The organism is Kaistella sp. 97-N-M2, assembly GCF_021513235.1.
Classification (GTDB): domain Bacteria; phylum Bacteroidota; class Bacteroidia; order Flavobacteriales; family Weeksellaceae; genus Kaistella.
Genome location: NZ_CP090976.1, coordinates 2,594,312 through 2,824,997, shown reverse-complemented (window position 1 = coordinate 2,824,997; position 230,686 = coordinate 2,594,312). Strand labels below are relative to the sequence as shown.

Sequence of the window (230,686 nt, the reverse complement as noted above, 5' to 3'; positions counted from 1 at the left end):
AGCCTCCACCAGGTCGGGAATGTGAGCGCCGCCCACGCGCGAAGAGGTTTCCAGAAAATACCATTTTTTGTCTTCTTTTCCGCGAATAAATTCCGTGTGCGTGGCACCATTCACCAGGCCAAAACTTTTCAAGACTTTCGAATTGGCTTCGTCCAGTGCTTTAAATTCGTCGGAATATCGGCTTAATGTCTTCGTGCGGAAAACGCCGCCTTCATGAGAAACCGCCATGGGTGGCGAAAGATATTGCGAAGTGGAAGTAAAGACGATTTCTTTTTTATAAACCAAACTGTCCACATGAAAAACGTCGCCGGGCTTGAAACTTTCAAGCAAAAATAAATGACGCTGATCGCCAAGTCTTTCGATTGCCGGCCAAAGTTCTTCCTGAGATTTAATTTTGATAATTCCCGTGGCCGAAGCTTCCGACCGCGGTTTCAAAACCCAGGGCGCGGGATTTTTCGCCGTAAATTCGCTGACGACCTCGTTATTGAAAATTGAAGAATATTGCGGGGCGACGATGCCGGAATCTTTTGCCAGCTGTCGCATGGCGAGTTTATCGCGAAAATATCGGTGCGTTGTCTGTCCCATGCCTGGGATGCGGAAGGTTTCGCGAACGAGTGCGGCTTTCTCCACATCGTAATCATCCAGCGCAATTACCGCGTCGATCTTATTGTCTTTCATTAAATGCGAAAATCCCTGAACCAAATGATCCAGGTTCCAAACCGAAGGCTCAATTTCGGGCATGTAATAAACTTCGTCGATAGCGTGCCAGGGCCAGTTTTTTTCTTTAATGTTTTCGGAAGTGATGAGGATTACTTTATTGCCGAGATTCTTTATTTCGTCCATAAAATCGTAACCCTTGTAATAACAGGAAATACAGACGATCGTTTTCTCCATCATATAACGAATGTTAAAAATTAATGGATTTTCAAAAATATAAACAAATTTCTATTAAATAATAAACATAGATTTTTTAAAATTATTCAATATTTGAGAATACCCTATCAATTATACAGAGAAAATTTTAAATACCCTAATTTTTTAGGCAAAATCTTCCAAAAAATCCAGGAGCAGCTGCACGCCATAACCTGTTGCGCCTTTTTCTTTCATGTACTGCACATTACCGAAAGCCACGCCCGCGATATCCAGATGCGCCCAGTTTGGGTGGCCTTCAATGAACTGTTCTAAAAATTTCCCCGCAACAATACAGTCGCCGAAGGGTTTAGAAGAAATGTTTTTAAAATCGGCCACGTCAGAGGTGAAGTCGTCTTTCCAAATATCCCAGAGCGGTAAATTCCAGACGCGCTGGTTGGTTTTATAGCCGGATTTTTCAAGGGATTTTTTTAAATTTTCGTTGTTGCTAAAATAGGCGCCACACGTAGAGCCGAACATTCTAACAGAACTTCCCGTCAGAGTGGCGAGATCGATCAGGGCATCGCTTTTATAATTTTTGGAGAGATAGGAGAGTCCGTCCGCGAGTGTCATTCGTCCTTCGGCATCGGTGTTGAGTACTTCGATGGTTTTGCCGTTGTAAGCTTTGATCACGTCACTCGGAATGTAGGCCGTATTCGAAACGGCATTATCGGTGATGGGCAAAATTACGACCAGATTGAGAGGGAGTTTGTTTTTCGCCGCGGCGATGAGGGTTCCGATAACGGCGGTGGCACCGCCCATATCAGATTTCATGTAGTGCAGATTTTCGGAACCTTTAATTGAAATTCCGCCCGTATCGAAAAGAACGCATTTCCCCACCAAACCAACGGTTTTTGCCTCTTGTTTGTCGCACTGATATTCCAAAATCGTAAAAGCCGCTTCCTGCGAACTTCCCTGATTCACCGAAAGAAATGCGCCCAATCCTACTTCTTCCGATTTCGCGCGGTTAAAAACGGTTCTTTTTAAATTATATTTTTCAGCAACATCTTCCAAAAAATCCGAAATCTGCGGAACGCGTTTAAAATTTTGCGGCTTGTTCAGCCATTCCATGCAGGCAAACTGACCTTCGCAAAGCGCGGAAATTTTTAAGGCTAACCGCTCCAGATTTTCTGGTTCGAAACTTCCGATAACCAGTTCGAATTCCGGTTGAAAAAGGGGATGTTCTTCTTTAAATGGATATTCGTAAGTTCCTAAATATAAACCGCGTGCTAAACTTTCAATCTCGTCATCATTTAAATTTTCACATGAAAGAAGCGTGGGTTGCGCCTTCAGTTTTTTTCTGAATTGGTAGGAGAATTTTTCCGCGCAGGCCTGCATTTCAAAATTCTTCGGCTCATTGCCCAAGCCAATTAAAAAATGAACAGTATTTTCTTCCAAAAGAATAAAGGTTTCGTCTTTTCGGGCCGAAAAAATTCCACTTAGGTTTTCGGCGAAATTTTGCTTTTCCGTTTTCCAATTCTTTTCCGTGAAGAAGGAGAGTTTTTGGGTGATTTGATTTGTGGGTTTATTGCGAAGGTTAATTTGGATCATTTTAAATTTCAGTTAATATTTTTGAAGGTAAGGAAAATTTCGTCAAGTGTTTTTAAGTGGCAAGTTCTGATAAGTTTAACGATTTAATTTGAAACTAAATCTAAAAACTCCTGCTCATCCAGGATTTCAATTGTGCCGATGTCCTGCGCTTTTTTCAGTTTGCTGCCGGCTTTTTCGCCAACTACGAGATAGTTCAGGTTTTTCGAAACCGCCGAAATGTTTTTTCCGCCATGTTTTTCCACCATTTCTTCCGCGGCTTCGCGCGTAAACAGAGACAGTTTTCCGGTGAAAAGAAACGTTTTATTTTCCAAAGCCGTACTTAAAAGCACATTCGTGTTTTCACCGTTTTCCAGTTGAACGCCGTACGTTTTCAGCCGCTCAACCATCAGCAGATTTTCCGGATTTTGAAAGAAAGCCACAATACTTTCTGCGATTTTTCCACCAATATCTTCCACCTGAATGAGTTCTTCTGCGCTGGCGTTTTGTAAAGCTTCAATCGATTCGAAATTTTTTGCAAGTTTTTTCGCCACCGTTTCGCCGACGTGCTTGATGCCAATTCCAAACAACACTTTTTCAAACGGAACTTCTTTGGATTTCTCGATTCCAGCAATGATGTTCTGCGCAGATTTTTCCGCCATTCTTTCCAGGGGCAGAAGTTGTTCTTTCGTTAAAACGTAAAAGTCTGCAGGATTTTCCGCCAACTTTTCGCGGTACAGCTGTTCGATGGTTTCTGCGCCTAAATTTTCAATATTTAAAGCTTTGCGCGAAACGTAATGAATCATTCGGCCCACAACCTGCGGCGGACAATGCAGATCATTCGGACAAAAATGAATCGCCTGATCTTCGATTTTCACCAGCTCAGTCCCACATTCCGGACAGTTTTTAATGTACTCGATTTCACGATTTGCGGGATTTCGTTTCTCTAAATTAACACCAACGATCTTTGGAATAATTTCGCCGCCTTTTTCTACATAAACGAAGTCATGTTCGTACAAGCCGAGTTTTCGGATGATATCTTCGTTATGCAGACTCGCGCGCTTAACCGTTGTTCCGGCAAGCAGAACAGGTTTTAAATTGGCCACCGGCGTGATGGCACCGGTTCTGCCGACCTGATAAGTCACGGCCAGCAATTCAGTTTCCACTTTTTCAGCTTTAAATTTATAGGCCATTGCCCAACGCGGCGATTTGGCGGTGTATCCTAACTGGGATTGCTGTTTTAAGGAGTTCACTTTTAAAACGATTCCATCAATTTCGAAGGGCAGCTGATGTCTTTCTACATCCCAAAAATTAATGAAGGTTTTAACGTCGTCCAACGTTTTGCAAAGTTTTGCCTGGTCAGAGATGCGAAAACTCCATTCACGGCTTTTTTGCAGGAGTTCCCAATGCGTCTCTGCAGGCATTTCGGTGGAAATAAACTGATACAGAACGGCAGAAAGTTTTCTTTTCCCTACCTCTGCGGAATCCTGCATTTTTAAACTTCCGGAGGCTGTATTCCGCGGATTCATAAAGAGATCCAAACCTTCTTCCTCGCGGCGTTCGTTAATTTTATCGAAGTTTTTCCGCGTCAGATAGATTTCGCCGCGCATAAAAAACCGCTCGGGAAAACCGCCGTACAGCTGCATCGGAATGTCGGAAATGGTTTTCACGTTAGAGGTAATTTCGTCGCCGCGAAAGCCGTCGCCGCGTGTTACGGCTTCCTTCATTACGCCGTTTTCATAAAGAATAGAAATGGAAGCGCCGTCGTATTTTAGTTCGGCCACAAATTCTACAGGTTCGTTCAGCGTTCTTTGCACGCGTTTTTCCCAGTCTTGAAGATCATCAAAATCGTAGGAATTATCCAGCGAGTACATGCGAAACTGGTGCTGAACGGTGGGAAAATTTTTCGTGATCTCGCCGCCCACGCGCAAAGTGGGAGAGTTGCTGTCGTAAAACTCCGGATGCTGCGCTTCTAAATCATGCAGTTCTTTCAGTTTTAGATCGAATTCGAAATCGGAAACGGCAGATTCGTCTAAGGTGTAGTAATCGTAATTATATTGGTGAAGTTCTGCGCGCAGGGCCTGAATCTTTTGCTGAATATCTTGAGACATATTTATGAAAAATAGATTAAAGTTTTAGTAAAAATAAAATAATACAAAAAAACAAATTAAAATGGAACGTAGCGCAATTTATAATAAATTGGTGAGTCTAAAAGAAGATGATCTATAAAAAAAATAATATCAAAAACTGTTTCTAAATCGTTTGTTACGGTTTGAAATTCGTTTCCAAGAGAAATTTTCAGGGATGTTTTCAGTTTCGCGTTAAACTGCAATTTTATAAAATTTGCAAAGTTATTGCAAGATGTTGTCCTACATCGATTCAAATTCATCTTTTATTATGAGGAACAAACCGCGCCCCGGATCGCAATGGAAATTTTTTTACAGGGCAAAGGAAGTGGCAAAAAAATTGTAATGAAGAGCCGGAAATGTGCGCCCAAAGAACTGCGCTTTTCGATTTTTTACTACTTTTAATCTTCTAAAAAAAATTCCATGCAGAAAAAAGATATTTTACTCCTTGCCGGTGCGGCTGCAGTTGCGGCTGCCACAGGTTTTGCAACACACAGCGGCTTAAATTCCGTCTTGTTGTTTCTTCTTGCAGCAGTGGCCTTGGTTTTGGTCGCAATGATCGTAGGAAAGGCCACGGAACAATTGGGCAGCCGCATGGGACCCGCCGCGACGGGAGTTTTGCAGTCCGCACTGGGAAATTTGCCGGAACTTTTTGTGTGTATTTTCGCCTTGAAAGCCGGCCTGATCACGGTGGTTAAAGCGGCGTTGATCGGATCTATTCTGGGAAATTCGGTTCTGGTTTTCGGTATGGCGATACTTTTTGGTGGCATTAAAAACGGGCGGCAATATTTCCACTCGGAACCGCCAAAAATGAACGCCATCCTAATGATACTGGCGTTTGCCGCGATGGCTGTTCCAACCTTAACTTTTTACCTGCACACGCCCGCGGAAAGCCATATCAATATGCTCGACATTATTGTTTCGGTGGTTTTGCTCATTGTTTTTGGAGCTTATTTGAGCTTTTCCATCAAAGGAGATCAGTCGGTGATTCCGGCGGAGGACACGGAAGCGCATGAGGCGAGTTGGTCTTTGCCCGTGACGCTCATTGTGCTGGCGGCTTCCGGCGCGGGCGCTGCGTTTGTGTCGGACTGGTTTGTGGAAGCGCTGCAACCTGCCATGGATTCCCTCGGCATTAACGAGGTTTTTGCCGGTTTGATCGTGGTGGCAATTGCGGGAAATGCGATTGAAAACATTGTGGGCATTCAGCTGGCTATTAAAAATAAAGCGGATTACGCGGTGAGTGTGATTATGAATTCGTCGTTGCAGATCGCTTTGGTGCTGTATCCGCTGTTGATATTGATTTCTTTCTTTTTGGGCGGTGCGGTATTGTCTTTTGTATTGAGTCCGCTTTTGCTTGCTGCTCTGGCACTTTCCGTGCTGGTAAGCGCGTTCATTGTGTTTGATGGAGAAAGTATTTGGCTGGAAGGCGTGGCGCTGATCGGGCTTTATATTATTATTGCGGCGGCTTTTTGGTGGGGATAATTTTCAAGAAAAGATGCAAAATCTTTTGGACAGCTTGCTTTGGGATTACAGTTTTTAAAAGTTGAACGTTATTTTACTCCTCAGAATTCAAAAATTTAAATCAAGTTCGATTGTCTAACAACACCGTTCACCGTTTTAAATTTCCGAAGGAAATCTTAATCATCTTAATTCCGCGACCTAAATCTTAATGGTAATTATCTTTTCATTAAAGGTTTCCGAAATTAAATTCCGTAAATATTCCCAGATCAAACTGAAGAGTTAAAAAATTTCGCATTAAGTCATAATGGTAAAACCTTTATTTCCAGCCGCGACTTCACAAACTAAACTGAACCTCACCTTAGTTCGATAAAATTTCTTCAATCTTTTTCGTGAGTTTTGTCGCGTTTGGAAGCATGGCTTCTTCTAAAACCAGGTTGATCGGTACCGCCGGTAAATTCAGTGAACCCATGGCTTCAACGGGCGCATCTAAATGCTTAAAACACTCTTTGGAAATCCGGTGCGCAAAAGCTTCAGCAAAAGAATTATTCAGTTGTTCTTCCGTTAAAACCAGGCATTTTCCGTGAAGTTTCGCACGTTCGAAAACCAGTTTTTCATCCAACGGAATGAGTGTTCTTAAATCGATGATCTCTACTCTTCCTGCAAAATTCTTCGCCGCTTCTTTAGCCCAGTAAATTCCCATACCATAAGTAACGAGGAGCATGGTTCGGCCCTTTTCGGTTTCGGTTTTGTCGGCTTCTAAAATAATATTTCCTTTACCGAAAGGTAAGATGTAATCTTCCGCCGGTTCGATGGTTTTTGCATCGTCGGTGCCCGGAACTTTGCTCCAATACAAGCCTTTATGTTCCAGCATAATCACCGGATTCGGGTCGTAATACGCTGCCTTCAGCAAGCCTTTAAAATCTGCAGCATTGCTCGGGTAGGCGATTTTAATGCCTTTAATATTGCACAAAATACTTTCAACACTTCCGCTGTGATAAGGTCCGCCACCGCCGTAGGCGCCAATTGGCACGCGAATAATATTGCTCACCGGAAATTTTCCGTTGCTTAAATAATTTGATTTGGAAATTTCCGTGATCAGTTGGTTGATGCCGGGATAAATATAATCGGCAAACTGAACTTCTACAATCGGTTTCAGTCCCACCGCGCTCATTCCCACGGTTGAACCGATGATGTAAGCTTCCTGAATCGGGGTATTGAAAACTCTTTTATTACCGAATTTTTTTCCTAATGTCACCGTCTCGCGAAACACGCCGCCAATCCTTTCGCCCACGTCCTGACCGTAAAGCAAGGCTTCGGGGTGTTTCCACATGATTTCCTGAATGGCGTGAATAGCCGCATCAACCATCACAATTTTTTCCGGATTTTCGCCTTCTCTTGCACCAACTTCTTCCGTGATAGGAGTTGGAGCGAAAACGTGATCTTCCACGGTTTCAGGTTTTGGATCCTCCGCTTCAATAGCTTTATGGAAAGCCTGTTCGACTTCCAAACGTGCTTTCTTTTCGATCTGTTTTAAAAGATCTTCGTCAGTACCTTCTTCCAGTAATCTGTTTCTTAAAATATTTCCGGGATCTTTTGCGCGGTGTTTGGTGAGATCTTCGTCGTCGCGGTAAAATTCGCGCCGAACGCCCGAAGTATGGTGACCAATCAAAACCGTACTCGCACAAACCAACATGGGTTTTCTTTCCTTCCGCACGAAATCCACGGCTTTTTGCATGGCTAAGAAACTGGCTTCGAAATCGGTGCCGTCGACTTTCATTCGGTTCAAACCGACAAAACCTGCAGCAAAATCATACGCATCGGAAGTTCGGGCTTCTTCTTTCGTAACGGAAATTCCCCATTCGTTGTCCTGAACTAAAAATATGATGGGCAACTGGTGTAGCGCGGCAAACTGAAAGGCCTCCGAAACTTCACCTTCCGTAACGGAATTATCGCCGAAACTGCAAACGACGACAGGATTATTTTCAAATTGTTCTAAATTAAATTCCTGAATGTATTTGAGTCCCTGCGCGACGCCGGTTGTAGGAATTGCCTGCATTCCCGTGGCCGAACTTTGATGAATGATTTTTGGAAGATTTTGCTGTCGGCTCGACGGATGCGAGTAGTAAGATCGTCCGCCCGAAAAGGGGTCGTCCGCTTTTGCCAACAGTTGAAGCATTAATTGATACGGCTCAAAACCCATTCCGAGTAACATGCTTTCGTCCCGGTAATAAGGCGATACCCAGTCTTCTTTGGTCAATTGATACGCCGTCGCCAGCTGGATCGCTTCGTGACCACGCGAAGTGGAGTGCACGTATTTGCAGATATTTCGGTTCTCTTCGTAAACATCTGCCGTGGCTTTGGCCACCATCATATGCTTAAATGCTTTCAATAAAATCTCCTTCGAAACGCGGTTTTTTGTATCAATTTCCATAGTGAACAAAGATAAAAATTTAATTCATTATTGGAAATTTTGGAAAATAACAGAGGAATTGGCCGTTAGTGAACAATTTCAATGATCTAAAATTTGCAACTTTTTTTTAAAGAAATTTTACACTAATTTTACCAAAATCTTACTGATTTTTCCCAAACTTTACGACATCAATGTACTTAATATTCGATACTGAAACCACCGGTTTACCCAAAAATTATAACGCACCGCTCTCTGATTCAGATAATTGGCCAAGAATGGTGCAAATTGCCTGGCAGCTTCATGCCCAGGACGGAACGCTGCTCGAAAATCAGGACTACATCATTAAACCCGATGGTTACGACATTCCTTATAATGCCAGCAGAATTCACGGAATTTCTACCAAAATGGCAAATGCCGAAGGTCGGGATCTGCTGGAAGTTTTAGCTGAATTTCAGGATGTTTTAAAAAAAGCCCATGTTGTGGCGGGCCATAATATCGATTTCGATTACAAAATTGTGGGTGCCGAACTGTTCCGAAAACAACTAGAAAATGCTTTGGAAAAAATTCCCTCCGCTGATACTATGGCTCTGGGAACAGATTATTGCCAATTGGGCGGCGGAAGAAACGGCAAGTTTAAATCGCCAAAACTGACGGAACTTTACGAAAAACTGTACAATCAAAAGTTCGACGAAGCGCACAATGCCGCAGCCGACGTAAATGCAACAGCTCAGATTTTCTTCGAAATGAAGAGGATTGGCGTTATTCCCGCGGATCAACTTAAGATTTCCGAAGCAGATCTCCGCGAATTTATTGAGACTCATCCTCATCCGATTCAACCATTTGGAATTATCATCAGACGGCAGGTCGCAGCTTCAAAAAAGAAAAAGAAAATCGATTTTGGCGATACCAACGAAATTGAGATCGGGGACTATTTTAATTTTCATAACCACAGTATTTATTCCTCGCTACAGGCTTCCTCACGCATAAATGACCTCATCAACAAAGCCCTGGAGAATAATTTTTCGGCAGTTGGACTGGTGGATCTAGGAAACATGATGGGCGCTTTTAAATTTGTTTCGGAAGTTGAAAAAGCCAACGGAAACATCAAAAAGAAACATCAGGAATATTTAGATAAGAAACAGAAAGCGCAGGAAGAAGGAATTGAGTTTAAAGAGACTGAACCGAGAAGCAAAGAACTGATTCCGATTATCGGCTGCGAGTTTTATATTTCCGACCGCCCCGAAAAAAAACAGTTTACTAAGGACGATCCCGACCGCAGGACGCACGTTGTTTTGTTGGCAAAAAATATGAACGGGTATAAAAACCTGACGAAACTCTCCAGTATCGGATACGTGAACGGATTTTATTTTGGGGTTCCGAGAATTTCAAAACAAATGATCTCCGAGTATAAAGAGGATCTAATTGCTTTAACGGCGGGAACTTTGGGTGATATTCCGAGTACCATTTTAGAATTTGGAGAACAGAAAGGCGAGGAGGTTTTCCAGTGGTGGACCAATACTTTTAAAGAAGATTTTTACGTGCAGATTCAAAACCACGAGGTGGAGGAGGAAGAACATTTAAATGATGTTTTGCTTGAATTTGCGGAGAAGTATGACACGAAAATTTTGGCCCAAAACGAAACATTTTATACCGAACGATCCGATGCACACATTCAGGATATTTTATACTGCATTAAAGACGGTGAAAAACTGTCTTCCCCTGTTGGCAAGGGTTTCGGAAAAAGACGCGGGTTGCCTACGCACGAATTTTACATGAAAGATGAAGCGGAACTGAAACAAAGTTTCCGGCAATTCCCTGACGCTTTTGAAGCGTACACGGAATTTCTCGCCAAGTTTGAACCGTACACTTTAAAACGTGATGTTTTGCTTCCCGAGTATGACATTCCATCAGAGTTTTTGAGCGAAGAAGATCGTGCAGACGGCGGAAAAAGAGGCGAAAATGCGTATCTGCGTCACTTAACCTACGAAGGCGCCGCAAAAAGGTATCCCGAAATTACGGATGAAATTCGGGAACGTCTCGATTTTGAACTGGACGTAATTAAAAATACGGGTTATCCGGGCTATTTTTTAATCGTACAGGATTTTTGTAATGAAGCCCGAAAGATGGGCGTTTGGGTAGGTCCGGGTCGTGGCTCAGCTGCGGGTTCGGCCGTCGCCTATTGTACCGGAATTACGAATGTTGATCCGATTGCTTATGATCTGCTCTTTGAGCGTTTTCTAAATCCGGAAAGGATCTCAATGCCCGATATCGATATCGATTTTGATGACGAAGGACGGGATAAGATCATTAAGTGGGTTGTTGAAAAGTATGGCAAAAGTAACGTAGCGCAGATTATCACCTACTCCGTTTTGGGTGGTAAATCGGCGATTAAGGATGCAGGACGCGTTTTGGATGTTTCCATTGGAGAAACGAACAATATTGCGAAATTAATTCCCTCCTCACCCGGAATGAATATTGCTAAAGCCTTTGCAAAGTTTGACAAACTGGCGCCCGAAGACAAAGTTTTGGCGCAGGAGATGAAAGATATTTTAGCGAATCCGCAGGATGAAAGATTCGATGTGCTTTCGGCCGCGCAAAAAATGGAGGGCTGCATCCGAAATACAGGAATTCATGCGTGTGGCGTCATTATAACACCGGAAGATATTTCCAATCTTGTTCCGATCACTATTGCGGCGAAAGATGCAGACATTCTCGTTTCGCAGTTCGACAATTCTGTGGCGGAAAGTGCGGGTTTGCTGAAGATGGATTTTCTCGGCTTACGTACGTTAACCATCATTAAACGCGCCATTAAACTCATCCGAGAAAAGCATGGCATCGACATCAATCCGGATACCATTCCGCTGGACGATGCGAAAACCTATCAGTTATTTAAAGAGGGTAGAACGGTCGGGATTTTTCAGTATGAAAGTCCGGGAATGCAGAAATACATGCGCGAACTCAAACCGACAAAGTTTGGTGATCTTATCGCGATGAATGCGCTTTACCGGCCGGGGCCCATCAAATATATTCCAACATTTATTAATCGGAAAAACGGCTCCGAAGAGACAACTTATGATCTTGAAGAAACCAAAGAATATTTGGAGGAAACCTACGGAATCACCGTATATCAGGAACAGGTAATGCTTTTGTCTCAAAAACTTGCACATTTTACGAAAGGTGAAGCAGATACGTTGCGGAAAGCCATGGGAAAAAAAGACCGGCCAACACTGGATAAAATGTATCCTAAATTTTTGGAAGGCGGAAAAATGAATGGGCTGGACGAAACAAAACTCAACAAGATCTGGAAAGACTGGGAAGCCTTTGCAGAATATGCTTTTAACAAATCACACTCCACGTGTTACGCTTTAATTGCGTACCAAACCGCGTATTTAAAGGCCAATTATCCGGCGGAATACATGGCGAGCGTCATGTCGAACAACATTAACAACACGAAGCAGATTACTCTTTTTATGGAAGATTGTAAAGCGATTGGCGTCGATGTTTTAGGCCCCGACGTGAATGAATCGCAGTACGCTTTCGCGGTGAACGAAAAAGGCCAGATCCGTTTTGGTTTAGGCGCAATAAAAGGCATTGGCGAAGGTCCGAGTGAAGCCATTGTGGCGGCGCGAAAAGCAGAACGATACAAGAACATTTATGATTTTTTCGAGAAAATCCCGTCCTCTCAAATGAACAAAAGAGTAGCTGAAAGTTTGGTGGTAGCAGGCGCTTTTGATGAAGTCGACCGGTATCACCGCGCACAGTATTTCGACATCGACGCGAGCGGAAAAACCAATATCGAACGGCTTTTGCGTTACGGACAAAGCTTTCAGGACAACATTAACGAAATTGAAAACTCGCTTTTCGCCGATTTCGCGGATGAAGTGAAGATTGAACAGCCCAAAATAAATCCGGCGCCAGAGTGGCAAAATATGCACAAACTCAACAAGGAAAAGGAAATCATCGGGTTTTACCTGTCCGCGCACCCGCTGGATGAATATAAATTTCAGTTCCAGTTTATTCAGGGTGCTTTGAGCAAAAAAGAAATTCTGGAAGGCAAAAAAGAAGAGGAGATTGAACTCGATAAAATTGCCGTCCCCATCGATATTGTGGACGATATTGCCGACAGCGAGGAGGATCTGATTGATCTTCCGCGTGATAATCCGGAGGGCGACGAGGCGGAATTACTGGAAGATTCCGGTAAAAAAGCCGAACCGAAAGGAACCTATAACTTCCTCAATCTCGATGAAGTCGAATCCTACAAAAACATTGTTTTTGCGAACCAGCAGCCGGATCTTTTTAATAACGATAAACTTTCCTGGAAAGAAAAACAGGCCTTAAAAAATAATGCGCCCGAATATATGGTAGCCGGCTTGGTGACGGAATATATTGTGAAAGACGGAAAAAACAGCGGCGAAAAAATAGCCTTTCTCACTTTGGAAGACTACAGCGGAAGTTATGGTTTTCGGCTTGGAGACCGCGATTATATGAGACTTCGTGATAAAATTGAGGTTCAGCGCTTTGTTATTTTTAAAGTTAAATTTTCCCAGGCAAATGACGGCCGCGTTTTCGTGAACGTTTCGGAAGTTATCGATCTAAAAGACGCTTTCGAAAAATTCGCAAAAAAAATGACGGTTGTTGTAGATGTAAATGATTTGAGAAGAGAAGATGTCGACTTTTTTCGGGAAAACTTCAGCAATTCCAACGGCGAACACAAACTAAATTTCTTCGTTAAAAATCCGGAAGATCAGTCCAATATAGAATTGGTATCGATGAAAGCAAATGTTGATATTAATGGCAATCTTTTGGAAATTATTCATGAAATGAATAAATATGAAGTTTATTTAAATTAATTTATTTTTTTGGTGCAAAAAAGTTAAAAAATTAATTTAAAAAGCATCTATTTTAAAATTTATTTCAGATTTGCGGCACGGAAAAAGGGTGAAATGCACGGTCGTTTTTTGGGAAAAAGTTACTAAATTCGTAAAAATTAAAACACATTTTATGAAAAGAGAACTTATCCTTTATGAGAATCATGAGCTCCATTTAGAAAGCGTTCAGTGTTTTCTCGATCACCATCAGTTCACCAACATGTTCGATTTTAAAGGAACCGTGCAGTTCGAGGCGATCGAAACATTGGTCACTAAACAGTCGGAATTACTCATTATGAATATTTCCGAAATTAACGTTAATGAGGTTTTCGAACAAATTGAAAATTTACTTTCCTTACATCCGGCTCTGAAGATTGTGCTTCTTTCTTCGAAAACGGATGTAAGATTAATAAAGAAATTTTTTGATAAGGGGATCAGGAGTTTTCTCACCGAAAATACCGACGGCAAAGAGTTTCTCCGTGCTTTAGGTCAGGTGATTAATGATAAAGTTTACATAAATGACGATACGAAAAATGCGCTGTTCAATTTTATCTGCAATGTCGATGAAAAACCGGGTAAAAAATTCGGTGTCGAAGAACTGACCGAACGCGAAAAAGAAGTTTTAGATCTCATTTGCGAGGGCTTCCGCACGAAAGAGATTGCAGAAAAGCTTTTTATCAGCACACATACCGTCGAATCGCACCGGCGAAATATCATGCTGAAACTGGACGTCAGAAACTCCTCGATGCTCGTAAAATTTGCCGTAGATCATAACTTAGTTAGCTAAAAAGAAACCACCGAAAGGTGGTTTTTTTATACTGCAAAAAAATTGAAAGCTGAAAATATTCCGTTTAACAGCAGCCGGAATTAGGATCGCAACTCTTTTCGCCCTTTTCCGCATAAACGGTAATGCTGTAAATTTTCGTGTCCGAATTATGGTGGTTTCGAATTTCCTCTTCGTTCAGGTAATTCATTAAAATTTCATCCGGAATAATGATCGCTTTCTCTTTTTGAACGGCAATATTTTTAAAGCCGGCTTCCTTAATAATATTCAGATAATCCTCTTTCTGAATGGCACTGGCCACACAACCCGCGTACATCTCTGCAGCATTCTTAATCTTTTCGGGCAGAGCGCCACTTAACACGATATCGGAAATCGAAAAATGTCCTGTCGGTTTTAAAATACGATACACTTCTGAAAAAGCCTTGTGTTTATCCGGAACCAAATTCATCACACAATTGCTGACGACCACGTCTGCAAGATTCGCCGACATTGGAATATTTTCGATATCGCCCTGCCGGAATTCTACATTTTGGTAGTTTAGCTGCGCAGCGTTTTTGCGTGCTTTTATAATCATGGCCTCCGTAAAATCGATTCCAATCACGCGACCGTCTTCGCCCGTTTCGGCACGCGCGATAAAACAGTCGTTTCCTGCGCCGCTTCCCAAATCTACTACAGTATCGCCTGTTTTAATTTTGGCAAAATTTGTCGGCAATCCGCAGCCTAAGCCCAGATCTGCGTCTTTGGCATAACCTTTCAGGTCGTCATATTCTTCGGACATAATATTATAAACTTCCGTGCTGCAGCCGCCACTGCCGCAACAGGAGGAAGCGTTGGTTTCCTTGTCCTGTAAAGCAATTTCTGAATATTTCTGCCTTACCATTTCCTTAATTTGCGCATTGTTTTCCATTTTTTTTAAATTTTGATGTTTATCAATTAGCAGCAGTTGGTCTGTTTTTCAATTTTAAGAAAGATCTGCGCTACAAAATGCTGTACTTTTTTAAATTTTTCGGGGTTGATGCAATAGCAAATAGATTTCCCTTCGATATTTCCCTTAATAATTCCAGCGTTCTTCAATTCTTTGAGGTGTTGAGAAATGGTGGGCTGTGCCAGAGGAAGTTCTGCCACAATATCATTGCAGATACAGGAGTCGACGGACAAAAGATATTCTACAATGGCAATTCTGGCCGGATGGGCTAAAGCTTTTAAGAGGGTAGCGATTTCATTTTGTTCCGCGGTAAAGTGTTCAGATTTTGTAATACCCATTAATTTAAGCTTTAAAAATTGAGGTTTTATTTAATATAGCAATATTACGATATTAAATTTAATTTCTCAATATTTTTTTTTAGATATTGAGAAATAAAAATCAATCGTTTGATTGAATTTTGTAAATAATAGTTTAACTTTGCACCCGCAAAAAACACGGAAACGATGATATCTAAAGAAGAAAATATTTTATTTAGCGCCGAAAAACTCTTTGCACAAAAGGGTTTCAACGGAACTTCGACGAGAGAAATCTCGAAAGAGGCGAACGTAAATATTTCCATGATCTCTTATTATTTTGGCTCCAAAGAAAAGTTGTTTGAAAAAATATTCGAATTTCGGATGAACGAAAGTCTGTCTTTCAGTAAAGAAGTTATAGCAAACGAAAGTTTGAATGAATGGGAAAAGATCAACCTCATTATCAACAGGTATATTGATCGGGTACATCGGTTAAGAACCTTCTACATCATCATGCAGCGCGAACAGTTGACGAACAAGAACAAACACATTGTTCAATTCATCAATGAGTTTAAAATAGGATTTCTCCGAATTTACAGCGCACTTGTTGAGGACGGTTTTGAGAAAAATATTTTTACAAAGAAGCCGCGAATTGAATTTTTACACGCGACAATTTCAGGTACCATTTTCACGGCGCTCCACACGGTTCCCATTTACCGGGAATATATGGCCGGCGGCGATAGTTACGAAAACGATTACTATAACGAAATAAAAATTCACATTAAAAACCTTTTAAAATACCTCTTAGGTTATGAAGAAAATATATAGTTCCATTGTCACCCTGTTTTTTTTAGCGTGGGGGACGGGTGCGAACGCGCAGGAAAAACGAACGATTACGTTGGACGAAGCGGTGATGCTCGGAATTCAAAATTCTAAAAATCTGCGCATTGATGAAGCGAAAATTCAGGAAGCGACGGCTAATTATCTTGAAGCCCGCAATAACAGACTTCCGAGTTTAAAAGTTTCCGGCAGTGCTTTAGCCCTTGCTAATGCGGATGTTAACCTGATGATTTTGCCGCCTTCAAATAACGAAGGCAAGTCGCCGAAAGCTAATTCCGCATTTTATGGCAACGTCGCCGCCTCACTGCCTTTGTACGCTGGTGGCCGAATTAAATATGGAATACAATCTGCCCAATATCTAGTTGAAGCCTCCAAATTAAGTTCCGAAAACGATAAAGTTGCCATTGCCTATAATGTTTCACAGGCGTACAACAATCTTTTCAAAGCCAGTCAGGCTATTAAAGTTTTTAAAGAAAATCTATCTGTCTCCCAAAAAAGAGACGAATCTTTTCAGAAACTTGAAGATAATGGCATTATTGCAAGAAACGATAAGTTGAAGGCCAGTTTGCAGACATCAAATATCGAACTGCAGTTGCTGGAAGCTCAAAATAATTTCAGTATTGCAAGCATCAACATGGACCTGCTTTTGGGTCTTCCCGACACAACAGAAATTGACATTGACGAAAATTATATCGACGAACTTTCCCAGAGCCATCCTGTTTCTTATTATTTGAATGAGGCAACCGGCAACCGAAAAGATCTGCAGGCCATCGATTATCAAAGAAAAGCGGCGGACCTCGGGCTTAAATCTGCGAAAGCTGAAAGTTTACCGACAATTGCCTTAACCGGCGGTTATATCGCAGCCGACGTGCCGAAAATTTTAACGATTCTGAATGCGGCCAATATTGGTGTGGGAATTCAGTACAATATCGATAACCTTTGGAAGAAAAATTCGTCTTTACTCCGTGCAGAAGCCCAGCAAAAGCAATTGACCGCCACCAATGATCTGTTGAGTGACCAAATAAGACTGGAAGTGAACAGAGATTTTCAAAATTCAGAATTTGCAAAGAGAAAAATTGCAGTTTATGAAAAGGCCGCAGATCAGGCGAATGAAAATTACCGCGTTACCAAAAATAAATTTGACAATGGTTTGGCTACCATTACAGAACTTCTTGATGCCGATGCCGCCCAGATCACCACAAATATTAATGTAGTTAATGCGAAAGCGGACGCGGCCCTGGCGAACAGAAAACTGCTGCAAACTTCTGGAATCTTAACTTCAAGATAGGAGAACACCCTGAAATTTAGATCAAAAAACTTAAAATATGCACATTAGCGTGCGAAAACCTAAAAACTAGGAAATATAAAATGGAAAATAACACCACTGCAGATCAACCGGAACTTTTCCCGGAATCCAAAAAAAAGAAAAACCGCATCTTCCCCATCATTCTGGCATTCGTTCTCATCGTCGGCGGCTTTTTCGGCTACCGAACTTACTCTTTTTCGCAAACGCATGAAGTGACGGATGATGCGCAGATTGCTTCTAACATGAGTCCCGTTATTTCGAAAATTTCCGGCTATGTTCAGGAAGTTTATGTGAAAGATAACCAGTTTGTAAAAAAAGGAGATACTTTGCTAACATTAGATAACAGAGATCAAAAAATGGCACTGCAGTCTGCCGAAGCCGCCTTGGGAACTGCAAGAAGCAATATTTCTACGGCTAAGGCAAGCACAAATGCGGCCTCGCGGAACATCAATTCGACTACTGCGGCAATCGCTACGGCGAACGCCCAAATTGAAGCGGCAAAAGTAAACGTTTGGAAATCCTCCCAGGATTTAAAGCGGTATGCCAATTTGGTTAAAGATCATACAATAACGCAACAGCAATATGAAACGGCTTTAGCTGCCAAACAATCTGCGGATCGACAGTTGCAGGTTTTGATACAGCAAAGAAATCAGGTTTCCCAACAGACAGGAATTGTGAACTCGCAGACGGCCGCCAGCTCCGAACAGATCGGCGTGGCCAGCGCTGTAGCGAGACAAAGAGAAGTAGATGTTGAAAACGCTAAGCTTAATTTATCTTACACCGTAATTTTGGCGCCAGAAGATGGTTTTGTTTCCAAAGTTTCTACGCAGAAAGGGCAGTTTTTACAGGCCGGATCGCAGCTTTTCAGTTTGGTAAGAGATAACAGCAGCTGGGTGATCGCAAATTTTAAAGAAACCCAGTTGGCGAAAATGGTGGAGGGTCAAAAAGTAGAAATCGACATTGATGCTTTTCCGGATCATCATTTTGAAGGTGTTGTAAGTTCTTTCTCTCCAGCAACAGGCTCCACGTTTTCCCTGCTTCCGCCGGATAATGCGAGCGGAAACTTCGTAAAAGTCGTTCAAAGACTGCCGGTAAGAATCGATTTTAAAAACCTCGACGCGAAAATCGCAAAAAAACTGCGCGCCGGAATGAATGTGAAAGCTACCGTTACGTTACAATAGTTTGTAAAATATTTTTTTTTAAAAAGTATCATGTAAAAATCAATCTTACATCGTACTTGATCCATTTTACACCGTACCTCATACCCGTAAAAAAAAATGCAACAGGATTCCTTGGTCGAATACGGCTCCCGACGATTAATCATTACCCTTACTGCGATAATGTGTGCCCTCCTTGAGATTGTAGATTCCACTATTGTTAATGTGGCGCTAAATGAAATGAAAGGTAATTTAGGGGCCACACTTTCCGAAGTGGGTTGGGTGATCACCGCTTATGCCATCGGAAACGTCATCATTGTTCCGATGACGAGCTGGCTTTCCCAGCAGTTTGGGCGACGAAACTACTTCGCAGCCTCCATAATTATTTTTACCATATTTTCGTTTCTGTGCGGAAATGCGACGAATATCTGGGAACTCGTTTTCTTTCGTTTAATGCAGGGCATCGGCGGTGGAGCACTTTTGGTGACCTCACAAACCATTATTACCGAATCATACCCCATCGAAAAACGAAGTATGGCGCAGGCAATTTATGGCTTAGGCGTGATTATCGGACCAACTTTAGGTCCGCCTCTGGGTGGATATATAGTCGACAATTACAGTTGGCCCTACATCTTTTATATCAACATTCCACTTGGGATTGCCGCGACGATTATGACGCTTCAGTTTGTTAGAAGTCCAAAATTCAGCGAAAAGCGAAAGGCCATCGACGTCGATTGGTACGGAATTCTTTTACTGGCCATCACCGTGGGTTCATTGCAATATATACTGGAAAGGGGCCACGAAGAAGATTGGTTTGACAGCGGAGTCATTGTCTTTTTAACGGCTTCTGCGGTGATCGGATTTATTCTTTTCCTTTGGCGCGAACTTACTTACAAATATCCTATTGTCGAATTGCGCGTGTTGAAAAATGGTAACCTGCGGATTGGAACCGCAATGTCCTTTATTTTGGGCTTTGGTTTATATGGCTCCACCTTTATCGTACCGCTTTACACGCAAAGTATTTTGGGTTGGACCGCCCTGCAGTCGGGAGCTTTAATGATTCCCGCGGCTTTGACGACCGCGGTAATGATGCCCATTATCGGGCGGTTATTAACGCGTGGCGTAAAGCAGCAAATTCTTGTTTCTTTGGGATTATTAATTTTCTTTATTTACAGTTTTTGGGGGTACAATATTCTTACGCCAAATACAGGCAAAGAAGATTTCTTTTGGATGCTTATCGTGCGCGGGATGGGATTAGGACTTTTATTTATTCCAATCACTTCATTGGCATTGAGTACGCTGAAAGGTCAGGAAATCGGTCAGGGTGCGGCTTTCACCGGGATGATGCGTCAGTTGGGAGGCTCTTTCGGGATTGCAGCCATCACCACTTTTATCGCCAACCAAACCTCAATACACAGAGCGAACCTCGCGCAGTATATCGATGTGAATAATTTTGAGGTGCAGCAGCGGGTTGCAGGTTTGAAGGCAAGTTTTATAACGAAGGGCTTTACGCCCGACGCCGCTTTGCAGGCCGCTTATAAAATGTTAGATCTCACGGTACTAAAACAGGCGTCAGTACTGTCTTACATGGATGTTTTCCTTTATCTCGGAATCCTCTTTTTAATCTGTATTCCGTTCGTTTTATTTGTAAAAGAGAGAAAGGGCAGGGAGCCGATTGATGTGAGCGAGGCAATGCATTAAAATATTTTAAAATATTCTTTGAGGTTAGTAGTTGTGTTCAAAGTTTAACTGGAAAGCCGCAGATTAATTTCTGCGGCTTTTTTATACGTGGCTTATTTTTTATAGATGTTTGAATTTATTTCTTCCCTACCTTCTCGATCGGTCGGAAACGCAGGGCACTCCAAGTTTCGTCGATGGAAATGGCAGTCACCGTGGTGATATTAAATTCTTCGCCCGTCATCCGAATGGTGTCGCGGTTAATATCGGTTTTCACTTTAGAAGTTCCTTTAGGATAGGCAAACCAGAGGATGCTATCCGGCTCAATTAATTGTAAATCTTCTGTCAGAAATTTTAAAAACGCTTTCTGATTATTAATGAAAACCAAAGTGTTTGAAGATTTTTCCTGTTTATTTAAAGAGGTTTTAAAACCCATCTCCAAAAACTGCGCTTCCAAATGTGGCGGCGCATTAAGAACGGTTCCCACCTCTTTAAATTTGAATTTTTTAATGATATCCTGCATTTCTATTAAAAATAAAGTTAAAATTTTTTACGCTTGTAAATTTGTTCAAAGCTACCAAAAAGATCGCTTTTGTAGCAATTTCACCTTTTTTACTTTAAATTTTTCTTTCCGTTTTGTGGATAGAAAAATGTCTATTTTGATAACGTTTGTAACTTTTCTTTCGCACCACCGGGCATTTTCCAGCTGAAATTTTGGAGGATTTGGCGATAAGCCGCCGGCCAGAATTCAGATTTTGTATCGCTAAGTTGTGCTTTATTTTGCTTCAAAAAACGCGATATTTCATAAACCTGATGATACCCATTAAAAGCGTTTTCGCTGGCGGTGAAATTTTTTATGGCATTTTCTACATCGCGGTTATATAAATACTCGTAGCCTTCGGCTTCCAGCCGTTCAGCGATTTCCTCGCTATTCTCGCTGTTTTTATTCTGCGTAAAGTGCGAAGTAGCAATGTTTTGAATTTTTTCCTGCAAAATTTCACCTTCCTGCACGGTGTGCGGATCTGCACTTTCTGCAATAATTTTCTTCTGAATCCCCGCGATACTGTCGAGCTTTTTAATTTCCGCAGTTTTGCTGATTCTTAGCTGCTCAAGTTCTTGATTTTCTTTTTTTAAAACGTTCCGTCTCTCCTTTAATTTAAAGGTTTGATAGGTGAGAAAAAAATATCCTGTTAATATCAAAACAATTCCCAGAATGGGCAGAATTTTCAGACTTCCAAAAGACTTATTCATAATCGTTATCATTACTGTTCGAAATAAATTTCAGTGCATCATCCCACATTTTCAAAACTCTGAAAATGCACAGCGTTAAAGTTCCGGAGGGCACTAGCAAAGCAATAAAACCTTCGATATTGTGTTCTGCAATCGCCATGTACATTCCCAAACCAATTAATGTTATCACGGAAATTGATGTTAAGATGACATAAATTATGCGTTCCATTTTGAAGGTGTCAATCAATTTTTGAACTTCCTCAATTCTGCTCATGATCCATTATTTTAAAAGTTATTCGTTTTTCGCCGAAATCAGCCAACGTTTGGTTTTGCTTCCTGTTTAAAAATGCCTTTTTCCTTTAGTGCCACCAACATGCGTTCGTACTTGTATTTTTGCCAGTCGAATTTTTCCAGAAAGTCCAGCCCAGCCCGAAAACCTTTGTTGAAAAGTTCGGTCTTCTCCCGGTCTTCCATAAAAAAATTAAGCCAGTTACTTGGGCTGCAGTCAACGTACTGAATGCTGTGGGTGCTGTAAAAAGTATATTTGGTTAAGAAAGTTTTGTCGTTATAACCTTTCAGCGTATCGAAAATACTTCCCAAAAAACTGAAAGGACTTTTCAGGATATTGTTACTGCCGGGACCTCGTGGCTCACCCAGTTCCGCCTGATCTACCAGCCGTACTCCAAACACCGGGATTCGTGGATAAAAAATGTCGCTTTCGTGAAAAATATCAATCGGAAAGTTGGAGATGCTGCCACCATCCACAAAAACGCCTTCTTCAAAAATATTTGCCGGTTCTGCATTAAGCCAGAATTTCCAGGCCTGAATAATGGAGTCTTTTGAAATATCGATTTTGGTGATCATCGGTTCAAAAAAGTAGGGTACCGACATGGATGCACGTACAAATTTTGCCGGACTGATAATGGACAGATCGGTATTCGTCCAGTATAAATTGGCCATTTTTGGAAGTTCTACTTTTATTTGCGCGTTAATGTCGGTTGTGACAATTGTATAATCCGAGCGCAGCAGCGTAAAGGGGTTTTCTTTGTAAAGATCGTTATCTTCCGCAGATTCCAGAAAAAAATTAAATTTTACCATATCAATATTGGTCAGTTCTTTTTCGTGAATATTTTTGATGTTTTCGATGGCGGTGTTATAGTATTCTTCGCCATTGCCGAGGCGGTAATTCAGGTTGAGTTTTCTTTCTTTTTGATTGTATTCTTCGTTCAGATTGCTCACGCTTTTAATATTGAAACTGTCGAGCGCCACCTGCATTTTATTTTCGAAAGCACGCCCCGGATTCAGTCCGATCCGGTTCACCTGAAAAAGATGATAATAGTGCACAGTCGTATAAACAAATAAACATAATCCCAGAAAGGGAACAAGATAATACCACGGACTGATTTTGAGAAAAAGAATAAGAAAGGGAAAAATAACAATCAGTAAGAAAAGAACAATGATCGAGAGGCCAATTCTCTTCATATAGTTTTTGCTCTTCAGAATGCGGCTTGCCAGTTTTTTTACAATGGATTTTCCATCCATGAACTCTTCAAACTTCCACTGAAATAAGATGTCTTTAATCCGCGTGCTTTTGTTTTTTGTGCGGTCACCCATCGCAGCGATGAGCATTGTATTAATCGCACCTGCACTCGTTCCCGCAATCCTCAGGAAACGTATTCCAAAACTTTCGAGCGCATAAAGATAACCGACCAAAGCTACGCCCCAAACACCGCCGCCTTCCTGCACAAAATTCACATATTGGTTTCCTTCACCATCCAGGATATCCGAAAATTCTTTTCCGGAAATTTTGTTCTGAAGGGATTTCAGTTTGTTTTTGGAGGTCGCATCCAGTTGCGCATCTGAAAGCAGCCGTTCTAATTGAAGTGGCGTCATCGTTGGTGTTTTAAGAATTTTTTGGTGGATCATCCTCTTTTTTAAGCATATATTTTTTTCGAATCAGATTAAATAAGTATAATGCTGAAGGAATAATAATGAGGGAGAGGATTTCTTTAAAATGCGCATCTGCAAACTGATAGGCTTTTTGAGACAACGAAAGTTTTGGCGCATCAATGCCGATTTTAATATTAATCTGCCTTTCTGCGAGTTTAATTTTTTGTCCTTGCGGCGTTTCGGCTTTAATGAGGAGCGTAACGTTTCCCATGTGCGGGGATTTTGCGATAGCTTTTACCTTCCAGTGCCAGTAATTGCCATTCCTGAAATCCAGAATCTGTTCGTTGGGATCGGTATCGTAAAAACTTTGTACGTCATCATCAACCCGCGTGATTCTGAAATCTTCCGTATCGTAAATAGGTTTAATCGAAAGTTTTTTAAAGGCTTCGATGTTTTTCACAATGCAGACCACGCTGCTGTCGTCGGTCTTTGTAAACTCAAGATCTTCCTTTTCGATCGCTTTTAATTTATCTTTAACTTGCCTATCATTGCTCTGGACTTTAACAAAAACCCGCAGATCCCTTGTTTCATCCTGCGGAATTTGGGGAAAATAGGAGAAGCCAAGCACCGCATTTTTTGGTTTTTCCTCTTCCGCCGGCGCTTCGGGCGAGACTTCCACCGGATCCGGCAGGGGTGGTGGCGGTGCAGTGTAGGTGCTTTTCCCCGACGCAGTAAGGTTTGGAACGACAGGTGTAATAGTTTCGAATTTTCGACTTAAAATATTTGGGTGTACCTTTTTATAGGCAATCCGTACGGAATCTTTTATGGGATGATTTTCGGTGATGGAAGCGGAGGGTACCGCATTCGTATGGTCTATCTCGTTTTTATTGAGATTTGGTAAATTAACAACCGCCCCTAAAGTATCCAAAGAAACCATATTCGTCGAATCATAGGCCGCTGCCGTATCTGCCGTTCCTATAGCGCTGTTCGATGCCATATCACCCGAGCTTTTGGAACAGGAAATCAGAAGAAGAAAGGGTAAAAAAAGATAAACAAATAGAGCTTTCATGGGTGTTAATGTTATTCAGACTTCAAATATTCCTTTAGTTTGTCGGAAACCGTGGGAGAGTTTAGCAATTCCTGCCGCATACGTTCCCGATCTGCTTCCGTCCAGAGGTCGGTTTCCTTATAATCTAAAAATTTCTGAAGTTTTGGATTCGTGTGCATCTGCTGCAAAATTTCGGTTTGAAACATTTCACTTCGCACCTCATCAATTTCACTGTCGCCTTTCATGCGAAGCAGCAAACCCAACAGATCCAGAATTCCCCAAAGATTCACATTTGCTTCTTTTGCTTTCACAAGATTTTCATTAGAAGGTGGAACCGACAGGCACTTATCGGCTTTCAAAATTCCGCGTCCCAAATAGGTTTTAAACAGTGGATAAGAATGCCGGTCGGCAGAAGTGAACAATGCATTTTTTACCATTTCTACCTTTCGCCATTTTTCTCCGGGATGCTTTTTTAGAATTTCATTAATCTCGTTGCGGTAATAGGTAAGCCATATTGCAGCCGCGGCTGCCACTTGCGGCGTCGCCGATGAAGTTCCGCCTCCGTCGAGGCGAAAGAATTTTCCTTTATCATTCATGGTTGCCCAAAAAACATTGGGCGTATAAGCCGCCAGAGCATGCGTCATCACATCGGCGGGACCAAAATTTCCCTGCATGGTTTCGCCGCCTTCGGATTTTTTTTGAAGTCGCGCTTCCAGAATATACGGCAGATTATCACAGGCAACACCTGTAGCGGCAATAACGCGGTCCCACCGCGCGGGATAAAGAACGCGTTTCGGTAAAGCTTTTCTCGGCCCTTCAAACCAGGAATTGCCTGCCGCAGTTACAATTGTTATACCCGCTTCATAGGCTTTGTTCACCATATTTGCCCAGGCTTTGGAAGGCGCACCGGCCATTGACATGCTGATGACTTCGCAACCTTCCGAAATCGCATACTCTAAAGCATCGACGAAGGTGGAAGTCTGTATAAGAGCCACCGTTTCCGAGATGCGCATCGAAATAATTTCAGCAAACGGTGCAGCGCCAACAAAACCTTCGTAATTACCTTCGGTATCGATTTTTTTTACAGCATTCCCGGCGAGTAAAATCATGGTTGCAGTACCGTGACCGTCCTGTTCCATACTTGTTCCGGAAGCAATATCAACGGCGGGTTTGCCTTCTTCTCCCTTAATGAAACTGCGGCTTTTTTCTTTATTTAAATTTTTCGGCAGCGCCGGATGATTCGGTTGAAAGCCCGTGTCGATGTGCCCAACTTTAATCCACGGATCTCGTACTTTGTCCAGAAGTTTTTGGTTTGCTTTTTTAAATTCCGAAAACTGATCATTCAGATGCCAGACAAAACGGTCTTTCTGTTCCTGAGGCCGCGGCCAGTTTTTCAGATATTCGCTTTCGTTGAATGATTCCAAAGCAGCATGATTGCCATCTGCAACTACTTCCGGATCTTTTGCGGAAAAAAGTTCGTGCCTGATGTTAGGTTCCACATATTCTGGATTATTATTTTGGATGATTTCCTGATCCAGGTAGTCGTGAGCGGCATCCCAGGGTTTTCTTTCCTCGCCTTTAGTTATAAGTTGCGGAATAATTTTTCCGTTGCGGTTTAAAATTTCCATGGCTGAAGTTTTAAATTTTATTATCGTAATCCCGTATGAAATCCAGTCGTTCCGCAGAATCGTCACTCACAAAATCTTCAAGATCTGCGCGCCCAGGTTTGTAATTTCCGTTTCGGCACACAAAATAATCCGGTGAAAGATGCTGCACCTCGGTAATAATTGGACGCTGCGTATGGTGAAAAGGCAAAACTCTTTTGGGAACTTCTTTAATGATGTAATACATCAGATCAACAACACTTACAAATTCATCAGAGGGAGAAAGTTTTCCGTCGAAGACTTCCAGGCAAACCTCCGTGAAAAGACTGTTTTTGGAACCGGGAAGGATTACCGATTCTTCATTATCGTCGCATGCGGAAATAAAAACACGGCCTTCGCCGGACGTCAGTTTCTCCAATAATCCTCTGTTGGAGGACTGCTCTTCGACTACCATATCTTCCAAGTCCGAAATCTTTCTGCGTTTCATGCCGTCTGCGTGGCAACAGTCGAGGAGAATGAGGAGTTTGTCTGCTTTAATTTTTTTTATTTTGGCGGAAAAAAGATCGCCATTCAGCATGGTTTCCTCCTTTTTTGTTTTGTCGGCACCCGCGGTTTTCAGGAAGTATTCTTTTTTTTCAGGATCGTCATCATCGGGAATTTGCAAACCGTGGCCGGAATAATAAACCACAACCGTCGCTTTAGCCAATTTTTCGGTTTTGGAGATAATTTTATCCAGAGAAGAAATGACGTTTTTTTTGGTAGAAAATTCGTTAACTAAAAATTCTACATTCTTCGGGTCGTAACCTCCTTTCTGGGGATCGCAAAGTAAGTTTTTAATGGCAGAGGCATCTTCTGCAGTAGCGGCTAAATCTCCGCCAACACCGATGATGAGGGCAAAGAAATTTTCCATCCTATTTTATTTGATCATTTTGATAGTCGTCGAAACAGGTCGGGTTTTTAAATCTCTTTGGGTAAAGCACGGTAGTTTTCATGGGTAGTTCTCATCTGTTTGTCCATCAAAATTAATATTTATATTTTGAACATAACACCTTCCATTTAAAAAAGGGTGATTTCCCCGTTAGCGAAAAAAGTTGGGTTTATTTTGCAGGAAAAAGTGCTTTAAATGTATCGTTTTAAAATATAAAAAAGGAGAGAATATCAGGAATAGAAGGACCTGACAATGCATCGATGAAACTAAGAAGATTACCAGCGTTTTCTCCGCACAAACAAAAACGTCAGCAACGCGATAAAGCCCATTAAACCCAAAGTGAAAAAATAACCGGAAGGTTCGTGCAGTTCGGGCATGATGTCGAAATTCATTCCATAAATTCCGGCAATAAAAGTAATAGGAAAGAAGTACATGGAGTAGATCGCCAAAACCTTCATCACCTGATTGGATTTTTGATCGCTCATTGCCAAAAACATGGAGATGAGGTTGGTTACCTGCGCGTTTAAATGCTCAAAATCGGTAATCACGTCTTTGTGTTTATCCTTCAAATCGGTAATTGCAGCATCTTCCAGTTTCAAGAGTTTAAATTTTTCAATCCAATCCGAAGAGATGCTGAGTATTCTCGCGTTCAGTCCGGATTTCCTTTTCAACTGATAGAGACGCCGAATTTGGTTCGAGCTGTTCGTGTTTTTTAAGAAGATTTCATTTTCGATATTATCCATTGTTTGCAGAAGACTCTGGGACTCATCATCAAAGGATTTCATCACTTTTAGCGCCAACTGCAGCGCGATGGTTTCTGCGGTGATCTCTGCATTTTCCGGAAGCAAAATGTCTTTTTTAAATTCATAAATGCTTCTGTTTTTCATGCGGTGAACGGTGATGATAACTTTATCCATCAAGAAAATACCCAGTTTTGTCGAGATGTCGCTAATGGTATTTAGGTTTGCCCTTTCCAGTTCCGTGTTTTCGCGCATGAGAAAAAATTTCACCATATGATCGTTCTCGAACTTCGGCAGGTGGTTCGGATCGATTGTATCTTCCAGGAGAAGCATGTTGATCTCATATCTTTGATGCAGGAAGTTTAGATCATCCTCCGTCGGCGATTCAACATCAATCCACTCACAATGGTCGTTTCGGTAAATTATTTCTATTGGCATTGCACAAATTTAAATATAATTTTAGGTTTAATTATCTTTTAGACCATGTTTCAAATATAAATTATCTTTGTGTAGTTAAAAAAAATCTTCATGATAAAAAGTATAATTAAAGGAATCGGTCATTATGTTCCGGAAAACGTGGTAACTAATGATGATTTGTCTAAATTGATGTCCACCAACGACGAATGGATCACCGAACGCACCGGAATTAAAGAGCGCCATCACCGAAAGAACAGAAACGATTCCGAAGAAACGACGTCTTTTTTAGCGTTTAAAGCCTCCGAAAAAGCTTTAAAAATGGCGGGATTAACCGCAAAAGATATCGATTTTATTGTTTTTGCCACGCTCTCACCCGACTACTATTTTCCGGGTTGTGGCGTACTACTGCAGGAAAAACTCGGCTGCGATACGATTGGCGCGTTGGATGTGCGGAACCAGTGTTCCGGTTTTGTTTATGCGATGAGTGTGGCCAATGCTTTTATTAAATCGAATACCTATAAAAATATTTTGGTTGTGGGCGCAGAAGTTCATTCCTTTGGACTGGATTTTTCCGATGAAGGGCGCGGCGTTTCCGTGATTTTCGGCGATGGGGCCGGCGCGGTTATTCTGTCGGCTTCCGACGCGGAAAACGGCGGCGATATTTTAGCTTTCAATATGCATTCTGAAGGAAAATATGCCGACGAACTGTGTACGAAATTTCCCGGTTCGAAATACGGGTGGAGCGACAGAATGCGTTTGGAACCGGAAAATGTAACGAATGCCGAAATTTATCCCGTGATGAACGGTAATTTCGTTTTTAAGCACGCCGTTACACGATTCCCCGAAACGATGGAAGAGGCTTTAAAATCTGCCGGAAAAACCGTGGAGGATTTAGATATGTTCATTCCGCATCAGGCGAATCTGAGAATTGCGCAGTTTGTGCAGAAAAAGTTTAATCTGCCGGAAGAAAAAGTATACAATAATATTCAGAAATATGGCAATACAACCGCCGCTTCAATTCCGCTGGCTTTAAGCGAAGCCATTGAAGAAGGAAAAATTAAAAGAGGCGATTTGGTCTTGCTTTCCGCTTTTGGCAGCGGATTTACTTGGGGCTCCATCTTATTTGAGTACTAACAAAAAATGCGTCGGACGACGCATTTTCTTTTTCAATTATTTCACCGAAATCGAATCGGTCTTTTGTTCTTCGTCCTGAAAAGCCGCCGAATCGACGCCCGCGTTTCGTTTATGTTCCACGCTGTGCGTGTCTTTATAATCTTCGCGTTTTTCTTCTTTTTGGGCGCAAGCTGCGAAACATAAAGTACCTAAAATTGCGATGGCTACTAATTTTTTCATGATTTATCTTTTTTAATATTAATTGAAACTGAATTTACACCATTTAAATCCGGCCATTAATCTGGAATTAAATTGATTTACAAAATTACGGCAAATGAAATTACAGTGTTAAACTTTTTTTACTGAAAAATTTCAAATTCCTCGCCGTCGAAACTGGCAAAAACCATGGTGGGATGAGAATCCTGGTGGAAGATATTCCCGTCTCTATCAATGGCGATGGCGCCTGCAAAACCGCCGATCTCTTTTAATTCGTTGAAGGTTTTTTCGAAGGCTTCGTTAATTTGCATTCCGTCGCTCACACGAACCGCGATTTTTGCCGCCGTTGCGTTGCTCACAATATCTTCGCCAACTCCCGTGCAGCTTACCGCGCAGAATTGATTCGCGAAGTTTCCGGCAACCGTGGCGGAATCTGAAATTCTTCCCACCATTTCAAAACCTTTTCCACCCGTAGAGGTGGCGGCGGCTAATTTTCCGTTTTTATCCAAAGCAACACAACCCACGGTTCCTTTTCCGCCGTTTCTTACCTTCTCTTCATACTCTTTCCGACGTTGCGGAATTTCCGTAGAGAAATCCTTAAAACCGTTCTCGGAGGCATATTTTTTAGCACCAAGTTCTCCCAAAACCCGGTCGTCTTCTTTCATTAAAACCTGCGCAACTTCGATGGGATTTTTAACGTTTTCGATATTGATGACGCCGGAAAATTTTTGACTTTCCCCGTTCATCAAGGAGGCGCTCATTCTTATTTTGCCGTCGCTCTGGATCTGTGAGCCTGTACCCGCGTTATACAGCGAATCGTCTTCCAGCAAAGAAACCGCATAAACCACGGTTTCTTCCGCCGAGTGATCTTTTAAAAATTTGAAAGCTTTCGCTGCAATATCTTTCAGGGAATTCTGTTTTGCAGTTTTCACTTCCTGGCTTTGATCGCTTTCGGAGAAAAAGCCGCCGTGTATAATAATTTTCATTTAATGTTTTTGAATGAGTTTTGCGTTTAAAAAAAGTGTTCGCAATTTAAATATTCTGTGGAATGGGGTTGTACTGAGAATTGACAATGGTTAAATCTTTCGTTTTCAAATCGAAAAAATCATTTTGCGATAAAACGTGTACGATTAAATTATCAATAGAAATAGGTTGTCCAAGTTCGATATTTGTCAGGTTTGTGTCTTTTATAAATCGACCATCGACCAGAATTACCAGGCCGGATCCGATTGCCGTCATCATATCGCCATCAATATAAAGTCCCGTATCTTCTCCCAAACCAATCCCTAATGTCCGGGGATTGTTGACGACCGCCTGAAAAAGTCTGCCGATTCTGCCGCGCTGCACGAAATGCGTGTCGACGATCACATTTTCGATAAAACCCAAACCTTGTGTCGTTTTAATTTCACCTTTTAATAAGGCTTCGTGGCTGGAGCCCTGATAGATCATATTTTCGGAGGCTGCCGCCGCGCCTGCAGATGTACCGGCATAAATGAAATTCTGCTCCTGATACTTTAATAGAATGGCATCGTGAAATCTTGTTCCGCCCAGTATGGATGTCAGTCGCAACTGATCACCACCTGTAAACATCACCACATCTGCCGCGTTTGCGCGTGCAACCATGGCATCGCTGTTGGCCTGATCTCTGTTTTGGATATCGAGAATACTTACGTGTTTCGCCCCCAAAAACTCAAAAGCCTTCTTGTATTCGGGTCCTACAATCTGGGGAATTTGAGAGGCTGTAGTAATAATTTCTATAACAGAATCTTCCTTTAACCGTGATTCGTCGATGATTTTCCGGAGGATTCCTCTTTCAAAAAAATTGAGATTTTTCTCTACATTTTGGTCGTATTCGGTTTCTGCAAAGCTGCCCTTGTTTACTGCACCACCGATAATCATTAATTTTCCTATTGGTCTCATTGTCTGCAAATTTAGAGAAAATATTAATTTCGGGGCTCATTCTTTTTAGAAAATCCAAATTGTTTATGACTGCCAATCTGCTTGATTTCCGCTTCAAATCTTGTCTTTTTAAAAATATTTTTCAAATTATTAAGCATTTCCTTTATCTTTGATTTTGATTACAGAAAAACAGCCACCGTAACTAGACAAAGATTATATGAAAATTGAAAAAATACAGGTTTTAAGAGGTCCTAATATTTGGAGCATTCGCAGAAAAAAATTAATTCAGATGCGTTTGGATTTAGAAGAGGTGGAAAACCTGCCAACGAATAAAATCGAAGGTTTCCGGGAAAATCTGGAACGTTTAATTCCCTCTTTAATAACGCACCGCTGTTCCGAAGGCGTTGAAGGTGGATTTTTTCAGCGGGTAGAAATGGGAACCTGGATGGGACATGTGATCGAACATATTGCCCTCGAAATTCAAACCTTAGCCGGCATGGATGCGGGCTTCGGACGCACCCGCGAAACCAAGACACCAGGTGTTTACAATGTGGTTTTTAATTACTTCGAAGAAAATTCTGGAATTTACGCCGCCGAACAATCAGTAGAAATTGCGCAATCTTTGATTGATGGGCGAGAATATAACATCGAGCACTGCATACAAACTTTACGGGAAACACGCGAGCGCGAAAGACTTGGACCTTCCACAGGAAGCATCGTTCAGGAAGCCGTTGCCCGAAATATCCCGTGGATCCGTTTGGGCAGAAATTCTTTGGTACAGTTGGGTTACGGGATCAATCAGCAGCGTTTTCAGGCTACGATCACCGGAAAAACAAGTTCTATCGCCGTTGATATTGCCTGTAATAAGGAGCTTACAAAGAAAATGCTCGACGAGGCCGCTATCCCTGTTCCAACGGGTGATCTGGTGATCGATGAAGAAGGTTTGCAGCACGTGATCAATCGAATTGGTTATCCATTGGTTTTGAAACCGCTGGACGGCAATCACGGCAAAGGTTCCTCCATCAACGTTAACGACTGGGCTTCTGCAAAAATTGGGTTGGAACATGCCCAAAATTATGGTCCGAAAGTAATCGTCGAAAGATTTATTACGGGCTATGATTTTCGCGTTTTGGTGATTAACCACAAAATGATCGCCGCCGCAAGACGTGTTCCCGCCCATATCGTTGGTGATGGCGAAATGAATATTCAGCAACTCATCGATAAAGAAAACATGGATCCCAGAAGAGGGTACGGACATGAAAATGTTCTTACGGAGATTTTGGTAGATAAAGATACTAACGAACTTTTAGAGAAATTAAATGCAACCTTAGAAACGGTACCGCAGAAAGGAGAAATCGTTTATCTGAAATCCACCGCCAATCTTTCTACAGGTGGAACTTCTATTGATGTTACCGATTTAATTCATCCCGAAAACATTACGATGTGCGAACGAATTTCCAGAATCATTGGCCTGGATGTTTGCGGTGTGGATATCATGGCCGAAAATCTAACTCAACCGTTGAAAGAAAGTGGCGGCGCCATTTTGGAAGTTAATGCAGCACCGGGATTCCGCATGCATCTGGCGCCCAGCGAAGGTTTGCCCAGAAACGTTGCGGCTCCCGTGGTCGATATGTTGTATCCGCAAGGGAAAGAATTCAGGATCCCAATTATTGCGGTTACGGGTACAAATGGTAAAACTACAACGACAAGACTTATTGCACACATCGTTAAAAATAACGGCTATAGAGTAGGATTCACGACGTCCGACGGCATTTACATTCAAAATACAATGTTAACGAAAGGCGACACCACCGGACCAATTTCCGCGGAATTTGTTTTGAAGGATCCGACCGTTGAATTTGCAGTTCTGGAAACGGCCCGCGGCGGAATTTTGCGCTCCGGACTAGGATTTAATAATTGCGACATCGGCGTTTTAACCAACATCAAAGAAGATCATTTGGGCTTAAACGACATTCATAATTTAAAAGATTTAACTAAAGTAAAAAGAGTTGTGCTCGATTCGGTAAAGAAAAACGGCTGGAGCATTTTGAATGCGGATGACGACTATTCTATGAGGTTAATGACGGATTTAGATTCTAAAATCGCTATTTTTAGTTTAGATGAAAACAATCCGCACATCAAAAAATTCGCGAAAGAAGGAAAAATCACCTGCGTTTACGAAGAAGGCTTTATAACCATCAAAAAAGGCGACTGGAAAATCCGCATTGCGAAAGCGCATAACATTCCCATCACCATGGAAGGGAAAGCCAGATTTATGATTTCGAATGTGTTGGCAGCGAGTTTAGCCACTTATCTCTATGGTTTCGAGATCGAAGATATCGCCAACTCTTTAAGAACATTTATCCCAAGTGCGGCTTTAACGCCGGGAAGATTAAATATTTTTAAATTTAAAAAATTCCATGTTCTCATCGATTTCGCCCATAATCCTGCGGGTTACGAAGCCATTGAAGATTATCTGAAAAATGTGGATGCCACAAAGAAAATCGGAATTATTTCCGGCGTCGGCGACCGCCGCGACAAAGACATACAGGAGTGCGGTAAAATTGCCGCCCGCATGTTCGATTATATTATTATCCGCAATGAAAAACATCTTCGCGGAAGAGGCGAGGACGAAATAAACGGCCTTATAATTTCCGGAATGCAGGAAGCCGGCACCGATGTGAGCTACGAGATTATTCCGAAAGAGATCGAAGCTTTAAAACATGCTATGAGTATGGCGGAAGAAGGCACGTTTATCACCGCGCTGAGCGACGTGGTTTCGAATGCCATCGACTTGGTGCAGGAGTATCAAAATAAAGAAATTCTGGAAGAAGGAAAAATTTCCTGATTATTTCACAATTAAAAAAACTCTCATTGCTGATTTAACTGCGATGAGAGTTTTTTTTAAGCGTTTTAGCAAAAAAGTCGCTTGGTAAAACGAAATCCTAACTAATCAAGAGTGTTTTTTATTTTTAACGTTTATTTACTGCTGCTCTTTTCGTTGCATTTCAGCGTGTATTGTTCTTCCTGATATTGCTGACAGTTTTTCGACATTACTTCCGGAACGATGGTTCTGAAAAGATGAACTTTTTGCGGAATCACCTTTACCATTTCGTCGATCATTATCTGCGGATCCAGTTGATTATCCAATAATTTTTTGGATGCTTTTTCAATGGTTTCTTTTTTTGTAAAAGTTTCTGCCAAGTCATACCATTGCTCATACGTATCGTACATCCTGTCGTTAAAGCCGGTTTCGAACGGACCGGGATTTATGGTCGCTACCTCTACGCCGAAGTCATGCAATTCATCCCGCAGGTTTTGTGCAATCGACTCCAGTGCATGCTTCGATGCATTGTAAGCCCCTAAGTACGGTGAAGTGGTAAGTCCCGCGATCGACGAAACAAAAATAATTTTGCCTTTTCCTCTCTTCACCATTTTTTTGATAATCGGTTGCGAAAACTCCAGCGGGGAAAACACATTGGTTTCCATTACCTCCCGAATTAAATCAACCGGCATTTCGCCAACTGGCCCGGAGTGGCCCATTCCCGCATTATTAACGAGGATATCAATATCAAAGGAATACGCGTGCTGGCAATCGACTTCATTTAAAATATCAAGTTTGATTACCTGAATATTTTTTTCCAGTTTCTCTTCTTTAATTATTTTTAACAACTCAGATCGCTGTTCCCAAACGTGAACTCCCGCGATTACGTGGTGTCCTTCTTTTGCTAACCCAATGGCGGTGCCTTTTCCCAGTCCGGATCCGGCTCCTGTAATAAGTATTTTTTTCATTTTATATCATTACCAAAAAGTAAACCATCCGGCTAATAAGGAACCGCAGAGGTTAAAATTTTGGAACCGTGCAGTAAATTAATCTTTACGCATTAAAGATATTAAGTGTTCATGCTCGATTTTTTATAAGAACATGTGTTTCATTTTCCCAATTATTTCCCTATTTTTGACCAATGGAAAATTTCGTGGTTTCTGCAAGAAAATACCGTCCGCAAGAGTTTGATACTGTTGTCGGGCAGTCCCACATTACAGATACTTTAGAACATGCCATCGTAGAAAATCAGTTGGCGCAGGCACTCTTATTTTGCGGTCCGAGAGGCGTCGGAAAAACGACGTGCGCCCGAATTCTTGCCCGAAAAATTAATGAAAGAGACGGTTCCACGTCCGAAGATAATTTTGCGTACAATATTTTCGAACTCGATGCGGCTTCCAATAATTCCGTAGAAGATATTCGCGAATTGACCGATCAGGTTCGCTTTGCTCCACAGGTTGGTAAATTCAAGATTTACATTATTGATGAGGTTCACATGCTGTCTTCTGCAGCATTTAATGCGTTTTTGAAAACGCTGGAAGAACCGCCGGCTCACGCCATTTTCATTTTGGCAACAACGGAAAAACATAAAATTATTCCAACGATTCTTTCCCGATGTCAGATTTATGATTTCAAAAGAATTACGATTGAAGATATTCAAGATCACTTAAAAAAAATTGCAGAAAAAGAAGCCATCAGATATGAAGATGATGCGCTTTATTTGATCGCGCAGAAAGCTGACGGCGCCCTCCGCGACGCACTTTCGATTTTCGACCGCCTTTCCACATTTACACAGAAAAACATTACTTTGGCCAAAGCTGCCGAAGTTCTTAATATTTTGGATTACGACCAGTATTTGAATATTGTCGATCTGGCGCATCAAAATAAAATCCCGGAGACTTTATTTGCTTTTAATGAAATTGTGAAAAAAGGTTTCGATTCACATCTGTTTATCGCAGGTTTAGGAAATCATTTCCGCGATTTGATGATGGCGCAAAATCAGCAAACTTTAAGTCTCATCGAAGTTGGCGACCAGACCAAAATCAAGTTTTCCGAGCAGAGTAAAAACTGGACGGTTCAACAGTTAATCGATGCAATTGAAATCTGCAACCACGCCGACATCAACTACAAAAACTCCAAAAACTCACGCTTAACCGTGGAAATTGCGCTGATGCAGCTTTCGTCTTTAACGGCGAGTGGCGTAGATTCTAAAAAAAAATTCTTAATTCTAGCGCCGCTACTTAAAGCGCCGGCAGATTCGCAAACCTTAAAAACCGAAGCACAGCCAACACTTGCTCCGGAAATAACCGCAGAAGTTCCGAAGGATACGCCAAAGGTCATTTTGAAAACAGCGGAACCGATTGCGACGCAAAAAATTCCTTCAAAATACAGCATCAGCGCAGCTTTGCAGAAAACGGAAACGGAAGAAGAACAAACAGTCAACTCAGTAAAAGAAGATCTGCCCAGCAATCATTTCACGGAAACTGACTTGAAAAGTGAATGGCAAAAATTTTTAGATCATCTGAAAGAAAAGGATGTTCTCGTCTATAATGCCATCAGTTCTTTTCAGCTTCATAAAAAGGATGAAAACATTGTGGAGATTACTTATCCGTCGGATTCTGCCAAAAATGAATTTGAAAAAGTCCGCGCCGATTTCTTTAATCATTTTATGCACAAAGTGAATCACTTCAATATCGTCATCGAATATAAAAATGACGTTTCCCTGAAAAAAGAAATCATCACTAAACGAAAGATTTTCGATAAATTTGCGGAGATTAATCCTGTTTTGCGGGATTTAGACGACCTGTTCAAATTTGATTTTAATTAATACGATATAAAAATACAGCCAGTTTATCACTGACTTTTCCTTGAAGATGGATTTAAAAAATTTAGAAAATGCCTGGGTAAAAGATTTCCCAAAGCCCTTAATTATAGCCGGACCATGCAGCGCGGAGAGCGAATCTCAAATGCTCGAAACGGCAAAAAGACTCAAAGAAACCAATGCGGAAATTCCGATTTTCCGTGCCGGAATCTGGAAACCCAGAACGAAGCCTAATGGTTTCGAAGGCGTTGGAACGATTGGTCTAGGCTGGTTAAAAAAAGTGAAAGAAGAATACGGTTTCAAAACCGCAACAGAAGTTGCGAATGCCCATCACGTCGCGGCGGCATTAAAGGCCGATGTCGATATTTTGTGGATCGGCGCACGTTCCACGGTGAATCCGTTCACCGTTCAGGAAATCGCCGAAGCTCTGAAAGGAACGGAAAAACCTGTGTTCGTTAAAAATCCCGTAAATCCGGATTTGGCTTTGTGGATCGGTGCTTTGGAAAGACTTTTAGGTCAAGACGTGAAAAATTTGGGCGTTATTCACCGCGGATTTTCAACCTACCAAAAAACAAAGTACCGAAATATTCCGAACTGGCAGATCGCTTTGGATTTCAAAAATCAGTATCCAAATATTCCAATGTTGGTCGATCCCTCGCACATTTGCGGAAACCGCACAGGATTGGCAGGTATTGCGCAGGAGGCAATGAATGTTGGATACGAAGGAATGATCATCGAAAGTCATTCTAATCCCGATGAAGCTTGGAGCGATGCTTCGCAGCAGATTACGCCGGAAGTTCTGGCAGAATTGATTGCCAATCTGCAGATCAGAAATTCCGATATTTCCGCCTTCGACGAAGAAATGGGGCGTCACAGAACTTTAATTTCTGATCTAGATTTTAATTTAATTGAGCTTTTATCGCAAAGGATGAAAATTTCAGAGAAAATCGGAACTTTGAAGAAGGACAACAGCATCGCGATTTTTCAGCCCGAACGCTGGAAAGTGATCACGGAATACGCTCTTCAAAAAGCCGATGAAACCGGGATGTCTTCCGAGTTTATCGAAAAAGTTTTCAAAGCCATTCATGAAGAATCGATTGAAGTGCAGAATAAATTGTGATGAAAATAATTTCTGATGTTTTGCTGGATAAATTCAGGCAGAAAATACAGTTTTCTCCTGTTGAAGCGATGAATGACCTGGCAGAAGAAGAAATTGCGGAATACAGGGAAACCGCCTGGTCGCAGGCTTTTGATTTTCTCTTAATGACCGTAAATTCACTCCAAAGAAAAATTTAATTTTGAAAGGACTCATCACAAAATCCACCGGAAGTTGGTACCAGGTTTTAGAACAGGAAACCGGGCGTTTTTTTGAAGCCAGAATTCGGGGAAAATTTAAACTGATCAAAACCCGCTTAACCAATCCGCTCGCCGTGGGAGATTTGGTCGAGTTCTCTTTGGAAGCGGACGATGTGGCGTGGATTACGAAGATAGCACCGAAGAAAAATTATCTCATCCGAAAATCGACCAATCTTTCCAAAGAGGCGCACATTATTGCGTCGAATATTGACGTGGCGTGTTTTATCTACACCTTGAAACATCCGGAAACTTCTTTGGGTTTTCTGGACCGTTTTCTCGCGTGTTGCGAGGCGTACAACATCAAGCCTCTGATTTTATTTAACAAAATAGATGTGCTTACCGACAATGAGAAATTTGTGCTGGTTCAGATCGAAGAAATCTACAAGGAAATTGGGTATGATATTTTAGAAATTTCCTCTTATTCCAAATTGAATTTGGAGGTGCTGAAAGAAACCATTAAAGATAAGGTTTCTGTTTTCTTCGGACATTCCGGCAGCGGAAAATCGACGTTAGTGAATGCGCTTCAACCCGCGCTAAAAATCAAGACCTCCGAAATTTCGGAAAAACTTTTAAAAGGAAAACATACGACCACTTTCGCGCAGATGCACTTCTGGGATTTTGGCGGCAGCGTGATCGATACTCCCGGCGTGCGAGAATTTGCGATGATCGATGTTCAGAAAGAAGAAATCCAGCATTATTTTCCCGAAATATTTCGCATCGGCAGAGACTGTAAATTTCACAATTGTATGCACATTAACGAACCAAAATGCGCGGTTTTAGCCAGTTTAGAATCCGGTAAAATTGAGGAATCGAGGTATATGACCTATTTAAAACTTATGGAAGAAGCAGAGGAGATCAATGCGCAATAAAAAAACCCAGCCAAAGCTGGGTAAAAACTAATAACCATGAAAACTCAAATTAAACATGAGAATCGGAAAAATAATTACAATTTCCGTGCCAACAAATAAGTGGCGACTCATCTTTCCTGAACTTTCAGTGCAAAGGTAGCAAAGTTTTTTGTATTTTTGCGCCACAATAAAACAAGATATATGTCAGGTAAAATTACATTCACCATGATCAAGCCAGATGCGGTTGCAGACGGTCACGTTGGTGCTATTTTAGGAAAAATTGCGGAAGCGGGTTTCAAAATCAAAGCTTTGAAATTAACGCAGCTTACCGTTGCGGATGCTCAAAAATTTTATGAAGTTCACGCTGAAAGACCTTTCTACGGGGAATTGGTGGATTTTATGTCTTCGGGACCGATTGTAGCCGCAGTTTTGGAGAACGAAAATGCAGTTGAAAGTTTCAGAACTTTAATCGGAGCTACAAATCCAGCGGACGCTGCTGAAGGAACCATTAGAAAAATGTTCGCAAGATCCATCGGAGAAAATGCGGTACACGGCTCTGACTCTGACGAGAATGCGTTGATCGAGGCCCAGTTTCATTTTTCCGGAAGAGAAATTTTCTAAAAAAGACGTTCATACAAAAAATAAAAATCCAGAAATTTTTCTGGATTTTTCGTTTAGTACTTTCGGCAAGTTATATTTTTTGACCATTTTTAATAAGCCTTTTCGCCCATAAAATTCCCTGCAGGATCATAGTTTGCAACAATGATGTAATAACCGTTCAAACATTTTGCGGCGCCCATTCCGACTGCTTTGGTTTTTCGCCAGATCATTTGCGAATAATGTCCCGCATCGAACCAGTTATGATCATTCAGCACCACATTCTGAAATTTGTCGATTTCCTCATACCACTGTGCAGATGCATCTTTCGCGGAATGACTTTGCGGCGGTTGCATCGCAATGTTCTCGCCGTAACGTTGTTTCCACTCGCCGGAATCCGGGCGGTGCTCCAACCTGCAGTTATTATTGGCCACGAGATGGTCTGCCCATTGTTGCGCAAAGATGCTCAGTGTTGCCGACCATACCAAAGGCTCTACACCTACTTCTGATCTTGCTTTATTATGAAAATCTAATGCTTCTTTAGCTTCCTGAGAAGAAATTTGCGAGCCGGTGACATTTGTGTTTTCCGGAGTGCGCTCCTGGGTCATGCTGCCATTTGTTCCGGAATTTGTGGCGACTGCATTTGCCTGTATTTGCTGAATATAGTAAATGCCATATCTTTTATTATCGCATATTTTTGTGCCCCAATCTGCCCTGGCAACCGAAATAGTCGCGTTATCTTGTAGAGGTACGAAACTTACAAAATCACCTTTTTTTCCACCGGAATTCAGAGTCATCACGCCTTCCTGATCACTGACAGAACAGTTGAATTTCTGCTTTTTTACAGAACCTTTTAAGAGATTTACCTGAGGCGCCGTTCCTTCCGCCGAAAAATATTCTTTGCCGGAGTCATCTTTTTTAAATTCGCCAAAAACCACGATCCGGCCTTCAACCGTTGGTGCAGCATTCTTCCAGTTCACGCCAATCTTTTCTACCTTTCCATTGTTGAAATAGTCGAGCATACCTTTGGAATAATTCCCGGACAGCCAATATTTGCTTTGAGCCGGGAGGTTAACCGTTATCAAAAATAAAAGCAGGGATGTTATTAGTTTTTTCATCTTTTTAAAATTTTAAATGTTTAATATAATTTGAAGTGCATTTTAATTAAAACAGAAAAAACTGTCGCCGGAAAAGGGCTAATTTCAGCGGAATCAGATAAAGCCTGCGAAACTGAAAGGTTTTGCGATCACCATACCGAAACAATTTATAATTAGCAGCCGTCAATTGTATAAATAGAAATTTTTCCACTGCGATTAATTTTAAATTCTGAGTTTATAATCTTTTTTATGATGTGGTATCGTGATGATAACCAGCAAACTATAAGTGAGGTTAAGCACTTTCAAAAGTAAATTTACAATAAAACGAAAGAGATTGCATTTTTTTTTCTATTGAATTTCATTAACTCTTTTTGTAAAGACGAATGCGTTTTTTTTTGAATCGATATCCGAATCAACATCTCAATAAACAAAAAGAGAGGAACCGCTTGATTCCTCTCTTTGTTATTTAAAAAATTTTATTTTTAGATTTTCATAAGTTCGATAGTCTTTTCGGGATTTTCTGAAGAGAAAACGGCGTTCCCGGCTACCAAAACATCGGCGCCAGCTTCGAAAAGTTTCGCGGCGTTATCCAAATTCACGCCACCGTCGATCTGAATCAATGCCGTGGAATTATTGGATAAGATTAAATCTTTCGTCTCTGCAATTTTTTTGTACGTGTTTTCGATAAATTTCTGTCCGCCAAATCCTGGATTCACACTCATCAGTAAGACCAGATCTACATCCGCAATAATATCCTCCAGCAACAACACGGGTGATGCCGGGTTTAAAACTACACCGGCTTTTGCGCCTTTATCCTGAATGAGGTTAATGGTACGGTGCAAATGCACGCAGGCTTCGTAATGAATGGAGACCAAATCTGCGCCTTGCTCAATAAATTCTTCTACATATTTTTCCGGTTCCACAATCATGAGATGAACATCTACAAATTTTTTCGAAAACTTTTTTACCGTTTTCATCACGGGAAATCCGAAGGAAATATTGGGAACATATCTGCCATCCATCACATCAACATGCAACCAGTCGGATTGGGATTTATTCAGCATTTGGATATCTCTTTCCAGATTTCCAAAATCTGCGGAGAGGAGGGAAGGTGAAATTAGTTTTGTTTTCATTTTTCGGATTATTGGAATTAATGATATTTCAGGTTCATGTCGGGCGTGATCTGGAGGAGCGTTTCATAAATCAACTGAATTACGTTTGCCACATCTTCCTTTGAAACCATTTCAACGGTGGTGTGCATATATCGCAGCGGCAACGAAATTAAGGCAGAAGGAACGCCGCCGTTGGAGTGCGCAAAAGCATCCGTATCAGTTCCGGTGGCACGGCTGGCAGCGGCTCTTTGGTAGGGAATCTTCTGCGTTTTAGCAGTTTCTAGGATCAGTTCGCGTATTTTGTGATGAACGCTCGGCGCGAAAAAGACGACGGGACCGTCTCCACATTTCTGGTCGCCTTCCTTTTTCTTTTCAATCATCGGTGTTGTGGTGTCGTGCGTAACATCGGTTACAATCGCGATATTTGGTTTAATGGTATCTGCAATCATGTCGGCGCCGTATAAACCTACTTCTTCCTGTACAGAATTCGTTACATACAAACCGAAAGGAAGGGTTTTTTTGTTTTCCTTTAAAAGTCGGGCCACTTCCGCAATCATAAATCCACCAATTCTGTTATCTAAAGCGCGGCAAACAAAATAGCGGTCGTTTAGTTCGAAAAATTCATCGGGGTAAGTAATCATCGTGCCCACAAAAATGCCGAGATCTTCCACTTCTTTTTTCGTGGTGGCGCCGCAGTCGATAAAAATGTTTTCCAGTTTTGGCGTGGTTTCTTTTTCCTCGCCCATTCTTGTATGAATTGCAGGCCAGCCGAAAACGCCCTTTACCATTCCGTTTTCTCCGTGAATGTTTACCACTTTGGAGGGAGCAATCATTTGATCGGATCCTCCGTTGCGAATTACGTAAATTAAACCATCATCGGTTATATAATTTACGTACCATGAAATTTCGTCAGCGTGCGCTTCGATGACCACTTTAAACTCCGACTCCGGGTTTATGATTCCGTAACACGTTCCATAATGGTCAAATTCCACTTTATCCACGTAGGGTTTTACGTAATCCATCCAGACTTTTTGGCCCTTGTGTTCATAACCTGTTGGCGATGCGGTGTTTAAATATTCTTCTAAGAATTTAAGCGATTTATTTTGAAATTTCATAAAAAGGGGAATGATTTTTGGTAGACTTAGGTTTGTTTTAACAGGAAGTAAAAGTAATGAAATTTAAGAAACTTATATTGATATTTCTACTGTTTACTGGACTTTTTACGTATGCGCAGCAAGATTCCGTAATCATTGCAAAGCCGGTAAGCCAGTATCCCCCAGAATTATTGAAGACCGACGAATTGGGTAATAAATATTACTACGACGAAGGCCAGAAAGCCCGAATTTACGAAATCAACGGCGAAAATGTAGTGGTGATGGATGAGTTAATTCTCTTCAAAAAACCACGTTTCAATAATCAACTCGACCAAAACTATTATTTTTTTCTTAATAAAAAGCTGAACAGGGTTTATCCGCTGTTTCTTACTGCTTTAGATCAATATGAAGATATTCAGGATGATATGAAGGACCTGGACAGAAACACCCAGCGGAAATATGTAAGTCAGCGCCAGAACGCTTTGGCGGATCAGTACGAAACACAATTAAAAGATCTTACAACAACGGAAGGACGGGTTTTTGCGAAGCTGATGAACAGAGCGACGGGAAAAACAGTTTACGATATAATCAGGGAACTTCGCGGTGGCTGGAGTGCTTTTTGGTGGAATGTGAAAGGAAATATTGCAGATGTTGATATTAAGGAACCTTTTGATCCGCATAAAAACCGAACCGATGAATTTCTCGAAGCGCTTCTTCAAAGCAACTGGAATGCCGGCTATTTTCGGCCGTATCCGGGTTACATGAATTTCAAAGTCAAAAAATAATTAATGAAAAATTTCATCAGAAACGCAGTCGTGCTTTTAGCCCTGTTGAGTTTTAATTTCGCCTATTGTTGGGGAACCACAGGCCATCGCGTTATTGCAGAAATCGCAGAAAACCATCTTACGGGTGCGGCAAAACGCCATTTAAAGCAGATCATCGGCACAGAAAAATTAGCCTATTGGGCAAATTGGCCGGATTTCATTAAAGCAGACACCACCGGTGTTTGGAAGCATACCGATCAATGGCATTACGTGAATGTTGATCCTCAAACGAATTTTAAAAGTTTCAACGATTCACTTCAACTTCAAAAAGCCCCCAATATTTATACGCAAATTAAGATATTGTCGGAACAGATTAAAGATAAAAAAACGCCAGTAAAAGACCGGGAGATTGCGCTGAGATTTCTTATTCATCTTATGGGCGATGCGGCGCAACCTCTACATCTGGGACGACTGGAAGATTTGGGGGGAAATAAAATTAAGGTCAAGTTTTTTGGAGATAATACCAATTTACACTCCTTGTGGGACTCAAAATTAGTGGATTTCCAAAAATACAGTTACACCGAATATGCAACGGTTCTGGATGTAAAATCGAAAGATGAAGTGAAAAAAATTCAGTCCGGGACTTTAGAAGAATGGCTTTACGACAGTCATCAGGAAGCGAATAAGATTTATTCCAATTCATTGGCAGATTCCTCATACGCGTACGACTACAATTATAAGTTTACGCCACTTTTGGAAAGACAACTGCTGTATGGCGGACTTCGCTTAGCAAAGGTTTTGAATGATATTCTATAAGAATTTCTGTTTCAAAAGATCAAAAACAATCATATCTACAGGCAAAGGAAATGGGTTTTCTTCGGAATCGAGGGAAACCCATTCTATTTTTTCAATGCAGGCGTCGCGAATTATTAAATCGTCCACGTCAACAATTTCCGCAATATAATAAATCGTCAAAAGCTGCTCATTGGGTCGGAAGCGGGAAACTAAAAATTCTTCCTGCGTATAAAAATGCCTTAAATTTTCAATTTTAAGGTTAAGTTCCTCTTCAAATTCGCGGTGCAGACAATCTAAAATACCCTCGCCAAATTCTAAGCCGCCGCCGGGGAATTTTAGAAGTTGTTGACCGGCGTACTCTTCCTGCAGTGCAAGAACGCATCGCTTTTTAAGGACTGCGGCGTAAACTCTGACGTTTATTTTATCGATCATAACTCTAATGAATTAAGGGTGAAATTCAAAGTTAGGAATTTTTTAGTCACTGCGAAACGCTATAACTTCACAGCGTTGATCATTTCTCTCTTTCCCGGCGGACCGTCTTTTTTTTCTACCTTAAAGTTAAGATCCTGCAAAATCCGCCGAACGCTGCCTTTGGAGGAATACGTGGTGAGTAAACCGCCCGTTTCCATTTTGTCCGAGACGATCTGGAAGAGCGGTTTTTCCCACAAATCCGGCTGCACACGGGCGCCGAAGCAATCAAAATAAACCAAATGAATGGACGGCAAAGCCAGGTTTTCGAGTTCAAAAAAATCAGATTTCACTTTTGTAAAAAAGAAATTGGGTAAGACTTCAACCTTTTCGTTCCAGTCGCAGGCATGAATCTCCGCATAGCTTGCTGCAATCTTTGGGTCCTGAAAAAAAGAACCGTAATCTAATTCTTTCGCTTCCGCATCGCTTACGGGATATTTTTCGAGCGTGAAATAATGAATGATATGATTTTTATCAGTTTTCAAAAATTCATCAATAGTGACCAAAACATTTAAACCTGTACCAAAACCGAGTTCTAAAATGTTAATTTCATAAGAATAAATTTGTTTTAATCCATTTTTGATAAAGACGTGATTTGCTTCCTGTAAGGCACCATGGTGGGAATGGTAGTTTTCATTTAACGCATTGATAAATAAAGTTTTACTGCCGTCTGAAGTCGTTTTAATTTCTCGCTGCATTATAATTTTTTCCAAAATTAATTTAAAATTTTGATATTTAAAAAATTATATTAAATTTGTAGAACACCAATAAAAATTTTTAATATGATAATTCAAAAATCTACTAATCCGAGAATAGCAAGCTTTGATCCGACTAATTTCTCTTTCGGGAATACGTTTATTGATCATATGATTATTTGTGAATACGAGGATGGTAAATGGGGTGACGTTCAATTAGTTCCTTATGGTCCGCTGCCTTTTTCTCCTGCGATGATGGGTGTAAATTACGGACAGGCGTGTTTTGAAGGAATGAAAGCGTATAAGGATGAAGACGGTAAAGTTTACCTCTTCCGTCCGGAAAAGAATTTCGCAAGAATTAATAAATCCGCTCAGCGTTTGGCAATGCCGGAAGTTACGGAAGAAATGTTTTTGGATGGTCTGAAGGCGCTGGTCGATATCGACAGAAACTGGATTCCGGAAGGGGAAGGAATGTCCTTATATATTCGTCCTTTAATTTTCGCCACAGAGGAAGCCTTAAAAGCGCGAATTTCTAATAAATATATGTTTGCAATCGTGGCAACTCCGGCGAAAAGTTACTATACCGCACCGGTTTCTGTGAAAATTTCAGATTTTTATTCGCGTGCCGCCAATGGTGGAGTGGGTTCTGCAAAAGCTGCCGGTAACTACGCCGCTTCTTTTTATCCGACGAAACTGGCTATGGAAGAAGGTTACGACCAGATTATTTGGACCGATGATTCTACCCACGAATATTTTGAAGAAAGTGGCACAATGAATGTTTTTGTAAGAATTAACGACACCATTTATACGCCGCCAACTTCCGAAAAAATCCTTGACGGAATTACTAGAGACAGTTTTATCGCTTTAGCGAAATTGAAAGGAATCGAAATTAAAATTGAGCCCGTTTCGGTAAAAACAGTTGTGGAAGCCCAAAAGAACGGAACTTTGAAGGAAGTTTGGGGCGTTGGAACAGCGGTTGTGACAAGCGTTTTCGAAGCGTTAGGTTACAAAGGCGAGAAATTGGCCCTGCCAAAACTATCAGCGGAGGAGAGTTTTGCCTTGACCCTTCAAAAAGCATTGGTTGATATTCAAACCAATAAAGCGGAAGATCCTTTCGGATGGAGAGTTTTGGTTGAAAAAAACATCCTGGAAACCGTTTAATTTTCAGGAATAGAAATACAAAAAAACCGGAAAAAATTTTTATCCGGTTTTTTCGTTTTATAATGTGATGCGAATTCCTTATTTTCGCAAAAGTTTTTATGCAAAAAATAATTATCATTTCCTCGCTGCTTCTTCTTGGTTGTGCGCAAAATACGCAGTCGCATCCGCCTGTTGGTGGCTTTCTGAGTGAAAAAGATCTCAATACTTCGCGTAACAGAGCAAAAAATCTGAACGCTGCAGAGCGCCTTCAAATTCAGGACTGGATCAAAAATCAGAAGGAGGAGTTTTATCCCATGAGTTTAAACTATTGGGTTAATGTTAAAGATCTGCAGAACAATACCAGAAAAGATGACGGCGAAGTGATCTCGTATCAATATGAGATTTTCGATTTTGATCAGGTAAAACTTTCGGAAACACCCAGAAAAAATATAAATGTTCGGTTTGGGAAATTTGAAGAATTAAAAGCCGTCGAAGATGCGCTGAGATATCTCGGTAATAAAGACGAGGCAACGTTGCTGGTACCGTCAGTACTGGCCTTTGGAACGTACGGCGACAACGATAAAATCCCGAACGATATGCCCTTAATTATTAAAATTAAAGTATTATAAAACGATATTAATGTTAAAGAAAAATTTTTTAATCGCAGTAGCTGCGCTTTCGCTCACTAGCTGCACCTCAATTTATAAAAAAATGAACGTAGAAAAAGAAACTTACGAAGGTCTTAAAGAAGGTCTTTACGCGAATTTCCAAACTTCAAAGGGAAATATGATTGTTAAACTCGAAGATAAAGATGCACCTGTTACGGTTGCAAATTTTGTGGGTTTGGCAGAAGGCAAAATCGACAATAAAGCGAAAGCCAAAGGTGTTCCTTTTTATGACGGAACAATTTTTCATAGAGTCATTAAAGATTTTATGATTCAGGGTGGCGATCCGCAGGGAACAGGAATGGGCGATCCGGGTTACAAATTCGATGACGAAAAAAACAATCTGCAGCACACCGGGAAAGGCATTCTTTCTATGGCGAATTCAGGACCCAACACCAACGGTTCTCAGTTCTTCATAACGGAAGTTGCTACGCCGTGGTTAGACGGAAAACATACTATTTTCGGTAAAGTAGTAGATGGTCTGGACGTTGTTGATTCCATTGCCAACGTTGAAAAAGGTGCGCAGGACAAACCAAAAACAGACGTTGTTTTAGAAAAAGTTTCCGTATTTACCAAAGGCGATGAGTACAAAGGTTACGATGCCGCAAAAATCTTCAGCGAAGGAAAAGGCAAAATCAAGGATAATAATAAAGCCATAATGGCCAAACTTGAAGCGGACAAAAAGAAGAAGGCCGAAGAATTTGCAGCCAATCAACAAAAGATGGTTGACGATCTGAAAGCGACCATGCAGTCCACGCCCTCAGGTTTGTACTACAAAATTACAAAAACAAGTGAAGGAATAGCTCCGAAAAAAGGTGACGAAGTTGCCGTTCATTATGCCGGTAAACTGGTAGACGGAACAGAATTCGATTCTTCCTTCAAAAGAAATCAGCCTATCGATATTCCCATCGGAGTAGGACAGGTAATTAAAGGTTGGGACGAAGGAATTTTATTATTGAAAGAGGGCGAAGCGGCCACTTTGCTAATTCCCTCCGAACTGGGTTACGGTGCAAACGGCGCGGGAGGAGTAATTCCACCGAACGCATGGCTGATCTTTGATGTGGAACTTGTAAAAGTGAACAGCAACTTATCAAAATAAGGCAAGTTATTACTTTTGGCTATTATAAAAGCAACACTTCTATTTTGAAGTGTTGCTTTTTTATATTTTAAGAAGCTTTCCTCAAAATCAGAAAAATATTTATAAAAAAGGGTGATTTAACTGTAATTTTTTTTAATCAAGTATGTTATATTTGAACATTGAAAGTCCTAAAGTAAAAGGCAATCAGTTAAATTTTTTCAGCATTATAAATTTAAGTGAGAAAAATAGACAAAACACAACCGAAAACAAATGATGGGAATTACGAGAAAGGTGCATTTTTTAAATGCACTTTTTTTATACTACTTTCTCACCACAGATTTTACAGAATCTCGCGTCGTCATCAATATCATCGTTTCCGCAGCGCGGGCATGTTTTCTCTAAATTCTGGCGTTTGGCGCGCATCTCGGCCGTAACAATCCCAGTCGGCACGGCAATGATGGAATACCCAGCAAGCATTAAAAGAACCGAAAGAAATTTTCCCAGGGGCGTCCCCGGTGAAACATCGCCATAACCTACCGTCGTTACCGTAACTACCGCCCAGTAAACACTTTGCGGAATACTTTCAAAACCTTCACGATGGCCTTCTACCATAAACATCATCGAACCGACAATCACCGAAAAAATCATTAAAAACATGAGAAAAATATAGATTTTTCGGGAGCTGTTTTTTAGCGCTGTTACAATAAATTTCCCGTCATTCATAAAATCGAGTAGGTTGAAAATGCGGAAAACCCGCAGCATTCGCAACATTCGGAGGATGAGGAAATATTTTGTGATCGGAAAAAAGAGGCTCAGATAGAAGGGTAAGATGGCTAAAAAGTCGATGATTCCAAAGAAACTGAAAATGTAAAGCTTTTTATTTCGCAGCGTAATAATTCTCAATACATATTCTGCTGTAAAAAAAACCGTTATAATTATTTCGACAATAATAAAGATGCGGTGAAGTTTTGCATCGAAAATGCTCACACTTTCCATCATGATGATGAAGGTGCTCAAAAGAATCAGCGCGAGCAAAATAAGATCAAAAAGCTTCCCCCGTTTTGTATCTGCTTTAAATATAATGCGAAAAATTTCGCGTTTCCATCGTTCCCGTCCCGGAATAAAATCGTGTTCCTTCTCCATATTTTGATAAAAATTAAATTTAAAGAAATAATCCTTAATTTCGCTACAAACTTAAGCAAATGACCATAAACGAAGCAATTTCGCGAATCGAGCAAAGAATTCCCATGCATCAGGCAGAAAGTTATGATAACGTGGGTCTTTTATGTGGAAATCCGGCCCGGGAAATGAGCGGAATTTTAATTTGCCATGATGTTTTAGAAAATGTAGTGGAGGAAGCAATCGAGAAAAAAATCAATTTTATTGTTACTTTTCATCCCATTATTTTCAATGGTTTAAAATCCATCACCGGAAAAAATTATGTGGAACGCTCCGTTTTGAAAGCCCTGGAAAATACAATTGCCATTTACGCTATTCATACTGCTTTTGATAACGATTTTTTTGGAGTTAATTTTGGGATCTGTGAGAAATTGGGCTTAAAAGATCAAAAAATTCTTTTGCCGAAATCCGGTAATCTAAAATCGCTTGAGGTTTATGTTCCAACAGATCACACCGAAAAATTGAAAGAGGCTTTGTTTGCGGCAGGAGCGGGAAACATTGGTTTTTATGATGAATGCAGTTTTACGCTGTCGGGCAAAGGAACTTTTCGGCCGCTTGAGGGGTCGGTGCCTTTCTCCGGAACACAAAATGTTCGGGAAAATGCCGATGAACAAATGGTCACTGTTATTTTTGAGCATTACAAACGGAACAGAATAATTGCAGCCATGAAAGCGGCGCATCCTTACGAAGAAGTGGCCTACAAAATCGTCAGTTTGGACAACGAAAATCAGTACTCCGGATTGGGGAGATTTGGCGATTTGGATAAAGAAATGGAAGAAAAAGATTTTTTATCTTTTGTGAAGGATAAATTCGGGCTTCAAATGATTCGCCATTCGCCTTCTAATAATAAGAAAATCAAGCGGGTAGGAGTTATTGGCGGAAGTGGAGCAAGCGGAATTAAAGCCGCACTTGCCCATAAGTGCGATGCGTACTTAACGGGTGATGTAAAATACCACGATTTTTTTCAGAATGAGGGCCAAATGTTAATCTGCGACATTGGTCATTTTGAGTCGGAACAATTTGTTGTACAACAATTATTTGAGCTTTTATCGGAAATTTTTCCTAAATTTGCAATCTCAAAATCTGTTGAGAAAACCAATCCTGTAAATTATTTTTTATAAAAATATGGCTAAAAAATCTGTAGAAATCTCCGTTGAAGATAAGTTAAGAGCGCTTTACGATTTACAAATAATCGATTCCCGGTTAGACGAAATTCGGAACACCAGAGGCGAACTGCCCATCGAAGTTGAAGATTTGGAAATTGAAATCGAAGGCCTTGAAAAAAGATCAGAAAAATTTGCGAGCGAAATTAAAGAGCAAAATGACGAAATCAACACCAAGAACGAAGTCATTAGCCATGCAAAATCTTTGATCGAAAAGTACAAAACTCAGCAAGATACCGTAAGAAACAATAAAGAATTTGAAGCTTTAGGAAAAGAAATTGAGTTTCAGGAGCTCGAAATCGAACTTTCTGATAAAAGAATCAAAGAGTTTTCTGCGAAAATTTCGCATAAAAATGAAACTTTCGACGAGTTAAACAATAAAATTAAGGAATTGAAAAACCACCTTAAATTTAAAAAAGAGGAGTTGGAAAATTTAGTTTCAGAAACACAGAAAGAAGAAGATTACCTGATCGAAAAATCAAAAGAGTTTTCGAAAAATATCGACGCACGGTTATTGGCTTCCTACCAAAGAATCCGTACGAATTCTCCTACCGGACTTGCGGTTGTTGGCTTAGAAAGAGGCGCGCCGAAAGGATCATTCTTTACTTTGCCGCCGCAAAAACAAATGGAGATCGCGCAGCGAAAGAAAATCATCATCGACGAACACAGTGGAAAGATTCTTGTGGACGATGATATGGTAAACGAAGAAAACGAAAAAATGAAAGATATTATTAAGTTTTAATAATCTCTAAAATAAATAAAGCCGGTTCAAAAATTTGAATCGGCTTTTTTGTGGTAGGAAATGAAACTTTAATGCAATTCACAATTTTCAAGACCGTATTTAATTCTTTTCATGGCTTCAGTAAGATCTTTTTCGGAGGCGGCATACGAAAACCGCACACAGTTGGAGTTTCCAAAAGAAACGCCGCCCACCGTTCCAACGTGAGCTTCATCGAGGAGAAACATGGCGAAATCATCCGCATCATTGATGATTTTTCCATTTATGCTTTTGCCGAGATAATAGGAAATATCAGGGAAGAAATAAAAAGCCGATTCCGGATAATTAACTTTAAAACCGGGAATCTCTTTCATTAAATTGTAAACCAGATCACGCCTTTTTTTAAATTCATCGATCATATATTGATATTCCGAATAATCTGTTTTTAAGGCCGTAATCGCCGCTTTCTGCGCCATCGAATTCGCCCCGCTCGTCATTTGTCCCTGAATTTTTTCGCAACCCACCGCCAGCCATTGTGGGCAGGCAGAGTAACCAATTCTCCAGCCTGTCATGGCAAAAGCTTTGGACATGCCGTTGATGACCGCTGTTTGTTCGTAAACCTGCGGAAATTCGGCGATAGAAGTGTGTTTTCCGTCGTAATTGATGTATTCGTAAATCTCATCGGAGATAACCGTGATTTGTGGATATTTTGCAATCACGTTGGCAATTTTTTCCAGTTCGTCGTGCTTGTAAAAACTGCCGGAAGGATTACAGGGCGAACTGTAAAGCAACGCCTTCGTTTTCGGAGTGATAGTCTTTTCCAGCGCTTCAGCGGTCATTTTGAAATCCTCCTCAATGGAGGTTTCAATAAAGACAGACTTTCCGCCCACCATTTTCACCATTTCGTCATAGCTGACCCAATACGGCGCCGGCAAAATTACTTCGTCGCCCTCGTTGATGATGGAACAAAGTACATTTAAGATCGATTGTTTGGCGCCATTTGAAACGCAGATCTGGGAAGGAAGATAAGTTAAATGATTGTCTCGGTTTAATTTTTCGCAGATGGCTTCCCGAAGATCCAAAAATCCCGGAACCGGAGAATAGTGGCTGAAATTATTATTGATGGCCGCAAAAGCAGCTTCTTTTATATTTTTCGGAACATCAAAATCGGGCTCGCCTAAGGTTAAACTGATGACGTCGATTCCTCTCGCTTTCATTTCCCGCACTTTGTTGCTCATGACGAAAGTTTGCGAAAAGCTCATCCGATTAAGTCTGTCTGAATATTGAGTCATGCTTCTGATTAAGTTTTCTCAAAGATATATTTTTTCTGCAAAATCTGAAGTTGTTTTCCCTAAATTTGCGGAAATTATAATTCCAAAAATGTCTGTTGAATTAATTCAAAAATATTTCCCAAGCCTGACCGAAAACCAGATTGATCAGTTTGCCAAACTGGAGGAACTTTACAAAGAGTGGAACGAAAAAATAAATGTAATCTCCAGAAAAGATATGGATTCGCTGTACGAAAAGCACATTCTGCATTCTTTAGGAATTGCGAAAGTCATGGCGTTTGTGCCCCAAACGAAAGTTCTGGATATTGGTACCGGTGGCGGTTTTCCGGGCATTCCGCTCGCAATTTTATTTCCGGAGGTTCATTTTACGCTCGTCGACTCTATCGGAAAGAAAATTACGGTAGTAAAAGAAGTCTCCGAAGGAATTGGCCTGAAAAATATTACGGCGATTCATGGCAGGGCGGAAGAGGTGAAGGCCAAATTTCATTTTATCGTCAGCCGTGCAGTCACACAAATGCCGGTTTTTCTACGTTGGCTCCGAGGGAAATTTGAAAAAGAGCAGTTTAATCGCAAACACAATGGTGTTCTTTATTTAAAAGGCGGCGATTTGTCCGAGGAGCTCGCCGGTTTGAAAGTCGAAATTTTTAATTTGCAAAAATATTTTGAGGCTGAATTTTTTGAAACAAAAAAAGTGGTTTATATCTCTAAAGGTAATTTTAATTCGTAATTTAGCATAATAAAGGCTTTATTATTAGCGTTATTTTAACAAATCTTAGAGATCATGAAAAAAATACTACTTTTTTGTTTGCCCGTGGTATTCTTTATTAATACCGTTAGTTGCAATGACCGTTTCGACGGAGATGAAATCTTAAATACGGATATGGTGAAAATTGACAGCGTAAAAATCGCGCTGGACACGATGGATGTTTTTACTACGCAAACCATTAAAACCTATTCCACCTACACCGCCAACTGCGAAGGCTTTTATGGGTACGATTATTTACATACCGAACCTTTGGAGAGGGAAGTGACTTCGTACAAGTTTAAAACAACCGCGGATTGCGGAGAAATGGTTGCAAGAGCTTCCCAAATCAATTTCCGACCGCAGGAAACAGGGACTTACCGCTTTAAATTCTTTACCGGCAAAGATGCCTACGGCGAAAATACGTATCTGGAAAAATTGATCACGGTGAATTAATCTAGAAATCATCAAAAAATATCAAAGCCTCTCGATTTATTTTTCGGGAGGTTTTTTTCTGTCTTAAATTTTTGTATTTTTCATCTTTCCATTTTACATGAAATTTCTCCAGAAAATTATTACCGAGCTGCTCGATCAAAATCCTGATTTATCACGTGTTAACATTGTGCTTCCCGGGAAAAGACCCATCGTTTTTATCAAGAAAATTCTTCGCGAGAAACAATACTCGGGTTTCCTTCCGAATTTCTTCACCATTGAGGATTTAATTAAAGATATTTCCGGCAAGCAGCACGTACAGGGAATTGCGCTGTGGCTGTTCGCTTTTCAAATTTATCAGGAGAATCATCCTTCCGAAGATTTTTCGAATTTTTTAAAATGGTTTCCGACCTTATTGAAGGATTGGGACGATATTTTGAAATTTTCGGACAGCGACAAAGCCGTTTTGGAATACATGTTCGATGAAGAACGCATTAAAAACTGGTCCGAAAATTTAGGTGATTCTGAAGATATTCCACGGCGGAAATTTTTAAATTTCTGGCAGAAGATGAATGTTTTTCTGCCCGTTTTAAAAGAAAAACTCAACGAAAAGAACTGGGCAACATCCGGGATGATTCACGAATCTGCAAAAACTAAAATTGAAGATTTTGCGCAGATAACGGCGGAAAAATTTGTTTTTTGTGGATTTAATGCTTTCACGCCGGCTGAAGAAAAACTCGTGAAAAGCCTTATGCAATGGGATAAAGGGCAGTGCTTTTTTCAGGCAGACGATTATTACTTTAATGATGAACGGCAGGAGGCCGGGAAATTCCTGCGCAATCATAAAACGTGGAAAGAGTTTACAGAACAACGCCCATTTCGCTGGATCGAAAAAGATTTTGCGCAGTCGAAAAATATAAAGGTTTACGAGGTTTCCGGAAACATTACGCAGGCGAAGGTGCTGCCCGAAATTTTTAAAGAAATTGACGACGAGCATCTTTCCAAAACCGCTGTTGTGTTGCTGGATGAAAATTTACTTCCTGCAAGTTTAGATGCCATGAATGCCGTGCAATATCTCAATATTACAATGGGATTTCCGCTGAAAAATCTGGCTTTCAGTAACGCCATGAAGCAGCTTTTCTATCTGCAGAAACAGCTCGAAAAGAAAAGCTCTTCCTATTATTACAATGATGTTTTGTCTGTTTTGGAGGAACTTCCGAATGATGAAACCGACCAGGAAATCATCACCAGTTTTAAAATTAAAATAGAGGAGCGAAACATTGTTTATATTTCTAAAAAGCAGTTTGCCGAATTTTTGTCGAAGCTTAGTTATTTTGACCTTTTTCAGAAACCGGCTTCTGTTAAAGAATTTTTAGATCAACTTATTCGATTTTGTTACGACCTGAAATTTAGAGATTTGGATGATATTCTTTATGAAAATATCGCGCACTTCGAAAAAAGTTTTAAGATCATTCAAAACCAAATCTCACCGTATCTTTTTGAAATTAAGATGGAAACGCTGGAAGTATTGATCAATCAACTCGTCAGCTCGGAAACGATCGATTTTCAGGGCGAACCGCTTCAGGGTTTACAGGTGATGGGACTTTTGGAGACGCGCCTTTTAAATTTTGAAAACGTGATTCTTCTGTCCGCTAATGAAGGAAAACTTCCGCTCGGAAATTCCCAGAACACGTATCTTCCCTTCGATGTTCGTCAGCATTTCGAACTGCATACTTTTTTGGAAAACGACAGTATTTATGCCTATCATTTTTACCGGTTAATTCAGGATTCTCAAAATGTGCATTTGCTCTTCAATGCGTTGGGTTCCGGCGTTAATACAGGGGAGAAAAGCCGTTTTATCACGCAAATGGAGATTGAAGACAAGCATCACCACATTGAACATGTTATTATTGAAAACACTTCAGATCCCATTCAGCAGGAGTTGATTCAGATTTCAAAAACACCGAAAGTGCTGGAAAGACTGGAGCAGTGGAAGACGCGGGTTTCAGCCTCTCATCTGACTTCTTACCTTTATAATCCCATCGATTTTTATCTTACAAAAATTTTAAGCACGCGCGAAACTAATGAAATTGAAGAAGAACTTTCGCAGCGCAGTTATGGGAATCTGGTGCATTATGCACTTCAACATATTTACGAGAAATTTATCGGTAAAAAACTGACGGTAAATGATTTAAAGCTTTCAGATGAAGTCGTACTTGAGTCCATTACTGCAGCGATCGAAAAATTAAACCATCAGGTTGAATTTTATGAAAAAGGAATGAATTTTATCCACCGATCAATTGCGGAAAGGGTAGTGCGTAACGTTTTGGAGTTCGATAAAAATCTTGTGGAAAAAGGAAATTCTCTGGAAATTTTGAGTGTTGAAGGCAATTTTGAAGGCATCGATTTCTATTTAAATGATGCGCAAACCGACAAGGTTTCCTTTTACGGCTTCATCGACCGGATCGACCGCCTGAATGGAAATTTAAGGATCATTGATTTTAAAACGGCAAAAACAAAAAATCTTTCGGTTGCCGCGCCAAAAAAAGCGGAAGATGTAGAAAAATTAGAACAACTGTTTTTCCGCGACGATTATAAACAGGCCATGCAACTCTGCATTTATGCGTATTCCGTTTTAAAGGATAAAAAAATGGTGGCAAATTTTGTGGAATGTGGCATTTGGAGTTTTGCGGAAGTCAGTAAAGGGGTTCAAAATTTAAATATATTCGCGGACGCTGAAATTTCTCTTAAGCTTCTGGAGACACCGATGAATTCGGTGAAAAATGTGATTCTGGACATTCTAGATCCGGCGAAGAATTTTGAGGAAGAAGAAAAGGTATCCTGGTAAAAAAGACATACAAATTCAAAAAGAAATAAACCTTCAGCAGAACTGAAGGTTTATTGTTTTATTTTCTATCCGAAGGCGTTAATGCCCGTAACGTCCATTCCGGTGATTAGAAGATGAATGTCATGCGTACCTTCGTAGGTGATTACGGATTCTAAATTTGCAGCGTGACGCATCATCGGAAATTCACCCATAATGCCCATTCCGCCGAGAATTTGCCGGGATTCCCGCGCAATATCGATGGCCATTTTTACGTTATTTCTCTTCGCCATGGAAATTTGCGCCGGCGTTGCTTTATGGTCATTTTTCAGACGGCCTAACTGTAGGCAAAGCAATTGCGCTTTTGTAATTTCGGTTAAAAATTCTGCCAGTTTTTTCTGCTGCAACTGAAATCCTGCAATGGGTTTTCCGAATTGCGTTCTCTCTTTTGAATATTGCAGCGCGGTGCAATAGCAGTCGACTGCAGCGCCGATGACGCCCCAGGAAATTCCGTAGCGCGCAGAATTGAGACAGGACAAAGGTCCTTTCAATCCCGTGACTTTCGGTAATAAATTTTCCTTCGGAACTTTCACATTATTAAAAACCAATTCCCCTGTTTTCGACGCGCGCAAACTCCACTTGTTATGTGTTTCCGGCGTGGTGAAACCTTCAAAAGCTCTTTCCACGATTAATCCCTGGACTTTGCCCGCTTCATTTTTTCCCCAAACAACGGCTATATCGCAAAGTGGTGCGTTTGTGATCCACATTTTGGCACCATTCAATAAATAGTGATCGCCTTTATCTTCGAAATGCGTCTCCATAGAACTTGGGTCGGAGCCGTGATTGGGTTCGGTTAAGCCAAAAGCACCAATCATTTCGCCGGAAGCTAAAAGCGGCAGAAATTTTTTCTTCTGTTCTTCGGATCCAAACTCGAAAATGGGAAACATCACCAAAGAACTTTGCACAGAAGCTGCCGAACGGATCGCAGAATCTCCGCGCTCCAATTCCTGCATAATCAGGCCATAAGAAATTTGATCTAAACCGGAACCGCCATATTCTTCCGGAATGTAAGGTCCGAGCGCGCCAATTTTACCCAGTTCCTGCATAAGGTTCGGAATATCGGAGTGGTTTTGTGCGGCCTCGTCAATCTTCGGCATCACGAAACTTTCTACCCAATCTCTCACCGACTGCCGGATTAACCGGTGTTCTTCAGTTAAAAGTTCATCCATTAAATAGTAATCGGGAAGGGTAGTAAGAGGATAATATGACATTTTTTATAGGTTTGTCTAAAATTAAGATTTTTCGGGAGGATGGCGAAATTTTGAAGGTAATATTGCGCGATTTATTCCTTGTCCACGAATTTGTACAAATAAGGCGCTTTGTTTGCAGAACCATCGAAAAATTTCTCTAAGCGTTCCAGGGAATTCATTGCTAAAACTTTCCGCTGAAAATTGTTCCGGCGGAATTTTTCACCCAAAACAGCTTCGTAAACATTTTGCAGTTCTTTCATGGTGAATTTTTCGGGCAATAAATTACTCGCCACAATTTGCGTATCGATGTTTTTGCGGATATAATTTAAACCATAGCGAACAATCTTCTCATGATCGAAAGCCATTTCCGGAAGTTTGGTCACCTCGAACCATTCGCAGGTTTCATTTAAGGTGTTCGGGAAATTGCTGATCTCGGAGAAATTAATTAAACTGCAGTAACCCACCGTGATGAAACGCTGAAAGATCCAGTGATCTTTTGGGACTTCGATGTTTTTATTTTTCAATAAGATGCGGTGAACATTTTTTTCCGTTCTGCTCACTTTGCCGAAAGTGTGAAATTGCTCCAGAAAAATCTGATCCAGATAGGTTCGTTCGTAAAGTACCCTGGAAGCCGCTGCATCTAAATCTTCATCGTTAAAGACAAAGCCGCCGGGAAGCGACCAGAGATCGAGATCGTGATATTTTAATAAAAGAACCTTCATGATTCCCTGCTCAAAACAAAAGATCGCACAGTCCACGGAAACGTGCTCTACAAAATTAGCGGTTTCTATTAATTCCTGTAAATTCTGCTTATTTTTCGAATCGTCAACTTTCATAATTTGCCAAAATTAATCATTATTTTCTTTTTTTGAGACATAAGATTTAAAATAAATGAAGCTCAGTATAAAAAGCAGAAGAACGGCCAAAGAAATGTACAAGGCGTAGTAATTACCGTAATTGAACTGAAAAACGAAAGACATCATTACAGACCCAAACGAACTTCCGAGCGAGGAAAAAATGACAATGAGGGAAGTGAAAACGTTAATATCGTCCCGATGGATATTGGTTATCATTTTCGAACTGATCACCGGGTACAGCGGTGCCAAAAATAAACCCATCAGCGGAAACAGAAAAAGAGACCATTCCGAAAACGAGGTGGCTAATAAAACCTGTGCGAAAATCAGCATCGAAAAGATAACCACAACGCACATCATAAAATAGGTGAAAAGTGAAAACCGATGAATAATTCGGGCGGTTACAGATCGGCCCACAAACGCAAAGAGAGCCAGAAAAGCTGTGCCCTGAAGTGCCAAGAAAGAGTCAACCTTTAAATGCTTTTTATAAAAGGAAGGAAGCCAGGAATTGAAATTTTGCTCAATAAATACGATGGTAAAAATAATGGAGAAAAAGAGAAACGTCTTAAAATTGAAAAAACCCTTAATCGTGGAAAAGCTAAAAGATTCCGCAGAAGTGGGGTTGCCAACCATTTTCGTTTTCGTAAGGATGAAAACGTTCAGAATGGCGAGGAGGGAAATCATACAGAACCCAAACTTCCAGTAAACCGCATAGTTACTGGATATAAGCCACCCAAAGCCCAGATTGACTACAAAAATACCAATCATGAACGAAGCTTCCACGCTGCTCATTACTTTAGTTAGCGTTATTTCCTCCGAAATGGTATTTCTAATAATCCCATAGATTGATATTTTCGCGACGGCAAACGAAATCCCAATCACGGCGAACCAAACTTTAAAAAACCAGAACACTTCCAAAAAAGGCAGTAGAAAGCAACATATTCCCACGGTTGCAAGCGAAAACATCAAAGATTTTTTGCTTCCAAAGCGGTTAATGAAATTTGCCGCAAACAAAGATATAATAGCGATCGGCAAATCTTTAAACGCTTCGAGAAAACCCAGATTACTGTAGGATACTGTACTGCCGGATAATTGCAAAATAATAATACCCATGCAGTTAAGCACCATGGAGAAAATTAAAAAACTCATTTTCAAGGGCAACGCAAATGACGAAAATTTAAAAAGCATATAAAAAAATCTTAATTTTTACGGACACTGTTAATTTTTTGAATATAAAAAGCGCATTTTCGTCATCCGAGCAGGTATTCGTAAGCCTCAAAAATACAGGAAAAATTAAAATAAATTAAAAAAATATTTGTAGTGTTAAAAAAATAAATACCTTTATTGTCTCATTTTGAGAAAACAAAACTAAAATATATGAACTTAAAGTATTCGAAAAGTCTGGGAATCATCGCAGCACTTTATTTTACCGCCGGCATGCATGCTCAAATCACGGATTCTTTAAAAGAGAAATCCATTGAGGAAGTGGTCGTGATTGGTTACGGAACTCAGAAAAAAAGCAATGTTACGGGTGCAATCTCCAGTTTGCGCGCAGAAGATCTGGAAGACATACCCGCGGGCAGACCCGAGCAGGTTCTGCAGGGTAGGGCAGCCGGAGTTCAGGTAATCACCAATTCCGGGCAACCGGGTTCAACTGCGACTGTTCGCGTTCGGGGAATCACGAGTTTTGGCGCCAGTAATGATCCACTTTGGGTGGTCGACGGAATTGTGGTCGACGGCATTGGCTGGCTTAACCAATCCGATATCGAAGGCATCGAAATTTTGAAAGATGGTGCGTCTGCCGCAATTTATGGTGTTTCTGCCGCGAGAGGTGTTATTTTGGTCACCACCAAAAAAGGGAAGAAAGGCAAAATGCTCCTTTCCTACAATGGTTCTTACGGAGTGGGAAGCACCGCAAAAAAACTGAATCTTTTGAACGCCACCGAGTATGCGACGATTATTAATGAAGGTCTTGCCAATATCGGCCAGGGTCCGCGGTACAATAATCCGCAATCGCTCGGAAAGGGTACGGACTGGCAGGATGTAATTTTCAACAGCGCAGAAAGGTCCAACCAGGAATTCAGCATTTCTTCGGGTAACGATAAATCTACTTTTTACACTTCTTTTGGCTATTTTGATCAGTCGGGGATCGTAATGGGAGATATTTCAAAATACAAAAGATTAACGGCCCGAATTAATTCTACACACAAAGTTTTAGATTTTCTTACCGTGGGGCAAACTTTTGCGTACACGCACACCAAATCGCAAGGTATTAATGAAAACGGCGAATTTGGCGGACCCCTGGCGTCAGCCGTCAACCTGGACCCGACAACACCTGTGGTTGTTACAGACGTGAGTGCACAACCTTTTCCTAACGATTATTCAAATCCATACGTAGTACGGGATGCAAATGGAAATCCCTACGGTATCTCGCATTACGTGAATCAGGAAATGACCAATCCTTTAGGTTTTAAATATACACAACTTGGCAATTATAAATACTCCGACGATTTTATTGCGAATATTTTTGCGGAGTTAACATTTTTGAAGAATTTTTCTTTTAAATCAAGTATCAACGGTAAAAAGGCGTATTGGGGAAGTCAAAATTTCACGCCTTTGTTTTATTTAAGTCCAACGTACAGCAATGTGATTAAAAATTCTTTCAACCGGGTGACGCAGGAGAAACTGGAATGGAGTTTAGAAAATATTTTAACCTATAAAAACACTTTTGGTGCGCACAATTTTAACTTCCTGCTAGGCCAGGGTTATTATGAGTACGACATCAGCAGCGGCAACAGTACAACCTATACCAATCTGCCAATCGACAGTTGGGAGGATGCGTCTTTTAATTTTGATGTTCCCTCCGAAAATCAGTCGGTTACGGCTTGGGATGGGATACGGACACATAAGGCTTCCTACTTCGCCAGGTTAATTTACGATTACGATAATAAATATCTGTTCACCGGAACGATAAGAAGAGACGGTTCGTCGCGGTTCGGAGCCAATCATCATTGGGGAAATTTCCCGTCCATGTCTATTGGCTGGAATATTTCCAACGAAAACTTTTGGCCGGAAAATAAAGTGTTGAGCTCGGTGAAATTGCGCGGAGGCTACGGTGTTTTAGGAAATGATCAGATTGGTAATTTCAAATTTGCCAGCTTTATGGTTTCGGGCGCCAATTATACGAATTCCAACGATGTAATCGCCATCGGATATTATCCGGATACTTTAGAAAACCCCGATTTACATTGGGAAGAAACTGCACAAACCAACATTGCAGCAGATTTAAAAATCATGAATGACTTTACGTTGAGTGTTGATTTTTACCGAAAAGTAACAACCGGGATTTTACGTCCCATATTTGTTCCGGGGTATGTTGGCGCCACAAATCCTCCCGTTGCCAATATTGGCGATATGGAGAACAGGGGATTTGAAGTGCAGTTAGGATACAGAAAGAATTGGGAAGATTTTACGTTTTCTGTGAATGGTAACTTCGCTTATCTAGAAAATGAAGTAACCAAACTCGAAAACGGCCGAAAGTATATTGATGGGCCAGGTTTCCAGTCCATGGGTCCAGTTTCCCGAATCCAGGTTGGTGAGTCTTACGGAGCATTTTATGGATATGAAAATAACGGGATCTTCCAAACGGAGGCAGAAGTTCAGGCTTACACCAATTCGACTGGCGGTTTAATAATGCCGAATGCGAAACCCGGGGATTTTAGATGGGTTGATGCGAATGGTGATGGAAAAATCGATCGCGATGACCAGGTAAATCTGGGAAATTCCGTACCCAAATATACGTTCGGACTCACCCTTAATTTAAATTATAAAAATTTCGATTTTATGGCCTTTGCCCAAGGACAGGCCGGAAATAAAATCTTTCAGGGACTTCGAAGATTAGATATGGCAGATGCCAATTATCAGACGGAAATCCTGGGAAGATGGCACGGAGAAGGAACAAGTACCACCATCCCGAGAATTGCAAGCGGGGATCCAAGCCGTAATTTTTCCAACATGTCCAGTTATTATCTTCAAAAAGGAGATTATTTACGGTTGAAATTGTTGCAGATTGGATATTCGTTATCAGATGATGTAGTGAAATCCATGGGTGCAAGCAAAATTAGACTTTATGTTACAGGCGAAAATTTGGTAACCTTCACCAAATATACGGGATATGATCCCGAGATTGCAGCGGGTGATGATTTTGGTATCGACAGAGCCTATTATCCGCAGGCACGGTCTTTCATTTTAGGAGCTAATATTCAATTTTAAAAACAGCAGCAATGAAAAATAAATATATCGAAAAAACGGTATTAATTGCGATGGCAATTGGACTTTCTTTCGGAACCACAGGATGTAACCGGGACAATTTGGAAGATGTAAAAAATCTTGGCGCGTTCGATACGGATAATTATTTTAAAAACGAGGCGCAATGCCATTCCGCCCTCATCGGCGTTTACGATGTTTTAAGAAAGTATTCCGGAGGGTTCGAAAATATGGTCACCTTTTTTAATGCGGGATCCGATGATTTTTATTCGGGAGGCGGAAGTTCCTCCGATGGAGCAGGGATTCAAGGTATCTCGAATTTCACCATCAACCCCACCATTATGCCGGCAAGTTATTGGCGGGATTACTATCAGGGAATCGCGCGCGCGAACCTTTTAATCGCCAAAATTCCCGATGCTTCAATGAGCGATGAGATTAAAAGCCGTTTTACCGCTGAAGCAAAAACACTCCGTTCTCTTTATTATTTCGAATTATTAAGGATGTTCGGACACATCCCGTTAATTTTGGAGCCGATTAAGGCCAACGACGATTATTACAGTATTCCGCAAGCAGAACCTTCTGCGGTGTATGATCAGATAGAGAGCGATTTGCTCGAATCTATCCCGAACCTTCCCCTGATGCCGGGCGTAGACAAAGGCGCCATTACGCAGGGAACAGCTCGGGCCATCCTGGGTAAAATATATTTGTACGACAAAAAAAACATTCTCGCAGCAGCACAGTTTAGCGAAGTGAACGGAACTCCGGGCCAGACCAGTCAGTACGGTTATAAGCTGGTTGCCAATTACGACAGTTTGTGGCAAATTGATAATAAATTCACCACCGAAGCAGTGTTGGAAGTGATGCACACGAACAAAGGAAAGTCGGACTGGGGATTTTGGGGCAGCGGAAAGGATGAAGGAAACAGCATTAATATTATGGTAGGACCAAGATCCTATAACAGACTTACAAACGATGCACCCGATTTATTTGGCGGATGGGCTTTTAATGTAGCCACCAACGAGTTATTTACTGTTTTGCAGAATGATCCTCGCCTTGGCGCTACCATTGTCAATTTAAAACAGTTGAAAACAGAAGGAGATGCAGATTACTCGCCAGCCTATATGGACACCGGCTATTTTCTGAATAAATATGCGCCGAGAAAAGCTGATGTTTCTCCTTTGCCCGGGCCAACAGAACTTAATTTCCGACAAAACTATATCGCAATCCGGTTAGCAGATACTTATTTAATGGAAGCCGAAGCGTTGGGCGGAACCGGCGCCAGAGCTCAGGCCTTAGTCGATGCAGTAAGAGCCCGCGTAAATTTACCGTCACTTCCTGTTTCAATACAGTTAATTAAAGACGAACGGCGACGGGAGCTGGCCGGCGAAGGTCATCGGTTTTTCGATCTTGTTCGCTGGGGCGATGCGCCTGTAGCATTAGCATCCAAAGGTTTTGTGGCTGGTAAAAACGAGATTATGCCCATACCTTCTCAGGAACTTACCAATACGGTCTTAAAACAAAACCCAAATTATTAGACAACCTAATGGAGTGCAGGTCACAAAATTTATAAAATGAGGAGTGGTTCATTCCTCATTTTTTATAAAATCGAATTTTGAGCTTTCCTGGCAATTCTTTTAATTTATCTTCTTTAAAAAGTCATGCAATGTATAAAACACAACCCCGCTTTTTCTTCCAAAATTTGTTCTTAGCCGGTGTAGCGCTGATCTCTTTCAGTTGCTGCTCCCGCGGCAGCACAAGCGAGACCGGAGGTAGCACGCCCTCTACTGAGGTACCCTCCGCCAGCACCGGCAGTGCGCAGGTTTGGTTAACCACTTATGACGGATCTGCAAAATTGCAGAAACAACCTGATCTTAATTTTAGTAATGCCTCCAATGCTTTTCAGAATATTGAGGTCGATGAGTCTCAGGTTTATCAAAATATCGATGGTTTTGGTTATACTTTAACGGGTGGGAGCGTACAGGTAATCAACCAGTTGTCCGCCCCGAAACAGCAAGCACTTCTTCAGGAACTTTTTGGAAATGGCGAGAATTCCATTGGCATCAGCAATATCCGATTAAGCATTGGCGCCTCCGATCTGAACAGCGAAGTTTTTTCTTACGATGACATGCCTGCCGGCGAAACCGATGTTAATCTTACCAATTTCAGCCTAGCAAAAGATCAGACGGTAATTGAGATGTTGAAGAAAATTCTGCTCATCAATCCGAATATCCGTTTCATGGCCGCGCCCTGGTCGCCGCCCGTTTGGATGAAGGATAACGGCAGTTCCATCGGCGGTAGTCTAAAGCCGGAATATTACGACACGTATGCGAAATATTTTGTAAAATACATTAATGCCATGAAAGCGGAAGGAATTACCATCCACAGTATCACACCGCAGAACGAGCCACTCCATCCCGGCAATAATCCCAGTCTGTATATGACCGCGGAACAGCAGAGAGATTTTATCAAAAACAATTTAGGGCCTGCTTTTCGGGCAGCAAATATTGCCACGAAAATTATTGTGTACGATCACAACTGCGATAATATTGTTTATGCAACCACCATCCTTTCAGATCCTGCGGCGGCAACTTTTGTAGATGGGTCGGCATTTCATTTATATAACGGCAGCATTTCTGCGCTGAGTTCCCTCCATAATTCTTTCCCGATGAAAAATATTTATTTTACGGAACAATACACCGCGTCCACCTCGGATTTCGGCGGGGATTTGATGTGGCACATCAAAAACGTCATCATAGGATCCATGCGCAACTGGAGTAAAAATGCCATGGAATGGAATCTGGCGAACGATCCTGATTTTAATCCGCACACACCAGGTGGTTGTACCACCTGCAAAGGCGCCATCACGGTGAACCCTAACGATACGTTTGACCGAAATGTAGCTTATTATATTATTGGTCACGCATCGAAATTCGTTCCGTACAATGCTTCCCGAATCAGTTCCACACAGGCAGGAAACATTAGCACGGTTGCTTTTGGTACGCCGGATAAAATTGTTCTTCTGGTATTGAATGAAGGCAGTAATAATGAAAATTTCAACATTAAATATAAAGGAAACTGGGCACCTGCAAGCCTTTCTGCAAAATCTGTTGCCACATATGTTTTTAAAAAATAGCATGAGTCACTTCCATACTTTTAAAAGTAAAAAATTGAGATCTGCGGGAAGAATTTTTTTCGCTTTTGTGATGCTGATGCTTTTATGCGCCTGCACGCCTCAGGCTTCAACCATGAAGACGGGCCAAAAACTGGTTTGGAGCGATGAATTTAATTATAAAGGTTTACCCGATCCTGCCAAATGGAAGTACGAAGTTGGCGGCGGCGGATACGGCAATCATGAAGCGCAGTTTTATACAGAAAATCGTGCAGAAAATGCCCGTGTAGAAGGCGGAAACTTAATTATAGAGGTCCGAAAAGAAAACTGGGGAAAGAATAAATATACCTCCGCGCGCTTACTGACGCGCGGTAAACATTCCTGGAAATACGGCACTTTCGAGATCCGCGCGAAATTGCCAAAAGGCCGCGGAACCTGGCCAGCGATCTGGATGATGAGCGAAAAAATGAAAAACTGGCCGGACGACGGCGAACTAGATATTATGGAGCATGTGGGATATCATCAGGGTTTTATACACGCGACCGCCCACACCAAAAAATACAACCACGTAATTAATACCCAAAAGACAGACACGATTGAGGTAAAAGATGCCTCGGAGAAATTTCACGTCTACAAAATGATCTGGACTCCGGAGAAAATAGAAATGTACGTAGATGCCACCAAATATTACACCTATAAAAATGCGGAAAAAACGTACGACGCCTGGCCTTTTGACCAGCCTTTTTTTCTCCTTTTGAATTTTGCAGTCGGTGGAGACTGGGGCGGGAAAGAAGGATTGACGATGCAGTTTTTCCGCAGAAATTTTATGTGGATTATGTGCGGGTTTATCAATAGGGAAGAGGGATACAGGGTTTTTGGCGCGAGCGAAGCGAGCGGCGATACGGTAGAAGTGAAGTATAATTCTTAACTAAGAAAATCTTCGAAAATAGAAATAAAATGATCTTTTAGCCCCGATTGCAATGGAAATCCTGGCCTTGCGGTGATGAGTTTTAATTATCGAAATGCCTTATTTTCCGCAAGGACAGATTGAAATGGAAAGCGGGTACCATTTCGGGAAGAAGCGAAAAATTGTGGGCTTCTAAAAAATAAATAAATAAAAAAATATGAAAAAAAGTATTATAGCAGGAATTTTCCTGAGCACTTTGGTTAGTGTGCAAGCCCAGAATTACTGGAAAAATAAAGTGGGAACTACTGGAAAAGTAATTTTAACGAACGCCAAAACGGGCGAAAAATTCGCGGATAAAGGTAAGGCACAGTTTGCAGAATTTATACAACCAAAAGAAACGGATGTCTGCGTATTTATCGATCCGGATTTTAAATATCAAAAGCTGATCGGTATCGGTGGCGCCATCACGGATGCGTCGGCTGAAACTTTTTATAAGCTACCGAAAAATAAACAGCAGGAGATAATGGAAGCCTACTACGGAAAAACAGGGATCGGATATAATTTGGTGCGGACGAATATGAATTCCTGCGATTTTTCCAGCGATACCTATACCTACGTGAAAGAGGGTGATGTGGACCTGAAAACATATGACATTTCGCACGATGAAAAGTATAAAATCCCCATGATAAAAGCCGCGCAGCAAATGATAGGAGCGGATAAATTTCTTTTTTACTTTTCGCCCTGGAGTCCGCCGGCCTGGATGAAATCGAACAAAAGCATGCTGAAAGGAGGTCGTCTTTTGGATGAATATTACCAACCGTGGGCAAATTACTATGTTAGGTTTATTCAGGAATATGAAAAGCGCGGAATACCGGTTTGGGGTCTAACGATCCAAAACGAGCCCATGGCCACGCAAACATGGGAATCCTGTATTTATACGGCAGATGAAGAAGCTAAATTTTTGCGCGAAAATTTAGGACCAACCTTGTGGAAAAATAATTATAAAGATAAAAAAGTAATTATTTGGGATCATAACCGGGATTTAATGTACCAACGCGCCACAACTACTTTGCAGGATCCCGAAACAGCAAAATATGCCTCCGGAATTGGGTATCACTGGTACGAAACCTGGACGAAAAGCAAACCTCTCTTCAATAACATAGCGGAAACGTCGCGGGCTTTCCCGGATAAATTTTTAATCTTCACCGAAGGCTGCAAAGAACAGTTTGATTTTACAAAAATCGATGAAGTTAGCCTGGGCGAATTGTACGGACGCAACATGATCAACGATTTTAATAACGGAACTTCAGCCTGGACGGACTGGAATGTGCTGCTGGACCAAACCGGTGGACCAAACCACGTGAAAAATTTCTGTTTTGCACCCATCATTGCGGATACCAGAACGGGAGAAGTGCATTATACCTACGAATATTATTACATTGGTCATCTCTCGAAATATATTAAAACCAACGCACAGAGAATTGGCTCCACAAGCAACCGGGATTATATTTTATCCACAACATTTATGAACGAAAACGGGCAACTGGTAAGTGTGGTGATGAACGAAAGTGATAACGATGCCGACGTAAATTTATGGATCGAAGGCCAATCGGCAAAACTTCTGTCGCCGGCACATTCTATACAAACAGTCTTATTGTAATTTAAATTTTTCATGACAAGGAAAGAGCAGCCAGATTTGACTGCTCTTTTTTATGGATAAGTTTTATTTACGTGTAAAATTTTTCTCAAAATCTTTACAGTCTGCCTGTTTCAGAACGCGGCCGTTGTAGGTAAGTTTCGCGGTATTTTCATACATGTCCCGATTTCCCTGAACTTTGTGTTCTCCAATTCCTTCGATGAGATTTCCCTCTTTTTTAAGGAAATATATTTCGCGGTCGGACGTCATGCCTTCGGATTGAAAAGTGTAATTCAATTTAAGCGTATCGCCGTTTTGGGTGCCAACAACCTCGCCAACTGAACTGTCTTTTTCGAAATTCTTGTAGCGCAGTTTCCCCGTAATTGTTCCCAGATTATCGTCCAGCGAAACAAAAACAGAATCTTTCCCCGTCGCTTCCAGATAACAGGTTTGTAAGGTTGACGATTCGATTGGTTCGGCGTTTTCAGGCACCACAACGGAATCGGGTGGAGTTGTTTGAATGTCGGTTATTTGGGTGGATTTTTTTTCGCAGTTTACGAACGCAAGGGCTGTAAAAGCGGCTAAAATGTAATTTTTCATTGGTTCTGAAAGTTTTTAGGTGAACTCAAATTTAAGATTTTTTACTTAAAACAATCAACGTGTTGATTAATGGGCCTTTTGCGCAATACTAAACATCTTTGAAAGAGACTGATTTTTAGTTATATAGTTGAATAAATTGTACGTTCTGCCAAAAAAGAGTGACCTCAACAGACTGCGTTCAATAGCAAAAACTTAATTTCTACGCTAAATATAAATTTGAAATCGCTGAGATCTACAATAAAATTATTTCGGATGGTGAAATTTTCTTTTTAAATTTTCAGTTTCAAATTATTTATTTTAGCGGCAGACTGAAGATCGCTCATAATTTAGGGTAAAAATATATATGGCGGTATGTCAAAGAAAGGAAGCTTTAGAAAAGAAAAATTCTTGAGGAAAGAACGGCTTTATGAAGGGTAAGATCTCAGTAATATCAATTATAAAAAAGTCCTATAATTTATATTATGTTAAATTAGATTTGTTTTCCGAAATCTTTTCTTCTTTATTTTCTAATGTACAGCTTACGCTGGCGGCACTTTAGATCCTCCTCATTCAGCCATGAATCGTACCATTTCTTTTTTTGTTCCAGAGAATCCAGGTGAAGTTTAACCGATGCATCTGTTTTTGTATTGCGCCAATGAAAATGATCGACAAGCCGCAGCGCTTCAATCGCGAAAACTCTAACAATATCTTTATCAAAAATTTCGAGCAGATTATCACCGTTTTTTTGTTCCGGCCCGAAAGCCAGATTACTGCTGCCACAATATACAACGGGATTTTTTCCTTTAAAATTAACCACGATAAATTTATGATGAATCGCGTAACCATCGATATTCGGAACCTGGCCAAAAGGTTCCGGCAGATTATTTTCGATACCTCTAGCAGCAACCCGAATGCCTTTCTTTGAATTAGGTTTATAGAGAAAAATCGCGAAATCTTCGTCATTTTTTCCAATCGTGTCCGTAATTCCGTACGTAAAAACGTTTTCATTTTCTATTTGTTTGCGCACCGAAGCCAAAATACTGCCGGCGCTGCGGTCGTTCATAAGCGCAAATAAAATGTCGGTCGTATCGCTTTTGCAGATGGACGCGCTAATTCGGTCAAAGATTCTTGTGGCGTCCTCTTTGGCGTGTGGCGCAAATGTTACCGTCATTTTTGGTGAGCTCACCGTTTTCGAGAATTCGTTATCGTTCGCCGATAAATTACTTCCTTTAAAGTTTTTCATCTTTTCGGGTCCAAAAGACTCGTCGAAAACATCTGAATACAATTTTGCAATTTTGGCATTCTTAAAAATAATAACGTGATTGCTGTTCACATAAAGTCCGTTCGTGGAAAAATTTGCCGAACCTGTAAGCACTTTTTTAGCGACGCCGGATCTTAGCTGGATCATAATCTTGCTGTGTGCTAAGGCGCTGTAGTGCCCGCGTCTTAGGGTTTCGGGATTACCGCTTTTCAGATATTCCGTTTCGAAAAGGGTTTCCCAGGCGTCGCTTTCCGTGTGACCTTTTGAATTATCCAGAATCATCATCAGGCGGTTCTCTTTTGCCAGAAGCAACAGCCGTTTGCATATTTCGGGTTCGTCCAGATCGAAGGCAAAAACTTTTAGGCTCAATTTTTTATCGTTTATGGTTTCGTCGAGAAAATCCAGAATTCGCCTCCTGGTCTGCCACCCCAACCATTCATGCTGCTCTCTAAAGGTATAGGGAACCTGTTCGTAGCGGTGCTTCTTATCGTTCCAACGTCTTGCGGTGCCTGCAATCTGTGTATTGTCGAAGAGCAGCGAATCGTTTAATTTTGGTCTCACCGCATTGTTGGTACGGCTGAATCTCGTGGCGTACGCCACAGAAGAAACAAAACCTCGCGTAAAACCGACTGCCGCTTTCTTTTCAATATAAGGCTTTACCGGAATTTCAATTTCTACGGACAATTTGGGATCTAAAGCTAAGAGTTTTCCGTCTCGGATATATCTTGGTGTGACGGTGTAAACATAAACGCCGAAAATGGCTTTTTGCGTGTTGATATCGGTGTTCGGAACGTGAACCCAGTTAAATTTTTGAATGGGAGAATACAGCGTGGAATTTTCATCGTTGTCTGGGATCGCATTGTTGCTGATAAATTCCTCGTTGAAAGTCAAGCGGTTGTAAAGAAACTGACCTACAGAATTCCCTTCTTTGCAGCGGAAAAAAAGCGTAAATCCTGCGAGGTTTTCCGCCAACTGCGGAATTACATCGAAAGCCAAAAGTGTGATGGCATCGCCTCTGTAAGCGCGCACCGAAACACCATTTTTCGTTTTAAAATTTTCCATGGTTAAAGGTTTTATTTTTCAAAATAAAAGTATCTACATTTCAACGGAAATTCAGTCGTCTTTTCACGGTATTTTAATTTTATAAGTGCAGAAATTTTTCATTTTAGATTTTTATATGAAGATCTTTCCACCAGAAAATAATGGCACAAAAAAAGCAGTAAAAAATTTACTGCTTTATTGATCTGATTAAGTGATTCGTTTTTACCAGCGGGATTCACGTCTTTTACCGATCATCTGGTCAATTGAATATCTTCCGGGTCCAAATGCGAAAAGAATTGAATAGATGCAAAGATAAAGAAGACTTTTCTCTCTGGTTTCAAAAGGATCGGCACTGTGAACAACGAGTCCTGCAACCGCCATGGCGATTACTAAAAACAGCACTGCAAAGCGCGTGAAAAGTCCTAAAATGATAAAAATAGAACACACAAATTCCGCGAAAACGGCTAAAATTAAACTGGTTTGCTGCCCCATTCCCAGGAAATCATAGAATTCGATAGCTTCGCCCGAAAATAAGTGCTGAAGTTTTGGGAAACCGTGCGAGAGCATTGCAAAACTCACGAAAATGCGAATAACAAGAATAACAATATCAACAATTAAAGGATTACTTTTGGTTGATGTAAAATAATTCATGAAATATTTTTTATGAAATTTAACAAAAATTCTTAATAGAACGTAATTTTTTGTTGATTAGTTTAACTGTAACCGAAATTCTTTAGATCTCTGTCGTTTTTGCGCCAATCTTTTTTCACTTTCACAAAAAGGTTGAGATGGATTTTCTTGGAAAAGAATTTTTCCAGGTCAATTCGCGCTTCTGTCCCGACTTTTTTAATGGCGTCCCCCTTGTGTCCAATGATGATGCCTTTTTGGGTATCGCGCTCCACGTAGATCACGGAGTCGATAAAAATAATTCCGTCAGTTTCTTTAAAAACTTCCGTAACGACTTCCACAGAATATGGAATTTCTTTTTCATAGTTCAACAGAATTTTCTCGCGAATGGCTTCATTCACAAAAAACCGTTCGGGCTTGTCTGTGTATTGATCTTTGTCGTAATACGGCGGATTTTCGGACAGCAATGATTTTAATTTGGGTAGAATAACATCGGTGTTAAAACCCTTCAATGCAGAAATAGGCAGAATTTCTGCTTTCGGAATCCGTTCGTGCCACAACTCCATTGTTTTCTCCAAATCTGCCTGGTTGGATTCGTCAATTTTATTCACGAGAATCAGGACTGGAACGGGAATTTTATTTAGTTTCTCGACCAAAAATTCGAAAGGTTCCGTACGGTCTAAAATATCAACAATAAAAAGAAAAACATCCGCGTCCTGCAAAGAATCTTTCACATAATCCATCATTTTTTCCTGCAGTCCGTATTTCGGATCCAAAACGCCGGGCGTATCGGAGAAAACGATCTGCAAATCTTCTTCGTTATAAATTCCGAAAATGCGGTGACGTGTGGTTTGCGCTTTCTGCGTAACAATGGCTAATTTCTCGCCCATCAATTGGTTGAGAAGTGTAGATTTACCGGCGTTCGGCTTCCCTACGATATTTACAAATCCTGCTTTATGCATTCTTAAAAAGGTTCAAAGTTTAAAATTCAATATTGAAAGTAGCGCAAAGATAGTGAATAAAACACTTCGCTATTTCTTCGTGACAACGGGCAAAATCTCATTTTCGATCAAACCATATTTGTGGATGAGCTCTTTGGGAAATTTCTTCGAATAAAAGTTAATATCAACGTCGAAGCCCACACTTTTCAGACGGTCGAAATAATCCATTCCGTACCAGCGGACGTGATCGTACTGACCGAAATGTTTCTGCCGCTCTTTCGGATCTTTAATTGAAAAATCTTCGTAGGTTTTTTCCAGAGAATTTTTCATCGGCACCTGAAAAATTCCCCATCCGCCGTTTTTCAGCACGCGGTAAAGTTCGCTCATGGCTTTCCGGTCGTCCTCAATATGTTCCAGAACGTGGTTGCAGAAGATAATATCGAAACTTTCCTCCGCAAAAGGCAGCGCTAAAATGTCGGCTTTCACATCAACGATGGGAGAATATAAATCCGCCGAAATGTATTCCAGATTTTTCATCTTTTTAAATTTCCGCAGAAATTCCTGCTCCGGCGCGATATGTAAAACCTTGTAATTTTTTGTGAAGAAATCAGTTTCATTCTGAAGGTACAGCCACATCTGGCGATGCCTTTCCAAACTTAAAGTTCCCGGCGATAGGGCATTCAAGCGTTGTTTTCCGTAACCGTAGGGCAAAAATTTCCGGTAGGACTTACCGTCGATGGGATCTGTAAAATTGTCGCCTTTAAAAAACTGAACGATTAAAGGACGCGCCAAAATACTCGCTTTAATTAAAAGAGGTCGGGGAATTTTGTTGAGGATAAATTTGGTGACGTTTTTCAAATAGTAGGTTTTTTGGGAACGCTTCTTAAAAATCCAGCGTAAAAGGTTTTTCCTCGTCGCTGACGATTCCCAAAGCGTCATAAATATACTGAAAGGTCGAAAGTAAAACCGGTTTTCCGTTGATGATGCAAACATCGTGTTCGAAATGTGCGGAAGGCGAATTATCCAGCGAAGTCACCGTCCAGCCGTCACTGTGAAATTTCACTTTTTCTGTGCCTAAATTCACCATTGGCTCGATCGCGAGAACAATGCCGTCTTTCAGCACTTTGCCACTGCCCTTTCTACCATAGTTTGGAACTTGAGGATCTTCGTGCATTTTTCGGCCTAAGCCGTGACCTACCAGTTCGCGAACGACGCCATAGCCATGTTTTTCGCAATATTCCTGAATGGCGTAAGAAATGTCTCCTACTCTTTTTCCGCGGACACACTGCTCAATGCCTTTGTATAAAGATTCTTTTGTGACTTTGAGTAATTTTTTAGTTTCGGGCGCTACTTCTCCGACTTCAAAAGAATAGGCGTGATCGCCGTAAAAACCGTTCATATAAACGCCGCAATCCACGGAAAGGATGTCGCCTTCTTCCAAAGGTTTTTCATTCGGGATTCCATGAACAACTTCTGCGTTAGGAGAAATACAGAGGTTCTTAGGGAAACCGTACATTCCCAAAAAGGCCGGCTCACCGCCGTGGTCGCGGATAAATTCGCCACCCAAATTATCGAGATGTAAAGTGGTGACGCCAGGTTTTATTTCCTTCGCGATCATTCCCAAAGTTTTAGAAACCAACTGGGCACTTTCGCGCATCAAGCGAAGTTCGTCGAGTGTTTTTAATATAATCATGAATTGATATCGCGTTAAATATTTTTAAATTTTAAAGAAAGATCTACCAAAAAAGGCCTTTTTTCTTATCTTTTTTCATTTTCGAATAAGCCAAAACTTCCGTGCCTTCCACGCGAAATTCAATGCGGTCTGTAATGATATTATAAATTTCTCCCCAGCCTGGAAAGCCGCCAAGGTTTCGGTCGTCGATAAAAAGGTCCGCATCAATTTTTCGGGAAGCGTCGGCGGGGTCGAAAACTTCTCCTTCAAAACTGGAATTCACCGCATAAAATTCTACGCCATTTTTTTTACAAAACTCTACGGCCTCATCCAAGGTTTTACCGTGGCGGTACGTCCAAAGAATCAAACGATACCCTTCCGACTGCAACTTTTTTAAAGTTTCGAAGGCAAAAGTTTTGGGTTTGCCAATGCCGGGATAGGCATCATCAACAACAGTACCGTCGAAATCGATGGCCAGTTTTTTATTGCTTTTCATTATGTGTAATTTCAGTTTTGCAAAGATAATAAAATAAAAGAGCGGTTGAAAACTTCAACCACCCTCGTAAAATATAATTTTATGTATTGGACCTTAAGATTTAATCCATTTGAACTGGTGCTCCAGATCCGGTGTTGCAATCCTGTCCGTAATTTTCTGTAGTCTTCCGGGAAGTTTCATTAAATATTCCTGTGCTTTCTCGGCTTTCTCATTTAGACCTGTGATATGTTCAATTTTCCAATCTCCCAACAATTCACTTAAAATGTTGATATAATCGTAACCTGTATAGACCATGGCTCTTTGTGCCGCATCGGAAAAATGAGACCAGAGTTCGCCGGCTTTTTGGCCGGACTCGCGCATTAAATGTGCAGGCATAACAATTTTCTTACGCATCATATCTTCAAATGCGAGCATCATTTCGGAAGGATCGACCTCAAAAATTCTTGTAACGAAGTGTTTGTAGGCTTTGGCGTGGCGGGCTTCATCGGCAGCAATCATTCCGCACATTTTCGCTAATTTTGTATTTCCGGTCTGTTTTGCTAAAGATCCTACCCTTCTGTGCGAAACGTTGGTGGCCGTTTCCTGAAAACTTGTATAAACAAAGTTTCGGTACGGATCCATGGTCGTTCCAATATCCAAACCATCCTGAATTAAATATTGAGTGGTAATTTCAACTTCCCGCATATCTACTCTACCACAGAGGTAAAGGTATTTGTTGAGCAAATCTCCGTGGCGGTTTTCCTCGGCCGTCCAGCTTCGGATCCACTGTGCCCAGCCGGACCCTTCTTCAACGTTTACGCCGTCGATACCCATAAGCCAGGATTCGTACGTAGGTAAAGCTTCTTCGGTTATACAGTCGCCAATTAAAGTTACGAAAAGATCGTAATCCATTTCTCTTGCATAGGTTTGCAGTTCTTCAACGTCATATTTAAACTCGTTAGAGGAAGGATCCGGTAGAAAATCGGTAGGTTGCCAAATTTTTTCAACAGGGGTTAGATATGATGAAATGAAGTCATTTACTTCTGTTCCCAGATTTCTCATTACCTCAAGTCTTACTAATTTATTGTACATCTTTACTTTTTATTTTGAATAGCAAAGATAACATAAAATAGTATTTGATGCATAAGTAACCGTGTAAAAAGTATGAAAGCAAAGTAAAACTTGTATTTAACGCACAACTAAAATCAGTCAGTATATTATTAATATGATGTATAATTTCAGGTGTTATAATATTATTTATATGAAAAAGAGCTTTCCCAAGAAAATGGTCTGCTTTTATAAATAAAAAAACGACAGACTATGGCTGCCGTTTTGGTTGATTATTTTGTGTCGAAATTTAGCTTACTAAAACATCGCCGGTCATGATTTCGGGTATTTCAATGTTCATTACTTTTAAGATGGTGGGTGCTATATCGCCCAGTTTGCCGGGTTTTAAATTCCACGTGTGGTCTTTGTCCATCACAATTAACGGAACCAAATTCGTAGAATGCTGCGTGTTTGGGCTTCCGTCCGGATTAATCATAACATCCGAATTTCCGTGATCGGCTAAAATAAAAACCGCATAATTATGCTCATAAGCCGCAGTCGCAACTTTCTCAATACATTGATCTACGGTTTCCGCTGCTTTTACTGCCGCCGAAAAAACGCCCGTGTGGCCCACCATATCTGTATTGGCAAAATTTAAAACGATAAAGTCTGCAGTTTCGTTTTGGATCTCCGGAAGAATTTTTTCGGTAATGTCGTACGCCGACATCTCGGGTTTGAAATCATACGTGAGAACGTCTTTTGGACTCGGACAGAGCAGCCGTCTTTCGCCGACAAATTCATTTTCTCTCCCGCCGGAAAAGAAAAAGGTAACGTGCGGATATTTTTCCGTTTCAGCAACCCGGATCTGCGTTCTGCCATTTTTTTCCAAAACCTCGCCCATTGTACCCTGCAGAATATTCTCATCAAAAACAACACGAACATTTTTAAAAGTCTTGTCAAAATTCGTCATTGTAACATAATAAAGATTCAGATGGGTCATTCCGTATTCCGGCAGGTCGGATTGGGAAAGCACTTCCGTAATCTCTCGCCCGCGGTCTGTGCGGAAATTAAAACAAAAGACCACATCATAATTTTCGATTCTGGCGACCGGCAAATTGCTTTCTTTCACGCAAATCAATGGTCTTAGGAATTCGTCGGTAATATCGTTTTCGTAGGACTTTTCGATGGAGGCTAAAATATCACCCGTCGATTCGCCCAAACCATTTACCATAGCGTCGTACGCCAATTTAATACGTTCCCAACGTTTGTCGCGGTCCATCGCGTAATATCTGCCCACAACGGTCGCCAACTTTCCTGTGGTGACTGCCATATGATCGAGAAGTTCCCGTATAAATCCGCGTCCCGAATGAGGATCACAGTCGCGTCCATCGGTAAAAGCATGAACGAAAACATTATCCTGCAAACCATTTTCATGAGCAGCGCTCAAAAGACCTTTCAAATGGTTAATGTGAGAATGCACGCCGCCGTCGGAAACCAGCCCGATAAAATGAACCTTCTTTTTATTTTTTACTGCGTAATCAAAGGCTTCTGTAATAACATTTTCTTTACCTAAAGTTGCGTTTTCTACGGCTATATTAAGTTTTACGAGATTTTGATAAACCACTCTGCCCGCGCCTAAATTCATGTGTCCGACTTCCGAATTGCCCATTTGTCCAAAGGGTAAACCCACGGCTATTCCGCTTGCTTCGAGCGTTGTGTGCGGAAAATTGACAAAACAAGAATCTATAAATGGCGTGTTGGCCTGTGCGATAGCGGAAACTTTAGAATCTGTACCTAATCCCCATCCATCGAGAATAGCTAAGATGGCTTTTTTTGACATTGTAATAATTTTTATTTACACAAATTTAGTGAATTAGACCTGAAAAGACCGTGAAATCCGGTTTTAATTAAGGGTTTTTCAATCTTGAACAAGAATCTTTTGAAATGCTTTTCGGGCGCTGCCGCGAAAATAAACTTCGCCACAGTAAGTATAATTAAGTTTGTCCAGAATTTTCAGCATGGCAAAATTGTCGAAATTCGTATCAACTTTAATACTAAACACATTTTCGGACTTTGCCACCGTTTCAATCATTTCAAATAACTTTGTTGCTAATCCTTTCCCTATAAATTTTTCCGAAACGGCTACGCGGTGAACGACCACGTAGGAATCTTCGTTAAGCCATCTCCCTTCCAGATTTTCGTAGGCGGGTTCAATATCGAAAATGATGGCAGCGTAACCTGCAATTTCGCCGTCACATTCCAGAACGTAACCCACTTCATCTTTCAGATCAGTTTTAACCGTATCGCTATTGGGATAACCATCCTGCCATTGACGGCTCCCTTCATTTCTGCGTCTGCTTATGGCGTCTAGAAGTATTTGCCAGATGGTTTCGCGATCGTTTTGGTGGGCTTTTCTTAAACTATATTCGCTCATTTTTGAAGTATTTCAAATATTTTATGCTACAAATTAAATAAGATTTTTCAGAATCAAATAAGGAAAAGAGCGATTTTAATTTTGTATTTTTAAAAAAAAATGAAATGAAGAAGAAACTTGTCGTTTTTTCCGGTGCCGGCATTTCTGCGGAAAGCGGCGTAAAAACCTTCAGAGATTCAAACGGTTTGTGGGAAAATCATAAAATTGAAGAAGTGGCGAGTCCCGAAGGTTTTGCGCGGGATCCCAAAAAAGTTTTGGATTTTTATAATGCGCGCAGACGACAGCTGAAAGAAGTTCGACCCAATGAAGCTCATCTGATTTTGGCGGAATTGGAAGCGTATTTCGACGTCACTATTATTACGCAAAACGTAGATGATCTTCATGAAAAAGCCGGCTCTAACACAATCATTCACCTTCATGGTGAACTGAAAAAAGCGCGGCCCGTCAATTCAGATTCACAAATAATTCCGTGGGAGGACGATTTAAATTTAGGAGATGTCAATTTTGAAGGCATTCAACTTCGGCCACACATTGTATGGTTTGGCGAAGTGGTAACAGAGATGGAGAAAGCCATCGTGGTGGCGGAAACGGCTGATGTTTTTCTTGTAGTTGGCACTTCGATGCAGGTTTATCCCGCTGCCGGCCTCATTCAATATATACCCAAACACTGTAAGGTTTTCGTCATTGATCCGGACCTCGAAAACCGTTTTACTCAAAAAGAAAACTTTTTCCAGACCTCTGCTACCGAGGGAATGCGAAAGTTAAAAACAATTTTACTGAAAGAGGAATACTGAAGTCAATCAAACTTAAAAAATTTGAGATTTGAGCAAAAAAAGACCGGTTAAAAACCGGTTCTTCTTTTTTTCATTATTTGTGTGTGTGTTTACCGGACAAAAGTAATTGTAAAAACAGAGCGATGAAAGCGTTAAATCACCCTATTTTTAAGATAAATTATTTTTGATGGCAAAGAGCACAATTCCGACGCGCGTTTTTACATTCAGTTTCACAAAAACAGAATCTCTGTAGCCATCGATGGTTCTTGGGCTTAAGAACATTTGGTCGGCGATTTCTCTATAGGTAAGTTCAGAGCAGGCCAGTTTGATGAATTCCAATTCGCGTTCTTTCAATGTTTCGTGAAGTTCATTCATAAACTTTTCTTCGGTCTTAATTTTCAGTAGACTTTGCGTAACCAAATCGGTATAAAAAATTCCTTTCTTGTGTACGATATCGATGGCATCAAATAAAATATCGGGCGACATGTCTTTCAATAAATAGCCTTTTGCTCCGGCGCGTAACATTTTAATGATGGTCGATTCATTATCTTCCATGGTTAAGGCGATCACTTTCAGGTTGGGAAACTCTTTGGTAATTTCTTCGGTAGTTTCGATTCCGTTTTTAATGGGCATATTGATGTCCATCAAAATTACATCGGGCGGCACTTCTGTATTTCGGAGCTGGTCTAAAAAATCCTGCCCGTTGAAACAGTTCATGATGACCTCAAAATTGGGATTAAACGAAATCATATTTTCCAGGGCCTTCGAAACCAACTTATGATCATCTACAATAGCGATTTTTATTTTTTCCATAGTTATCATTTGTTATATGTGATCAGTACATTGGTCCCCTTGTTTTCGGAAGATTTTATCTGAAAATCGGCGTTAATGATTTTTGCGCGGCTTGCCATGTTTTTTAAGCCACTACCGTCTTCATCAATGTTCGTATCAAAACCAATTCCGCGGTCGTTAATTTCAATTTTTACCTGAGCTTCTTCGTCCTTTACAATTAATTCCAAACAGTGAGATTTGGAATGCTTGATGACGTTATTAATACATTCCTGAACAATTCTGAAAAGAATGAGTGCATGCGTGGAATGTATCTGAACGTCATGATCAATAATTTTATAATTAACTTCCATTAACCGAAGCCTCTTGATCCGGAAGATTTCTCTTTCCAGAGATTCTATAAAGCCAAAATGCGCAACCTGTTCGGTGATGAAGACTTTGGATAAATTTCGGATATCCTGAATGCACTCTCCGATCAAAAGGTTGATCTCTCTGGCAATCGCCTCTTTTTCAGCCTCGCCCGCAAGGGCGATCTTATTCGTCATCAAACGGGCTACAGACAGCTTTTGTCCGAGATCGTCGTGAAGCTCCTGCCCAACATAATTAAGCGTTTGTTCTTTAATCTCGACCTGCGAATTTGCAAGCTCCTGTTCAAAGGTAGTTTCTTTTATTTTTTGAGTCAGTAAAAGTTCGGATTTTTTTTTGATAAAAACGCCATAAATTGCAATCATCATCAGAACTACAATTAAAATGATGAATGTACTTAGAATAATTAAAAAATCTGTTTCTGAAAAATTCATCATTCCAAAATTAGGTGTCTTTTTTTGCTTTGAAAATTCCGACAAGCAAAATGCTGTAACCGGCAAAATTCACAAAAAAAAGAATGGCAAAAAAGATATTCAGATTCATGAGGTAGGCGGCGGTATTGCTTACAATAAGCAAAGGCAGAACCCCGAGATAAGTCACCAGTAAACTAAGGCAAACCCAAACAGGAAAGTAGGTACCCAAAGACAAAATTTTATCCGAATTAAAAGTCTGCGAGATCACCAGGTAAATACTTCCGGTGATTAAAATGACCTCCACAAAATAGCTGAAAAAGGGGAATGTTGTAAAAAAATCGTCAACCAACAGTGCAGAAACCATATAATTGAAGAGGAAGATTGCAATAATCAAAAGGTTGGCCCGCTTCAGTTTTTTGGAAATTAAAATCTTTTGAAAGTATAGAAAAAACAGAAGAAAAACAATTAGGTTTATACCAATAACATACAACAAAGAAGAATTATACATTGTTTTCGAGAGCCGTTTTAGCGTACAGAAAACTTCGATAATTGTTAACACACCAATTGCTGCAATAAAATAATCGGTGCCTTTTTCTAATTTTTTTCTTTTTGAAATAAGAAAAATAAAAGAAAGAATCATTAAAACAACGACCAGAATTCCTGCTAATTCTCGATTCCAGACCATCTTTACTGCTAATAAGGAGGGGTAATATTCATATAATTTAAGTCTGGAATTTCGCCCAGCACAAAACTATTCGAATCCTGTGTTGCTTCTAAATTTTTATCGTTTCGGGTGCCAAGATCGATGGGAGAAAAAAAATCATCTGATAGCCAAGGTACTCCGGTTTTAACTTCGGATCGGTGGATTTTTCAGGATATTTACCCATTGTAACTTTTATCCCTTTGCTTTTAATCCCTCGTTTGTCCATTTCGGAACTGATGAGTTTTAGATATTCCTGCAGAACTTCCAGCTCCATACTGTAGGTTCTGGAATCAGGCTTTGCAGCGGGTCTTTTTCTGTTGATTTCTGCGTAATTGCTTTTCACATATTCTTCAGCAAGCGGCGCAGTAAGCGTAGGATCGATTAAGTGTTGGTTTAAATTGCTCATGGGTAAATCGTTTTAAATAGGAACAAATGTATTATTTATAACATATTCCCTGTAGCGTTAAATCACCCAAAACAAACTAACTGAAAATTTTTTTTATTGTTTTTTCGACAAAATTTTTGCAATTGAGGGTTTAAATTGGTAATTTTCGACCTTCGCTCGCTAACAGACGTAATATAAACCCATCATTGATTAAAAATATGCAGGATTTTTCTGGTATTAAAGAAAATTATAAGAAAATCGCTGCGGTGATTCCTGAAAATGTTCAGCTTGTAGCCGTTTCCAAAACGCACCCGGCTGAAGCGGTACAGGAGATTTACAATATGGGACAAAAGGTGTTTGGCGAAAACAAAGTGCAGGAACTTGTAGAAAAGCAAACGCTTCTGCCAAAGGATATACAGTGGCATTTGATCGGCCATCTTCAAACGAACAAAGTGAAATACATCGCGCCTTTTGTGGATACTATTCAAAGCGTCGACTCGGAGAAAATTTTAAAGGAGATCGACAAGCAAGCCACTAAGAATGACCGAAAAATAAAGGTCCTGCTTCAGGTAAAGATAGCGGCAGAAGACACGAAATTTGGCTTTGCAATTGAAGAAGCCGAGCAAATTTTTCAAAGTTATCTAGAAAATAAATATCCACATGTCGAGATTAATGGCCTGATGGGGATGGCAACTTTTACCGAAAATAAAAACCAAATTGCTCAGGAATTTAAAGTTTTAAAAGATCTTTTCGACAAGTTGTCTCTAAAACAGCCTTTAGCAGTCTTATCTATGGGCATGAGCGATGACTACCCTATCGCCATCAAGTCTGGTGCCAATTCAGTGCGGATAGGATCTTCTATTTTTGGGCGGCGAAATTACGACGTCTAATTTTATTGAGGTCCGATTATTGCTATAAAATCACCAATTTTTAAACTAAATTTTTATTAAATCCATAAATTATACCTAATGCAAAAAATCTTAATTGTTGAAGACGAAAAAGCCATATCCGGTGTTCTTCAAAGCATTCTTTCCGATGAACTCCCCAACTATGAATTCGAAATCGCTGAAGATGGCTTAGAAGGTCTTAAACAAATAGAAAAAGAAGATTTCGCTTTGGTTGTTTCGGATATTAAAATGCCGAAACTTTCCGGTACCGAATTGCTGAAACAAGCCCTCCAGATGAAACCCGATACCACCTTTGTAATGATATCCGGACATGCCGATATCGATACAGCGGTAGACTGTTTGAAAGAAGGCGCCTATGATTTTATATCCAAGCCAATTGATATCAACCGCTTAATCACCAGTGTGAAAAACGCTCTGGATAAAAGAATTTTGCAGACTACAAATCAAAATTTAAAGGTAGAAAATACGACTCTGAAGAAAAAGGTCAACAAAAAATACCAGATGATCGGTCAGTCTCCTGCGTTACAGAAAATTCAGGATATGATCGAAAAAGTAGCAACTTCCGATGCAAGAGTTTTGATTACCGGACCAAACGGCGCCGGAAAAGAGCTGGTTGCACACGCCATTCACGCGCAGAGCGACCGCAGCAGAGGCCCGATGATCGAAGTGAACTGTGCAGCGATTCCCTCGGAACTGATTGAGTCTGAACTTTTCGGCCATGTTAAAGGAAGTTTTACCGGAGCCATCAAAGATAAACAGGGAAAATTTGAGCTGGCTCACAACGGCACCATTTTTCTGGATGAGATTGGAGATATGTCCCTGGTTGCGCAGGCAAAAGTGTTGCGTGCGCTACAGGAAAGTAAAGTTTCACCTGTCGGAAGTGATAAGGAAATTAAAGTGGATGTGCGTATTTTGGCCGCAACCAATAAGAATATGCAACAGGAAATTGCAGCCGGGAAATTTCGGGAAGATCTTTATCACCGGCTCTCCGTCATCGAAATTTACGTTCCGCCCTTGGATGAGAGAAAAGAAGATATTAAACTTTTGATCGAACATTTCGCAAAGATCATTTCCGAAGAACACGGCACAGCTTTAAAATCCTTCGATGAAAAAGCCATTGAAAGTTTGGAAGAATTTAATTGGACCGGAAATATACGTGAACTTCGAAATGTCGTGGAGCGTTTAATTATATTGGGTTCTACCCCGGTTTCGGCAGAAGATGTGGCCAGTTTCGTGAGAAAATAAACTTTACTCTATTTTTTACTATTAATTTGCGGTAATTTTGCCGCAAATTTTATTTTGAGACCATTATGCGAATTTTAAATCCTGTACATACCAAACGATTGTTTCACCTTGCAATACCTGTGATGATCACTCAGGTTGGGCAGGTTTCTGTGCAGCTGTTTGATAATATAATGGTGGGAAAACTTCTGGGTGCCGATGCTTTAGCATCTGTTTCCCTGGCGAACGGGGTTTTCTTTTCAATTTTTGTTTTAGCGCTGGGTTTTTCCCTTGCGATTCCACCCCTGGTCTCCGAAGCGCAGTCTAAAAACGATCACACCGCAATCAACCGTATTTTTCGTCACGGTTTTGTCCTAAACATGACGGTGGGTCTGGCTTTGGTTATTATTATGCTCCTGGCTTTACCCCTACTTTACCATCTCGATCAGCCGGAAAAAATTATTCCTGATACTGAAAGCTATCTGCGCATTACCGTCATCAGCATTATTCCGTTTATGGTGTTCCAAACAATGCGCGAAGTTTCGGAGGGATTGAGTTTCACTGTAGGCGTAACAAAGGCCACCATTATCGCAAACGTGATCAATATTGTATTGAATTATATTTTCATAAAAGGCGTTTACATGGAATCGTTGGGCGTTGACGGGTCGGCATACGCGTCCTTTATCGCAAGAGTTTTCATGGTTATCTTTTTATTTTTCGTGATGAAAAAAAATCCCGCGACTAAAAGATATATGGACGATTTCAGCCTGAAGGCGAAACTTTTTCAGAAAAAGATGTTTCAAAAACTCGTTAAACTTGGTCTCCCAACAGCCTTGCAGATGTTCTTCGAAATTACTGCATTTGCCGCTGCAGCGTTTGTTTGTGGCCTGATTTCGGCGAATGATATTGCGTCGCATCAAATCGCACTCTCCATGGCATCGTTTACTTTTAACCTTTGTATCGGCTTCAGTGTGGCGTCAACGATCATGATTGGACGGCGGATGGGCGAGCAGACTTTTTTGGAATTGAAGGAGGTCGGCATTAATAACCTGAAGATCGTCTTTATTTTTATGGGTGTTTGCGGCATTCTGTTTATTGTTTTCAGACATGTTTTACCAACTTTTTTTACGCAGAAAGAGGATATTGAAGTGATTCAGCTGGCAGCAAAACTCATGATTATCGCAGCTTTATTTCAACTTTCAGATGGCGTGCAGGTGGTGGCATTAGGATGTCTGCGGGGCATTCAGGATGTGAAAATCCCCTCTATTATTACCTTTGTTGCTTACTGGCTGATTACGCTGCCGTTGGGTTATGTTCTTTGCGTACCCATGAAAATGGGTGCATTCGGGATGTGGATTGCACTTGGACTGGGCTTAACTATTTCTGCGGTGCTTTTGGTTTTCAGATTCCTGAAACTTGCGCAGGAAAAAATCGATAATTCCGCAAAAACAACGCTTTTGAATTAGCACTTTAGGTAAAACTTGCTCATCACTGCGTAAATGTTTACCGTTTTCATCATTAAATCCTCTGCGCTATAAAGCAACTAATTTATTTGTTATTGCTGTTTTTCATCAGGTTGAACAAATATTGTTTCACTCATTAACTATGGTGGATTTCATATATTTTTTTAAAAGTGCAGATGAAGAGATATTGTTTTTCCAAAGGTGACAGAATTCTTTAGAAAGGATAAATTCTGACAAAATATCGACATTATATTTTTAAAATAAAAGAAGCCGTTTCAATCTTGAAACGGCTTCTTCATTAAAAACAATTAAACTACATCGTATGTTTGGTTGTAAAACCATCTTCGCTGATTTCCTGCGGCGTATATTCTGCGGTCATTTCTGCTTCGTAATCCACAGGCTCGCCTTTGGAGAATCTGTTGATCAAACCATCAAAAATGGAATAGACAACGGGTACAATAATCAGCGTGAGGAATAAGGAGGAAATTAATCCGCCAATAATTACCCAGGCCAAACCATTGTTCATTTCTGCGGCCGCGCCACCTGCCAGTGCAATGGGAAGCATCCCGATAACCATGGCAATCGTGGTCATCAAAATTGGTCGTAACCTCGCGTGGTTTGCCTGAATTAACGCTCTGTAGGTGCTCTCGCCAGCTGCTTTACGGATATTCGTAAAATCGACAATCATAATCGCGTTTTTCGCCACCAGACCAATCAACATGATCATCCCTAAGATGGTGAAAATGTTCAGGGAGTTATTTGTTAAAGCCAACACGACAAGTACCCCGATCAACGCCAACGGAATGGAGAATAACACAACAAACGGATACACAAAACTGTTGTAAAGTGCAACCATTACCAGGTACACCAGGATAATTGCGGCCAAAAGTGCGACTCCCAAGGTTCCGAAACCTTCGGTCTGGTTTTCCATATCACCACTCCACACATAATTTACGCCCGTTGGTTTTTTCAGTTTGGTAAATTTCTCTTCCCATTCTGCGGCTACAGTTCCGGTCGGCTTCCCGATGGTCTGCGCTTCGATGGTGACAGATGGTGATTTATCCCTTCTTTCCAGGAAACTGGGGCCTGAACTTTCCGTTACGGAAGCGAATTGATTCAATTTGATCTGTTGCCCTTCCGGATTAACGAAGATCAGATTATTCACGTCGCTTATCGTTGAACGCCCTTTTTCATTATATTGAATGTTGATATCATACTCATAATCTCCTGCACGGAATTTACCATCGGTATTTCCACTAAAAGCAGTCTGCATGGTTAATCCAACGGTTTGAAGGTTTAAACCTAACGCTGACATTTTATCGCGGTCTACCTGCACATTAATTTCGGGATTTCCGCCCTCACTGGTTAATTTGATCTCTGCTGCACCGTCAATAGTTCTAAGCTGTGCTTCTGCCTGTTGGGCAAATGCAATGGCAGATTTTAAATCGGTGCCCGTAATTACCAAAGATAACGGTGCCTGTTCCGCGCCTAATAAACCAATAGGAACTGTTTTAACTTTCGCGCCGACCAAAACATTTTCCAGTTCTTTTTTAAGTTTTGCGGCGTAAACAAAGGAATTATCTGCTCTTTGGTCTTTACCAACCAAAATCACATCGATCTCCGATTTGTAAGCAGTCGCTTGCGCGCCACCTAAACCGTCGCTGGTTTGACCTACCGTGGTAATTAATTTTTCAACTTCTTTTTTCTCGGTCAGATATTTTTCTGCTTTTTGAGCCATGAAATTCGACTGTTCAATCGAAGCATCTTTTGGAAGTTCAATTTGAACTAAAAACTCACCTTTATCAATTTTAGCAAAAAATTCACCCCCAACAAAGCCAAAAACAGGCAGTAAGAAGGAAGCTAAAAATAAGAGGACGACAAGACCTAAGGAGATTAATTTTGTTCTTCTGTTTTTTAAACACCATTCCAATAATCCCGAGATCCAATGGGTGAAGGCATCCAAACGTTTTTCAAAGGCTAAAATAAACTGCTCGAACCAGTTTTTACCCGTAAGATGCTCCAGCTTTCCAAATCTGGAAGACAGCCACGGAACAATGGTGAAAGAGGATAAAAGGGACAGCAGTGTTGCGATAACGACCGTGACACAGAACTGCGAAATAATGTTCGACACCAGTCCGGTACTTAATGCGATCGGTAAAAATACCACCACAATAACCAGTGTAATTGCCATTACGGTGAATCCGATTTCTGCGGTTCCGTCGTAGGCGGCTCTCACTCTGCTTTTGCCCATCTCCATATGCCTGTAGATGTTTTCGAGCACCACAATGGCATCATCAACCAAAATACCTACAACAAGAGACAATCCAAGCAAACTCATTAAATTCAAAGTATACCCAAGAAGCGACATTCCGATAAAAGTTGCTACCAAAGAAGCCGGAATGGAAACCATAACAATAAATGCGTTTCGGATACTGTGAAGGAAAAGCAACATTACGATCGCCACCAGACAAACTGCAATCAGTAAATCGTGGGTTACATTATTTGCCGCGTTCAAAGTAAAATCGGTGGAATCGTTTACCACATCAATTTTTACATTTTGAAGTTTATAATCTTCCTGAATTTTAGCGATGGCGGCCCTACTCAGTTCGCTGACTTCTACGGCATTCGCGTCGGACTGCTTTACAATCTGAATGATAATCGCGGGGCTTTGGTCTACCCGTGCAATTTTTTCGACATCTTTCTGAGAATCTTCCACAAAAGCGATCTCGCCCAGTCTTACCTGCGAGCCGTTTTTGCTTTTTATTACCAGATTACTCAGTTCCTCGGTGTCTTTATATTTCCCGGACAAACGGATAATGGTCGTATTATTACGAGTTTTTACATTACCTGTAGGGAAATCTAAATTGGACGTTAAAATTGCCTGCTGAACTTCCGGTACCGATAAACCGTAACCTTCGAGTTTCGCCTGATCCATATTGACGCGGATTTCTTTTTCCTGGCCGCCAATGAGGTTTACCTGTGCCACTCCTTTTACACGGGAAAGAACCGGCTCAATTTTTTTATCTAAAAGGTCATAGAATTCTTTTTGAGGCAAAGATGATGTTGCGCCGGCGGTGATAATCGGTAAATCACTCAGGGAGAACTTCAGTAAGGAAGGTGGTTTTACATCTTCCGGTAAATCGGCTTCGATGGCGTTGATCTTTCTTTGCGCATCATTTAATGCATAGTTTGTATCCGTTCCGGAATTTAAAGTTACCATCACAAGAGACAGACCCTCGTAGGATTTGGATTCTACTTTCTTTACGTTTTCCAGAGAAGAGATGGCATCCTCAACCTTTTTGGTCACTGAACTTTCTACCTCACTTGGCGACGCTCCCGGATATATGGTGGAAATGGTAACCACATTAATCTCGAATTTCGGGATCAGTTCGTAGCCCATTTGGCTGTAACTGAATATACCTCCCAAGGTGAGAATCGTGAACAAAACGATGATCAGCGTAGGCCGTTTAATGGATATTTCTGCTAATTTCATATATATATTTAGATTTTAGATTCGGGTGGTAAGATTGTGGTATAAACCATCTGAAATCTTACAACCTGATCTTTTCTATTTTACAATTTTTACTTTTGCACCCTCAATTAAATTGATTTGGCCGGTGGTTACTACCGTTGTGCCTTCTTTAATTCCACTTAAAATTTCAATTTGATCGCCAAAAATTCTTCCGGTGACCACTTTCGTCAGTTTAACGGTATTGTTAGGCTGCACCACGAAAACATGGCTGCTGCTCACGCCGTTCACAAAGGCATCTTTCGGTAAAACCAACATGGCATGCTGCGTTCCGGAATCTTTGGAATTAAATATGGCTGTACCGTACATTCCGGCTCTAAGCTGATTGTTTGAAGTGTTGCTGATCTCAATCTCTACGGGGAAATTCAGTGAAGCATCTGCCAAAGGTGCGATGAAACTGATTTTTCCTTTAAAGTCTGCATCCGGATAAACGCTGGCTTTCACATCGATCTCGTCGCCGACTCTTAAGTTCGCAACCTGAGATTCATTCACGTTTACTTTTAATTTAAGTCTGGACACATTTACGATTTCAAACATCACCGTCCCGGGAGACACCACAGAACCGGGCTCAATTAATCTTTTGTTAATGATTCCGCTGATGCTTGCTCTTACATTGGTATCACCAATTCTTAGGTTAGCCTGCTTTAACTGTGCGCTGGCATTTTTTACCTGAAGTCTGGAGTTGTCTAACTGCTGCTTGGTAACGCCGCCCGTTTTATAAGCATTTTCATAACGTTGATTGTCGACCACCGCATTTTGGTACGCCGCATTTGCGTTGGAGTTATCAACTTCCAACTGATCTTTTTTGATGGTTGCAACGGTTTGTCCTACCTTTACGTAACTGCCTTCATCAACTAAAACGCGTACAATTCTTCCGCTGATTTCGGACGGAAAAGACAGTTCCTGGTATGGTGCAAAGGTTCCGTTAGAAGAATAATCATTCGTGATATGTTCGTATTTCGCCTGGGTTACATTGACGGAAATATCAGTATTTTTTTGCGCAACGATAGCCGTTTCCGCTTCATTCTTCTTTTTGTTATTGATGAGCGTATAAACGCCGGCTGCAACAAGTATTAGCGCTAATACGGTGTAAATAATTGGTCTTGCTTTCATGTGAATATTGTTTCTTCTATTTATTTAATGTAGTTTCGGAGTTCTCCTTTCGATTTGTAATACTGGATCTCAGCAATTTTATAATCTAAGATGGCGTTGCTGTAATTGTTTTTGGCTTCTACCAAAGCATTTTCAGCTTCCAGTAAATCCGTCAGCGTGGCTAAACCGTATTGGTAGTTGCTTTTCGTATTCGAAAGAACGGTTTCTGCAAGACCAACATTGGCTTTTTGATTATCTAAAGCAGAAAGGCTGTTTTCAATTTGAGATTTTGCGTTTTGGTAAGAAAGATCCAAGCCTAATTTTGTATCTGCAATATCAACATCTAATTTATCGAGTTCTATTTGCGCCATGGCAACGCGTGCTTTCGTGGCAAATCCGTTAAAAATCGGAATATTTACGCCAAGCGTAATTGCTGAGTAATCGCCCCAATAAACGCCGTCTTTTTTACCATTGGTTAAAGGAAATTTATCGCCTAATCCTTGCCAACTGTAGTTCGCATTCAATCCCACTGTTGGGTAATAATCGGCTTCCACGGCTTTTTTATTAAATTCCAAAAGTTCTTTTTGCTTTGCAAGAACTTTTACCTCCGATCTTTCATCGGTAGATACCACATCTTCCAATAAATGAGGCGTTACTTCCATGTCGGATTTTACGAGTTCAATTTCGGTTTCGATGGGCATTCCCATGTAAAATTTCAGCGCATTTTCCGCTTGGTTGATGCCGTTTTGCTGTTGTTTTAGAACAGTACTGATGTTCGTTAAGTTCACGTTGGTTCGATCGAGATCCACTTTTTTCGCAAGACCGTTGTCGAATAAACTTTTGATAATATTCCGCGCTTTTTCCGTACTCGAATAACTGCTTTCCAAAGTTTCTTTTTTCTGCTGAATTGTAAAAACCTGGAAATAAGCATTGGAAACACGCTCAATGATCTGTTCTTCGGTCAGTTGTGCGTTCAGTTGATAAAATTCCTTTGTTGACTTCGCTGCTTTCAGCCCGATAAACACCTTTTGGTTAAAGATGGCTTGAGAAAGCTGTAAACCCGCGCCGGCATTCCATTTTTGGCCGAGAGAGATTAACTGTATATTGCTGGGTCCGCCGCTAAAGGCTCCCACATCCAACGCGGACGTTTGTAATATAGGATTGTACGTTAAATTCGCCACACCACTAATTTGCGGCAGCGCATTCGATTTTGCTTCAATGATCTGATAATCCGCATTGCGGACATCTAATCTGGCTTTTAGGGCGTCTGCTTTGTTTTGCAGCGCGTACTCTATGGCCTGTTTCAGGGTAACTGTTTGCTGCGCCTGCAGTCCGGAGACTGAGAGTGCAAATAAACCTGCACCGAGAGCCATTTTTCTCCAATTGGTCATTTTATATTCTGGTTATTTGTTACTTATTTTATCGATGAGGTGTGCGAAGATTTCTCGTCTTAAATTCATTGTTTATCTTTTTTAGAGTAAATTTTTTTGAGAACTTCTTTTCCTTTTTCTGTGGTGATCGCGTTCATATACATCATCATTGCTTCATTGTTATAGTCTTCCCGATCGATGATTGTTGTATTCAGATGCGGCGAACTGTCATAAGACATTACAATCTGGAAAAATATTTTCGTATAAATCTGCGCATCGAAATCCTTCCGGTAATAGCCCTGTGTACGACCTTTTTCAATATTATGAACGAGAACTTCGGAAAATTGCTCGGAAAAATTTAACATGTGTTTGTTAAAAATTGCGGGATAATATTTAATAAGTTGACGAATGAGGATGGTATTATTGGAATGAGAGACCCTGTCGATCTCCACATCGCGACAGCCCATTCTTTCTACAGCATTTTCAATATTTTCGTCCAGATATTTCATCCGTTGGATGACCTCTCCCAATTTAAATTGCAATACTTCTTCCAACAACTCCTCTTTATTTCTGTATTTCTGATAAAGCGTTTTTTTGGATATGCCGAATTCGCGCGCAATGTCGTCCATCGTCAGTGTTTTCGCCCCGTTCTCGATAAAAAGATTGGCCGCCTTCAATAAAAAATTTTGTTTGTCTTCCATATTCGGCGGCAAATATACAAAAGAAAACTTATAAACAAAAAAAGTTTCCTAGTTTATTTTTCGAGTATAAACGTGCTATATTAATAAGACGCAGCGATCGCACTGTTACTTTAAATAAATTTAAACTAAATGTAAAGCTTTGCTAATTTGTGCTTTAAAGGGGATTATTTTTTACAACAACTATAAAAAGGTCTAAACACGCAAAGCGGTTGGTGATTAGACGAAGACGGTCATAGTTTCTGTCTATTTTTTAAGATTCAATAGTTTCGGTGAGACTATAACAAGTGCATCATTCTACATTTGTACGACAAACTAACCAATAAAATTTTTTAACCATGAAAAAATTATTTGCAAGTGCTGTTGCACTTATGACTGTAAGCTTCGCTTACGCACAAGGAAACGTTGATGTAACTAATCAACTTGGAAATCTGAACACGGCAACTGTTGACCAAACTGGTTTTCAAAACGAAAACTATCTTACTCAAGACGGTAACCGTAATGATGCAGACATTGATCAAACCGGAATCTGGAATTACAACGATGCTTTAAGCCAGGGAAACAGAAACTCTATTGATGTAGATCAGGTAGGGATTTTAAACTCAAACGTTACTGAGCAGTACGGGAACAGAAACATGGCACAAACTGATCAAAATGGATTGCTAAACTCTGTTGAGCAATACCAACAAGGTAATAGAAATGATACCTATGCAATGCAGGATGGTGCTTTTAATGAAGCTTTACAAACTCAGGTTGGAAACAGAAACGTTGCTTCTTCCGAGCAAATGGGAGATTTTAACTATGTGCAACAAGACCAGTATGGTAACCGAAATGAGGCTAATGCGTATCAAGACGGAGACGATAACTATATTCATCAACTTCAGGATGGTAACAGAAATTATGCTGACCATACTCAAATGGGTGATAATAACTCTGCTGATTCTCACCAAACAGGTAATGATAACACTACTTTAGGCTTACAGGTAGGCAACGGTAACGATTTGGTACAATACCAATGGGGTAATGGAAACCTTGCTGATGATTGGCAAATTGGTAACAATAACTATTCTGATACTTGGCAAACTGGTGATGACCACGTGCATATTGGTACTCAGATCGGTAATTCCAACTCTATGATTATTACCCAATCTAACTAAGACATCATTTAAAAATAAATACAGGGGAAGATTGCCTTCTCCTGTATTTTAATTACGAAACAATGAGAACTTTTTTACCATTAGTCATATGTTTTTTCACTCTTCAATTTCTTTGTGCCCAGGATATTTCTTTAAACAAGATTAACAGTTCGAATATTTTAGATTACTACGATCGCGTACAGATGATGCAGACAAATCAGGATTACAGAAGCATTGATATGGCCACCCAGATAGGAATTGGAAATAAAATGAATGTGATCGATAAAACCCCAGGTTACATCGAGCTTACCCAATCTGGAAATTACAATACCGTTCTTTTTGTTAATCCTAATAATTACCCGACCAACGCGCAGATTAATGTGAATGGTTCTGGGAATTATCTTGATATTACTGGAAGCAACAGTATTTCTGATGGAATGAAAATTAACATTAACGCCAATGACACCACGATTTTTATGAGAAATTACTAAACACCTTGAAAATGAAAACTCTCATCGCAATTCTGGCCGTATTTTTCTTTGCAAAAACAGCTGCACAAAACAGCACCGATATCGCAGGAAAAATAACTACCGAAAATAATAACGAAATGCTAAAAATAAAAGCAACCGTTAAAAATAATTCAGCAATTCATTATGACTTAAATTATGTAATGGTTTCCGTAAAGAAAGGCAAAGCGGGAAATTCCTCTAACAAGCAAAGCGGGAAATTTTCAATAAAACCCAATGAAACAAAAATACTTTCGGAAAATGCCATTAAAGTCACCAAAAAAGACGCTCTTAAAGTTTTCCTCTTCGTCAAGGATGAACATACTAATAAAGTGCTTTCCAAAGACAGTTTGGAAGTTAATGCAGATCAGTTTAAAGATGACGTAAGTTACATCCCCGAAAACAGAGTGGAACTTACCGGATTAACCGTCGATGATACCAAAACCAGGATGGGACAAGCTTTCTATGAAAGTTTCTTTAAAAAATATTCCCAGTTCAACAAAAAATACGAAGGAACAATTACGGTTTCTGAGCTTCCCTCCTTTGGCAGAAGCAGCAGAATTTTGATCATGCAGAACGATCAGGTTATCTACAGTTTCCAGTCGAAACCTGATGAAGAATCTTTGGATGCCGAGAGCGATAAAGCGCTGGCACTTTTGATGGAATACAATTCGCAAAACAGTCTTCGAAACCGGGATTTCAAATACTAACACGTCATGAAAAAAATAATAATTACAGCACTGCTGCTTGCCGGCATTGTATCGTACGGACAGCAGTTTGTTTACAAACCAGTTAATCCCGCTTTTGGAGGTGAAACTTTTAATTATCAATGGCTACTAAGTTCTGCCAGTTCTCAGAATCAATTTGATGAGGGAAACAGCAGAACTAACGGTCTCGGCAACCTGAATTCTTTAGACAGTTTTACAGACAGTTTAAACAGGCAGGTTCTTAGCGAACTTTCCCGAAAACTTTTCGGAGACCAGTTCGGCGACGGCAGCTTACAACCCGGAACATATGTTTTCGGCTCTATCTATTTAGAAGTAATACAAACCGGTCAGGGATTACTCATCAGTATTCTGAACACCGATACGGGTGAGCAGTCTCAAATTGTAGTACCCGGCGGTTAAAGAGAAAAAATCCCCCCACCCTATGAAAACATCAATTAAAATTTTAAGTCTCATTCTAATTATTCTTCTCCAAAGTTGCACGCTTTTTAACATTCCCACGAACAGCGAAAAATCAACGTTAGGAGAAATAACCCCTTACACATCCGAAATTAAAAACCTGCCTGCACCCAAAGATAAAATTGTTGTGGGCGTATACAAATTCAGAGATCAAACAGGTCAGTATAAGGCAACGGAAAACGGCGCGAGCTGGAGTACCGCAATTCCGCAGGGTACAACCGCAATACTTTTAAAAGCTTTGGAGGACAGCCGGTGGTTCACTCCCATTGAACGCGAAAATATTGGGAATTTAATGAACGAAAGGCAGATTATTCGCACCACAAGAAAAGAATACTCCGGCAACGACGGGGAAAGTGCAACGTTGCCCCCACTTCTTTTTGCTGGAATAATTTTGGAAGGTGGCGTAATTTCCTATGACACCAATGTGATGACCGGCGGAATTGGCGCAAGATATTTCGGCCTGGGTGCCGGCGCACAGTATCGGCAGGATAGAATTACCGTCTATATCCGCGCGGTTTCTACGTCTACCGGAGAAATTCTTAAAACGGTTTATACGTCAAAAACCATCTTGTCAACCAGTTTTAACGGAAATTTCTTCCGTTTCATCGATACCGAAAGGCTTCTTGAGTCCGATATCGGAATTACGCAGAACGAACCTGTTCAACTGGCAGTTACAGAAGCCATCGAAAAGGCGGTATATTCCTTAATTATCGAAGGAGTGAAAGATAATCTGTGGGCCAGCAAATTAAAACATCCCAGCGACTTCAATAAGATAATAGCCAGTTATCAGGCCGAAGAAAAGATTAATGATTCGAGAATCATCGGGAATAAATTCCCGGAGCAAAATCGTGGTAAAATGGCGGTCTTTGCGAATATAGAAGGCTTTAAAATTAAAGGTGATTATGTAGGCGCAAAAATGAATCTCGGTGGAAAACTGGGTTTTAAATATTTTATTACCGACAACATCAATGCGGAAGTCAATTTAAACGGCGTGACTATTGAAAACACCGGAATCATTAAGAAAAACGTACTGGTTTCCGAATTAAATGTAGAATATCTTTTTTTACCGAAATATAAATTTTCTCCCTTCGTCTATACGGGAGTGGGAAGTTTTTTTACAAACCGCAAAAATTTTTACAAAGCGCAGGTCGGCGGCGGTGTTGAATATTTAATTGACAGGAATTTTGCCCTCCGTCTGATGTCGCAATATGATTTGGGATTTACAGACGACTGGGATGATTATGTTTTTGGCGAACGAAAAGATATGGGCGTTCGCATCGGTTTAGGAGTCAACTATTATTTCGGCGGAAAAAAAATTAAAAATTAAAAATCATGAAAAATTATATACAAACCGCATTTCTTTTTCTCCTTATGTTTTCCCTGTTTTCGTGCAGTGAAGATTTAGTCGAAAAGGTGCAGACCGGAACCTTAAAGGGGGTCGTGATTAAAAAAGGCAGCAACCAGCCCGTGAAAAATGTTAAAATACATACTACACCCTCTACGGAAACTGTTTTTACAAAGGATGACGGCAGTTTCATTATTGAAAATATTCCCTTGGGAGATTATTCTGTACGGGCAGAATTGACGGGCTATTTAACCACCTTTCAAGGCGTCAATTTTAAAAATAATCAGCAGGTTGTATCTGTTGTGTTTGAGCTTAGCGATGACGATTCTTTAAATTCACCTCCGCCTGCTCCAACACTGATTAGTCCCACCGATAATGCCGAGGGACAACCGCTTTCCGTAGATCTTAGCTGGACCTGTACAGACCCGGACTCGTTAGATGTTTTAAAATATAAACTGGTCGTAAAAAATGATTTCGACAATAATGTTATAGAAATTAAAGATCTTACAGAAACCCATTATTTTTTGGAAAATTTAAAATTCGGAGTTTCTTATTTCTGGCAGGTCACGGTTTCCGACGGCATTAATCCCGAGGTTAATAGTGTGGTGTTTCGGTTTAAAACCAGTACAACCCCGAATAACAGATTTCATTATGTGAAGAAATCTGGTGGTAATTATTATATTGTATCCAGCGACGAAGCAAACGTTAATTTTCAGTTCACGCCCTTGTCGACTAATAGTTGGCGACCGAGACTCAATCAAAATGCGGGTTTAATTGCATTTTTAAGAACCGTTGGCGGAAACGCGCAGATTTTTACGGCTAGACCGGACGGTTCCGATGCTTTTCAGGTAACAAATGTGCCGCTTGGCGGGTTTAATAATGCTGAAACCGATTTTTCCTGGAGTAAAAACGGAAAGGAATTTATTTATGCCAACTATAATAAACTGTACCGGATTAATAAAGACGGCAGTGGGCTTCAATTAATGTACACAACGCCCGACGGAAGTTTTATTTCTGAATGTGACTGGAGTGATGATGGAAGCAAAATCGCGCTGAAAACCAATGATGTGACCGGCTACTCTGTTAAAATCTATGTTATTGATGTTTTGGGAAATGTTATGAAAACCGTCCTCCAAAATGTACCGGGTGCAGCAGGAGGTTTAAACTTTTCGATAGACGGCAATCTCCTGCTTTACACGTACGATATCACAGGACATCAGGAAGATAATTACAGACAGTTGAATACCCACATTTTCACTTATAATCTTTCGACAGATGAGGTGATCGACTGGTCTGTCCTAAGCGAAAAACCCGACGGAAGCAACGATTTGGATCCTCGGTTTTCCCCCAACGATGCGGAGGTCATCTTTACAAATACCTCCAACGACGGTATTTCTGAAAAAACAATCACCAAAATAACCTTACAGGATAATTCACGAACGATTCTCTTCCCCGGCGCAGAAATGCCCGACTGGGAGTGATGTTTTCAAGGGGGTTGAGGAATTCATTTTCCTCAACTTTTTTATTTTAATAATAGGCATTCCTTCTGGGATGCCTATTTTTTTATCATGAAGTGCAAATTTAAATTTTATTCAGACTCAAATTTTTAAGCAGCCTTATGGATATACCGCGACAATTTAATACCAAGATCCGTCCAAACGATTTTTGGATTCGCATTTCTTTCCAAATGATAATCCGCTTCTGAAATTTCTTCCAAAATGGCCTCGATGTTTGCACCGTGGATAAACGTGGAAAAACGATCCCACTTAAAGCCGCCGGAATCAATTTTCTTATAGACGAGATTTTGATTTCCGTAATTCTGAAGCATTGCTAAACGGAACATTTCTGCACAGTAATCTAAAAAGTTCTTTTGTTTCTCCCGATTCCAGCCCGCTACATTTCTGCCCCAAAAAACAATGTTTTTCAAGAATTCGGGTTTCTTTTTTACCTGAAAAGCTTCGCGAACCCAGGTTACAAAAAGATCTTCAAATTCAGAGTCGGAATTTTCTGTCAAAAGAATTTTTTGCGCATCGTTCCAGTTTCCTTGCGCCTGGAAAACAATTTCCTTTATTTTTTCCTCACTTAAATTATTGTTGTTTCGCAGAAAAAATTCCAGATTCTCATCCTGAATTCTCGGAACTTCAACCAGCTGCGTTCGGGAAAGAGTTGTCGGCAGAATAAAATCTGCATTTTCAGCCGTGAGAATAATCAATGTATCTTTTGGTGGCTCCTCCAGAAATTTCAAAAATTTATTGGCTGCAGAAATATTCATCTTATCCGCCTGCCAAACGATGAGCACTTTGCTGCCACCCTCAAAACTTTTCAGCGAAAACTTCTTGTTCAGTTCGTCGATTTCATCGGCGTAGATTGTGAGTTGCTTATTATCCGAAGAAAGTATTTTGGTCCAGTCTTCACTATTGGCATAAGGATTCTCAAGAATCATCTCGCGGAAATCATCAAAAAAATACGTAGAAAGCCCGCCCTTTTTGTCTTTGAAAACCGGAAAACTGAAGTGGAGGTCTAAATGATTTAAATGTTCGACTTTGGAGGAAGAATGTTCGTTCTCTTTTCGGAAAATTTCTTTCGCAAAAGCCATGGCGAGCGGTAAAGTTCCGTAGCCTTCTTTCCCAATAAAAAGTTGAGCGTGGCTCACGCGGTTGTCGGAAATGCTTTCTTTCAGCAGATTTTTCAGTTTTTCCTGACCTACAATTTGTTCCCAGTTCATTTTTCAAAGATAAATAATTTTGACATAGATGCCGAATCTACAGGTCTGTTTTAAAACGTAACGGTTCAAATGAACTTTTAAATTAATGCCTAACCGAAAATTATTTATTAATATTTTTTCGTAACAGAAAGGGCGAGAACGCACCGCCTTTTCCTCCTCTCCTTAACAAACTTTAACCAAAGTAAATTTCCTCAGTTCAGTAATATTTAAGATATTTGCGCATTATTTTTAAAAATAGAGAATGAAAAGATTTTTTGTATTACCACTCGCAGCAGTCGGATTTTTGATGAATGCTCAAACGATTGGTAATTCTCCTTATGCTGCCTTCGGAATTGGGGATGTTAAGTATGACAATACGACAGATGTGAATGCAATGGGCGGTATTTCTACAGCATATATTTGGGATTTCAACAACAATTTTAATTTTAGCAATCCAGCGGCTAATAAAAATTTAGAATTAACCACAATTAAAGTAGAAGGAACAAATGAAAATAATTTTTTCAAATCCAATTACGATGATTTGAAGGCGACAAAACATTCCTCTTATCTGTCGAACATCACGATCGCATTTCCGCTCTCGCCGAAAGTTAAATTCGGTTTAGGATATCAGCCGTACAGTTCGAAAAAATATTCGGTATTAAATACTGAAACGCTGTCCACTGGCGGCGGTAAAGCCAGTCTTTTTACGGGAGAAGGAACAATAAGCACCGTTCAGGCGGCTTTGTCTTACCAAATTTCTCCGCAGTTCGGGGTCGGGTTAAGAAGTAATTTCTACTTCGGTAACCTTTATGATATCAATGAGCTCACCTATTCTACCGCAGAACTTATTAACGGCTACGAGACCAAGAACAAAATTAAAACCTTTAATTTCACGCTTGGGACTGCATACCAAAAAGTTTTGGAGAACGACAAGAAATTAACTTTAGGTGCCACCTATACTTTCGGAAATACGGGCCAAATGGAAACCCGTTATGTGAACAGTACCTATTTCTACACGCCGGGGCAGGTCAAAAATAACGTAAGTATTATTGATGAGCAGACAAGCGAAGACAAAAATCTTATCCCGATGGAATTCTCTTTAGGAGCTGGATACGGGAAAGATGGAAAATGGTTTTGGGGAACGCAGGTTGATTACAAAAAGGGCGAAACCATTCAGTTTTTAGGCCAGCCTTTTGCGAACGAAAACTCCTATAAAATTGCAGCCGGTGGTTGGTATATTCCCAATTATAATAACTTTAGAAGTTATTTCTCCCGAGTTACTTACCGATATGGTGCTTACTATGAGAAAGGAAATCTTTCCTTCATGGGAACCGACATTAATAAATTTGCACTCACAGGTGGCGTATCACTTCCTTTCGAAAACAAAGGTGCCAGCAGAATGAGTGGAATCGATCTTGGGATCGAGTTGGGAAAACGCGGAACTTTGGATAATAATATGGTTCGTCAGAATTTTGTTAACCTTCGGATTGGACTTAATTTCGCTGATAAGTGGTTTAGAAAAACGCTTTATGATTAAGAAATGAAGCTTTACCGCAAAATATTCTATAAAAATATAGCCGCCTTTTTGGGTTGTGCTATATTTTTTGTTTTAATTTCCTGTGACGAAGATCTTACCGAAATCAACAAAAACCAAAACAGCAACTTCCCGTCGCAAATTATCAACAATGCGAATATCGTTCAACGCGATTCGGGAATGATCAAACTGCGTGCTACGGCGCCGCTCATCGAAAAGTACGAATATATCGATTCGCCTTATATTGTCGCGAGAAAAGGAATCAACATTCTTTTTTACGACAAGAAAAAACCGGATGTTCCCGGGAAGATCAATGCGAAATACGCCAAATACAATGAGAAGAAGAAATTTTACGAAGCGAAAGGCAATGTGAAAATCATCACCAACGAGAACCAGATGTTCGCGATGCAGTCGGTCTTTTGGGATCAGACAAAAAGATTAATTTACACGTCGGATACGGTGTATGTTACGGATAAAGACGGTTCTACGCTGGTTGGTGCCAATGGCATGAAGGCGAAAGACGATTTTTCCGAGTATACTTTCTTTAACAATTCCGGAAACATCAACGCCAAAAAGATCCCGGAGAAAGGCAGATGATTTTTCGTAAATTCGTGAAAATTTTTTTGTTATGAAGTTTCGTGCGGTCGGCTTGATGTCGGGAACAAGTTTGGATGGTCTGGATATTTGTTTCGCTGAATTTAGGAAAGAGGAAAACCACTGGGATTTTGAAATTTTGAAAGGGGAAACATTGTCGTATTCCAATGCTTGGGAAGAAAAATTACGCGGTTCTATTCACTTAAATTCTGAAGATCTTTTAGCGCTCCATTCCGAATATGGCTTTTATTTGGGAGAAAAAGTGAAAGAATTTATCGCTACATATTCGCTGGAGAATATCGATCTGATCGCTTCCCACGGTCACACCGTTTTTCATCAACCCAAAAAACTATTCACTTTACAGATCGGCGACGGCAGAGCGATCAAAATTCTAAATGACCTTCCTGTGGTTTACGATTTTCGGGTGCAGGATGTTTTAATGAAAGGAAACGGTGCGCCGCTCGTTCCTATTGGTGATGAATTGCTTTTTTCCGAATTTGATGCGTGCCTGAATATCGGCGGATTTTCCAATATTTCTTTCCAACAAAACGGCAGTCGGATCGCTTTCGATATTTGCGCCGTGAATATCGTACTAAATGAATTTGCAAAAAAGCTGGGAAAAGATTATGATCACAACGGCGATCTTGCACGAAACGGAGAAGTTGATGAAGAACTTTTGGAGCAATTAAATTCCCTCTTTTATTATAAAGAAGACGCGCCCAAATCTTTAGGAATCGAATGGGTTAAAGACCACATTTTACCGCGGTTTGAAGGCAAAACGAACTCTGAAATTCTGGCCACTTTTACGGAACATGCCGCTTTTCAGATCGCGGAAACTTTTAAAAAGTATCAAATAAAAAAAGTATTGTTCACCGGCGGCGGAACGTACAATTCTTTTCTTTTGGAAAGAATACAAAACTTGACAGAAAGCGAAATCATCATTCCAAAAAAAGAACTCATCGATTTTAAGGAAGCTTTGATCTTTGCTTTTATGGGTGTTTTGCGCGTGAACAACGAAATCAATATATTGTCGTCTGCCACAGGAAGTTGGGCAGATCACTCCTCCGGAATTCTGGTGTAGATTCCTTTAATTTTTAAAAATAAATATATGCAGATAGATATTAGAAAGCTGGCTATAGCTGATTATGACGAACTGAAAGAGACCATGCAAAAGGCGTATCCCACAATGTCCGAAAGCATCTGGTCCAAAAAAAGCATTCAAAAACTTATTAAAATATTTCCCGACGGACAAATTTGTATCACGGTTGATGATAAAATCGCCGCTGTTTGTTTGTCTTTAAAAGTGCAGTACGAATTGTTTGGCGACGATCATACGTACAAGGAAATCACGGGAAATTACACGTTCAACACGCATTCTGAAACGGGTAACGTTCTTTACGGCATCGAGATTTTTGTAGATCCGGAGTTTCGCGAATTGCGCCTGGCGCGACGCCTGTATGATGCGCGAAAGGAACTGTGCGAAAAACTGAATCTGAAATCCATCATCGTGGGGGGAAGAATTCCGAATTATTATTTGCACAGTGCGGATCTTTCGCCGCGCGAATATATTCAGCAAGTTCGGAAAAAAGAGATCTATGATCCCGTTTTAAGTTTTCAGCTTGCGAACAGTTTTCTGCCGGTGCGGGTGTTGAAAAATTATCTTCCGGAAGATTCCAATTCGGAAGAAAACGCCGTTTTGATGCAGTGGAACAACATTTATTACAGCAAAAAACCAAACACGATGCAGGATTCTGTTATCCGTTTAGGCTTGGTGCAGTGGCAGATGCGTCATTTCAAAGACATCGATGCTTTTTTTGAGCAGGTTGAATTTTTTGTGAATGTGATGGCGGACTACAAGTCGGATTTCATTATGTTCCCGGAATTCTTCAACACGCCTCTACTCGCGCCTTTTAACGATCTTACAGAAAGAGAAAGTATGTTTAAACTGGCGGAAATGACAGAGGAAATAAAAATCCGGTTGTCGCAATTGGCCATCAGTTATAACATCAACATTATTGGCGGAAGCATGCCGTTTGCAGACACGGAAAAAGATGATCTGTACAACATCAGTTACCTGCTTCACCGCGACGGAAAAATTGATGAACACCGGAAAATCCACATTACGCCGAACGAAAAAAAATTCTACGGAATGAAAGGCGGCAATGAAATTAAGGTCATCGATACAGATTGCGGAAAAGTTGGTCTCGTTATTTGTTACGACGTTGAATTCCCGGAATTACCGCGAATATTAGCGGATCAGGGCATGAAAATTTTGTTCGTTCCGTATCTTACCGATACGCAGAATGCTTATATGAGAGTTCGCCACTGCGCCGCCGCACGAGCCATCGAAAATGAATGTTATGTGGCGATCGCCGGCTGTGTGGGAAATTTGCCTGGAGTAAATAATATGGATATTCAGTACGGACAAGCTGCGGTTTTCACGCCTTCTGATTTTGCCTTTCCGTCCAATGCAGTGAAAGGGGAAGCCACACCAAATACGGAAACGACACTGATCGTGGATGTCGATCTGAATTTGTTGAAAGAGCTTCATCATTACGGCGCGGTACGGACGATGAGCGACCGACGGAAAGACCTGTACGATACGATAAACCTGAACAGCGAACCGGAATAGATTGCGCCTTTGCTTCTCTTTAGAATATTTGTTAACTTTACTAGGCTTCATTAAATATATTAGGTTAGAAATAATAATCTAAAACTGAAAAATATGCTTTATCCGCTAATCGCTTTGGGTTTTACTATTCTGCTGGTTTTCTATATTTTGTATCTTTTTCTGATTAAGAAAGATGCTCAAAAAGCAAAATCGGTTTTATATCCGGGTTTGTTTTTTATCGCGATCTGGGTGGTGTTATATTTTTTGTTTTTGAGGTGAATCTCTTTATTTCCCCGCTTGGCATAGGATTTGCGGCTCAATGGGCTTAATCAAAATATTTTAAAAATGAACATCAAATTTTTTTTACCCGTTGTAGCACTTTCGTTAGCCGTAGCATCTTGCTCTAAAGAGAAAACCGAATCCACTTCGATGGACGCCACTACAGACAGTATGGCGCTAACAGCACAGGATTCAACAATGGTTGGAACAACAGCAATTGACAGCACGCAGGCCGGAAAAACATTTAATTATCTAAGCACGGACGGAAAAACTACTTTTACTCTTACTCATGATGCAGCGAACGGAGACGTGGTTGTAAAGAATGGAACCGAGGGTAAAACGTATCATATGAAGCAAACCCAATCTGCAAGCGGAGAAAAATATGTTGATGAAGATGGTTACTATTTCATCGGACACCAGGGCGATTTTTACTTCGGGAAAGATGACAAAGATATCGTAACAGGTAAAATGAAATAATTTACTTAGATATAAATTTTAAAAAGGCTGTCTGAAAAGATGGCCTTTTTTATTTTTACATAATTTCCGATGGAGTTTACTTCAAAAAAAAATGCCAGCTATCTAAAATAGCCGGCATTTTTAATATATAAAAGAATGTTGATTAATTACAACTTAAACTCAAGTTTAACATTAAAGAATCGTCCAGTCAATCGCACAGGAACGGGATAATTATAACCCGAAGAAACATCGTTCACCCACTGGTTGGCTACCGTATTATTAATGTTGAATGCATTGAAAATTTGCACGCCTAAGGTAAGCTCTTTAAAATTTCCCCAAAAACCACCGTTCACTTTATTGTCTTTCTGATCGATAAAAACTTTCGATAAACCAATGTCTACCCTTTTATACGAAGGTAAAGTTTTTTGGTATTTATAAGGCGCTTCAAAATCCGGTTTACCCTCGCTGTCTAAAGAAACAGGCGTTCCGGAAGGAAGTCCGTTTGCGAAAACCAAAGTCAGATTCACGCGCATCGACGGAAATTTCGGCATATAATCCTGATAGAACATGGAGAAACGAAAACGTGGATCCGTTGGCCTGGAAATGTATCCTCTGTCATTGATGTTTTCTTTTACTCTCGCATAACTCGCCGAAATCCAGGAATCAACACCGGGCACAAATTCGCCGAACAGGCGGGTATCAATCCCATATGCGTAACCTTCAGAATTATTTTGGCCGGAATACCGAATCCGCACGTTATCCAGATAGTACGGAATTAAATCATCCATTTTCTTGTAATAAAGTTCCGTCGTCAACTTGAACGGACGGTCGACCATTCGGAATTCGTAATCGTTCGCAAAAATAATCTGCATGGATCTTTGGGAAATAATGTTCGGGTTAAAATTGCCGTCCAAATCCTTGATCTCCTTATAAAAAGGCGCCTGATAATAAATTCCGCCGGAAAGTTTAAACAACATATCCATCTCCCAGTTGGGTTTGATGGCAAACTGTGCTCTTGGCGAAATAATGGTTTCATCATTAAAATCCCAGTGAGAAGCCCGAATTCCCGCATTTACAAAAACGCGGTTATCGCCCCAGAAAAATTTCTTGGAGTACTGCGCATAGGCGGAAAGTCGCGTCGGCTCGATATGATTGGCGCCCGCAATATTAAATCTTAAGCGAAGTTGGGACGGATCCAGCGTTCCCGGATTTACGAAATCCCGCGGCGTGCTGTATCCCAAAGAATCGACGAGTTGCCATTCGTTCGTGTTATCTTCTAAATTTTCTTTTTCGAATTTAAAACCGACTTCAAAATCGGTGTTTACATCGGGCGAAAATTTAGTTTTAAACTGGGCGCCGTAAGTTTTTACCATTAAATCATTTCGCGCGTGATCGATCTGTCCGCCCACATCATAAGACGTGATGGGTTCGCCCGTAATTGGATCGAAAGTCTGCAGTTGATAAGCCGACGCAATAGTGTAGTATTCCTGTTCGCGGTTCTGGTAGGCAAAACCATCCAAAGTAAATTTCCACTTATCGTTGGGTTTGTAGTTGATGGTTCCGGTTCCCATCATGTTTTTGTACTGGTCGTCTTCCTTACCATTGTAAAAAACACTCAGTTTCAGCGGGGTTTGCAACGATCCGAAATCAACTTCCTTCACTTTCGGAATCATTTTGTAATCGTTTTTGCTCCAGTAACCGATAAAGGAAACGTCCCATTTATCAGTCAGCTTATAATTAAGATATGTTTGAAGATCCATGTACTGCGGATTAAAATCCGTGTCTTCATTTAACGTGTTCAGAACGAGGTTTGTGTTTCTGTATCGGCCCGAAATTAAACCTGTAAATTTCTGATTTTTGGAGGCGAAACCGGTGGAAAGTCGTCCGCCAATTAAACTTGCCTCTCCCGAAAGCTCAAATTTCGTCGGTTGCCGGTAATAAATATTTAAAGAAGAAGACATTTTATCGCCGTATTTCGCTTCGAAACCGCCGGGCGAAAAATTGATCGCCTGAACCATATCCGGATTGATAATACTTAATCCTTCCTGTAAAGAATTTCTGATGAGAAAAGGACGGTAAATCTCAATATCGTTGATGTAAATTAAGTTTTCGTCGTAGTTCCCGCCTCTCACCATGTATTGGGAAGACAGTTCCGCATTGGAGTTAACGGACGGCAATGTTTTCAGGAGTCCTTCCACGCCGCCGGAAAGGGAGGCGACCTGCTGCGCTTCTTTTGCAGAAATTTCGATGGACGTAAGATCGGTGACTTTCGGCTTGCCCTTTTTCTGAAAAACAACCTCCTGGATCTGCGTTTCTCTTTCAATATTTGCGAACAGAACATTCACATTTTGAACTTTTGGCGTCGTTCTTATTGTTTTGGTAAAACCGCGGAAATTTTCTTTTTGTACGGACAGCATTTGCTCGGATTCGGCAATTGGAATCTTTACAAAACCTTTATCATCTGTTGTAAAATTTTGATTGTTATATGAAACATTTGCCTGCGTTACAGGCTTTCCATCTTCATCTAAAACTTTAAGATTAATTTGCGAAAATGCGAAGGTTGGCATAATCGCCAGAAGTAAAAGTAGTTTTTTCAATGCTGCGAATTTAGTTTTTAAAGATAACAAAAAATTAGAGAATCGCTTCTCTCACGCGTGTTAATTTTTGAAGCAGATCTTCCAGTTTATCGAGTCTCAGCATATTCGCGCCATCGGAAAGGGCACAACTTGGGTCGGGATGCGTCTCGATGAAAAGACCATCTGCACCCACAGCGATTCCGGCTTTTGCAATCGTTTCAATTAGCTCCGGTCTTCCGCCCGTGACGCCGGAACTTTGGTTTGGTTGCTGCAAAGAATGCGTGACATCCAAAATCACCGGCGCGTAATTGCGCATCGTGGGAATTCCACGGAAATCCACAACCAAATCGGTGTAACCGAAGGAATTTCCACGCTCGATGATGGCGGTTTTCGGGTTGCCCGAATCGTTTACTTTTTGAACCGCAAACTGCATGGATTCCGGCGATAGAAACTGTCCTTTTTTCAGGCTCACGCATTTACCGGTTTTAGCGGCAGCGATAAGCAGGTCGGTTTGACGCACCAAAAATGCGGGAATTTGTAAAACATCCACGTACTGCGCGGCAAAAGCGGCGTGTTCATTCTCGTGAATATCGGTGGTGGTGGGAATATCGAACGTCTGCCCTACCTTTTTTAAAATTTCCAGAGATTTTTCTTCGCCAATCGTCGTAAACGAATCGACGCGGCTTCTGTTGGCTTTTTTGAAACTGCCTTTAAAGATATAGGGAATATTATATTTGCTGGACAATTCCACTATTTTTTCCGCGATGTTCAGCGCCATTTCTTCGCCTTCAATAATGCACGGCCCCGCGATAAGAAAAAAGTTTTTGGAGTCTTTGTGGTGAATGTTTTCTAAGTATTGAATCATGCTTTAGTTTTTAGAAGTTGAGGAGAAAAATCCTCCGCAAAAATAGGTAATTTTACTTTATCCGTTATTTAAGTTTTGGCTAAAGCCGCTTAAGATCAATGAAAAGAAAAACGGGCTAAAGCCCGCTCTTACTGATTTTTAATAATATTTAAAACTTCTTTCCTATTTTTTCGATTGTATTCAGATTTCTCGACGTCATCTTTTCTTTTAAATTCTTTTTACCTAAAACTTTGCCGAAAGCAGAATCCAAAGTATTGCCTTTTGCAACCTGCCAGTAAAAAGTTTTGCCCACAATTTTTCCCTTTTCGTTTTCGGATTTTTTTGCGTTGAATTCTTCCAGCAAAATTTCTTCTACGTCATCAATTCCGATGAAAGCATAAATGTGCGCATCATTTGACTGAGTAAAAGGGTTTTTGGCGAAAATTTCGGCGACCTCGCCGTCAGTTTTAAGGAAAAGGACAGCTTCGTAATTGAAATCGCCGGAAAGGGCTTTTTCTAAAATTACTTTTAATTCCGTCGGTTTTAGATCAGACGAGAATATAATATTTCCCGTCGCCAAAACGGAAGAAACACCTTTCATTCCTGCATCGGTAAAAACTTGGAACACCTCCGCCATTTTCAGCGAAATGCCGTTCACGTTAACGCCACGAAGAAAAGCACAGAATTTCATTGATCTTCATTTTTGGGGTTAAAAAAAGAGCAAAGTTTACACCTGCTCTTCTTAAAATACTGCTATAAATTATTGGGTCGCTCTCATGATTGCGCTCGTTATTTGATCCTCTTTTTCTTTGCTGTAAGTAGAATCGTAAGGTTCCATTACATCAAACAAATAAGTATAGAACGGCGTAATTTTCTGTACATTTTCAGATTGCTTAAAGGCTTTTTCTTTGCCCATCGCCTGAAGATCTTTCACGAAATCCGTAAAACGTTTATCGATCGGCTCAATGGATTTCACAAGATAATCGTACCCTTTTTCGTTCTTTCCGATCTTTTTGTAAGCATCGGACACCGCGCCGACGATCAGGGAGTATTCAATCGGTTTGGTTCGCATTTGCCGCGCAACGAAACGCTGCTCACCTGGTGAAAGCTTCGCGTAGTAATCATATTCGTTAAAAATGCCTTTTTTGAGTTGTTCTGCCAGCTTCAACCCTTTTTGCTCTTGCCCCGAAACAATGTAGCCATAAACAATTGAACTCAGCGATCTTGGATCATCATATTTTTGGACGGGAATTTCGCGGGAAGCTAAGTCTAAAAGTTCAATTGCTTTGGCTTTCTGGCCGGAAAGCGTTAAAGCTTCAGCCGCCCGGCCTACCGAACCTCTGTAACTTACATTGTTTTGCATGCAGGTTTCATCAAAATGAACATTCAGATCTTTGAAATTGCCCCACTTGTAATTTTTGATGGTTTGGTATAACGAGTTGGCATCTACGCGACCCATTTCGCCATCTTCGCGTTCTGGGGTTTTAATGGGAACAAGTCGGTAACTGAATCCGTCGTACTGCAGATAATCTCCCAAATAGAAAATATTTTCAGGATCGTAAATTCCACCTGAAGAAAAATTAATCGGACGTTTCCAGTCGAAATTCGCCAACATATCGAGCATCAACAAATTATTTTTGAACATGCTGTTGCTCTTATAGTTAATTGTGATATGCTCCACCGTCTGCGACAAATCTTTGGCTTCGATTGTGCCGGACTGCACCGCGTTTTGCTTATTTACCGGAAGGATGAATTTGGAAACCGGCAGAAAATTAAATTTTTCGTATTTATCATTTCCGAAAAGCATTTTTAAAATTTCATCTTTATCATCGGATTTCGTTTTAATAAAATTCATTGCCTCTTTCAAAGACATCGAATCCTGCGTGAGAAACTTTCGGAAACCTGCAAATGTAGTTTCGGGCGCGCCCTGATCTTTTAAATTTGCAAAAACATTGTTCCAGTCTTCTTTGGACATCAAAAATATTTGATCGTTAGTTCCATCGCGGTAATCTTCGTGCGTCATCGTAGAGGGAACAGGCATTGAATTGTACGTTCTGCGTTTCACCTGATCGATATTCCACGGCGTTGAAAGCAAAGTGAAATTGACGACTTTTACATCATCTCGCAGACCCGACGTTTCCTGCATTCCCCAAATCGGATAGGTATCATTATCACCATAAACAAAAAGAATATCGTTTTTCGGTAAAGATTTTAATGTGGAATATGCGTAATCGTAGGCAGTGTAGCGGTTGCTTCGATCGTGTACATTATAATTCTGGAAACCCATCATTAAAGGAATTCCCAACAGAACAATTCCTGCAACGATGTTCACCACATCGGATTTTACCTTTGTCTGCAGATACCACAGCAAAGCTGCCGCTCCAAGCCCAATCCAAATAGCAAACGCATAGAAAGCGCCAACCATTGCGTAATCCCGCTCCCGAACTTCGAATGGTTTTACGCCGGTGTAAAAAACAATACCCATCCCGGTTAATACAAACAGAGAAAGGATGGCATAAAATCGGCCGAAATCTCTTTTAAGCTGAAAGAAGAAGCCGATTATTCCTAGAAGTAACGGTAAAAAGAAAAAGGCTACAGTGCTTTCATTTTTAAATTTTGCCGGCATTGCACTTTGGTCGCCCCACATTGCGTTATCGATAAATGGAATGCCGGAAATCCAGTTTCCTTTGTTATTCTCCATGTGTCCTTCCAGGTCGTTTTGCCTCCCGACAAAATTCCACATAAGATATCGTACAAAGTAATATCCTGTTTGGAAGGTGAAAAAATAATCGAGATTCTGGCCTAAGGATGGACGCTGCACATTAATTAAATTGTAGGATTTTACCTTTAAATAATCGTCCGCTTTAATGGTTCCGTCCTCATACTTTTTTCGGAGTTCATTGAAGACCTGTTTTGCTTCCGGACTGTCCGCGATGTCTTCGTTTGCATAATTAAAGGAGAAATCGGGTGCACCGTACATGGAGATGTAGTTGGACATTACATCTTTGTCTTCGCTGAACATTCGCGGCATAAAGCTTACATGATCCGGACTGAAAATATAATTAAAACGGTCGCCAACACGTCTGTAGGTGCCGCCTTTTTCGTCCTTTTCGTAAACATCGCCCGTTTTCTGAGTTTTGTAACTGCCGTCTTCATTTTTCAGAATTCCGTTCGCATCTAAGTACGCCGTATAGTTTTGGCCGTAAGAGGTTGGCCAGTCTCCGTACTGTTCGCGGTTATAATAATCCAACATACCGATGGCGTTGTCGGGATTATTAAGATTCATGGGTGGATTCGCGTTTGCACGGATCGGAATAACCATCCAGCACGAAAAACCGATCATCATGTACACTACAGATAGCGCGATGGTCTGGTAAATATTTTTCTTTAATTTTCTAGCATATTTTAAGGCGAAATAGCACACTGCCACCAAAATGATAAACGCGATAATGGTCCCGGAATGGAAAGGAAGACCGATGCCGTTAACCGCAAAAATCTCCAGTTTTCCGAAAAGCGTCATAATCAAAGGAAAAATCCCTTTGAAAACGATTCCCAAAATCACCAGCGTCACTACATTGGCCCAGATGAAACTTTTCCAGGAGAACTCATAATTTCTGGAATAATAGATCAAACAAACGGCGGGGATTGCCAGCATACACATCATGTGAACGCCCACGGATAAGCCTGTTATAAAGAATATTAAAATAATCCACCGTTCATTATCGAGATCGTGGTATTCGTTTTCCCACTTCGTAATAAGCCATACCAAAAGGGCAATAAACATGCTCGTCATCGAGTAAACCTCGCCTTCCACGGCGGAAAACCAAAAAGTGTCGGAAAAAGTAAAACATAAAGCTCCAATTACGCCCGCAAAAAGAATGGAGATTTCCTGATGTCTGGTAATTTCACTAAAATCTTTATTGAGAAGTCTTCGCACCAAATGCGTGATGGTCCAGAATAAAAAGAGGATAGTTAAAGCACTGAAAAGTGCCGACATTGAATTAATGACGACCGAGTAATTTTCTCCGTTCCCAAAAGCAAACATCGCTGCAACAGCGCCCACCAACTGAAAAAGCGCCGCGCCCGGGGCATGCGTTACTTCTAATTTGGTTGCGGAAGAAATGTATTCTCCCGTATCCCAAAAACTAAAATTCGGCTCGATGGTAGTGAGGTAGGTAAGGAGAGCAATTACAAAAACAACCCATCCCAAAAGGGTATTCCACTTTTTAAAAGACCAATTTTTCATATTTAAATTTCAATCTTGCGAAAATAAGAATTTATACGTAGTAACTTATGATTTTAACAAAAATTAAATCCACGCAAGTCTGTTTACCGTATCTCCCAATAATAGTTTTACGTGCTGCAATAATTCGTATTCAATAAATCATAAAATAAGAGATACATTGTTGTATTATTTATTTTTTAGTATTTTTGCAGTCGGTTTTATAGACAAAATGAAGAAAATGATTAATGTTTACGATAACATTCTTGGCTTAATTGGTCATACGCCTTTGGTGAAATTGAATACAGTTACCAAAGATATTCCCGCGACGGTTTACGCCAAATTAGAATCCTGTAATCCCGGACATTCCACAAAGGACAGAATTGCTTTACATATTATAGAAGCGGCAGAACGCAAAGGTCTTTTGAAAGAAGGCTCTACGATCGTTGAAACCACTTCCGGAAACACTGGCTTTTCCATCGCCATGGTTTGTATTATTAAAGGATACAAATGTATTCTAGCCGTTAGCAACAAAACGAAAGCGGAGAAAATTGCATATCTAAAGGCATTGGGCGCAACGGTTTATATTTGTCCGGCCAACGTTCCGGCGGATGACCCCCGATCCTACTACGAAGTGGCAAAAAGAATTGCTGCAGAAACTCCTAATTCTATCTACATCAACCAATATTTTAACGAACTTAATATTGATGCGCATTACCGGTCTACCGGGCCCGAAATTTGGGAACAGACCGAAGGTAAAATTACACATTTGATTGCATGCACCGGAACCGGCGGAACGCTATCCGGTTCAGCCAAATTTTTGAAAGAGAAAAATCCTACTGTCAAAATAATTGGTGTTGATGCTTCCGGCTCCATTTTAAAAGGGTTTCACGAAACCGGCAAAATTAATAAAGACGAAATTCATCCCTACCAAATTGAAGGAATGGGTAAAAATCTCATCCCCGCTGCCCTGCTTTTTGATAAAGTTGATGAATTTGTTCGCGTGAATGACGAGATGTCTGCCTACCGAACCAGAGAAATTGCTTTAAAAGAAGCCATTATGGGCGGTTACACCACCGGCGCGGTAACGCAGGGGTTGCTTCAATACGCCAATTCTCACGAGTTTTCCAAGGATGATGTTGTGGTGTGTATTTTCCCTGATCACGGTTCCAGGTACATTACCAAAGTATACAGCGATCAATGGATGGAGGAACAGGGTTTTATCAACAACTGCGTTCATAACTATGAAGAGGTTTTTAAAACCGAAATCATTAAATAAAAATTGAAAACCTTTTTGTACTTCGCGAAAGGTTTTTTTTTAGTATTATTAAATTAAATTTGATTCTTATAAATTATAAAATAACAAGATAAAATAATGACAGATATTTTTGATCGTCTTAGACAAAATCCCGGTCCGTTAGGGCAATTTGCCGATTATGCAGAAGGCTATTTTGTTTTTCCAAAATTAGAAGGACCTATTGGTCCCCGAATGATATTTCAAGGAAAGGAGGTTATATTTTGGAGTGCTAATGATTATTTGGGACTTTGTAACCACCCCGAAGTTTTAGAAGCTGATGCCAAAGCGGCCGCAGAATATGGTATGTTTTATCCCATGGGAGCCCGCGCAATGTCCGGAGAAACCGAACAGCATCAGCAGCTGGAAAGAGAACTGGCAGAATTTGTAGACAAAGAAGCGGCCTATCTTCTCAATTTCGGGTATCAGGGAATGGTTTCTACCATCGATGCCTTGGTGGGACGGCACGACGTTATTGTTTATGATGCCGATTCGCATGCCTGTATCGTTGATGGCGTACGCCTGCACATGGGTAAAAGTTTTACCTACAAGCACAACGATATCGAAAGTTTAGAGAAAAATCTGGTGCGTGCCACGAAAGTAGCAAACGAAAATGGCGGCGGAATTTTAGTGATTACGGAAGGAGTTTTCGGTATGCGCGGAATGCAGGGAAAAATTAAAGAAATCTGCGACCTGAAATCGAAATTTAATTTCCGATTATTGGTTGACGATGCCCACGGATTTGGAACTTTAGGAAAAACCGGCGCCGGCGCTGGTGAAGAGCAAGGCTGTCAGGATCAAATCGATGTGTACTTTTCGACCTTCGCCAAGTCGATGGCGGGTTTTGGTGCTTTCATCGCGGCAGACGCAGATATCATCCGAATTTTAAAATACAACCTTCGTTCTCAGGTTTTTGCAAAATCTTTAACAATGCCAATGGTGATTGGAGGTTTAAAAAGACTGGACTTGTTACGATCCCGACCTGAAATCAAAGACAAATTGTGGGAAAACGTCCGCAAACTTCAAAATGGTTTAAAGGAAAGAGGATTCAATTTAGGAGGTTCTAATACCTGCGTAACCCCTGTAATGATGCAAGGTTCTACGGTAGAAGCTACCCTACTTTCCAGAGATCTTAGAGAAAATTTCGGCATCTTTACTTCCGTCGTTATTTATCCTGTGATTCCAAAAGGGATGATCTTATTGAGATTAATTCCAACCGCGTCACACACTGATTCTGAAATTAATGAAACGCTGGCCGCTTTCGAAGCCATACACGAAAAATTAACTTCTGGATTTTATAAAGACGAGGAGCAAAAATTAATGGAAGAACAACGATTAAGTTTTAAGAACACTTAGAATTTTCAATAGAATATATTTTTATATAAACCGTTTGAAAAATTCAGACGGTTTTTTTAGTTACCTACTTTAAAACATAACCATGAAACAAATTGTAATAACAAAACAGGATAATACGCGCATCCACAACGCCATCCGCGATGCCAAGCAAAATAACACCATCAAAAAAGAAGATGCCGAAAAATTATTGGCAGAATTACACAGCGCGAAAATAGTTTCGTCCGAAGAAATTGCGAAAGACGTCGTCACCATGAATTCCATCGTGAAAATTCATTTCGCAAACAACAAAAACATCGTGCAGTTTCAAATCGTTTATCCGCATCTGGCGAATATGAAAGAACACAAAATCTCTATTTTTTCGTCGGTTGCTGCGGCCCTGATTGGTTACAGCGTTGGCGACGAGATCGCTTGGTTAGTTCCTTCCGGAATGACGAAGATCATCATCGATGAAATTATCTATCAACCCGAAGCCGCCGGCGACTTCGATCTGTAAAACCTAAACCTCCGGGTCACAAATCTTTTTAACTGCATTATTACAGGTGAAACGATAAATTTACGCTTAGTATTTTTACCGTTTTACCACCGTAATTCAGTACTGTTTTGTGACTTTTGTGGTTAAGTTATTTAAAATAACTTTGCACCAAAGAAAAACTCTGTTGAAAGATCTCCTTCTCATCACGCCGCCTTTTACGCAGCTCAACACGCCTTATCCCGCAACGGCTTATATTAAAGGTTTTTTGAACACCAAATATATATCAAGCCACCAAATGGATTTGGGCATTGAAGTTATTTTAGCGTTATTTTCAAAGGAGGGAATTCAAAAAGTATTTGATGAAAATTTAGACCTAAGAAATGCGTCGGAAAACGGGCAAAGGATTTTTGCGCTGCGCGAAGAATATATCAAAACCATCGATCAGGTTCTTCTTTTCCTCCAAAATCAAAATCCAACGTTAGCGCGACAGATCTGCAGCATGAATTTTCTGCCCGAAGCCTCGCGTTTTAATCAGTTGGATGATATGGAATTTGCTTTCGGAAATATGGGTCTTCAGGATAAAGCAAAACACCTGGCGACTTTATATCTGGAAGATATTTCAGATTTTATTGTCGAAAATATCGATGCCGATTTCGGTTTTAGCCGCTATGCCGAACGAATTGGACAAAGTGCAAATTCTTTCGATGAATTATATTTGAAGCTAAATTCTGCCTACACTTTCATCGATTATTTTACCTTAAAAATTCTCGGGGAGAAAATGGAAACCTTTAAACCGAAGTTGGTGTGCTTTTCCGTGCCTTTTCCGGGAAATTTATATGCCGCGTTTCGCTCCGCGCAATTTATCAAAAGCAATTATCCGCATGTAAAAATCGCTATGGGCGGCGGTTTTCCTAATACCGAACTTCGGGAATTAAAAGATCCGCGCGTTTTTGAGTTTTTCGATTTTATTACGCTTGATGATGGCGAATTACCTTTGGAACTACTTTTCTACCACATCAATTCAAATAAAAATCAGTCCGAAGGAGAATTTAAAAGAACTTTTCTGCTCGAAAACGGAGAAGTTGTTTATAAGAATAATTCCACACGTTTCGACTACAAACAGGCCTTTGTCGGCACGCCGGATTACACCGATCTGCTCCTCGATCGATATATTTCCGTAATCGAAATCGCCAATCCCATGCACAGTTTATGGAGCGACGGAAGGTGGAACAAACTCACCATGGCACACGGCTGTTATTGGGGAAAATGTACTTTTTGCGATATTTCTTTAGATTATATTAAAACATACGAACCGATTTCCGCTAAAATTTTGGTGGACCGAATGGAGGAACTCATCGCGCAAACCGGCGAGTCGGGTTTTCATTTCGTGGACGAAGCTGCGCCGCCCGCTTTGATGCGCGAAGTTGCGCTGGAAATTTTGCGTCGGAATCTTGTTGTTACATGGTGGACGAACATCCGCTTCGAAAAAAGTTTCAGCCGTGATCTTTGTTTTTTGCTAAAGGTTTCCGGCTGCGTGGCGGTTTCGGGTGGACTCGAAGTAGCGAGCGACCGGCTTTTAAAACTCATCGACAAAGGTGTTTCTGTAGAACAGGTGGCGCAGGTGACGAGAAATTTCACGGAGGCCGGAATTATGGTCCACGCCTACCTAATGTACGGTTATCCCACGCAAACCGTTCAGGAGACGGTCGATTCTTTAGAAATGGTGCGCCAGCTTTTTGAGATGGGAATTTTGCAGAGCGGTTTTTGGCATCAATTCGCCATGACAGCGCATTCGCCCATCGGCAAAAATCCCGAGGAATTTGGCGTCGCCCCGATCCTAAAAGACATTATGTTTGCGCACAACGACATCGATTTTACGGATAAAACCGGCATCGATCACAGCCAATTCAGTTTTGGTTTGAAAAAATCTTTATTAAATTATATGCACGGAATTAATTTCGATCTTCCTTTAAAAGACTGGTTCGATTTTAAAATTCCCCGCACAAGCATTCATCCGGATTATATCCACGATTGCCTTTTGGTAGAGGAAAATTTTAAATTTAAAGGAAATTCAAAACTGATTTTTCTGGGTAAAAATCTTCTTGCTGAAGATTTTTCCAGGGTTAAAAAAGGAAATGTTTTTGAAATGACGCGGCTGATCTTCCACCTGAAAACCAATATAGTAAAACTCGAGATGGAAAAGGAAAAAGCACATTGGCTTCTGAAAATTTTCGACGAAAATTCCACGGAAAATCCGAAAAAAATCACGCTTCAAAACCTTAAAAATCAGTACGAAGAAAATTTCGACGATTTTGAATTGTTTTGGTTTTCAAAACCGGTACAGCAGCTGAAAGAAAACGGCGTTATTTTGAGTTTGTAAGTATAATTTTGCTTTACGCTTCTTCATTTTAGGCTAAATTTGTTCTGCTTTAAAAGTTCATTGCATGAAAACCGAGAAATATCCTTTCAACAAAGTTGCTCAGATCACCCTGCTTTTTTGGGTGATGAAAATTATCGCCACTACTTTGGGAGAAACTTTAGGAGATTTTATTGCGCAGACTTTGAATTTAGGGTATTTGGTCGGCATCGGCATTACCTATCTTTTCTTTCTTGCTGCGCTTCTTTTACAGCTGAATGCCCAAAAATATATTCCCGCTTTTTATTGGTTAGTGATTATCGGAACAACCACATTCGGCACAGAGATCTCGGATTTCATCGACCGAAGTTTGCATTTAGGTTACGCGTGGGGAAGTTTAATGTTGGTTGCTTTGCTGATGTTAAGTCTCTATTTCTGGTACAGGAAATATAAAAATTTGGAAGTCTATCCTATTTTCGAAAGATCAAAAGAACTTTATTTCTGGCTGGCCGTATTGTTTTCAAACAGCTTAGGAACCGCGTTTGGTGATTTTCTGAGTGATAATTTAGGATTCACTTATCTGATGGGCGCCATCATCACGGGCTCAATTATTATCGTTGTCGTGGCTTTGCACTATCTGACTAAAATTAATCACATCGTTCTTTTTTGGATCGCCTTTATATTTACGCGTCCGTTTGGGGCGACTTTCGGCGACTTCCTAACCAAACCATTAGCGAAAGGCGGACTTGATTTGGGTACATTAAATGCGTCCCTCGTTTCTATAGGTTTGATGATTGCATTGATCATCCTCTCGCACCAACAATTAAGAAGAAAGGAAGCCGTTTGATTGATCAATTTGGCGTTTCCGTTTCGTCTTTCGCCATCTTGAATTTGCTTAATCTCGGCTGCAGAATTTTCGAAATCAAACCTGTCCACCCTGTTTGATGGGAGGCGCCAACTCCCCTTCCGTTATCACCGTGGAAATATTCGTAAAACAAAATATAATCCTTAAAGTTTTCGTCTTCCTGAAATCTCGGGTACTGCCCGTTAACCGCACGTTTGCCGTTTTCATCTTTCAGAAAAATTTTTGAAAGTCTTTTTCCCAAGGCATCGGCGATTTCATCGAGGTTCGAATAATTTCCGCTGCCCGTCGGATATTCCACCATAAAATCCGGGCTGTAATAAAAGAAAAAGCGCTGCAGACTTTCGATAATTAAAAAATTGATGGGAAACCAGATGGGTCCGCGCCAGTTGCTGTTGCCGCCAAATAGGCCGCTGTCGCTTTCTGCCGGCGTATATTTAATGGAATAGTCGATGTCGTTTAAATGAATTTCGAAGGGATTGTCTTCGTAAATTTTCGAGAGCGCGCGAACGCCGTAGTCGCTCAGAAATTCCTTCTCATCCAGCATTCGGACGAGCAGTCGTTTCAGGCGGTGACCCCGCAGCAAACTCAGCAGATGTTTGGAATCCTGGCCTTTCACTTCCCAGTACGAAACGAGCGACGCAAGTTCAGGTTTATTCTCCATGATCCAATGCATCCGCGCCTTGAATACCGGAAGTTTTTCCAGCATTTCGTCCTCAATAACTTCTACGGCAAACATTGGGATTAAGCCGACAACTGTTCGTAATTTCAGGAACATGTTGTCGCCTTTGTTCGTAGCAATGGCGTCGTAAAAAAATTCGTCCTCGTCATCCCAAAGCGAAAAATTATTGTCGCCCATATTATCGAGGGCATTGGCGATGTACAGAAAATGTTCAAAAAACTTCGTTGCCATTTCCTCGTAAATATGATTATACTGTGCCAGCTCGATGGAAATGCGCATCATGTTCAGCGCAAACATGGCCATCCAGCTGGTTCCGTCGGCTTGCTCCAATCTTTGCCCATTTGGTAAGGTGTCGCTGCGGTCGAAAACGCCCACGTTATCGAGGCCGAGAAATCCACCCTCGAAAATATTGTTGCCGTTGCTGTCTTTTTTATTTACCCACCACGTAAAATTTAGCAGTAGTTTTTGAAAAACGGTCTCCAGAAAATCCAAATCGGGTTTTCCTTTCAGCGTTTCATCTATTTTAAAGATCCGAAAAAGTGCCCAGGCGTGAACCGGCGGATTGACATCGGAAAAATTCCATTCGTAGGCGGGAAGCTGACCGTTTGGGTGCATATACCAATCCAGCGTGAAAAGTTTGATCTGCTGTTTTGCAAAATCCGGATCGATCAAGGCAAAACTCAAAGTGTGGAATGCCAGATCCCACGTGGCGTACCAAGGGTATTCCCATTTGTCGGGCATGGAAATGATATCGAAATTGTTTAAATGTTTCCATTCGCAGTTTCGGATTTTCTCGCGGGATTTTGGCGGCTTAATTTCTGCGGGATCGCCTTTTAACCATTTGGCAACGTTGTAATGATAGAACATTTTGTTCCACAACATTCCCGCAAAAGCCTGTCGCTGCACATTTTTTTCGTCATCGGAAGGGATGCCTTTTTGAATATAAGCGTAAAATTCGTCGGCTTCTTTTTGCCGGGAAAGAAAAATTTCGTCAAAATCTTTAAAGGGATCATCCAAATTCTCTTCCGAAAGCCGAAATTCGAAAATTTGCGTGCTTTCCGCGGGAATCGTTTCATCCAAAAGAAAGGTAGCTTTCGTTCCAAAGTTTTCTTTATTGATGCCATTGTCTTTTCCCGTTGTGACAAACCGGTTGATGCCGTCTTTCGTGAACGGTGTTTCGTTGAGCGAATGATAAAGCCGGACGTCGTTCGTCTCGTTGTTGCAAAACAGCGTTTTTAAAGAATTCTTCGCGTAAAAATTTTTGATGTCGAGTTCCTTTCTCTCGATCTTGATATGATCTGCACGATCGGACGTCATTTTGGGTTTGTAATCATCGTAGCCCCAATTCCACGTGTTTCGAAACCAAACGGTTGGCATAAGAATAAGCGGCGCGTCGTTTTTTCCGCGGTTTATAACGGTGATTTTCACCAAAATATCGGTCGGAGAATTTTTTGCGTATTCAATGAAAACATCGAAATACTCGTTGTCGTCGAAGATTCCGGTGTCGATCAGTTCATATTCGGCTTCCAGTCTGCCGCGGGCGGCGTTTTTCCGCAGCAAATCGTCGTACGGAAAAGCATTTTGGGGATATTTGTAGAGCATTTTCATGTAAGAATGCGTGGGTGTATTGTCTAAATAATAGTAATATTCCTTTACATCTTCGCCGTGATTTCCCTGCCCGTTCGTTAAACCGAAAAAGCGCTCCTTTACCATTTTATCTTTTTTATTCCAAAGACCCAAAGAGAAAACGAGCAGCTGCTTGTCGTCGCAAACTCCACAGATGCCTTCCTCGCCCCAGCGGTAGGTTTTGGCTTCGGCGGTATCGTGGTTCGTGAAATTCCAAGCGTCGCCGTTGGCGCTGTAATCTTCGCGGACCAGGCCCCATTCGCGGTTGCTGACGTAAGGTCCCCATTTTTTCCAGGCAACATTGGGGATTCGTTTGCTTTCTTCGGTCATATTTTTATAAATTATGAGTTGTGAATTTTAAATTTTTGAGTTTTTACAAATATTTAAAATTAAAGAATTTTAATTTTGTGCCGCAATCTGCGCCCCGACTTGAGTGGAGCACATTTTTTTGCAAAAAAAATTGCGGGAACGGAAGGCGGAAAAAGGCGCCCAAAAAAATTATCCGCCCGTAGAAAAACTCTCAAAAGTCGTCATTCCGCCGTCGATGAAAATACTTGCGCCGGTGATGTAATCTGCCATGTCGCTGGCTAAAAATACGGCGAGGTTGCCAATATCTGCAGGCTGGCCGATCCGGTTATAGGGAATTAATTGCAGAAGTGCCTCCAAAGATTTCTCGGAATCCCACGCATTCGTATTGATAGGCGTTTGAATGGCGCCCGGGCAAATGGAATTGACGCGGATTTTATCGGCGCCATGCTCCTGTGCCAAAGTCTGCATCAACATTCGGATGGCGCCTTTACTGGAGGCATAATTGGCGTGTCCGGCCCAGGGAATAATTTCGTGAACGGAAGAAATATGAATGATCTTGCCGCACGCAACCGATCTGGAAGGATCAATTCCGCGGCGCAGAAATTCTTTTATGGCTTCGCGCGCGCATAAAAACTGGCCCGTTAGGTTCACGTTGATAACGGCGTTCCATTGGTCCAGCGTCATTTCCGTAAATTTGGAATCTTTTTGAATTCCGGCATTGTTGACTAAAATATCGACGGTTCCGAGCTGGGAGACGACGTCCTGAAACATTCGGAGCACTTCGTTTTCTTTTGAAACATCGCACTGGGAAATAATTCCGTTTCCGCCCTTATCGGTGATGCCTTTTAAAATATCTGTTGCTTTAGCTTCACTACCGGGCGAAGGATAATTGATGACCACCGTTGCGCCGGCCTCGGCCATGGATTGTGCGATCCCGGCTCCGATGCCGCTGGAGGAACCGGTAATAAGGGCGACCTGATTTTTTAAAGAAATTTCCATACTGTGTTTGATTTTAGAAGCTTCACGAAATGATTTGCCGCGAAACACAATCAAATGTAGGAAATTGTGAAAAAGAAAAGTTGAAAGCTGATGTTAATTTAAATACAAATTTTCAGCGCGAAAACTGTTTTCAAATTAAATCCCACTTTCCGGAAAAAATGGGACTTAAACTATATAGAGATGTGTTTTTAGTATACTTCTTGACTGTTACAAATTTATAGCATTATCAACTATGGAAATTTGCCCAAATTTGCACAGATTGCAACAATATGTTATCCTAGAAATTGGAGTATCCATCTTCTAACACTTCATCAATTAAATAACGCTTGCCATTTTTTACAATCCTGATTTCTCGATTTACAGAGTTATTAAAATCAAGGTCTTTTAATGTGACGTTGTACCATGCGCCATTAGTTTCAATATTTTTGGGGATTACAGAACTCACTTTAATTTTACCGTGATCCTGCGTGCCTAAGAGAAAACTTTCCTGGTTTACTAAATCTAAGTTGTATTTACCTTGCCACTTCTTTTTGAACTCCTTTTCTGTTAAACCGTAATCAAACTCAATTCCCATAGCATCCATTTTAAATTCTGCATATTTTTTAGTGCACAAATTTTCTAAATTTCCCATGCCTTTATTAAATTCATTGTCGATAGAAGTTTTTAACCATTGCTCGCCTCCTGCGTAGGCGATGGAAGTTTCTTTCGTATTCACGAAATTTTCTGCCTTTTGTAGTGAATCTGTAATATAATTTTCCTCTTTCTTTGAAGAATCATTTGTTACTACGGCACTTTTTGCAGTTACTTTTCTTTCGCCTATTTTTTTTGCTTCTTGACAAGAGAGAAATAAACCGATGACTGCTGGAGCTAATACCCATTTTTTCATAATAAGTAAAGTAAAATTATTTGCATTTTACCATTTCTTTTAAATATGCTTATTGGAATTTTTCATTTTCTTCTTTACCAGAGTAATTTCCTTCAGTCTCTTTAGAAAAAAGAGCTGCATCAGCTGCTAAAGAAAGAGAACCCAGTATAGTGGCTCCTAAAATTATAATTAGATATTTCATTTTGATTTAAGTAATATTTCCTACTCGTTTGGCTTTTCCGCAGCGCCTCGTTTTAGTAGTCTCTGAGCTCTATTTTTGGTATTAATTAAATTCTATCTTGCTAACTGCCTGTGTCATCTTATTTTGGATTTCCAACATTCTTCTCATTTGCGCCGGAGTAAAATCCTGTTTTTTTTCAGCTTTCTCCATGTTTTCTGTCCATTGTTGCCCTTTCTCGATTAGAGCTGGATATTCAGACATTACACTCATATCGGAGCGATCGCCCATTTTACCTATAAATAGTAAGTATTGGTCGACGTATTTATCGTAATCGTCTAACATTACGTCAATATTGTTTGTCTTACTAGCTATCTGGGAATTGATGGAATGATTTGACTCTAAAATCTCATCATCTGTGTTATTTAAGTTATTGGCCTGGCCATTATCTTCTTGTAAAGATGCGGAAACAGTTGTTGCAGCAAATTTTTGCTCATCATCTGATTTTTTGCACGAGATTATTAAAGTGACCATTGCAAGCGATAATAAAACTTTTTTCATTTTAAAAATTTAATTAAGTTAAAGAGCAAATTTAGTAAGTTTGTCTACTCTAAATTATGCCCAAATTTGCCCATAATATTTGTAGCAGGACGGGTAAATAGAGTAATTTGCAGTATGATCGATAAATTGAGAAAGGAATTCGAGAATGTTTATTTCAGCAATGTTTCTACGACCAAGGGACTGGAGAATCTCGCCATTAATATTGGCATTTCAAAAAATTCGCTGCGAAGATTTTTGGGTAAGATTAAAAATGAAAGCCTACTGCGGAATTCTACCTTAAATCTTATTTCGGAAAGATTGGGCTATAAAAGTTTTCGGGATTTCTGCGAAAATTCAAACAGTGATAAACCCACCATGGATTTTGAACTTTTGGACATTTATTACGGCAGTGTAAAAGGAAAAGGGACTTCGCTTAATGAGAACAGATTTCAAAAAGCAAATTATTATTTTGCCCAGAAAATTCTTTCCAATCCCGTTGATTTGAAAGAATTTGTAAAGCGATTTTTCGAAAATGAAGAAGCGCTGGAATACGTTGTCGCGTGGCATCCGTCTTATGGTCATATTGCACAGGAAAATTATCAGGACGCCCTTTTAAAACTGGCCAAAATAAGCAGTAAAGCGCACGTAAAGGTTTTTGCTTACGCATTTATTTACTTTGGAAAATTTATGTCGGAGCAATTAAAAATTGACGAAGCAGACCATCTGATGAAAATGATTGAAAAGTCTGTGATAAAAATGCGAAAAGAAAGCGGTGAATTTATTGTTTTTCCGGAAGCGAGATATTCCATCGCAAAACATATTCATACTTTTCTGCATTCAATAAATATTGATACTGCGAAGATTTCTGGCTATAAATTCAGAAATATAGTTGAAAATCGGGGCGAATCATTCGCGGATCAAATCGTCTTCTGCACCTACGTCAGTAATCTTCTGAACATTTTAAAACAATATGAAATGGCTGATCAATATTTCACTGAAATTCCGTCAGAAAAACAACTTCAAATATGTGTCGAAGAAAATCAACATCTCAAGCCGCAACTTTATCTGTATAAAATTACGCGCGCAACTACGCTTTTTAAAATGGATAAAAGGGAGGAAGCACTGAGAATTTTTGATACCCTTCCTATTGATATTAACGACTCAAAATCTTTTTCTTTTGACAGTAAAATATATTTTGAGCTGCAATATTACTATTTAGGAAAGCAATTATTTCCCGAACGAAAAGATTTTAAAGAAAGATTTCAAATCTTGGTCGAAAGAACGCAATTCACCTATTTTAACACCATTTAATGTTAGCGATTTTTATCACAATTCTGGGACATATAAGTTACGGAACGACCAATGTTTTGTGGAAAAATCCGCGAAATGAAGTTGGAACTTTACCGTTGATCTTAATTCGGAGCGCATGTTGTTTTCTTATTTTTTTCAGCAGTTATTTTGTACTTACCGGACTTCAGATTATCCCGAAAACTCAGTTTTCCTGGATCGACGTGATGCAAACGGCGGGAATCTGCGCTGTAAATTATTTTGGGCTTTTTTTCTTTCTGCAATCTATGAAACATACGCAGGTTTCCAACACGATTGGTTTCGGAAAAATCGGTCTGATCATTGGTGTTGCAGCGGGTTATTTTCTTTATGGCGAAGAAATTTCAGCTTTAAAAATCTTTCTGTGCATTGTGGTTCTCATTGGCGTTTCGCTGATTGAAGTTTCAGCCAGAAAGAAAGCATCATTTTTGTCCAAAGGATTGCTCTACACCGTTTTGGCAAAAATATTTTGGTCCACTGCTTATTTATACGTTCCGTTTATCGAAAAATTAGGACCCGTACTTTTTTGCGCCGTTTTGGAATTCACGGTATTTTCACTCAGCTTTGTTTTATTCTTTTTTGATCCTGCAAAATTGAATCTCCGAAATATCAGTTCTACCACTAAAAAAGAAATCGGACTGCTTATTTTTCTGGGAACTTTGGGAACCTTCTGCCTGAATTTCGCACTTGCCAATATGAGCATCATACTTTTTGCGATTATCGGATTGATTGAGCCCATCCTCGGTTTACTCATTTCCAAGCTGTATCAGAAAGAACGTTTGGCGCAGTATCAAAAAATTGGTATTGGTCTTGGAATTCTTTCGGCATTTATTCTTTCGGTCACCAAATAAAAAAAAGTCCCGCTTCTTTCGAGGCGGGACTTTATAGGACTTAATAAGGAAATTACTCTGCGAGAATAATTCCTTTGTTATTGTTGAATTCGATAACACCACTCTTCACCGGAAAAGAAAATACACTTTCCTTTTCGTTTTCTCTGGTGAAATGCTTTTCGAAGCTTTCATCAATTTGGTTCGTGAAAACTCTCACTTTCCCGCCAGTTAACGATGCAACGATGGCTGCGTGATCTTTCATGATATGGAAATCGCCGTTTTTACCGGGAAGCAAAACCGAATTCACTTCGCCTTCAAAAATTACAAATTCCGGGGTTAATATTTTTATATTCATTATCTAAAATTATAGATTGTAGATTTTAAATTCTAAATGATCCCTCAATCTAAAATCTAAAATCTAACATTTAAAATTTATTAAGCGTTTTCAGCCAACATTTTTTCTCCGGCTTCAATGGCATCTTCGATGTTTCCTTTCAGGTTGAAAGCAGCTTCCGGCAAGTGATCCAGTTCTCCGTCGATAATCATGTTGAATCCTTTGATGGTATCTTTAATATCAACCAAAGTTCCTTTTAAACCTGTAAACTGTTCTGCTACGTGGAAAGGCTGCGACAAGAAACGCTGCACTTTACGCGCACGGTACACAGATAATTTATCCTCTTCGGAAAGTTCTTCCATCCCAAGAATCGCGATGATATCCTGTAAGGCTTTGTATTTTTGAAGGATTTCTTTTACTCTTTGCGCACAGTCGTAATGTTCGTCTCCTAAAATTTCGGGAGTCAAAATTCTTGATGTTGAAGCCAACGGATCTACCGCCGGGTAAATACCTAAGGATGCAATTTTTCTGTCCAATACGGTTGTTGCATCAAGGTGAGCAAAGGTTGTAGCCGGAGCCGGATCCGTTAAATCATCCGCAGGAACGTAGATCGCCTGAACTGAAGTAATGGAACCGTTTTTCGTAGAGGTAATCCTTTCCTGCATGGCACCCATTTCGGAGGCCAAAGTCGGCTGGTAACCTACTGCTGAAGGCATTCGTCCTAAAAGGGCGGAAACCTCAGAACCTGCCTGCGTAAAACGAAAGATATTGTCCACGAAGAATAAGATATCTCTACCCTGTCCTGTTCCGTCGCCATCTCTAAAACTTTCTGCAATAGTAAGTCCGGATAAGGCAACACGCGCTCTTGCTCCAGGTGGCTCGTTCATTTGTCCGAAGACGAAAGTTGCTTTGGAATCTTTCATGGCTTCCAAATCGATTTTTGATAAATCCCAACCACCATTTTCCATGGAGTGCATAAATTCGTCGCCGTATTTAATAATGCCGGATTCCAGCATTTCTCTCAAAAGGTCGTTTCCTTCTCTGGTTCTTTCACCTACACCGGCAAAAACAGAAAGTCCACCGTGTCCTTTCGCAATATTATTAATAAGTTCCTGGATAAGTACTGTTTTACCAACACCTGCACCACCGAACAAACCAATTTTTCCTCCTTTTGAATAAGGCTCAACCAAATCGATTACTTTAATACCAGTAAAAAGAACTTCAGCTGAAGTGGAAAGTTGATCAAATTTTGGAGCGTCTCTGTGAATAGGTAAGCCGTTTTCTTTAGAAACCGGTGCAATCCCGTCGATCGCATCTCCTACTACATTAAATAATCTACCGTAAACTTCGTCGCCTACAGGCATTGTGATCTGTCGACCCTGAGAAATTACTTCCTGCCCTCTTTGAAGACCGTCGGTAGCATCCATCGCGATACATCTTACAGAATCTTCACCGATGTGCTGTTCAACTTCGAGTATAACTTTGTTACCGTCTGATTTTAAGATTTCGAGTGCGTCATAAATTTTCGGAAGTTCTTCAACATCTGTAAAAATAACGTCGATAACCGGACCGATAATTTGAGAAATTTTTCCTTTAATTTGGTTTGCCATTGCTAGATTTTTTCTTGTGTGCAAATATAATGAAAGTTCCCTAATCTGCAATTGCTTCAAAAGAAGATTTTTATCATATTTGCAGGAGCAAAATTTCTCCGTTTGAAAATCATCAAAAACTTCCCGAATTATCACGAATCTACACCTTTGGCGCTTTCTATCGGCACGTTTGACGGGGTTCATCTCGGCCATCAATCTATTATAAATCAACTCAATACCGTAGCCCAAAAAAAGAATCTGGAGTCTGCGATCCTCACTTTTTGGCCGCATCCCCGAACTGTTTTCAGTCCCGACGATGATTTAAAACTGCTGAATACGATTGAAGAGAAAACCTATTTCCTCCAAAAGCATGGCGTTCAGAATTTATTTTTGAAAGAATTCGATGCCGATTTTCGCAATTTGACGGGCGAAGAATTCGTGAAGCAGATTTTGGTAGAACGGTTAAACATAAAACATTTAATCATCGGGCACGATCATACTTTCGGCAAAAACAAGAGCGGCGATTTCAGTTTACTCGAAAAGATGGCGCCGGAATCAGGTTTTGAAGTGGAACAGGTTGAAGCCGTCGATTTTCGGGACAAACACATCAGTTCTACGCAAATCCGCAATGCATTAGCCGCCGGAAATGTAAAAGAAGCAAACGAAATGTTGGGCTATGTTTATTCCGTGGCGGGAAAAGTAGTTCACGGCAGGAAAATTGGGCGCACAATAGGTTATCCAACGGCGAATATAGCGGTCGATCAAATCAAACTCTTACCGAAAAAAGGCGCTTATATTGTGGATGTTTTTGTGAAAGGTCAACATTTAAAAGGAATGTTGAGCATTGGAACAAATCCGACGGTTGCGGGCGAGGAACTTTCCGTGGAAGTTTATATTTTAAATTTTGAGGATGATATTTACGGCGAGGCGATTTCGGTTAATTTCAGGGAATTTCTGCACGAGGAAATTAAGTTTGAAAATTTAGAAAAACTCGTCGAAAGACTGGACGAAGATAAAATTCGGACGGAAAAGTTTCAATTTTAAAACTTTGAAACGATAAAACCAAAAAGTTTTTGCGCGCAGATCTGGCTGATTTTTGAATTGATTTTTAAGAATTTTTCATATAAATTGATCGAAAAAAAACTTACTACTTTCAAAGTTCTCCGCGGATCTTTTTTGGCAGTGACGCGACAACAAGATCATAAGAGTGATCGATGAGTTTTAAAATCAAATCCGGTTTTAAACCCTCACAAAGCACCGAATTCCAGTGCGTTTTGTTCATGTGATAAGCGCCGGTGACCTGCGGATGCTGCTCCCGAAGTTCTGCGCTCCATTCCGGGTCGGTTTTCACGGAAATGGTCAAAGGTTGTGTCTCCAAAGGCATTAGCAGAAACATCTTGCCTCCTACTTTCAGCACAAGCGTTTCGGGGTTGAAAGGGAAAGTCTCCACCACGCCTTTCCTGGCGAGACAATGATCGAGAATTTGGTTCGCGTCCATCTTTTTAAGGAATAGTAAGTTAATTGGTAAGAAATAATAATTTTCAATTCAAATTTAGTAGTTTTAAAACTTAGAATTTTGCTAATCACTCAATATTCAGTCCCGTTATAAAATGAAAGCACTCGTTATCGGCGCCACCGGCGCTACAGGAAAAGATTTGGTCAAACAATTATTGAATGATCCCGACTATGAGGAAGTGAATGTTTTCGTGCGGAAACCTTTAGAAACAGAAAATCCGAAATTAAAAAATCATCTTGTCGACTTCGATAAACCCGCGGAATGGAGAGATCTCGTACAGGGCGATGTGGCTTTTTCCTGTCTCGGCACCACGCTGAAAAATGCCGGAAGCAAAGAAGAGCAGCGCAAAGTCGACTACGATTATCAGTATAACTTTGCAAAAACGGCCAAAGAAAACGGCGTGGAAGATTATATTTTGGTTTCCTCTTACGGTGCGTCGCCGAAGTCAAAAATTTTCTATTCCAAAATGAAAGGCGACCTGGAAGAAAGCGTGAAAAACCTTCATTTTAATAAAATCACCATATTTCAACCCGGAATGTTGGAGCGCAAAGATACGGAACGCACCGGCGAAGTTTTAGGCGGAAAAATCATCAAATTTGCAAATAAATTCGGTATCCTTACGCATCAAAAACCTTTACCAACCGATGTTTTAGCGCAGGCCATGATTAATGCATCCAAAATAAAATCCAACGGCTACTCCAAAATTAAACTGGGGAATATTTTCAGTTTTGCAGAGAAGGGAAAATGAAATGAAGAATGGTTGATGATGGAAGTATAGTGCTTGGAGTAACATTTTAGAAAAATTAAAAGCCGTTTCAAAAAAATTGAAACGGCTTTTCTATTTATCGGCATAAATCAGACCTTCATAATCTCTGCTTCTTTCACTTTTAAATGATCGTCGCATAATTTTACATAATTATCGGTCAGTATCTGAATTTTCGCCTCTTCATCTTTAATAAGATCTTCCGAAACCCCTTCGAGTTTGCGAAGATCTTTCATGCCTTCCTGTCTGGCGTTACGCACGGTAACTTTAGTTGCATCGGACTCGCTTTTGGCACTTTTGGCCAGTTCGCGTCTGCGTTCTTCGGTTAATGGTGGCACATTTAAAATAATGTTTTCGCCATTATTCATCGGTGCAAAACCCAGATTTGAATTGATGATGGCTTTTTCGATGGCGCCAATGGCAGTTTTGTCCCAGGGCTGAATGGAAATCGTCATCGCATCGGGAACCATCACATTCGCCACTTGATTCAGCGGGGTCGGTGCGCCGTAATATTCGACCATCACATCCTGAACCATGGTTGTAGACGCGCGGCCGGCTCTAATTTTTTGAAAAGCGTGATCCAAATGTTTAATGGCAGCATCCATTTCCTGCTTCACCATATCTGCAATAAGTTCTAAATCTTCCATAAATTTTTATTTCTAGTTAAGGTTTACCTCCCTTTTTTTCTAATTAGTAACAGTTACCAGTGTTCCAATGTTTTCGCCTTCCACGATTTTTAAAAGATTTCCGTCCTTATTCATATCAAACACAATAATCGGTAATTTATTTTCGTGGCTCAAAGTAAAAGCGGTCATATCCATTACCTTTAACCCTTTTTCGAAAACCTCGTCGAAAGTTAAAGAATTATATTTTACCGCATCTGCATTTTTTTCAGGATCTGAATCATAAATTCCGTCAACTCTGGTACCTTTTAAAATAACATCAGCACCAATTTCAATGGCGCGCAACGTAGCAGCGGTATCGGTGGTAAAGTAAGGATTTCCGGTACCTGCACCGAAAATTACAACTCTGCCCTTTTCTAAATGACGCGTTGCTTTTCTTTTGATGAAGGGCTCGGCTACTTTGTCCATCTCGATTGCAGACTGAAGACGCGTGAAGATTCCGGCATCTTCCAAAGCGCCTTGTAAAGCCATGCCGTTGATCACGGTGGCCAACATTCCCATATAATCGCCCTGAACTCTATCCATCCCTTTTGCAGCGCCGGCCAAACCACGGAAAATGTTTCCTCCACCAATCACGATCGCCACTTCGCAACCCATATCTACAACCTTTTTAATTTCCTCGGCATACTCTTTTAGGCGGTCATTATCAATTCCGTAAGATCGGTTTCCCATTAGCGCCTCACCGCTGAGTTTGAGTAGAATTCTTTTGTATTTCATTTTTTTTATTTTATTGCCTTTTTTGCAGGGCAAATATAAGGAAACCCAAATAATTTCGTTTATAGATTTATATTTACAGAGAAATATTTTCGAAAATTATATAAAAGAATTATTTTTGTCACCAGATTCCTTCATTTGAAAAAAATCACCCTTATTCCTCTGCTGTTTGCCGCTACCATTTTGTTTGCACAGGAAGGAACAAACGTTTATCCTTTCCTCAATATTCCGGTATCTGCGAGACAGGCCGCTTTGGGTGGCGACGCCGTATCGGTGCGGGATTACGATGTAAGTTTCGCGGCAGTTAATCCCGGGTTGATGAATTTAGATCAGGATCAAATGATTTCAGTGAACTATGCCTCCTACCTGGCAGATTCGAAATACGGCACCATTTCCTTTGTAAAGGATTTGGAAGAAGGACATTTGATCTCCTTCAACGCAAAGTATATGGACTATGGCAGAATTCCGCGGACAGACGAAAGTGCAACCATCGATGGAGAATTTGGTGCCTTCGACGCGACGGTTGGTGCGGGGTATGCCTATCAGTTTGATGATAACTGGACCATTGCGGGAAGCGCGAATTTCGTTACCTCAAAAATCGACAATTTTACGTCCATGGCGGTAGTCGGGAGCGCGGGTGTAACGTACTACAAAGAAAAGACGAAAGAAACTTTAGCTTTGGTTTTTCGAAATTTCGGGTATCAGTTTAAGCCATTTAACGGTGTAAGGGAAAACGTAGCTTTCCGCGTGGATTTAGGCTACACGAAAATTCTGGATGAATTTCCTGTAGCGCTAACGGTTACAGCACACGATCTGCAAAAATTAAACATTTCTCAGGATTTTAATAACAACGGGCAGGAGATTCGCTGGTCGCGAAAAGTGGCGGATCATTTGTCTTTTGGTGCAGAACTTTTCCCGGAGCAAAGTTTTAATCTGCGCTTCGGCTACAATGTACGCCGCGGAAACGAACTGGCTGTTTTGGACCAACGAAGTTTTTCCGGCCTTTCCGCGGGTTTCGGTATAAAGATATCTTCTTTCCGTTTCGATTATTCGCATGTGCGCTACCACAACTCGTCCAACGTTAACATGTTTGGACTTTCGATGGACCTGATCCAGCTGAGCGGTAACAGAAGATAATAAATTCTGCCTCCCCTTTCCACGCTCTATATTTCCGGAATTCAAAAAAAATGATGAAATTTGCGATATGAGAAAACCCGTAATCGCTATCGACGGCTATTCCTCCACCGGAAAAAGTTCAATTTCTAAAATTATTGCAGAAAAACTAGGTCTTTTTCATATGGATACCGGTGCGCTGTATCGTGGAGTCACCTATTTTGCGCTGACAAATTGTTTGAATGAAAACTCTGAAATTAATCTTGCGGACCTTTTTCAAAAACTGGATCACATCAATTTAGAATTTAGAAATTTTAACAGCGAATTGGTGCTTTTCCTGAATGGCAATAATGTCTCGATGGAAATCCGAAGTAATGCTGTTGCTGCGAACGTGAGTCTCATTGCCTGTCAAAAGGAAGTACGCGATTTTCTGCTGAACATCCAACGTGAAATCGCACAGCAAGGCGGCGTTATTTTAGATGGGCGCGATATTGGAACCGTTGTTTTGCCGAATGCGGATTACAAATTTTTCCTTACCGCAAGCATCGACGAGCGCACACGAAGACGATTTCTGGAGCTGCAATCCCTCGGCATCGAAAGCGACGAACAGGAGGTTCGGGAAAATCTGGTGCACCGGGATAAGATCGACAGCGAAAGAACAGTGGCACCCCTTCGACAGGCGGAAGATGCAATTCTTATCGATAACACCAATTTGTCGAAAATGGAAACGATTGCGCTGATATTGTCTCACATTCAAGATATTTAACATAATTTAATATTTCGTTTCCGCTGATTGGTATATTAATTGCAACTTCGCAAGAGACGTGAGTCATCAAACATTATTACTAACTATTAAAAATAACTAAAATGTCTAAAAAAGGAAATAACGCAGCAGGAGTATTAGCAGGACTTCTTGCAGGTGCAGCAGCAGGTGTAGTATTAGGAATGCTTTATGCACCAGAAGAAGGTAAAGAAACCAGAAAGAAGATTAAAGAAAAAGCAGGCGACTTGAAAAATCAAGCGGTTGACGAATACGGAAGAGTTGCTGAGAAAGCGAAAGAGCAGTATCAGGATGTTTCCGGTAAAGTAAGAGATCAATATGGTAACATCTCTACGCAGGTTAAAGATACAGCCGATAAAGTGGTTTCGTCTGTAAAAGAAGGTTACGACAAATACAAAGATCAGGCAATCTCTAAAACAACTGAAGTTGTGAAAGATGTTGAGAATGAATTAGACGGACTTCAATCTTAATTTAGATTCCGTTTATCTTATAAAATAAAAAGGAACTTACGCTATAAGTTCCTTTTTTTGTAACTTTAAAAAAATTAAGGAAATGTTGGAACTTATCAAAGAGTACGCCTATAAAAGAGCAGATCTTTTGAAACTGGAAGCTACAGAAAAGTCGGTTTCAATTTTGGGCACGGTCATCTATATTATCTTGGCGCTTTTTTCCGCGCTTTTCTTCATGCTTCTCTTTCTTTTTGGCATAGGATTCCTCATTGGAACGTATCTGCATAACTATGGTTATGGTTTGCTTATCGTCGCCGGATTATTTCTGTTGATTTTAATTCTGGTCATCGCGATGAGAAAATCGATTAAAAGTATGGTAGCAAATAAAATTCTTGAATCTTTAGAAGATTAATATTATGGCAAATAAATTCGGAAGCCTGGAAGAACTTCGACGTAAAAAGGCATTACTTAAAAAAGACATCTCCGAAATGGAGGATCTTTTAACTTTTGAAAACACGAAAGAAAGCCTTAGCGCATTAACGCACGGTTTTACAGATAAATATTTGAAAGAAGAAATGCAACCCGACGGCGAAATGAAAGTAGAGATCAAAACGCAGGAAATAATGAAGGAAGTTTCGAACAGCGTTAAAGAAACCGTTTTGAACAGAGATTCCATCGTAGGTTTTGCCCGGAGCGAAGCCGGCTCAAACCTCGTGGAAAATGCCTTAAAGATTGGTGCAGTTACCTTTGTTGGAAATTATGCCCGTAAAAGCATTTTAAACGCAAGCTGGAAGAAGAAAGCTATCGGATTGGCGCTGATCTACTTAGCTCCTATCGCACTAAGATTTATTCGAACCAAATTGGAGGAATACCAAAAAAACAGAACAACTTCCAGTATGGAACAGTTGATATAATTTAAAAGCCGCTGAAAAGTGGCTTTTTTATTTTTCTTTAAAAATTTGTCCCAAGATAATTCCCCCAGCCATGGAGACATTTAAACTTTCCGTGGCTTTGGATTTCCCAAAACGCGGAATGGTAATTTTGTCTGTTAACAGTTTTTCGATTTCGGGACGAATGCCATTTCCTTCATTTCCTAAGACAAGATTAAAGCGGTCGGGAAATGCAAATTGGTAAAAATTCGACCCCTCCATATCGGTCCCAATAACGGGATTTTTAGTTTTCTGCAGAAAATTTTCTAAATTTTGATATACAATATTAACGCGGACAAAAGATCCCATGCTCGCCTGGATGACCTTCGGATTGTAAAAATCGACGGTATCTTCACTGCAGATAATCTGCGCGATCCCAAACCAATCTGCGAGCCGGATGAGCGTTCCTAAGTTCCCCGGATCCTGAATGCCATCTAAAATTAATTGGATGCCGGTGTTTTCCTGAAGTTTTTCTTCCCTCAATTCGCAAACAGCCACAGAATCTTTAGGGTGTTGCAGAAAACTTATCTTTTTTAATTCGGCCGCGGAAATTTCAGCAGCAACGGCGGTTTCGAAGTGGAGTTCCGCCGGATTAAGAGAGAAAACTTCTCTTATTTTATAGGGCGAAGCGGGTATTTCTTTAATCGTTTTGTTGCCTTCAACCAAAAACAAATTGTATTTTTGTCTGAACTTCTTTTGGTCTAAAGACTGTAAAATTTTTATTTTATGAGCCGTAAGCATATTTCAATATATTTTCAAAAGTATTACTTATTTTTTTCATCCGCAATTACCATACTCTTTCTATACGCCTGTAGTACGACAAAAAAGGTACCTGAGGGCGATTTTTTATTAACCAAAAATACTTTTAAATATGAAGACGGCAAGATCCACGACGATGATGTGCCGGATTATGTGAGCCAAAAACCGAATAAAAAACAGTTATTTCTTTTTCCGGTCGGGCTCTGGTTTTATAATGCGAGCAATCCCAAATATGATTCGATTCTTAACGAATATATGACCTTTCCTTCAGACATGCGCGATCAAAAACTGCGGGATTCCCTTTTCATTAAATACGAACATCCCGAATATGTGGGAAAAAGTTTGTTTGCCCAACGGTTCATGCATAATATTGGGCAGCCGCCTGTTATTTTAGATCAGGGCAAAACGGAAATCAGTGCCAATTCCATTCGAAAATTTCTTGTTTACAAAGGTTATTGGGATACCGAAGTGAAATTCAGTCATGATTTGGATTCTGCGGCAAAAAAAGCGCAGGTCAATTATTTAATTACTCATAAGGATCCAACCAATATCAGCGATTATTACTATAATATTCCCGATCCTGCCATCAAAGGAATTTATGAGGAAGACCTTAACAAAAGTTTGGTTAAAGGTCGCGAAATTCTCGATCAAAGCATCCTCGAAAAAGAAGTAAAGCGAATCGGCGATCTGATGAAGGAGCGCGGATATTACAAATTCAACAGTTCCAACGAAGAAATTTATTTCACGGCAGATACTTTACAAAGCCGAAAACAGGTTCCGCTTACGATGGATATTCATAAAGATTCCATCGATTCGCCGTATAAAATTACCACCATTGGCGACATCAAAGTTCATCTTCTAGAAAAACTTGCAGATACCGCGAGCACCACAAAAGATTCTTTGCTCGGAATTAATTTTTATAAGCTGGATGATCAATTTAAAATTATGTCGTTGTGGCGGCCCATTATTTTAAGGAAAGGCGAAGTGTACGACCAGAAAAACCTGGATCTTACAAAGCGAAATATTGCAGCCACCAACAATTTTACCATCATAAAGTATAATGAAGATTTGCGGAAGAACAGCGACAGTATTTTAGACGTCAGCTATTACCTCGCTCCGCTGCCGAAATATGATTTTAAGGTTTCCACCGATATCAATTACTCCCAGATTTTAAATTTCGGAATTTCTCCTTCCGTCGATCTCACCACGAGAAATATTTTCGGCGGCGCAGAGAACTTAAGTACAAACGTATCCGGCGTATTCGGATCTGTGGTGAACACCAAAAACACGGAGAAAAGAAGTTTAGCCTACGAAATTTCCGCGCAGGCCACCCTAAATTTTCCGCGGCTGCTGCTGCCTTTTAAAACCTGGAAACTCATTCCGAAAAGATATTCGCCAACCTCGTCGATCATTTTGGGAACCTCAGTTCAAAATAATATTGGCTTGGGCAGAATCAACTTTAACGGAAGTTTAAATTATTTCGCTAATGTAAACGATATCGTGTCCCATCGTCTGTCGCTTTTCAATACGCAATTAAGTTTAACCCGAAATAAAGACCGGTATTATGATTTCTTTCCCGCAGATGCGGAAGTTCGAAATTCTTTATTCCAAACCTACTCTCCTGCTTTGTACCAGGATTTTATCGACAATAAAATTAGTTCCGATGATTTTTCTGAATTAATTTTAAACGACACAAACTTCGTGGCTTCTCTTTCAGGTGAGGAACTGGGCACTTATAATACATTTCTGCAATCTTTAATAAACAAAGACCGCCAAACGCAGGACGTATTAATTTCGTCGATGGTCTACAATTTTATTTACAACGAGATCGGTAAAAAAGACCGCCCTAATCCGATGTATTTTAATGCGAAAGTAGAGACCGCCGGAAACGTTTTCAACATCTTCAATAACAGAGAGCGCGAAGACGGCATTGTATCGGGGACTTCAAAAAGTATTTTCAATATTCCCTACTCCCAATTTGTGAAATTCGATTTCGACGTGCGAAAATATTACAGTCTTTTTAATAATAAGCATACGTTGGCGTTGCGCCAGTTTATCGGCGTCGGTATTCCGTACGGAAACTCCAGCACCATGCCCTTTGTTCGGTCTTATTTTAATGGTGGATCCAATGATATACGCGCATGGCGTGTTTTCGGCGGTTTAGGACCTTCGGATTCTCAGCTGGATGAAAAAGTGCGCTCCTATATTATGGACAACGTAAAGCTCACGACAAATATCGAATATCGAATGCCTTTCACCGAAATGTTTGAAGGCGCGGCGTTTGTCGATGCCGGAAATATCTGGAGCTTGAAAGACAATGGTTTTGGCGATGAATTTAAATTCAACAAATTTTTATCCCAAATGGGCGTCGGTACGGGACTGGGTTTGAGGATTAATGTGGCCTACATCACTTTGCGTTTAGACGCGGCGTACAAAGTTTACGATCCGAACAAACCAATGGGCGACCGCTGGGTCATCAACAAATGGCAACCCTTGAAACCGGTGCTGAATTTCGCCTTCGGATATCCTTTTTAAAAAGTACAAATCGCAGTTCAGCTGCGATTTTTTATTTCCTTATCTTTGATAGAACAAAAATAATCTACCGATGATTGCGTCCAGATCTTTCTTAAAATTTGCCTGTTTAAGCTTTTCTTCCCTCCTTTTTTCTCAGGAAGTTAACCTGAAAAACCTTCAGAAATTAACATTCGGGGGTGATAATGCCGAAGCCTATTTTTCTCCCGACAGCAAAAAACTGACTATGCAGGTGACGAATCCATTAATTGGAGCGCATTGTGACCAAATTTATCTTTTGGATCTTACCAAAAAAGATATTAGCACGAAAGATCTACAGTTAATTTCCACAGGCGACGGCAGAACCACGTGTTCTTTTTTCATGCCCGACGGTAAACATATTTTGTACGCTTCAACGCACGAATCCGGCAAAGAATGTCCTGCGAAACCGAAGCCGCGCACGGACGGCAAATATCTCTGGCCGGTTTACGCTGAATTTGATATTTACATTGCTGATCTCACCGGAAAAATCACGAAAAAATTAACCGACTCGCCGGGCTATGATGCCGAAGCTGTGGTTTCGCCCGACGGAAAATACATCGTTTTTACGTCAACAAGAAGCGGCGATCTCGAACTTTGGCGCATGGATATTGACGGGAAAAATTTAAAACAATTGACCTCAGGTTTAGGATATGATGGCGGCGCTTTCTTTTCTCACGATTCCAAAAAACTGGTTTTCCGGTCTTCGCGGCCGACTACGCCCGAAGCCATTAAAGATTACAAAGATCTGCTCGCCGAAAACCTTGTGGCTCCCACAGAAATGGAGATTTACACGATGAGCATTGACGGGACAGATTTAAAACAGATTACGCACCTCGGGAAAGCCAACTGGTCGCCTTATTTTCACCCGTCCGACAAAAGTATTGTCTTTTCTTCCAATCATCATTCGACGAGAGGGTACGATTTCCAAATTTATTCGATAGGCGTTGATGGTAAAAATCTTCATCAGATCACGTATGAAAGCGAATTCAACGCCTTTCCCATGTTTTCGCCGGACGGAAAAAAGTTTGTTTTCTCCAGCAACCGACAGGCCGAAAAGCCGCACGAAACCAACGTTTTTATTGCAGATTGGGTAGATAGTGATCCCGCCGAAATGGTTTCGGAAAAGAACCTGCTAAACACGGTGACTTATCTCGCCTCCGATGATCTGAAAGGAAGACTGGCCGGAAGCGAGGGCGAAAAGAAAGCTTCGGACTATATTTCGAAGGAATTTCAGACTTTAAAACTGAAACCTTTCGAAGGTAAAAGTTACACACAGAATTTTTCTTACGACGTTAAATTAAATCCGCACGAAGACACTTCGTCTGTAAAAGTAAACGCGCGAAATGTCATTGGTTATTTGGATAACAAAGCTGCAAAAACTATTGTAATCGGTGCGCATTACGACCACTTGGGACTGAACGAACACCACAACTCCACGCTGGTGAATTCTGAAGGACAAATTCATAACGGCGCGGATGATAATGCTTCCGGCGTTTCGGCGGTCCTGGAATTGGCCAGAATGTTTTCTCAAAACAAATCCAGAGAAAAAGCGAACTATATTTTTGCTTTGTTTTCCGGAGAAGAAGACGGTTTGATGGGGTCGAAAAAGTTTGCAGAAACCATCAAAACAAAATATCCAAATGTCGTTACGATGATGAATCTGGATATGGTGGGAAGACTGGATAAAGATAAAGATCTCACAATGGGCGGAGTTGGCACCTCGCCGGTTTTTGGCGAAATGATTAAAAAATATAAACCTGCCGGATTTAATCTGGCGGTCGACAGTTCCGGCGTTGGACCGTCGGACCACACGAGTTTTTACCTGAAAGAGATTCCGGTTCTGTTTTTATTTACGGGCACGCACAGCGATTATCACAAACCCAGCGATGATACAGAGAAAATCAATTTTACGGGCTTGAAAAATATCACAAGCTATGTTTTCAATCTTGCGAATAGTTTGGCAGCGGCAGAAAATATTCCGTTCACAAAAACAAAAATTTCCGCAAGCAAAGCGGTTCCAAAATACAAAGTGACGCTCGGCATTATGCCGAGTTACGCGGATACGAAAGACGGCCTTCACATCGATGGCGTTTCGGAAAACCGGCCGGCTGCCAACGCAGGAATTCAGGCCGGTGATATCCTTTTAAGAATCGATAAATGTGTGGTGAAAGAAGTTTACAGTTATATGGATTGTCTCGCGAAGATAAACTCCGGCGACGAATTGCCGGTGAACCTTTTGCGGGGAGGAAAAGAAATGACGCTGAAAGTAAAGTTTTAAGAAACCTTAAAAATAGAAAAGACGCCGTGAAAAGCGTCTTTTTTGTATAATTTTTTGAAGTCGTTATTATTCAAACGGTAATTCGCCGAGCTTTCCTTCTTCCGGAAAATCTTCATCTTTCACATCAACATCGATGAAGCTAATATGGCCATCTGTCGTTTCTACGACATCAAATCCTTCATTGATTTCTTCCGTAGTCTCCGGAATAGTCACATTGATGGTTTTTACTTTATTTTTGGTGAGCTGGTTTCCGATAGCCTTGATGCCTTTCACGCTGATAAACTCATCGATATTAATGGTTTCGGGATCTTTCTGCCTGTCTTTTTCTTTCGCGAAAATAAGTTCCAAAGTCGCGTCGGTGCTGACAATTACGTTTTCGATAAAAGATTTAGGATGATCGGACGGCATGAATTGCTGCACATTCGTCGTATTCTCCAGCAAAAAGCGTTTGATGAAATAGATTTGTTTTTCACCATCAAAATAAACGGCGGTGAGCGGCTGCTCGGGTTTCCATTTTTCCAGGATCAGATAATCGTCTTCAAAACGGTTCATCAGATCAAACGTAATCAATTTAGCTTCGCCATGGGAATTGACGGTGAGAATTTTATCATCGCCTTTAAAACTTCCGAGCAAAGTTCCGCGGGCATCGGCATTTAAGCGCCGTACGGTATCATCAAACCAAATCTTTCGCGGCGCCAACGTAGAATGGCCTTCTTCCCTTAAATCAACTTTTTTAATCGGGTACTTCGTTACCAGATTTCCTTTGGAATCGCGACCTTTAATGGCAAGTTCGGAGAAATCGATCTCGATTTTATTTTTTCGGACGCGTGCGTTGGATTTCAGTAAAACAGTTACGGACTCCGCTTCACCGTTTGGATTGGCAGAAAAATAAAGCATTTCCGAACCTTTCGCTTCCGACGCCAATTTGTAATCGTTGTTCCGTGTAACACCGGTTACGGAAAAACGCTTCATATAATAAGGTCCTTCGCGTCCTTCGCGGTAGATCATATTGTAAACAGTGCGCTTATCGTTCTTTTTCCAGATGGCAACGTGCACGATATTTTTGCCGATGAACGTTTTGGCTTCCACTTTTACAACCTTCATCGTGCCGTCTTTCTGAAACGTAATGATATCGTCGATGTCTGAACAGTCGAATAAATACTGATCTTTTTTAAGTGAAGTTCCGATAAAACCTTCTTCGAAATTGGCGTAGAATTTTTCGTTCGCGACCGCCACTTTCGTCGCATCGATGGTATCGAAAATGCGTAGCGATGTTCTGCGCTCCTTGCCCTTGCCGTATTTTTTTTGAATATTGGTGTAATACTCGATGGCGTACGGAATCAGGTGCAGAAGGTTGTGTTTCACCTGCTCTATCTTTCCTTCGAGCGCCAGAATATTTTGTTTGAATTTATCAAGATCGAAGCGCGAAATCCGTTTGATGCGGATCTCCGTCAACTTCAAAATATCTTCTTCCGTCACCGCGCGTAAAAGATGTTTGGTATGCGGTTTCAAACCTTCATCGATCGTGGAAATGACTTCTTCCCAGGATTTTACTTCTTCGATATCGTGATAAATTCTGTTCTCGATAAAAATCCTTTCCAGCGACGCAAAATGCCAGTTTTCCTGAAGTTCGTGCAGTTCGATTTCGAGTTCTTTTTTCAGCAAAGAAACTGTATGATCAGTGTTTCGGCGTAAAATTTCGGAAACATTTAAAAACTCCGGTTTATCGCCTACAATCACGCAGGCATTCGGCGAGATCGGGATTTCGCAGTCGGTGAACGCGTACAAAGCATCAATGGTTTTATCCGGCGAAACATCATTATTCAGATGGATGTTTATTTCGACGGTATCTGATGTATTGTCTTCAATTTTCTTGATTTTTATCTTGCCTTTATCATTGGCTTTGATCACCGAATCGATTAAGTCGCCCGTATTTTTACCAAACGGAAGCTCCGTAATGCAAAGCGTATTTTTATCTTTATGAATGATTTTTGCGCGCGCCCGGATTCTTCCGCCGCGTTCACCGTCATTATAATTCGTTACATCCAGCATTCCACCTGTTAGAAAATCCGGGAAAAGTTCGAATTTTTTTCCTTTCAAATGAGCTATCGATGCGTTGATCAGCTCATTGAAATTGTGCGGCATAATTTTCGTGGAAAGCCCCACGCCAATTCCTTCTACACCCGAAGCGAGCAGCAGCGGGAATTTTACGGGAAGATCGACTGGCTCGTTATTTCGGCCGTCATAGGATTTGGACCAGTGCGTGGTTTTGGGATTGAAGACCACTTCCAGCGCAAAGGGCGTTAAACGCGCTTCAATATATCTCGCCGCTGCGGCAGAATCGCCGGTATAGATATTTCCCCAGTTTCCCTGCGCATCGATGAGCAGTTCTTTTTGCCCGATCTGCACCATGGCATCAGTTATGGAAGCATCGCCGTGCGGATGATATTTCATCGTGTTTCCCACAATATTGGCGACTTTATTGTAGCGACCGTCTTCCAGCTCGCGCATCGAATGCATGATGCGACGCTGAACAGGTTTAAAACCATCGAAAATTGAGGGAATTGCGCGGTCTAATATAACATAGGAAGCATAATCCAGAAACCAGTCTTTGTAGAGACCGGAAACTTTTTTCAGTGATTCTTCGTGGTGATTTTCTTGTTCTTCCATCAACTGTTTTCTCTCTCTTTATTTGTTTTAATCACTTTACTTAAGGAAAATTTGAGGTCATTCAATTCTTTTTTGGTCAGGTAAGAAACGTCATATCTTAAAGTAACGGAATTGTTTTTTTTACTTTTGATTTTAATGTATAAACGTTTAAAAATAAATGCGTTAAGAATTTCGTAACTCAGCAGTTTGTATTTCGGAAACTCGTCGCTGAGCGGTCGGTCCAAAAAAAGGAATACATTTTTATTTTTAAAGTTTAGGGCCTCGCCGTCACTGTCGAATTCGAAAATCTGGCGCCCCCGAAGATAAAAAACAATTGCCAGCAGAAACGGAATTACAACGAAGATTGCCGCGCCCCAGCCTAAATAATGATATTTGTAACGTTCCAACAGAAAAATCAGCACCCCAAAAAGGGATATCATAACGAGTAATGTACTTAAAAAATTAAAATAACCAATTTTGTTGCGGTTGTTTAATCTCATGCCTTTCCTTGAATTTTTCGCAGACTTTTATACAGTCTCCGTATCGCTTAACACTTCCTTTTTATCGATGTCCGGATCTTCGACCACTAAATTTTCCAAAATAAAGGTTTGGCGGTCCGGCGTATTTTTGCCCATATAAAATTCCAGAATCTGTTCGATCGTCTGGTCTTTTCCTAATACCACCGGTTCCAGGCGGATATCTTTGCCGATAAAATGCTTGAATTCGTCCGGCGAGATTTCTCCTAAACCTTTAAACCGCGTGATCTCAGGATTTTTCCCCAATTCATTTAAAGCTTTAATTCTTTCCGCCTGCGAATAACAGTAGCGCGTTTCCTTCTTGTTTCGAACCCGGAACAACGGTGTCTGCAGAATATAAAGATGACCGTTTTTAATCAGATCGGGGAAAAACTGCAGGAAAAAAGTGATCATCAACAAACGGATGTGCATTCCATCGACATCTGCATCAGTGGCGATAATTACGTGATTGTAACGCAGATCTTCCAAAGAATCCTCAATATTTAAAGCGGCCTGAAGCAGATTGAATTCCTCGTTTTCATAAACCACTCTTTTCGTGAGGCCGTAGCAGTTCAGGGGCTTTCCCTTTAAGGAAAAAACAGCCTGCGTTTCCACATCGCGGGACTTGGTAATAGACCCCGACGCAGAATCTCCCTCCGTAATAAAAATCATGGTTTCGCCTTTTCTCAGCGCCTTTTGATCGTTGTAATGCTGTCGGCAGTCGCGCAGTTTTTTATTGTGCAGCGACACTTTTTTGGCTCTTTCCCGCGCTAATTTCTGAATCCCCGAAAGCTCTTTGCGCTCTCTCTCGGAAATAATAATTTTCCGGTGAATGGCTTCGGCGATTTCCTGATTTTGATGCAGAAAATTGTCGAGTTTATTTTTTAAGAAATTCGTCACAAACGACCGTACGGTTTCTTTTCCCGGTTCCATTTCGTTGGAGCCAAGTTTTGTTTTGGTCTGCGACTCGAACACCGGCTCGATCACTTTAACCGCGACCGCGGCAATAATCGATTTTCGGATATCTGCGGCTTCAAAATTTTTATTGAAGTATTCGCGTATTGTTTTTACATAGGCTTCGCGAAAAGCGTTCAAATGCGTTCCGCCCTGCGTGGTATTTTGTCCGTTGACGAAAGAAAAATAGGTCTCCGATTGCGATTTATCGGAGTGCGTGATGGCAACTTCGATATCTTCGTCTTTCAGATGAACTACAGGATAAAGAATTTCACCTTCAATTTCCTCTTGAAGCAAATCTTTCAGCCCGTTTTCGGAGAAAAAAGTTTCGCCGTTGAACACTATTTTTAAGCCCGGATTCAGATAGCAATAGTTTTTGAGCATCTTTTCGATATACTCTTTCCGGAACTTGAAATGCGTGAAAATGGTAGAATCCGGAATGAAGGTGATTTCTGTTCCGTTGCGGTCCGTGGAATCTGCTTCCTTAAAATTTTCCGTAATTAAACCTTTTGAAAATTCCGCAATTTTAACTTTTCCCTCGCGCACCGATTTTACGCGGAAAAATTCGGAGAGCGCATTTACGGCTTTTGAACCTACTCCATTCAAACCAACCGATTTTTTAAAGGCTTTGGAATCATATTTCCCGCCCGTATTCATCTTGGAAACGGCGTCGACGACTTTACCTAAAGGAATGCCCCGGCCGTAATCGCGAATCGTGGCTTTGCCTTCGTCGATCTTAATTTCGATGCGTTTGCCGGATTTCATCACAAACTCGTCTACAGAATTGTCGATGATCTCTTTGAGTAAAATATAAATTCCGTCGTCAGCGGAAGAGCCGTCGCCCAATTTACCAATATACATCCCCGGACGGATCCGGATATGTTCCTGCCAATCGAGGGTTCTGATGTTGTCTTCGGAATAAGTAACGGTGGTGTTTTCGGTCATAGTACTATCGGAATCTACTGCCTAAATTCAGTAACTCACAAAAATAGCGAAAGGAAATCGATATTTAAAATTTTGCGCGAAAATTTTGAATTGTTGCTACAGTTTAGATCAACGTGTAGGAAACTTAGTTGGTTAACTGCATGATCCATCTTTCGAAAGCGATTAAAAAATCACGCAGAAATTTCTCTGTCTTTTCGTTCACCGTTTTTCCATCTTCCAACAAACGATCTTTGATTCCTCCAATAAAAGCTTCCGGTTGATGCATCATGGGAATATTTAAAGAAAGTGCTGCATTTCTGATGGTAAGATTTGCACCTAAACCACCAATTGCACCTGGAGAAACGGTAACAACCGCGCCGGGTTTTTCTTTCCAGGAATTTTGTTTGGGTGGTCTTGCTCCAATTTCCATGGCGTTTTTTAAAACCCCCGGAATTGTTCGGTTATATTCTGGAGAAACAAATAGAATAGCATCTGAATCCGCAATTTTTTGCTTAAAATCGATCCATGACTTTGGAGGATCATTTTCAATATCTTCGCTAAAAAAAGTTAGATCTTTTATTTCTACGATTTCTAACTCCATATTTTCTGGCGCCAAACGAATTATTTCATTCGCGACTTTTCTGTTAAAAGATTCTTTTCTTAAACTCCCTACTATAATTGCTACTTTGGTGTTTTTCATAAAATAATTTGACCCCAATTTACGGAAAAAATTACTCATAGAAAAGTCTCAATTTCTTTTTCTTTAACCAAAGAAAGCGAACCGAAGTCCGCTTTTATTTATGTTATGATAAAATTTTAAACATTAAATCTAAAATTCATCATATCACCATCCTGCACAATATATTCTTTTCCTTCTACTGCAAGTTTTCCGGCTTCTTTTACTTTGGCTTCCGAACCGAAATGAACAAAATCTTCATATTTAATGACTTCTGCACGGATAAATCCTTTTTCGAAATCAGTGTGAATAACTCCGGCAGCCTGAGGTGCGGTCCAACCTTTTCCAATTGTCCAGGCCCGAACTTCTTTTACGCCAGCGGTAAAATAAGTCTGCAAATGCAATAAATCGTAAGCTTTTCGGATCAATCTGTTTACGCCGGGTTCGGTTAAACCCAACTCATCCAAAAACATTTCTCTTTCTTCAAAAGTTTCAAGTTCATTGATGTCTGCTTCGATCTGAGCGGCAAGAACAACGACTTCAGCGTTCTCTTTTTTTGCCATCGCTTCGATTTTCGCAATCCATTCGTTTCCGTTTTTTATGGAATTTTCATCAACATTACAAACATAGAGAATGGGTTTGTTCGTCAATAACTGAACGTCGGAGATAATTGAGGCAGAAAAATCGTCTGTTGGAAATTCGCGTGCGTTGTTTCCTTCTTCTACAAATTTTTGAAGTTTCAGCAGTGTTTCATAAGTTAAAACGTCTTCCTTTTTTCCGGATTTAATGAATTTCTTCGCCTTCTCCACGGATTTTCCCAAAGTTTCAATATCCTTCAACTGGAGTTCGATATCGATAATTTCTTTATCGCGAATTGGATCTACGGTTCCTTCGACGTGAATAATATTTGCATCTTCGAAACATCTTAAAACGTGGATGATCGCTTCGCATTCTCTGATGTTCGCAAGAAATTTATTTCCCAAACCTTCACCTTTGCTTGCACCTTTCACAAGCCCCGCAATATCTACGATCTCTACGACGGCTGGTAAAACGCGCTCCGGTTTTACTAATTTTTCCAGTTCGAACAGACGTTCATCCGGTACAGACACGGTGCCGATATTCGGCTCGATGGTACAGAAAGGATAATTAGCAGACTGCGCTTTGGCATTGCTTAAACAGTTAAAAAGGGTTGATTTCCCTACGTTGGGTAAACCTACAATTCCACATTTCATATCTTTAGTTCAAAGTTTAAAATTCAAGGTCTGAAACCCTGTTATTGAGAATTGGCAAAGATAAAGATTTTGATCGAGTTTTTTGGCACAAAAAAATCTGCCCAAAATGGAGCAGATTATTTTTTGCACGGCGTGGAAATTAAGGATTCTCAGACGTTGCGTCGCGCGCTAAATCTGCATCATCCGGAGTTTCGCCTAGAGTTTTGTCCAACGTGAACAAGGATTCGTCTGAAGCTTTATCGCCGCCCGCAATTTTTAATTTATCGATAAGATCCATTGCAAGGGTTTCTTCTTCAATTTGCTCTTTCACAAACCACTGTAGGAAATTCCACGTTGCCCAGTCTTTTTCGTCAAAAGCAAGTTCCACGAGGCGGTAAATTTTTTCAGTGTTTTCCACTTCGTGTTGGAAAACTTTGTTAAAACAGTCGGTCAAATTTTGGGGGTCACCCGGCGCGGAAGCTAAAGCGGTTACGGTAGGTTTTCCGCCACGGTTCAGAATATACTGCATAAATTTGATGGCATGCTCCCTTTCTTCCTGCGAATGGCGGAACAGAAAATTAGAAATCCCCGCGTAACCATTGTCGCTTGCCCAAATTCCGTATGCTAAATAAGTGTGAGATTGATAAAGTTCGACATTCATTTGTTTGCTTAACGCTTCTTCCAGTGTTGAAGAAAGTCTTTTCGTATTCATAATTAAGATTTTTAATAATTGTCCTTGTAATAGCAAGAATAATTCCTTTATAGAATTCCTACTCAAATTTGGGAAATTTTTACCACATCGAAAATGATCAGCAAATATTCATCTTCATGACAGTAAGACAAGAGGCCATCAAACGAGATAGATATAATTTAATCATTTGTCAATGAACTATTTATAGAAATACTTTCGATATCACTACAAAAATAGTTGTACAATTAAAATTAATTGCTACATTTGTATCACTAAATAAATAGTGATATGCAGATTTCTCAGTTAACAAAAGCGGAAGAACAGGTAATGCAGTATCTGTGGGACGTAAAAAAAGGTTTTTTGAAAGATATTCTGGATCTTTTCCCGGAGCCCAAACCTCACACGAATACTGTTTCGACGATTTTAAAAGTTTTGAAAGAAAAAGATTTTGTAGGTTATGAAGTCTTTGGGCGGCAACATCAATATTTTCCCTTAATTTCAAAAGAAAAATACAGCGGAAAATCGATGAAAAGTTTGGTTAAAAATTATTTCGAAGGTTCGTACACGAACGCGGTTTCCTTCCTCGTAGAAAAAAATGAACTGAGCGTAGAAGATCTGGAAATGCTGCTCGGCGAACTTAAAAATAAAGACTGATGGAAGCACTTTTTTTATATTTCGGTAAAGTTGTTTTGGGCTCCGGTGTAATGTTTCTCTACTATCGGTTGTTTCTTAAAGATAAGACATTTCATCATTACAACCGTTTCTACTTATTGGCGTCTGTGGTGATAAGTCTGCTGCTACCGCTGCTGAAAGTAAGTTATTTTACGTTCGAAGTAAACAGTGATATCTATTTATTATTTAACAGGTTAAATGGTTTCAACTCTTCTAATAATTTAAGTAATGATTTCGTTTATCTTTCGTTTTCTGCTGTCGTTGCTGGACTGGTTTCTGTCTTTTTTCTAAGCCGCTTATTATTTGGGTTGTTTAAAATTCAGCGGCTGAAAAAGAAATTTCTGAAGCAAAATTTTGAAGGAATCAGTTTCTATCAAACCGATTTGAATGAAGCGCCGTTCTCCTTTTTCCGAAACTTATTTTGGAAAGATTCTATTGCGCTGCAATCGGATTTGGGACGGCAGATCTTGAAACACGAAATGGTTCATATCGAACAAAAACATTCCTGGGACAAAATTTTTATTGAAACCGCCACTTCCCTCTTTTGGTTCAATCCATTTTTTTATCTCATTCAAAAAGAAATTAATTTAATCCACGAATATCTGGCTGATAAAAAAGCTGTAAAAAACTCGGACACAAAGGCATTTGCGCAGATGCTATTGGCAAGTCACTTTTCCGGAAAACACTTACCTGCAACGAGTCCATTTCTTAGTTCTAACCTCAAAAAAAGATTAACAATGCTTAAAAAATCAAAAACAAAATTCAGCTATGCGCGCAAAATACTGGCGTTGCCGCTTTTCTTTCTGTTGGCTTTCATTTATTTGGTAAATGCGAAAAACAAAGAGATCAAAAACACCAATCTGGAAGTTGAACATTTAATTTCCACTTTAAAATCTGACACTATTGCTCCCAACATCAAAGAACAAAACGCATTGAATGAAAATTCTCTGGAATCGGTTCAAACTAAAATTGGAGAAAAACAGAATGAAATTCAACCTTTACAGGATAGCTTTAACGCAAAAAATGAAGAAGCCCGAAAAATTGGGGAAGAATTGCGTTTGAAAACCGAAGCGCTCCGAAAATTGACTGATAAAAAAGATTTTGACAGTCCAAAGTTTAAAAATTTGGATTCAGAAATTAATGATCTCAGTGCAAAAATGGACGCGATTTACAGCAAAGAAGACTTTAAAAATATAGAGAAATTGCTGAGTGAAAAATATGGAGAGATGGATCAACTCTATGCAAAACTCGACGCGTATTATAATTCTGCTGATTTTAAAAATAGAATTGAAGAGGCAGAAAAACAAGGTAAAGCTGCGGAAAGGTTGGTGAATTCTCCAAAGTTCAAAAAACAGATTGCCGATGCAGAAAAGCAAGGAAGAAAAGCTGAGAAATTAGTAAATTCTCCAAAATTTAAAAAACAAATTGCAGACGCGGAGAAAATAGCTGAAGAAGCTGTAAAACAGATTAATTCCACAGAAATTCAACAAAGTATTAAAGATGCTGAACAAGCTGTGAAAGATGCTCAGATTTCTTTAAATGATTCTAAAAATTCTTCTTTAAATAAAAATGCCAATATTTTTATTGATGGAAAATCTGCCACGAACGAAGAAATGCAGAAATTAGATCCGAATAAAATAGAATCGATGCACGTATTCAAGAAAGGTTTTGAAGGAAAGAAAACGGGTGAAATTTATATCAAACTTAAAAAATAATTTTACCCCAATGAAGAAGTTTCTCTTTCTATCCTTATTTATTTTCAGTCTTGGCACTGCACAAAACCAGCGGTTCAGTTACGTTTACCAGTTTATACCGGATTCTACCAATCAAGCCGATGTAAAATCTGAAATGATGTTGCTGGAAGTTTTGCCCAAATTTTCAAAATTCTATAGTGAAACGGTTTTTAAAAGTGATTCTATTGCCAATGCAATATTGGAAAAAGAATTGGCTGCAACCGGCTCTATGAATGTAAAATCCGATATGCGAAAAGGTTTTGTGAGAAGTACAGTTATTAAGGAGTTTCCTGATTTTAAAACTTTTTTAGTCACCAGAATTGGGCAAACTAAAATGAAAGTGGCAGATGAACGAAAAATGAATTGGAAAATTCTACCTGAAAAGCAAAAAATCGGCGACTTCCAAACTCAAAAAGCCGAAACGGAAATGTTTGGCAGAAAATGGACCGCTTGGTTTACCACAGAAATCCCAATTCAGGATGGACCGTATAAATTTCACGGTTTGCCGGGTTTAATTGTGAAGATTGAAGATGATACGAAAAGTCATTCTTACATCTTAAATGGAATTAAAAACCTGAAATCGGAAGAAATTAAAAATGTAGATCCGAACAAAAATTTTGTTTTTGATTTCGGGAATGCTGTAAATTTAAGTGAAAAAGAATATAAAAAGCACTATTTGGAAAGCAGAAATGATCCCAATAAATCCCTCAGAGTAAGTTTAGCAAATTCTGACATGGCCCAAATTAACATTGACGGAAAAATGACGAATGTAAGCGATTACCTCCGCGCTCGGGAAAAAAGGGAGAAAGAAAAAATCGCAAAGGACAACAATATTCTGGAGCTCGATTTAATTAAATAAACGCTTTAATAATGCCAATTCGTACTTTCGGATTGGCATTTTTTTTATCTTCACAAAAAATCAATGAAGCCGGCGCCAATTTTAAAATGTTTGGTCCGGACGGAACTGAAGTAAAACCTGCAGATATGCTCAGAAAACGGGAATTGGATGCGAAGGAAGAGCGTATTAAAAATAACAATCCGCTCGAACTGGATATGATGACTTAAAATTGCTGATAATTTTCATATCTCGTCTGATTATATTTTTCCGTAACTTTAATGTACTAAAAAACAAAATATTATCGCCATGGAAAATCACAATCTTACCCACGAGTTTCCGGATATGGAAGAAAAAATCAACGATTTTAAACTGAATGATGAAGCCTTTAAGAAAATGTATGTTAATTATGAGGAAGTCAATGCGCTCATTCAGCATTATGAAGATGGGGAACAAAACCACACCACCGACGAACACTTAACCGACTTGCGTAAAAAGCGGGTTCATTTAAAAGATGATCTCTACTCTTATTTAAAGGACTAAAATTGACTATTTTAAATTTAATTGTTGGAGCGGCATTTCGCCGCTTTTTATTTGCAATAGCAGGCCTGTTTCTTTCCTTTTAAAACTCAGTTATGAACCCAATATTAAACTTTCTGTAATTTTAGGCATAAAATTTTATTAAATTCAAATACATAGGTTCGTTTTTCGCGAAAAAAGCTTACTTTTGCACGGTCAAAAAACGATTATGCAAAACATTAGAAATATCGCAATTATTGCGCACGTTGACCACGGTAAAACGACTTTGGTTGACAAAATCATCCACGCTACCAGTGTTTTCCGGGAAAATCAAGAGTCCGGAGATCTTATTATGGATAATAATGATCTGGAACGTGAGCGGGGAATTACCATTTTATCGAAAAACATCTCGGTAACTTACAAAGACACCAAAATTAATGTAATCGATACTCCTGGTCACGCCGATTTCGGTGGTGAGGTAGAAAGAGTTTTGAAAATGGCAGATGGGGTGTTGCTTTTGGTTGATGCTTTTGAAGGGCCAATGCCGCAAACGCGTTTCGTGCTTCAAAAAGCGTTGGAATTAGGTTTAAGACCGGTTGTTGTCATCAATAAAGTAGATAAACCAAACTGTCGTCCGGACGAAGTTCACGATCAGGTTTTCGATCTTTTCTTCAACCTCGATGCTACCGAAGAGCAGTTGGATTTCCCAACATTTTACGGATCAAGTAAGCAGGGCTGGTTCAATACCTCTTTAGAGCAAACAGACAATATTTTCCCGTTATTGGACGGAATTTTAGAGCATGTGCCGGCGCCGGAAGCGAAAGAAGGTCCATTAAGAATGCAGATCGTATCTCTTGATTTCTCTTCGTTCTTAGGAAGAATCGCAATCGGAAAAATTAATCAGGGTTCTGTAAAAGAATCAGAATGGATCGGTTTGGCGCAGGAAGACGGCAATATCATCAAAGGAAAAGTAAAAGAATTATACGTTTTTGAAGGTCTTGGGAAAAAGAAAGTTCAGGAAGTGAAAGCCGGAGATATCTGCGCGATTGTTGGATTTGATAAATTTCAGATCGGCGATTCCTTTGTAGATCTGGAAAATCCGGATCCGTTACCAAGAACGGCGATCGACGAGCCTACCTTGAACATGACGTTCTCCATCAACAACTCCCCTTTCTTCGGAAAAGACGGAAAATATGTAACTTCCAATCACCTGAAAGAAAGGTTGATGAAAGAACTGGAGAAAAATTTAGCGTTAAGAGTAGAGCCTACCGACGATGCCAATACCTTTTTGGTCTTCGGTCGCGGTATTCTTCACCTTTCTGTATTGATCGAAACAATGCGAAGAGAAGGTTATGAAATGACGATTGGCCAGCCACAGGTGATTTTAAGAGAAATCGATGGTGTAAAATCTGAGCCGTACGAATCCATGGTAGTTGATGTACCGGAAGAATATGCTTCGCGTGTGATCGATTTGGCCACGCAAAGAAAAGGAGATCTTCACATTATGGAAACCAAAGGCGAAATGCAGCATATGGAATTCGAAATTCCTTCCAGAGGTTTGATTGGATTGCGTTCCCAAATGTTAACCGCTACGGCTGGTGAAGCCATTATGGCGCACCGTTTTGTAGATTACAAGCCTTTCAAAGGCGCTATTCCGGGACGATTGGTTGGTGTTTTAATCAGCAAAACGCAAGGTCCGGCTACGGAATATTCCATCGCGAAATTACAGGACCGAGGCAAGTTCTTTGTGGATCCGGGCGAAGAAATTTATGCCGGAATGATCATCGGAGAACAAAACAAACCTGGAGATTTGGTCGTGAATATTGTGGAAGCCAAACAGCTGAACAACATGCGTGCATCAGGAAAAGATAAAGACGGCAGCATTGCGCCGAAAATCCTTTTCTCTTTGGAGGAATGTATGGAATATATCCAGGGTGATGAAGCGATCGAGGTAACACCAAACTTCATCAGAATGCGTAAAAAAGTACTTTCTGAAGACGAAAGAAAACGTATCGAAAGAGGCGCGAAATCTTAAGCAGATTTAAAATTAAACTAAACCTTTCAAATTTTTTTGGAAGGTTTTTTTTATGTTTTTGCTTGAACCAAAGCGCGGCTAAATTTTTGCATGGATCGATATATGATGAAACTCAAATCATTAACACTGCTCGCATTATTACTGATATTGGCTGTTTCCTGCGACGGCTTAAAAATGACCAAGAATATTTTTGAAACTTCCGAACGTGCAAAATACGAACGCCGTTTTTCCGGAAGCGACAGTTTGATGACGCTTTGGAAAAATGACTTTTCCGCTGCACTTTCAGCGCAACTGCAGATTCCCGACGGATTCTCCGCGAAAACTTTTGTTAACCCCGGTCCGCCGAATGCTTTGGCTTATTCCCTGGACCTGAAAAAAAGCGACCGTCTCGTCATCGAAATATCGCCTTTAAATCCGGAACGTAAAATTTTTGTTGATATGTTCGAGGAAACTGCGGGTGTAGAATCCTCTGAAAGTCAGATCATCGAAAACGGAATCTTCTCTGAAAATATTAACACCAGCGCAAATTATAAAGTTGTACTTCAACCCGAAATTGAATACGCGGGCAATTTTTCGTTAAAAATTTACACACAGCCCTCATTGTCATTTCCGGTTGTAGGCAAGGGAAACGCGGATGTGCAGAGCTTTTGGGGCGCAAGTCGCGATGGCGGCGCAAGAAGCCATGAAGGTTTGGATATCTTCGCTGCCCGCGGAACCTATGTGGTGGCCGCAGCAGATGGCTATGTTACCCGCACAGGCGATCAGGGTTTGGGCGGAAAACAGGTTTGGCTGCGCGACGGAATTTTCGGCAATTCGCTTTATTACGCGCATTTAGACAGCATCATAACCGAAAGCGGAAAAAAGGTTAAAATCGGCGACACGTTAGGACGTGTGGGCAATACCGGAAATGCGAAAGGCGGCCCTACGCATCTGCATTTTGGAATTTATTCGACCGGCAGTGCCGTCGATGCTTATCCATTTATTCGAAAACGACCCATTCCCAAAACCTTAAAAAATAATTTAAAAAATTTCACAACAATAAAATCCGGAACCAATCTACGACAAGGCCCCGGAACTTCCTACGAAAGCATTGCGACGACCGAAAAAGAAACGCCCATAAAAATCCTTTCTTCAAATGGCCCCTGGTACCATATCAAAACGAGTGACGGCACCCAAAGCTTCGTGAACAGCGAAAGGTTGAAATAAAAAATTTGTAGCCCCAAAAAATTGACATGATGATTTTATGAAACTTGGCGTCGAATGGAATTTAAAGATAATTCTGCGAGAACATTAATTACCTTAAGTCTTTTGCTTTTAATATATTTGCCGTTTGCACCTATCAAATTCACTTATGAAATATTCTGTTGCCAGAGCTAGTTCTCTTTTCCTTCTTGTTCTTTTAATCATCTTTTCCTGTACGGCGAAAAAGCCTGTTTCGAAAAAAACGCCCGTGAAAGCCGTCGTTAAACCGGTGCAACCAAAACCGGAGATCGAAAAACCCGTAGCCAAACTAAATCTTCCGGAAGTCGATCGCGAATTTCGCGCCGCCTGGATTGCCACCGTCGCGAATATCAACTGGCCGTCGCGAAATAATTTATCCACGCAGCAGCAAAAAGACGAAGCCATCAAAATTCTGGATCTCTTGAAAGACGCGAACTTCAACGCCGTTATTTTTCAGGCGCGACCTTCTGCAGATGCTCTTTATAAAAGTGATTTGGAACCCTGGTCCTACTTCCTTACGGGAGAAGTTGGCAAAGCGCCTGTTCCATATTACGATCCCCTGGAGTTTTGGATTGAAGAAGCCCATCTGCGCGGAATGGAATTGCATGTCTGGCTCAATCCGTACCGCGCACAGCACACTACCGGCGGGCCCATAACAAGCGAATCGATGGTGAAAAAAATGCCGGAGCAGATCATCAAACTGCGAAACGGAATGTACTGGATGGATCCTTCCGACGAAAAAACGCAGGATCACGTTTCCCACGTTATTAATGATATCGTGAAAAGATATGATATTGATGCCATTCATATCGACGACTATTTTTATCCTTACAGAGAATACAACGGCGGCAAAGATTTTCCGGATATCCGAACCTGGAATAATTATTTAAAAGTTGGCGGTACTTTGTCGCGAGCCGATTGGCGACGTGCGAACGTAAACAAATTCATTAAAAGAATTCACGACGAAATTAAAGCGGAAAAAAGTTACGTGCAGTTTGGGATCAGTCCATTTGGGATTTGGAAACCCGGTTATCCCGCGGGAATTAAGGGTTCTTCTCAGTACGACGAACTTTACGCCGATGCAAAATTGTGGTTAAACCAAGGCTGGCTCGATTATTTTTCGCCTCAACTCTACTGGAAAAACGATGGGCCACAAAGTTTTACTGCGCTTCTTAATTGGTGGGAAAGCGAAAACACACTGAATCGTCACCTGTGGCCCGGTCTCAACACAATCGGAATGCGCGATGTTAGCGACCGACCCGCAGAGATCGTCAGTCAAATCATTTCGACGCGAAATATCCTCAAAAATTCCGCCGGAGCTATTCATTACAGCGTCGATGGATTATCGAAAAACACAGCCATGTTCAATGCGGTGAAAAATGCGTACAAAACAAAAGCCCTGGTACCGCGAACGCCCTGGATTAAGGCTGAAGCATTAAAAAAGCCTATTTTATTCCTGGAAGTTTCGGGCTCGTCTGCACTTGTGAAATGGAATTCTTTGGATCATCAAAATGTTTTCCAATGGATTTTATATGCGAAATACGGCACTGTTTGGGAGACGGAAATTTTGGAGAAAAACATCATCTCAACAAATCTGCCTTTGATGAAGAACGGCAAAAAACTTACGACCATCGCCCTAAAATCGGTCGACCGTCTGGGTAACGAGAGCGATTATGAGGCGAAATCGTTTTAATTTAATTGATATGATCACCGAAGTTTTAAAAAATCAAAAGGGTATGCCGAAAAGTATGCCTTTTTTCGCGCGCGCTTTATCTACCAAACGCTGCCATTTATTTTTTGATAAATTTTTAATCCCCAAAACCCCCTCACCACAAGAAATAACCCCACAAAAAAAGAGAACCAATTTCTTGATTCTCTTTACTTAGTAGCGGAGACACGACTCGAACGTGCGACCTCCGGGTTATGAGCCCGACGAGCTACCTACTGCTCTACCCCGCGTTATTGTGGTGCAAATATACAACTATTTTCTAAAGTTCCAAATTTTATGCAAAAAATCTTTATTAATCTATTTTTGCTAAATTTGTATATGGCAAAAATTCTAAAAATTTATCCCGATAATCCCCAGGAAAACCTCATTGGTGAAGTGGTGAAATCCCTTCAGAATGGCGGATTAATCATCTACCCGTCAGATACCGTGTACGCGTTGGGTTGCAACATTTTCGACATTCGCGCCATGGAAAAGCTTGCCCAGATCAAGAAGGTAAAATTAGATAAGGCTCACTTTTCCATCATTTGTAACGACCTAAGCCACCTGTCACAATTCACCAAACCCATCGATACAAGCGTTTTTCGGTATCTGAAAAATAATATTCCGGGTCCCTTCACCTTTATTTTAGAAGCCAGCAAAAGTTTGCCCCTTGCTTACAAAGGCAAAAAAACCGTCGGCATTCGCGTCCCGGCGCATACGATTCCGCAACTTATCGTCGAAAAACTGGGACATCCAATTGCCTCCACCTCCATTAAAGATGATGACGAGGTCATCGAATATTCTACAGACCCTGAATTAATTGCCGAAAAGTACGATAACCTCGTCGATATCGTTATCGATTCCGGTTATGGCGACAATGTGGCCTCCACCATCGTCGACTTAACCAGTGGCGAGCCCGAAATTATCCGTCAGGGAAAAGGCGAAATTTAGATGGATGTGGGCGTCTTTTTCCGCCCTCCATTCCCGCTTTTTTGTTCCGCTGCGCTGCACAAAAAGAGCTCCATTCAGGTCGGGACGCAACAGGAGCTTCCCCAAAAAAAGAGTTTAAAACATAATTTTCCATCCTCCCGTAATGAAAATCCTTACTTCGCCCGCAAAGCTCATGAATATTGAGAATTCCACGCCTTTCTTAAAACCCACAACGCCGCATTTTATAGACGAAGCAGCATTAATTCAAAGTACCTTAAAACACAAATCTCCCAAATACTTATCGGATCTCATGGAGATTTCCACGAAACTCGCCGACGAAAACTGGCACCGCAACCAAAACTGGAAGGCCAAACCTTCTGCAAAGGAATCCGCGCCGGCTTTGATGGCTTTCAGCGGCGAAGTCTACCGCGGTCTCGACGCAAAATCGTTAGACGAGTCTGCCATGAAATACCTTCAGAAAAACTTCCGCATGCTTTCGGGCCTGTACGGAATTTTAAAACCTTCAGACAGAGTCATGCTCTACCGTTTGGAAATGGGACGGAAATTCAAATTCGAAGGCCATCAAAACCTCTATGAATTCTGGAAAGATAAAGTCACAGAAAAACTGAACAGCGAGTTAAAAGCCAAAGATATCGTTCTCAATCTCGCGAGCAAAGAATATTTCAAAGTGATCGACAGAACCAAAATCAAAGCGCCGATCATTGATTTCGAATTTTACGATTACAAAGAAGGTCAGCTGAAAACCATCGTCGTTTATACAAAACACGCCCGCGGACTGGTCGCGCGGTTTTGCGCTCAAAACGACGTAAAAACCTTAAATGAAGTCAAAGCTTTTAACCTCGAAAACTACCGGATTGACGAAAATCTGTCGACGGAAAGTAAACTCGTATTCACACGATAAAATTAAAAAACCATGAATTACCATACCCGAAAATGGATCAAACCCGAAGATCTTAACCCTAATCACACGCTTTTCGGCGGCAGGTTGTTGCAGTGGATCGACGAAGAAGCCGCGCTTTATGCCATCGTTCAGCTCGAAACGCCGCGTTGCGTTACCAAATATATTTCGGAAATCAACTTCATCAGCTCCGCGCGACAGGGCGATATTATCGAAATAGGAATTGAAGCCACGGATTTCGGAAATACCTCTATCACCTTACGCTGTGACGTCAGAAACATGATGACGCGCCAAACCATTATCACCATTGATAAAATCATCTTTGTCGGCGTGGATATGGAAGGTAAACCCACGAAGCACGGCAAAACAAAAATTGAATTTATTGCGGACCGTTTGAAAGATCAAAATGAAAATTAACGTTAAAAATATGGTTTGTAACCGCTGTATCGCGGCGGTTCAAAAAATTTTTGATGATTTAAAAATTCCCCTTACCCATATTGAACTGGGCGAAATAGAAACGCGGGACTCGCTCACAAAGAACGACCTTCGGAATCTGGATGAACGTTTAAAAAAAACTGGATTCGAACTTCTGGAAGATGCCGCAAAGACGCAGATCGAAAAGACTAAAAACCTGATCATTTTAAAGATCAACGATTTGGATATTCCCGAAGATTTTATTTTGTCGAAATTCATCGCAGATCATTTCGCGAAAGATTACAGCGCCCTCTCTAAGGTTTTTTCAATGAATGAAAATGTGACGCTGGAGCAGTATTTTATATTACAGAAAATTGAAAAAGCCAAAGAACTTCTTTTGTACAACGAGTTCTCTTTAACCGAAATCTCCCAAAAATTAGGCTATCGAAGTGTTCAACATCTCTCCGCGCAGTTTAAAAATACCACCGGTTTCACGCCCACGTCTTTCAAAAATTTGAAATCAAAAAACCGAACCGCGCTCGATCAGATTTAATTTTGAATAGTTTCTGATTCAAACAATCTTCCTAAATTTTATAACAAACTTCCTTACTTTTGTAACAACTTTCGGGCGGAAATGCGGAGATTTGAGTCTTATAATTTCAAAAAATGACTCAAAATAATATCCCTCCTTCCGAAAGAATTTCACCAAGTTCCGTCTACTACTGCCCTATGGAATGTGAAGGTGAAAAAGTGTACTTCGAACCCGGAAAACGGTGCCCGGTTTGTAATATGTTTCTCGTGCCGATTGAAGAAAGGGCGGATTATCAAAACAAACCCCAGACTTTTTCGAAAACAAATCTTCCCGCAACTTTCAAAGACAAGATAGGCGACTATTTTTGTCCTATGTTCTGCGAAAGCGAAAAAACCTATACTTCCGATGTCGGTTGTCCCGTTTGCCACATGCATTTGAAAGAAATAACTGCGGATTTAGTTGAAAATATTCAACAAAACGAGGAGGAAACTTCGCACCACCACGAGGCCGAAAAAGCTTCCGCAATCAACCAAACTCAAAACGCCGGAAAATACTACTGCCCCATGTTCTGCGAAGGAGACAAAGTTTATGATTCCAATGTCGGGTGTCCCGTTTGTGGAATGGACCTCGTTAAAATTCCGGAAAAAGGCGAAAAGAGCGCAGATGACGAAACTTACAAATTATTGCGAAGAAAATTTTTCGCCGCCCTGATTTTCACCATTCCGGTCTTTCTATTATCGATGGGCGGAATGTGGGTAGATTTTCCGTTTTCGCACAACATTCAGGGAATTCTCGAACTTGTATTTTCGATTCCTGTTATTTTTTATGCGGGATGGTTTCTTCTAAAACGGGGCTGGATTTCCTTTAAAACCTGGAATCTCAATATGTTTTCGTTGATCGCCCTGGGTTCTGCCGCCGCGTTCCTTTTCAGTTTCCTCGCTCTTTTTGTTCCCGACATTTTGCCGCACGAAATTTCGCACGGCGGAAAAACGCCGTTATATTTTGAGTCGGTTTGTGTGATTTTGACCCTCGTAATTATGGGTCAGATGTTGGAAGCGCGGGCTCATCAAAAAACCGGAAAAGCCATCGAAGAACTGATGAATCTGTCGCCCGCAGAAGCAAATTTAATTCTCAATAATACAGAAAGAAAGGTGCCGCTTTCGGAGGTGCAAATCGGCAATATTCTGCGTGTAAAACCCGGCGAAAAAATTCCCGTGGACGGAAAAATTACGGAAGGAAATTCAAATGTCGACGAAAGTATGATCACGGGAGAACCGACTCCCGTGGAAAAAAATCAGGCGGACACCGTTACTTCCGGAACCATCAACGGCAGCGGAACTTTTTTGATGCAAGCCGAAAAAATTGGTGACGAAACCTTGCTTTCTCAAATTATTAAAATGGTGAACGACGCGAGCCGCAGCAAAGCACCGATCCAGAAATTAGCAGATAAAATTTCGAAAATTTTTGTGCCCGTCGTGATTGGCATTTCTATTCTTACGTTTGTTTTATGGCTTATTTTCGGCGGCGAAAATGCGCTGATTTATGCTTTGGTCAACGCCGTCGCAGTGTTGATAGTAGCGTGCCCGTGCGCGCTCGGCCTGGCGACGCCAATGTCTTTAACCGTTGGAATTGCGAAAGGCGCTAAAAACGGCATCCTCATCAAAAATGCGGAAGCGCTGGAACAGATGCACAAGGTGAACGTGCTTATCACCGACAAAACGGGAACTTTAACCGAAGGAAAGCCAAAATTAGACGCCGTTATTCCCGCCGATAATCAGGCAAAATCTTTGGTTCTAAGATTGGCCGCATCGTTAAATCAAAATTCGGAACATCCCCTTTCGAATGCCGTTTTACATGATTTTAAAAAGGAAAATTTAGATTTCGAAAAAGTAGAAGACTTCGAAAACATCTCCGGCAAAGGCGTGAAAGGTATAATTCAGGGTGAAATGGTTTTACTCGGAAATTCTGCGCTATTGGAAGAATTTGATATTGAAATTCCCAAATCTCTTCTCCTAAAAATAGAAGAAAATGAAAGCCGCGCGAAAACCATCTCTTTTTTGGCGAAAGGAAATCAGGTTTTAGGAATGCTTGCCTTTTCAGATAACATCAAAGCCAGCTCAAAACCAGCCATCGAATATCTTCAAAAAAACAACGTCGAAGTCATAATGATGACGGGCGATAATGAACACACGGCGAAAGCGGTTGCGCGAGAATTAGGCATCGAAAAATATTTTGCGAACTGCCTGCCTCAAAATAAACTGGAAAAAATAAAAGAGCTTCAAACAGAAGGGAAAATTGTAGCTATGACGGGCGACGGAATTAATGATGCTCCGGCTTTAGCGCAGTCTAATGTAGGCATCGCCATGGGAACGGGCACCGATGTCGCGATTGAGAGCGCCGAAATAACTTTGCTAAAAGGTGATATTTTAGGTGTCGCCAAATCGAAAATTCTAAGTGAAAAGCTCTTAAAAAACATCAAAGAAAACCTGTTCTTCGCCTTCATTTATAACACACTTGGCATTCCTGTCGCCGCCGGTTTACTCTATCCTTTCTTCGGAATTTTATTGAGCCCCATGATTGCGGCGGCGGCCATGAGTTTCAGCTCCGTTTCGGTGATTCTGAATTCGCTGCGGTTAAATTCTGTTGATCTGAAAATTCGCGATTAATTTCATTTAAAAAAATGGCCTCCCGCTTTATAATTAATGTTTAATATAATGTTGGTGGGCTAATGGCATATTTTTGGTTTCAAAAAAATCATAAAAAAATACTATTATGGCAAAGAAAGAAACAAAAAACGGCAAAGTTGCTCCGAAAGCAGATGCCGCTGATCAACTGAAAGATTTTATGGTCGACGGTTTAAAGGATTTATATTGGGCGGAAAAAGCACTCGTAAAAAATCTACCGAAAATGGCTAAAAACGCCACTTCTAAAAAGTTGAAAGATGCCGTAAACGGTCACCTTGAAGAAACAAAAGGTCAGGTAAAAAGACTCGAAGATGCCTTTAAAGCCCTAAAATTAAAAGCGGAAGCAGTGAAATGCGACGCGATGGATGGACTTCTAAAAGAAGCCGAAGGAATTCTGGAAGAAACAGAACCGGGAGCGGTAAGAGATGCCGGCATTATCGCAGCAGCGCAGAAAGTAGAACATTACGAGATTGCTTCTTACGGAACGCTCGCCACCTATGCGAAACTTTTAGGGGAAAAAGAAGTTCTCAATCTTTTGCTTGCCACCTTAAGTGAAGAAAAAAATTGCGATAAAGATTTAACCAAACTGGCTAAATCTGAGATTAACCTCAAAGCAAAGTAAAATTAGAGCGGTTAACAGCCGCTTTTTTTAGCATTAATTTAATAAAAAAAATAGTTTAATGTAGCTTTTACAGAAAGTATCGGCACATTTTCTGTTTTAAAAATAATAAATAAAAAGTATGAAAACACTGGAAAATAAAAAAATCGCAGTACTCGCGACCGACGGTTACGAACAATCTGAATTGGAAAGTCCCGTAAAAGCTTTGAAAGATGCGGGCGCAGCGGTAGAAATTATATCGCTGAAATCCGGGAAAATCCGCAGCATGAAAGATCACGAATGGAGCGATTCGGTGGAGGTGAACGAAACAGTTTCCAACGCGGACGTTGATGATTATAATGCACTGCTTTTGCCGGGCGGCGTTATTAATCCGGATACCTTGCGAGGAGATGAAGCGGCGGTTAAATTCGTAAAATCTTTTTTTGAAAAGAATAAACCTGTTGCGGCTATTTGCCACGGACCCCAAACTCTCATCGAAGCCGGCGTGGTGAAAGGTAAAACGATGACGTCCTACCCTTCTGTTTCTACAGATTTAAAAAATGCCGGAGCGAATTGGAAAGACGAAGAAGTTATTACTGATGGCAATTTAACCACCAGCAGAAATCCGGACGATCTGCCGGCTTTTAATAAGAGAATTATTGAGGAATTTGGTAAATAAAATTAAAAACCAATGGATCAAAAAATTCCAAAACAAGAAGAAGGCGGCTTCAGCGACAATGTTTCCGAAGTAAAATTTGAGACGGTTGCTAAAGCCGCCCTTCATTTTGAAACCGTAAAACAACGTTTTCTCGACATCAATTCGTGGGAAATCTTTGCGGGCGAAGAAAAGGCGGAGTTTATGCTCTGCGACGAAAAGGATGATCAAATCCGAACAGAGCCGCAAGTCGGCAATTACATCAAAATAAAAGTTCCCGGTCTTCACAACGAAACGGGCGACTCTTTCGATTGGGTGCGCATTGAACATTTCGAAAAAGAAAAATCTGCGGACGGCGAAATAGTCTACATCCGGGTTAGACCTTGTGAAAATCCACATAGAAGGGACGGTAAAATTGCGCACTTTTTTAAAGATAAGGCCACGTCTAATTTTTTGGTGAGATGGGAAGATAAAAGTGTATTTGCAGAAGTGCACGGACGAAATGAAAAGCCGAACACCGAAGATCTCAACATTTTGGAAAAAGCACGAAACAGCATAGTGGCAATCGGTGGAATCATCGGTGGAAGCAAATTTCAGTGGAAATCGCTGACTGACGGACTCGTTAAAAAAGATGAAAAGTAAACATTATATCGGCTGTGCGGGTTTTTCGCAAGGTTATTGGAAAGGCTTTTTCTTTCCGGAAGATCTGCACTCCCGAGATCATCTAGAGTACTATTCCGACCGTTTGGATGCAGTGGAGATCAACTCCACTTTTTACCGCAAACCGATGCCAAAAACGCTGGAAAAATGGTATACGATGACGGGAAAAGATTTTAAATTTTTGCTTAAAATTCCGAAAACGATCACGCATGTTAAAAAATTAATTGAGACGAAAGATGACACAAATGCTTTCTGCGCTCATATTTCCGAGGGCCTGAAAGAGAAACTTTCCGGCTTTCTTTTTCAGTTGCCGCCATCTTTTCATTTTAGCGAAGAAAATTTAGATCATTTATTGAAAACCGTTCACCCAGATTATTTAAATGTGGTTGAATTTCGCCACAAATCCTGGTGGAAAAGCGATGTTTTTAAAAAACTCAAACAAAATAACATTGTTTTCTGCGGTGTTAGTTTTCCGAAAGATATTCCGGATGACGTTATCATCAACAGTGAAGATTTTCTATATTATCGGCTGCATGGCGTTCCGGTTCTCTTTAAATCGGAATATCCGGAAGAAGAATTAAAAAAGATTGCACAAGAAATCGAAAAGTTCGAAGGGACTTCTTTCGTCTTTTTTAATAATACGTGGGGAATTGCGGGAATAAAAAATGCTTTGGAAATGCAGAAATTATTGAAGTAGATTAATATTTTCTTTCGATAACGTAATCCAGCATTAAATTTAAGGAATGCTTTGCTTCATGCTCCGGAAATTCGTTTAAAATATCTTTCGCCTTTTGCTGATAGTCTTTCATTACACCGATCGCGTAATCTAAACCTCCGGATTTTTTCACGAACTCAATGAGCTCTTTTACACGTTTTGTGTCGTTATTGTAGCGTTTAATCGTGTTAAAATAGTATTTCCGGTCTTTCTCGTCCGCCATTTTTAATGCGTGGATGAGCGGTAACGTCATTTTCTGTTCCTTGATGTCGATGCCCACCGGTTTCCCAATAATATTAGAAGTTAAGAAATCGAAAAGATCATCTTTAATCTGAAACGCCATGCCGGTTAATGTGCCGAAATCCTTCATCTTTTTTGCCAAATGCTCGTCGGCATCATTGGAGAGAACACCGATCTCGCAACACGCTGCAATTAAAGTCGCCGTTTTCTGGCGAATGATTTCATAATAAACATCTTCCGTAATATCCAGTTTTCGGGCTTTTTCCAGTTGCAGAAGTTCGCCTTCGGCCATTTCGCGAATGGTGCGCGAAATTACGGCGAGCAAATCGTAATCTTTGTAATCGGTGGATAGTAAAACGGCTTTGGATAAGAGATAATCGCCTACTAAAACAGCAATTTTATTTTTCCATAAAGCGTTGATGGAGAAGAAATTCCGTCGCTTAAAACTTTCGTCAACCACATCATCATGAACCAAAGTCGCCGTGTGAATCAGTTCGATCATCGAAGCGCCGCGAAAGGTTTTTTCATTGACTTCACCGATCAGTTTTGCACAGAGAAAAACGAACATCGGACGCATCTGCTTTCCTTTTGTCGTCACAATAAACCGCGTCACTTTATCCAAAAGAGGCACATTGCTCTGCATGGATTCGTAAAACTTTTGTTCGAAAAGTTTCATTTCTGCGTTGATCGGTTTTTTAATTTCTTCTACGATATTCGCCACGAATTATTGGAATAATGGTAATTGATAAGTGAAGGCAAAGATAATTATTAAAAACATAATAAGGGTGGTAAAAAACCGTTAAGTACGCGAAATTATCGGAAGCGATCTGCGGGAATAAAGTACAGGCGCGGTTTTGACCGCCCCAGCGGCGTCACGAATTCTTCGCCGGAAATATAAACTCCGGATTCATCGACTGCAATACCTTCGATTTGCCCAACGGATAAGGAACTTCCTAAATAATATTTTTGGGGTTTCGTCTGAAAGAAAATTCCCGGTGTACTTTCGGTAAATACTGAGAGAAAAACTTCCGTTTTCTTCGTGTAACCGATCAAATAAAGTTTTTGGTCGAAATAAGCAGCATCCGTCACAGCATAACCGATGGGGTAATCTTCTGTTTTGAGGGCCGGCTGCTTATCTGTATTTTCGGGGTCGATAACATAATGCGTGGTACCTTTCGAAGCCCATTCTTTGGTGAATAAATGAATTTTTCCATTCAAATAAATGAGTGTTTCTGCATCGAAATCTGTGTTTAAATTATGGGCTACAAATATCTTCTGCTCCGGATAAAAATAAGAAATGCTTTTAATGGAATTTAAATGTAAAGAATCACGGAAAGGAATTTGGTAAATCCTCAAATCTTTTCTTGTGCCGCTGTTATTGCCAATATCGCCGATATACAAGTTTGCAGAATCTGAGGCTATGGCTTCCCAATCGATATTTTTCAGATTGGTTCTCAGAATTTTTCGGATTTTCCCGGAATCTTTATCGATCTCAAAAATTTCAGAAGTATTGCCGCTGTCGTTAAATGTGTAAAGTTTATTGCGGTGAAATTCCAGACCCGAATTTTCTTCCAGCGAATCGCTGAGAACAGTACTTTTAAAGCGGTTCAGCTTCAACCATTCGTAATCCTGCGCAGAAAAATTCAAAAAGAAAAAGAGCGACAAAGCAATCAAAAAATTCTTCATTAAGCATTTCGTTTTAAAAGTAAGAAGCGGATTTTAATAAAATCGTAAAGTAAGCCGCCAACCAAAATTACGGAACCCAAAATGAGCGATCTGATACCGAAATGCTCAAACAAAACGCCGCCCGTAACTCCGCCCACGAAAAACATGACGATGATTGTGATGCGCAAACCGATCGAATTCAGCAGTTTGCTTTTGTGAATTTTATCTTTATAAAAAAAGAGTTGAGAAAACTCGATGCCCATATCGGTGAAAAGTCCGGTTAAATGCGTGGTCCGCACAATCGATTTGGAAATACTTGTAACCAGGGAGTTTTGCATTCCCATGGCGAAGAGCAGGCTGTAGGCGATCATGTCGGGATCGTGTTTCATTAAATAATTTCCGGTAAACGCGATGACTGCAATGATCAAGGCTTCCGTAAGAATGGGAAAAACATACGTTTCGCTTTCCCGGATTCGCGAATACGTTTCGACCATAAAATTGGCGAAGAATGCGCCGAAGAAAAAGAAAAAGACAAAAAGTGCAATATGGAAAGCGTTCAGAATATTCAGTTTAAATACTTCGTCCACGAAAAAGGCAAAATGACCGGTAACATTGGTGGTGAGTTTTTGTACGGCAAAAAATCCGACAACATTTACGAGTCCGGCAACAAAAGAAAGTAAGGACGCGAGTCCAAGATTATGTCTGGGTGTGCGGCTTTTTCCGAGGTGCGAAAACATTACTCACTACTTTTATTAGCGAGTTGTCCGCAGGCCGCATCGATGTCGCCGCCTCTGCTTCTGCGGATCAGGACTTTAATGCCGGCTCTTTCGAGTTGCTGAACATAATTTTCTTCTGCGTCTTTGTTGCACTGATCATATTTTCCGTCGCCAATCGGGTTGTACTGAATGAGATTTACTTTGCTTGGAATCTGTCTGCAGTACCGAATAAGGGCTTTTATGTCTTCGTCTTCATCATTGATTCCTTTCCACACGCAGTATTCGAAAGTCACGATATTTCCGGTTTTTGCATACCAGTATTGCAGCGCTTCCATAATATCCGTGAGCGGGAATTTGTCGGAAAAAGGCATAATATCGTTGCGCTTTTTTTCGATGGCAGAATGCAGTGAAAGCGCCAGATTTACCCTTAAATTTTCGTCGGCCAGCATTTTTATCATCTTCGGAATCCCGGACGTTGAGACGGTAATTCTGCGCGGCGACATTCCCAAACCTTCCGGCTCCGTGATTTTTTTGATGGATTCGACAACATTTTTGTAATTCATCATCGGCTCGCCCATTCCCATGAATACAATGTTGGAGAGCGGCCGGTCAAAATAAAGTTTGCTTTGTCGGTCGATCAACGCAACCTGATCTACGATTTCTGCCACTTCAAGGTTCCGCATTCTTTTTAGACGTGCTGTTGCACAAAATTCGCAGTTCAGAGAACATCCAACCTGCGAAGAAACACAGGCCGTTGTTCGGGTTTCGGTGGGAATTAAAACGGATTCCACCAAAAGTCCGTCGTGTAATTTTACACCGTTTTTAATGGTTCCGTCCGTCGAGCGCTGCAGTTCATCAACGGAAATGGGATTAATGATGTATTCCTGCGAAATTTTATCCCGCAATTCTTTCGAAAGGTTCGTCATTTCTTCAATTGAATGAAGATTTTTGCTCCACAACCAATCATAAACCTGCTTCGCACGAAACGGCTTTTCTCCCAAAGAGACAAAATGTTCTTTAAGTTGGTCTAATGATAAAGTTCGGATGTCTTTCATAATTCTTTAAGAGCCAGGGAAAAAGTAAAAGGAGCCAGGATTTATAATTTTGTGTTATTAACAATTGCTCCAAATATATTTTTAAGCTCTGTACTTTCCCGCAGCAATTTTTCGAGTTCTTCGTTTTTGCCCTCCTCGAGCGCTTGGATTATTCGTAACCAATAATTTGATTCTCTCGTTTCGCGTAAAGAGATTTTGACTTTGTTTTTAAAGTCTGCTTTTGAAGATCCGGCTTGAGATTCTTCGTAGTTAGATCCCAGCGAAGTTGAAGACTTTCCCAGCTGATATCGAATAAGTCTGTATTCAGGATCATTGGGAAGTTTTCTTAAATATTTAAGACAAGCTACACCAAATAAAAAAGTTCGCTCCAGTAAATCATTTTTTTTCATGATAAAAAATTTTAATTAACTAAAGCTACCTCTTCTGAAATCTACTAAAGTTACCTCTTCTGATTAAATTGCGCGCTCCCAAAACCTTGGCTCTTTTAACTTTTTACCTGGCTCTTAGATAATCAGCATCGCGTCCCCGTAAGAATAGAATTTATACTCATTCTTGATGGCTTCTTCATAGGCATGCATCAAGAAATCTTTTCCGGCGAAAGCTGCAATCATCATCATTAGTGTTGATTTTGGCGTGTGGAAGTTCGTGATCATACAGTTGGCTACGCCAAAATCGTGTGGCGGGAAAATAAATTTATTGGTCCAGCCGTGGTAAGGTCCAATTTTTTTGTTCGAGGAAACGGACGTTTCAATCGCGCGCATGGTGGTCGTTCCAACGGCGCAAACTCTTCGCTGTTCAGCCACAGCTTTGTTGATGATATCGGCATTTTTCTGATCAATAATGGCTTCTTCCGATTCCATTTTATGTTTCGACAGATCTTCTACTTCGATGGGATTAAAAGTTCCTAAACCTACGTGAAGCGTAACTTCTGCGAAATCGATGCCTTTGATTTCAAGTCTTTTCATTAAATGACGGGAAAAATGCAGACCTGCAGTTGGGGCGGCGACAGCGCCTTCATGCTTCGCATAAATCGTTTGGTAACGTTCTGCATCTTCCGGTTCTACGTCTCTCTTGATATATTTCGGAAGCGGAGTTTGTCCCAGTTCATTGAGTTTTTTGCGGAATTCTTCGTAAGAACCGTCGTATAAAAATCTTAAAGTCCGTCCTCTTGAAGTCGTATTGTCGATAACTTCAGCCACCAAACCTTCATCTTCGGTAAAAAATAATTTGTTACCAATTCTTATTTTTCTTGCCGGATCTACCAAAACGTCCCACACGCGGGTTTCTTTGTCAAGCTCTCTTAAAAGAAAAACTTCGATTTTCGCACCGGTTTTTTCTTTGTTTCCGTACAGCCTTGCAGGAAAAACTTTTGTATTGTTAAAGATAAAAAGATCGTGTTCATCGAAATAATCGACCACGTCTTTAAATTTTTTATGTTCTATGGTTTGTGTGGCGCGGTTCAGCACCATCAACTTTGCCTCGTCTCTGTGCTCGCTCGGATGTTCGGCTAAAAGTTCTTCCGGTAAATGGAAATTGAAGTCAGATGTTTTCATTGTTTTTAAATTACGGTTTAAAAATTAAGACCGAAAACCAAAAATTTTCGGCCTGCAAATATACGACATTGAAACCCCTTTGTCAAGCCCTTCCGGATAATCTCTGTTTTTACCAAAAAACCGATCGTGGAACGATAAATGCAGTGGCTTAAAATATTAAAATTTAGATTATGAAAAAGTTATTGTTAATTACTGGAATATTTATGCTTCTTCTTACAAGCTGCCGCGATATTGTGAACAATGTGCTCGACGCTTTACCGCCATTTAACGTTCCGTTCAGCACCACGCTTACTGTTCCTTTCGCGAGTGTGAGCACAACAACCTACACAAGAACTCCCGAAATCCCGATGAACATTAATCTGGACGCCGAGATCAAGGCAAACAATCCAAATTTTTCCATCAACAATCTGAAATCGGTAAAGTTGAGCACTTTAAGTCTGGATTATGTAAATTCCGAATTAGGCACTAAACTGGACGTCATTAAAAACGCAAGAATCTACGTGAAAGCGCCCAATCAGGCCGAACGGTTAATTGCAACGGCTTACAGCAATACCAATCCAAACACCATCACCTTCACCACGACCGACGATGAAATTCTGGACTATTTCAAAACCAGCCAGAATTCTTTAATAATCGAAATTCAGGCCAGCGAAGTGACGGCGGATCAAATTACAATGAAAATGAATTCGAGTTTTAAGATTAAAGTGCAACTTTAATATGCGAACATTGAATCTAAAAAAAAACGTTACAGAAATTTCTTAATTTTTTTCCAGCCCTCCAATTTTTTTTCATATGAAAGCGTGTACGCAGGGCTTGTTGAAGGCAGGTCAAAAACAGCAATGTCGCTTTTCGCACTCAGCTTTTTCTGCACATTTTTAAAGGATTTTTTACCGTTGCAGAAAATGGCTTTGATGTTGGGATAATCGGCTAAAATATGTTCCACATCGTTGTAAACTTCATTTTTGATTTTCGTGTCTAAACTTCCTTCGCGCTCGCAGGAATCGATCACATCCCAAACTGCAATCCGGTTTCTCTGTAAAAATTTCTGCTTTTCTACATAATCGGGGGTGAAATCTTCTTCAAAAATTTCAAATAAAATTTTCCAGAATTTATTTTGAGGATGCGCGTAATATTCCTGCATTTCCAGGGATTTGGTGCCGGGAACGGAGCCCAGAATTAAAATTTTGGCGTCCTCGGAGATGATTGGTGGAAAAGAAAAAATCCGGTTCATGTTTTAAAAATACAAAAAAAGTCCAGACTAAATCCGGACTTTCATTTTTTACGCTCGCGAAAATTATTTGAGCTGGCTTTTTATTCTTTCAATGATCATCGCAACGATTCTTCGGTTGTAGACTTTGCTTTGGAAGCTGTAGGTCTGCAGTTCCTGCGGTGTAAACATACCAATGGTAACGCCGATCAACGTGTTTTTAAGTCCGCTGTCTTTCTGCAGACTTTGGTCTACAAAAGTCCTTTTTTGGGTAATCTTTAGAGAGGCGAAATCTGCATTTTGGCTTTCTGCATATCTTTTGAAAAGGGATAAATACAGGTCATTCTGCAGTTTCAAAACTGGCCTTAAGGTTTGGTTTTGAAAAATTTCTGCCGCCGTGCTTCCGTCGGAAACGGGGATATCCAAAGTTTCCCGTAAATCTAGTTTGCTGATCATTTTTGTATTTATTTTAAAGCGTTTCTTTCAACCATTCGAAAAATTCTCTTTGCCAAACCAAACCGTTTTGAGCGTGCAAAACCCAGTGGTTTTCATTCGGGAAGTAAAGGAATTTGGTTTTCAATCCTTTCAGTTTCGCCGCCTGAAAAGCTTCCTGCCCCTGCTCGTAGGGAACGCGGTAATCAATTCCACCCTGAATGACCATAATTGGTTTGTTCCATTTGTTGACGAAATTCGATGGATTATAATCGGTGTAAGATTTCGGTGTTGGAGTGTCGTACGGCGATCCGCCTAAGTCCCACTTCGCAAACCACAATTCTTCCGTGGTTAAAAACCAGGATTTCATATCGAAAAGTCCATCGTGTGCGATGAAGGTTTTGAAACGGTTTTCGTGGATTCCGGCTAACATAAACACGCTGTATCCGCCGTAACTTGCACCGACCGCGCCCATTCTGTCGCCATCAACATAGGGTAGAGTTTTTGCAAAATCTGCGGCTGCCAGATAATCGCGCATCGGTTGTCCGCCCCAGTCTTTCGAAATATCTTCATTCCATTTTGTTCCCCAACCCGGCATTCCGCGACGGTTGGGTGCTACTACGATATAATCATTTGCCGCCATCAAAGCGAAGTTCCATCTTACGCTGAAAAATTGCGTCAAGGCAGATTGTGGTCCGCCCTGGCAATATAACAATGTCGGATATTTCTTCGCGGGATCGAAATTGGGTGGATAAATAAACCACACGCCCATTTCTTTTCCGTCGCTCGTTTTCACCATTTTGAGCTCCGTTTTCGACGGAGTGATTTTTGCGTAAGTATCTTTATTCACTTCAGTCACCTGTTTCATGGCGCCGTTTTTTAAATCCACAGAAAACAGATCTGCGTTGTGATTCATATCAGTTCGGGAAACCAAAAGCGAATTTTTATTTTCGGCGTGAATCTCTGTCACATCGAAATCACCTTTTGTGATCTGCTGAATTTTTGAATTTTTTGGATTCAACGAAAAAAGCTGCACTGTTCCGCGGAAGGCCGTGGTGAAATAAATATTTTTGGAATCCTGAGACCAGAAAACGGAACCGACCACACTTTCATCCCAATCTTTCGTCAGGTTCGTAGTTTTGCCTGATTTCCAGTCCAGAATTTTAACATCATTTTTATCGGCTTCAAAGCCTCCTCTTTCCATGGATTGCCACGTCAAATATTTGCCGTCGGGCGAAAATTTCGGATTAACATCGTAGCCTTTATAGCTTTCCGTCAGGTTTTTTACCGTTCCGGAATTCAGGTCATAGGCAAAAATATCGGTGTTCGTCGATTGGGCGTACTCGGCACCACTCAAAGGTTTTGTTACATATAAAAGTTGAGCGGAATCCGGACTCCAGATAAAATCTTCGCTGCCGCCGGAAGGTCTTTGCGGCGAATCCCAAGGTTTTCCTGCGAGTAGATCTATTGCATTTTCAATGCTTTCGGAAACATTTGCAACAAAAACATGGTTGTATTTTCCTTCATTAAAATAATCCCAGTGACGGTGATTGAGATCGGTATAAATATGCGCCGTCGATTTTGGCACGTCGGAATACTTCTCTTTTCCGAGCACTTTTTCTACCAAAACCTGCTTGCTGAAAGCGATCTTTTTGCCGTCCGGAGAAATTATTACATTATCAACTTCGCCCACAGTATAAAAATCTGTCCAGGTTTTTCCCGCATCTTTGGAAAGATAGATTTTCTCGCCTTCCTGCGCATAGATTCCGTTTTCATCCCACTGAATGACCGCTTTTTTGCCCAAATCCAAATTGGTGGCCGCGGAATTTTTGATATTGAAAAAGTAATATTTCTTATTGTTTTTTTCGGTTTTCAAATCCGTTTTACCCAAGCTGTAAATGAGCGAAGTCTGATCGGGCGAAACCGCCGCAACTCCAATTTTATTTAAAGTCCAAAGCGTTTCCGGCGTCATCACATTTTGTGCATTCATAAGAAAAGGGGCCGCGAGTGCGACTAAAGTATGTTTTATTTTCATTAGAAATTAATTTAAAAATTAAAGAGATACAAATATAGAACTTTACGGAAAGACTTTTATTTACACAGGCGAATTCATTTGTTGGGCAGTTAGGTTTAGAAAATCATCCCGCTTCTCCGGACTGATCATATAAATTTGACCTGAGTTTAAGGTAATCTTAACTTTTTTATGAATATTGGTAACGTACCAAATATCGCCGCCATTGAAATAACCAAAATAGCCAAATAAACCTCCCACGCCAAAAGTTCGCAGATTGAAGCCGGTCTTATCAATTTTCTCCAAATTTTTGATTTCCTTGAGATCGATTAAAACGGGACCGTAAAAATTTGTAATCAAAATATGCGAGGCAGAAAACGCAATTCTTTTGGGTACGAAACCGTAAGAAAAAATAATAACGCCTACTAAAAGCAGCGTCAAAAAGACGGAAACAATCGGTTTGGCGGGCTCCATAAAAAATGAACTTAGAGCGAGCGAAGGCAGGAAAATGACTAAGATGACGGTGATCGCTTTTGTAAAATTATCCATTTTCGCGGTCTCAAATTCTTTCATCTTAAAGGGTAATTAAATTATCATCAGGCGTATAATCCAGATAAATTCCGCCATTCAGTTGAACGCTTTTCACTTTCTTTGAAACTGAAACTGCAGTTTCATAAGTGGAGTTGGTTTTCCAGACTTCAGGCGTAAAATGCTTCTTTGAAACCGTTCCGTCCGTAAAGGTGATATCAACGTCAAACGGTATGGCAAAACCACCAACATTATCAATGTTCAAAACTAAATTCTGACCAGAAACTTTCGCGGAATCCAACTTTAAATCGATATAGTGATTGCTGAAAAACCAGTTCTGCCAAAACCACGTTAAATCTTTGCCGCTTCCCGCATTCATTGTGTTGAAATAATCCCACGGAATCGGATGTTTACCGCTCCAAGTGTTCATATAATGATGCAAAGCTTTTTTGAATAAATCATCGCCCAAAAGATCTTTCAACGCCAAATACGACAAGGCAGGTTTGATGTAAGAATTATTGCCATAACCGCTGCCCGAAACCTGCGTGCTCAGGGAAATAACGGGTTGATCTTCTTCTGTGGACGGATCGTTGATGTACCGTTTTACGCGGAAATCCGTAAACATTTTATCGTTAAATTCTTTGCCGTTTTCTGCTTCTCCGATGAGATACTCCAAAGCGGTCGCCCAACCTTCGTCCATAAAAGCGTAACTTGTTTCGTTGATGCCCATAAAAAAAGGAAAGTACGTGTGCGCAATTTCGTGATCCACGGTTTGGCGCGAATCCGCGAAATTATCCGGAATCGCCGTATCATTCACCATCATTGGATATTCCATATCGGCGAATCCCTGAAATGCCGTCATTGTGGGAAAGGGATATTCAATGCCGGGCCAGTTTTCGGAAAACCATTTGATGCAGTATTTCTGCCATTCGACATATTTTTCGAAATCGGCAGTGCCCGCATTGTACGTTGCCTGAACGCTAACTTTCTTCGAGTTTAGCTGAACGCTTGACGCATCCCAAACATAGGTTGAACTTACGCCAAAAGTAAAATCAGTGATATTGGAAGCGCTGAATTTCCACGTATTTTGGGCGTTTTGAAGGGTTATCTTTTTGGCTTGAATGTGTTCTTTGGTCGCGACATGAATAATTTCGTCACTGGTTAAGGACTTTTTAAATCTGCTTAAAGCTTTCGGTTGCAGAACTTCTTCGGCATTTTTTAAAACTCCCGTCGCGTACACGATGTAATTTTTCGGTACCGAAATGGAAACTTCGTAATTGTTGAAGTCGTTATAAAATTCGTTTCTACCGTTGTGCGGCAGCTTATCCCAGCCGTTGTAATCATCGTAAACGGAAATTCTCGGGTACGCATAAGCGCAGAAAAAAGTATTTTCGTCGATCTGGCCTTCTCTCCCACTTTCTTTTGATAGAGGATATTCCCAGACGATTTTGATTTGATTTTTTGATTTTGGGAGCAGAGCCGTCGTCAATTTTAATTCATAAAGCGTTTCCCAGTTTTCGCTGTTTACTTTATAATCGGCGCCATTCACAGAAAGAGATTTTATTGTTAATCCATCGCTTAAAAAATCTTTGGAAACTCTACTTCCGCGCGGTGACGTCGGTTTGTGAACATTATTAACAAAGCGAATTACCAAAGTTTTTAAACTGTCCGGAGAATTGTTGGAATAATCAATGGTTTCTTTGCCCGAAATTGTTTTCGAGTCAGGATTCACCGCAAAGTCGATAGCGTAGTTCCCGCCGTTCTGCCAGTAATTTTTACCGGGTTTTCCATCTTTGGAACGGGTTTGCTTTTCAAAGGTTTTTTTAATGTTTCTTGGCGTGTAAAGTTCCTGCGAAAAAATGGTGAGCGAAAAGAGCGTCAGAAAGAAGAAGCTGAATAGTTTGGTCATGACAGTTAAATTAAATTCAAAAATAATTAAATAAAGTAAGAATATCTCAAAAACACAAACCCAACTTTAGTTTCCTAAAATTGGGCTCTTGTTTTTTACAAAAATATGAGGACTAATCCTTGGAAGTAAAAAGTCCGTCCAGGAGCGAGGTCACCAAAGATAGCGCAATACTGAAGATAAAGGCCCACCAGAAACCGTCGATATTCATACTGTCGATAAAATAATCGGCAATTAAGAAAACCACCGCATTAATCACCAAAGAAAAAAGCCCTAAAGTAAGAATGGTTAAGGGCAATCCCAAAATTTTCAGAATCGGCGTAACAATTAGGTTTAGAATTCCCAAAACGATGGCGAAGATAATTGCGCCCGTAAAGCCGGAAAAATGGATGCCGGGTAAAACGTACGCCAATGCATAAGCAACAACGGCGGTAACAAGAAGTCTGAGTAATAAATTCATAGTTTATAGATTTAAAAAGGTTATTAATTTGCTCTGCGGAAAGACATGCTTTTGCCAATCCATTTAAATTTCCAGTACCCACGCACTTTCAGAATTCCGTCTTTTGTGAAGTTCGCGGAAGAATCCCAGTGTTTGCCCGTAGAGGCGTCGTAAATTTTGCCATTTTCCCACGTGTGGTGTTTTGGATTGTACTGTAATCCCTCCAGAATTTCCATACCGATTATTTTGCGGTGCCGTAAAGCCGGATTCGGATTTTCCGTATCCAGACGCGTTTCGATGGGTTTTCCGCTACCAAGATGCTTATCAAACCAGACCACTTTGGCCTTATACTCGTTATTGGATTCGTATACTTTCACTACAACGCTGTTATCGGTGGCAATCCAAACGCCCAAAATATCGCTGGCTTTGGACTGGGCATTTACGTTAAAAAAACAGAATAATAAAAGAAGGATAATTTTTTTTCAAACATGGACTTCACTATGCAATATTTTTGCCATTTCCGCCGTAAAACGTCTTTCCGCGCATATTTAAGGAAGATTTTTCCTTTGACAAAAATATTTTTGATTGTTATTTTGAAGAATACGATCAGATTATTCTTCCAACTCGATCCAGACCGGCGTATGGTCGCTGGATTTTTCCCACCCGCGCACGTGTTTATCGACTTCCGCTTTTTTTAGATGCGGCACAACTTCCGGCGAAACCAGAAAATGATCGATGCGCAAACCTGCATTTCGCTGAAACGCATTTCGGAAGTAATCCCAAAAAGTATAAACCGTATCTTCCGGATAAAAATACCGTATCACGTCTGTCCAACCCTGGCTGACCAGATTATGGAAAGCTTCTCGAACTTCCGGCAGAAAAAGCGCATCTGCTTTAAATTTTTCGGGCTTGTAGACATCTTTTTCTGTCGGCATCACATTAAAATCGCCAATCAGCAGAACTTTCTTTCCCGAGGTGATGAGCATTTCCGCGTGCGCATCCAAACGTTGAAACCATCGCATTTTATACTCAAACTTTGGTCCCGGCACCGGATTTCCGTTCGGCATATAAATGCACGCAATAATGAGATCACCAATTTTCACTTCCAGATAACGACTCGCTTGTATTTCTTCTTCGCCGGGCAGATCAGTCCGCGAAACTTCGGGCTTGCGATCTTTTGCGAGCACCGCAACGCCGTTCCAGCTTTTCTGTCCTAGCCAAACCGCGTGGTAGCCGGCTTCCAAAATTTCAGCTTCCGGAAATTTTTCCTGGGGCGCTTTCAGTTCCTGCAGACAAACTACATCGGGCTGTGCCTCTTTCAGCCATCTTAACAGCACGGGCAACCTTCCGTTTACGCCGTTTACATTATATGTTGCGATTTTCATTCCTCTTAAATTTACTCAAAGTTAGGGAGAAAATTAAAAACTCAATTTCTTTGGAAGCATTTTTGATGGTCATTTTAGCATTAAAACCCAAAACTATGAGAGCAATTTGGAACGGAGCCATCGGTTTCGGCCTGGTAAATATTCCGATTAAATTATATTCTGCGACGGAAGAAAGCAATATCGATCTTGATATGCTCGACAAAGACGATCTTGAGAATATTAATTTTAAACGTGTGAATGCCAAAACCGGCAAGGAAGTGAAATGGGCCGATATTGTAAAAGGTTACAAACTGGAAGACCGCTATATTGTTCTTACTGACGAAGATTTCAAAGAAGTGAGCCCGGAAAAATCGAAAATTTTAAAAATTAATCAGTTCGTCGATATCAACGAGATCGACAGCGCTTACTTCGAATCCTCTTATTTTTTGGAACCGCAGAAAAACGGTGAAGAAGCTTACAAACTTTTGCTGCAGTCTCTCATCAAAACAAAGATGGCCGGAATCGGAACTTTTATTCTGAGGGAAAAGGAAATTTTGTGTTTGGTCCGTCCCTACGAAGATAAAATTTTGATGGTCAACCGCATGCGATATCCCGAAGAGATCCGCGAATTTGAAGACCTGAAACTTCCGTCCGCAAAAAAACCGAAAGAAGAAGAACTTACTATGGCCGAATCGCTGATTAAACAGTTGGCGACTAAATTCGATCCCGATAAATACAAAAACACATACAACGACGATTTGATGAAGATCATTGAAGCGAAAGCCAAAGGAAAAACAAAAAAAGTGGAAACCAAAGAAGAGGTTTCCGCGAAAGCTACGGACCTTATGGCGCAGCTGAAAGCCAGTCTGGAAGCCGGAAAAGCCAAAGCCGGTTAAGAATTTTCAGCGATAATATTTCAAATTAATTTCAACTTTTTAAATCGTCAAATAGGACATCGATGGGACTGGAGGACTACAATAAAAAACGGGATTTCGAGCAGACCGCAGAACCCAAAGGCAAGAATGAAAGTGGTGGCGGCAAACTGAAATTTGTTGTGCAGCGCCACGCAGCAAGCCGCCTGCATTACGATTTCCGTCTGGAAATGGAGGGCGTTCTTAAAAGCTGGGCCATCCCGAAAGGTCCGTCTTTAAATCCCGAAGACAAACGCCTCGCCATGATGGTTGAAGATCATCCGTATGCCTACCGGACCTTTGAAGGCTCCATTCCGAAAGGAAATTATGGCGCGGGTGAAGTAGAAATCTGGGACGAAGGAACGTACGAACCTTTGGAAAAAGTAAAAGGAAAAACCGACGATGCAGTTATGCAGGCGGAACTTGCAAACGATTCTTTGAAATTTGTTCTGCACGGTAAAAAGCTGAAAGGCGAATTTGCCCTTGTCAAAATAAAAAATGCAACCGACGGAAATCCCTGGCTGCTCATCAAACACCGCGACGACTTCGCAACCGATCATTATGATGCAGAAGAAAACACCGCACCCGACTCCAAAGTTTCGGAATATTTAGAACAAAAAAAGGGTAAAAAAAAAGCACTAAACCCGCGGAGAAAATAAAATCTTTCAAAAATTATACGCCTGCGCTCACGGGCGAAAAAAAATTATCCAAATTCATTACGCCAATGCTCGCGTCGATTGAGCCCAAACCTTTCAGCAGCCCGGAGTGGGCTTTTGAAATTAAATGGGACGGCTATCGCGCTGTCGCCGATCTTCGAAACGGCGTTCAGCTGTATTCCCGCAACGGCCTTTCTTATGTGGAAAAATTTAAGAAAGTAGCCAACGCTTTGAAATTTCAGGAACATGAAATGGTGATTGACGGCGAACTGGTGGCCTACGATAACAAGGGAAAGCCCAACTTCCAGTGGCTGCAAAGAATTGGGGAAAATCCAAACCTTACCGTGCTTTTTCAGGTCTTCGATCTGCTTTGGCTGAACGGCCATTCCACCGAAAATTTAAGTTTTCTGCAGCGAAAAGAATTGCTGAAAGAAGCTTTAAAAGAAAATGAAATCGTTAAATATCACGATCATGTCTTGGAAAAAGGTGAAGCCTTTTTTCGCCTGATCGAAAGCATGGAACTGGAAGGAATGATGGCGAAGAAAATCGACAGCACGTATCATGAAGGTTCGCGCAGCGGGGACTGGCTAAAGGTGAAAAGCCAGCAGACGGAAGAAGTGCTGATTTGTGGATTTACCGCGCCGAAAGGCGGCCGTAAAAAATTCGGTTCTCTAATTTTAGGCCGGTACAACGGCGACGAAATCATCTTTTGCGGACATACAGGAACGGGTTTCAGCGACAAAACTTTGGTAGAACTTTACGATAAAATGGAACCGCTTATCACGCCGAAATCTGCTTTTAAAGTGACGCCAAAGACAAACGATAAAGCAACCTGGATTAAGCCGGACCTGATCGCGGAAATTAAATTCACGGAACTGACGGGCGATCACATTTTTCGCCATCCTGTTTTTCTAAGGTTGCGCGAAGATCTCAATCCGAAAGATTTAAATTTTAAAAAAGAAGAAACCGAAACCGCGGAAGAAGCTCCAATTTTAAAAAAAACGGTTATGAAAAGAGATCCCGAAAAACTCCAGAAGTTTGATAAAAAAGAGGTGAAACTTACGAATCAAAATAAGATCTACTTCCCGAAAGATCAGGTCACGAAAGGCGATATGATTGATTACTATCAAAGTGTGGCGGAATATCTTTTACCGCATCTGAAAGACCGTCCGCAATCGATGAACCGTTTTCCGAACGGCATCGACGGTATGAGTTTTTACCAAAAAGACGCTTCGGACGAAACACCCGACTGGATCGACAGGCAGAAAGTATTTTCGGAATCGACTGACAAATACATCAACTACATTTTGTGCAACAACAAAGCGACGATGGCGTATATGAATAATTTGGGCTGCATCGAATTTAACGTCTGGACCAGTCGCGTGGAAACAGCCGACTCGCCGGATTATCTCGTTTTGGATTTGGATCCCTCGGAAAACAACAGTTTCGACGACGTGATCGAAACGGCAAAAGTTGCGAAGAAATACATGGATAAAGGCGGAATTGACGGCTACTGCAAAACCTCGGGAAGCTCTGGAATTCATATTTACATTCCCATGGGCGCGCAGTATTCCTTCGATCAGGTGAAAGATTTCGGACACCTTTTGATGCAAATGGTGCAGCGCGAACTGCCGGATATTACTACGCTGGAACGCTCGCTTCAAAAACGCGACAAAGACAAAATTTATTTGGATTATCTTCAAAACCGCCGCGGGCAAACGCTGGCGAGCGTCTACAGTTTAAGACCCAAAAACGGCGCGCCGGTCTCCATGCCGATCGAGTGGAACGAACTCAAAAGCGGTCTGAAACCTGCCGATTTTAATATTGAAAATGCCTTAGGAAGAATCCAAAAAAACGGCGACCTTTTCAAACCCGTGCTGGGCAAAGGAATCGACATGCTGAAAGCCATCGGACTTTTGCATACTGAATAACACTGCTTTATCAATTTCCGCACTGGTTTTACGCCACAGATAATTGATTTTGGTTGCATTTTTGATAAGCAAACAACATGAAAACGCAGAACTACAGCAATCACCGTAAATTTTATGCGCCCCACCATTTTATCTATTTGCCGCTTTTGGCGATTTTAGAAGGCGTTGGGATTGTTCAGATTTTTCGCGATGAAACGCATCAACTAACGTGGATTTTGTTTTCTATGGTCATGTTCCTTTTAATTTATTTAACTTTAATGGTTCGTCAGCATTATGCTTTAGGAAATCAGGACCGTATTCTGCGCCTCGAATTTCAGCAGCGGTATTTTGAACTTTACGGCAAACGATCGGATGATGTGGTAGAAAAGCTGAAATTTGGCCAAATTGCCGCACTGCGTTTTGCGTACGATGATGAATTTAAAATCCTTCTGGAAAAAACCCTAAAAAGTAATATCTCAGGCGACGAAATTAAAAAATCAATTCAAAAATGGAAACCTGATTTTCACCGCGTTTAATGATTCAAATTTAAAAATATAAACCTTAAAAATAACTATTATGAAAAAGTTCACTTTACTCAGTTTAGCCGTATTCGCGTTTCTTTCTTTAACAAGTTGTGATGCCATCGGAACCATCTTCAAAGCCGGAATGTGGTGGGGATTCATCCTTGTTGCAGCCGTAATCGCTTTGGTTATTTGGCTCTTCACCCGCGGTAAAAACAATTAATCAATACAACGGTTTAAAAATAACACGATTACTCTATTAAATTAAAGAAAGGAAAGGTGATGAAAATTAGTCCTTTTCTTTCTTTTTTGCATTCCGCATCAAAGCCACAATAGAAATAAAAACTTTTTTTCCTTACATTTAAATTCAATCCTAGATAATATTTACTGAGATGAAAAATTCCGATACTGATCTGATCGCCTCCTTAACGCCTTCAAAAATTGTAAAAATAATGAAGGATCCGGTAAAATCTGCGAAAGCAGTTCAGCTCATCTACACCTCAGATCACGAGTATGACGGCATTGTCCGTAAAAAGTCCGGCAAAAAATATGTTTATTATCTGGGAGACGAAAAAATTAAAGACAAAGAAGAAATTACGAGAATCAACAAATTAGCCATTCCACCTGCATGGGAAGGAGTTTGGATCTGCTCTTTGGGCAACGGCCATCTTCAGGCAACCGGGCTGGACGCGAAACACCGAAAACAGTACCGCTACCATCCGTTATGGAATGCACTGCGAAACCATACCAAATTCTACCGAATGCTGCAGTTCGGCTATGTTCTGCCAAAGATCAGGCTTCAACTGGAGAAGGATCTCTCCATCAAAGGTCTGAACAAGAGGAAAGTGCTTGCAGTGGTGGTAAGTTTAATGGAGAGAACGAACATCCGTATCGGAAATAATGTGTACGAAAAATTATACGGTTCTTTCGGTTTAACAACGTTAAAAGACAAACACGTCCAGATTAATGGTAAAAAGATGCATTTCTCCTTTAAAGGAAAAAAAGGAATTTATCATGACATCGATCTCAAAAACAACAAGCTGGCAAAAGCCGTTCAGAACTGCAAAGACATCCCCGGGAAAGAACTTTTTCAGTATTACGATGAGGAGGGGAAAAGGCACGCCATCGAGTCGGGCATGGTGAACGAGTACATCAAAGAAATCAGCGGCGAGGATTTTACCGCGAAAGACTTTAGAACCTGGTCCGGAACGGTGAATGCGTTAATTGCTTTCAAAGAGATTGGCGCCGCAGAAAGCGACAAGGAATACAAATCAAAAGTAAAGGAAGCGCTGGACATCGTGGCCTCGCATCTTGGAAATACGGGCAATGTATGCAGGAAATATTACGTTCATCCATTAGTCATTAATCTTTACGAAAATAATTCCATTAAAAAATATCTGGATGAACTCGATGAAATAGAAGTGAATGACGGTAAAACCGGTTTAACGAAAGAAGAAAGTATCGTCATGAAAATTTTAGAAAATGAAAAACTTCGAAATTAAAGATCGCGATCCATTAGAACGATCAGTAAAGAAGATCACCTTTTTTAGGTGATTTTTTTTGTGTTATCAATGAGATTAATAGTAAGCATCAATACCAAAATTATGAAATTAGAATTATTTCTTACTACTTTTGAGGTAAATAAAAATAATGTTATAAATATCTTATCATAGTTAGTGTTTTTAGTGTGGAGAATACATCTTTTAAAAAGAAGATGTATTCTTTTTTTGGTGTGTTCTAAAATCGCAAAACTATTTATGTTATTTTGTGTTGATTCCAGTTTAAACATTCGAATTATCTTTGCCACGGTATTAATTTGACAATGCAGGATTTTTACAAAACCAAGAAATTATGCTGAAAACATTGGCTTTAAAAAAAATATGTGATTACATGAGAAACCTTTGCCTTTTTTTTGCCGTCTTTTATTCTTTTGCCTTTGCAGCGCAGGTCGGCTCCATTAACATTTCCGTCTTCGATGAATTCAGTAAAAAACCGCTTAATGCGGTGGTTCATTTAAATGATTTGGCGAAAAGTGATTCCGGACGCGGAAGCGTGCAACTTTCAGAAATTCCCTCGGGAACGTATACTTTCGAGATTTCGTCTGAAGGATACCAAACCGGTTTTTTGAATGATATTAATATTCTGCCCAATCAAAATCTGACCTTCAGTATTGGTTTGAAGAGATCCGAAGGCGCCACCATTCAGGAAGTCGTTATCACGAAAAAAATGTATAAAACCACGGCCGAAAGTCCGCTGTCCCTGCGAAATATTACGAGTGAAGAAGTTCAGAAAAATGCGGGAACGAACCGTGATATCTCGCGCGCAATCTTAAGTTTTCCGGGCGTCGGCAGCACGGCGACCTTTAGAAATGACCTTTTTATTCGCGGCGGAAGTTCGGCAGAAAACAAATTTTATATCGACGGCATCGAGGTTCCCATCATCAATCATTTTCAAACGCAGGGCGCTTCCGGCGGACCGCGGGGCATTATTACCATCGACTTTATTAAAGATGTCGATTTTTACAGCGGCGCTTTTCCGGCAAATAGAAACGGAATTTTATCCTCGCTTTTTGAATTTAATTTAAAAGAGGCCCGGAAAGACAAACTCGGTTACAAAGCGATTTTAGGTTTAGACGACATGCAATTGATGGTTGATGGACCGCTGTCCAAAGACCAATCCTGGAGTGGTTTATTTTCGGTGCGAAAGTCTAATTTACAGTTGCTTTTCAAAGCCATCGGACTTCCATTTTTGCCAAGTTATTATGATGCTACTTTTAAGGTTTCGAAAAAATTCCAAAGCGGCGACGAATTGTATTTTATCGGTCTAGGCGCGTTGGATGATTTTAAATTTAACACCGACGCGAAAAAAACCTTAACCAATCAAACTCTTATTGATCGGCTTCCCGTGTCGCCACAATGGAATTACACCTTTGGAACGGGTTACCGCCATTTGGCAGAAAACGGAAACTGGCTCTTTACCTACAGCCGAAATATGCTCGACAATCAGGCGAAAAAATACTACCGAAACAGTGAAACTCCCGAAAATCTGCTCTATGATTACAAATCCCGGGAAGCGGAAAATAAATTCCGCATCGACCGAAATTTCCAGCTTCAGGATTATAGATTAAGCGCCGGCAGCAATATTAATTTTGCCAGATATTCCAACAATTCTACCATCAAACAGGTGAATCAAACTGAGATTAACTTCGATCAGATCTCTTCGAACATTAATTTGCTGCAATATGGTTTTTATCTGCAGTCTTCCAGAAATTTTTTCGCTGATGCGCTGCAGGTTTCTTTGGGTGTCCGAATCGACGGCAGCAATTATTCCGACCGGACCAATAATCCTCTCGAGCAGTTTTCTCCGCGACTTTCTTTAAGCTATAACTTTGCGGAACGTTGGGCCTTCAACTTCAATTCCGGAATCTACTATCAACTGCCGGCTTACACGTCATTAGGGTATAAACTGAATGATATTTTTCTTAATAAAAGCACTTTAAAATATGTAAAAAATATCCATTTCGTCGCAGGTTTGGAATATAACGGGAAAAATAATCTGCGCCTGACTATGGAAGGTTATTACAAGAAATATAAAAATTATCCCTTCTCTTTGCGAAACCAAATTTCTTTGGCCAATATCGGTGCCGATTTTGGCGTGGTGGGCAGCGAACCTGTGGATTCCAGGGGTTTTGGCGAAACCTACGGTGTGGAATTTTTGGCGCAGAAAAGAACCATCAATAATTATTATGGCATTGTCGCCTACACTTTTGGCTATTCAAAATTCAGCAATGCGTCGGGCGATTTATTGCCCTCGAGCTGGGATTCGCGCCATATTTTATCCTTGAGTACGGGAAAATATTTTAACCGCAACTGGAATTTAGGCGCCCGCTTCCGGCTGCAGTCCGGTTTACCCGAAACACCGTATGATCTGGCCAGAAGTTCTCTGGTTAACATCTGGAACATTTCCAACGGACCGGTGCAGGATTTTTCCCAGTTAAACACTTTGCGTGGAAATGTAGCGCATCAGCTGGATTTGCGCGCCGAGAAGAAATGGATCTTCAAAAAATGGCAGTTTACCGCATACCTCGATATTGTTAATATTTACGGGTCAAAAAGTGCGAGCGGATTACCTGTAGTTAATCTTCAACGCGATGACGCAGGAAATGGAATTATTGCAAACCCTTCTGCGCCGCAGCATCAACAGTATTACGTGCTGGATACAGGCGAAAACGACAACAACACGCCACTTCCCTACTTCGGATTTATTTTTGAATTTTAATGTAACGTTTCGCCTGCCATTTACCTATAAAAAATGCCCACCGATCATTGTCGGCGGGCATTCGTTTTTTTAATATTTGATTTAATCGTGTTTTACCCAGATTAAATTTTCTGTTTTGTAACCTAAAGATTTTGCTTTTTCCAGAAACCTTTGCTTATAACTTTCGGGAATTGTTTTTTCCCGCGATAAGATCCACAGATAATCGAGATTATTGCCGGCAACGAGCGCATATCTATAATTTTCGTCGATATCGATCACATTGTAACCTGCCCAGATGGGTTTGAAAAAAGAAACTTTCAGACGCGCTTCGGTCGGTTTGTTTACAAATTTCGCTTCGCCTACGGATTCTTTCCATTTATTTTTCACGTAATCGTAACCGCGGTTTTTCACCTCGATATTTCCATTGGATTTATCGGAATATTCGGCGGTGGTATTGTTCAGATTTTTTTCAAAACGGAAATCGAAGCGCGCGATCTCGTACCATTTGCCCAAATATTTTTTTGAATCGAAATTCTGTACCGCGGTCGCGCCCTTTGGAATTCCCACGGAACACGAACTTAGAAGGACTGCTCCTAAAATACCAATAGAAAGGGGAACAGCGAGTTTTTTTAATGTTTTCATCGTTAAATTTTTCGTGGGTTACACTTCAAAAATGGTGCCTCCCGTAAAAACGATATTTTTAAAATTTCCTTTTAAAGATTTCGTGTCCAGACCCGTAAATCTGCTGAAAGCGGGCAGAACGATCTGTTGGTCGGACACCGCAAAGCAGGGCAAACGCAGCCTTTCATTTTTTCCTTTTAGCACAAACCCGGGATGAATATGTCCCGAAATATAAAAATGTTTGTCTTCAAGTTCTTCCGGATGATGAATAAAGGTGAAAGGAGCCATTTCAAGCGCTTCGTCGATGCATTCGATGCCGAGCTCATCGTAAATTTCACACTTTAATTTATCGTGATTGCCGCGGATTAGAATAAAACTTTGCGGAAACTGAAAACGCCAGTCTTTAAAAAGATCGAGATCGGAATTATAACCGGCATGAAAAAGATCGCCCACAAAAAGCACTTTCTCCGGCTGAAAATGATGAATCAAGTATTCTAATTTTTCCAGATCGTGCAGTAATACTTCGGAGGAGACTGCGATGCCGTGCTTTCGAAAATGCGCCGATTTTCCCACATGCAGATCACTGAGGATCAGTATCTTTTTTTCTTTCCAAAACAAAGCACGCTGATTGGTGAAGGTTAAGGTTGCGTTTTGAATTTCCTTATCTAAAGTTTTGAGCATTTATTTTTCTAAATTATTTTGGCGCAGAATCTTACTTTCCACGCACCGTCTGCGCTATCGTTTTTCCTTTCTTCATGGCTTCCGCCTGCATTCTTTTAATTCTTTCGCCCAAATCTTCGCTGCTCAAAGACTGGCGCAGACTGTCGACTTTGATGGGAAAACTCAGGGGAGTAAAAGAGTTCGCAAATTTCAGAATAATTTTGGAATTTTCAATCCTGTTGAACGCTTCCACCAGCCGCGCTTCATCGATCTGTTGGTTAAAAACCTCCGTGTAAGCCTGTTTCAGAAGGATATTTTGAGAATCGTAATCTTCTAAAACATTAAAAATTAAACCCGCGGAAGCCTGCAGACTTTTGTTGTTTTTTTGCTGGCCCGGATAAGTCTGGATCACCAAACCCGAAATCACGGCGATGTCCCGAAATTTTCTGCGCGCCATTTCCGTGGCGTTAATACTGCTTAAAACATCCTGAATTAAATTTTCTTTCGTGAGAATTTGCTTTAAATTTTCTTCGGTCAGCGGGATTTCCTGAGAACTCAAAAGTTCAAAACCATAATCGTTCATCGCCATTGAAAACGAGATCGGTGTAATTTTAGAAATCCGAAAAGCGATCAAAGCAGACATGACTTCATGAATAAGCCGGCCTTCAAACGGATACATAAAAAGATGATAGCCATCGCGCGTTTTGATGATTTCAACCAAAAATTCGTCCTCTTTCGGAATGTGCGAAATGCCTTCCTGACTCGCCAAAAGCGGATGCAGAAATTTCAGTTCCTTCTCCGAAGATTTCGCATCTAAAGACTGCGACAGTTTGAGACGTAAAAATTGGCCGAGGTACGAACTCAGCGGCAATCGTCCGCCCAGATAACTCGGCACCATGGCTTTTCCTTTGGCATTGCGGCAATACACCGTCATTTCTTTAATGTGCGCAACTTCCAGAACGCGTCCCGCCAGAATAAATTTATCTTCCTTTTTCATGCGCGTGATGAAGTATTCTTCGATCATTCCGACATAACCGCCGCCCAAAACTTTCACTTTCAGCATTGCGTCACTCACGATCACGCCGACGTTCATGCGGTGGAGCATGGCGATTCTGCGGCTCGTCACTTTGTAAATTCCTTTTTCGATGACGACTTTGTGAAACTCCTCATAATTTTTGAAAGCGCCGCCACCAACCGTGATAAACTGCAGCAAAGACTTCCATTCTTCGGGCGTCATTTCCTGAAAAGCAAAAGTGCTTTTAATTTGTTTAAAAGTATCCGCTTCTTTAAAGCCTTCGCCCACCGCCAAAGAAATAAGATATTGCACCAAAACATCAAAGGTCATGACCATCGGAACGCGTGGCTCGATAACTTTCTGCTTCACGGCTTCCTTTAAAGCGGCCACCTCAATTAATTCCAGAGAATGCGTGGGCACGAAATATATTTTTGAGGTTTCAAAAGGAGAATGTCCGCTGCGTCCGGCACGCTGTAAAAAGCGGGCCACGCCTTTGGCGGAACCTATTTGAATCACCGTATCGACCGGTTTAAAATCAACGCCGAGATCCAGCGAAGAAGTTGACACCACGGCTTTTAGATAGCCGGAACTCAAATTTTCTTCAATCCAGATTCGCAGATCTTTATCAATAGAACTGTGATGAATGGCGATCTGTCCCGCAAAATCGGGATGCTGCTGCAGCAAGATCTGGTACCACATTTCGGCCTGACTTCGCGTATTTGTAAAGACCAACGTTGTTTTGCTGTCCAAAATTATCGGGATGACTTTATCCGCAAGTTTATGTCCTAAATGCCCGGCCCAGGGCAAAACCTCGACTTCATCGGGAAAAACCGGAATAATGTCGATCTTCTTTTTTTCTTTCGCAACAACTTTTGTCTTTTTGATTTTATATGGGATTAAAACTTCAAGTGCTTCATCTAAATTTCCAATCGTTGCGGTGATTCCCCAAATCCGTACTTTCTTTTGATAGGAAACCAACCTCGACAAAGCCAGTTCCGTGAGAACGCCGCGTTTTCCGCCCAGAAGTTCGTGCCACTCGTCAACGGCAATGCATTTTAAATTTTTGAAAAATCGCTGGTTATTTTTCTGCGCCAAAAGCAGGTGCATACTTTCGGGTGTGACGAGTAAAATATCGGGCATTTTTTTAGTCTGCGCGGCACGTTCGGCAACCGGCGTATCGCCGTTTCGCACGCCCACGGTCCAGTCCAGGCCGATTTCGTCGATCGCTTCGCGCATGGCTTTGGCGATATCTTTCGCCAGGGCGCGCAAGGGCGTGATCCAAAGAAGCTTTAAACCGTTGCCGTATTGCTCCGGAAAGTTGAGAAAATCAACGATGACGGCTAGGAAAACAGAATAAGTTTTTCCGAAACCGGTGGGCGCGACAACCATTCCGCTGTAGTTTCTGTAAAATTTTTCCCAGGTTTCCATCTGAAAATTGAAGGGCGAAAAATTTTTTTCCGCCATCCAGTTTTTGATGATGTTTAATCCTTCGGTTTGTTGAAAATCTTTCTCCATAAAATTTCGGCGTAGAGCTATTTTTCTCGTATTATTTAAAATTGTTTGTCAAAGACTTGTGAAAGGACTTTAATTTAAAGACAAATTTATTCTTACTGGTTTTTTTCTTTGCAGTGGCTTATCGAAAAGCTGTAGTTATTTTTATTTAAATAATTTGGTACTGAACTTCGAACGCAACTTCTGTTTTTACTGAATTAACTTTTTCACTTCTTCAATATCGTCGATATCTTTCACGGTTTTATCGCGGCGCCACCGCACGATGCGCGGAAAACGCAGGGCTACTCCACTTTTATGGCGGTTGCTGAAACCAATTCCTTCAAAAGCAATTTCAAAAACCAGTTCTGCTTTTACGGTGCGAACGGGACCGAATTTTTCCAGGGAATTCTTCGTCACAAAGCGGCTGACTTCCATAATTTCTTTATCCGTTAAACCCGAATACGCTTTGGCGATGGTGACGAGCTGATCTTCTTTTTTTACGGCAAACGTGTAATCCGTATAAAAACCGCTTCTGCGCCCGCTGCCTTTCTGCGCGTAGATTAAAACGGCATCGATGGTTAGGGCATCTACTTTCCATTTCCACCAGTCGCCTTTTTTGCGGCCGGAATGATAATGCGAATTTTTCTGTTTAAGCATTAAACCTTCACTGTTATTCTCGCGCGATTTCTCCCGAACTTCCGCCAATTCTTCCCAGGATTTTGCAACAATTATTTCCGAAATTTTAATGGTGTCGACATGGGAGTTTTCGATGATCTGTTCCAAAAGCAAGCGCCTTTCGACGAGGGGTTTTTCCCGTAAATCTTCTTCTTCGAGTTCCAAAATATCGTACACAAAAGTATTGATGGGAATTTCTTTCATCATCTTGGCAGAAATCGTTTTGCGGTTGAGGCGCTTTTGGAGTTCATTAAAATTAAGCACTTCATCCTCGCGGACGGCTAAGATTTCGCCATCCAAAACAAAATTGCCTTCCACTTTCTGGAACGCTTCCACCAATTCCGGAAACTGCGCGTTGACGAGTTCTTCGCCGCGTGACCAGATGAAAACTTCGTCGTTTCGTTTGATAAACTGCCCACGAATTCCGTCCCACTTGTATTCGACCTGCCACTCCTCGTGATCGCCCAGATCTTCGGGCGTTTTTTCCAGCGGATACGCCAGACAGAACGGATAAGGTTTGGAATTATCGGGATTGATATTGGTACCCTGAATTAAATCTTCAAAATCCACCTCGTCGATATCCCATTTCCCCATAATGCTGTGCATGAGCTGGCTCGTTTCAATGCCTGAATATTTCGAAAGCGCGTTGATAAGGAGTTTTTTGGACACGCCGACGCGAAAACTACCGCCAATCAATTTGTTAAATATAAAGCGTTCGGTATAGTCGAGTCCGTTCCAGCTTTCCAAAACGTAAGCTTTCTTTTCTGCTTCGGTCTTATCTTTTAAGTCGATGAGTTCGGTGATCCACTGGGAAAGCGATTTGTCGATGATGTTTTCGGGCGCCGGTAAAATGAGGGACAATGTTTCGCCCAGATCGCCGACGGAACTGTAACTCTCCAGAAAAAGCCACTCCGGCAGCTGAATGATCTCCAAGGCCCACATTTTCAGAAAATTACTGTTGATGGGTCTTTTCGGACGTTTTCCCGTAAATAAGGCGAGGAACCAAAGCTTGTCTTTTTCGTCCGCCGTATTTAAATAATGCACCATCGCGTCAACCTTCGCCGTCGTTTTATTACTGCTTTCCAAAGATAAAATGAGTTCTGCGAAATATTTCATGTCTTAGATTGAGGTGATGAATGATTGGTTGCTATTTGGTTTCGGCTTCGGTCTCTGTTTTTTTGATGGGTTCTTCCTCTTTAGCAGAGGATTCTTCTTCGTCGCCAAAATTGGTTTTAACTTCGTCGGATTTAATGCCGATCTCATTCAGATATTTGGAGAAAACAGCGATCTGCCCGTGCGTCACGTGAACCTGTTCGGCGCCTGTGGCTTTCACCGTATCCAATAATCCATTCCAGTCGGCATGATCGGATATCGCAAAACCGGCGTCTGCAGAGCGCCATCTGCGCGAACCACGCACCTGCATCCAGCCCGAACAAAGTCCGGTCGCGCGGTTTGGAATTTTTCGGATCATATTGCTGTCCAACAAGGCGGGCGGCACGATGACGATTTCATTTTTAACCATCTTTAAATCATCATTAAACAAAACCGTTTCATATTCGGGCAATTTTACGCCCACGCTTTCGATGGCTTCGTTTAAACGGCCGATGGAACTGTGCACGAATATTTTCCCCATGCCTTCGACGGACTTCATAATGCGCTGCGCTTTACCCAAAGAATAGCCGATAAAAACGGAAGTCTTCCCCTGTTCGCGGTTGCTTTCAACCCAGGATTTCATCTGATCCGAATACTGTTGCGGCGTTAACCAATTGTAGATGGGCAAGCCAAAAGTGCTTTCGGTAATGAATTCGTTACACTTTACGACTTCGAACGGCGTAGAAATTCCATCGTCCTGAACTTTATAATCACCCGAAAAAACCGTTACAAAACCTTTATATTCCATACGGATCTGGCAGGAACCCACGATATGACCGGCCGGATGAAAACTGACTTTAACGCCGTTAATCATGATGGGTTCATTGTAACCCAAACTTTGCACCTCGATATCTTCGCCAATTCTGATCTTTAAAATAGGTTTCGTAAAGTGATGACAAAGATATTTTTTCATGCCCCATTTTGCGTGATCACCATGGCCGTGGGAGATGACGGCCAAATCGACAGGTCGCCAGGGATCGAGATAAAACTTGCCCGGAATGCAGTAAATGCCTTTGTTGGTGAATTTTACGAGTTTCATTCAGTGTTATTGAGGATTGAGGGGTGATTATTGACTGCGCAAAAAAGATTTTTTTTTCAAAAGCAGAAGCCATTTTTGTACCAGCGAGCGATGAGCGGCTTTAATATTTTTCCGTCAGATATTTCCAGTAGCGTTTTGGCAGGGATTGATGATGTAATTTTAAATTTTTCCGTTCCGGAATATTGGTCTTGAAAAAGTAGCGCTGCCACAATTTTTGATAGGCGACCTCTTCCTCATGCAGCAGATTTTCGGTTTTTCTGAAATCTTTCGTCGGGATTTCGTCCGGATAAAAAAAATCGACTTCATTCATATCATAAAAAATTCCGTAATGTCTTTTCAGATCAAAAATCATCCACTTTTGATCCTGATAACGGTTTTTAAAATGTTTTAAAATAAGCGGAAGCACATTAAAATCCGGTTCAATTTTCGAAAAATATACTTCATCCTGCAGTTTTTCGAAACGGACAAAAGCATGCATGCGGTGTATTTCGCGCCCAACGGATTTACAGATTTTCGCAATATCTAAAATATCGTCATTACCAAAATCCTGAAGAATATTTTTGCCGGGATTTTGAAGCGAATGCCGTACAGCGCTCAATATTAACTTCTCTGCCACAGGTTTTTCCGAGAAATAAACCAGCAGTAAACGGGAGATTCCTTCGCTGCCGAGATTGATTTTGATCTTATTTAAAACCCGCTCGGATTTTGCGACGTCGGTTACAACTTCGTGAACCTGCGCAAAAATATTTTCCTGATGATAATTGCTAAAACTGACGATATCGACCTCGGTGTATTTGTATTCGAAAACTTCAAAGACCGCCGTCAGCAAACCTTCAAAACTGCCGTCGTATACCAACGTCGTCATTAAAATAAAGTTAATTGCTCCGAAAAACGATTCGCGAATTTCGATTTCATACCGTTCAAAATAATCTTACGGAAATTTTGATCGTCGATGTATTTCGTAAAGATGTTATGAGACTCGAATTCCACAAAAAATTTCGCACGGTTCACGGCCACGCCCATTTTTTTCAGATGGTCCAGATTCAGATTCTGAAATCTCCGCGCCATCAATATTTTGTTCGTAGATTTTGTACCGACACCGGGAATTCTTAAAATCATTTCTTTCGTCGCGGTATTAATGTTTACGGGGAATCGTTCGCGGTTTCGTAAAGCCCAGGCCAATTTCGGATCAACTTCCAGATCCAGAAAGGGATTGGACTTTTCTAAAATTTCGTTGGCCTGAAAGCCGTAGAAACGCATGAGCCAATCTGCCTGATACAAACGGTTTTCGCGCAACATAGGAACCTGAGAATGAATGGACGGCAAACGCGCGTCTTCCAACATGGGAACATAGCCAGAATAGTAGACCCTTTTCAAATTAAAATTTTGATAAAAATGATCGGCTACTTTAATAATTTTAAGATCGGTTTCGTCCGTTGCGCCTACGATCATTTGCGTAGACTGGCCGGCTGGCGCGAATTTCGGCACCTTCCGAAAGATCTTTTTTCTTCTTTGTACAGGATGAGTTCATTCTTCACAAAACCCATGGGTTTAATCATTTCCGAATGCGATTTGTCCGGCGCTAAAAGTTTGAGGCCTTTCTCGGTGGGGATTTCAATATTGATAGAAAGACGGTCGGCATACAAACCGGCTTCTTTCATAATTTCGTCGCTGGCACCCGGAATGGACTTCAGATGAATGTAGCCGTTGAATTTATGTTCCGTGCGTAATTTTTTCGCAATCCGAACGAGGCGTTCCATTGTGGTATCGGCGTCTTTGAAAATTCCGGAGCTTAGGAAAAGTCCTTCGATGTAATTTCGGCGGTAAAAATTGATAGTGAGATCTACAACCTCTTCTACGGTGAAAGCGGCACGTTTGATGTCATTCGATTTTCGCGACACACAATAGGCGCAATCGTAGATACAATGGTTCGTGAGTAAAATTTTAAGAAGTGAAACGCAGCGTCCGTCTTCGGTATACGAATGGCAAATCCCCGTCGAATGACTATCACCGAGGCCACCATTTTTATTTTTACGGTTTCCACCGCTGGACGAACAGGAAACATCATATTTTGCAGCATCTGCAAGTATTTCGAGTTTTTCTTTTATGCGTTCAAAATTCATGTATTATGTTAAATAGCAACGATCAAAAATAGTTTTAAAAATGTTTAAAACAAACTGATCGTTGCTCTGTTTTGTAGCAAATTTTAAGGCAAACGTTTAGACGTTTAAACCGCCTTCTATTCCGCCATCTTCATTTTTACTTCCCGTTACAGCGGCAAATACCATTTTTGCCATGGCGAAAACCTTGTTGTCTTTGGTTTCGTAATAATAACCGTCATGGGCTTTCACACCAATAACGGTAACGCGGGGATCGTCCTTTCCGTCGAACCAGGCATTTGCAAAGTCGGACCAGTATTTTTCGATGAGTTCTCTGTCTTTGGAAACCGTAGCCTGACCTTTGATGAAAACATATTCGTAGGAAGAATCGTTCATAAAATAAAGCTGAACTTTCGGATCCTCCGCGATATGCCTGTTATGTTCGCTTTCGGAAGAACTGATAAACCACAAAACGCCGTGATCATCAACTTCCTGCAAAGACATTGGAATACTGTGCGCGTCGGTTCCGAGTTTGGTGGTAAAAAAACAGGTTCTTGCTTTTTCGGCTAATTCTTTAATTTTTTCGATGGCAGAAGTTCCTGCTAAATCCTGGTGGGGTGATTGTGCTTGTCCCATAATTTTAAATTTTATTAATTAATGTTTGTAGAGGAAGATGGTATCAACTTTTAGTCCAAAAAAATACCACTTTATAAAATTTTAGATATTTTAATACTATTATTGAATATTTAAGACAGAAAATTCTTCCTGAATTACAAACCGGGGTTTCCCTTCTTCAAAAATTCATTCCCATAAAGATGCATGTCCTGTCGAAATTAAAAAGGAATAAATTAAATTTGTGGTATCTTTCCTACGCGCCACGGAAACAATCTTGTGAAGATGCCGTTATCACAGTGTTTTTAGGATAAGAATTTGCTAAAATAGTAGCAGCAGAAAAGGTTGAAAGTATATAATTTTACAAAAAAATAAAATGAGCGAGATCGGAGAAAGACCCTGGGGAAAGTATTTTGTAATATTTGATGAACCCCATTTTAAACTGAAAAGAATTGAAGTAAATCCCGGCCAGCGGTTGAGTTACCAGTACCATAATCACCGGCAGGAAGCCTGGACGATCATCCAGGGAACTGCGAAAATTACGCTGGACGATGTAGAAAAAATTTATAATTATGGCGAAACGGCTTTGATCCCGCTTACGGCGAAACACCGCGTGGAAAATCCCGGCGAGGACGTGCTTATCTTCATCGAAGTGCAGACAGGTACTTATTTCGGGGAGGACGATATTGTACGAATTGAAGACGATTACGACCGCAGCTAAAAACTAAAATCCCGCCTGTCGCGGGATTTATTTATTTTTACCATTATAAAAGCGAAGATATTCGCGGGCTTTAATGCCGGATTCCTTGAGGTCCTCCAGCGTCCAGCCGCCCTCTGACTTCGCAGATTTTTTAAGGATAGAACAGGTTTCATGCTTATCGGAAACAGACCAGACCACCCAGCTGAGACCACGCTCTTCCATCCAGTCGATGTATTCCTGCCAGGCTTTATAATTTAGAGGTCCATCGCCCGTAGCTTCCATACCCGCACTTTCGGTAACGAAAATGGGCAGGCCGCTTTTGAGAGCTTCGTCGGTTCTGTCCCGGAGCCATTTTTCGTGGGTGGCTGCATAAAAATGCATCGTGTACATGAGATTTTGATCAGTAGTGATGGGATCTTTGGCGGGAAGATTCAGATCCTGATCCCAGGAAGGCGAGCCTATCAATATAATGTTATTCGGGTCATTTTTTCGAATGACCTGAATGATCTCTTCGGAGTACGCTTTTATTTCGGGCCATGTTTCGTAGTCAGGCTCATTGAAGATCTCGTAAATAATGTTCGGATGGCGGCCGTATTTTTTGGAAACATCTGCAAAAAATTCTTTCGCTTCCTTTAAATTGATATTGTGGGAATGCCAGTCGACGATCACATAGATTTTATTTTTAATGGCACCATCAATAACGGCATACACTTTTTCCTTAGCATATTCCGGATCTTTCGTGTAGGGACCGAAATGTCCGAATTCTGCGCCTAACGCCGCCCGCACGACAGTCGCTTTAAAATCTTTTCGCAGCCATGTTACCGCGCCTTCATTATAAAATCTGGGCCAAAGACTGTGCCAGCCAAAACTCATCCCGCGCAGGGAAACAGGCTCGCTTTTTTTATCCACCAGCTGCGTTCCCTGTACGGAAAGCTGGCCATGCCTGCCCACGAAAGAAGTGCTGCATGAGGCGAGGACAAGAAGACTTAAGACGTAAAATAATGCTTTCATCAGTTTAATTTTTTGAGTTTAAAGGCAATAACGTCGTGCGCCGCTAAATTGACATTTAATTTTTTGTTCGTGTTTCCGTCATCTCTGTGCTGCCATAAATCCCGAAGCGCGTAGGAATCATTCGTCAAATCCAAAGTACGGTTGAAATCTTTATCGACGATTATATGTTTGTTCCAGTCGAATTTCAGTTTAGCAGGTTTATCGCTTCTATTCAGAAAAACCACAGCCCAGTTATTATCTGTTAAAGGTTTTACCCAGACATCATTTACGCCATCTGATTGATATTTGAATCCCTGAATTCCTATCGGATCCTGATTTATTTCGATGATTTCCCTGTTGGTTAGAATTTTCAAAGTTTCCGGAGTGGCAAGACGAAGGTCGTTGCCGGCGAAAAGCGGCGAGGCCATCATGGACCAAAGCGTGAAATGGGATTTGTCTTCTGTGGCAGTCATTCCGTTGCCCACTTCCATCATATCAAAATCATTCCAGTGATCCGGCCCACTGAATTTGCGGATATCGGTGCGCATTTCTAAAATTTTCAAAACTCCCCAAGAGGACCAGTTACCTTCCGGGTGTTTGTATTCACAGTCGAAACAGGGATAGATATCGCCGGAAACGCGCCACAGATTTCCCACGGGACCAGCCCACGTCCACGGTTGATTATCACCCCACTCGCAAATGGAAAAAACAATGGGCTTGCCGGCTGTTTTCAGGGCCTTGCTCATTGTGGTGTACGCTTCTTTGGCATTGATGCCTTCTGTATTGCACCAATCGTATTTTAGGAAATCGATGCCGAGATCCGCGTAAAAACGCGCGTCCTGGTATTCGAAGCCGCGCGTTCCCGGATAGCCTGCGCAGGTTTGTGTTCCGGCGCAATTGTACAGACCAAATTTAAGGCCTTTCGAATGGACGTAGTCAATCAGCGCTTTCATGCCACCGGGAAATTTAGCAGGATCGGGGATTAAATTTCCGTTCTCATCTCTGCGGTCCTTTACCATCCAGCCATCATCCAATACAATGTATTCGTAGCCAGCGTCCTTCATCCCCGTCGATACAAGTAAGTCTGCGGTTTCTTTTACCAAATTTTCGTTGATGCTGACTTCAAACGTGTTCCAGGAGTTCCAGCCCATAGGCGGCGTTGGAGCTAAACCTTCGTATTTCTGAGCAGCCATTTGCGCTATAAAAAACAGCGAAAGAAGTTTCAGGAGATTTTTCATGGTCTATTTTTTAAAAAAGAACCCTATAAATAGGGTTCTCAAGTAAATAACTAATCCTTTATTAATTATTGTGAAAAACTTAATTATGTGAAAAACTTGATATGTTTAATAATAGTAGCCGATATCATCCAGATAAATATCATTTTCTTCACCGCTTGCGTTGTTGAACGTGAGATTCATCGTTGACGGTGTTGAGGAAAGCCCGAAGCCTGCAGAACTGGCGAACGGGATCTCGAAATACTGATAGGTATCTGTAATCGTGATCGTAGGTGTGGTATTCCAGGAGTAATTCAAAACCAATTTCATGGAGTTAGGATCGGTCGCATTTTTGGCCTTCGCGTAAAATCTAATTCCTTTGGCAGTGGCAGGAATTTCTGGACTGTTGTCTATCTGGAAACCCGAATAGGCTTTTGCCTGCCACTTGATGGCTTTGCTTCCCTGTTTGATGTTGGCTTCGTCCGCGTCATAAGCAATATCGTAAACATCTCCGGACCATGTAGAATTAGTAACTGCTCCGTAGAAAACATCATCATAAATAGAAGTCCCAATTTGCGACTGATAGGTGGCTGTTCCACTCAGTGTGGTGACCGAGACTTTTTTTCCCTGGGAGCCGGCAGGAAGAGTGGCTGTAATTTCAGTCAGCGTGTTGGAAATTACCGTCGCCGGGAGATCGCCGACATTGACTACTGGATCTACAAAATAATTTCCTTTGATGACGATGGTTTCGCCGTCTGCAGCATTAATAGAATGAAATCCTTTCAAAACCGGCGCGGGCGGCGCAATCGTGAAATCATACTCTACCGTACCAAATCCCGTTACGATTTTCAGTTTGTTACTAACGTCGGCGTACGGCGTATTTTCATTAACCGTGACGATGATATGGGTATTGGTAACCAAATTGGTATTGAAAGCCGTTTCGTAATCGTTAAAGTATATATGCTGCACGGAAGCCAGGTTGCTTCCTTTTATAATATAAGTATTATTTGCGAATCCCACACTTGTCGGTGTTAGGTCTGATGGATTCCCGTCCGCGTCTACAGCGGGTGCCACATAATCCACTGCAGGCAGGGCGCCGGCCATTCCGCCTTCGTTATCATCATCTCTGCATGCTGAAAGTATCGTAAACGACGCCAGCATGAGCAGGAAGTATTTTAAACTTTTTAAATAATTAATTTTCATGATTTAAATTTTAGAATTGATATGGAACTGGTGCGTCCAAAAGTTTGGGATTTTTAGCGACGTCATTCGCCGGGTAAGGCAGAATGAAGTCGTTCTCGGAAGGGGTAAAATATTCCGGCGTCGTCATGCTTCCTCTGTTTTGCGCAGACATAATTGCGATGGCCTGACCTCTCGGGATCCGTCCCAAATCAAACCAATAGTCGCCTTCGAAAGCCAGCTCCTTTCGTCTTTCTCTAAAAAGATCGTCGAACGTGAAGGAACTTACGTCTGACAATCCGGCTCTGTTCCGAACCGCATTAAAGGATTTGAGCGCAGATGCATCGGAGGTTGATCCGCCGCCGGCCAGTACAGCTTCGGCGTGGATTAAAAGAAGATCCGCAAACCTCATAATATAGGTATTGTTATCCATCATCGCCCAGGCATCTACAGGACCCGTAACATTTCCATTTTCGATGCCGATGCAATATTTTTTTATTGCTGCGCCGGCTCCCTGGCCGCCAATTTGGTCGGCATCGGGTACGGTAAATCCGATCTGCGTACCGGCTCCAACTTTTACTTTCATTTCAGGATAAACATTTCCCGGAAACATAATTGTAGCATTCCGTCGCACATCCGGTCCGGTATATAAGGCCAGAATGTCCTGGGAGGGTGCGAAAACGCCACCATAGGAAGCATTGGACGTAGAAATCGTGCCGTTGCTAATTCCGTACTGCGTGTTGCTGTTGTTCGCAGATCCGTAGTTGGCGTCGCCCTTCCACTGCAGCGCGAAAATAGATTCTTCGTTATTGTTATTGGGATATTTAAATAAATCCGCGAAGGATTTTCCGGGAATAGAATATTGTGATGTTCCGCCTAAAAGTTTAAACTCGCCACTGTTGATCACTTCTTCCGCGAGCTGTCTGGCTTTCGGATAATCTTTGTTGTAAAGATAAACTTTGGCAAGCATGGCTTTTGCAGAACCTTTGGAAACCTTTGCATTGTTCGTATAGTTTGCACCTCTTATTTTATTTTCCAACAAACCGATGGCGGAGGTGTAATCTCTGCGAATGAGTTCATACACATCTTCTACTCGGTTGGTATTAAGTTGTGGATCGCTCACGTTCTCCAGATTATTGGTAATAATCGGCACAGGTCCCCAAAGTCTCACAAGATAAAAATAAGCGGTAGCTCGCATAAAATAGGCCTCGCCCAGCGCTACATCAATCGTCCCCTGATTTACGGAAGGTCCGGAAACGCGCTGCAGATTGTTGATAAGATAATTCGCCTGCGCTACATTAGCCCAAAGTGATTGCCATCCCGAATACATTTCTGCATCGGCGGACGTGATAGAGAAGTTTCTCATCGCGTTTACATCCGAGGAATTGGTGTACATGTTTCCGGAACCGACTTCGGAAATCGCCGGAAAAAACTTGTTGTTAAACTGAAACCATGTTTTATAATACAAAGCGTCGGTCGCGGTTCTTACCTGCGCATCGCTTTGGTAGTAGTTGCTGGAACTTATCGAATCCTCGGAGGGTCTGTCGGTAAAATCGTTGCTACAAGATGTAAATGCGGTAAATGCAAAAACAGAGATTGTAATATTTCTAAAAGTGTTTTTCATTAAAGATTTCATATTAATACATTTAAAAATCTAAGTTAACTCCAAAAATGAACGTCCGCGGTGTCGGATATCTTCCGTTATCGACGCCAGTAAGTAAAACGTTTTGGTTAAAAGAGCCGATTTCGGGATCGTAACCTGTATATTTTGTGAAAGTGTAAAGGTTTTGCGCCGTAGCGTATATTCTCAGTCTGGTTAAATTGATGCTGGAGGCAAAATCCGGAGAGAGCGTGTAACCGAAAGTGATATTCTGAAGTCTCAAATAATCGCCTTTCTCCACATAGCGGTCGGAAATCATAATATTTGGATGCGAAATACTGTTGAGCAATCTCGGTTGGCTCGCGTTCGGATTTTCCGGAGACCAGTAATCCAGCGCGTCTACGAGTTGGTTCTGATATAACATTGCGTTTTGAGTTCCATTTCTTTTCGTCAAATTAAGCACGTCGTTGCCCACGGTTCCCTGCACGAAAACCGACAGATCCCAGCTTTTGTACTTGAAGGAATTCGTAAACCCAAAAGTAAAATCCGGATGCGGGTTTCCTATAACTCCTCTGTCCAGTTCGTTAATTATGCCGTCGCCATTCGAGTCGCTGTAGATAATATCTCCCAACTGAGGTGCAGAACCAAAAACCTCCGGCGCGCCTGCAAGGTCTGCGTCCGAACGATAGATGCCTTCGGAATGTAAACCCCAGAAGGTTCCGATGGGCTGACCAATAATCGTGTTGGTGGCTACCATCGGTTGGTATCCGTTGATATTCACTTCTGCAAATATTTTGTCCAGTCCGTTTACCAGACTCAATAGTTTGTTTCTGTAGCGCGTAAATACAAAGTTGCTGCTCCAATTAAAGTTATCGCCGCGCGTTTCGTAACCTAAGGTAACTTCAACACCGGTATTGCTCATGCTTCCGATGTTGGAATATGGAGAACTGATGCCACCCTGATAGGATTCTCCGCCGGTAAGATAAGCGGGAAGAGGCAGCGAAAAAAGGAAATCGGAAGACTTTTTATCGAACCAGTCTACGTTAACATTTAATCTTTTAATTAATGTTAAATCCACTCCCACATTCGTCTGTTTCATGGTTTCCCATTTCAGATCCGGATTACTCAGGTTAGCGGGAAGATTATAGGTAGTCAGCTGCGAAGAATAAAGATTGTTCGGGATCTGTTGGTTCCCTGTCTCTCCATATCCGGCGCGGAATTTCAAATTGCTTAACACATTCGCAGGAATCCACTGCATGAAACTCTCTTTGGTTACCTTCCACGACCCGGAGATTCCCGGAAAATATCCGACCTGATTTTTCCCCTCGTTACCCTGTGGATCAAATTTCGAGGACTGGTCTCTTCGGATGGTGGCAGAGATGCTGTAGCGGTTATCGAAATCATAAATCAAACGCGAAAAATAAGAAGAAAGTGCGGCGCTGCCTTTATAGCTTGTTGTTGTAGTAACATCGGCCATACTCAAAGAAAAAACGTCGTTGGAGGGGAAGCCGTGTCCTTCACCGGTTAGTCCTTTCCAATGACTGTCCAAAGCTTCCTGCCCCACGAGCAAGGTTACTTTGTGTTTGCCAAAAGTATTGTCGTAGGTAAGGAGATTTTTGATGTTGGTAGAATACCAGTCGCTGTTTCGTAACCAAAGGTCTGCCGTGTCGTTTGACTGGGAACCGCGGTTGTATTGCGGCCAGAACTCCGTGTTTTCGGCAAATTCTGTATTTGCAGAAAGTTCCACTCTGTATTTTAAACCTTTAACAATATCTGCCTCCGCGAAAACGTTTCCGAGGAAATTTTTTCGGATGAGTTTGTTTACTTTGCTTAAAGCTTCGGCTACAGGGTTAAAGTAGTTAACATTTTGTCCTGCCGGCGGTGCAGAGTACGTGCCGTCGGCATTGTACACAGGCAAATCCGGAGCCTGAAGCAAAGTATTCGAGATCAAACCCGAATAACTTTCGTTAACGGTATAGTTCTGATTGGAAATCCCGCCGGAGAAATTGGCGCCGGCTCTAAGCCACGGTTTTACTTTTGCATTTAAATTTAACCGCGTGGTATACCTTTTCAGTCCGGTATTAATAACGGTTCCTTCCTGATCCAGAAATCCGACCGATAAATAATAATTTACATCCTCTTTTCCGCCGGAAAATGAGACCTGATGGTTTTGTGCCATCGCCATGCGGTAAATGGTATTTTGCCAATCGGTTCCTTCTCCTAAAAGTTCCGGATGGGCGAACTCCGGCCGGATAGCTGTACCGAACAGTGTTGCCATCGCATTCTGCAGCGTTGCGTACTGAGGCAAATTTAGAACATCAAGCTCCTTGTAATTCTTCGAAAAGGAAGTGTACCCTTCGTAGCTGATTTTTCCCAATCCTCTTTTTCCGGATTTTGTAGTGATCAAAATAACGCCGTTGGCACCGCGGGATCCGTAGATGGCGGTAGCAGATGCGTCTTTCAGTACATCAATAGATTCAATATCGTTAGGGCTTAAGAAAGAAATCGGCGATACTGCCACACTTCCACTGCCGCCGGTAGAGGAAAAATCGTTTCCTGCGATCGGTCGGCCCGAAGTAGAACGGCCCGTAGCATCCCCGGAAACCGGAACACCATCAATTATATAAAGAGGTTCGCTGGTTCCGTTGATCGAAGTAGTTCCACGGACCCGGATCGAAACTGCGGCACCGGGCTGCCCATTGTTATTCGAAACAGTAACTCCCGCCAATTTCCCCTGAAGCATCTGATCTACGGAAAGCTGTTTGATGTCCGCAATATCATCTGCTTTGATGGAGGAGATCGCAGAATTAACTTCGCTTCGCCGCTGGGTGCCGTACCCAATCATCACCACTTCATCAATATTTGATGTTTTAATGGTGTCGGATTTGGGGGTTTGCTGGGCGTTTATAACCGTGGCTCCTCCGAGAAGAAAGAGCACCGCAATATTTACTTTGCCCGTGCTACCCAGATTAAAATTATTAAGAAAACTCTTCATAATAAGGTATTTGTTTAATTTAATGTCTTCCTGATGGTTGATGTCGTTTTTATAGTTTATGGTAATCAACAAAACAAATTTATCGGTAATGTGAATTTTTTGTTAATATTATTTTATCATTTGTTTCTATTATTTTCACTAATGAATATTTTCGCAAGATTTAATATCATTTTCGGCGTAAGAATGACAAAATAGTACAATAAATGTTTGTTTATAAAATTCTTTTTAAACCGTTAAACTCTTCGCGATATTTACTCGGCGTAACACCTTTGATGCTTTTGAAGATCCGGTTGAAATTGGCGATATTGTTAAAGCCGCACCGGAACGCCACTTCGGAAATACTCAGATCTTTTTCGACGAGGTAGCGCGCAGAATAGCCGATCCTCACGTCGTTCACATAGTTAACAAAAGTTTTGTTGGTTCTCTTCTTTATAAAACGGTTGAAGGAAACCGGGCTCATCAAAGCCACTTTGGAGACTTCTTCGAGGGAAATTTTCTCCGAGAAATTGTTCTGAATATAATCGTATACAATTTTCATCCGGTCGTCGACCTCAAATTTTTCGTAATCAACGGTAAAGGAAGAGAGTATTCTCTGGTTTCTTGAGGTTGCCAGGTCGTGAAGAATGGAAAGAATCTCCAAAAAATAGTCCATTCCATCGAGGCGCGAGAGGTTGCAGATTCTTTTTGCCACCTCCTGCGAGGTCTTCTTGGAAAACAAAATTCCGTGGCTCGATCGGTTGAACATTTCTTTGATGGGCCGCATAATCCGCCGCGAGAGCAGATTTTCGTCGAACAGTTTATCGTCAAACTGAATTGTAATTTCGTGGATTTTCTTCTCTGTGCAAAGATGCGTTTCCCAGGCATGATAAAGATTGGGACCCACGAGAACCAACTCTATTTCCTCAATTTCTTCGATGTGATCGCCTACGATTCTCTTCACGCCTTTGCCGTTCTGGATAAAATTGAGTTCGTACTCCGGGTGAAAGTGAATGGGGAAATCGAAATTATCTTTTACCCTGTCGAAAACTAAAAAACTATCCGTGCTGGTAAGCGGCGGAATTTCTCTAAAAAAATTTTTCTCGTTTTTCATTTCTTTATTCTTTAATGCAATAATATAATATTATTATGATAAAATAATATTATCGTTTTAAAAATAACAACTGCTAAATTTGTGTTAACGAAAGCGCTGCGAATTAATATAAATTTAACAATACAGATCGCGCGCGATTTCCAGAAGAGGATCCGCTGCATACATTTTAAAACAACTTCAATATGACGATTAAATCTCCCTATAAAATTTTGCTCTGTTGCATTGTTCTTGGTTTGACTTCCTGTGCTTCCCAAAATAACTTAACCGCTGAAAATCGCCTGTCGGATCCCTTGGCCACGCAGGAAACCGTTAATCTTTACAATAATTTGATAAAGCTTAAAGAAAAAGGTTATCTCTTCGGGCATCAGGACGATTTAGCCTATGGCGTTACGTGGAAATACGAAAAAGGCCGAAGCGACGTGCACGACGTAACAGGCGATTACCCCGGTATTTACGGTTGGGATATCGGCGGCCTGGAATACCACAAGGCTAAGAACATCGATGGCGTGCCGTTCGATATGATGAAAAACTGGATCATCGATTCTTATCAAAAAGGAACGGTAACAACGCTGAGCTGGCACATGGATAATCCATACACGATGAAAAATTCCTGGGATATTACGCCCGGATCTCTGGCTTCCATCTTACCCAACGGCTCCAAGCATGATCTGTATGTTTCCTGGTTGGATTCGGCAGCCCAATTTCTCGGAGGCTTAAAAACTTCCGACGGAACGGCCGTTCCCGTGTTGTACCGCCCTTTTCACGAACTTACCGGCGACTGGTTTTGGTGGTGTAAAAACAATGCGACACCGGAACAGTTTAAAGAAATCTGGAGGTTTACCGTAGACCATTTGAGAAAAGACAAAAATTTGCACAACCTGATTATCGTGTACAATACTGCCGATTTTAATTCAAAAGAAGAATTTCTGGAGTATTATCCCGGAGACGGCTACGTAGATTTACTGAGCTTCGATAAGTATCAGTATGGCGATCCTGCGAAAGATAATTCTTTTGTAACCTCCATGCAGAAGCAACTTCAGATCATGAACGAGGTGGCTTCGGAGAAAAAAATGCCTATCGCGTTGGCAGAAACCGGTTACGAACAGATTCCGTATCCAAAATGGTGGACGGACACTTTAAATAAAGCGGTCGGCGATTATAAGATTTCATTTCTGCTCGTCTGGCGAAATCACGGCTGGCAGGAGAAGGAAAAGAAAATGCATTACTACGCTCCCTACAAAGGTCAGGCGAGCGAAAAAGATTTTATAGACTACTACAATCAGCCCAACACGCTGTTCGGGAAAGATTTAACCCATAAAAACCTCTACAAGAATGTCAGATAAAATTTCGTTAAAAGAAAAAATAGGCTACGGTTTTGGAGACGCCGCTTCCTCTATGTTCTGGAAGATCTTCGGCATGTACTCGCTTTTCTTTTACACCGATGTTTTCGGTATTTCCGCGGCTGCAACGGGGACTATGTTTCTGGTCGCACGAATCTGGGATTCTTTTTTCGATGTATTTGTGGGCATTATGGCAGACCGCACGAAAACGCGGTGGGGAAAATACCGCCCATATATTTTGTGGTTCGCAATTCCATTCGCGGTTATGGGGGTTTTCACTTTTTATGTGCCCGAATTCGGGACGTCCGGAAAGTTAATTTACGCCTACATCACCTACTCTTTGATGATGATTGTGTACTCTTTAATAAATGTTCCGTACGCCTCTTTACTGGGCGCGATTTCGGGTGATCCGGAAGAAAGAAACAAACTCTCCTCCTACCGGATGTCTTTCGCCTTTATAGGAAGTTTTATCACTTTTATGTTGCTGCAGCCGCTGATCGATTTTTTTTCCGAAGCTTTTGGCGATCAGGATCTGAGTCAACTTAATGGTGCCGCCGATCTTTCCGTCGGTACGTCGCCAATCGGCTGGGTAATGGGTGTGGGCGTTATCGGTATCCTCTGTGTCATCCTTTTCTTTCTGTGTTTCAGCTGGACGAAGGAACGCGTTACGCAGATTGAAGACGAAAGCAATACTTCAGTCAAAAAAGACCTGAAGAATCTCTTTAATAACGCACCGTGGTGGATTTTGGTTTCCACAGGTTTGGCGGCACTCCTTTTCAATGCCGTGCGGGACAGCGTTGCGATTTATTACTTCCGCGATTATGTAAAAGTGAGTTATAAAATGGCGAACACGGGTTGGGATATGACGACGATTTACTTTTTGGTCGGCCAGGCCGCCAATCTCATCGGCGTAATGTTAGCGCCCTCCATTTCTAAAAAATACGGCAAAAAGAAAACCTATATGATCTCGATTTTTCTGGCCGGAGCCTTAAGCGTCCTGTTCTATTACATTCCAAATAATATTGTCTGGATCTTGTCGCTTCAGTTTTTAATTTCGATCTGTGCGGGCTACGTTTTACCGTTGCTTTGGTCCATGTTTGCCGATATCGTAGATCATCAGGAACTTTTAACCGGGCGCCGCGCAACAGGACTTATTTTCTCCTCCTCATCCATGTCCCAAAAATTAGGCTGGGCCCTGGGCGCCGCGCTGAGCGGCTGGATTTTGGCGTGGTTTCATTACGTTCCCGATGCGGTGAACCAAAGTGCCGAAACGATTTTTGGCGAAAGATTAATGATCAGCTTATTTCCCGCGGCGTGCTGCATTCTGGCCTTTGTCGGAATGATGTTCTACCCGCTTTCCGATAAAAAAGTAAAAGAAATTTCCGAAGAACTCAATACCAAAAGAAAAAATCACCTCTAAAATACATTCTTAAGAATTATGAATACGATGAACGCCTCAGATCTATTTTTAAAAAGAAGAACAGAACTTGAAGAAGAGTACAGCTCATTGATTGCAAAGCCCAACAAACCTGCAGACGAAGTCCCAAACGGAATCTATACCCGATACGAGAATCCCGTGGTCACCGCGAAACACGTCCCTTTGGATTGGAGGTACGACTTTAATCCTGCCACCAATCCCTTCATGCTGGAAAGAATTGGGTACAACGCCGCGTTCAACGCTGGAGCCATTAAATTTCAGGGCAAGTATATCCTTTGCGTAAGAACAGAAGGAAACGACCGAAAATCTTTTTTTGCCATCGCCGAAAGTGATAACGGAATTGATAATTTCAAATATTGGGATAAACCCTGCGTTATTCCGCAAATTGACGGTCAGCCGGATACGAACGCATACGATATGCGACTTACTCTGCACGAAGATGGCTGGATCTACGGAATTTTCTGTACAGAAAGAAAAGATCCCTCCGCGGCAGCGGGAGATACGAGTTCGGCAATCGCCAACGCGGGAATTGTCCGCACCAAAGACCTTGTTAATTTCGAAAGATTACCGGATCTTGTTTCCACATCAGGGCAACAAAGAAATGTCGTACTTCATCCGGAATTTGTAGATCAGAAATATGCCCTCTACACGCGTCCGCAGGATGGATTTATCGAAGTGGGAAACGGCGGCGGAATCGGTTTGGGTTTCGTAGAAGATATGGCAAATCCCGTTGTTAAGGACGAAAGAATTATTTTCGGTAAAAATTACCACACGATTTACGAGCTGAAAAACGGTCTTGGGCCGGCTCCTATTAAAACGTCCGAAGGCTGGATGCATTTGGCGCATGGCGTGCGCAATACAGCCGCAGGTCTGCGTTACACACTTTACATGTTTATGACGGATTTAAATGATATTTCTAAAGTAACGCACGTCCCGGCGGGCCATTTTATGGCGCCACATAACGAAGAAAGAATCGGCGATGTTTCGAACGTGGTTTTTTCCAACGGCTGGATTACCGATGACGACGGCAAAGTTTACATTTATTATGCGTCCTCCGACACCAGAATGCATGTGGCGGTTTCGGATATCGAACGTTTAACGGATTACGTGATCAATTCTCCGGTTGATGGATTTACTTCTGCGTCTTCGGTTCAGAATATTATTGAACTCATCGACAGGAACAAAGGTTTGGTCTGAATTTTCCAATACCGGCTGTCTTTAACAGCAGCACCCTTCAAATAAAATTTTATGGAAGAAAGAAAACTTCACTTAAAGGAAAAAGCCCACCGAGAACTTCTGCGAATTCTGGATTACTGGATGCACAATGCTGTGGATGAGGAAAACGGTGGATTTATTGGAGAGATCAACTTTAAAAACGAAAAAAATTTCAGCGCCGAGAAAGGCGCTGTTTTGCATGCACGGATTTTATGGACCTTTTCTGCGGCTTATGATTTACTGAAAGACGAAAAATATCTGGAAGTGGCGCAGCGTGCTTTTGATTATATTCTGACGCATTTTTATAATGAAGAATTCGGCGGTATTTACTGGAGCATCAATTGCGATGGCACTCCGAAAGACACGAAAAATCAAATTTATGCCCTGGCCTTTACCATTTATGGGCTTACAGAATTTTATAAAATAACGGCAAACGAAAATGCTTTGAAAGCCGCGCAAAACCTTTTTGAAAAGATTGAAGAACACAGCCACGACAAGGACAAGGGCGGCTATCTGGAAGCCTTTACGGAAAATTGGGCAGACATTGAAGATCTGCGTTTAAGCGAAAAAGACGCAAACGAAAAGAAAACCATGAATACGCATCTGCATATTGTAGAAGCGTACGCCAATCTTTATCTCGTCTGGCCGGACGAAAGCGTGAAAAAAGCCATTGCAGAAATCCTTCGCATCACCGAAACCCATTTTATCGACGCGGAATCGTGGCATTTAAAACTCTTCTTTAATGAAAACTGGATCGAAAAAGAAGATGTCATTTCCTACGGCCACGACATTGAAGCCGCGTGGCTTTTATTGTGGTGCGCTGAGGTAATTGATGACGAAGAATTAATTAAAAACTATAAAAAATACGCCGTTAAACTTTCTGATGCGACGATGGAAGGCATCGACAGCGATGGCGGACTTTGGTACGAATACGAGCCGCAGGAGGAAAGATTCATCGCCGAAAAACATTGGTGGCCCCAGGCAGAATTGTGGATCGGAATGATCAACGCGTGGCAGATTTCCGGCGAAGAAAAATATTTTTCGATCGCGGAAAAAAATTACGGGTTTGTTGAAAAATATATTTTAGATGAAACACACGACGAATGGATTTGGGGCATTAACGAAGATTATTCGCCAATAAAAAAAGCTAAAATTGGTTTCTGGAAATGTCCTTATCACAACTCGCGCGCGTGTATGGAACTCCTGAAACGGCTTTAAATACTTAGTTCTAAATTTTCTCTAACTCTTCTGAAGCGCCAAAAGAGGCATCTCATTTCTAATTCCGTTTAACTCAATATTATGAAAATATCTGCAATCCGAATTTTTATCGCCGCGTTTACAATTTTCTTTCTGAGTTCCTGCTCTTCGCGGAAATTCATTACGACCACCGAAAATAATTTCATAAAAAATGGCAAGCCTTATCATTATATTGGCGCGAATTACTGGTACGGAGCGATGCTCGGCGCAAAATCGGGCGACAGAGCGCGACTGATCGAAGAACTGGACGAACTGAAAGCGCATGGAATTGCCAATTTAAGAATTTTAGCAAGTTCCGAAGGTGGCGATCAGGACTTTACCGTTCGGCCTGCAACCCAATATCAACAGGGAAAATACAATCCGGAACTACTGGAAGGTCTGGATTTTGTGCTCGCCGAAATGCGCAAAAGAAACATGGATGCCGTACTTTATCTTACCAATAATTGGGAATGGAGCGGCGGCATTGCGAAATATCTGGAATGGAACGGTTACGGAACAGTTCCCAATCCTAATTTGTCACCGAACACCTGGCCGCAATTCATGGCGTATACGGACCAGTTTCAGGAATGCGAACCCTGCAAAGAGGCTTTTTTGAAACATATCAGATTCATGGTGGGCAGAACAAATTCTGTGAACGGCGTTAAATACTCGGAAGACCAAACCATTATGTCCTGGGAAGTGGCGAACGAACCGCGCATCGGAACGGCTCAGCACGAAGCAGCATTCACCAAATGGTTGAACGACGTCGCGACTACAATTAAAAAATTAGATAAAAATCATTTGGTGACCACAGGTTCTGAAGGAAAAGCCGGTTCGAATGAAGACATCCAGGCCTTCGAAAGAACGCACAACAGTCCAAATATCGATTATTTAACCATGCACATCTGGCCGAAAAACTGGGGCTGGTACAACATCGACGACGAAAAAAATTCAACGCAGACTTCCATTTCCGAAACTGTTAATTACATGAAAGAACATATCGAAGTTGCGAAATCTTTGAAGAAACCTCTCGTCCTGGAAGAGTTTGGATTTCCACGTACGAGAGAAAGTCTTTCCAAAAGTTCTTCCGTGGAAAACCGAAACACGTATTACAAAGCCATTTTCGAAGAGATGGAAAAATCCATCGCGAAGAAAGAACCTTTCACCGCGCTCAATATTTGGGGTTACGGCGGTCTGGGAAAAAATAATCCCGCCGACGGCAAATGGAAAGAGGGCGACGATTATACCGCCGATCCGCCGCAGGAACCGCAGGGTTTAAATTCTATCTTTTCTACGGACACCACTACACTGCACCTTATTAAAGAATTCGATCAAAAAATAAATCAGGAGTAATTAAACGTTTTTAAATTACAGCGTAAATCAGCTTTTAGAAAAATTCAATTACTCATATTTAAGAAAAGCAAAACCCCTTTCGGTTGAAAAGGGGTTTGTTTTTTTGGTTTTGCCTTACTTCAATTCGAACTGAGACGTCAGCGTTTTATCCGAACTTCCGCCCACAAAGATTTCGAACGTCCCCGGTTCTACCAAATATTGGGCTTCGTTGGTGTAAAAACCTAATTCCGCGTCCGTCAGCACAAAGTTCACGGTTTTGGTCTCGCCTTTTCTCAGAAAAACATTTTCAAAACCTTTCAGCTCTTTCACGGGTCTTGCCAAACTCGCGGTGACATCGTGAATGTAAAGTTGAACGATTTCTTTGCCGTCGTAATTTCCGGTGTTGGAAACTTTTACAGAGATTTTTACAGGATCGCCTTTTTGGTACTCCGGCTTTTCTATTTTTAAATCTGAATATTCAAACGTCGTATAACTTAAACCGTGCCCGAAAGCAAACTGCGGCGTTTTGTCTGAATCTATGTAGTGCGACCAAAATACCAAACCATCGGTGTTGTTGTATCTTCCCGTACTGTAATGGTTGTAATAAACAGGCAATTGCCCCACATTTCGCGGAAAGGTTACGGGCAGTTTTCCGCCGGGATTATAATCGCCGTAAAGCACTTCTGCCACGGCATTGCCGGTTTCTGTCCCCAGTTGCCAGGCTTCTACAATGGCCGGAATATTTTCCGCTGCCCATGGGATCGCAAGAGGTCTGCCATTATTCAACACCAAAACGATATTCGGATTCACGTTATAAACTTCTTCTAAAAGTTCCTGCTGCACGCCGGGCAAACCAAGGTCGGTTCTGCTTCGTCCTTCGCCACTCTGGAAACCGTGTTCGCCTAAAACTATAATCACAACATCTGCATTTTTGGCTGCAGTTTTCGCGGCTTCAAATTCTGACGTATCCGCTGTATTGATTTTAACTTCGTCGATAAAGGTTGTTTTTCCAGGGGCGACATCGGCGCCTTTTTCGTAGGTAAGTTGATTGCCTTTGTATTTTTGCAGACCTTCCAAAACAGAAACTGCCGTATTGTCGTCCGACGCAATTCTCCAGCTTCCCAGCGGACTGTTTTTGTCCGCCGCAAGTTCCCCGATTAAAGCGATTTTTTGCCCGGATTTTTTCAGCGGCAAGAGGTTTTTATCATTCTTTAAAAGTACGATGGACTTTCTCGCCATATCCAAAACGGCTTCGTGACTGGCTTTTGTGCCGATGGATTCTTTTTCTCTTTTTTCGTCCAGATATTTGTAGGGATCGTCAAATAATCCCAGTTCAAACTTCACGCGCAGGATTCTCGTTACCGCGTCATCGATCAATTCCTGTTTTACTTTTCCTTCTCTCACCAATTTCGCAAGTTCGGCGACATAGATGTAAGATTCCATATCCATGTCAGCGCCCGCGACGACGGCTTTTGTAGCGGCATCACTTTCATCTTTGGCAAAGCCGTGCGCAATCATTTCGCGGATAGATGAGTAATCCGTAATCACAAAACCATCGAATTTCCAGTCTTTTTTTAGGATTTTTCTTTGCAGAAAACCGCTTCCCGTCACCGGAATTCCATTAAGGAGATTGAAGCCGTTCATAAAACTCCTTACGCCCGCCTCTTTTGCGGCTTTAAAAGGCGGTAAAACCATATTGTACAGTTCGGCATTGCCCATTTCCACCCTGTTGTATTCCAAGCCTGCTTCGGCATAACCGTACGCAGCGAAATGTTTGGCGGTCGCTGCAATGGTATTGGTTTTCAGCAGATCAGCTTTTGTATCGCCCTGAAAACCCTGAACTCTGGCTTTTGCAATTTTACTTCCGAGAAAGGGATCTTCGCCCGCACCTTCCATTATTCTGCCCCATCGCGCTTCGTGCGTCACATCAACGTTCGGCCCGAAAGTCCAGTTAATTCCGGAGGCGGAAGCTTCCAAAGCTGCAACCTGCGCAGATTTTTTAATGGCCTCCAAATCCCAGCTTGCGGCTTCTGCCAGAGGAATCGGACTTAAAGTTTTGTATCCGTGAATGACATCAAAACCAATAATCAAAGGAATGCCCAGGCGCGTTTCTTCTACCACAATTTTCTGTACGGCTCTAACTTCCTTCACACCACGAACGGTGAGCATGGAGCCGACCCAGCCTTTTTTAAGATGGTCGTACTTAAGTTCTGCCGTGCCACCTTTCGGCGCAGGTCCCGTAACTTCCCAAAAGCCGTTGTACTGATTCATCTGTCCGACTTTTTCTTCCAAAGTCATCTCTTTCAGTAACAAAGAAATGCGCTCTTCAAGAGGTTTTGATTGGTCTAAATAAGATTTGTTCTGAGCATTTAACTGAGTCATAAGTAAAAACGTTGCGATTCCGGTGAGTGTTTTATTGAGTTTCATAGTATTATTTTAGTCAGTCTGGAAAGAGGATGCCGGGAGACCGGCTTTGTTGAAGAGATCCGACTGAATGTTATTTCCCCAGGCGTAGCGCACTTTTGCTGGGTTTTTTATTTTTTTTGAATTTAAAATAACCTGATTATTTTTGATGGCCGCCGCCACTTTATAAAATTTACCGTCTTCACCGGCCACTTCAAAAAGAGTGGAGGATTTATTTTTGAAATGAAGTCCGTCTGCGTGATCAAATTCAACAATAATTTTATTTTTAGCAACGGTGAAATTTTTAAACAAGGGCGACTCTACAAGACCAGTCTTTGCTTTATAAATATTTTTCAACGCCAGATCGGCCAGCCTTTCGCCGACTTCTTTTTTCTTTTTTGGATGAATGTCGTCAACGGTGGAAATATCACTCGTCACCACCATCGCGGTGTTTTTTAACTTTAAAGTTATGCGCTGCGCGTCGCGAACTTTTACGCCGCCATCGTATTCTTCGCCATAATTATAAGGCGCAATCTGCACGAAATAAAAGGGGAAATCATATTTCCATAAGGCTCGCCAGGAATTGATCAGTTCCGAAAAGGTATTTTCGTACGTATTCGAACCGGTGTTGCTTTCGCCTTGATACCAAAGCGTTCCGGCAATTCGATAACCAACAACGGGGTTGATCATCGCATTAAAAGCCCGCGCAGGTTCTACGGGTCCGTATTCCGAAGGTTTTAGCTTCTGAGCTTCTTGCAGTGCTAACTTGTTTTCTACAAAACTGCTCTCCGGCATCCAGACTTCCGCCGGCGTTCCACCCCACGCAGAAATGATCAATCCGACGGGAACGTTTGGCAGTGTTTTCTCCAGATGTTTCGCAAAAAAATAGGCGATGGCGCTGCTTCTTTTCATGGTTTCGGGCGTGCTTTCTTCCCACTTTCCCTGTAAGTTGTTTTGCGGCGTGAGCGCGGTGGCTTTATCAATATTAAAGAAACGGATGTTTGGATTGGCAGCCTCGAGAACTTCGGCGTCGCCGTTTTCGATGCCCCAGCCGGCGTTCATTTCCATATTCGACTGTCCGGAACACAGCCAGACTTCGCCCACCAAAATATTTTTTAAAGTGACTTCATTATAGCCTTTAACAGAAATGGTGTAAGGTCCGCCTTCTTTGGATGTCGGAAATTTAATTTCCCATTTCGCCATACTGTCGGCAACGGTTTTATATTCCTTGTGATCCCAACCTGTGGTAAGTGTGATTTCTTCTTTCGGATTTGCATTGCCCCAAAATTTTACCTCCGAATTCCGCTGCAGTACCATGCCGTCCGAAAAAACGGCGGGCAAAGTTACATTGGCAAAAAGTCCGTTTGAAATGAGGAGCATTAAAAAAAGCAGTTTATTCATCGAGCAAATTTTTGAAAGTACTTTCCAGTTCTGCGGCCAGTATTTTATGATCTTCGATATCGGGATGATAGCCGCAACCGCGCGGCGACATGGGCTGAAACTGGAATAAAGTGATCTTTTCGTGCTGCTTGTCGGTATCGAAATGGTGGATGACTTTCTTTAAGGCGTTAACAAAAGTAATATTTCTGTCGCCGGAAATCATCGGGCTTGTGAGTAAAACAATTCTGGTATTAGGATAACGCGCATAAATATTTTTGATGAACTCAACATAATTTTGCACATACTGAGCTTCATTAAACGGCAAGCGTGGTTTCTTGCCGTCGCCGTCGGAAAGATCGTTTGTTCCAAGACAAATACTCACAAGATCCGGCTGAAAGGAAGAAGGAAAAGGTTTCGACGAATCTTTATTCAAATACAAATTATTGTAAACATCCGGCATAACAGGTTCCTCCAGGTGCTCGTCATTCCAGTTGCGGTACATTCCGATGCCCGAAACGGAACTTAACAGGAAATCTGCGTTCAGCGCGCGCGATAAAATCGAAGCATAGGAAAAATAAGCGTTGTGCTGATCGAACCATTCGCCCGTTCCGCACGGAACCGTCAGATCATTTCCCATACCGCTCGTAATGGAATTTCCGATAAATTCTATTCTTTTTCCAGATTTTTCGGTTGAAGGAATTATCCCATTCGTTGCAGAAGTGTTGACCAAAATGCTTCCATTGGCGGCTTCGGTGGCTTTAAAAATTTCAACGTGATGCATTCCGTTATCCGCCGCTGAAATTTTAAATTCCTGTGGCGCGCCTTTTTCCACGCGGAATCTGCCTTTGTACGTGCCGTCGACTTCTAAATTGATATAGTTATGATGGTCGTAAGAGTCCAGCGACTGGAGAGCAACAGCAGTCTGGGTGCCTTTAAAAACAAAGGAAACCGAGGAAGCGGAACCGATCAGTTTGACCGCAGAATTTCCCGTGGTTTCTGTTCTGCCGTGCTCGAATAAAACTTTTTCAGTTAGTGTATTTTTAGCCGGCGCGCAGTTTAAAACAAAAAAAAGGACTATATATGTAAGGCTTTTCATAGGACTCAATTTTCTCTAAAGTAAAACTAAGAAAACGAGCGGGAGAATGGTAATACAAAAATGTCAAAATATGATGAAAAATTTTTGCGTGAATTTAGAAGCATCTTAGAAAAAAACCGCTGCAAATTTGTCCGGCTGAAACGAGGTGCTACCCATCTTTTTCTGTTCCGGTTTGCAGAAAAAAGTTGTAGAAATAAATGAGGCTCAGCTGTTCCGTAAAATTTCCAGCGTGCGTTCATCTCTTTTGCCCGCGTAGTATTTGTTCAGCGCTTCTGCGAAAATGGAGAATTTTTCATTGGCAAAGATTTCCTTATTTCGGGAAACTGCAAAATCAAACAAAGTTAGGCTCGAACGAAATTTCAGATAATCCGGAAAACCAAATATTTCCTGTGCGGATCTGGAAGAAACCTCGCCAACCAAAATTTCCGTCAGATGAATAATTCTTTCGGAGAGCACTTGATCTTGAAGATACTGCACAGCTTCGTCCAGATTTTCTATTTCATACTTTCTGGCGGTGTCGTACTTTCCCAAACCTTTAATCTGCGGAAAAATGTACCACATCCAGTGACTTGTTTTTTTGCCATTTTTCATTTCCTGCAGAGCGTCGTCGTAGGACTTTTCCTGTGCAGTGTGGAAACGGTGGAGATTCGAAGACATATTAATGTATTTTAAAGTTACCGCGTCTGACCGGTCCTCTCATCCCGTCAGGCGATTAAGAAATTGGCTGAGTTATCTGATGACGGACCGCTACATCAAACCTAATAAAAAATTTTTCATCAAAAAAGTTTTGATTAAGAAATCGTATTTGCGTTGTATTCTTAAGAGGTCTTTTGACCGCAACTTCACCTGGACTTGCGGCGCGGAAAACTTTAAAAGTTGCGAAATCGCTCCTAAATCGGCACGCAATTCGCTATGAACCTATACGTTACAAAGTGAGGCGATGAATTTTTTCCAATCATTTTTGTACAGACCACGATTAAAATTATGGACAATTCCCTTCATACCGGCGATGCCAGCTTAGATCCTTCTGATGTTCCCTCCAGAAAGGGTTTGGAAGTGTTTTTCGTAGAATCTCTGCAGGAACTGTACTTCGCAGAAAATGCGATAGCCACAGAGTTCGATACCATACGCGACCAGATACAATCGCCGCATTTAAAGTCTATTCTTGAAAATCATTACCAAATCCATTTAAAACACAAAGAGCGCCTCGAAAAAATTTTCGCCATGCGCTCGATAGAAGTCAAAACCAAGAAATGTGATGCCATCCTGGCGCTGATCGCGGAAGGTCAAAAGCACTTCGACATATTTTTAAACGACATCGCGAACTGGGAAATTGCTTTAATATTAATCTCCCAAAAAATGGCCCACTATAAAATTGCCTCCTATGGTGCGTGCGCTCATCTTGCTATTAATCTGAACGATTACCGCGCGGCAACATTACTCGCAGTTGACGTACAGGAAGAAGAAGATTATATCAACAATCACTTAAACGGAATAACGCACGAATTTTTGCGGCCCTATTCCGAAAAACTTTAAACGTGACTCCAACGGGGATAAAGCGACATATAACCTGAATTTTGAACAGGAATTTTTTCGGCGAACGCGCAGATAATGGCTCCATTTTTTTGTTAAAGCCCGCTTTTTACCACACCGATGTAATAAGCATTACATCAATTATAAAGAGGTCATAATCGATTATGATTATTATTTCTTCGTTAAAAATCCTCAATTCGGTGCAATTTGGTTTGTTACTTGCTATAAAAAAAATGCTATTACCAAAAAATAAACATTATGAATGCCACGAAAGAAGCAAGTACTGATGTGCAAACGATCGAAGAAGCGTATAAAGATTTTATATTAAACGAAACACATCCCTGCATAATGGCCAAAGCGCTTTTTAAAATGGAAAAATATCATCTGAAAGTGTATGACGATATGCACGATGTTTCGGTTTTAAAAGACTTAGTCAGCGACATTGGCCAATATCTGGAACAGTATGATTTTGAAAGCAATGACTTTGAATCCTTTATCGCTGTTTTTCCGAATGATCACTTTTCCGATGAGATCAGTTTTGAAAATTCTCTGTGGGAAACCTCACAGAAGCTGCATGAGCTGGACGACTGCGCGTGGGATCAGAGCGTGAGCAGCGATCCGGACGATCCGCAGTTCAATTTCAGCATTGGCGGAAGAGCTTTCTACATTGTAGGTCTCCATCCCGAAAGTTCGCGTATGGCCCGGCAGGCACCCCATACAACGCTAGTATTTAATCTGCACTGGCAGTTCGAAAAATTACGCGAAATGGGAACTTACCACGCGGTGAGAAATACGATCCGCCAAAACGATGAAGCTTTGCAGGGCAACATTAATCCGGTACTGAAAGACTACGGAGCTGATACGGAAACGAAGCAGTACAGTGGCCGAGAAGTAGAAAAATACTGGAAATGTCCTTTCCATCACAAAGCCAATTAAATTACTATGAGCAACATCAATACTATCGACAAACAAAGCGGCGCCGCTTTCTATGTAAAAAAAGACCAAATCTTAACCGTAATCGATCCCGAAGGAATGCAGGTGAGCGACATGGTTCTTTTTAAAAGCGAAGATTTTGGCGAGAAAATATCGTCAGGAAAAACATTGGACTTCGAAGAATCAATACTTATTACCAAAGGGAATTTCCTCTGGAGCAACCGCTCCCGCAAAATGATGGAAATTCTGGAGGACACGAACGGCCGAAACGATTTTTTGCTCGCGCCGTGCAGCAAAGAAACCTTCGAACTGATGTATGATTACAAAGGTTACCATCCAAGTTGCTTAGAAAATTTATCGAAAAATCTGGCGCCGATGGGGATTGAACAGGACGATATCCCAACGGCGTTCAATGTTTTTATGAATGTACAGTTCGACGCGAACGGAAAATTATCGGTGTTGCCACCAACGTCGAAAGCCGGCGATCATGTTAAATTTCAGGCGCAGATGGATCTCCTTGTGTGTCTGACTGCGTGTTCTGCCGAAGACAGCAATGGCGGAAGTTTCAAACCCATTCAATATAAAATTGATTAGAAATTTAATTCCAAACACTTCCACATGCGAGGGATTTTAAGATTTCCCGAAAAAGAAAGCATCTCTTCCTCTTTCCGAATTTTGACGTAAATTACCTTCTTAAATTACCGCTATGAAATATTTTAAAATAATACTGATTCTGTCATTAAGTTTTTCGCTCACCTCGTGCATTGTTTCGACAGCCGCAAAAGTCGTAAAAACCACAGCAAAGATCGGCTATTCAGCTGTAAAGGGAACGGTGAACGGCGTTTCCTGGGCCGTACAAAAAGCAGAAGGGAAAATAGATGAAGACCGCATCGACGGCACGTGGAAAGTGATCGGCGTTTACAACGGCACTTACGAACAGTTCTCGCAGGATCAAAATCCGGCAAATAATTTTAAAAGCGACTGCGCCGCGGGCATGGAAGTTATAGAATTCAAATCGAACCGCGGGAAATTTAAACCCGTACACTGCGATCCGGGCGAAGAAGAATGGGTGAAATACCAGTTCAAATTCGGCAAAAATCCCTCCACAGGCGAGAAAGAAAACTATCTGAAATACAATTCCAGCAATTACATTTCGGTTATCGACGTGACCTCTAAAACTATGGTTTTAGAAGGAAATCTCATGCAGAGCTACGCGTTTTCGGGCGGCAAACTGTATATGTTTGAAAAGGTGAAATAAAAATTAAATACAGAATTTCTTCTGCCGGAATTCACGCAAAAGTTTTAAATATAAGAGGCTAAGCAGCAATGCTTGGCCTCTCCTGTTTTTCAGAAGGGAGCATTCCAAGAAATATATTTTAAAGGAATTTCGGGAAGAGCTCAAAATAAATTCCGTAATTTTAACAAAATTTTAAGATTTAGGCGCTCATTTAGGGATTGTTACTGTTTTTTTAGGCGCCGCATATTTCCGCCGCCCAGCCTTCAGAAGTCATTTAAGAAGAATTCATCTATGTTTAAAACCACTTTGCGCAAAGGAATATTTGTTCCCAGCATGATCTTTATCGTTCTCGTTTCCGTCGTCTCCGTTATGTATCCGGTAATTGCCGACCGCATTTTGAACGTCATCAAAAATTTCATTTTTGTAAACCTCAATTGGGTGTATGTTTGGGCGGTCACGCTGTTCGTGGTTTTTCTTGTCTATCTTCTATTTAGCAAATACGGAAAAATTCGTTTGGGCGATAATGACAGCCGGCCGGAGCATTCCTTTTTTTCCTGGATTGCCATGCTGTTTTCCGCGGGAATGGGAATTGGGCTGATGTATTTTGGCGTGGCAGAACCCATGCAGCACTACACGTCGGAGGCATTTGGTTTGACGCATTACGTGAATAAAGCGAAAAATGCGCAACTGTATACGTTTTTTCACTGGGGAATTCACGCGTGGGCCATCTATGGTCTTGTGGGTTTGTCCCTCTCCTACTTTGCCTACCGTTTTAAACTGCCGCTCTCTTTAAGAAGCTGTTTTTATCCGCTTTTAAAAAATAAAACAAATGGAGTCTGGGGAAATGTGATCGACGTTTTCGCGCTCTGCAGTACTTTTTTTGGAATTACAACGACGCTGGGTTTTGGTGTGGTGCAAATTAATTCGGGCTTGCAGATCTTAAATATTGTACCTGATACCAATTTTATGTATCAGATCATGATTGTGGGCATTTTGGTAGGTCTGGCTATTTTATCTGCTTTAACGGGCGTGGACAAAGGAATTAAGATTTTAAGCAATATCAATGTCACGTTGGTCGTCTGCCTGCTGCTGTTTGTCCTGTTTTTCGGTCCGACTGTTTTCCTTATTGGAAGTTTTACGGAAGGTTTGGGAAATTACATTAACAACTTCTTTAACCTGACGTTTGGGACGCACGTTTACGACAAAGAATCGCTGCCCTGGTTTTATGACTGGACCATCCTTTATTGGGCGTGGTGGATTTCCTGGTCGCCATACGTGGGGCTTTTTATCGCCAAAATTTCTAAAGGCAGGACGATCCGCGAATTTATTCTCGCCGTTCTTGTAATACCGTCTTTATTTAACTTTATCTGGATGACGGTTTTTGGAAACAGTGCCATTTGGTTTGATTTGAATGTAGGTCGTGGCGCGCTGAGCGGTGTTGCAGGCGATCCCGACGCGCTGATGTTTCGTTTTTTGGAATATCTGCCTTTTAACGAAATCGCCAGTTTGGCCACTATCTTAATTGTGATCATCTTTTTTGTAACGTCTGCGGATTCGGGGATTTTCGTCATGAATAATATCGCCACGAAAAACGCGCTGAAATCACCGAAATGGCAAACCATTCTATGGGGAACTTTGTTGGCGGTTTTGTCTTTATTGCTGCTGAATGCGGGCGGGTTGAAAGCGCTTCAAAGTATGACGCTCATCACCGCGCTGCCCTTTTCCCTCATCATGATCTTATTTATGGTGAGTTTGCTGAAAGCACTGACGATCGACCAAGCATATTACGACCGAAAGTTTACGAAAACTACGACGCCTTGGTCCGGAAATTTATGGAAAGACCGGTTAAAACGCATCGTTGCCACAAAAGACAAAGCCTCTATCGATCAGTTTATCAATACAGTGGTGAAAGAAGCTTTCACTGAACTTCAGGCGGAATTTGCGGAAAATGGCATTATCGCCAGCATCAATCATCAAAATGAACCCACAAAGATTGAAATTGTTATTAAGTATGATCTCATTAATAATTTTGTGTACGGTGTGGAAACGACTGCAAAAAAGATCGCAAAATATTTAATAGAAGAAGGAAACCAGCCGGAAGTTTTGGAAAAAGGAACCTTCTTCCCAAAAGCCTATTTCGGCGATACGAGAGAAAGTTACGACATTCAGTATTTCACGAAAAATGAATTGATTTCCGATGTCCTCAAACATTACGACCGCTTTCTGGAGATTGTGGCGGAGGAAAAAAATGAAATGTTCATCAGCAGCGATTCGCACGATAGAAACGACTGAGATCCCCTTTAAGCCGGGATTTTGGGTATATTGTTCGTCAACATAAAATAAAACTCACGGCTTTGTTTGCATTGTACGGGTTTATGTTGTACCTTATCAAATAATTTCAAAACAAAAATATAATATATGGCAGATTCTTTCTCTAAAAAAGAAAACTTTAAGAAAAAACTTCAGAAGCAAAAAGAAAAAACCGCGCGTCGGGAGGAGCGCAAAGAAAGCAATGACAAAGGAAAAGACCTCGACGACATGATTATGTACGTTGATGCTTATGGTCAGTTAACCAGTACTCCACCAGACAAGAACGATAAAATTGATGTGGACATCAACAGCATTCAGTTAGGTGCCGCACCACGGGAAGCCGAAGAAGTTGTAAAAATTGGGATTGTAACTTTTCTGAGTGAAAAGGGCTACGGTTTTATTACCGCCGAGACAATGAAAGACAACATTTTCTTCCACAGCAACAACTGCGCAGAAATGGTAAAAAAGGGCAACAAAGTCTCCTTCGAAATCGAAAGATCTCCAAAGGGATTAACTGCGGTCGACATCAAAGTAATCCGATAATTACGCGACCTCAATTGCATGGTAAAATGTAAACTCTTCAGTTTTTCTGAGGAGTTTTTTGGTACTTAAAAACTGCCTGCACCAATTCTGATCTTTTTTGCGAACTAAAAAGGCAAACAGACAAAAACCGCTTCAATCAGCAATCGTTCTTGATTCCTAAAGTTTCCTTTACGATCAAAATTAGAACGCGTGAACATTTTTACCTTCGGCTTTTTACAGAAATTGCAGTCAGTGACTGCAATTTTTCCTGTAATAAGAGGGCTTTTCGGGCCTAGTTCATTTATGATATAACGACGCGGTGGAATCCAGTGTAACTAAAAACGATCCACCAGTTCATCGATTTTTTTGAGCTCTTCCGGACTTAAATTCATTTCCATGGATAAGGCATTTTGGGTCGCCTGACCGGCGTTTCGCGCACCCGCCAGGGCAATTGTAATTCCTTTTCTGGCCAGGGTCCAGCGTAACACGAGTTGACTTAAAGTCGCGTCGTGCGCCTCGGCAATGGGTTTGATCTCCGCCAGCAGCGCGTTGGTTTTCTGCACGAAATCCCGCTGAAAATGAGGCAGACCGGCGCGGTGATCACCTTCTTTGAACTGATATCCGGCGTGAATCTTTCCGGTCAACAAACCCCGCTCCATGGGACTGTACGCCAAAATTGATTTTTGATGTTCGATAAAGTAAGGCACGGTTTTTTCAATGTCGCGCGTAACCATGCTGAAGGGAATCTGGTTCGAAACCAAATCGATGGTTTCTGCGGCTGTCGCCATTTGTGCTGCATTGTAGTTGCAGACGCCTGCAAACCGCACTTTGCCCTGCTCAATTAAGCGCGAAACCGCCTCAAAAGTTTCGTAGATGGGCGTGGTAACATCGGGCCAGTGAATCTGATAAAGATCAATGTAATCGGTGCCTAATCTTCTCAGACTTTGCTCACACTCCGCGATCACACTCTCTTTGCCGGCGTATTTATAAATATCGATGTTGTTTCCGTTGTTATCCTTAGAATGCATGGCTAGGTTTCCTTTTTGCAGGTCCCAGCGCATTCCGAATTTTGTGAGGATCTGCACTTTATCGCGGGAAATTCCTTTGATGGCTTCGCCCACAATTTCTTCGCTGGCACCCTGTCCGTACACCGGTGCGGTGTCGATGGACGTGACGCCCAAACCGTAGGAAGTTTTAATGGCATCGATGGCGTCGTTTCTATCGGTGCTTCCCCACATCCAACCGCCGGCAGCCCAGGCGCCGAAAGTAATCGCTGATAATTCCAAGTCGCTGTGTCCTAATTTTCTGTATTCCATTTTTATTTTTCTTAATTTTAAAAACATTTGGGAACAATAATTTGACCAAAACGTAATAAAGGCGGTCTTCGGTGTCGATCGGAGTAAACGCGAGAATCTATCAAAAATTAGATTGGATATGACAAATTGCAGGATGTTGATAAGATGGTCGTGTAAACGCGCCGGAACGATGTTTGAAGCCAGATTGCTCCATGTAACAAACCCAAATTAAATTGATGAGAAATTCCCGGTTACCTTCCCACTATTTTCAGCAAAACACTGCGGTGTATCTTGCAGAGGACCTTTTAGGCAAAACTTTGGTGCGGCGTTTTGAGGACGGCCGGGAATTTCGCGCGCACATTACCGAAACCGAAGCCTACTACGGCACCAACGATCTCGCCAGCCACGCGAGCAAAGGCCGCACGCCGCGGACCGAACTGATGTTTGGTGCGGGCGGAACCGTTTATGTTTATCTCATCTACGGCCGCTACTGGCTCCTGAATATCGTGACGGGCGGCGAAGGTTTGCCAGAAGCCGTGCTCATACGCGGCCTGAGCACTGTAAACGGTCCCGGCAGAATTGGCAATCTGTTGGAACTTGATAAAACATTTTACGGCGAAGATCTCACCACCTCAAACCGCCTTTGGATAGAAGACACGGAACTTGCCGGCGCCATCACCGCGGGCCCGCGCGTGGGTGTGGACTATGCTGGAGATTTATGGCGGGAGATGCCGTGGCGGTTTGTGTTGAAGCAGGATGAATAGGAATTTCTTTCCGTACGCAGAAGTTATGTTATCGTCTTTCTTCCTTTTTCCCTAAGTATTGCTGATGCAGAAACTGCACAAACCCTTTCACATCACTTTCCAAAGAATACCCGCCTACCCAATGGGTGTAGCGATTATACAGCAGGGCTTTTAAAGATAAAGGAATACCGTCGTCTTCGTGATACAAGGGCAGAACGTCGTGTTGATATTCCCGAACTCTGCCGTGGTTCTCGTCTCTTTCTTCTTCATTTTCGACCCACATTTGTTCATAGTGCCAAAGGTTGGGATGCGGGCAATTGGCTGGAGGCTGGGTTTCACCTTTGTAGAATTGGGTGAATTCGTGGAGGGGGTTTTTAGTCATGATAATGAAATTTATTTTTGAGCAGAACTCTGGAATTTTTAATTGAATTGCTATAGTTTTTTAAATCCATGCTCTACAACTCTTGCAATCATTTTCCGCCTGGAAGTTAGAAATTCTTTATATTCCATCTCCTGCCATTCACTAGGTAAGGCATGCCAATATTTCATTTTTTCCATTTCCTCGTTAGTAAACCTTCCCTCGTAAAATGGTAGATAGACCTTTGGTTCCTTGTCACTGATGGCAATACTATCACTCCATTCTACTAAGGCGAAATTGGCAATTTGATTATAGTCTCTGCTTTCAGCGAAACCATTTCTCATCAACCAGGCTTTCGGAAAAAGATGATGTCTTTCAAGCGCAGATTTATTTGCGCGAAGTCCTGATTGTAGAAGTTCACCCACTTTCAGTTTAGAAAACAAGCCATACGCATCGTGAATGTTCAGGGCAGCATAATAGGCAAATAAAGAAGGTGATCGGAAAGAGGATGTCGCCATATCCATCGGTAAAGTAACATTCCAGAAATCGGGGGTCAATTGCGAATCGATGATCTCATTGATCGTACCAATGAAACCTTCAGCGCTATCTACGGACCGTAACTTAGCGAGATCCATCTCCATTGCGGTCTCGGGAGAACCTGTGTAACGGCCGGTAATGGAACACGTAAAAAACCAGCGTGCGATCAATTTTTTCAAATTGTACAGATCGACCTTGTAATCAATTCTGCCAATGAGAAAAAAAACATAGGAATACAAAATATTATTATTCGAGCTGATAAAACTTTCATTACTATAACCTGCTTGAATGATAGCTTTCAGGAACTCATGCCAGTTCTGAATATCTAAAGCGTTCCCTTGTGCAACTTTCAATATATCGAATTGAGTATCTCTGCGTTCTTCGCTAAAAAGACCGGTTTCTAAATCTTTTCCACGCAATATGCTGTAGATATATTGTAATCTTGCCCTTCTAAAAGCAAGACCAACTGCAGCGCGCAGCATTTGATCCGGCTTAGGAACAATGATGTAATTAAAAGGAGTAGCCTCCGTTTTTGAGGGCAGGCGAGCTTTCCTACAAAACTCCTCCAGGTTTGTTCGGCCTTCATCCCAAAAAACGCTCATTAAAGTTAAAATAAAATCTGCCTGGTTTAATGTTTTGCCTTGTGAATTTATACGCACAAAGACATCAGCAACCTGCTCTTCGTCAATTTCTTGAGAAAGCTCCAACACAGAAAAGGGATAAGATTCAAGATTCTTAAGTTTCATAAACCGCTCTTGAATTTTAAGTTCTTCGTCGTCGGTAATCTCCCGTGATTTTCGAAGATTAGAAGTATAACTATTTATAATTTTAATAATGTTTGCATTGGGTTCCCAAACTTCAGTAATATTCTGAAAATAACGGGGATCTCTTCTAATCGCAGCGTCGGGAATTTCAAATTTTTCCTCCAGGGGATTAAAAGCAATTATTATTTTGGTCTTGTTGTAATTTTCCCGAATCACTTCTTGCCCTTTGATGACAGCATATAAAGAGGTTAATCTTTGTTGGCCATCTACAATCAGGAGGTGTGCAGCTTTTTGTTTTCTTTCCGTTCCGATACTCTTAAACCCCATTTATATTTGCGTTTTCCCAAAATAATAAATAGCCAACGGGATATCCTTTGTATAAACTGTCAAATAATTGGCGAACTTTTGTATCTGCCCAAACAAAGGGTCTCTGAATATCAGGCAGACCAATCGTGCCCATATCAATATCGTTTATTAAACCCTGTAAATTATATTTTACGTCTTTGAAAAGTGTTGCCATATTTATTCTATGGTTAGTTTAAATTCTTTATTCATCTTAAATGTTTTGTTGCCAACCTGTATTTTGCTACTTGTCAGCACTTTGTTTAAGTCTCGGGCCACAGCACTGCCTCCAATGTTATTGGAAACTTTACCTTCTGTGTAATCTAATCTAAATGCGAAATTTTTTCTATTCCCTGCCTGTTCAAAAAGATTCTTGTCTAAATTGATTGAGATAACTTCTGAAGATTCAGCAAGGGCACGCTTCATTTCCTCCAAATAGGCAGTCCAAATTGGCACATACTTGCCAAATGAACTTGTATTCATATTTATAATTTTAGGTGCGATACTTACTCTCGTTTCTTTCATGGTTATGGGTGTTTTTTGATCTGGAGTTGAATGGACGATTGCACCTAATGCTTTACGCAATGCTTTAATCTGAACCAAGTGGGGGTTGCCTGCATTTTTTGCGTCAATGTTAAGAACGGGCTTTAATATTTTAATGAGATCTGTTTCGAGTTGATTTATTTTTGCTTTTGAAGCCGGATATTCATAAAAAGAAACAGCTAAATTTTCTACCATCCATTTTGTGACTCTTTCCTCTGAATTCTGGTTAAATTTATAATGGCTTGTTCTGCCTTTTTCGATATCTGTCCAACTTCTAATTATCGGAATAATTTCCTCCGATTGTGAAAGCAACGCCCCAACGCTTTTTCTTACAGTAGAACTTCCGGTTTTTCCGGTTTTAAAATGCGTGTTTGCATCCCGCGATTGTTGGCTGCTTTCGGTTTTTCCGATGTAGATGATTTTGTTTTGCGGTATTTCAAAATTCTCTAATGGAAAGTTTTTACCAATAAAAAAGAACGCATAAATACCAGGTAGTTTGGAAAATATTTTTAATTCCTGAATTGGAATTTGAGTTTGTACAAAATGATTTACTATTTCTACCATATTCATAAAGCTGTGCGTTTTGTGGTGAAGTAATTTGCTTTTTAATATCTATAATAAATTTTCTTTCTAAACCTTTGCTAATGTATTCATTTACGTCGCGGAATTTAGCCAGAAATCCTGACTCTTCAACCTGACTAATTTTTAAAATGCTCAATCCTTATTTCTCTGAAAACTCTTTTTTAGAAATTTTTCTTAATGCCTTTAACTTAATCCCACATTTAAACAGTTCATATTCTTCTTTAAATATTTAGTTTTCTAAAGGCAGCTCTATTAGAATTTTAGCTTTTGTACTTTTCCATTTATTTAAAGTTTCTTCTCTTGGAATCAGCAATTTTATTAAGTATATAAAAATACATGGGAGGAAAATTTTTTAAAATAACTAAAATCTAATATGATTTCCCTTTCTCTAAAATTTTCTCGAACTCGGTCTTTGCTAATGGCATCACCGCTAATCTTTGCTGTTTTACCAAGCCGATATTTTGCAACGCGGCGTCATATTTTATTTGTGATAATGAAATTGGTTTTTCTAAAGTTTTGATAGGTTCAAAGGTTACTGAAAGCCACTTCTCTGCGGTGGTTTTGTCTTGATGCGCTTCTTCGGAAACTTGCAAAATGCCCATTATTTGCTTTTCTTCTTGGCTATGATAAAACAAAACCCAATCTCCCAATTTCATTTTAGCAAGATTATTTTTTGCTTGAAAATTTCGCACGCCATAAATTTCAAATCTTCCTTGGCGCAAAATATCTTGCCAGGAAACACGGAATGGTGCAAATTTTACAAGCCAATAATTCATTTTTCTTTAATTAATTTCTCTTTTTCAAGATATAATTTCATCAATTTTGAGGAAGCCAATTTCAGACTTTTGCCGTTGTAATCGTATTTTATTAAATTATAGAGCAAATAATCATTTGGAAATTTTTCATTTTTAAGTTTTTCTAAATCGAAATGTTTAAGCAAAGTATTTACAAAAACAAGGTCTGACCGAGAATCTATTATCTTATAAATATCTTTCTCAAATTTTACCAGTTTTTCACCCTCCAAATATTTTCGGAAAGCCATCATCAAATGGTATTTTTTTGCTGTTAAATCCATTTGAAACTTATTTTCTTAAACCATACAACTCCAAATAATCATCACTTTTCCCCAAAGCACGTAGGTTGCTTTTTTGTGCCGCTGAAAGTTTAGGATATCTTCTGGCATACCAGTTTTCTACTTCTTCTACATCTTCGGCATTTAAACTATAAGCGTCATAAACCAATTGGTCTATTTCTATTTGCTCGTGACTTGCATAATCATAGCGATTTTCTTTTTTCTGCTTATTAATAATGATAAGAATTAATTTTTCTAAAAAATTTTCCTTGCTAATAATTATTGGAATTTCTTTAATTTTATCAATGTCTGAAGCAACTGTATGCTGAATCATCGCATTAAATAAAAATCTAATAAATTTTGAGGATAAAATTCCTATCAAATAATTTTCATTAAAATGTACAGAACTTATAAATGAACTATTTGCGTCAAAAGGTCCAATATTTTTTAATCTGAAAGTTGGTGAATACTCTCCTCTAAATGAATAAGTTAAACCT

At 41.0% G+C, this 230,686-nt stretch carries 205 protein-coding genes, 1 tRNA gene and 1 pseudogene (2 of these 207 cut by a window edge); 98 read left to right on the top strand and 109 right to left on the bottom strand.

What is annotated here, in order from left to right; genetic code table 11:
• The 3 genes from L0B70_RS13140 to ligA all read right to left on the bottom strand — a co-directional run.
• Nucleotides 1-897: the 5' portion of an acetyl-CoA carboxylase biotin carboxylase subunit family protein gene (locus L0B70_RS13140; protein WP_235142231.1), read on the bottom strand. The gene continues 315 nt to the left of window position 1, outside the view; 897 of the gene's 1,212 nt are visible here — the first part of the coding sequence; the start codon lies at nucleotides 895-897; its stop codon lies beyond the left edge, outside the window.
• A 141-nt stretch (nucleotides 898-1,038) separates the two neighbouring features.
• Entirely contained in the window at nucleotides 1,039-2,460 is a 1,422-nt protein-coding gene (locus L0B70_RS13135) for a M17 family metallopeptidase (RefSeq protein WP_235142230.1), read from the bottom strand.
• Between the two features lie 83 nt (nucleotides 2,461-2,543).
• Nucleotides 2,544-4,547 carry an NAD-dependent DNA ligase LigA gene (gene ligA / locus L0B70_RS13130; protein WP_235142229.1) on the bottom strand — a complete coding sequence of 668 codons (2,004 nt, stop codon included), beginning with the start codon at nucleotides 4,545-4,547 and terminating at the stop codon, nucleotides 2,544-2,546.
• Between the two features lie 438 nt (nucleotides 4,548-4,985).
• Between ligA and cax the strand changes: the two genes are divergently transcribed.
• The gene (cax, locus tag L0B70_RS13125; protein WP_235142228.1) at nucleotides 4,986-6,044 is read left to right on the top strand and encodes a calcium/proton exchanger; all 1,059 of its coding nucleotides are present in this window, start codon (nucleotides 4,986-4,988) and stop codon (nucleotides 6,042-6,044) included.
• A gap of 337 nt (nucleotides 6,045-6,381) precedes the next feature.
• On the opposite strand, the gene L0B70_RS13120 is transcribed toward cax, so the two are convergent.
• The gene (locus L0B70_RS13120) at nucleotides 6,382-8,454 is read right to left on the bottom strand and encodes a thiamine pyrophosphate-dependent enzyme (protein WP_235142227.1); all 2,073 of its coding nucleotides are present in this window, start codon (nucleotides 8,452-8,454) and stop codon (nucleotides 6,382-6,384) included.
• A 170-nt stretch (nucleotides 8,455-8,624) separates the two neighbouring features.
• On the opposite strand from L0B70_RS13120, the gene dnaE reads away from it, so the two are divergent.
• Nucleotides 8,625-13,283, top strand: a complete 4,659-nt coding sequence (gene dnaE / locus L0B70_RS13115) for a DNA polymerase III subunit alpha (protein WP_235142226.1) — start codon at nucleotides 8,625-8,627, stop codon at nucleotides 13,281-13,283.
• 151 nt (nucleotides 13,284-13,434) lie between these two features.
• Nucleotides 13,435-14,088, top strand: a complete 654-nt coding sequence (locus tag L0B70_RS13110; RefSeq protein WP_235142225.1) for a response regulator transcription factor — start codon at nucleotides 13,435-13,437, stop codon at nucleotides 14,086-14,088.
• Between the two features lie 64 nt (nucleotides 14,089-14,152).
• On the opposite strand, the gene L0B70_RS13105 is transcribed toward L0B70_RS13110, so the two are convergent.
• Nucleotides 14,153-14,992, bottom strand: a complete 840-nt coding sequence (locus L0B70_RS13105; RefSeq protein WP_235142224.1) for an arsenite methyltransferase — start codon at nucleotides 14,990-14,992, stop codon at nucleotides 14,153-14,155.
• 26 nt (nucleotides 14,993-15,018) lie between these two features.
• Complete coding sequence (locus tag L0B70_RS13100) at nucleotides 15,019-15,348, bottom strand: helix-turn-helix transcriptional regulator (protein WP_235142223.1); 330 nt, start codon at nucleotides 15,346-15,348, stop codon at nucleotides 15,019-15,021.
• Between the two features lie 165 nt (nucleotides 15,349-15,513).
• Here L0B70_RS13100 and L0B70_RS13095 point away from each other — a divergent pair, with 165 nt between their 5' ends.
• From L0B70_RS13095 to L0B70_RS13080, 4 genes are all read left to right on the top strand, one after another.
• Entirely contained in the window at nucleotides 15,514-16,131 is a 618-nt protein-coding gene (locus tag L0B70_RS13095; RefSeq protein WP_235142222.1) for a TetR/AcrR family transcriptional regulator, read from the top strand.
• Complete coding sequence (locus L0B70_RS13090; RefSeq protein ID WP_235142221.1) at nucleotides 16,115-17,431, top strand: TolC family protein; 1,317 nt, start codon at nucleotides 16,115-16,117, stop codon at nucleotides 17,429-17,431. Before L0B70_RS13095 ends, L0B70_RS13090 begins: the two co-directional genes overlap by 17 nt.
• Nucleotides 17,432-17,511: 80 nt before the next feature.
• Entirely contained in the window at nucleotides 17,512-18,630 is a 1,119-nt protein-coding gene (locus L0B70_RS13085; protein ID WP_235142220.1) for an HlyD family secretion protein, read from the top strand.
• Nucleotides 18,631-18,726: 96 nt separating this feature from the next.
• Nucleotides 18,727-20,307 carry a DHA2 family efflux MFS transporter permease subunit gene (locus L0B70_RS13080; protein WP_235142219.1) on the top strand — a complete coding sequence of 527 codons (1,581 nt, stop codon included), beginning with the start codon at nucleotides 18,727-18,729 and terminating at the stop codon, nucleotides 20,305-20,307.
• Nucleotides 20,308-20,422: 115 nt separating this feature from the next.
• Here L0B70_RS13080 and L0B70_RS13075 read toward each other — a convergent pair whose 3' ends face one another.
• The 8 genes from L0B70_RS13075 to L0B70_RS13040 all read right to left on the bottom strand — a co-directional run bounded on the left by L0B70_RS13075 (nucleotide 20,423) and on the right by L0B70_RS13040 (nucleotide 28,161).
• Nucleotides 20,423-20,806 (bottom strand): hypothetical protein, encoded by a 384-nt coding sequence (locus L0B70_RS13075; RefSeq protein WP_235142218.1) that lies wholly within the window; start codon nucleotides 20,804-20,806, stop codon nucleotides 20,423-20,425.
• Nucleotides 20,807-20,937: 131 nt separating this feature from the next.
• Nucleotides 20,938-21,534 carry a hypothetical protein gene (locus tag L0B70_RS13070; RefSeq protein WP_235142217.1) on the bottom strand — a complete coding sequence of 199 codons (597 nt, stop codon included), beginning with the start codon at nucleotides 21,532-21,534 and terminating at the stop codon, nucleotides 20,938-20,940.
• Nucleotides 21,527-21,787 (bottom strand): hypothetical protein, encoded by a 261-nt coding sequence (locus tag L0B70_RS13065; protein ID WP_235142216.1) that lies wholly within the window; start codon nucleotides 21,785-21,787, stop codon nucleotides 21,527-21,529. Before L0B70_RS13065 ends, L0B70_RS13070 begins: the two co-directional genes overlap by 8 nt.
• Before the next feature lie 38 nt (nucleotides 21,788-21,825).
• Entirely contained in the window at nucleotides 21,826-23,439 is a 1,614-nt protein-coding gene (locus L0B70_RS13060; protein WP_235142215.1) for a patatin-like phospholipase family protein, read from the bottom strand.
• Nucleotides 23,417-24,472 carry a hypothetical protein gene (locus tag L0B70_RS13055; protein ID WP_235142214.1) on the bottom strand — a complete coding sequence of 352 codons (1,056 nt, stop codon included), beginning with the start codon at nucleotides 24,470-24,472 and terminating at the stop codon, nucleotides 23,417-23,419. Before L0B70_RS13055 ends, L0B70_RS13060 begins: the two co-directional genes overlap by 23 nt.
• An 11-nt stretch (nucleotides 24,473-24,483) precedes the next feature.
• Nucleotides 24,484-26,079, bottom strand: a complete 1,596-nt coding sequence (locus tag L0B70_RS13050; RefSeq protein WP_235142213.1) for a S8/S53 family peptidase — start codon at nucleotides 26,077-26,079, stop codon at nucleotides 24,484-24,486.
• A gap of 10 nt (nucleotides 26,080-26,089) precedes the next feature.
• Complete coding sequence (locus L0B70_RS13045) at nucleotides 26,090-26,965, bottom strand: caspase family protein (protein WP_235142212.1); 876 nt, start codon at nucleotides 26,963-26,965, stop codon at nucleotides 26,090-26,092.
• Nucleotides 26,966-27,258: 293 nt separating this feature from the next.
• Nucleotides 27,259-28,161, bottom strand: coding sequence for a CorA family divalent cation transporter (locus L0B70_RS13040; protein ID WP_235142211.1), 903 nt, complete (start codon nucleotides 28,159-28,161; stop codon nucleotides 27,259-27,261).
• Between the two features lie 90 nt (nucleotides 28,162-28,251).
• On the opposite strand from L0B70_RS13040, the gene L0B70_RS13035 reads away from it, so the two are divergent.
• The gene (locus L0B70_RS13035) at nucleotides 28,252-29,274 is read left to right on the top strand and encodes a 3-oxoacyl-ACP synthase III family protein (RefSeq protein WP_235142210.1); all 1,023 of its coding nucleotides are present in this window, start codon (nucleotides 28,252-28,254) and stop codon (nucleotides 29,272-29,274) included.
• A gap of 36 nt (nucleotides 29,275-29,310) precedes the next feature.
• Here L0B70_RS13035 and L0B70_RS13030 read toward each other — a convergent pair whose 3' ends face one another.
• From L0B70_RS13030 to L0B70_RS13020, 3 genes are all read right to left on the bottom strand, one after another.
• Complete coding sequence (locus L0B70_RS13030; protein WP_235142209.1) at nucleotides 29,311-29,493, bottom strand: hypothetical protein; 183 nt, start codon at nucleotides 29,491-29,493, stop codon at nucleotides 29,311-29,313.
• Between the two features lie 119 nt (nucleotides 29,494-29,612).
• Entirely contained in the window at nucleotides 29,613-30,455 is an 843-nt protein-coding gene (locus tag L0B70_RS13025; RefSeq protein WP_235142208.1) for an isoaspartyl peptidase/L-asparaginase, read from the bottom strand.
• Between the two features lie 46 nt (nucleotides 30,456-30,501).
• On the bottom strand, nucleotides 30,502-31,389 hold the full coding sequence (locus L0B70_RS13020) for a cyanophycinase (RefSeq protein ID WP_235142207.1): 888 nt from the start codon (nucleotides 31,387-31,389) through the stop codon (nucleotides 30,502-30,504).
• A 196-nt stretch (nucleotides 31,390-31,585) separates the two neighbouring features.
• Here L0B70_RS13020 and cphA point away from each other — a divergent pair, with 196 nt between their 5' ends.
• Nucleotides 31,586-34,216: a cyanophycin synthetase gene (gene cphA / locus L0B70_RS13015; protein WP_235142206.1), complete on the top strand. Its 2,631-nt coding sequence runs from the start codon at nucleotides 31,586-31,588 to the stop codon at nucleotides 34,214-34,216.
• A gap of 131 nt (nucleotides 34,217-34,347) precedes the next feature.
• Here cphA and L0B70_RS13010 read toward each other — a convergent pair whose 3' ends face one another.
• Complete coding sequence (locus tag L0B70_RS13010) at nucleotides 34,348-35,160, bottom strand: SDR family oxidoreductase (RefSeq protein ID WP_235142205.1); 813 nt, start codon at nucleotides 35,158-35,160, stop codon at nucleotides 34,348-34,350.
• 173 nt (nucleotides 35,161-35,333) lie between these two features.
• Here L0B70_RS13010 and dnaX point away from each other — a divergent pair, with 173 nt between their 5' ends.
• The 5 genes from dnaX to L0B70_RS12985 all read left to right on the top strand — a co-directional run bounded on the left by dnaX (nucleotide 35,334) and on the right by L0B70_RS12985 (nucleotide 39,838).
• Nucleotides 35,334-37,019: a DNA polymerase III subunit gamma/tau gene (gene dnaX / locus L0B70_RS13005; RefSeq protein ID WP_235142204.1), complete on the top strand. Its 1,686-nt coding sequence runs from the start codon at nucleotides 35,334-35,336 to the stop codon at nucleotides 37,017-37,019.
• 46 nt (nucleotides 37,020-37,065) lie between these two features.
• Complete coding sequence (locus L0B70_RS13000; protein ID WP_235142203.1) at nucleotides 37,066-38,133, top strand: chorismate mutase; 1,068 nt, start codon at nucleotides 37,066-37,068, stop codon at nucleotides 38,131-38,133.
• Nucleotides 38,133-38,309 (top strand): hypothetical protein, encoded by a 177-nt coding sequence (locus L0B70_RS12995; RefSeq protein ID WP_235142202.1) that lies wholly within the window; start codon nucleotides 38,133-38,135, stop codon nucleotides 38,307-38,309. The genes L0B70_RS13000 and L0B70_RS12995 overlap by 1 nt, the downstream gene beginning before the upstream one ends.
• Nucleotides 38,310-38,311: 2 nt before the next feature.
• On the top strand, nucleotides 38,312-39,238 hold the full coding sequence (rsgA, locus tag L0B70_RS12990) for a ribosome small subunit-dependent GTPase A (protein ID WP_235142201.1): 927 nt from the start codon (nucleotides 38,312-38,314) through the stop codon (nucleotides 39,236-39,238).
• 180 nt (nucleotides 39,239-39,418) lie between these two features.
• On the top strand, nucleotides 39,419-39,838 hold the full coding sequence (locus L0B70_RS12985) for a nucleoside-diphosphate kinase (RefSeq protein WP_235142200.1): 420 nt from the start codon (nucleotides 39,419-39,421) through the stop codon (nucleotides 39,836-39,838).
• A gap of 89 nt (nucleotides 39,839-39,927) precedes the next feature.
• On the opposite strand, the gene L0B70_RS12980 is transcribed toward L0B70_RS12985, so the two are convergent.
• From L0B70_RS12980 to L0B70_RS12970, 3 genes are all read right to left on the bottom strand, one after another.
• On the bottom strand, nucleotides 39,928-40,932 hold the full coding sequence (locus tag L0B70_RS12980; RefSeq protein WP_235142199.1) for a CAP family protein: 1,005 nt from the start codon (nucleotides 40,930-40,932) through the stop codon (nucleotides 39,928-39,930).
• Nucleotides 40,933-41,393: 461 nt separating this feature from the next.
• Nucleotides 41,394-42,044 (bottom strand): ribulose-phosphate 3-epimerase, encoded by a 651-nt coding sequence (rpe, locus tag L0B70_RS12975; protein ID WP_235142198.1) that lies wholly within the window; start codon nucleotides 42,042-42,044, stop codon nucleotides 41,394-41,396.
• A 17-nt stretch (nucleotides 42,045-42,061) separates the two neighbouring features.
• Nucleotides 42,062-43,138 carry a M42 family metallopeptidase gene (locus L0B70_RS12970; protein ID WP_235142197.1) on the bottom strand — a complete coding sequence of 359 codons (1,077 nt, stop codon included), beginning with the start codon at nucleotides 43,136-43,138 and terminating at the stop codon, nucleotides 42,062-42,064.
• A gap of 56 nt (nucleotides 43,139-43,194) precedes the next feature.
• On the opposite strand from L0B70_RS12970, the gene L0B70_RS12965 reads away from it, so the two are divergent.
• Nucleotides 43,195-43,902: a DUF4294 domain-containing protein gene (locus L0B70_RS12965; protein ID WP_235142196.1), complete on the top strand. Its 708-nt coding sequence runs from the start codon at nucleotides 43,195-43,197 to the stop codon at nucleotides 43,900-43,902.
• A 3-nt stretch (nucleotides 43,903-43,905) separates the two neighbouring features.
• A complete protein-coding gene (locus L0B70_RS12960) occupies nucleotides 43,906-44,697 on the top strand; it encodes a S1/P1 nuclease (RefSeq protein WP_235142195.1) in 792 nt (263 codons plus the stop codon).
• Here the strand turns inward: L0B70_RS12960 and L0B70_RS12955 are convergent.
• Both L0B70_RS12955 and mnmD read right to left on the bottom strand, forming a co-directional pair.
• A complete protein-coding gene (locus tag L0B70_RS12955) occupies nucleotides 44,692-45,108 on the bottom strand; it encodes an NUDIX hydrolase (RefSeq protein WP_235142194.1) in 417 nt (138 codons plus the stop codon). The two genes, L0B70_RS12960 and L0B70_RS12955, sit on opposite strands and share 6 nt — an antisense overlap.
• A gap of 59 nt (nucleotides 45,109-45,167) precedes the next feature.
• Nucleotides 45,168-45,842, bottom strand: a complete 675-nt coding sequence (mnmD, locus tag L0B70_RS12950; protein WP_235142193.1) for a tRNA (5-methylaminomethyl-2-thiouridine)(34)-methyltransferase MnmD — start codon at nucleotides 45,840-45,842, stop codon at nucleotides 45,168-45,170.
• A gap of 84 nt (nucleotides 45,843-45,926) precedes the next feature.
• Between mnmD and L0B70_RS12945 the strand changes: the two genes are divergently transcribed.
• The 3 genes from L0B70_RS12945 (at nucleotide 45,927) to L0B70_RS12935 (ending at nucleotide 48,743) form a co-directional block, all read left to right on the top strand.
• Nucleotides 45,927-47,000 carry a branched-chain amino acid aminotransferase gene (locus L0B70_RS12945; protein WP_235142192.1) on the top strand — a complete coding sequence of 358 codons (1,074 nt, stop codon included), beginning with the start codon at nucleotides 45,927-45,929 and terminating at the stop codon, nucleotides 46,998-47,000.
• Nucleotides 47,001-47,098: 98 nt separating this feature from the next.
• Nucleotides 47,099-47,608 carry an FKBP-type peptidyl-prolyl cis-trans isomerase gene (locus L0B70_RS12940; RefSeq protein WP_235142191.1) on the top strand — a complete coding sequence of 170 codons (510 nt, stop codon included), beginning with the start codon at nucleotides 47,099-47,101 and terminating at the stop codon, nucleotides 47,606-47,608.
• Nucleotides 47,609-47,690: 82 nt separating this feature from the next.
• Entirely contained in the window at nucleotides 47,691-48,743 is a 1,053-nt protein-coding gene (locus L0B70_RS12935) for a peptidylprolyl isomerase (protein WP_235142190.1), read from the top strand.
• A 294-nt stretch (nucleotides 48,744-49,037) separates the two neighbouring features.
• Here L0B70_RS12935 and L0B70_RS12930 read toward each other — a convergent pair whose 3' ends face one another.
• Entirely contained in the window at nucleotides 49,038-49,865 is an 828-nt protein-coding gene (locus L0B70_RS12930; protein ID WP_235142189.1) for an ion transporter, read from the bottom strand.
• 59 nt (nucleotides 49,866-49,924) lie between these two features.
• On the opposite strand from L0B70_RS12930, the gene L0B70_RS12925 reads away from it, so the two are divergent.
• Nucleotides 49,925-51,022, top strand: coding sequence for a Nif3-like dinuclear metal center hexameric protein (locus L0B70_RS12925; protein ID WP_235142188.1), 1,098 nt, complete (start codon nucleotides 49,925-49,927; stop codon nucleotides 51,020-51,022).
• 4 nt (nucleotides 51,023-51,026) lie between these two features.
• Entirely contained in the window at nucleotides 51,027-51,806 is a 780-nt protein-coding gene (locus L0B70_RS12920; RefSeq protein ID WP_235142187.1) for a zinc ribbon domain-containing protein, read from the top strand.
• Nucleotides 51,807-51,874: 68 nt separating this feature from the next.
• Here L0B70_RS12920 and L0B70_RS12915 read toward each other — a convergent pair whose 3' ends face one another.
• Nucleotides 51,875-53,074, bottom strand: a complete 1,200-nt coding sequence (locus tag L0B70_RS12915; protein WP_235142186.1) for a pyridoxal phosphate-dependent aminotransferase — start codon at nucleotides 53,072-53,074, stop codon at nucleotides 51,875-51,877.
• A gap of 88 nt (nucleotides 53,075-53,162) precedes the next feature.
• Here L0B70_RS12915 and rsmG point away from each other — a divergent pair, with 88 nt between their 5' ends.
• From rsmG to L0B70_RS12900, 3 genes are all read left to right on the top strand, one after another.
• A complete protein-coding gene (gene rsmG / locus L0B70_RS12910; protein WP_235142185.1) occupies nucleotides 53,163-53,798 on the top strand; it encodes a 16S rRNA (guanine(527)-N(7))-methyltransferase RsmG in 636 nt (211 codons plus the stop codon).
• 54 nt (nucleotides 53,799-53,852) lie between these two features.
• Nucleotides 53,853-54,269: a hypothetical protein gene (locus tag L0B70_RS12905; protein WP_235142184.1), complete on the top strand. Its 417-nt coding sequence runs from the start codon at nucleotides 53,853-53,855 to the stop codon at nucleotides 54,267-54,269.
• A 97-nt stretch (nucleotides 54,270-54,366) separates the two neighbouring features.
• A complete protein-coding gene (locus L0B70_RS12900) occupies nucleotides 54,367-57,093 on the top strand; it encodes a PD-(D/E)XK nuclease family protein (RefSeq protein WP_235142183.1) in 2,727 nt (908 codons plus the stop codon).
• 65 nt (nucleotides 57,094-57,158) lie between these two features.
• Here the strand turns inward: L0B70_RS12900 and L0B70_RS12895 are convergent, their stop codons facing one another.
• From L0B70_RS12895 to L0B70_RS12885, 3 genes are all read right to left on the bottom strand, one after another.
• Nucleotides 57,159-58,340, bottom strand: a complete 1,182-nt coding sequence (locus L0B70_RS12895) for an acyl-CoA dehydrogenase family protein (RefSeq protein WP_235142182.1) — start codon at nucleotides 58,338-58,340, stop codon at nucleotides 57,159-57,161.
• A 71-nt stretch (nucleotides 58,341-58,411) separates the two neighbouring features.
• Nucleotides 58,412-59,155, bottom strand: a complete 744-nt coding sequence (locus L0B70_RS12890; protein ID WP_235142181.1) for an NrtR DNA-binding winged helix domain-containing protein — start codon at nucleotides 59,153-59,155, stop codon at nucleotides 58,412-58,414.
• Between the two features lie 12 nt (nucleotides 59,156-59,167).
• Nucleotides 59,168-60,322, bottom strand: a complete 1,155-nt coding sequence (locus L0B70_RS12885) for a sugar MFS transporter (RefSeq protein ID WP_235142180.1) — start codon at nucleotides 60,320-60,322, stop codon at nucleotides 59,168-59,170.
• A gap of 228 nt (nucleotides 60,323-60,550) precedes the next feature.
• Here L0B70_RS12885 and L0B70_RS12880 point away from each other — a divergent pair, with 228 nt between their 5' ends.
• From L0B70_RS12880 to L0B70_RS12860, 5 genes are all read left to right on the top strand, one after another.
• Complete coding sequence (locus L0B70_RS12880) at nucleotides 60,551-63,445, top strand: TonB-dependent receptor (protein WP_235142179.1); 2,895 nt, start codon at nucleotides 60,551-60,553, stop codon at nucleotides 63,443-63,445.
• A gap of 11 nt (nucleotides 63,446-63,456) precedes the next feature.
• Nucleotides 63,457-64,974 (top strand): RagB/SusD family nutrient uptake outer membrane protein, encoded by a 1,518-nt coding sequence (locus L0B70_RS12875; RefSeq protein ID WP_235142178.1) that lies wholly within the window; start codon nucleotides 63,457-63,459, stop codon nucleotides 64,972-64,974.
• A 128-nt stretch (nucleotides 64,975-65,102) separates the two neighbouring features.
• Nucleotides 65,103-66,572: a glycoside hydrolase family 30 beta sandwich domain-containing protein gene (locus tag L0B70_RS12870; RefSeq protein ID WP_235142177.1), complete on the top strand. Its 1,470-nt coding sequence runs from the start codon at nucleotides 65,103-65,105 to the stop codon at nucleotides 66,570-66,572.
• 1 nt (nucleotide 66,573) lies between these two features.
• Entirely contained in the window at nucleotides 66,574-67,476 is a 903-nt protein-coding gene (locus L0B70_RS12865) for a family 16 glycosylhydrolase (protein WP_235142176.1), read from the top strand.
• Between the two features lie 196 nt (nucleotides 67,477-67,672).
• Entirely contained in the window at nucleotides 67,673-69,115 is a 1,443-nt protein-coding gene (locus L0B70_RS12860; RefSeq protein WP_235142175.1) for a glycoside hydrolase family 30 beta sandwich domain-containing protein, read from the top strand.
• A gap of 63 nt (nucleotides 69,116-69,178) precedes the next feature.
• Here the strand turns inward: L0B70_RS12860 and L0B70_RS12855 are convergent, their stop codons facing one another.
• The 10 genes from L0B70_RS12855 to L0B70_RS12810 form a co-directional block, all read right to left on the bottom strand.
• The gene (locus tag L0B70_RS12855) at nucleotides 69,179-69,691 is read right to left on the bottom strand and encodes a hypothetical protein (protein WP_235142174.1); all 513 of its coding nucleotides are present in this window, start codon (nucleotides 69,689-69,691) and stop codon (nucleotides 69,179-69,181) included.
• 499 nt (nucleotides 69,692-70,190) lie between these two features.
• Nucleotides 70,191-71,993: a phospholipase D-like domain-containing protein gene (locus L0B70_RS12850; protein ID WP_235142173.1), complete on the bottom strand. Its 1,803-nt coding sequence runs from the start codon at nucleotides 71,991-71,993 to the stop codon at nucleotides 70,191-70,193.
• Between the two features lie 201 nt (nucleotides 71,994-72,194).
• Nucleotides 72,195-72,623 (bottom strand): DoxX family protein, encoded by a 429-nt coding sequence (locus L0B70_RS12845; protein WP_235142172.1) that lies wholly within the window; start codon nucleotides 72,621-72,623, stop codon nucleotides 72,195-72,197.
• Nucleotides 72,624-72,685: 62 nt separating this feature from the next.
• Nucleotides 72,686-73,561 (bottom strand): GTPase Era, encoded by an 876-nt coding sequence (gene era / locus L0B70_RS12840; RefSeq protein WP_235142171.1) that lies wholly within the window; start codon nucleotides 73,559-73,561, stop codon nucleotides 72,686-72,688.
• A 69-nt stretch (nucleotides 73,562-73,630) separates the two neighbouring features.
• The gene (locus L0B70_RS12835) at nucleotides 73,631-74,398 is read right to left on the bottom strand and encodes a class I SAM-dependent methyltransferase (protein ID WP_235142170.1); all 768 of its coding nucleotides are present in this window, start codon (nucleotides 74,396-74,398) and stop codon (nucleotides 73,631-73,633) included.
• A gap of 25 nt (nucleotides 74,399-74,423) precedes the next feature.
• Nucleotides 74,424-75,233, bottom strand: a complete 810-nt coding sequence (map, locus tag L0B70_RS12830; protein WP_235142169.1) for a type I methionyl aminopeptidase — start codon at nucleotides 75,231-75,233, stop codon at nucleotides 74,424-74,426.
• Between the two features lie 43 nt (nucleotides 75,234-75,276).
• Nucleotides 75,277-75,708 (bottom strand): BT0820 family HAD-type phosphatase, encoded by a 432-nt coding sequence (locus L0B70_RS12825; RefSeq protein WP_235142168.1) that lies wholly within the window; start codon nucleotides 75,706-75,708, stop codon nucleotides 75,277-75,279.
• A 93-nt stretch (nucleotides 75,709-75,801) separates the two neighbouring features.
• Nucleotides 75,802-76,779, bottom strand: a complete 978-nt coding sequence (locus tag L0B70_RS12820) for an acyl-ACP desaturase (protein ID WP_235142167.1) — start codon at nucleotides 76,777-76,779, stop codon at nucleotides 75,802-75,804.
• A gap of 265 nt (nucleotides 76,780-77,044) precedes the next feature.
• Complete coding sequence (gene gpmI, locus L0B70_RS12815) at nucleotides 77,045-78,574, bottom strand: 2,3-bisphosphoglycerate-independent phosphoglycerate mutase (protein ID WP_235142166.1); 1,530 nt, start codon at nucleotides 78,572-78,574, stop codon at nucleotides 77,045-77,047.
• Nucleotides 78,575-78,652: 78 nt separating this feature from the next.
• Nucleotides 78,653-79,168, bottom strand: a complete 516-nt coding sequence (locus L0B70_RS12810) for a GNAT family N-acetyltransferase (protein ID WP_235142165.1) — start codon at nucleotides 79,166-79,168, stop codon at nucleotides 78,653-78,655.
• A gap of 104 nt (nucleotides 79,169-79,272) precedes the next feature.
• On the opposite strand from L0B70_RS12810, the gene L0B70_RS12805 reads away from it, so the two are divergent.
• The gene (locus tag L0B70_RS12805; protein WP_235142164.1) at nucleotides 79,273-79,962 is read left to right on the top strand and encodes an NAD-dependent deacylase; all 690 of its coding nucleotides are present in this window, start codon (nucleotides 79,273-79,275) and stop codon (nucleotides 79,960-79,962) included.
• Between the two features lie 147 nt (nucleotides 79,963-80,109).
• Here L0B70_RS12805 and L0B70_RS12800 read toward each other — a convergent pair whose 3' ends face one another.
• The 4 genes from L0B70_RS12800 to L0B70_RS12785 form a co-directional block, all read right to left on the bottom strand.
• Nucleotides 80,110-80,754 (bottom strand): response regulator transcription factor, encoded by a 645-nt coding sequence (locus L0B70_RS12800; protein WP_235142163.1) that lies wholly within the window; start codon nucleotides 80,752-80,754, stop codon nucleotides 80,110-80,112.
• A gap of 5 nt (nucleotides 80,755-80,759) precedes the next feature.
• The gene (locus L0B70_RS12795) at nucleotides 80,760-81,533 is read right to left on the bottom strand and encodes a sensor histidine kinase (protein WP_235142162.1); all 774 of its coding nucleotides are present in this window, start codon (nucleotides 81,531-81,533) and stop codon (nucleotides 80,760-80,762) included.
• A gap of 7 nt (nucleotides 81,534-81,540) precedes the next feature.
• Nucleotides 81,541-82,194, bottom strand: a complete 654-nt coding sequence (locus L0B70_RS12790) for a hypothetical protein (RefSeq protein ID WP_235142161.1) — start codon at nucleotides 82,192-82,194, stop codon at nucleotides 81,541-81,543.
• A gap of 88 nt (nucleotides 82,195-82,282) precedes the next feature.
• Entirely contained in the window at nucleotides 82,283-82,618 is a 336-nt protein-coding gene (locus L0B70_RS12785) for a hypothetical protein (protein ID WP_235142160.1), read from the bottom strand.
• Nucleotides 82,619-82,815: 197 nt separating this feature from the next.
• On the opposite strand from L0B70_RS12785, the gene L0B70_RS12780 reads away from it, so the two are divergent.
• The 3 genes from L0B70_RS12780 (at nucleotide 82,816) to L0B70_RS12770 (ending at nucleotide 86,192) form a co-directional block, all read left to right on the top strand.
• Entirely contained in the window at nucleotides 82,816-83,487 is a 672-nt protein-coding gene (locus L0B70_RS12780; RefSeq protein ID WP_235142159.1) for a YggS family pyridoxal phosphate-dependent enzyme, read from the top strand.
• A 78-nt stretch (nucleotides 83,488-83,565) separates the two neighbouring features.
• The gene (locus tag L0B70_RS12775; RefSeq protein ID WP_235142158.1) at nucleotides 83,566-84,750 is read left to right on the top strand and encodes a sigma-54 dependent transcriptional regulator; all 1,185 of its coding nucleotides are present in this window, start codon (nucleotides 83,566-83,568) and stop codon (nucleotides 84,748-84,750) included.
• 65 nt (nucleotides 84,751-84,815) lie between these two features.
• Nucleotides 84,816-86,192: an MATE family efflux transporter gene (locus tag L0B70_RS12770; protein WP_235142157.1), complete on the top strand. Its 1,377-nt coding sequence runs from the start codon at nucleotides 84,816-84,818 to the stop codon at nucleotides 86,190-86,192.
• Between the two features lie 310 nt (nucleotides 86,193-86,502).
• Here the strand turns inward: L0B70_RS12770 and L0B70_RS12765 are convergent, their stop codons facing one another.
• The 4 genes from L0B70_RS12765 to L0B70_RS12750 form a co-directional block, all read right to left on the bottom strand.
• Complete coding sequence (locus L0B70_RS12765) at nucleotides 86,503-89,682, bottom strand: efflux RND transporter permease subunit (protein ID WP_235142156.1); 3,180 nt, start codon at nucleotides 89,680-89,682, stop codon at nucleotides 86,503-86,505.
• Between the two features lie 75 nt (nucleotides 89,683-89,757).
• A complete protein-coding gene (locus L0B70_RS12760; RefSeq protein WP_235142155.1) occupies nucleotides 89,758-90,831 on the bottom strand; it encodes an efflux RND transporter periplasmic adaptor subunit in 1,074 nt (357 codons plus the stop codon).
• Between the two features lie 20 nt (nucleotides 90,832-90,851).
• On the bottom strand, nucleotides 90,852-92,201 hold the full coding sequence (locus L0B70_RS12755) for a TolC family protein (RefSeq protein ID WP_311195390.1): 1,350 nt from the start codon (nucleotides 92,199-92,201) through the stop codon (nucleotides 90,852-90,854).
• Between the two features lie 65 nt (nucleotides 92,202-92,266).
• Complete coding sequence (locus L0B70_RS12750) at nucleotides 92,267-92,881, bottom strand: TetR/AcrR family transcriptional regulator (protein WP_235142154.1); 615 nt, start codon at nucleotides 92,879-92,881, stop codon at nucleotides 92,267-92,269.
• A 335-nt stretch (nucleotides 92,882-93,216) separates the two neighbouring features.
• On the opposite strand from L0B70_RS12750, the gene L0B70_RS12745 reads away from it, so the two are divergent.
• The 6 genes from L0B70_RS12745 (at nucleotide 93,217) to L0B70_RS12720 (ending at nucleotide 98,530) form a co-directional block, all read left to right on the top strand.
• Nucleotides 93,217-94,035: a hypothetical protein gene (locus L0B70_RS12745; protein ID WP_235142153.1), complete on the top strand. Its 819-nt coding sequence runs from the start codon at nucleotides 93,217-93,219 to the stop codon at nucleotides 94,033-94,035.
• A gap of 182 nt (nucleotides 94,036-94,217) precedes the next feature.
• The gene (locus L0B70_RS12740) at nucleotides 94,218-94,505 is read left to right on the top strand and encodes a hypothetical protein (RefSeq protein WP_235142152.1); all 288 of its coding nucleotides are present in this window, start codon (nucleotides 94,218-94,220) and stop codon (nucleotides 94,503-94,505) included.
• Nucleotides 94,506-94,516: 11 nt separating this feature from the next.
• Entirely contained in the window at nucleotides 94,517-95,230 is a 714-nt protein-coding gene (locus L0B70_RS12735; RefSeq protein WP_235142151.1) for a curli production assembly/transport protein CsgE, read from the top strand.
• Between the two features lie 6 nt (nucleotides 95,231-95,236).
• Nucleotides 95,237-95,647, top strand: coding sequence for a curli production assembly/transport component CsgF (locus L0B70_RS12730; protein ID WP_235142150.1), 411 nt, complete (start codon nucleotides 95,237-95,239; stop codon nucleotides 95,645-95,647).
• A 22-nt stretch (nucleotides 95,648-95,669) separates the two neighbouring features.
• Nucleotides 95,670-97,031 carry a CsgG/HfaB family protein gene (locus L0B70_RS12725; protein WP_235142149.1) on the top strand — a complete coding sequence of 454 codons (1,362 nt, stop codon included), beginning with the start codon at nucleotides 95,670-95,672 and terminating at the stop codon, nucleotides 97,029-97,031.
• Nucleotides 97,032-97,036: 5 nt separating this feature from the next.
• Nucleotides 97,037-98,530 (top strand): carboxypeptidase-like regulatory domain-containing protein, encoded by a 1,494-nt coding sequence (locus L0B70_RS12720; RefSeq protein WP_235142148.1) that lies wholly within the window; start codon nucleotides 97,037-97,039, stop codon nucleotides 98,528-98,530.
• Nucleotides 98,531-98,655: 125 nt separating this feature from the next.
• On the opposite strand, the gene L0B70_RS12715 is transcribed toward L0B70_RS12720, so the two are convergent.
• Nucleotides 98,656-99,774 (bottom strand): ATP-binding protein, encoded by a 1,119-nt coding sequence (locus L0B70_RS12715; protein WP_235142147.1) that lies wholly within the window; start codon nucleotides 99,772-99,774, stop codon nucleotides 98,656-98,658.
• 241 nt (nucleotides 99,775-100,015) lie between these two features.
• On the opposite strand from L0B70_RS12715, the gene L0B70_RS12710 reads away from it, so the two are divergent.
• The 5 genes from L0B70_RS12710 to L0B70_RS12690 all read left to right on the top strand — a co-directional run bounded on the left by L0B70_RS12710 (nucleotide 100,016) and on the right by L0B70_RS12690 (nucleotide 105,248).
• Nucleotides 100,016-101,290, top strand: a complete 1,275-nt coding sequence (locus L0B70_RS12710; protein ID WP_235142146.1) for a hypothetical protein — start codon at nucleotides 100,016-100,018, stop codon at nucleotides 101,288-101,290.
• 3 nt (nucleotides 101,291-101,293) lie between these two features.
• Nucleotides 101,294-101,884 (top strand): LPS export ABC transporter periplasmic protein LptC, encoded by a 591-nt coding sequence (gene lptC / locus L0B70_RS12705; protein ID WP_235142145.1) that lies wholly within the window; start codon nucleotides 101,294-101,296, stop codon nucleotides 101,882-101,884.
• A 31-nt stretch (nucleotides 101,885-101,915) separates the two neighbouring features.
• Nucleotides 101,916-102,962: an anhydro-N-acetylmuramic acid kinase gene (locus L0B70_RS12700; protein ID WP_235142144.1), complete on the top strand. Its 1,047-nt coding sequence runs from the start codon at nucleotides 101,916-101,918 to the stop codon at nucleotides 102,960-102,962.
• Between the two features lie 27 nt (nucleotides 102,963-102,989).
• Nucleotides 102,990-104,513, top strand: a complete 1,524-nt coding sequence (locus L0B70_RS12695) for a carbon-nitrogen hydrolase family protein (RefSeq protein ID WP_235142143.1) — start codon at nucleotides 102,990-102,992, stop codon at nucleotides 104,511-104,513.
• A gap of 324 nt (nucleotides 104,514-104,837) precedes the next feature.
• Entirely contained in the window at nucleotides 104,838-105,248 is a 411-nt protein-coding gene (locus tag L0B70_RS12690) for an MliC family protein (protein ID WP_235142142.1), read from the top strand.
• A gap of 146 nt (nucleotides 105,249-105,394) precedes the next feature.
• On the opposite strand, the gene L0B70_RS12685 is transcribed toward L0B70_RS12690, so the two are convergent.
• The 4 genes from L0B70_RS12685 to L0B70_RS12670 all read right to left on the bottom strand — a co-directional run bounded on the left by L0B70_RS12685 (nucleotide 105,395) and on the right by L0B70_RS12670 (nucleotide 112,893).
• Nucleotides 105,395-107,824: a TonB-dependent siderophore receptor gene (locus L0B70_RS12685; RefSeq protein ID WP_235142141.1), complete on the bottom strand. Its 2,430-nt coding sequence runs from the start codon at nucleotides 107,822-107,824 to the stop codon at nucleotides 105,395-105,397.
• A gap of 34 nt (nucleotides 107,825-107,858) precedes the next feature.
• Entirely contained in the window at nucleotides 107,859-108,668 is an 810-nt protein-coding gene (gene kdsA / locus L0B70_RS12680) for a 3-deoxy-8-phosphooctulonate synthase (protein ID WP_235142140.1), read from the bottom strand.
• Between the two features lie 148 nt (nucleotides 108,669-108,816).
• Nucleotides 108,817-109,338 (bottom strand): DUF1697 domain-containing protein, encoded by a 522-nt coding sequence (locus tag L0B70_RS12675; protein WP_235142139.1) that lies wholly within the window; start codon nucleotides 109,336-109,338, stop codon nucleotides 108,817-108,819.
• A gap of 69 nt (nucleotides 109,339-109,407) precedes the next feature.
• Nucleotides 109,408-112,893, bottom strand: coding sequence for a DUF2723 domain-containing protein (locus tag L0B70_RS12670; RefSeq protein WP_235142138.1), 3,486 nt, complete (start codon nucleotides 112,891-112,893; stop codon nucleotides 109,408-109,410).
• A 217-nt stretch (nucleotides 112,894-113,110) separates the two neighbouring features.
• On the opposite strand from L0B70_RS12670, the gene L0B70_RS12665 reads away from it, so the two are divergent.
• From L0B70_RS12665 to L0B70_RS12645, 5 genes are all read left to right on the top strand, one after another.
• Entirely contained in the window at nucleotides 113,111-114,148 is a 1,038-nt protein-coding gene (locus tag L0B70_RS12665; protein ID WP_235143600.1) for a PLP-dependent cysteine synthase family protein, read from the top strand.
• Between the two features lie 96 nt (nucleotides 114,149-114,244).
• Nucleotides 114,245-115,519, top strand: coding sequence for an aminotransferase class I/II-fold pyridoxal phosphate-dependent enzyme (locus tag L0B70_RS12660; RefSeq protein WP_235142137.1), 1,275 nt, complete (start codon nucleotides 114,245-114,247; stop codon nucleotides 115,517-115,519).
• 82 nt (nucleotides 115,520-115,601) lie between these two features.
• Nucleotides 115,602-116,012 (top strand): GreA/GreB family elongation factor, encoded by a 411-nt coding sequence (locus L0B70_RS12655; RefSeq protein ID WP_235142136.1) that lies wholly within the window; start codon nucleotides 115,602-115,604, stop codon nucleotides 116,010-116,012.
• A 163-nt stretch (nucleotides 116,013-116,175) separates the two neighbouring features.
• Nucleotides 116,176-118,371, top strand: coding sequence for a radical SAM protein (locus L0B70_RS12650; RefSeq protein WP_235142135.1), 2,196 nt, complete (start codon nucleotides 116,176-116,178; stop codon nucleotides 118,369-118,371).
• Nucleotides 118,372-118,435: 64 nt separating this feature from the next.
• Nucleotides 118,436-119,194 (top strand): hypothetical protein, encoded by a 759-nt coding sequence (locus tag L0B70_RS12645; protein ID WP_235142134.1) that lies wholly within the window; start codon nucleotides 118,436-118,438, stop codon nucleotides 119,192-119,194.
• 4 nt (nucleotides 119,195-119,198) lie between these two features.
• On the opposite strand, the gene L0B70_RS12640 is transcribed toward L0B70_RS12645, so the two are convergent.
• From L0B70_RS12640 to L0B70_RS12625, 5 genes are all read right to left on the bottom strand, one after another.
• A complete protein-coding gene (locus tag L0B70_RS12640) occupies nucleotides 119,199-121,847 on the bottom strand; it encodes an MGH1-like glycoside hydrolase domain-containing protein (protein ID WP_235142133.1) in 2,649 nt (882 codons plus the stop codon).
• A gap of 168 nt (nucleotides 121,848-122,015) precedes the next feature.
• Nucleotides 122,016-122,825 carry a glucose 1-dehydrogenase gene (locus L0B70_RS12635; protein WP_235142132.1) on the bottom strand — a complete coding sequence of 270 codons (810 nt, stop codon included), beginning with the start codon at nucleotides 122,823-122,825 and terminating at the stop codon, nucleotides 122,016-122,018.
• 277 nt (nucleotides 122,826-123,102) lie between these two features.
• On the bottom strand, nucleotides 123,103-123,711 hold the full coding sequence (locus L0B70_RS12630) for a hypothetical protein (RefSeq protein WP_235142131.1): 609 nt from the start codon (nucleotides 123,709-123,711) through the stop codon (nucleotides 123,103-123,105).
• A 49-nt stretch (nucleotides 123,712-123,760) separates the two neighbouring features.
• Entirely contained in the window at nucleotides 123,761-123,892 is a 132-nt protein-coding gene (locus L0B70_RS13435) for a hypothetical protein (RefSeq protein ID WP_260089187.1), read from the bottom strand.
• A gap of 81 nt (nucleotides 123,893-123,973) precedes the next feature.
• Nucleotides 123,974-124,429 carry a DUF6591 domain-containing protein gene (locus L0B70_RS12625; RefSeq protein WP_235142130.1) on the bottom strand — a complete coding sequence of 152 codons (456 nt, stop codon included), beginning with the start codon at nucleotides 124,427-124,429 and terminating at the stop codon, nucleotides 123,974-123,976.
• A gap of 114 nt (nucleotides 124,430-124,543) precedes the next feature.
• Between L0B70_RS12625 and L0B70_RS12620 the strand changes: the two genes are divergently transcribed.
• Entirely contained in the window at nucleotides 124,544-125,719 is a 1,176-nt protein-coding gene (locus tag L0B70_RS12620; protein WP_235142129.1) for a hypothetical protein, read from the top strand.
• On the top strand, nucleotides 125,719-126,585 hold the full coding sequence (locus tag L0B70_RS12615; RefSeq protein WP_235142128.1) for a DMT family transporter: 867 nt from the start codon (nucleotides 125,719-125,721) through the stop codon (nucleotides 126,583-126,585). Before L0B70_RS12620 ends, L0B70_RS12615 begins: the two co-directional genes overlap by 1 nt.
• A 52-nt stretch (nucleotides 126,586-126,637) precedes the next feature.
• Here L0B70_RS12615 and L0B70_RS12610 read toward each other — a convergent pair whose 3' ends face one another.
• Together L0B70_RS12610 and atpD are read right to left on the bottom strand one after the other, a co-directional pair.
• Nucleotides 126,638-126,919 carry a F0F1 ATP synthase subunit epsilon gene (locus L0B70_RS12610; protein ID WP_235142127.1) on the bottom strand — a complete coding sequence of 94 codons (282 nt, stop codon included), beginning with the start codon at nucleotides 126,917-126,919 and terminating at the stop codon, nucleotides 126,638-126,640.
• 80 nt (nucleotides 126,920-126,999) lie between these two features.
• Complete coding sequence (gene atpD / locus L0B70_RS12605; protein WP_235142126.1) at nucleotides 127,000-128,508, bottom strand: F0F1 ATP synthase subunit beta; 1,509 nt, start codon at nucleotides 128,506-128,508, stop codon at nucleotides 127,000-127,002.
• Between the two features lie 102 nt (nucleotides 128,509-128,610).
• Here atpD and L0B70_RS12600 point away from each other — a divergent pair, with 102 nt between their 5' ends.
• Nucleotides 128,611-129,531 (top strand): bifunctional riboflavin kinase/FAD synthetase, encoded by a 921-nt coding sequence (locus L0B70_RS12600; protein ID WP_235142125.1) that lies wholly within the window; start codon nucleotides 128,611-128,613, stop codon nucleotides 129,529-129,531.
• Between the two features lie 109 nt (nucleotides 129,532-129,640).
• Here the strand turns inward: L0B70_RS12600 and L0B70_RS12595 are convergent, their stop codons facing one another.
• Complete coding sequence (locus L0B70_RS12595) at nucleotides 129,641-129,985, bottom strand: MmcQ/YjbR family DNA-binding protein (RefSeq protein ID WP_235142124.1); 345 nt, start codon at nucleotides 129,983-129,985, stop codon at nucleotides 129,641-129,643.
• Between the two features lie 112 nt (nucleotides 129,986-130,097).
• Between L0B70_RS12595 and L0B70_RS12590 the strand changes: the two genes are divergently transcribed.
• A complete protein-coding gene (locus tag L0B70_RS12590; RefSeq protein ID WP_235142123.1) occupies nucleotides 130,098-130,751 on the top strand; it encodes an NAD(P)H-binding protein in 654 nt (217 codons plus the stop codon).
• Between the two features lie 107 nt (nucleotides 130,752-130,858).
• Here L0B70_RS12590 and frr read toward each other — a convergent pair whose 3' ends face one another.
• Both frr and pyrH read right to left on the bottom strand, forming a co-directional pair.
• Nucleotides 130,859-131,413 carry a ribosome recycling factor gene (gene frr, locus L0B70_RS12585; RefSeq protein ID WP_235142122.1) on the bottom strand — a complete coding sequence of 185 codons (555 nt, stop codon included), beginning with the start codon at nucleotides 131,411-131,413 and terminating at the stop codon, nucleotides 130,859-130,861.
• A 39-nt stretch (nucleotides 131,414-131,452) separates the two neighbouring features.
• Nucleotides 131,453-132,166, bottom strand: coding sequence for a UMP kinase (gene pyrH, locus L0B70_RS12580; protein WP_235142121.1), 714 nt, complete (start codon nucleotides 132,164-132,166; stop codon nucleotides 131,453-131,455).
• Between the two features lie 135 nt (nucleotides 132,167-132,301).
• Here pyrH and porQ point away from each other — a divergent pair, with 135 nt between their 5' ends.
• From porQ to L0B70_RS12555, 5 genes are all read left to right on the top strand, one after another.
• Nucleotides 132,302-133,300: a type IX secretion system protein PorQ gene (gene porQ, locus L0B70_RS12575; protein ID WP_235142120.1), complete on the top strand. Its 999-nt coding sequence runs from the start codon at nucleotides 132,302-132,304 to the stop codon at nucleotides 133,298-133,300.
• A 67-nt stretch (nucleotides 133,301-133,367) separates the two neighbouring features.
• Nucleotides 133,368-134,042, top strand: coding sequence for a (d)CMP kinase (cmk, locus tag L0B70_RS12570; protein WP_235142119.1), 675 nt, complete (start codon nucleotides 133,368-133,370; stop codon nucleotides 134,040-134,042).
• 101 nt (nucleotides 134,043-134,143) lie between these two features.
• Nucleotides 134,144-134,527, top strand: a complete 384-nt coding sequence (locus L0B70_RS12565) for a YtxH domain-containing protein (protein ID WP_235142118.1) — start codon at nucleotides 134,144-134,146, stop codon at nucleotides 134,525-134,527.
• A gap of 82 nt (nucleotides 134,528-134,609) precedes the next feature.
• The gene (locus L0B70_RS12560) at nucleotides 134,610-134,918 is read left to right on the top strand and encodes a phage holin family protein (RefSeq protein WP_235142117.1); all 309 of its coding nucleotides are present in this window, start codon (nucleotides 134,610-134,612) and stop codon (nucleotides 134,916-134,918) included.
• A 4-nt stretch (nucleotides 134,919-134,922) separates the two neighbouring features.
• Nucleotides 134,923-135,420 (top strand): phosphoribosyl-ATP pyrophosphatase, encoded by a 498-nt coding sequence (locus L0B70_RS12555; RefSeq protein ID WP_235142116.1) that lies wholly within the window; start codon nucleotides 134,923-134,925, stop codon nucleotides 135,418-135,420.
• Nucleotides 135,421-135,447: 27 nt separating this feature from the next.
• On the opposite strand, the gene L0B70_RS12550 is transcribed toward L0B70_RS12555, so the two are convergent.
• Nucleotides 135,448-136,176, bottom strand: a complete 729-nt coding sequence (locus L0B70_RS12550; protein WP_235142115.1) for an RNA methyltransferase — start codon at nucleotides 136,174-136,176, stop codon at nucleotides 135,448-135,450.
• Between L0B70_RS12550 and L0B70_RS12545 the strand changes: the two genes are divergently transcribed.
• Nucleotides 136,162-138,729 (top strand): BamA/TamA family outer membrane protein, encoded by a 2,568-nt coding sequence (locus L0B70_RS12545; RefSeq protein WP_235142114.1) that lies wholly within the window; start codon nucleotides 136,162-136,164, stop codon nucleotides 138,727-138,729. The two genes, L0B70_RS12550 and L0B70_RS12545, sit on opposite strands and share 15 nt — an antisense overlap.
• A gap of 70 nt (nucleotides 138,730-138,799) precedes the next feature.
• The gene (locus tag L0B70_RS12540; RefSeq protein WP_235142113.1) at nucleotides 138,800-141,025 is read left to right on the top strand and encodes a M20/M25/M40 family metallo-hydrolase; all 2,226 of its coding nucleotides are present in this window, start codon (nucleotides 138,800-138,802) and stop codon (nucleotides 141,023-141,025) included.
• Between the two features lie 66 nt (nucleotides 141,026-141,091).
• On the opposite strand, the gene L0B70_RS12535 is transcribed toward L0B70_RS12540, so the two are convergent.
• The 6 genes from L0B70_RS12535 to L0B70_RS12510 form a co-directional block, all read right to left on the bottom strand.
• Complete coding sequence (locus L0B70_RS12535; protein ID WP_235142112.1) at nucleotides 141,092-143,695, bottom strand: DNA gyrase/topoisomerase IV subunit A; 2,604 nt, start codon at nucleotides 143,693-143,695, stop codon at nucleotides 141,092-141,094.
• Nucleotides 143,695-144,114: a hypothetical protein gene (locus L0B70_RS12530; protein ID WP_235142111.1), complete on the bottom strand. Its 420-nt coding sequence runs from the start codon at nucleotides 144,112-144,114 to the stop codon at nucleotides 143,695-143,697. The genes L0B70_RS12535 and L0B70_RS12530 overlap by 1 nt, the downstream gene beginning before the upstream one ends.
• A gap of 87 nt (nucleotides 144,115-144,201) precedes the next feature.
• Nucleotides 144,202-146,088 (bottom strand): DNA topoisomerase IV subunit B, encoded by a 1,887-nt coding sequence (locus L0B70_RS12525; RefSeq protein ID WP_235142110.1) that lies wholly within the window; start codon nucleotides 146,086-146,088, stop codon nucleotides 144,202-144,204.
• 124 nt (nucleotides 146,089-146,212) lie between these two features.
• Nucleotides 146,213-146,767, bottom strand: a complete 555-nt coding sequence (locus tag L0B70_RS12520; RefSeq protein ID WP_235142109.1) for an NADPH-dependent FMN reductase — start codon at nucleotides 146,765-146,767, stop codon at nucleotides 146,213-146,215.
• A 116-nt stretch (nucleotides 146,768-146,883) separates the two neighbouring features.
• Nucleotides 146,884-147,975 carry a redox-regulated ATPase YchF gene (gene ychF, locus L0B70_RS12515; protein WP_235142108.1) on the bottom strand — a complete coding sequence of 364 codons (1,092 nt, stop codon included), beginning with the start codon at nucleotides 147,973-147,975 and terminating at the stop codon, nucleotides 146,884-146,886.
• Nucleotides 147,976-148,114: 139 nt separating this feature from the next.
• Nucleotides 148,115-148,666 carry a ferritin gene (locus L0B70_RS12510; RefSeq protein WP_235142107.1) on the bottom strand — a complete coding sequence of 184 codons (552 nt, stop codon included), beginning with the start codon at nucleotides 148,664-148,666 and terminating at the stop codon, nucleotides 148,115-148,117.
• Between the two features lie 267 nt (nucleotides 148,667-148,933).
• On the opposite strand from L0B70_RS12510, the gene L0B70_RS12505 reads away from it, so the two are divergent.
• The 8 genes from L0B70_RS12505 to L0B70_RS12470 all read left to right on the top strand — a co-directional run bounded on the left by L0B70_RS12505 (nucleotide 148,934) and on the right by L0B70_RS12470 (nucleotide 157,353).
• On the top strand, nucleotides 148,934-149,299 hold the full coding sequence (locus L0B70_RS12505; RefSeq protein WP_235142106.1) for a BlaI/MecI/CopY family transcriptional regulator: 366 nt from the start codon (nucleotides 148,934-148,936) through the stop codon (nucleotides 149,297-149,299).
• On the top strand, nucleotides 149,299-151,032 hold the full coding sequence (locus L0B70_RS12500) for a M56 family metallopeptidase (protein ID WP_235142105.1): 1,734 nt from the start codon (nucleotides 149,299-149,301) through the stop codon (nucleotides 151,030-151,032). Before L0B70_RS12505 ends, L0B70_RS12500 begins: the two co-directional genes overlap by 1 nt.
• Nucleotides 151,033-151,042: 10 nt before the next feature.
• Nucleotides 151,043-151,909 carry a GLPGLI family protein gene (locus L0B70_RS12495; RefSeq protein ID WP_235142104.1) on the top strand — a complete coding sequence of 289 codons (867 nt, stop codon included), beginning with the start codon at nucleotides 151,043-151,045 and terminating at the stop codon, nucleotides 151,907-151,909.
• Between the two features lie 11 nt (nucleotides 151,910-151,920).
• Nucleotides 151,921-152,115 (top strand): hypothetical protein, encoded by a 195-nt coding sequence (locus tag L0B70_RS12490; protein WP_235142103.1) that lies wholly within the window; start codon nucleotides 151,921-151,923, stop codon nucleotides 152,113-152,115.
• A 79-nt stretch (nucleotides 152,116-152,194) separates the two neighbouring features.
• Nucleotides 152,195-152,428, top strand: a complete 234-nt coding sequence (locus tag L0B70_RS12485; protein WP_235142102.1) for a YdcH family protein — start codon at nucleotides 152,195-152,197, stop codon at nucleotides 152,426-152,428.
• 205 nt (nucleotides 152,429-152,633) lie between these two features.
• Nucleotides 152,634-154,439 carry a translational GTPase TypA gene (gene typA / locus L0B70_RS12480; protein ID WP_235142101.1) on the top strand — a complete coding sequence of 602 codons (1,806 nt, stop codon included), beginning with the start codon at nucleotides 152,634-152,636 and terminating at the stop codon, nucleotides 154,437-154,439.
• Between the two features lie 90 nt (nucleotides 154,440-154,529).
• Complete coding sequence (locus L0B70_RS12475; protein ID WP_235142100.1) at nucleotides 154,530-155,645, top strand: M23 family metallopeptidase; 1,116 nt, start codon at nucleotides 154,530-154,532, stop codon at nucleotides 155,643-155,645.
• Nucleotides 155,646-155,790: 145 nt separating this feature from the next.
• The gene (locus tag L0B70_RS12470; RefSeq protein ID WP_235142099.1) at nucleotides 155,791-157,353 is read left to right on the top strand and encodes a glycoside hydrolase family 10 protein; all 1,563 of its coding nucleotides are present in this window, start codon (nucleotides 155,791-155,793) and stop codon (nucleotides 157,351-157,353) included.
• A gap of 193 nt (nucleotides 157,354-157,546) precedes the next feature.
• Here the strand turns inward: L0B70_RS12470 and L0B70_RS12465 are convergent.
• A tRNA-Met gene (locus L0B70_RS12465) sits at nucleotides 157,547-157,619 on the bottom strand.
• 88 nt (nucleotides 157,620-157,707) lie between these two features.
• Between L0B70_RS12465 and L0B70_RS12460 the strand changes: the two genes are divergently transcribed.
• From L0B70_RS12460 to L0B70_RS12420, 9 genes are all read left to right on the top strand, one after another.
• Nucleotides 157,708-158,319, top strand: a complete 612-nt coding sequence (locus L0B70_RS12460; RefSeq protein WP_235142098.1) for an L-threonylcarbamoyladenylate synthase — start codon at nucleotides 157,708-157,710, stop codon at nucleotides 158,317-158,319.
• Nucleotides 158,320-158,461: 142 nt separating this feature from the next.
• Nucleotides 158,462-159,220, top strand: a complete 759-nt coding sequence (gene yaaA, locus L0B70_RS12455; RefSeq protein WP_235142097.1) for a peroxide stress protein YaaA — start codon at nucleotides 158,462-158,464, stop codon at nucleotides 159,218-159,220.
• A gap of 12 nt (nucleotides 159,221-159,232) precedes the next feature.
• Nucleotides 159,233-159,634 (top strand): acyl-CoA thioesterase, encoded by a 402-nt coding sequence (locus tag L0B70_RS12450; RefSeq protein ID WP_235142096.1) that lies wholly within the window; start codon nucleotides 159,233-159,235, stop codon nucleotides 159,632-159,634.
• Nucleotides 159,624-160,184, top strand: coding sequence for an AraC family transcriptional regulator (locus L0B70_RS12445; RefSeq protein ID WP_235142095.1), 561 nt, complete (start codon nucleotides 159,624-159,626; stop codon nucleotides 160,182-160,184). The genes L0B70_RS12450 and L0B70_RS12445 overlap by 11 nt, the downstream gene beginning before the upstream one ends.
• A 113-nt stretch (nucleotides 160,185-160,297) precedes the next feature.
• The gene (locus tag L0B70_RS12440; protein ID WP_235142094.1) at nucleotides 160,298-162,829 is read left to right on the top strand and encodes a copper-translocating P-type ATPase; all 2,532 of its coding nucleotides are present in this window, start codon (nucleotides 160,298-160,300) and stop codon (nucleotides 162,827-162,829) included.
• 106 nt (nucleotides 162,830-162,935) lie between these two features.
• Nucleotides 162,936-163,469: a ferritin-like domain-containing protein gene (locus L0B70_RS12435; protein WP_235142093.1), complete on the top strand. Its 534-nt coding sequence runs from the start codon at nucleotides 162,936-162,938 to the stop codon at nucleotides 163,467-163,469.
• Between the two features lie 118 nt (nucleotides 163,470-163,587).
• Nucleotides 163,588-164,124 carry a type 1 glutamine amidotransferase domain-containing protein gene (locus tag L0B70_RS12430; RefSeq protein WP_235142092.1) on the top strand — a complete coding sequence of 179 codons (537 nt, stop codon included), beginning with the start codon at nucleotides 163,588-163,590 and terminating at the stop codon, nucleotides 164,122-164,124.
• A gap of 12 nt (nucleotides 164,125-164,136) precedes the next feature.
• Nucleotides 164,137-164,742: a hypothetical protein gene (locus L0B70_RS12425; RefSeq protein WP_235142091.1), complete on the top strand. Its 606-nt coding sequence runs from the start codon at nucleotides 164,137-164,139 to the stop codon at nucleotides 164,740-164,742.
• Complete coding sequence (locus L0B70_RS12420) at nucleotides 164,732-165,457, top strand: DUF72 domain-containing protein (protein WP_235142090.1); 726 nt, start codon at nucleotides 164,732-164,734, stop codon at nucleotides 165,455-165,457. Before L0B70_RS12425 ends, L0B70_RS12420 begins: the two co-directional genes overlap by 11 nt.
• 1 nt (nucleotide 165,458) lies before the next feature.
• Here the strand turns inward: L0B70_RS12420 and L0B70_RS12415 are convergent, their stop codons facing one another.
• From L0B70_RS12415 to queA, 6 genes are all read right to left on the bottom strand, one after another.
• On the bottom strand, nucleotides 165,459-166,436 hold the full coding sequence (locus L0B70_RS12415) for a polyprenyl synthetase family protein (RefSeq protein ID WP_235142089.1): 978 nt from the start codon (nucleotides 166,434-166,436) through the stop codon (nucleotides 165,459-165,461).
• Nucleotides 166,437-166,528: 92 nt separating this feature from the next.
• Nucleotides 166,529-167,401: a hypothetical protein gene (locus L0B70_RS12410; RefSeq protein WP_235142088.1), complete on the bottom strand. Its 873-nt coding sequence runs from the start codon at nucleotides 167,399-167,401 to the stop codon at nucleotides 166,529-166,531.
• A complete protein-coding gene (locus tag L0B70_RS12405) occupies nucleotides 167,401-168,117 on the bottom strand; it encodes a YoaK family protein (protein WP_235142087.1) in 717 nt (238 codons plus the stop codon). Before L0B70_RS12405 ends, L0B70_RS12410 begins: the two co-directional genes overlap by 1 nt.
• A complete protein-coding gene (gene rlmN / locus L0B70_RS12400) occupies nucleotides 168,117-169,151 on the bottom strand; it encodes a 23S rRNA (adenine(2503)-C(2))-methyltransferase RlmN (RefSeq protein WP_235142086.1) in 1,035 nt (344 codons plus the stop codon). Before rlmN ends, L0B70_RS12405 begins: the two co-directional genes overlap by 1 nt.
• A 41-nt stretch (nucleotides 169,152-169,192) precedes the next feature.
• The gene (locus tag L0B70_RS12395; protein WP_235142085.1) at nucleotides 169,193-169,540 is read right to left on the bottom strand and encodes a four helix bundle protein; all 348 of its coding nucleotides are present in this window, start codon (nucleotides 169,538-169,540) and stop codon (nucleotides 169,193-169,195) included.
• Nucleotides 169,541-169,654: 114 nt separating this feature from the next.
• Nucleotides 169,655-170,704, bottom strand: a complete 1,050-nt coding sequence (queA, locus tag L0B70_RS12390) for a tRNA preQ1(34) S-adenosylmethionine ribosyltransferase-isomerase QueA (RefSeq protein ID WP_235142084.1) — start codon at nucleotides 170,702-170,704, stop codon at nucleotides 169,655-169,657.
• Between the two features lie 170 nt (nucleotides 170,705-170,874).
• Between queA and L0B70_RS12385 the strand changes: the two genes are divergently transcribed.
• Nucleotides 170,875-171,420, top strand: coding sequence for a hypothetical protein (locus L0B70_RS12385; protein WP_235142083.1), 546 nt, complete (start codon nucleotides 170,875-170,877; stop codon nucleotides 171,418-171,420).
• Between the two features lie 29 nt (nucleotides 171,421-171,449).
• On the opposite strand, the gene L0B70_RS12380 is transcribed toward L0B70_RS12385, so the two are convergent.
• From L0B70_RS12380 to xth, 8 genes are all read right to left on the bottom strand, one after another.
• Complete coding sequence (locus L0B70_RS12380) at nucleotides 171,450-171,935, bottom strand: DNA-deoxyinosine glycosylase (protein ID WP_235142082.1); 486 nt, start codon at nucleotides 171,933-171,935, stop codon at nucleotides 171,450-171,452.
• Nucleotides 171,936-171,998: 63 nt separating this feature from the next.
• Nucleotides 171,999-172,367, bottom strand: coding sequence for a glyoxalase (locus tag L0B70_RS12375; RefSeq protein ID WP_235142081.1), 369 nt, complete (start codon nucleotides 172,365-172,367; stop codon nucleotides 171,999-172,001).
• Between the two features lie 13 nt (nucleotides 172,368-172,380).
• Nucleotides 172,381-174,378, bottom strand: coding sequence for a S9 family peptidase (locus tag L0B70_RS12370; RefSeq protein ID WP_235142080.1), 1,998 nt, complete (start codon nucleotides 174,376-174,378; stop codon nucleotides 172,381-172,383).
• Nucleotides 174,379-174,438: 60 nt separating this feature from the next.
• Entirely contained in the window at nucleotides 174,439-174,927 is a 489-nt protein-coding gene (locus L0B70_RS12365; RefSeq protein ID WP_235142079.1) for a PH domain-containing protein, read from the bottom strand.
• 1 nt (nucleotide 174,928) lies between these two features.
• Nucleotides 174,929-176,791 carry a M1 family metallopeptidase gene (locus tag L0B70_RS12360; protein ID WP_235142078.1) on the bottom strand — a complete coding sequence of 621 codons (1,863 nt, stop codon included), beginning with the start codon at nucleotides 176,789-176,791 and terminating at the stop codon, nucleotides 174,929-174,931.
• A gap of 112 nt (nucleotides 176,792-176,903) precedes the next feature.
• Nucleotides 176,904-177,248 carry a phage holin family protein gene (locus tag L0B70_RS12355; protein ID WP_235142077.1) on the bottom strand — a complete coding sequence of 115 codons (345 nt, stop codon included), beginning with the start codon at nucleotides 177,246-177,248 and terminating at the stop codon, nucleotides 176,904-176,906.
• A gap of 23 nt (nucleotides 177,249-177,271) precedes the next feature.
• Nucleotides 177,272-177,640 (bottom strand): DUF2147 domain-containing protein, encoded by a 369-nt coding sequence (locus L0B70_RS12350; protein ID WP_235142076.1) that lies wholly within the window; start codon nucleotides 177,638-177,640, stop codon nucleotides 177,272-177,274.
• A 198-nt stretch (nucleotides 177,641-177,838) separates the two neighbouring features.
• Entirely contained in the window at nucleotides 177,839-178,612 is a 774-nt protein-coding gene (gene xth, locus L0B70_RS12345) for an exodeoxyribonuclease III (RefSeq protein WP_235142075.1), read from the bottom strand.
• A gap of 95 nt (nucleotides 178,613-178,707) precedes the next feature.
• On the opposite strand from xth, the gene L0B70_RS12340 reads away from it, so the two are divergent.
• The 7 genes from L0B70_RS12340 to L0B70_RS12310 all read left to right on the top strand — a co-directional run bounded on the left by L0B70_RS12340 (nucleotide 178,708) and on the right by L0B70_RS12310 (nucleotide 186,867).
• The gene (locus L0B70_RS12340) at nucleotides 178,708-179,487 is read left to right on the top strand and encodes a Ku protein (protein ID WP_235142074.1); all 780 of its coding nucleotides are present in this window, start codon (nucleotides 178,708-178,710) and stop codon (nucleotides 179,485-179,487) included.
• 62 nt (nucleotides 179,488-179,549) lie between these two features.
• Nucleotides 179,550-180,161 (top strand): DNA polymerase ligase N-terminal domain-containing protein, encoded by a 612-nt coding sequence (locus L0B70_RS12335; protein ID WP_235142073.1) that lies wholly within the window; start codon nucleotides 179,550-179,552, stop codon nucleotides 180,159-180,161.
• 65 nt (nucleotides 180,162-180,226) lie between these two features.
• The gene (gene ligD, locus L0B70_RS12330; RefSeq protein WP_235142072.1) at nucleotides 180,227-182,089 is read left to right on the top strand and encodes a DNA ligase D; all 1,863 of its coding nucleotides are present in this window, start codon (nucleotides 180,227-180,229) and stop codon (nucleotides 182,087-182,089) included.
• Between the two features lie 77 nt (nucleotides 182,090-182,166).
• Complete coding sequence (locus tag L0B70_RS12325; RefSeq protein ID WP_235142071.1) at nucleotides 182,167-182,604, top strand: DUF6526 family protein; 438 nt, start codon at nucleotides 182,167-182,169, stop codon at nucleotides 182,602-182,604.
• Nucleotides 182,605-182,644: 40 nt separating this feature from the next.
• Nucleotides 182,645-182,812, top strand: coding sequence for a DUF4407 domain-containing protein (locus L0B70_RS12320; protein ID WP_235142070.1), 168 nt, complete (start codon nucleotides 182,645-182,647; stop codon nucleotides 182,810-182,812).
• A gap of 169 nt (nucleotides 182,813-182,981) precedes the next feature.
• A complete protein-coding gene (locus L0B70_RS12315) occupies nucleotides 182,982-184,091 on the top strand; it encodes a DNA topoisomerase IB (protein WP_235142069.1) in 1,110 nt (369 codons plus the stop codon).
• Nucleotides 184,092-184,479: 388 nt separating this feature from the next.
• Nucleotides 184,480-186,867 carry a TonB-dependent receptor domain-containing protein gene (locus L0B70_RS12310; RefSeq protein ID WP_235142068.1) on the top strand — a complete coding sequence of 796 codons (2,388 nt, stop codon included), beginning with the start codon at nucleotides 184,480-184,482 and terminating at the stop codon, nucleotides 186,865-186,867.
• An 81-nt stretch (nucleotides 186,868-186,948) separates the two neighbouring features.
• On the opposite strand, the gene L0B70_RS12305 is transcribed toward L0B70_RS12310, so the two are convergent.
• The 8 genes and pseudogenes from L0B70_RS12305 to L0B70_RS12270 form a co-directional block, all read right to left on the bottom strand.
• On the bottom strand, nucleotides 186,949-187,488 hold the full coding sequence (locus tag L0B70_RS12305; protein WP_235142067.1) for a lipocalin family protein: 540 nt from the start codon (nucleotides 187,486-187,488) through the stop codon (nucleotides 186,949-186,951).
• Nucleotides 187,489-187,506: 18 nt separating this feature from the next.
• Nucleotides 187,507-188,148: a ligase-associated DNA damage response endonuclease PdeM gene (pdeM, locus tag L0B70_RS12300; protein WP_235142066.1), complete on the bottom strand. Its 642-nt coding sequence runs from the start codon at nucleotides 188,146-188,148 to the stop codon at nucleotides 187,507-187,509.
• Nucleotides 188,149-188,179: 31 nt separating this feature from the next.
• Nucleotides 188,180-190,657 carry a ligase-associated DNA damage response DEXH box helicase gene (locus L0B70_RS12295; RefSeq protein ID WP_235142065.1) on the bottom strand — a complete coding sequence of 826 codons (2,478 nt, stop codon included), beginning with the start codon at nucleotides 190,655-190,657 and terminating at the stop codon, nucleotides 188,180-188,182.
• Between the two features lie 186 nt (nucleotides 190,658-190,843).
• Complete coding sequence (locus L0B70_RS12290; RefSeq protein WP_235142064.1) at nucleotides 190,844-192,424, bottom strand: ATP-dependent DNA ligase; 1,581 nt, start codon at nucleotides 192,422-192,424, stop codon at nucleotides 190,844-190,846.
• 31 nt (nucleotides 192,425-192,455) lie between these two features.
• Entirely contained in the window at nucleotides 192,456-193,499 is a 1,044-nt protein-coding gene (locus L0B70_RS12285) for a ligase-associated DNA damage response exonuclease (protein WP_235142063.1), read from the bottom strand.
• 100 nt (nucleotides 193,500-193,599) lie between these two features.
• Nucleotides 193,600-194,364 (bottom strand): TIGR03915 family putative DNA repair protein, encoded by a 765-nt coding sequence (locus tag L0B70_RS12280; protein WP_235142062.1) that lies wholly within the window; start codon nucleotides 194,362-194,364, stop codon nucleotides 193,600-193,602.
• A pseudogene (locus tag L0B70_RS12275) lies at nucleotides 194,364-195,622 on the bottom strand (putative DNA modification/repair radical SAM protein). The gene L0B70_RS12280 and the pseudogene L0B70_RS12275 overlap by 1 nt, the downstream one beginning before the upstream one ends.
• Nucleotides 195,623-195,718: 96 nt before the next feature.
• On the bottom strand, nucleotides 195,719-196,234 hold the full coding sequence (locus tag L0B70_RS12270) for a pyridoxamine 5'-phosphate oxidase family protein (RefSeq protein ID WP_235142061.1): 516 nt from the start codon (nucleotides 196,232-196,234) through the stop codon (nucleotides 195,719-195,721).
• Between the two features lie 352 nt (nucleotides 196,235-196,586).
• Here L0B70_RS12270 and L0B70_RS12265 point away from each other — a divergent pair, with 352 nt between their 5' ends.
• Nucleotides 196,587-196,931, top strand: a complete 345-nt coding sequence (locus tag L0B70_RS12265; protein ID WP_235142060.1) for a phosphomannose isomerase type II C-terminal cupin domain — start codon at nucleotides 196,587-196,589, stop codon at nucleotides 196,929-196,931.
• Nucleotides 196,932-196,958: 27 nt separating this feature from the next.
• On the opposite strand, the gene L0B70_RS12260 is transcribed toward L0B70_RS12265, so the two are convergent.
• From L0B70_RS12260 to L0B70_RS12235, 6 genes are all read right to left on the bottom strand, one after another.
• Entirely contained in the window at nucleotides 196,959-197,921 is a 963-nt protein-coding gene (locus L0B70_RS12260; protein ID WP_235142059.1) for a glycoside hydrolase family 5 protein, read from the bottom strand.
• Nucleotides 197,921-199,138 (bottom strand): glycoside hydrolase family 27 protein, encoded by a 1,218-nt coding sequence (locus tag L0B70_RS12255; RefSeq protein ID WP_235142058.1) that lies wholly within the window; start codon nucleotides 199,136-199,138, stop codon nucleotides 197,921-197,923. Before L0B70_RS12255 ends, L0B70_RS12260 begins: the two co-directional genes overlap by 1 nt.
• A 105-nt stretch (nucleotides 199,139-199,243) precedes the next feature.
• On the bottom strand, nucleotides 199,244-200,317 hold the full coding sequence (locus L0B70_RS12250) for an IPT/TIG domain-containing protein (protein ID WP_235142057.1): 1,074 nt from the start codon (nucleotides 200,315-200,317) through the stop codon (nucleotides 199,244-199,246).
• Between the two features lie 10 nt (nucleotides 200,318-200,327).
• Nucleotides 200,328-201,929, bottom strand: a complete 1,602-nt coding sequence (locus tag L0B70_RS12245) for a RagB/SusD family nutrient uptake outer membrane protein (protein ID WP_235142056.1) — start codon at nucleotides 201,927-201,929, stop codon at nucleotides 200,328-200,330.
• Nucleotides 201,930-201,939: 10 nt separating this feature from the next.
• Nucleotides 201,940-204,957 carry a TonB-dependent receptor gene (locus tag L0B70_RS12240; RefSeq protein ID WP_235142055.1) on the bottom strand — a complete coding sequence of 1,006 codons (3,018 nt, stop codon included), beginning with the start codon at nucleotides 204,955-204,957 and terminating at the stop codon, nucleotides 201,940-201,942.
• A 142-nt stretch (nucleotides 204,958-205,099) separates the two neighbouring features.
• A complete protein-coding gene (locus L0B70_RS12235; protein WP_235142054.1) occupies nucleotides 205,100-205,978 on the bottom strand; it encodes an AraC family transcriptional regulator in 879 nt (292 codons plus the stop codon).
• A gap of 182 nt (nucleotides 205,979-206,160) precedes the next feature.
• Between L0B70_RS12235 and L0B70_RS12230 the strand changes: the two genes are divergently transcribed.
• From L0B70_RS12230 to L0B70_RS12210, 5 genes are all read left to right on the top strand, one after another.
• Nucleotides 206,161-207,321 carry a glycoside hydrolase family 26 protein gene (locus tag L0B70_RS12230; RefSeq protein ID WP_235142053.1) on the top strand — a complete coding sequence of 387 codons (1,161 nt, stop codon included), beginning with the start codon at nucleotides 206,161-206,163 and terminating at the stop codon, nucleotides 207,319-207,321.
• Nucleotides 207,311-208,738: an MFS transporter gene (locus L0B70_RS12225; RefSeq protein WP_235142052.1), complete on the top strand. Its 1,428-nt coding sequence runs from the start codon at nucleotides 207,311-207,313 to the stop codon at nucleotides 208,736-208,738. Before L0B70_RS12230 ends, L0B70_RS12225 begins: the two co-directional genes overlap by 11 nt.
• A gap of 18 nt (nucleotides 208,739-208,756) precedes the next feature.
• Entirely contained in the window at nucleotides 208,757-209,953 is a 1,197-nt protein-coding gene (locus L0B70_RS12220; protein WP_235142051.1) for a glycosidase, read from the top strand.
• A 51-nt stretch (nucleotides 209,954-210,004) separates the two neighbouring features.
• Nucleotides 210,005-211,189 (top strand): AGE family epimerase/isomerase, encoded by a 1,185-nt coding sequence (locus L0B70_RS12215; RefSeq protein WP_235142050.1) that lies wholly within the window; start codon nucleotides 210,005-210,007, stop codon nucleotides 211,187-211,189.
• 81 nt (nucleotides 211,190-211,270) lie between these two features.
• A complete protein-coding gene (locus tag L0B70_RS12210; RefSeq protein ID WP_235142049.1) occupies nucleotides 211,271-212,560 on the top strand; it encodes a cellulase family glycosylhydrolase in 1,290 nt (429 codons plus the stop codon).
• 114 nt (nucleotides 212,561-212,674) lie between these two features.
• On the opposite strand, the gene bglX is transcribed toward L0B70_RS12210, so the two are convergent.
• The 4 genes from bglX to L0B70_RS12190 form a co-directional block, all read right to left on the bottom strand.
• Nucleotides 212,675-214,966 (bottom strand): beta-glucosidase BglX, encoded by a 2,292-nt coding sequence (gene bglX / locus L0B70_RS12205; RefSeq protein WP_235142048.1) that lies wholly within the window; start codon nucleotides 214,964-214,966, stop codon nucleotides 212,675-212,677.
• A gap of 9 nt (nucleotides 214,967-214,975) precedes the next feature.
• On the bottom strand, nucleotides 214,976-216,343 hold the full coding sequence (locus tag L0B70_RS12200) for a sialate O-acetylesterase (RefSeq protein WP_235142047.1): 1,368 nt from the start codon (nucleotides 216,341-216,343) through the stop codon (nucleotides 214,976-214,978).
• Nucleotides 216,336-217,418: an SGNH/GDSL hydrolase family protein gene (locus tag L0B70_RS12195; protein ID WP_235142046.1), complete on the bottom strand. Its 1,083-nt coding sequence runs from the start codon at nucleotides 217,416-217,418 to the stop codon at nucleotides 216,336-216,338. The genes L0B70_RS12200 and L0B70_RS12195 overlap by 8 nt, the downstream gene beginning before the upstream one ends.
• A gap of 204 nt (nucleotides 217,419-217,622) precedes the next feature.
• Nucleotides 217,623-218,075, bottom strand: a complete 453-nt coding sequence (locus tag L0B70_RS12190) for a DUF1810 domain-containing protein (protein ID WP_235142045.1) — start codon at nucleotides 218,073-218,075, stop codon at nucleotides 217,623-217,625.
• Nucleotides 218,076-218,402: 327 nt separating this feature from the next.
• Between L0B70_RS12190 and L0B70_RS12185 the strand changes: the two genes are divergently transcribed.
• From L0B70_RS12185 to L0B70_RS12160, 6 genes are all read left to right on the top strand, one after another.
• Nucleotides 218,403-218,954 (top strand): ferritin-like domain-containing protein, encoded by a 552-nt coding sequence (locus L0B70_RS12185; RefSeq protein WP_235142044.1) that lies wholly within the window; start codon nucleotides 218,403-218,405, stop codon nucleotides 218,952-218,954.
• Nucleotides 218,955-219,209: 255 nt separating this feature from the next.
• Nucleotides 219,210-219,887: a guanitoxin biosynthesis heme-dependent pre-guanitoxin N-hydroxylase GntA gene (gene gntA / locus L0B70_RS12180; protein WP_235142043.1), complete on the top strand. Its 678-nt coding sequence runs from the start codon at nucleotides 219,210-219,212 to the stop codon at nucleotides 219,885-219,887.
• Nucleotides 219,888-219,893: 6 nt separating this feature from the next.
• Nucleotides 219,894-220,478, top strand: coding sequence for a DUF1989 domain-containing protein (locus L0B70_RS12175; RefSeq protein WP_235142042.1), 585 nt, complete (start codon nucleotides 219,894-219,896; stop codon nucleotides 220,476-220,478).
• Nucleotides 220,479-220,590: 112 nt separating this feature from the next.
• On the top strand, nucleotides 220,591-221,142 hold the full coding sequence (locus L0B70_RS12170; RefSeq protein WP_235142041.1) for a hypothetical protein: 552 nt from the start codon (nucleotides 220,591-220,593) through the stop codon (nucleotides 221,140-221,142).
• Nucleotides 221,143-221,412: 270 nt separating this feature from the next.
• Entirely contained in the window at nucleotides 221,413-223,413 is a 2,001-nt protein-coding gene (locus L0B70_RS12165; RefSeq protein ID WP_235142040.1) for a BCCT family transporter, read from the top strand.
• A gap of 126 nt (nucleotides 223,414-223,539) precedes the next feature.
• Nucleotides 223,540-223,974: a cold shock domain-containing protein gene (locus tag L0B70_RS12160; protein WP_235142039.1), complete on the top strand. Its 435-nt coding sequence runs from the start codon at nucleotides 223,540-223,542 to the stop codon at nucleotides 223,972-223,974.
• A 314-nt stretch (nucleotides 223,975-224,288) separates the two neighbouring features.
• Here the strand turns inward: L0B70_RS12160 and L0B70_RS12155 are convergent, their stop codons facing one another.
• Nucleotides 224,289-225,269 (bottom strand): aldo/keto reductase, encoded by a 981-nt coding sequence (locus tag L0B70_RS12155; RefSeq protein ID WP_235142038.1) that lies wholly within the window; start codon nucleotides 225,267-225,269, stop codon nucleotides 224,289-224,291.
• A gap of 215 nt (nucleotides 225,270-225,484) precedes the next feature.
• Between L0B70_RS12155 and L0B70_RS12150 the strand changes: the two genes are divergently transcribed.
• Nucleotides 225,485-226,012, top strand: a complete 528-nt coding sequence (locus L0B70_RS12150; protein WP_235142037.1) for a DNA-3-methyladenine glycosylase — start codon at nucleotides 225,485-225,487, stop codon at nucleotides 226,010-226,012.
• Between the two features lie 28 nt (nucleotides 226,013-226,040).
• Here L0B70_RS12150 and L0B70_RS12145 read toward each other — a convergent pair whose 3' ends face one another.
• The 7 genes from L0B70_RS12145 to L0B70_RS12120 form a co-directional block, all read right to left on the bottom strand.
• On the bottom strand, nucleotides 226,041-226,373 hold the full coding sequence (locus L0B70_RS12145; RefSeq protein ID WP_235142036.1) for a hypothetical protein: 333 nt from the start codon (nucleotides 226,371-226,373) through the stop codon (nucleotides 226,041-226,043).
• 50 nt (nucleotides 226,374-226,423) lie between these two features.
• Nucleotides 226,424-227,977, bottom strand: a complete 1,554-nt coding sequence (locus tag L0B70_RS12140; RefSeq protein ID WP_260089162.1) for a DUF262 domain-containing protein — start codon at nucleotides 227,975-227,977, stop codon at nucleotides 226,424-226,426.
• Entirely contained in the window at nucleotides 227,967-228,170 is a 204-nt protein-coding gene (locus L0B70_RS13430) for a DUF262 domain-containing protein (protein ID WP_260089160.1), read from the bottom strand. Before L0B70_RS13430 ends, L0B70_RS12140 begins: the two co-directional genes overlap by 11 nt.
• A gap of 2 nt (nucleotides 228,171-228,172) precedes the next feature.
• Nucleotides 228,173-229,105: a GIY-YIG nuclease family protein gene (locus L0B70_RS12135; RefSeq protein WP_235142035.1), complete on the bottom strand. Its 933-nt coding sequence runs from the start codon at nucleotides 229,103-229,105 to the stop codon at nucleotides 228,173-228,175.
• Nucleotides 229,106-229,485: 380 nt separating this feature from the next.
• A complete protein-coding gene (locus L0B70_RS12130; protein ID WP_235142034.1) occupies nucleotides 229,486-229,893 on the bottom strand; it encodes an EVE domain-containing protein in 408 nt (135 codons plus the stop codon).
• On the bottom strand, nucleotides 229,890-230,192 hold the full coding sequence (locus L0B70_RS12125; RefSeq protein ID WP_235142033.1) for a hypothetical protein: 303 nt from the start codon (nucleotides 230,190-230,192) through the stop codon (nucleotides 229,890-229,892). The genes L0B70_RS12130 and L0B70_RS12125 overlap by 4 nt, the downstream gene beginning before the upstream one ends.
• 7 nt (nucleotides 230,193-230,199) lie before the next feature.
• Nucleotides 230,200-230,686, bottom strand: partial view of a BREX-1 system adenine-specific DNA-methyltransferase PglX gene (locus tag L0B70_RS12120; protein WP_235142032.1) — the 3' end only. The gene runs 3,233 nt beyond the window's last position; only the last 487 of its 3,720 coding nucleotides appear in the window; its start codon lies off the right edge, out of view; its stop codon occupies nucleotides 230,200-230,202.

Coding starts and splice junctions, on each gene's coding strand:
- L0B70_RS12635 (WP_235142132.1), bottom strand. CDS start 122,825: ATGGAAATTTCTTTAAAAAATCAGGTCGCCCTTATTACCGGTTCCTCC.
- L0B70_RS12445 (WP_235142095.1), top strand. CDS start 159,624: ATGAAAATTAACGTTAAAAATATGGTTTGTAACCGCTGTATCGCGGCG.
- L0B70_RS12230 (WP_235142053.1), top strand. CDS start 206,161: ATGACGATTAAATCTCCCTATAAAATTTTGCTCTGTTGCATTGTTCTT.
- L0B70_RS13060 (WP_235142215.1), bottom strand. CDS start 23,439: ATGATCCACCAAAAAATTCTTAAAACACCAACGATGACGCCACTTCAA.
- L0B70_RS12475 (WP_235142100.1), top strand. CDS start 154,530: ATGGATCGATATATGATGAAACTCAAATCATTAACACTGCTCGCATTA.
- L0B70_RS12135 (WP_235142035.1), bottom strand. CDS start 229,105: ATGAATATGGTAGAAATAGTAAATCATTTTGTACAAACTCAAATTCCA.
- L0B70_RS12245 (WP_235142056.1), bottom strand. CDS start 201,929: ATGAAATCTTTAATGAAAAACACTTTTAGAAATATTACAATCTCTGTT.
- L0B70_RS12235 (WP_235142054.1), bottom strand. CDS start 205,978: ATGAAAAACGAGAAAAATTTTTTTAGAGAAATTCCGCCGCTTACCAGC.
- L0B70_RS12520 (WP_235142109.1), bottom strand. CDS start 146,767: ATGAAAAACACCAAAGTAGCAATTATAGTAGGGAGTTTAAGAAAAGAA.
- L0B70_RS12825 (WP_235142168.1), bottom strand. CDS start 75,708: ATGAAAAGCAATAAAAAACTGGCCATCGATTTCGACGGTACTGTTGTT.
- L0B70_RS12690 (WP_235142142.1), top strand. CDS start 104,838: ATGAACATCAAATTTTTTTTACCCGTTGTAGCACTTTCGTTAGCCGTA.
- L0B70_RS13090 (WP_235142221.1), top strand. CDS start 16,115: ATGAAGAAAATATATAGTTCCATTGTCACCCTGTTTTTTTTAGCGTGG.
- L0B70_RS12660 (WP_235142137.1), top strand. CDS start 114,245: ATGACAGATATTTTTGATCGTCTTAGACAAAATCCCGGTCCGTTAGGG.
- L0B70_RS12865 (WP_235142176.1), top strand. CDS start 66,574: ATGAGTCACTTCCATACTTTTAAAAGTAAAAAATTGAGATCTGCGGGA.
- L0B70_RS12325 (WP_235142071.1), top strand. CDS start 182,167: ATGAAAACGCAGAACTACAGCAATCACCGTAAATTTTATGCGCCCCAC.
- L0B70_RS12315 (WP_235142069.1), top strand. CDS start 182,982: ATGAAAAATTCCGATACTGATCTGATCGCCTCCTTAACGCCTTCAAAA.
- L0B70_RS12850 (WP_235142173.1), bottom strand. CDS start 71,993: ATGGAAAATTTTAAAACGAAAAATGGTGTTTCGGTGCGCGCTTACAGA.
- L0B70_RS12960 (WP_235142195.1), top strand. CDS start 43,906: ATGAAAAATTTCATCAGAAACGCAGTCGTGCTTTTAGCCCTGTTGAGT.
- L0B70_RS12630 (WP_235142131.1), bottom strand. CDS start 123,711: ATGAAAAAATGGGTATTAGCTCCAGCAGTCATCGGTTTATTTCTCTCT.
- atpD (WP_235142126.1), bottom strand. CDS start 128,508: ATGGCAAACCAAATTAAAGGAAAAATTTCTCAAATTATCGGTCCGGTT.
- queA (WP_235142084.1), bottom strand. CDS start 170,704: ATGAAAACATCTGACTTCAATTTCCATTTACCGGAAGAACTTTTAGCC.
- L0B70_RS12550 (WP_235142115.1), bottom strand. CDS start 136,176: ATGCTTACGGCTCATAAAATAAAAATTTTACAGTCTTTAGACCAAAAG.
- rpe (WP_235142198.1), bottom strand. CDS start 42,044: ATGAAAACAAAACTAATTTCACCTTCCCTCCTCTCCGCAGATTTTGGA.
- L0B70_RS12930 (WP_235142189.1), bottom strand. CDS start 49,865: ATGGAGAAGGAACACGATTTTATTCCGGGACGGGAACGATGGAAACGC.
- gntA (WP_235142043.1), top strand. CDS start 219,210: ATGAATGCCACGAAAGAAGCAAGTACTGATGTGCAAACGATCGAAGAA.
- L0B70_RS12410 (WP_235142088.1), bottom strand. CDS start 167,401: ATGAAGAATTTTTTGATTGCTTTGTCGCTCTTTTTCTTTTTGAATTTT.
- L0B70_RS12625 (WP_235142130.1), bottom strand. CDS start 124,429: ATGAAAAAAGTTTTATTATCGCTTGCAATGGTCACTTTAATAATCTCG.
- L0B70_RS12675 (WP_235142139.1), bottom strand. CDS start 109,338: ATGAAATTCTGTGCTTTTCTTCGTGGCGTTAACGTGAACGGCATTTCG.
- L0B70_RS13085 (WP_235142220.1), top strand. CDS start 17,512: ATGGAAAATAACACCACTGCAGATCAACCGGAACTTTTCCCGGAATCC.
- L0B70_RS12645 (WP_235142134.1), top strand. CDS start 118,436: ATGAAAACCGAGAAATATCCTTTCAACAAAGTTGCTCAGATCACCCTG.
- L0B70_RS13070 (WP_235142217.1), bottom strand. CDS start 21,534: ATGAATAAGTCTTTTGGAAGTCTGAAAATTCTGCCCATTCTGGGAATT.
- L0B70_RS12420 (WP_235142090.1), top strand. CDS start 164,732: ATGAAAAGTAAACATTATATCGGCTGTGCGGGTTTTTCGCAAGGTTAT.
- L0B70_RS12795 (WP_235142162.1), bottom strand. CDS start 81,533: ATGATGAATTTTTCAGAAACAGATTTTTTAATTATTCTAAGTACATTC.
- L0B70_RS12755 (WP_311195390.1), bottom strand. CDS start 92,201: ATGACCAATTGGAGAAAAATGGCTCTCGGTGCAGGTTTATTTGCACTC.
- L0B70_RS12940 (WP_235142191.1), top strand. CDS start 47,099: ATGCAAAAAATAATTATCATTTCCTCGCTGCTTCTTCTTGGTTGTGCG.
- L0B70_RS12440 (WP_235142094.1), top strand. CDS start 160,298: ATGACTCAAAATAATATCCCTCCTTCCGAAAGAATTTCACCAAGTTCC.
- L0B70_RS13435 (WP_260089187.1), bottom strand. CDS start 123,892: ATGAAATATCTAATTATAATTTTAGGAGCCACTATACTGGGTTCTCTT.
- L0B70_RS12740 (WP_235142152.1), top strand. CDS start 94,218: ATGATGCAGACAAATCAGGATTACAGAAGCATTGATATGGCCACCCAG.
- L0B70_RS12200 (WP_235142047.1), bottom strand. CDS start 216,343: ATGAATAAACTGCTTTTTTTAATGCTCCTCATTTCAAACGGACTTTTT.
- L0B70_RS12860 (WP_235142175.1), top strand. CDS start 67,673: ATGAAAAAAAGTATTATAGCAGGAATTTTCCTGAGCACTTTGGTTAGT.
- L0B70_RS12555 (WP_235142116.1), top strand. CDS start 134,923: ATGGCAAATAAATTCGGAAGCCTGGAAGAACTTCGACGTAAAAAGGCA.
- L0B70_RS12380 (WP_235142082.1), bottom strand. CDS start 171,935: ATGAACCGGATTTTTTCTTTTCCACCAATCATCTCCGAGGACGCCAAA.
- frr (WP_235142122.1), bottom strand. CDS start 131,413: ATGGAAGATTTAGAACTTATTGCAGATATGGTGAAGCAGGAAATGGAT.
- L0B70_RS12895 (WP_235142182.1), bottom strand. CDS start 58,340: ATGTCATATTATCCTCTTACTACCCTTCCCGATTACTATTTAATGGAT.
- L0B70_RS12340 (WP_235142074.1), top strand. CDS start 178,708: ATGAGAGCAATTTGGAACGGAGCCATCGGTTTCGGCCTGGTAAATATT.
- L0B70_RS12290 (WP_235142064.1), bottom strand. CDS start 192,424: ATGAAATATTTCGCAGAACTCATTTTATCTTTGGAAAGCAGTAATAAA.
- L0B70_RS12720 (WP_235142148.1), top strand. CDS start 97,037: ATGAAAAATTATATACAAACCGCATTTCTTTTTCTCCTTATGTTTTCC.
- L0B70_RS12505 (WP_235142106.1), top strand. CDS start 148,934: ATGCAGATTTCTCAGTTAACAAAAGCGGAAGAACAGGTAATGCAGTAT.
- L0B70_RS12805 (WP_235142164.1), top strand. CDS start 79,273: ATGAAGAAGAAACTTGTCGTTTTTTCCGGTGCCGGCATTTCTGCGGAA.
- L0B70_RS12510 (WP_235142107.1), bottom strand. CDS start 148,666: ATGAATACGAAAAGACTTTCTTCAACACTGGAAGAAGCGTTAAGCAAA.
- L0B70_RS12145 (WP_235142036.1), bottom strand. CDS start 226,373: ATGACTAAAAACCCCCTCCACGAATTCACCCAATTCTACAAAGGTGAA.
- L0B70_RS13100 (WP_235142223.1), bottom strand. CDS start 15,348: ATGGGTATTACAAAATCTGAACACTTTACCGCGGAACAAAATGAAATC.
- L0B70_RS13110 (WP_235142225.1), top strand. CDS start 13,435: ATGAAAAGAGAACTTATCCTTTATGAGAATCATGAGCTCCATTTAGAA.
- era (WP_235142171.1), bottom strand. CDS start 73,561: ATGCATAAAGCAGGATTTGTAAATATCGTAGGGAAGCCGAACGCCGGT.
- L0B70_RS12305 (WP_235142067.1), bottom strand. CDS start 187,488: ATGAAAACATTAAAAAAACTCGCTGTTCCCCTTTCTATTGGTATTTTA.
- L0B70_RS12730 (WP_235142150.1), top strand. CDS start 95,237: ATGAAAAAAATAATAATTACAGCACTGCTGCTTGCCGGCATTGTATCG.
- L0B70_RS13040 (WP_235142211.1), bottom strand. CDS start 28,161: ATGCCAATAGAAATAATTTACCGAAACGACCATTGTGAGTGGATTGAT.
- mnmD (WP_235142193.1), bottom strand. CDS start 45,842: ATGCAGCGAGAAATTAAAACGACTTCAGACGGCAGTAAAACTTTATTT.
- L0B70_RS12140 (WP_260089162.1), bottom strand. CDS start 227,977: ATGGGGTTTAAGAGTATCGGAACGGAAAGAAAACAAAAAGCTGCACAC.
- L0B70_RS12615 (WP_235142128.1), top strand. CDS start 125,719: ATGTTAGCGATTTTTATCACAATTCTGGGACATATAAGTTACGGAACG.
- yaaA (WP_235142097.1), top strand. CDS start 158,462: ATGAAAATCCTTACTTCGCCCGCAAAGCTCATGAATATTGAGAATTCC.
- L0B70_RS12855 (WP_235142174.1), bottom strand. CDS start 69,691: ATGAAAAATTACATTTTAGCCGCTTTTACAGCCCTTGCGTTCGTAAAC.
- L0B70_RS12190 (WP_235142045.1), bottom strand. CDS start 218,075: ATGTCTTCGAATCTCCACCGTTTCCACACTGCACAGGAAAAGTCCTAC.
- L0B70_RS12915 (WP_235142186.1), bottom strand. CDS start 53,074: ATGACTCAATATTCAGACAGACTTAATCGGATGAGCTTTTCGCAAACT.
- L0B70_RS12780 (WP_235142159.1), top strand. CDS start 82,816: ATGCAGGATTTTTCTGGTATTAAAGAAAATTATAAGAAAATCGCTGCG.
- L0B70_RS12935 (WP_235142190.1), top strand. CDS start 47,691: ATGAACGTAGAAAAAGAAACTTACGAAGGTCTTAAAGAAGGTCTTTAC.
- L0B70_RS12375 (WP_235142081.1), bottom strand. CDS start 172,367: ATGATCAGCAAACTAGATTTACGGGAAACTTTGGATATCCCCGTTTCC.
- kdsA (WP_235142140.1), bottom strand. CDS start 108,668: ATGATTCAATACTTAGAAAACATTCACCACAAAGACTCCAAAAACTTT.
- ligD (WP_235142072.1), top strand. CDS start 180,227: ATGCTCGCGTCGATTGAGCCCAAACCTTTCAGCAGCCCGGAGTGGGCT.
- pyrH (WP_235142121.1), bottom strand. CDS start 132,166: ATGAAATACAAAAGAATTCTACTCAAACTCAGCGGTGAGGCGCTAATG.
- L0B70_RS12170 (WP_235142041.1), top strand. CDS start 220,591: ATGAAATATTTTAAAATAATACTGATTCTGTCATTAAGTTTTTCGCTC.
- L0B70_RS12185 (WP_235142044.1), top strand. CDS start 218,403: ATGGACAATTCCCTTCATACCGGCGATGCCAGCTTAGATCCTTCTGAT.
- L0B70_RS12365 (WP_235142079.1), bottom strand. CDS start 174,927: ATGAAAGAATTTGAGACCGCGAAAATGGATAATTTTACAAAAGCGATC.
- L0B70_RS12785 (WP_235142160.1), bottom strand. CDS start 82,618: ATGAGCAATTTAAACCAACACTTAATCGATCCTACGCTTACTGCGCCG.
- L0B70_RS12665 (WP_235143600.1), top strand. CDS start 113,111: ATGATTAATGTTTACGATAACATTCTTGGCTTAATTGGTCATACGCCT.
- L0B70_RS12710 (WP_235142146.1), top strand. CDS start 100,016: ATGAAAAGATTTTTTGTATTACCACTCGCAGCAGTCGGATTTTTGATG.
- L0B70_RS13025 (WP_235142208.1), bottom strand. CDS start 30,455: ATGAAAATTATTATACACGGCGGCTTTTTCTCCGAAAGCGATCAAAGC.
- L0B70_RS12495 (WP_235142104.1), top strand. CDS start 151,043: ATGAAGAAGTTTCTCTTTCTATCCTTATTTATTTTCAGTCTTGGCACT.
- L0B70_RS12560 (WP_235142117.1), top strand. CDS start 134,610: ATGTTGGAACTTATCAAAGAGTACGCCTATAAAAGAGCAGATCTTTTG.
- L0B70_RS12335 (WP_235142073.1), top strand. CDS start 179,550: ATGGGACTGGAGGACTACAATAAAAAACGGGATTTCGAGCAGACCGCA.
- cphA (WP_235142206.1), top strand. CDS start 31,586: ATGAAAATTGAAAAAATACAGGTTTTAAGAGGTCCTAATATTTGGAGC.
- L0B70_RS12870 (WP_235142177.1), top strand. CDS start 65,103: ATGTATAAAACACAACCCCGCTTTTTCTTCCAAAATTTGTTCTTAGCC.
- L0B70_RS12385 (WP_235142083.1), top strand. CDS start 170,875: ATGAAAAAGTTATTGTTAATTACTGGAATATTTATGCTTCTTCTTACA.
- L0B70_RS13075 (WP_235142218.1), bottom strand. CDS start 20,806: ATGCAGGATATCATTAAAAAATTCAAATTTAAAGAGGTGGGAACCGTT.
- L0B70_RS12745 (WP_235142153.1), top strand. CDS start 93,217: ATGAAAAAATTATTTGCAAGTGCTGTTGCACTTATGACTGTAAGCTTC.
- L0B70_RS12130 (WP_235142034.1), bottom strand. CDS start 229,893: ATGAATTATTGGCTTGTAAAATTTGCACCATTCCGTGTTTCCTGGCAA.
- L0B70_RS13095 (WP_235142222.1), top strand. CDS start 15,514: ATGATATCTAAAGAAGAAAATATTTTATTTAGCGCCGAAAAACTCTTT.
- L0B70_RS12540 (WP_235142113.1), top strand. CDS start 138,800: ATGATTGCGTCCAGATCTTTCTTAAAATTTGCCTGTTTAAGCTTTTCT.
- L0B70_RS12535 (WP_235142112.1), bottom strand. CDS start 143,695: ATGGAAGAACAAGAAAATCACCACGAAGAATCACTGAAAAAAGTTTCC.
- L0B70_RS12700 (WP_235142144.1), top strand. CDS start 101,916: ATGAAGTTTCGTGCGGTCGGCTTGATGTCGGGAACAAGTTTGGATGGT.
- L0B70_RS13035 (WP_235142210.1), top strand. CDS start 28,252: ATGATAAAAAGTATAATTAAAGGAATCGGTCATTATGTTCCGGAAAAC.
- L0B70_RS12610 (WP_235142127.1), bottom strand. CDS start 126,919: ATGAATATAAAAATATTAACCCCGGAATTTGTAATTTTTGAAGGCGAA.
- L0B70_RS12775 (WP_235142158.1), top strand. CDS start 83,566: ATGCAAAAAATCTTAATTGTTGAAGACGAAAAAGCCATATCCGGTGTT.
- L0B70_RS12450 (WP_235142096.1), top strand. CDS start 159,233: ATGAATTACCATACCCGAAAATGGATCAAACCCGAAGATCTTAACCCT.
- typA (WP_235142101.1), top strand. CDS start 152,634: ATGCAAAACATTAGAAATATCGCAATTATTGCGCACGTTGACCACGGT.
- L0B70_RS12725 (WP_235142149.1), top strand. CDS start 95,670: ATGAAAACATCAATTAAAATTTTAAGTCTCATTCTAATTATTCTTCTC.
- L0B70_RS12165 (WP_235142040.1), top strand. CDS start 221,413: ATGTTTAAAACCACTTTGCGCAAAGGAATATTTGTTCCCAGCATGATC.
- ychF (WP_235142108.1), bottom strand. CDS start 147,975: ATGAAATGTGGAATTGTAGGTTTACCCAACGTAGGGAAATCAACCCTT.
- gpmI (WP_235142166.1), bottom strand. CDS start 78,574: ATGTCAAAAAAAGCCATCTTAGCTATTCTCGATGGATGGGGATTAGGT.
- cax (WP_235142228.1), top strand. CDS start 4,986: ATGCAGAAAAAAGATATTTTACTCCTTGCCGGTGCGGCTGCAGTTGCG.
- pdeM (WP_235142066.1), bottom strand. CDS start 188,148: ATGCTCAAAACTTTAGATAAGGAAATTCAAAACGCAACCTTAACCTTC.
- L0B70_RS12370 (WP_235142080.1), bottom strand. CDS start 174,378: ATGAAAATAAAACATACTTTAGTCGCACTCGCGGCCCCTTTTCTTATG.
- L0B70_RS12790 (WP_235142161.1), bottom strand. CDS start 82,194: ATGGTCTGGAATCGAGAATTAGCAGGAATTCTGGTCGTTGTTTTAATG.
- L0B70_RS12620 (WP_235142129.1), top strand. CDS start 124,544: ATGATCGATAAATTGAGAAAGGAATTCGAGAATGTTTATTTCAGCAAT.
- L0B70_RS12435 (WP_235142093.1), top strand. CDS start 162,936: ATGGCAAAGAAAGAAACAAAAAACGGCAAAGTTGCTCCGAAAGCAGAT.
- L0B70_RS12565 (WP_235142118.1), top strand. CDS start 134,144: ATGTCTAAAAAAGGAAATAACGCAGCAGGAGTATTAGCAGGACTTCTT.
- cmk (WP_235142119.1), top strand. CDS start 133,368: ATGAGAAAACCCGTAATCGCTATCGACGGCTATTCCTCCACCGGAAAA.
- L0B70_RS13120 (WP_235142227.1), bottom strand. CDS start 8,454: ATGGAAATTGATACAAAAAACCGCGTTTCGAAGGAGATTTTATTGAAA.
- L0B70_RS12175 (WP_235142042.1), top strand. CDS start 219,894: ATGAGCAACATCAATACTATCGACAAACAAAGCGGCGCCGCTTTCTAT.
- L0B70_RS13080 (WP_235142219.1), top strand. CDS start 18,727: ATGCAACAGGATTCCTTGGTCGAATACGGCTCCCGACGATTAATCATT.
- L0B70_RS12670 (WP_235142138.1), bottom strand. CDS start 112,893: ATGAAAAATTGGTCTTTTAAAAAGTGGAATACCCTTTTGGGATGGGTT.
- L0B70_RS12360 (WP_235142078.1), bottom strand. CDS start 176,791: ATGACCAAACTATTCAGCTTCTTCTTTCTGACGCTCTTTTCGCTCACC.
- bglX (WP_235142048.1), bottom strand. CDS start 214,966: ATGAAACTCAATAAAACACTCACCGGAATCGCAACGTTTTTACTTATG.
- map (WP_235142169.1), bottom strand. CDS start 75,233: ATGATTATATTAAAAACACTCGACGAACTTCGCTTGATGCGCGAAAGT.
- rsmG (WP_235142185.1), top strand. CDS start 53,163: ATGTCTGTTGAATTAATTCAAAAATATTTCCCAAGCCTGACCGAAAAC.
- L0B70_RS12295 (WP_235142065.1), bottom strand. CDS start 190,657: ATGGAGAAAGATTTTCAACAAACCGAAGGATTAAACATCATCAAAAAC.
- L0B70_RS12925 (WP_235142188.1), top strand. CDS start 49,925: ATGACCATAAACGAAGCAATTTCGCGAATCGAGCAAAGAATTCCCATG.
- L0B70_RS12845 (WP_235142172.1), bottom strand. CDS start 72,623: ATGAATTATTTTACATCAACCAAAAGTAATCCTTTAATTGTTGATATT.
- L0B70_RS12885 (WP_235142180.1), bottom strand. CDS start 60,322: ATGAGTTTTTTAATTTTCTCCATGGTGCTTAACTGCATGGGTATTATT.
- L0B70_RS12655 (WP_235142136.1), top strand. CDS start 115,602: ATGAAACAAATTGTAATAACAAAACAGGATAATACGCGCATCCACAAC.
- L0B70_RS12460 (WP_235142098.1), top strand. CDS start 157,708: ATGGCAAAAATTCTAAAAATTTATCCCGATAATCCCCAGGAAAACCTC.
- L0B70_RS12985 (WP_235142200.1), top strand. CDS start 39,419: ATGTCAGGTAAAATTACATTCACCATGATCAAGCCAGATGCGGTTGCA.
- L0B70_RS13105 (WP_235142224.1), bottom strand. CDS start 14,992: ATGGAAAACAATGCGCAAATTAAGGAAATGGTAAGGCAGAAATATTCA.
- L0B70_RS12880 (WP_235142179.1), top strand. CDS start 60,551: ATGAACTTAAAGTATTCGAAAAGTCTGGGAATCATCGCAGCACTTTAT.
- L0B70_RS12225 (WP_235142052.1), top strand. CDS start 207,311: ATGTCAGATAAAATTTCGTTAAAAGAAAAAATAGGCTACGGTTTTGGA.
- L0B70_RS12525 (WP_235142110.1), bottom strand. CDS start 146,088: ATGACCGAAAACACCACCGTTACTTATTCCGAAGACAACATCAGAACC.
- L0B70_RS12590 (WP_235142123.1), top strand. CDS start 130,098: ATGAAAGCACTCGTTATCGGCGCCACCGGCGCTACAGGAAAAGATTTG.
- L0B70_RS12800 (WP_235142163.1), bottom strand. CDS start 80,754: ATGGAAAAAATAAAAATCGCTATTGTAGATGATCATAAGTTGGTTTCG.
- L0B70_RS13065 (WP_235142216.1), bottom strand. CDS start 21,787: ATGAGCAGAATTGAGGAAGTTCAAAAATTGATTGACACCTTCAAAATG.
- L0B70_RS12270 (WP_235142061.1), bottom strand. CDS start 196,234: ATGGGACAAGCACAATCACCCCACCAGGATTTAGCAGGAACTTCTGCC.
- L0B70_RS12355 (WP_235142077.1), bottom strand. CDS start 177,248: ATGAATTTATTACTCAGACTTCTTGTTACCGCCGTTGTTGCTTATGCA.
- L0B70_RS12125 (WP_235142033.1), bottom strand. CDS start 230,192: ATGGATTTAACAGCAAAAAAATACCATTTGATGATGGCTTTCCGAAAA.
- L0B70_RS13030 (WP_235142209.1), bottom strand. CDS start 29,493: ATGAAAAAATTAGTAGCCATCGCAATTTTAGGTACTTTATGTTTCGCA.
- xth (WP_235142075.1), bottom strand. CDS start 178,612: ATGAAAATCGCAACATATAATGTAAACGGCGTAAACGGAAGGTTGCCC.
- L0B70_RS12965 (WP_235142196.1), top strand. CDS start 43,195: ATGAAATTTAAGAAACTTATATTGATATTTCTACTGTTTACTGGACTT.
- L0B70_RS12285 (WP_235142063.1), bottom strand. CDS start 193,499: ATGAAACTCGTAAAATTCACCAACAAAGGCATTTACTGCATTCCGGGC.
- L0B70_RS12250 (WP_235142057.1), bottom strand. CDS start 200,317: ATGAAAATTAATTATTTAAAAAGTTTAAAATACTTCCTGCTCATGCTG.
- ligA (WP_235142229.1), bottom strand. CDS start 4,547: ATGTCTCAAGATATTCAGCAAAAGATTCAGGCCCTGCGCGCAGAACTT.
- L0B70_RS12920 (WP_235142187.1), top strand. CDS start 51,027: ATGGCTAAAAAATCTGTAGAAATCTCCGTTGAAGATAAGTTAAGAGCG.
- L0B70_RS12425 (WP_235142091.1), top strand. CDS start 164,137: ATGGATCAAAAAATTCCAAAACAAGAAGAAGGCGGCTTCAGCGACAAT.
- L0B70_RS12530 (WP_235142111.1), bottom strand. CDS start 144,114: ATGATATCCCTTTTTGGGGTGCTGATTTTTCTGTTGGAACGTTACAAA.
- L0B70_RS12500 (WP_235142105.1), top strand. CDS start 149,299: ATGGAAGCACTTTTTTTATATTTCGGTAAAGTTGTTTTGGGCTCCGGT.
- L0B70_RS12955 (WP_235142194.1), bottom strand. CDS start 45,108: ATGATCGATAAAATAAACGTCAGAGTTTACGCCGCAGTCCTTAAAAAG.
- L0B70_RS12210 (WP_235142049.1), top strand. CDS start 211,271: ATGAAAATATCTGCAATCCGAATTTTTATCGCCGCGTTTACAATTTTC.
- L0B70_RS12695 (WP_235142143.1), top strand. CDS start 102,990: ATGCAGATAGATATTAGAAAGCTGGCTATAGCTGATTATGACGAACTG.
- L0B70_RS12750 (WP_235142154.1), bottom strand. CDS start 92,881: ATGGAAGACAAACAAAATTTTTTATTGAAGGCGGCCAATCTTTTTATC.
- L0B70_RS12320 (WP_235142070.1), top strand. CDS start 182,645: ATGAAAAAGTTCACTTTACTCAGTTTAGCCGTATTCGCGTTTCTTTCT.
- L0B70_RS12890 (WP_235142181.1), bottom strand. CDS start 59,155: ATGAAAGTTGACGATTCGAAAAATAAGCAGAATTTACAGGAATTAATA.
- L0B70_RS12150 (WP_235142037.1), top strand. CDS start 225,485: ATGAGAAATTCCCGGTTACCTTCCCACTATTTTCAGCAAAACACTGCG.
- L0B70_RS12155 (WP_235142038.1), bottom strand. CDS start 225,269: ATGGAATACAGAAAATTAGGACACAGCGACTTGGAATTATCAGCGATT.
- L0B70_RS13000 (WP_235142203.1), top strand. CDS start 37,066: ATGGATTTAAAAAATTTAGAAAATGCCTGGGTAAAAGATTTCCCAAAG.
- L0B70_RS12900 (WP_235142183.1), top strand. CDS start 54,367: ATGAAATTTCTCCAGAAAATTATTACCGAGCTGCTCGATCAAAATCCT.
- L0B70_RS12255 (WP_235142058.1), bottom strand. CDS start 199,138: ATGAAAAATCTCCTGAAACTTCTTTCGCTGTTTTTTATAGCGCAAATG.
- L0B70_RS12265 (WP_235142060.1), top strand. CDS start 196,587: ATGAGCGAGATCGGAGAAAGACCCTGGGGAAAGTATTTTGTAATATTT.
- L0B70_RS13020 (WP_235142207.1), bottom strand. CDS start 31,389: ATGAGACCAATAGGAAAATTAATGATTATCGGTGGTGCAGTAAACAAG.
- L0B70_RS12760 (WP_235142155.1), bottom strand. CDS start 90,831: ATGAAAGCAAGACCAATTATTTACACCGTATTAGCGCTAATACTTGTT.
- lptC (WP_235142145.1), top strand. CDS start 101,294: ATGAAGCTTTACCGCAAAATATTCTATAAAAATATAGCCGCCTTTTTG.
- L0B70_RS12195 (WP_235142046.1), bottom strand. CDS start 217,418: ATGAAAAGCCTTACATATATAGTCCTTTTTTTTGTTTTAAACTGCGCG.
- L0B70_RS12160 (WP_235142039.1), top strand. CDS start 223,540: ATGGCAGATTCTTTCTCTAAAAAAGAAAACTTTAAGAAAAAACTTCAG.
- L0B70_RS12810 (WP_235142165.1), bottom strand. CDS start 79,168: ATGAGCGAATATAGTTTAAGAAAAGCCCACCAAAACGATCGCGAAACC.
- L0B70_RS12905 (WP_235142184.1), top strand. CDS start 53,853: ATGAAAAAAATACTACTTTTTTGTTTGCCCGTGGTATTCTTTATTAAT.
- L0B70_RS12715 (WP_235142147.1), bottom strand. CDS start 99,774: ATGAACTGGGAACAAATTGTAGGTCAGGAAAAACTGAAAAATCTGCTG.
- L0B70_RS12545 (WP_235142114.1), top strand. CDS start 136,162: ATGAGCCGTAAGCATATTTCAATATATTTTCAAAAGTATTACTTATTT.
- L0B70_RS12470 (WP_235142099.1), top strand. CDS start 155,791: ATGAAATATTCTGTTGCCAGAGCTAGTTCTCTTTTCCTTCTTGTTCTT.
- rlmN (WP_235142086.1), bottom strand. CDS start 169,151: ATGAAAGACATCCGAACTTTATCATTAGACCAACTTAAAGAACATTTT.
- L0B70_RS12995 (WP_235142202.1), top strand. CDS start 38,133: ATGAAAATAATTTCTGATGTTTTGCTGGATAAATTCAGGCAGAAAATA.
- L0B70_RS13050 (WP_235142213.1), bottom strand. CDS start 26,079: ATGGAAATTTTAAACCGCAACGGAAAAATTATTCCGCAACTTATAACT.
- dnaX (WP_235142204.1), top strand. CDS start 35,334: ATGGAAAATTTCGTGGTTTCTGCAAGAAAATACCGTCCGCAAGAGTTT.
- L0B70_RS13135 (WP_235142230.1), bottom strand. CDS start 2,460: ATGATCCAAATTAACCTTCGCAATAAACCCACAAATCAAATCACCCAA.
- L0B70_RS12395 (WP_235142085.1), bottom strand. CDS start 169,540: ATGAAAAAAAATGATTTACTGGAGCGAACTTTTTTATTTGGTGTAGCT.
- L0B70_RS12215 (WP_235142050.1), top strand. CDS start 210,005: ATGGAAGAAAGAAAACTTCACTTAAAGGAAAAAGCCCACCGAGAACTT.
- L0B70_RS12640 (WP_235142133.1), bottom strand. CDS start 121,847: ATGACCGAAGAAAGCAAACGAATCCCCAATGTTGCCTGGAAAAAATGG.
- L0B70_RS12595 (WP_235142124.1), bottom strand. CDS start 129,985: ATGGACGCGAACCAAATTCTCGATCATTGTCTCGCCAGGAAAGGCGTG.
- L0B70_RS12770 (WP_235142157.1), top strand. CDS start 84,816: ATGCGAATTTTAAATCCTGTACATACCAAACGATTGTTTCACCTTGCA.
- L0B70_RS12280 (WP_235142062.1), bottom strand. CDS start 194,364: ATGACGACGTTGGTATACGACGGCAGTTTTGAAGGTTTGCTGACGGCG.
- L0B70_RS12405 (WP_235142087.1), bottom strand. CDS start 168,117: ATGTTTTCGCACCTCGGAAAAAGCCGCACACCCAGACATAATCTTGGA.
- L0B70_RS12765 (WP_235142156.1), bottom strand. CDS start 89,682: ATGAAATTAGCAGAAATATCCATTAAACGGCCTACGCTGATCATCGTT.
- L0B70_RS13055 (WP_235142214.1), bottom strand. CDS start 24,472: ATGAAAGCTCTATTTGTTTATCTTTTTTTACCCTTTCTTCTTCTGATT.
- L0B70_RS12820 (WP_235142167.1), bottom strand. CDS start 76,779: ATGTACAATAAATTAGTAAGACTTGAGGTAATGAGAAATCTGGGAACA.
- L0B70_RS12260 (WP_235142059.1), bottom strand. CDS start 197,921: ATGAAAGCATTATTTTACGTCTTAAGTCTTCTTGTCCTCGCCTCATGC.
- L0B70_RS12945 (WP_235142192.1), top strand. CDS start 45,927: ATGATAATTCAAAAATCTACTAATCCGAGAATAGCAAGCTTTGATCCG.
- dnaE (WP_235142226.1), top strand. CDS start 8,625: ATGTACTTAATATTCGATACTGAAACCACCGGTTTACCCAAAAATTAT.
- L0B70_RS12490 (WP_235142103.1), top strand. CDS start 151,921: ATGCCAATTCGTACTTTCGGATTGGCATTTTTTTTATCTTCACAAAAA.
- L0B70_RS12735 (WP_235142151.1), top strand. CDS start 94,517: ATGAAAACTCTCATCGCAATTCTGGCCGTATTTTTCTTTGCAAAAACA.
- L0B70_RS12980 (WP_235142199.1), bottom strand. CDS start 40,932: ATGAAAAAACTAATAACATCCCTGCTTTTATTTTTGATAACGGTTAAC.
- L0B70_RS12310 (WP_235142068.1), top strand. CDS start 184,480: ATGAGAAACCTTTGCCTTTTTTTTGCCGTCTTTTATTCTTTTGCCTTT.
- L0B70_RS13045 (WP_235142212.1), bottom strand. CDS start 26,965: ATGGAAAATTTCTTTGCCCTCATCATCGGTGTTGGCGGAGATTTAGCC.
- L0B70_RS12485 (WP_235142102.1), top strand. CDS start 152,195: ATGGAAAATCACAATCTTACCCACGAGTTTCCGGATATGGAAGAAAAA.
- L0B70_RS12430 (WP_235142092.1), top strand. CDS start 163,588: ATGAAAACACTGGAAAATAAAAAAATCGCAGTACTCGCGACCGACGGT.
- L0B70_RS12220 (WP_235142051.1), top strand. CDS start 208,757: ATGAATACGATGAACGCCTCAGATCTATTTTTAAAAAGAAGAACAGAA.
- L0B70_RS13430 (WP_260089160.1), bottom strand. CDS start 228,170: ATGGCAACACTTTTCAAAGACGTAAAATATAATTTACAGGGTTTAATA.
- L0B70_RS13010 (WP_235142205.1), bottom strand. CDS start 35,160: ATGAAAAAAATACTTATTACAGGAGCCGGATCCGGACTGGGAAAAGGC.
- L0B70_RS12970 (WP_235142197.1), bottom strand. CDS start 43,138: ATGAAATTTCAAAATAAATCGCTTAAATTCTTAGAAGAATATTTAAAC.
- L0B70_RS12875 (WP_235142178.1), top strand. CDS start 63,457: ATGAAAAATAAATATATCGAAAAAACGGTATTAATTGCGATGGCAATT.